This is a genomic window from Streptomyces sp. NPDC007929, assembly GCF_042959065.1.
In the GTDB taxonomy this organism is placed as follows: Bacteria; Actinomycetota; Actinomycetes; order Streptomycetales; family Streptomycetaceae; genus Streptomyces.
The window spans coordinates 281,687-511,396 of sequence record NZ_JBIBKD010000004.1 but is presented as its reverse complement, the minus strand read 5'-3'; the positions used below and the strand labels follow the sequence as shown (position 1 = coordinate 511,396).

Sequence of the window (229,710 nt, the reverse complement as noted above, 5' to 3'; positions counted from 1 at the left end):
ACGGCGTCACGGTTGTCCGAGTAGAGCTTCTTCCAGCCGCCGCTGACGTTCTGGTCGTCGGCGATTTTCGCGAGGTAGTCGCCGGCCTTCACGGTGTACGTGCGGGGGCCATTGGCCTTTTCGGCGGCCTTCTTCCCGGTGGCCGGGGCGGACTGGACGGCCTTTTCCGGAGCCGACTGCGGGGTGGCGGCGTGGGCGCCGGCGGCCCCCATGAGCGGCAGGGCGAGAGCGGCCCCACCGGTTCCGGCGACGGCGATGGAGCGGGTGAAACGCTGGGTCTTGGGGCGGCGGTGCTTACCCTTCGCGGGCATGGCGAATTCCTCTCCGTCGCCTGCGAGGTGAGCTGTCGGGTGCGAGCTGGAGATGCCCGGCCGCGCCGTGGCGCGACTTAACCCCAAGCCGTTCCGGGAACCGGAACAGGCGTCTTACCTGTGGGTCCCCCGCTCCTGCCGTACGTCGGGTCAGTGTGTGCGGACTCCGGGCGGCGGCAGGATTAGGCGTCCGTCCGGATTGGTGTGGAACGTAAGCGACCAAGACGCAAGGGGACAAGCGTGCGGTTGCGTGTGACGGTGTTTTCCCTGACGTGTCGGCACAACCGCGGTCACCGAGCGTGGATTAGCGATCTCCGGCATTCCTCAATGAGCCTGATTGGCGCCAGAATTACGTGAACATGGCGACAACGCATCGTCACGGATATGACGATGGTCACGCGCCCCGACCTCATCTCCTTTACGATCGGGGCACGTTATCCCTTAGCGGCCGAAATTCCCTATTCGGACAGAACGACTACTTCCGCTTAAGACGGACCACCGCGGCGTCCAGATCCCCCCGCAGAGGGACCCGAAGTCCGTGATGCAGCAGTACGACCCCTCGGTGAACTTCGCCCGTTTCGAGGCATTCGTACGATGCTGCCGGATCGAGACCACGCAGCCGGAGCGCCGGCACGGGCTCGCCGTAGCGCTGCGCCTGGAGCCAGGCGAGGACGACGATCTCGTCACCGAGGACGTACTGCACGGCACTGGCTCCACCCTGCGGGGGACGCAGCCGGTACAGGTCGCCGCGCTGCACCACGGGCCGGATCTCCTTGTAGAGCGCCACCCACTCCCGCGCCTCGGAGAGTTCCTCAGGCGTCCACCGCGTGAGGTCACCGCCGACGCCGAGCACCCCGGCCATGGCACTGACGAACCGGAAGCGCAGGGAGCTGGCCCGCTGGTTGAGCATGGCGTTCGGGCTGTCGGTGACCCAGGCGGCCATGACCCGGGCGGGATGGATCTGGCTGAAGCCGTGCTGGATGGCGAGCCGGTCGAGCGGATCGGTGTTGTCGGAGGTCCACACCTGGTCCGTGCGGCTCAGCACTCCGAGGTCGATCCGGCCGCCGCCTCCCGAGCAGGACTCGAAGGCCACCCCAGGATGCGCGGCCCGCAGCCGGTCCAGCAGGGCGTACAGGCCGTGCACATGGTCGACCCACAGCCGCTGCGGGTAGGGGTCGTCCGGCCAGCCGGCGTCGGTGAAGCAGCGGTTGAAGTCCCACTTGACGTAGTCGATCGGAGCGCCGGCGAGAAGCCCGTGGAGCTGCTCCCAGAGGTACTCCCGGACGTCCTCGCGGGCGAGATTGAGTACGAGCTGATTGCGGAACTCCGTCCGCTTTCGTCCCGGTTGGTACTGGACCCAGTCGGGGTGCGCGCGGTACAGGTCGCTGTCCGGGTTGACCATCTCGGGCTCGACCCAGATCCCGAACCGCATGCCCAGGCCGTGCACATGGTCGGCGAGCGGCTTCAGCCCGCCCGGGAAGCGGCCGGGGTTCGGGGTCCAGTCACCGAGTCCGGCCCGGTCGCTGGTACGCGCCCCGAACCAGCCGTCGTCGACCACGAAGAGCTCGACGCCCATGGCCGCGGCCCGCTCGGCGAGCGCCCGCTGCTGCTCCTCGGAGATGTCGAACTCGGTGGCCTCCCAGGAGTTGAACAGCACCGGCCGGTCCCGCTCGGCGTCCGGGACGACATGCGCCCGCTGGTAGGCGTGCCAGGCACGGCTGGCCCCGCCGAAGCCGCCGTCGCTCCAGAGCCCGGCGAAGACCGGGGTCGTGTACGACTCCCCCGTGCCCAGCGTCAGCAGGCCCGCGTCGTCGTGGCCGGCGCCGCCGGTGATCTGCACGCGCGCGTCGGGCAACCGGGCCACGGCGATGCGCCACGACCCGGACCAGCCGAGGGCGCAGCTGTAGACCTCCCCGTGCTCCTCGGTGGCGTCGGCGTCGAGGGCGACCCAGGGCAGGTGCTGGTGCGAGGTGTGGCCGCGACGGCTGCCGATGACCTTCTCGCCGTGGGTGAGGCCGGAGCGCGTCAGCCGGGACTCGGCACCCCAGCGGCCGTGCAGCTGGGACAGCCGCCAGGTGTCGCGGTCGGGCAGGGTCCAGGTGGCGGAGTCTGCGCGCAGCAGCTCGACGGCCGGCCCCTGGTTGGCCAGGGTCACCCACCGCTCGACGACATCTGTCGAGGAGCGCGTCCGGTAGTGCAGCGTGATGGTGAGATCCCCGTCGCGGAACCGCAGGCGCAGCTCGCCGCCCTCGGCCTCGTGCCCCTCGAAGACCCACTCGGTGCCACGCCGATCGGCCGTGCGCACGGACAGGGCCGGGCGGACGAAACGCGGGCCGCCCTCGACCGGATACTCCTCGCGTCCGTCGAGCGGGGACTCGAAGGGCCAGTAGTCCGGCAGCGGCCGGACCGCGAGGGCCTCGGCGTCGGCGAGACCGATCCGGGGACCCCAGTGCAGGTGCAGCAGCTCGTCCCGCTCGGTGACATGGACGGCGTAGCTGCCGGCCGGCCCGGAGAGCACCCACGTACGACCGTCTTCGGAGATCTCCAGCATCGCGCCCTCACAGATTCGAACAAGCCCGATCAGGTGCGACCAGGCGGCAACATCATCAAGGGCCGTGGGGGCTCCGGGCAACGCCTGTGGACAACTCATTGCCCCAGGCAGGCATGTCGTATCGTCGAGTCGTGCCCGCCGGCGAGCCGCGGCGGCGGCGCCGAAGGGGAGGAGCCCTCGTGACACAGCAGGTCCCGTCGACCGAGCCCGAGCTGGCCGGAGTGCGCAACTTCCGTGACGTGGGCGGACTTCCGACCGTGGACGGACGGCGGGTGCGCCAGGGCGTGCTGTTCCGCAGCGGTCACCTCGCCCATGCGACCGGCCAGGACGCCGCCTTCCTGACGACCCTGGGCCTGCACACGGTCTTCGACTTCCGCAACGCGGCCGACCAGAAGCTCGAGGGCCCGGACGTCGAGCTGCCCGGCGTGCGCAATGTGAACCTGCCGTTGAGCGACCCGGCCGACGGCGCCGAGTTCTGGAAGATGGTCCGCGACGGCGACCTGGACCAGCTGCGCGAGATCCTCTCGGACGGCAAGGGCGCGGGCCGCATGATCGCCTCGTACCGCACGATCATCAAGCACCGCACCAGCGAGCACTCCCGGGTGCTGCACGCGCTGGCGCAGGACAGTGTCCCCGCGCTGATGCACTGTGCGGCGGGCAAGGACCGCGCCGGTCTGTCGGTCGCGGTGACGCTGCTGGCGGTGGGCGTCGAGCGCGACGCGATCGTCGAGGACTACCTGAAGTCGAACGCCAAGCACCGCCGCTACAAGGTGCACCGCTCCAGCTCCGCCGCCTCGGCCTATTCGCCCGAGGTCATGGAGCTGCTCAGCCCCCTCTTCGACGCGCGCGCCGAGTACCTGACGGCGGCCTTCGAGACCATCGAGGAGACCTGGGGCGGCGTCGACGCCTACCTGGAGAAGGGGCTGGACCTCACGCCCGAGACCCGGGAGCGCCTGCGCGAGCGGCTGCTGGACTGAGTGCCGCGGCGGGGCCTACTTCGCGCCGAGCTCGAAGAGCAGATACACGAACGCGGCGAAGATGTGGCCGGCGATGAGGTAGACGAACAGCCTCACCCACAGGGCGCGGGGGAACTTCTCCTCCATGTCGCTCATGACGCGTCTCCAGGGGTGGGGCCCAGGCACAGGGCGGCCGTGGGGCTCTGCAGCAGGGTGTGGACGAAGAGCAGGTCGACGCCGTCGTGGTCCTCGGCGGCGATCCGGTGCGGGGTGAGCGAGTCGAAGTGGGCGCTGTCGCCCACTTCGAGCCGGTGCGTGCTGTCCCCGAGGCGCAGCCGCAGCCGGCCGCGCAGGACGTGGAGCCACTCCTCGCCGGGGTGGACCCGCACGACGTCGCCCTGGGAGCCGTAGGGGACGTGGACCCGCAGGGCCTGCATCCCGCGGCCGGGGGCGCCGGCCTGCCGGTAGGTCCAGCCACCGGCCGCCGTGGGTTCCATGTCGGCCGCGCGGATGACGGCGTCCCGTCCCGCGGGCGTCTCGCCGAGCAGCTCGGCTACGGTCGTACCGTAGACACGGGCCAGGGCGAGGAGCATCGGCAGCGAGGGCTGGCGCTGTCCGGTCTCCAGACGGGAGAGGTGGGCGGGCGACAGCCCGGCGGCACGCGCCGCGGCCTCCAGGGTGAGGGAGGCCTGCCGCCGCAGGGCCCGCAGCTGGGGCGCGACGGCGGGCAGCGCACCGGACACGGGTTCGGCCGGCGAGCCGGCCCCGGAGGGCCGCTCGGTCTCGGAGGGGCTCATGCCTCCATTCAGCCGGACCTTTGCCTCAGCGGCAAATTTCTTGCCTCTCAGGCAAATCCGCTGTCTATCGGTTCGCCACCGCCTGTTTGACCAGGGTCTTTCCGAAGTCCCACACCAGCCCGCCGTTGTGCGCGTCGTCCATCACGGCCGTGAAGGCGTCGACGAACCGGTCCACCTCCCGCTCGCCGATGATCAGCGGCGGGATCAGTTTGATCACCTCCATGTGGTCGCCGGAGACCTGGGTGAGGATCCGGTGCCGCTGGAGCAGCGGCACGACGACCATCTGCGCGAAGAGCCCCTTGCGGGCGGCCTGGAGCATGGCCCAGCGGCTGCGCAGCTTCAGCGAACGGGGCCGCCCGAACTCGATGCCGATCATCAGACCCCGGCCGCGCACCTCGGCGAGCATCTCGTAGCGGTCCGTGAGCGCGGCCAGCCGGGACCTGAGCCGCTCCCCGGTGGCCCGGACGTTCGCGACGATCTGCTCGTTCTCCATCACCGACAGCACCGCCAGACCCGCCGCCATGGCCTGCGCGTTGGATCCGAAGCTCGCCGAGTGGACGAGGACGCGGTCCATGGACGAGTAGACCTTCTTGAAGATCCAGTCCTTGCCGATCGTGGCGCCGACCGGCACATAGCCGCCGGAGAGCGCCTTGGCGACGCACACCAGGTCGGGTTCGACGCCGTCCTCGTGCTGGTAGGCGTAGAAGTCGCCGGTCCGGCCGAGGCCCGTCTGCACCTCGTCGGCGATGAGCAGGGCCTTGTGCCGGTGCAGCAGTTCCTGGGCGGCCCGCAGCCAGCCGGGCGGGCCGGTGAGGACGCCCTTGCCCTGGATCGGCTCGACGATCAGCGCGGCGACGTCGCCCTTGCGCAGCTCCCTCTCCAGCGCGTCGAGGTCGCCGAGCGGGACGGCCGTGTCGGGCAGCAGCGGGGCGAAACCGTCGCGGAAGCCGGACTCGCCGTTCACGGACAGGGAGCCGGTGGTCAGGCCGTGGAAGGCGTGGGCGCAGTACAGGACCCTGGGCCTGCCGGTGACGAACCGGGCGAACTTCAGGGCGCCCTCGACGGCCTCGGTGCCGCTGTTGCCGAAGAACACCCGGTCCAGGTGCGGACTGTGCGCGAGGAGCTTCTCCGCCAGCAGGCCCGGCAGCGGCTGGCAGTCGAAGCGGGTGAGGTCGGCCAGTCCCGCGTCCAGCACGTCGTGCAGGGCCTTGCGCACCACGGGGTGGTGGCGGCCCAGGCCCATCACCCCGAACCCGGCGAGCATGTCCAGGTGGTCGTTGCCGTCCGCGTCGTAGAAGTAGGCGCCCTCGGCGCGCTCGTAGACCTTGTCGAAGCCGATGGTGTGCAGCATGCGCGGGAGCTGGTGGTTGAGGTACCGGGAGTGCAGCTCGTAGCGCTCGGCCCCGCGCTCGGCCAGCAGCTTGCCGAGGTCGAACTCCCCGGCCTGCGACGGCTCCGACGCGGACTCGGCGGTTGTCATTCCAGTGGCTCCTTGGACAGCTCATCCTTGACGGCCAGGCTCGCGCTGATCCGTCCGGCGACCTCGACGGGTGTCAGGCCGATGTCGGCGAGCACCTCACCGCGTTTGGCGTGCGCGAGGAACTGCTCGGGGATGCCGAACCGCCGCACCGGCACGTCGACGTCGGCGTCGCCCAGGGCCAGCGCCACGGCCGCACCGACCCCGGCCGCACGGCTGTTGTCCTCGACGACGGCGACCAGGCGGTGCTCGGCGGCGAGCCCCGGCAGGGCGGGGTCGACGGGCTTGACCCAGCGGGGGTCGACGACGGTGCAGCCGATGCCGCGCGCCTCGAGCAGCTCGGCGGCCTGGAGACAGACCGGCGCCATCACGCCGACGGCCACCACAAGCGCTCGCGACTCGGGCGAGCGGTGCAGCACGTCCAGCCCGCCCACCCGGTCGACGGCCGGGATCGACGGGCCGACGGACTCCTTGGGGAACCGCAGCAGCGTCGGCGCGTCGTCCACGGCGACCGCCTCGCGCAGCTGGGCGCGCAGTTGGTCGGCGTCCCGGGGCGCGGCGATCCTGAGGCCGGGCACGACCTGGAGGACGGACAGGTCCCACATGCCGTTGTGGGAGGCCCCGTCCACGCCGGTGACCCCGGCCCGGTCCAGCACGAAGGTCACCCCGCAGCGGTGCAGGGCCACGTCCATGAGCAGCTGGTCGAACGCGCGGTTGAGGAAGGTGGCGTAGACGGCGACGACCGGGTGCAGTCCGCCGGTCGCCAGTCCGGCCGCGGAGACGGCGGCGTGCTGCTCGGCGATGCCGACGTCCCAGACCCGGTCCGGGAACCGCTCGGCAAAGGCGCCAAGGCCGACGGGGTGCAGCATGGCGGCGGTGATCGCCACCACGTCCTCGCGCTCCTCGCCGATCCTGACCATCTCCTCGCCGAACACCGAGGTCCAGGAGGGGCCGCCGGACGGGGAGAGCGGTGCGCAGGTCAGCGGGTCCATCACGCCGACGGTGTGGAAGTGGTCCTCCTCGTGGGCGAGGGCGGGCTCGTAGCCGCGGCCCTTCTCCGTGAGGCAGTGCACCAGCACCGGTCCGTGGAAGCGTTTGGCGCGCCGCAGGGCGGACTCCACGGCTCTGGTGTCATGCCCGTCGATCGGCCCGAGGTACTTCAGGCCCAGGTCCTCGAAGAGACCTTGTGGAGCGAAGGCGTCCTTGAAGCCCTTCTTGGCGCCGTGCAGGGCCTCGTAGAGGGTGTTGCCGACCAGGGGCGTGCCCTGGAGGACGTCCTTGCCCCAGGCCAACACCCGCTCATAGCCGTCGGTCGTGCGCAGGGTCGCGAGATGGTTGGCGAGGCCGCCGATGGTCGGTGCGTAGGAGCGTTCGTTGTCGTTGACGACGATGATCAGCGGGCGGTTCTTGGCGGCCGCGATGTTGTTGAGGGCCTCCCAGGCCATGCCGCCGGTGAGGGCTCCGTCGCCGATCACCGCGACGACATGGCCCTTCTCGCCCTGCACCTGGCGGGCCTTGGCGAGCCCGTCGGCCCAGCCGAGGGAGGTGGAGGCGTGGCTGTTCTCGATGACGTCGTGCTCGGACTCCTCGCGTGAGGGGTAGCCGGACAGGCCTCCCTTGCCGCGCAGTTTGGAGAAGTCCTGGCGGCCGGTCAGCAGCTTGTGGACGTAGCTCTGGTGGCCGGTGTCCCACAGGATGCGGTCGGCCGGCGACTCGAAGACCCGGTGCAGGGCGATGGTCAGCTCCACCACGCCCAGGTTGGGTCCCAGATGGCCGCCGGTCCTGGCGACCGCCTGCACCAGGAACTCCCGGATCTCCTCGGCGAGTTCCCCCAGTTCGGTCTCGGACAGCGCCTTCAGGTCGCGTGGTCCCCGAATGCTCTCCAGAATTGTCACGCTCGGCCCCCTTCGACATTCCGTGCTGCTCAGCTCACGGTGACGGCGGGCTCCCCCGACCCCACGCCGTCCTGCTCCATCTGCTCGGCGATCTTCATCGCCTCTTCGATCAGCGTCTCGACGATCTTGGATTCGGGGACGGTCTTGATGACCTCGCCCTTGACGAAGATCTGGCCCTTGCCGTTGCCGGAGGCGACCCCGAGATCGGCCTCCCGTGCCTCGCCGGGGCCGTTGACCACACACCCCATGACGGCGACCCGCAGCGGCACCTCCATGCCGTCCAGTCCTGCGGTGACCTCCTCGGCGAGCTTGTAGACGTCGACCTGGGCGCGGCCGCAGGACGGGCACGACACGATCTCCAGCCTGCGCTCCTTGAGTCCGAGTGACTGAAGGATCTGGATGCCGACCTTGACCTCCTCGGCCGGCGGCGCCGAGAGCGAGACGCGGATCGTGTCGCCGATGCCCCGCGAGAGCAGCGCCCCGAACGCCACCGCCGACTTGATGGTGCCCTGGAAGGCCGGGCCGGCCTCCGTCACGCCCAGGTGCAGCGGGTAGTCGCAACTCTCGGCGAGCTGCCGGTACGCCTCGATCATGACGACCGGGTCGTTGTGCTTGACGGAGATCTTGATGTCGCGGAAGCCGTGCTCCTCGAACAGGGACGCCTCCCACAGCGCGCTCTCCACGAGCGCCTCCGGGGTGGCCTTGCCGTACTTCTGGAGCAGGCGCCGGTCCAGTGACCCGGCGTTGACGCCGATCCGGATCGGGGTGCCGTGGTCCTTCGCGGCCTGGGCGATCTCCTTGACCCGGTCGTCGAACTGCTTGATGTTGCCCGGGTTGACGCGGACCGCCGCGCAGCCGGCCTCGATGGCCGCGAACACGTACTTCGGCTGGAAGTGGATGTCCGCGATGACCGGGATCTGCGACTTGCGGGCGATGGTGGCCAGGGCGTCCGCGTCGTCCTGCGTGGGGCAGGCGACCCGGACGATCTGGCAGCCGGACGCGGTCAGTTCGGCGATCTGCTGCAGCGTGGCACCGACGTCGGACGTGCGGGTCGTCGTCATCGACTGCACGGAGACCGGGGCCCCTCCCCCGACCGGCACCGGGCCGACCTGGATCCGGCGCGAGAGGCGCCGCTCGGCGATCGGCCGGGCCGGCACCTCGGGGACGCCCAGCGAGACAGCGGTCATGTCATCACTCCCGGTTCCCGGAGACCGTCTCGCGCATGGCGCGCAGCGACTCCTTCAGCGATCCCATGGTGGCGAGGACGGCGGTGGGCTCGTAGCCGCAGTGCGCCATGCAGTTGGCGCAGCGCGGGTCCTTGCCGCGGCCGTACTTGTCCCAGTCGGTGTCCTCGACCAGCTCCCGGTACGTCGGGACGTACCCGTCGCTCATCAGGTAGCAGGGGCGCTGCCAGCCGAAGAGCGAGTAGTTCGGGATCGCCCACGCGGTGCAGGGGAAGTCGACCTTGCCCTCCAGGAAGTCCAGGAAGAGCGGGGAGTGGTTGAGCCGCCAGCGCCGCCGGTTGCCGCCGGAGAAGGCCTTCTTGAACAGCTCGCGGGTCTGTTCCACGCCGAGGAAGTGCTCCTGGTCGGGGGCCTTCTCGTAGGCGTAGGCGGGCGAGATCATCATCTCGTCGACCTTGAGGTCGTCGTTGAGGAAGTTCAGCACCTCGATGATGGTCTGCGGGGTGTCGGTGTTGAAGAAGGTCGAGTTGGTCGTGACCCGGAAGCCGCGCCGCTTGGCCTCCTTGATCGCCTCCACCGCCTCGTCGAACACGCCCTCCTTGGCGACCGACTCGTCGTGCCGCTCGCGCAGGCCGTCGATGTGCACCGCGAAGGCGAAGTAGGGCGACGGCGTGAACTTGTCCATCTTCTTGCGCAGCAGCATCGCGTTGGTGCAGAGGAAGACGTACTTCCGCTTGGCCACCAGCTGGCGGACGATCTCGTCGATCTGCGGGTGCATCAGCGGCTCGCCGCCGGCGATGGACACCATCGGGGCGCCGGACTCCATGACCGCCCCGACGGCCTGGGCCACCGGCATCCGCTGCTTGAGCACCCCGGCCGGATGCTGGATCTTGCCGCACCCCTCGCATTTGAGGTTGCAGGCGAACAGCGGCTCCAGCTCGACGATCAGCGGGAACTTGTCCCGGCGGCGGATCTTCTGTTCAGCCAAGTATGTAGCGACCTTGATGGACTGTCGGAGCGGCATGGCCATCTGGCTCACCTCCTGGGGAGCAGCGAGGAACGGTGCCATTCGAAGAAAGCGGGAAGGACGGAACGAAGAACACGGAAAGCTGATATTCCACCGCGCACCGTGCCGATCCGGACGAGTTCATGTTCAGGAGCGTCCACGACCACCCGGACGGCCGCAACCGGGCGCTCGCCCGCCCGCACGGCGCTCAGGAGCGTGACGGCGGACTCCATGTCGACCGCGATCGCGCCGGTGGCGCGCAGAGCGGCCCGTTCGGGGCCGCGTACGACGTGGTCGGAGCCGGTCAGCGGCCCGGTGTGCACGGTACGGCCGGGCAGCGCGCGGGTCAGTTCCCGCACCAGCAGCCCGGTCCCGACACACCGGGTCGTGCCGCGCGGGTCGCGGGTCTCCTCGGCGACGACGAGATCGCCGGGGTGCATGCCGGGTGCGAGGCCCGCGCAGAAGCCGGTGGCGAGGACGGCGGCGTCACGCAGGGCCGGGTCGGCCAGCATGCGGGTGACGGCCCGCTCGGCGGCGGCGGGACCCATGCCCGTCCGCAGGACCGTGACCGGCCCGTCGGCCCCGCTCCGGCCGCCCGCGCGCAGGGCGAACTGCTCGATGCCGAGCGCACAGGCGATCAGCAGCGGGACCGGGGCGACAGTCGCGCTCATCCGGTCCCCTCGGCCTCGGTGAGTGGCGTCCCGGCCCCGCTCCCCCGCGGCTCGTCGGCCGTCGCGCTTCCCCGCAGCCGGTCCGCGAAGGGCTCGCCGTGCAGGTACCGGCCGAGCGCGGTGAGCGGGAACACCTGCCGGTAGAGGTGGTAGTTGATCGAGAAGTCCCACGGGAAGCCCGTCCCCGTGAAGTACGGCTCGTCCCAGGAGCCGTCCGCCCGCTGTGTCGTCGCGAGCCACTCCACGCCGCGCTCGACGGCCTTGGCGTCTCGCTCCCCCGCCGCGAGCAGGGCCATCAGCGCCCACGCCGTCTGCGAGGCGGTCGAGGCGCCCCGGCCGCTCCACTCCTTGACGTCCCGGTAGGAGCGCAGGTCCTCGCCCCAGCCGCCGTCGTCGTTCTGCACCGACTCCAGCCAGGTCACGGCCCGCCGGATCGCCGGGTGCGCGGCCGGGAGGCCGGCGGCGGTCAGGGCGGGGACGACGGACCCGGTGCCGTAGACGTAGTTGACGCCCCAGCGCCCGAACCACGAGCCGTCCGGTTCCTGCTCGGCGAGCAGCCACTCGACGCCGCGGCGGGTGCGCGGGTCGTGGGCGAGTCCCTCCACCGCGAGCATCTCGACGACGTGCGCGGTGACGTCGGCGGAGGGCGGGTCGATGACCTCGCCGAAGTCGCAGAACGGCAGCCGGTTGGGGAAGGGGCTGGTGTTGTCGACGTCGAAGGCGGCCCAGGCGCCGTTCCTCGACTGCATGCCGAGCGTCCAGCGCGTACCGCGCCCGATCGCCCTCTCCATCCGCTCCGGGTCGGGGTGGGCGATCCGGCGCAGCGCGAGGATCACCTCGGCGGTGTCGTCGATGTCCGGGTAGTTGTCGTTGTGGAACTCGAACGCCCAGCCCCCGGGCGGCAGTCCGGGGCGTTTGACGGACCAGTCGCCGGGCCGGACGATCTCCTCGCCCAGCATCCAGTCGGCCGCCTTGACCAACTGCGGGTGGTCGGCGGGCAGTCCGGCGTCGACGAGGGCGATCGCGGCCAGGCACGTGTCCCACACCGGCGACTGGCAGGCCTCGATCATCCGGGCGCCGTCCTCGCGCCACACGGCGAACCGGTCCAGGGACGCCAGCCCCTCGCGCATCACCGGGTGCTGGAGGTCGTAGCCGAGCAGGTGCAGGGCGATGACGGAGTACACGGCGGGGGGCTGGATGCCGCCCCAGCAGCCGTCGTTCTCCTGCCGCTCGATGATCCAGCGGGCGGCGCTGTTCATGGCGGCCCTGCGCAGTCCGCGCGGGGCGATCTTCCGCAGGGCGTGCAGGCCCCTGTCCATCCGCTGGAAAGCGCCGTCCCAACTGAACGGCGAGGCCAGGGGCTTGGACGGGTTGGGCCGCTGCGGGTCGGTGTGCAGCTCGTCGAGCGAGAAGGGCGCGGGGCGCACCGGCCGCTTCGCGGAGACGATCGTCAGCGGGACGATGGTCTGCCGCGCCCAGCAGCCGAAGTCGTAGATGTTGAGCGGCACCCACTTCGGGAAGAAGACCAGCTCCGGCGGGAGTTCGGGGAGGTCCTCCCACTTCCACCAGCCGAACAGGGCCAGCCAGATCCGGGTGAAGACCCGGGCGGCGGCGATGCCGCCCCGCGCCCGGATCCAGGCGGAGGCCCGGGCCATGTGCGGGGCGTCGGGGGCGTCACCGGCCAGGCGGAGGGCGACGTACGCCTCGATGGTGGCGGACAGGTCGCCCGGTCCGCCGTAGAAGGTGGCCCAGGCGCCGTCCTCGCCCTGCTCGCCGCGGATGAAGAGGGCGGCGGCCCGCGTGGTCTCCTCGTCACGGATGCCGAGGAACTGACGGAGCAGCAGGTCCTCGGCGTCCATCGTGACGTTGGTCTCTAGGTCGCCCTTCCACCAGCCCTCGGCGTCCTGGAGGGAGAGCAGGAAATCGGTGGCACGCCGGGCGGCGCGTGCGGCGGCTTCCGGTACCCCGGCCGCCCCGGGGATGTGCGTGTCGGTGTCGCTGGCCGCGGCGGCGCGGGGTGGCAGGGCCCCGGTGCTTCCGTCGGTCGTCGCTGTCATGGCTTCCCCTTCGTGCAGTGGTGCATGGTGTGCAGCTGCTGTGGGTCCGCCGTCGGCCGGTGCTCCGAGATGACTCGCGGCACCGGCCGGCGACTACGCGAGGGTTATTCGGCCGATAGTGATCATCTCTTCCGTACGACGACGAAGTCCGCGAGGGCCGTGAACTGCTCCCGCACCTGGTCGGGCATGTCGACGGTGTCGAGGGCTTCGATGGCGATGGTGTGCTGACGGCGTGCCTCTTCGGCGGTCCACTCGCGACCGCCGGCCTGTTCGATGAGGGCGGCGCGGGCCGCGAACTCCTCCTCGGAGAAGTTCTCGAAGTCGTGGGCCTTGGCGTCGGCGGCGAGGATCTCGCCGAGCCGCTCGGAGGCCGGGCCGTCCGCCGCGAGGGCGGCCACGACCGGCAGGGACTTCTTGCGCTGGCGCAGGTCGCTCCAGGTCTGCTTGCCGGTGGAGACCGGGTCGCCCCAGATGCCGAGCAAGTCGTCGACGGCCTGGAAGGCGAGGCCCAGGTGGTAGCCGTACTTCTCGAGGGTGTCGGCGGTGTGGTCGTCGGCGCCGCCGAGGACCGCGCCGATGGAGCTGGCGCAGGCGAGCAGGGCGCCGGTCTTGTTGCCCTCCATCTCCAGGCACTCCTCGACGCTGACGCGGTCGCGGTGCTCGTAGGAGATGTCCTGGGCCTGACCGTCGATCAGGGCGCGGGTGGCGGTGGTCAGACGGCGGGTGGCGCGGCCGGCCTCGACGGTGCCGAGTTCGAGGAGCATCTCGTTGGCGAGGGCGAACAGGGCGTCGCCGACCAGGATGGCCTGGGCGGGGCCGTGCACCTTCCAGACCGTGTCGCGGTGACGGCGCTGCTCGTCGCCGTCCATGAGGTCGTCGTGGAGGAGGGAGAAGTTGTGGACGAGCTCCACGGCGACGGCGCCGGGGATGCCGGTCTCGGGGGCGGCCGACATGACCTCGGCGGACAGCACCGCGAGGGCGGGGCGCACGGCCTTGCCGCCGTCCCCCTCCGCGGGCCTGCCCTGGGCGTCGATCCAGCCGAAGTGGTAGGCGGCAACAGTGTCCATGGGAGGTGCCAGGCGGTCGATGGCCGCCCGCAGTACCGGAGTGGCCAGGGTCCGGCCGCGCTCCAGCAGCGCGGTCACGTCCACCGCCTCGGCAGTCTTCGAGGCCGGGGGCACAGTGGGCACAGTCTCTCCTCTTGTTGCGGTACCGGGGGTGCGGGGGCCGCCTGCCGCGCCGGCCTGAGCCGGCATCATGCCGCCTCCTCGAACTCGAAGAGGGCTTGCGGACGGGGCCGGCCCAGGGCGCCCAGCACGGCGTCCGCCGCGCTCACACCACTGCGGACCGCACTCTCCATGGTCGCGGGCCACCCGGTGGCGGTCCACGCTCCGGCCAGCCAGAGGCCGGATGCCTTGGTGCGGGCGCGGGGCCGGAGGCGCCCGACGCCGGGGGTGGGAGCGAACGTGGCGGTGCGCTCCCGGGTGACGAAGAAGTCCCTCACGCCGGCGCCGCGGGCCAGGGGCAGCAGCCGCTCCAGCTCGGGCAGGTACCGCTCGCGCAGTACGGCCACGGGCTCGTCGATCTCGTCCTGGGCGACCGACTGCGACAGGGCGAGGTACTGGCCCTCGCGCAGCCCGGAGGCGTCGGTACGGTCGAAGACCCACTGCACGGGGCTGCCCAGGGCGGCGAAGAACGGCCGGCCGAGCACCTTGCGGTCGTACACCACATGGACGTTGAGGATCGGCGCGGTGCCGATCTCCAGCAGCCGCTCGGGCGCGTCGAGGGCGCCCGCCGGCAGCAGGTCGTACGCCTCGCGCTGGGGTACGGCGAGGACCACCGCGTCGGCCTCCAGCGTCTCGCCGGGTACCCGGACGGTCCACCGCCCGTCCGCGCTCGCGTGGAGCGAGGTGACGCGGGTGCGCAGTTCGGTGCGGACACCGGCCGAGTCGAGTGCCTTGCGGGCCAGCCCGTCGTGCAGGTCGCCCAGCGGCACCCGGGCCCAGCCGATGTCGGCGGCGCCCGGGTCGGACAGCAGACCGGTCTTGAAGACCATCGCGGCGAGCGCCAGGGAGGCGTCGGAGGCGACCGCGTTGAGAGTGGCGATCCCGACCAGGTCCCACAGGGCCTCGACGGCGCGTGTGGACTGGCCGTGCGCGGCGAGCCAGCTGCCGAAGTCCTGGGTGTCCAGCGCCGGGTCGGCGAGGTCGAGCCCCTTGAGCGCGAGGGCGGCCCGGCCCACCTTGGCGCGGTCGGCGAGCGAGAGGTGCGGGTAGGTGGCGAGGCTGCGCCCGAGGTGCAGCGGCACGGGCAGGGCGTCCCTGCGGAGCCTGCCGAGGCGGCGCCCCTCGGGCCGGGCGAGGTCGAGGACGGGTACGTCGAGCCGGTCCTGCAGCGGGGCCAGCGCCGCGCCCTCGATGCGGTCGAGGAACCAGCGGTAGGCGGTGCAGCAGCGCAGGTAGACGTGCTGGCCGTTGTCGACGGTGAGTTCGCCGCGCCGGAAGGAGAAGGCCAGACCGCCGAGTCGCGGCCTGCCCTCCAGCAGGGTGACGCGCACTCCGGCGTCGGCGAGCGCGAGCGCGGTGGTGACACCGGCGAGCCCGCCGCCCACCACGACGGTGTGCCCCGCCGGCCTTCCGGGCCTTGTGCCGTGGGTCATCGCGCGCCCTCCCCCGGGGCCGGAGCGTGCTGCCCGAACGGTGCACGACCGGCCGTCTGTGTCAGGGACGCGGCCCCGCGCCGGAGGGTTGCCCGCCGCTTTCCGCCGACGGCGGCGTCGGTGCCCCGCACACGCGCCCTCACACACGCCTCCTGACGGTCCGCCGGGTCACGTGCCGGGCGTCGAGACCGGACAGCCCGCGCACGGCGACGTAGGCCTTCTCCCGCCCGGGCAGGGAGACCCGGCCGCGCAGCACGGCCTCCGGGTCGCGCTCGATGCGGTCGAGGAGGCGGCGGTAGATGCCGGCCATGGCGGCGACGCAGGCGCCGCTGCGCCGGTCGAGCATGGGGAGCAGCCGGTAGCCCTCGGCGAACAGGGCGCGGGCCCGTCGCACTTCGAAGTGCACCAGGCCCGCGAAGTCGGAGCCCTCCGGCGGCCGCGGCCCGCTGAAGCCGGCCGAGCAGCCGAACTTGGCGAGATCGTCGGCGGGCAGATAGGTCCGCCCGTCCACGGCGTCCTCGCGGACGTCTCTGAGGATGTTGGTGAGCTGGAGCGCCAGCCCGAGCGTGTCCGCGTACTCCGGCGCGCGGTCCACGCCACGCGCCCCCGGTTCGGTGCCGAAGACGCCGAGCGAGAGACGCCCGATGGCGCCCGCGACGCAGCGGCAGTAGACCTTCAGGTCGTCCCAGGTCTCATAGGTCTCGCCGCGGACGTCCATCAGGACGCCGTCGATGAGCTCGTCCAGGCCGCCGAGCGGGATCGGGAAGTGCCCGGCGGCGTGCGCCAGGGCGACCGCGACCGGGTCGGTGTCGTCCTCGCCGACCTCGTCCTCGCGGATCCGGGTGAGCAGCGCCCGGGTCTCCTCCAGCCTGGCCGTCTTGACGTCGTCGGCGAGCGCGCCGTCCCCGATGTCGTCGACCCGCCGCGAGAACGCGTACAGCGCCGACATCGCGCGGCGCTGCGGCGTCGGCAGCAGCCGGATGCCGTAGGCGAAGTTGCGGGCCTGCCGCCCGGTGACGGCCTCGCAGTAGCTGTAGGCGGCGAGTACCGGTGGGGACGCGTGTGGTTCCGGCTCCACGGTCCGGATCACCCCTCTCCTCGCAGAGTCACGCCCACCTCACGCAGCAACCGGAGCTTGCCGGGCTTGGGCGGGCCGGGAAGTACGTCGTAGTCGGCGGCGGCGATCGCGTGGACCGCCGCCCTTCCCCCCGCCACGAACCCCGCGAGCAGCAGCTTCAGCCTGCCGTGGACGCTACCCACCAGGGGGGCGCCTTCATTCAGGAGATCCGTGGCCCTTTGCGCTTCGTACGCAATCAGCGCACGGACCGACGCTCCGGCGGATTTCGTGGCGAGATCGGCTTCCTGGACGTGGAAGCGTTTCAGGTCGGCCGCGGGCAGGTAGACGCGGTCGCGGCCCAGGTCCTCGGCGACGTCCTGGAGGTGCTCGACGATCTGCAGGGCCGTGCAGATCATGTCGGAGAGGCGGATCCGCTCGGGGGTCGAGGTACCGGTGACGGCGAGGACGAGGCGGCCGACGGGGTTGGCGGAGAGCTCGCAGTAGGCGAGCAGGTCGTCGTAGGTCTCGTAACGGCCGACCAGCTGGTCCTGGCGGTTGGCGGCGATCAGGCCGAGGAACGGCTCGGGCGTCAGCGAGCAGCGGCGCACGGTCGGCTGGAGGCGGCGCAGCAGGGGATGACGCGGGGTCCCGTCGAAGACGCGGCGCAGATCGGCCTCGAAAGCGTCCAGCAGGACCAGGCGGTCCTCGGCCGCCTGCTCGGACACCCCGAGCAGCCGGGCGTCGGCGCCGCCGGGGGCGAGGTCGCCGTCGCCGATGTCGTCGACCAGGCGGGCGAAGCCGTAGACGGCCATGAGGTCGGTGCGCCAGGCCCGGGGCAGGAAGAAGGGGGCCACCGGGAAGTTCTCGCCGGCGGCCTTGTCGAGCGTGCCGCGCTCCGCGTCGAGGGGGCGCGTCGTGCCGGTTCCCGTCACCGTGGGCTGCCCGGCGCGGGGACGGCACGTGCTGCGTGGAGCTGGGGAGTTTCCGTAGCCATCGCCGTCACATCTCCCGTTCTACACTGCCGACCCAATACACACTATTTCGGACACGCCGCCCAGCCGTCCGCACGGTGGTCCGACGGGCGGTGTCGCGCATTATTGCCCTGATTGCCGTGTTTAGGGACCGGTACAGCTTACGTTGTACAACGCGACACGGTTCCTCAGGGTGTTCCGACACCTCACGAGAACACACCGATTGGCCCCAAGATTCCTGAGATGGGCCGGAGTTGACGTTTCCTTTGCAGACGCCGGGCCCCGCCGGAGCAGTTCCGTCGGGGCCCTGGCCGAATCCGGACTACTTGCCCGTGAACTTCTCGTACTCCTTGAGCACCTCGTCGGTGGGGCCGTCCATGCGCAGCTCGCCGCGCTCCAGCCACAGGACGCGGTCACAGGTGTCCCGGATGGACTTGTTGTTGTGGCTGACCAGGAACACCGTGCCGGCTTCCTTGCGCAGCTCCCGGATGCGGTCCTCGGAGCGCTTCTGGAACTTGCGGTCACCCGTCGCCAGCGCCTCGTCGATCATCAGGACGTCGTGGTCCTTGGCCGCCGCGATGGAGAAGCGGAGCCGGGCCGCCATGCCGGAGGAGTATGTGCGCATCGGCAGGGTGATGAAGTCGCCCTTCTCGTTGATGCCGGAGAAGTCGACGATCTCCTGGTAGCGCTCCTTGATCTCCTCGCGGGACATGCCCATGGCGAGCCCGCCCAATATGACGTTCCGTTCGCCGGTGAGGTCGTTCATCAGGGCCGCGTTGACACCGAGCAGCGAGGGCTGGCCGTCGGTGTAGACCTTGCCCTGCTCGGCGGGGAGCAGACCGGCGATGGCCCGCAGCAGGGTCGACTTGCCGGAGCCGTTGGAGCCGATCAGGCCGATGGCCTCACCGCGGTACGCCACGAAGGAGACCCCGCGCACGGCGTGCACCTTGCGCACGCCCCGCTCCTCGCCGCGCTTGATGATGCGGCTGAGGGCGGCGGTGGCGCTGCCCTTTCCGGTCTTGGCGCCGTTGACGCGGTAGACGATGTGCAGGTCGTCCGCGACGACGGTGGGGATGCGTGTGTCCTGTCGCTGCTCAGCCACGGCCGTACCGCTCCTCCGCCTTCCAGAAGTACACGAAGCCGCCGATGGCGAACAGCACGGCCCAGCCGCCCGCGGCCGCCCAGACGTGGTCGGGCAGGTACGACGAGTCGTACTCGTCGATCAGGGCGAAGCGCATCAGGTCCATGTAGATCGCGGCGGGGTTCCACTGCAGGACGTTCGCGATCCACTCGGGCTTGCCCTCCAGGAAGATCGGGATGGAGAACATCACCCCGGACGCGTACATCCACGTCCGCATCACGAACGGCATCAGCTGCGCGAGGTCGGGGGTCTTGGCGCCCGCCCGGGCCATGATCAGCGCGAGGCCGGTGTTGAAGCAGAACTGCAGGACCAGCACCGGCACGATCAGCAGCCAGGACAGGTCCGGGTAGTGGCCGAAGCCGACCGCGATGGCGAACAGCACGATCATCGAGAACATCAGCTGCTGGAGCTGCTGGAGCGCGAAGGAGATCGGCAGTGAGGCGCGCGGGAAGTGCAGGGCCCGGACCAGGCCGAGGTTGCCGGAGATCGCGCGCACGCCGGCCATCACCGAGCTCTGCGTGAAGGTGAACACGAACACGCCCGTGACCAGGAACGGGATGTACACCTCGCGGGGCAGGCCCCGGTCGGCCTCCAGGAGCAGGCCGAAGATGAAGAAGTAGACGGCCGCGTTGAGCAGCGGTGTGGCCACCTGCCACAGCTGGCCGAGCTTGGCCTGGCTGTACTGGGCGGTCAGCTTCGCCCGGGAGAAGGCGAGGATGAAGTGCCGCCGGTCCCAGAGCTGACGGACGTACTCGATGAGGGTCGGCCGGGCGCCGCTCACGGTGAGCCCGTGCTTGGCGGCGAGTTCCCTCGCCGTGAGGCCCTCGTCGGGCGCCGCGGGCGCGCTCATCGCGACCGTGGCGTCGTGCGTTGTCTCACTCACTAGTGGAAACTTTCGTCTTCGAGATGCTCGGCCTGTTGCCGGGTCCGGCATGAACCGGGGCCAGCGTACGGCCCGCGGGCTCCCGGGTTCTCCCGGCTACGAGCTTGTCAGATGACGGGGGGCCGGCCCAGCCGGGTCAGCCGCCACACCGTACGCCACTTCATGGGCCGCCGGGGACCGCACGAGGTGGTCCAGCCCTCACGGAATCCGCCGAGCCAGGCGCGCAGCGCACTGCCGGAGGGGCGGCGTACCAGGGTGAGCAGCAGCCACACACCGAGGTAGACCGGGACGAGGGGCGCGGGGAGGTTGCGGCGGGCCAGCCAGACGCGGTTGCGGGCGACCATGCGGTGGTAGACCGCGTGCCGCGAGGGCGCGGTCGTCGGGTGGTACAGCACCATGTCGGACCGGTAGTCGATCATCCAGCCCGCGTCAAGGGCCCGCCAGGCCAGGTCGGTCTCCTCGTGGGCGTAGAAGAACTCGTCCGGGAGGCCGCCGACGTCGGCGAACACGCGGGTGCGGACGGCGTTGGCGCCGCCCAGGAAAGTGGTCACCCGCGATGAGCGCATCGGGTCGGCCGCGCGCAGCCGGGGCACGTGGCGGCGCTGGGTGACGCCGGTCTCGGGGTCGGCTATGCGGAAACTCACGATGCCGAGCTTCGGGTCGGCCTCGAAGGCCTTGCGGCACAGCTCGGCGGTGTCGTGGCTCGCGAGCAGTCCGTCGTCGTCCAGGAAGAGCAGGACGTCGACGTCCCGGCCGGCCGGGCCGAAGGCCTCGATGCCGACGTTGCGGCCGCCGGGGATGCCGAGGTTCTCGGGCAGCTCGATGGTGCGGACGCCCTCGGGGACGTCCGGGACGGGCGAGCCGTTGCCGACGACGACCACCTCGACCGGGTCGCCGTCCTGCTTGGCGACGGAGTCGAGCAGGGCGCGCAACTCCTCGGGCCGATTGCCCATGGTGATGATGACGGCGCCGACCTTCATGGGGCTCACTTCAGCCTGCTCGACGCGAGGATGGACACCAGGTGCAGCAGGGTCTGCACCAGCGCGATGCCGGCGAGCACGGCGACGCCGAGCCGGGAGAAGAACAGGTCGCCGCGGACCTGGTCGACGACGGCCAGCGCGAGGATCAGCAGGGACGCCTCGATGCCGAGGATGAGGCGGTGGAAGTTCAGGGCGGCGGCGGCCTTGCGGGCCAGCGCCATGCCGGAGGAGCGCATCTCGGCGGCGGCCTCCTTGACCGGGGGCTTGCCGGCCTGGTGCCGGGCGACGCCGACGAGGTCGGTCTCCGCCTTGATCAGGATGGCGCCGAGGGCGGCCAGGGTGCCGAGGAAGGCCCACAGCCAGTCGATGCGCCCGCTGCCCCACAGGTCGGCGGCGCGCAGGCCGAAGCCGGTGAGCACGGCGGCGTCGGTGAGGTAGGCGCCGACGCGGTCGAGGTAGACGCCGTTGAGGGAGTACTGCTTCTTCCAGCGCGCGATCTCGCCGTCGACGCAGTCCAGCAGCAGGTACATCTGGACGCACACCACGCCCAGCACGGCGCCCGCGATCCCCGGCACGAGCAGTGCCGGGGCCGCGAGCACACCGAAGACGGTCATCAGGTACGTGAGCTGGTTGGGCGTGACCCTGGTGTTCACCAGGTAGCGGTCGACCCGCAGGGACACCTCACGCATGTAGAGGCGTCCCATCCAGTGCTCACCGCTGCGCCGGTCCTTCACCCCCGGGGGGTGAACGACGGGGCGGAGTTCAGCTACCGATGGCCTTGACATAGTCGGCGTAGATGTCCTTGATCTGTTCGGTGTTCAGGTCGAGGTGTTCGAGGATGGTGTAGCGGCCGGGGCGGGTCTCCGGGGCGAACTCGACGGCCTTGACGAACTCGTCGTCCGTGAAGCCGATCTCCTGGGGCAGTACCGGCAGCTCGTGCCGGCGCAGCACCTCGGCCATGTACGCGGACTCCTCGTGTGCACCGCGCAGCCACATCGCGAAGGCCGCGCCCAGTCCGCACTGCTCGCCGTGGGGGGCGGCGCGCTTGGGGAACAGCAGGTCGAAGGCGTGGTTGATCTCGTGGCAGGACCCGGAGGCAGGCCGTGAGTCACCCGAGATCGACATCGCGACGCCGGTGAGGACGAGCGCCTCGGCCAGTACCTGGAGGAAGCCGTTGTCGCCGACTCCCGCCGGGTGCCGGAGCACCGCCTCGCCCGCCTGGCGGGCCATGGCGGCGGCCAGTCCGTCGATCTTCTCGCCGTTGACGCGGTGGGACAGTTCCCAGTCCGCGATCGAGTTGATGTTGGAGATCGCGTCACCGATGCCCGCGCGCACGAAGCGCGCCGGGGCCTCGCGGATGACGTCCAGGTCGATGACGACCGCGATCGGGTTGGGCACGCCGTAGGAGCCGCGGCCGGCGTCGTTGTCGAGGGTGGCGACCGGCGAGCACAGGCCGTCGTGCGCGAGGTTCGTCGGCACGGCGACCAGGGGCAGGCCGACGCGTGCCGCGGCGAACTTGGCGCAGTCGATGATCTTGCCGCCGCCGAGGCCGACGACCGCGTCGTAGTGGCCGGCCTTTATGTCGCTCGCCAGCCGGACGGCGTCGTCGAGGGTGCCGCCGCCGACCTCGTACCAGGTGGCGCCGGGCATGCTCGGCGCGATGCGCTCGCGCAGCCGGGCGCCCGAGCCGCCGCTGACGGCGACGGCGAGGCGGCCGGAGTGCGAGATGCGCTCGTCGGCGAGGACGCAGGCCAGGTCGTCGAGGGCACCGGGGCGGATGTCGACGACGAGCGGCGAGGGGATGAGCCGGGTCAGTACTGGCACGCGATCTCCCGTCCGCGGGCGAGGTCGTCGTGGTTGTCGATCTCCACCCACTTGACGTCGCCGATCGGCGCCACGTCGATGCGGAAGCCGCGGTTGACCAGCTCCTGGTAGCCGTGCTCGTAGAACTGCTGCGGGTCGGTCTCCCACACGGCCTTGAGGGCGTCGGCCAGCTCGGGGGCGGCGTCGCCCTCGATGAGGGTGACACCGATGTACTCACCGGTGGCCTCGGCGGGGTCCATCAGCTTGGTGATCTTCGTCATGCCCTTCTCGGGGTCGACGACGACCTTCATCTCCTCGTCCGCGAGGTCCTTGACCGTGTCGAGGGCGAGGATGATCTTCTTGCCGTCGCCGCGGGCGGCGAGCAGCGTCTTCTCGACGGAGACCGGGTGGACGGTGTCGCCGTTGGCGAGGATCACCCCGTCCTTGAGGGCGTCACGCCCGCACCACAGGGAGTAGGCGTTGTTCCACTCCTCGGCCTTGTCGTTGTCGATGAGGGTGAGCTTGAGGCCGTACTTCGCCTCCAGCGCCTCCTTGCGCGCGTACACGGCTTCCTTGCGGTAGCCGACGATGATCGCGACCTCGGTGAGACCGATCTCGGCGAAGTTGCCGAGGGTCAGGTCGAGGACCGTGGGTTCGCCTTCTATGCCCGCGGGGCCCACCGGCACCAGTGCCTTGGGGAGGCTGTCGGTGTAGGGACGCAGACGCCGTCCGGCGCCGGCCGCGAGCACGAGGCCGATCATGCGGTTTCTCCTTCATCGTGTACGGCGGGTGCGCCGCCCTGGTGGGCGCCGACCCAGAAGCGGATGCTCTCGACGAGCACCACGAGGGCCACTGCCACGGCCAGTGCCGTGAGCGCGACCTTGAACTGCGAGGCGGTGAGCAGCGCGGCGAGGACGGTGACGAGCAGCGTCCGCCCTTCGTGTCCTCCGAGGGAGCGCACCAGCCAGGCCGGGGGCGCTCCCGCGTCGCCGCGGATGCGGTAGACGGTGTCGTAGTGATGGTAGGCGACCGCGGCCACCAGCCCGAAGGCCGCGGGGAGGGCCCCGTTCACGTCCGCCTTGGCCGCGAGGACCAGGATCGTGCCGTACTCGGCGGCGCGGAGGATCGGGGGGACCAGCCAGTCGAGGGCGCCCTTGAGGGGCCGGCCGACGGCGAGGCCCGAGGTCAGGGCGTAGCCGAGGGCCGCGACGACCGGCCAGGGGCCGCCGAAGCCGGTCAGCGCCGAGGTGAGGACGACGGCCAGAGCGCCGAGCAGGGCGAGAGCGGGGGCGGTGAAGCCCGGCAGTCCGCGGGCGGACTTCTTGAGCGCCTCCGCGACCCCCTGGGCGAGGGGGCCGCTGTCGGCGAGGTCGGCCAGGGCGCCGGCCGCCCGGTCGGTCCGCCTGGCCTTGCGCGTCAGGGACCGCAGCACCCGCCCCGCCGTCGTGTACGTGGCGGCGAAGGCGCAGCCGATGAGCAGCGCGTAGAAGGTGATCCGGGGCGTGGTGAGCGCCGTCAGCACCGCGATCATCGCCCAGCGCTCGCCGATGGGCAGGACGATCATCCGGCGGACCCAGACCGTCCAGCCGACGCTGTCGAGCTTGTCGGAGAGGGCGGCGGTGGGGCTTGTGTTGGCGGTGGCGTCGTGGTTGGCCTCGTTGAAGGAGAAGTCCACGACGTGCCGGCAGGTCTGCAGGACCATGGCGCCGAGAGCGAGGGCCCACACGTCGTCGCCGCCGCGCGCGGCTCCGAGGGCGAGGCCCGCGTAGTAGGCGTACTCCTTGGCCCGGTCGAAGGTGGCGTCCAGCCAGGCGCCGAGCGTGGAGTACTGCAGGGAGTAGCGGGCGAGCTGGCCGTCGGTGCAGTCCAGTACGAAGGACGCGATCAGCAGGACGCCGGCCGCGACGAAGCCGCCGCGGGTGCCGGTGGCCGCGCAGCCGGCCGCTATGAGGGCGGTGATCAGCGAGGCGGTGGTGACCTGGTTCGGGGTCAGGCCGCGGCGGGCGCACCAGCGGGCGATGTAGCGGGAGTAGGGGCTGATGCAGTAGGTGGTGAAGAAGCCGTCGCGGGCCTTCACGGCCGACTTCAGGCGGACGGCCTCGTCGTCGACGTCCGCCACCGCCTGGCGTGCCTCGTTGCGGGCCTGCGGGTCGGCGGGGACGGCGGCGACCAGGCTGCCCAGTTCGGGGCGGTGCGCGCCGGTGCCGTCGGCGTCGAGGGCGGCCAGGACGCGGTCGGCGAGGCTGTCGACCAGGGTGGTGCCGGCGCCGGCGGAGGTCTCGCGGGCCATCGCCCGGGTCAGGGCCTGGCGACCGGCGGGCTGGGCGCTGACGGCGCCGGGGATTCCGGCGAGCGGGAAGCGCGGGTCGGTGAGGCCGAGGCGCAGCGCGTGCACGTGCCCCACGAAACGGGCGTCGACCAGGGCGACCCGCTGGTCGCCCGGCACCTCCGCGAGGAGGGTCTCGGCCTCGGCGGCGTCGGCGGCGATCCGCAGCTCGAACCCGAGGGATCGCAGGTCGGCCTCGATCGACGATCCGGGGACCGGCTGGCCGGTGAGGATGGCGGTCGACAACCGAATTCACTCCCTGGGTACCGACGCGTCCGCGGCGGTGATGTGCATGGTGGGGGCGCCTTCTCCGGTGGCTCCCGGGCGGCATGTCGGCAGAGGCTATCGGATGCCGGGAAGGCCGCGTTCACCGCCCGTTCGGCGGATGGATCGACGTGGTTCGCGCGAGCCCTTGCCGCGATCATCATCGGGGATCCGGGGGCCGCCCCACAAACCGCGCCCCTCCTATGCGGACATCGGGGACATTGCGCGGGCGGTCACCGGGTCCGCATAGGGTGGGCGACCATGACATGGCTGATCACCGGCGGTGCCGGCTATATCGGAGCACATGTGGCCAGGGCCATGGCCGAGGCCGGGGAGCGCGTCCTCGCCCTGGACGACCTGTCGGCCGGAGTGCCCGCGCGGCTCCCGGCGGAGGTGCCGCTGGTGCGGGGTTCCTCCCTGGACGGGGAGCTGCTGAAGCGGGTCTTCACCGAGCACGGTGTGACGGGGGTGGTGCACCTCGCGGCGCGCAAGCAGGTCGCCGAGTCGGTCGCGCTGCCCACGCGCTACTACCGGGAGAACGTCGGCGGTCTGGCGACCCTGCTGGAGGCGGTCGCGGCGGCCGGGATCGAGCGGTTCGTGTTCTCCTCGTCGGCGGCCGTGTACGGCGACCCGGGTGTGGACCTCATCACGGAGGACACGCCCTGCGCGCCGGTGAACCCGTACGGCGAGACCAAGCTCGCCGGGGAGTGGCTGGTGCGGGCGGCCGGAGAGGCGCACGGGATCTCCACCGTATGTCTGCGCTATTTCAACGTGGCGGGCGCCGCCGCGCCGGAACTCGCCGACACCGGGGTGTTCAACATCGTCCCGATGGTCTTCGACCGGCTCACGCGCGGCGAGGCGCCGCGGATCTTCGGCGACGACTACCCGACGCCGGACGGCACCTGCGTCCGTGACTACATCCACGTCGCCGACCTGGCCGAGGCCCATCTGGCGGCGGCCCGGCGGCTGGCGGGCGGCGGGGTCACGGGCGATCTGACGGTCAACATCGGCCGCGGCGAGGGCGTGTCGGTCCGCGAGCTGATCACCGTCATCGGGGAGGTCACCGGCGACCGGCGCCCCCCGCTCGTCGAGGCGCGCCGCCCCGGCGACGCCCCGCGGGCGGTGGCGTCGGCCACCCGGGCGGCCGCGGAGCTCGGCTGGACGGCCCGGCGCGGGGTGCGCGAGATGACCGAGTCCGCCTGGCGCGGCTGGCTGCTGCACCACGGTTCCTGACCCGCCGAACCGCCCTGACCTGCGCATCGTTTGTGCAGGTCAGGGCACATGACAACGGTGTTCAGTGCCGCGTTGCACATACCCCCTCCCCGTAGTTCACTGGGGTGCCCGGGCACGATCACGCGGACACAGGAGGCGGACTTCTCATGGGGGCTGGGCACGATCACGGGCATGCGCACGGCGCGGCCGGCGGTACGGCGACCTCGGCGTACCGCGGCAGGCTGCGGGCGGCGCTGGCGATCACGCTCGGCATCGTGGTCGTGCAGATCGTCGGCGGTGCGCTCGCCGACTCGCTCGCCCTCGTCGCGGACTCGGCGCACATGGCGACCGACGCCCTGGGCCTCGGCATGGCGCTGCTCGCGATCCACTTCGCGAACCGGCCGCCCAGCGAGCGGGCCACCTTCGGCTACGCCCGCGCCGAGATCCTCGCGGCCCTGGCCAACTGTCTGCTGCTGCTCGGGGCCGGCGGGTACGTCGTCTACGAGTCGGTCCAGCGCTTCATCACACCGGCCGAGACCGAGGGCCGGCTGGCGCTGCTGTTCGGCGCGATCGGCCTGGTCGCGAACCTGGTGTCGCTGTCGCTGCTGATGCGCGGGCAGAAGGAGAGCCTGAACGTGCGCGGCGCGTTCCTGGAGGTCGCGGCGGACGCCCTCGGTTCGGTCACGGTGATCGTCTCGTCAGTGGTGATCATGCTCACGGGCTGGCAGGCCGCCGACCCGATCGCCTCGCTCGTGATCGCACTGATGATCGCGCCCCGGACCTGGAAGCTGCTGCGCGAGACGCTGTCGGTGCTGCTGGAGGCCGCTCCGAAGGGCGTCGACATGGCGGAGGTCCGGTCGCACATCCTGGCCACGGACGGGGTCGAGGACGTCCATGACCTGCATGCCTGGACCATCACCTCCGGCATGCCCGTGCTGTCGGCGCACGTGGTCGTCAGCTCGGAGGCCCTGAACGCGATAGGCCACGAGAAGATGCTCCACGAGCTCCAGGGCTGCCTCGGCGACCACTTCGACGTGGAGCACTGCACCTTCCAGCTGGAGCCGGTCGGGCACGCCCAGCACGAGGCGCGGCTCTGCCACTGACGTGGGTGGCGAGGGGCGCGTGAGTCGGCGGGGGTGTGTGATCGGCGGGGGCGCATGCGACGAGCAGTCGCGGGCGCACGGGGCCGGGAGTGCGCCGGGGAACGCAAACCTCCGCCGTAAGTCCGCGTCCTGAGCCCCACAGGCCTGGTGGGGACGATTTTCCGCCGGTCCGGCCGGGCACGCTCATCTACCGGGTCCCTTTCCCGGCGTCGGACCGGTGCCGGCCGCGGTCCGCGTCACCGCGCGGGACATGCGGGCGTGCCGCGAAGTGCCGGGAGTGCCGGATTCGTACGGCAGACTTGGGGCGCGAAGACCGATGTGAAGGATGGGTATGCCGATCACACCTGCCACCGCGACGCACAACCCGTCGAACGGCACCGCAGACGCGATTTTGCTGGAACTGGTCGACGAGGACGGCGTGACGATCGGCACCGCGGAGAAGCTCGCCGCCCACCAGCCGCCCGGGCAGCTGCACCGCGCGTTCTCCGTGTTCCTCTTCGACGAATACGGCCGGCTGCTGCTCCAGCAGCGCGCGCTGGGCAAGTACCACTCCCCCGGCGTGTGGTCCAACACCTGCTGCGGCCACCCCTACCCGGGCGAGGCGCCCTTCGCGGCGGCGGCGCGGCGCACCTTCGAGGAGCTGGGCGCCTCCCCGTCCCTGCTGGCCGAGGCGGGCACGGTCCGCTACAACCACCCGGACCCGGAGTCCGGTCTGGTGGAGCAGGAGTACAACCACCTCTTCGTCGGCATGGTGCAGGCCGTGGTGCGGCCGGACCCGGAGGAGGTGGCGTCGACGGTGTTCGTGACCCCGCCGGAGCTGGCGGAGCGGCACGCCAAGGACACCTTCTCGGCCTGGTTCATGACCGTCCTGGACGCGGCTCGGCCGGCGATCAGGGAGCTGACGGGTCCGTCCGCCGGCTGGTGAGCCGGGCGCCGGCGGGGCGGGAGCGTCAGGCGTAGCGCGCGGGTTTGAGCGGCAGGGCGGCCCAGATCACCTTGCCGCCGCTCGCGGTGTACTCCACCTCGCACCGGCCGCCCGCCTCCCGGGTGATCTCGCGCACCAGGAGCAGTCCGCGTCCGCCGGTGCGGCCGTGGTCGGTCTCCAGGGCGGTGGGCCGGTACGGATGGTTGTCCTCCACGGACACCCGGAGCCACTCGGCGCCGACGGCCAGCTCGACCGCGACCGTCGGCGACAGCACCGCCGCGTGCTTCACGGCGTTCGTCACCAGCTCCGAGACGATCAGCAGCAGCCCCTGGGCCAGGTCGTCCGAGACGGGCACCCCCTGACGCAGCAGCAGGTCCCGCACGGCGTGCCGCGCCTGGGGGACCGAGGCCTCGACCGCCGGTGCGGTGAACCTCCAGACCCCTTCGTAGGGCAGCGGATCCGCGGGCCCGGGTCCGAGGGGCGCCGCGCCGCCCTCTGGGCGCGGGCCGAACCCACGCCCGTCGTCGTCCATCGTCCGGTCGCCACCCTCGCGCTCGATTGTCGCCACACCCCGAGTGTTGGTAACGATGCGCCTCGCACCCCGGGACTGAACAGAAGTCAGCAAGTATCGAGCACTTCTGACCGTTGGCGTATGACACGGTCAGTTGTGGGACTGGTCCTGTCCCTGTTGTGCCGTCTCGGCGAACTATTCGGGTTGTACGGGTTTGGCAGCCGGATAGCATCCGGCCCATGGAACCGCAGCTGGAGCACCGTGTGACCGACTCGGTCGCGACGGTCGTCATACGTCATCCCGAGAAGCGCAACGCCATGACGGCCGCGATGTGGCGCTCCCTGCCCCCACTGCTGGCGCGGCTCGCGGGGGACGCGGGGGTGCGGGCGCTCGTGCTGACCGGCGAGGGCCGGACGTTCTGCGCCGGGGCCGACATCTCGACGCTGCGGGGCTCGCCGGAGGAGGCGCAGGGGCTCGCCGTGCGGGCCGAGGAGGCGCTCGCGGCGTTCCCGAAGCCGACGCTGGCCGCGATCCGGGGGCACTGCGTGGGCGGCGGGGCGCAACTGGCGGCGGCCTGCGATCTGCGGTTCGCCGAGGAGGAGGCGCTGTTCGGGGTGACGCCCGCGAAGCTCGGCATCGTGTACCCGGCGTCCTCGACCCGGCGGCTGGTGTCCCTGGTGGGACCGGCCACCGCCAAGTACCTGCTGTTCTCGGGTGAGTTGATCGACGCGCGGCGGGCGCTGCGCACCGGCCTGGTGGACGAGGTGCTGCCGGAGGGCGAACTCGGCAAGCGGGTGGCGGAGTTCACCCGGGTGCTGGTGTCGCGCTCGCAGCTGACGCAGGCGGCGGCCAAGGAGTTCGCCGACGGCCGTACGGACCGGGACGCGCACTGGGCCGGGCAGGCACGCGGGAGCGGCGACACCGCTGAGGGTGTCGCCGCGTTCCTGGAGCGCCGGCAGCCGCGGTTCGGCTGGAGCGTGCCTACGTCAGGATGACGCCGGAGTGCTCGCGGACCAGTTCGACGAGATGCGCGGGGGCCTTCTCGGGTGATCCGGCGTCGTAGGGCGGCTGCGGGTCGTACTCGGTGGCGAGCTGGACGATCCGCGCGTGGTCGTCGCCCGCGATCCGGCCGAGCAGGGTGAGGCCCATGTCGATGCCGGAGGAGACACCGGCCGCGGTGACGTACTTGCCGTCGGTGACGACCCGCTCCCCCGTCGACTCGACTCCGTGGCGCTTCAGCTCCTCCAGGGCCAGCCAGTGGGAGGTCGCGCGGCGGCCCCGCAGGAGTCCGGCGGCGGCGAGCAGCAGGGAGCCGGTGCACACGGACGTGGTCCAGGTGCTGGTGGCGTCGGCGGCGCGCAGCCAGGTGAGCAGGGGCCCGTCCGGCGCCAGCGGGAGCGGGCCCGGGCCGCCGGGGACCACGATGACGTCGGGGTGCGGTACGTCGGCCAGGGTCCGGTCGGCGACGAGCGCGAGGTTCCCCGACTCGTTGCGCACGGGGCCGGCCTCCTCGGCGACGAAGACGGTCTCGGCGCCCGGGAGCCGGCTGAGGGTCTCGTAGGGGCCGATGGCGTCCAGGGCGGTGAAGCGGTCGTAGAGGGCGATGGCGATCTGCATCGGAACCTTTCGTCGGCTGTGGGCGGTGGTTGTTGGTACTCGTGGTGCTGTCGATGCTGTTGGTGCTGTCGATGGGTTCAGGGCGTGGTCGCGGGGCGGAAGCGGCGGCGGTACTCGGCCGGGGGCGTTCCGAGGGTGCGGACGAAGGCCCGGCGCATGGCCTCGGGGGTGCCGTAGCCGCTGGCGCGGGCGATCTCCTCGACGCCGTCGGCGGTGTCCTCCAGCAGGCGCCGGGCGTGTTCGAGGCGGACGCGGTCCACGTAGCGGCCCGGGGTCATGCCGGTCTCGGCACGGAAGGCGCGGGCGAAGTGGCGGGGTGAGAGGCGGGCACGGCCGGCGAGGGTGTCGACGCTGAGGTCCGCCTCGGGGTGGTCGGTGATCCAGCGCTGGACGTCCCGCAGGGGCTCGCGATGTGCGGTCTGAGCGGCGAGCTGGGCGCTGAACTGGGCCTGGTTGCCCGGGCGGCGCAGGAACACCACCAGGTGACGGGCGATCGTCAGGGCGGCGTCCCGGCCCAGGTCCTCCTCGACCAGGGCGAGGGCCAGGTCGATGCCGGCGGTGACACCGGCCGAGGTGGAGATGTGCCCGTCGCGTACGTAGACGGGGTCCGGGTCGATCTCGACGGCCGGGTGTTCGCGGGCGATCCGGTCGCAGTACGCCCAGTGCGTGGTCGCGCGGCGGCCGTCCAGCAGACCCGCCGCGGCGAGCACGGCGGCGCCGGTGCACACCGAGACCAGGCGGGCGGCGCGCGGCCCGCGCTCGCGCACCCAGTCCACCAGGCGGGGGTCGGGCCGCAGGCTGCCCGGCCCGCCGGGGACGAGGAGGATGTCCGGGTCCGCCGCGCCGGTCAGGGCCTCGTCGGGTACGAGGGTCAGGCCGCTGGTGGTGCGCACGGGCGCGCCGTCCAGGGAGGCGGTGCGGATCCGGTAGGCGCCCGGGGAGGTCCAGTCCGCGCCCGCGAAGACCTCCAGGGGGCCGGTGACGTCGAGACTCTGAAGGCCGTCGAAGAGGACGGCGAGAACCGTGCGAGGGGCCATGCCGTCGATTCTTCGCGGGACGCGGACATGGCCGCAAGGACGAGGACCCCACCTTTCCTGCCATCAGGGATGCGGCCTATCCGGTACGCGACCCTGGAGGACATACCAAGCGGTTGGTAACCTACCCGGCATGACGACTGCCGCCCTGGAGCCGCGCGCCGGCCGACGCTGCCACTCCATGCTCAACTCCCTGCACGCGACGCACTACTTCTCCCCCGACCTCGGGCGGGAGCTGGGCGCCCTCGGGGTCACCGATCCGCGTGCCGTCAACTTCGCCGTACGGGCCGCCGCCTTCGGAGCGGTCGGCGCCGGGCCGGTGGCGGCGGCCTTCTACAACTACAGGTACGAGCTGGTGGCCCGGCACGTGCCGGCGGTCTGGGAGACCGCGGCACCCGCGCAGGTCCTCGCGGCACGCACGCGTGCGGTCGACGCGACGCTGCGCCGCCTGCTCGGCGAACCGGCCCTGGCGTCGGCGGAGATGGCCGAGGCCGCGCGGCTCGCGCTGCGCGCCACCGAGGCCTGCTCGCGTGCGGCCCGCCCCCTGTACGCCGCCCACGCCGACCTGCCCGTGCCCGAGGATCCGCACCTGGCCTACTGGCACGCGGCGACCCTGCTGCGCGAGCACCGCGGCGACGGGCACCTGGCCGCCCTGATGTCCGCGGGTCTCGACGGCCTGGAGGCGATGGTGACCCACACGGCGACGGGCAAGGGCATGACCCCCCGCTGGGTGTGCGCCACCCGGGGCTGGAGCCGGGAGGACTGGAACGCGGCGACGGAGCGGCTGCGGGAGCGCGGGCTGCTGGACGCCTCCGGCGACCTCACCGAGCGGGGCGTCACCCTGCGCCGGGAGATCGAGGAGGAGACGGACCGCCTGGACCGTGCCCCGTACGAGCACCTGGGCCCGCAGGGCGTGGCACGGCTGACCGAGCTGGGCGGGGTGTTCGCGCAGACGGCGCTGGCGGCGGGGGCGTACCCGGCGGACCTGATCGGAAAGGGTGACGCATAGTGACGCGTCTGTGAGGTACCCGCTCTCCACCGGCCGTCGCGGCCGGAGTGGAGAAAGGGGAATTTCGTGTTCCGTGCAATCGCAGACGTGCTGCGCCAGATCGGCGGCGCCATCGCCACCGTCGTGACGCTTCCTTTCCGAGCCCTGGCCCGGCTGTTCGGCGGGGCCTCGTCCTCCACCCGCAGCCGCAGGGCCTGATCCGGATCCCGACCTGCCGGGAGCCGCCCTGATCCCCGGGTGTCGGCGCCACCTGCCACAATTGCCGCGCAACCTCAGCGGAGAAGGCGGTACGGGATCGTGACGACACCCGGGTCCATCGGGTCCATCAACGCAGTGTCCATCGAAGGCAGGATCGCCGAGGAGCTCGGCGTACGGGAGCGGCAGGTCAGGGCCGCCGTGGAACTGCTCGACGGCGGTTCTACGGTGCCCTTCATCGCCCGCTACCGCAAGGAAGCGACGGAGATGCTCGACGACGCGCAGCTGCGCACCGTCGAGGAGCGGCTGCGCTATCTGCGGGAGCTGGAGGACCGGCGGGCGGCGATCCTGGAGTCGGTGCGCGAGCAGGGCAAGCTCACCGAGGAGCTGGAGGCGAGCATCCGGGGCGCCGAGACGAAGGCGCGCCTGGAGGACATCTACCTCCCGTACAAGCCCAAGCGGCGCACCAAGGCGCAGATCGCCCGTGAGGCCGGACTCGAGCCGCTGGCGGAGGGGCTGCTCGGCGATCCGTCGGTCGACCCCCTCGCCGCGGCCGCCGCGTTCGTCGACGCCGACAAGGGCGTCGCCGATCCGCAGGCCGCGCTCGACGGCGCCCGGGCGATCCTCACCGAGCGGTTTTCGGAGGACGCCGACCTGATCGGCGAGCTGCGTGAGCGCATGTGGGTGCGCGGGCGGCTGGCCGCCAAGGTGCGGGACGGCAAGGAGGAGGCGGGGGCCAAGTTCTCCGACTACTTCGACTTCGCCGAGCCGTTCACCGACCTGCCCTCGCACCGCGTCCTCGCGATGCTGCGCGGCGAGAAGGAGGAGGTCCTCGACCTCGTCCTGGAGCCCGAGGAGCAGACGGACGGCCCCTCCTCGTACGAGGGGATCGTCGCCCACAGGTTCGGCATCGCCGACCGGGGCCGCCCCGGCGACAAGTGGCTGAAGGACACGGTCCGCTGGGCGTGGCGCACCCGCATCCTCGTCCACCTCGGCATCGATCTGCGGCTGCGGCTGCGCACGGCCGCCGAGGACGAGGCGGTGCGGGTCTTCGCCGCGAACCTGCGGGACCTGCTGCTGGCCGCCCCCGCGGGCACGCGCGCGACGCTCGGCCTGGACCCCGGCTTCCGTACGGGTGTGAAGGTCGCCGTGGTCGACGCGACCGGCAAGGTCGTCGCCACGGACGTCATCCACCCGCACGTGCCGGCCAACCGGTGGGACGAGGCCATCGCCAAGCTGGCCCGGCTCGCCAAGGAGCACGCGGTCGAGCTGGTGGCCATCGGCAACGGCACCGCCTCCCGCGAGACCGACAAGCTCGCCGGGGAACTGATCACCAAGCACCCCGAGTTGAAGCTCACGAAGGTGATGGTGTCCGAGGCCGGGGCGTCGGTGTACTCGGCGTCCGCGTTCGCCTCGCAGGAGCTGCCCGACATGGACGTGTCGCTGCGCGGCGCCGTGTCGATCGCCCGCCGGCTCCAGGACCCGCTGGCCGAGCTGGTGAAGATCGACCCGAAGTCGATCGGCGTCGGTCAGTACCAGCACGACCTGTCCGAGGTGAAGCTGTCGCGCTCGCTGGACGCGGTGGTCGAGGACTGTGTGAACGGCGTGGGAGTGGACGTCAACACGGCGTCGGCCCCGCTGCTCGCCCGGGTCTCCGGCATCACCTCCGGGCTCGCCGAGAACATCGTGGCGCACCGGGACCAGAACGGGCCGTTCAAGGCTCGCGGGGAGCTGAAGAAGGTGGCGCGGCTCGGCCCGAAGGCGTACGAGCAGTGCGCGGGCTTCCTGCGGATCCGCGGCGGCGACGACCCGCTGGACGCGTCGAGTGTGCACCCCGAGGCGTACCCGGTGGTCCGGCGCATGGTGAAGACCGCCGGGCAGGAGGTCGCCTCGCTCGTCGGCAACACCGGGGTGCTGCGCTCGCTGAAGCCGCAGGACTTCGTGGACGAGACGTTCGGTCTGCCCACCGTCACCGACATCCTGAAGGAGCTGGAGAAGCCCGGCCGCGACCCGCGTCCGGCCTTCAAGACGGCCGCCTTCAAGGAGGGCGTGGAGAAGATCTCCGACCTGGCGCCCGGGATGGTCCTGGAGGGCGTCGTGACGAACGTCGCCGCGTTCGGGGCGTTCATCGACATCGGCGTCCACCAGGACGGTCTGGTGCATGTGTCCGCGATGTCCAAAACGTTCGTGAAGGACCCGCGGGACGTCGTGAAGCCCGGTGACATCGTCAAGGTCAAGGTGCTCGACATCGACATCCCGCGCAAGCGGATCTCGCTGACCCTGCGTCTGGAGGACGAGGCCGCCCCGCAGGGGCAGCAGGGCGGCGGCTCGGGTGAGCGGCGGCAGCGTGGGGGGCGTCCGCCGCAGCAGCGGCAGGGCGGGCGTGGTGGCCGTGGCGGTGGTGGCGGTGGTGGCGGTTCGCGTCAGGCGCCGCCGCCTGCCAACAGCGCGATGGCCGATGCGCTGCGCCGCGCGGGGCTGGACCCCAAGGGCGGCAAGCGCTGACGGCTCCGCCGGGAGATCGTGGGGAGCTGCGGGGCCGTTGTGGCTGGTCGCGCAGTTCCCCGCGCCCCTGGGAAAGAGGCGCTTCGCGCCCTTTCCGTTCTAGGGTTGCCGCATGCGTGCCATCACCTGGGAAGTGTCCGGGAGCCAGGGGTTCGAGACCGCCTGGATCCAGCTCGGAGAAGGCGTGCTGCGGGCGCGTGGGCGGGTCGTCGGTACCGTTCCGGAGCCGTACTGGATCTCGTACGACCTGGAGACCGCCGAAGGATTCGTGACCAGGCGGTTGACTGTCGAGGCGGAGGCCGAGGCCGGGACCCGCACGCTCGATCTCCTCCACGACGGCCATGGCCGGTGGACCGCGAACGGCGAGCCGCTCGCGGACGTCGACGGAGCCCTCGACTGCGATCTCGGGCTGTGCCCGCTCACCAACACCATGCCGGTGCTGCGGCACGCGCTCCACCGGGAGCCCGGGGAGCGGGAGTTCCTGATGGCCTGGGTGTCGGTGCCGGATCTGGCCGTGCGGCCGTCGCGGCAGACCTATACACATCTGCGGCCGGGGCGCGTCCGCTTCGCCTCCGGCGACTTCCGCAGCGATCTGGAGTTCGACGAGGAGGGGTTCGTCGTCGACTACCCGCAGCTGGCCGGGCGTCTGACGGCCCGTTAGCGCTCCGTCACCTTGCCGTCCGCCACCTCCAGGCGGCGGGTGACGTGCACCGCGTCGAGCATGCGGCGGTCATGGGTGACCAGCAGGAGGGTGCCCTCGTAGGCGTCGAGGGCGGACTCCAGTTGCTCGATGGCGGGCAGGTCCAGGTGGTTGGTCGGCTCGTCGAGGACCAGGAGGTTGACGCCCCGGCCCTGGAGCAGCGCCAGGGCGGCGCGGGTGCGCTCGCCCGGGGAGAGGCTCGCCGCGGGGCGCAGGACGTGGTCCCTCTTGAGGCCGAACTTGGCCAGGAGGGTGCGGACTTCGACCGGTTCGGTGTCCGGGACCGCCGCGCGGAACGCGTCGAGCAGGGACTCCTCGCCGTGGAACAGCTGGCGGGCCTGGTCCACCTCGCCGAGCAGGACGCCGGAGCCCAGCGCCGCGTGCCCGGCGTCCAGCGGGACGCGGCCGAGGAGGGCGGCGAGCAGCGTGGACTTGCCGGCGCCGTTCGCGCCGGTCACCGCCACCCGGTCCGCCCAGTCGATCTGCAGGGAGACGGGGCCGAGGACGAAGTCGCCGCGGCGCACCTCGGCGTCCCGCAGGGTCGCGACGACGGCGCCCGAGCGCGGGGCCGACGCGATCTCCATGCGCAGCTCCCACTCCTTGCGGGGCTCTTCGACGACGTCGAGGCGCTCGATCATGCGCTGGGTCTGACGGGCCTTCGCCGCCTGCTTCTCGCTGGCCTCGCTGCGGAACTTGCGGCCGATCTTGTCGTTGTCGTTGCCCGCCTTGCGGCGCGCGTTCTTCACGCCCTTGTCCATCCAGGAACGCTGCGTCTGCGCGCGGTCCTGGAGGGCCGCCCTTTTGTCGGCGTACTCCTCGAAGTCGTCGCGGGCGTGCCGGCGGGCGACCTCCCGCTCCTCCAGGTAGGCCTCGTAGCCGCCGCCGTAGAGGTTGATCTGCCGCTGGGCCAGGTCGAGTTCGAGGACCTTGGTGACGGTGCGGGTGAGGAACTCGCGGTCGTGGCTGACGACGACCGTGCCGGCGCGCAGGCCGCTCACGAAGCGCTCCAGGCGTTCCAGGCCGTCCAGGTCGAGGTCGTTGGTCGGTTCGTCGAGGAGGAAGACGTCGTAGCGGGACAGCAGCAGGGAGGCGAGACCCGCGCGGGCCGCCTGGCCGCCGGACAGGGACGTCATCGGCTGGTCGAGACCGACGGCGAGACCGAGGCCGTCGGCGACCTCCTCGGCGCGTTCGTCGAGGTCGGCGCCGCCGAGGCCGAGCCAGCGCTCCAGGCTGGTGGCGTAGGCGTCGTCGGCGCCGGGCGCTCCGTCGACCAGGGCCTGGGTCGCCTCGTCCATGGCCCGCTGGGCCTCGGCGACGCCGGTGCGGCGGGCCAGGAACGCCCGGACGGTCTCACCGGGGCGGCGGTCGGGCTCCTGTGGGAGGTGGCCGACGGTGGCGGTCGGCGGGGACAGGCGCAGTTCGCCCTGCTCGGGCGCGGTGAGTCCGGCGAGCATCCGGAGCAGGGTGGATTTGCCCGCGCCGTTGGCGCCGACCAGGCCGATCACGTCGCCGGGCGCGACGACGAGGTCGAGTCCGGTGAACAGGGAGCGGTCGCCGTGGCCGGCGGCGAGGTTCTTGGCGACGAGGGTGGCAGTCATCAGAGCGCCGATCCTAACGGCCGGGCCGCTCAGTGGTTCACGGCCGTCACCAGGACGCTCCCGGAGGTGCGTGCCACGACGTACGACCTGCCCCTGACGGCCTTGGCGTCGAGGGCGAGGTGGTGCCGGCCGGTTTCGAGGACGCCGTCGAAGATCTCGTGGGTGTGGGTGCGGGAGAGCCGGTCGAGGCGGTACGCGGTGAGGGTGACGCGGCAGGTGGAGGTGACCTCGACGTCGGCGCCGTCGCCGGTCGCGGTGAGGCCGGTGAGGCGGCGTCGGCCGGCCGGGCTGCGGTCCAGGGCGTGTTCGATCTGGGCGACCAGGAGCGGGACGACAGGGGCGAGGCCGTCGACATGGGCGACCGGGACCCCGGCGCGCTCGAAGGCCCGGCGCACGGCGGCACGTTCCTGCTCACCGGCCGTGTGGCCGAGGACGACGGCGCCGTAGCCGCGGAGTTCGTCGGCGGGTACGCCGTCGGCGTCATGGGCGATGTCGGCGCCGACGCCGATGGTGCGCAGGGCGGCGGCGAGCTTGGCGAGGACGGCGACACGGGCGCCGATCAGCAGGACCCGGCGCCGGGGGTCGGGGGCGGAGCCGTTCAGCAGGGCGCTCAGTGCCGTGCGGTACTCGGTGCCGCGGAAGCGGAACGGGCCGATGCCGTGGTAGCCGTTGAGCTCCAGGTCGGCCGTGTCGTCGGTCTGCCAGGCGAAGTCCCGCCAGATGACGTCCTCGCCGTCGCCCTGGATGACGGCGGTGACGGCTCCGCAGGCCAGGTCCTCGCACTCGGGGCAGCCGTAGACGACGTACCGGCCGCCCGGTAACGGCGCCGGGCTCTGCAGGAGCAGGCTGCGGACCTGCGCGGTGAAGATCGCCGGTGGGACGTCGGAGGCGAGCGGGGAGACCGCGTCCAGGTCGGAGAGCTGGAACAGCAGCGGGCGCCCGTCGACGATGAAGTCCACGAAGTCCCGGTGGACCTGGTAACCGCCGTCGTGGAGGACTCCCCCGGCTCGCATCGCGGGAGCCAGGCCGAAGGTCGCGTACTCGGCACACATACGGTGAGTATCCCCACACTGCGCGTGATGTGAGCACGGCATGACACATTCCGCTACGGTCCCGGCATGGCGAATGAGGCGAGTGGCGAGATCGTGGTGGTGGGCGGCGGGGTGGTCGGTCTGACGACCGGCCTGGTTCTCGCGGAGCGTGGGGCGTCGGTGCGGGTGTGGACGCGGGACGCCGTCGGGGCGACCACCTCCGCCGTTGCGGGCGCGCTGTGGTGGCCGTACCGGATCGAACCGGTCACGGCGGCCCGTGCGTGGGCGCTGCGGTCCCTGGAGGTGTACGAGGATCTGGCGGCGCGGGCCCCACTGGCCGGCGTACGCATGGTCGAAGGGGTACTGGGCGAGACCGGTCTCGACGAGGCCGACGGGTGGCTGGCGGGCCGGGTGCCGGGGTTGCGGGCGTCCACGGCCGACGAGTACGCGGGTACGGGTGTCCGGGCCCGGCTGCCGCTCATCGACATGCCGGCTCATCTGCCGTGGCTGCGGGAGCGGTTCGTCGCCGCGGGCGGGGTGGTAGAGGAGCGTACGGTGTCCGCCTTCTCGGAGGTGGACGCGCCGGTGGTGGTCAACTGCACGGGGCTCGCGGCTCGGGAACTCGTGCCCGATCCCTCCGTACGGCCCGTGCGCGGCCAGTTGGTCGTCGTGGAGAACCCCGGGATCGACACCTGGCTGGTCACCACCGACGCGGCCGGGGAGCACGCGTATCTGTTCCCGCAGCCGGGCGGACTCGTCCTCGGCGGGACGTCCGAGGAGGACGCGTGGTCGCTGGAGCCCGACCCGGCGGCGGCCGAGGCGATCGTCCGCCGCTGTGCGGCACTCCGGCCGGAGATCGCCGGGGCCCGTGTGCTGGAGCACCGGGTGGGACTGCGCCCCACCCGCCCGTCGGTCCGTCTGGAGCGCGACGCCCTGCCGGACGGCCGCCCGTTGGTCCACAACTACGGTCACGGTGGCGCGGGCGTCACGGTGGCGTGGGGCTGCGCGGAGGAGGCCGCGCGGCTGGTCTCGGGCTGACGCGGGGCGCGCCCCGTCAGGCGCGGGGCTGTGACATGTGCGGCTCCGCCGCGTGGGCGCGACGAGCCACGGACGGCCGGCGATCAACGAACCCCCCCTGGCCCCGGGGCCGATGCGCACAACTCCACGCGCGGCGCTTGCCGGGGGTGGGGCGCAGGCCGGCACGCGGGGCGCAGGCCGGCACGCGGGGCGAAGGCCGGGACGCGGGGCGAAGACTGATCGCCGGGCTCAGACCGGGACCCGAGCGACCGTCCGAGAACGGGAGGACGGCAGCCGAGACGCGAGCCAGCCGGCACGTCACGCGGCCGAGCGGCGAGACGCAGCCGACAGGACGCGAGGACGGCGGCCGAGACGCGAGGGCGGCGGCCGAGACCCGCGGACGGCAGCCGAGACGCGAGCCAGCCGGCACGTCACGCGGCCGAGCGGCGAGAGGCGGCCGACGGGACGCGAGGACGGCAGCCGAGACCCGAGCGGGCCGGCACGTCACGCAGGTCGAGCGGCGAGATGCGGTCGACGGGACGCGAGGCGGCCCGGGTTGCTGGAATCCGGGCCGCCGCACGTCGTTCGGGTCAGTGCTTGCCGATCGGGTCTCCCTCCACGTCCGGGCCGCGGCCCGGGCCGACGCGGAACTCGAACTCGCCGTCGTACTTCTTGTGGCCTGCCATCACGGCCATCTCGACGGCCTCGGAGCCCATCTGCTCGCGCACGACCACCGGGTCACGGCGCAGGTCGCGCATGAGGGCGACACACATGAAGATCATCACGATGACGAACGGCGCCGCCGCGAGGATCGTGAGGTTCTGCAGACCCGTCAACGCGTCGCCCTGGCCACTGCCGACCAGGAGCATGATCGCGGCCACCGCTCCGGTGACCACACCCCAGAACACCACCACGAACCGGCCCGGTTCCAGCGCGCCCTTCTGCGACAGGGTGCCCATGACGATGGAGGCCGCGTCGGCGCCCGAGACGAAGAAGATGCCGACGAGGATCATCACGAGCAGGCTGGTGGCCGTGGCGATGGGGAACTGCTGGAGCACGCCGAAGAGCTGCCCCTCCGGGGTCGCTTCCTTGCCGAGCTGCCCGTCCTCCTGCATCTTCATGGCCGAGCCGCCGAAGATCGCGAACCAGATCAGGCTGACCGTGCTGGGCACGAGGATGACACCGCCGACGAACTGGCGGATCGTGCGGCCCCGGCTGATGCGGGCGATGAACATGCCGACGAACGGCGTCCAGGAGATCCACCACGCCCAGTAGAAGACCGTCCAGCTGCCCAGCCAGTCGGCCACGCCCTCGCCGCCGCTCGCCTCGGTCCGGCCGGCCAGCTGGGGCAGGTCGCCGAGGTAGGCGAAGACGGAGGTGGGCAGCAGGTCGAGGACGATGATGGTGGGACCGGCCACGAACACGAACAGGGCGAGGATCAGCGCCAGCACCATGTTGGTGTTGGACAGCCACTGAATGCCCTTCTCCACACCGGAGATGGCGGACGCGACGAAGGCCAGGGTCAGCACCGCGATGATCGTGACGAGCAGCCCGGTGCTCACCTTGTCCATCCACTTCAGCTCCTGGACACCGGAGCCGATCTGGAGCGCGCCGAGCCCCAGGGACGCGGCGGAGCCGAAGACGGTCGCGATGATCGCGAGGATGTCGATGGCCCGGCCGATGCCGCCGTTGGCGTTCTTTTTGCCGATGAGCGGGGTGAAGACGGCGCTGATGGTCTGCCGGCGCCGCCTGCGGAAGGTGCTGTAGGCGATGGCGAGACCGACCACCGCGTAGATCGCCCAGGGGTGGAGCGTCCAGTGGAACAGGGTGGTGGCCATGGCCGTCTCCATGCGTTCGCCGGAGTCGGCCGGGTCGGTGCCCGGCGGGGGCGTGCCGTAGTGCGAGAGCGGCTCACTCACGCCGTAGAACATCAGGCCGATGCCCATGCCCGCGCTGAACATCATCGCGACCCAGGACACCGTGCGGAACTCGGGCTCCTCGCCCTCCGCGCCGAGGCGGATACGGCCGTAGCGGCTGATCGCGAGCCAGAGGGCGAAGACGACGAAGCCGGAGGCCGCGAGCATGAACGCCCAGCCGCCGTTGTGCATCAGCCCGCTGAGCATGCTGGTGGAGACGTCTTCGAGGGAGTCGGTGGCGGTGGCGCCCCAGACCACGAAGGCCAGGGTGAGGACCGCCGTGACGCCGAAGACGATGCGGTCGGTCTGCGGCCGCTCCTGACCGGGCAGACCCGCTTCCGACCCCGGCAGCGCGGCTCCCTCCGGGGAGTCCTTGTCGCTTGGTCGTTCTTGCGTCACAGGCGGAACCTTTCATCGGGACAGCGGAGGAAAATGTAGGTCCTCCGTAAACGCTGCTACCACGTGTGGCGGAATTTCACCCCTCTCAACATGCGGTTTCGTATGAACCTCCGGTCAGGTGGTACTCGGCCCGGTCGTCGAGCAGCAGGGGGACGAGGGCCCGCAGTGGCTGACGCAGGGGTACGAGCACGCCGTCGGCGTCCCTGCGTACGCGCACTCCGTGCAGGGCGAGTTCGTCACCGACCTCGGCGTACTGGGGGGCGGTGAGACGGTAGCCACAGGGTGGGTTGGGGATGATTTCATCCGTTTCGGGAGCGTCGTTGTCGGCGCCCCCGACGTACACGGGCCCGGTGTCGGCGTAGCCCGCGAGCCGGGCCCTGGCCGTCGCCGCCTCGATGCGTGCGCGGCGCTGGTCGGTGTACCCGAACATGCCCTTGAGGGCGTCCAGCTGGGAGGTCACCCGGCGCCGGTTGTTGAGCGCCTCGTCCGCCTTCTCGGCGTCGGTCAGCGGATCCACCCGGCTCTCGATGAGCAGCCCCACGGAATGCTTCACACCGGACATATTGCGCAAAATGCGCTCCTGTCCGTCTCCTGCGACCTGCTTGACCGGCTCACCGGTCTCCGGGTCGGTCCAGATACCGTAGGTGCCGGTCGAGTGGCCGGCCCGCTCGGCGGCGGGGCGGACGTACGCCTCGGACAGGGTGCGCGCCTCGTCGTGGACCGCCTCGTGGGTGTTGAGGTTGCGCGGCCACAGGTCGAAGAGGTCCTTGTCGTAGAACCTGGGCGTGGCGCCGTACTCGTGCAGGTCGTAGACGAGGTCGGGGCGCTGGTCGCGGATGACGGCGGCCAGGGCGCGCCCCTCGGCGGTCTTCAGGGCGAGATGGTCGCGGTTGATGTCGACGCCGTCGCCGTTGCCGCGCGTGTTCGCGGCCCGGCCGTCCGGGTTGGCGGTGGGCACGACCAGGACCGTGGTGCGGTCCAGGAAGCGCCGGGTGCGGCTGTCGCGGGCGTACGCCAGGTCGCGGACGGTGGTGAGGCAGGCCTCGCGGCCGGAGGGTTCGTCGCCGTGCTGGCTGCACACGAGCAGCACCTTGACCTTGCCGGCGGCGTCCGGGCGGTTGCCGATCCGTACGAGCTGGAGCGGGCGGTCCTGCTTCGTCGTGCCGAAGCGGGTCATGGAGACCCGGCCACTGGCCCGGTCGACGGCCTTGAGGAAGTCCTGTTCCTCGGGCTGGGTGGTCCAGCGGGCGCCGTCGGACTGCTCGAAGCCGGTGCGGGGCGGGGGATCCCCGGCCGCCTGGGCCGGTGCGGCGATCAGGCAGGCGGTGAGGGCCGCGGCGGTCGTGGTCAGGGCTGCTGCGCGGATCACTGGCTCGCCTCCGGGACGCGGTGGGTGGTGCGCGGCTCCCGCACGCCGTCCAGGAACGTGGCGTCGGGGACGGCGGGGGCGGTGCCCGCGGTGGCGCGGGCGAAGGCCGCGGCTGAGCCGGTGAACGGGACGCGCGCCGAGGTACGGGAGAGGTCCAGCGTGAGCTTCGGCCGGTCGGCGGGCGGGTCGATGAGGCCCTGGTCGGTGCCCGCGACGATCAGCGCCAGGCGGTGGCCCTTCGGGACGACATGGTCGGTCGCCGCGAGGTCGAGGGTGATCGTGTACCGCTTGCCCGGGGTGAGCGGAGAGCCCTTGTGCCCGGAGGCGTGGTTGCCGAGGTCGGCCCAGCCGCGGCTGACGACGGTGTAGTCGACGTCGGCGGTCTTGGCCTTCGTCTCCTTGAAGCAGGAGCTGTCCGCGGGGGTGCTCGCGCCCCAGCAGGTGCGGTCGGTCAGGGTGGTGATGCCTTCGCCCGCGTCGGCGTAGTCGCGGATGGTGGCGGGGCCCAGGTCCACCAGGACGGCGGAGAGGTGGGCCGTCGGGGTGGAGGGCGTCGCGGTGACGGTGACCTCGGAGGAGCCGGACAGGCGCAGGTCCCGGGTGAGCGGCCGGGTGGTGAAACCGGCCTTCTCGGGGGTCGGTTCGTCGATCCGGGCCGCCCAGTCGGTCTCGCCGAGCTTCGGGTCGTCGGTGAAGGTTTCCGTGCCGTGGCCGCGGTGCAGGCCGAGGGTGCCGACGCCGGCCTGGGTGCCGCGGTCGGGGCGCAGGGTGGCGGTGCGGGTGCCGCTCGGCGGCCAGACCCGGGAGGTTTCCCACTGGCCGGGGGCGCGCTCGATGTCGGCCATGGGCTCGCGGTCGATGCCGTTGTCGATGCCCTTGAGTTCGTGGTCGAACCAGCGGTGCAGCGTCTCGACCCAGGCGCCGCGCCGGAAGTCGAAGGGGTCGACGTGGCCGGTCTGGGACAGCCAGATCTTGCGCTCGACGCCGTTCTTCGCGAGGGCGTTCCACCACGGGCCGACGTGCTTCATGCGGACGTTGAGGTCCTGCATGCCGTGGATCAGGAAGACGCTGGCCCTGACCTTGCGCGCGGCCTTCACATAGTCCCGCTCGGTCCACAGCGGGGTCCAGTCGCCGGTGCGCGGCGCGCCGTCGACGAGCTTGTGCTGGACGGCCTGGCACTTGGCGCGGGCGTCGGGGCTGTCGACGTAGTCCGACAGCCACTCGGGGCCGGAGTCGTAGAGGGGGGCACCCTGCTGGAAGTAGTAGTCGTACCAGGAGGAGATGGCGCTGATCGGGACGATGGTCCTCAGGCCCTTGACACCGGTGGCGGCGACGCCGTTGGCGATGGTGCCGTCCCAGCTCTTGCCGATCATGCCGGTGCGGCCGTTGGTCCAGCCGGCCCGGGCGCGGGTGGTGCCGGTGCGGGTCGTGTAGGCCTTGGCCCGGCCGTTCAGCCAGTCGACGACGGCCTTCGCGGACTGGATGTCGGAGCGGCCGCCGACGTCGACGCAGCCGTCGGAGCGATTGGTTCCGGCCAGGTCCACACCGACGAAGGCGTATCCGCGCGGGACGAAGTAGTTGTCGTAGTAGAGCGGCATCTGTGCGACACGGCCCTGCGCGTCATAGGTCTTCTTCTGGCTCTCGTTGCCGCGCCCGCAGCAGGAGTAGTACGGGCTGGCGTCCATGATGACGGGGACCTTGCGGCCCTGCCGGGCGGTTTCGCGGGGGCGGACGATGTCGACGGCGACCCGGCGGTCGGGCTTGCCGTCCCGGTCGCCGTCGAGACCGGTGTCCACCCAGACGGCCTCGCGGATGGCGTCCCGGTAGGAGTGGACGGGTTCGCTCCCGCGCGGGGCGGCCTGTGCGGTCACCGGGGTGAGCAGGGTGGCCAAGAGGGCGGCCGTGGCCGCCGTCGCGAGCGGTCTCCAGGTCGTGAAGCGCGTGCGTTTCGGCATGCGCCGGACGGTACATCGGTGAACTCCCGTTCAGAAGAGGGCAGCTGACGGACCGGCGTGTCCGGGGTGGGGCCAGGGGCGAGGGGTCTCATGTCGGCCGAATGGCGATCGTGTGACAGCAGGGGCCATGGACATGATCAGGGGCACAGGGAGTCAATAGGCTCCGCACAGACCCGGACAGACCCCGGAACCCTACGACTTGGAGCCTTGCGTGCACCGCAGAATCATCGCGCCGGGAGCCCTGGCAGCGGCCGTACTCCTGCTGGCGATCCCGGCATCGGCCGCCCGCCACTCCCCCGGCGCCCCGGGTATCGGCGACCCCTACTACCCGGCCTACGGCAACGGCGGCTACGACGTCACCCACTACGACCTGAGGCTGAAGTACCAGCCCGCCACGGACGAGCTGGAGGGCACGGCGACCCTCGTGGCCCGTGCCACGCAGGACCTGACGAGCTTCAACCTGGACTTCCTGCTGGACGTCGACGAGGTACGCGTCAACGGCGCGAAGGCGTCGCTGCGGACCTCGGGCGAGCAGGAGCTGGAGATCACTCCCAGGACCCCCCTGGCCAAGGGCGCGCCCGTCACGGTCGTCGTGCGCTACCGCGGGGTGCCCTCGTCGAAGCAGGCCTTCGGTTTCACCAGCTGGCACCGCACACCCGACGGCGGTGTCGCCGCGAACGAGCCCGAGGCGGCCGCGTGGTGGTTCCCGGCCAACGACCACCCGCTGGACAAGGCGACCTACGACGTCTCCGTGCTGGTCCCTGACGGCACCCAGGCCATCTCCAACGGCACGCTCCAGTCGACGAGTTCGAAGCTCGGCTGGACCCGCTGGAACTGGCGGTCCGACAAGCCGCAGGCCACCTACCTCGCCACGCTCGCGGTCGGGAAGTTCGACATCACGACCGGCACGACCGAGGGCGGCATCCCGGTCCTCAACGCCTACAGCAAGGACCTGGGCGCGAACGCCGGCGCGGCGCGGGCGAGCATCGAGCGGACCGGGGAGATCGCCGACTGGCTGGCCGGGTACTTCGGGCCGTATCCCTACAGCGCGCTCGGCGGGTATGTGCCGAACACGAACACCGGTTACGCGCTGGAGACCCAGACCCGGCCGTTCTACAGCCCGCGGCAGTTCGCGGCCGGGTCCAACGTGTCGGTCGTCGTCCATGAGCTGGCCCACCAGTGGTACGGCGACGCGGTATCGCTCAAGCGCTGGAAGGACATCTGGATCAACGAGGGGTTCGCGCGGTACGCGCAGTGGCTGTGGTCCGAGCACGAGGGCGAGGGCACCGCGCAGGAACTCGCCGACCACGTGTACGCCTCGCATCCCGCCGACGACCCGTTCTGGACGGTGAGGCCCGGGGACCCCGGACCGGAGAACCAGTTCGACCTCGCGGTCTACGACCGTGGCGCACTGGCCGTGCAGGCGCTGCGCAACGAGGTCGGCGACGAGGCGTTCTTCGCGATCCTCAGGGGCTGGCCGGCGAAGTACGCCCATGGCAACGCCTCGGTGGCGGACTTCCGGCGGTACGCGGAGGAGGTCTCGGGCAAGCCACTGGCCGCGCTCTTCGACACCTGGCTGTTCCAGCCGTCGAAGCCGGGGGCACCGGCGGCCCGGGCCGCGGCGGTGGCCACGAGCGCCGAGGATGTGCCCCGGCCCAGGTCGTGGAAGCGGATCGCCGCGACGAACGGGGTGCACGGGCACTGATGTCCGCGGGGGTGTGACACCCGGCATGCCGAACGGGCCCCGCCGTGGATGGTGGGGCCCGACAGGCCGTGACCTGCTACTTCGTCAGCTGCGACAGTTCCTGGTCCGCGGTGCGGGAGACGCGGCGGCGGATGCCGAACCAGCCCGCGACCAGCATGGCCGCGATCAGCGGGATGAGGAGGAGGGTCTTGCGGCCGACCTCGGGGTCGTTCCACATCATGCCGAGGCAGGCCAGCAGGAAGGCGATCGTGGTGATCTCCGTGACCGGGCTGAAGGGGAGCCGGAAGGAGGGCCGGGTGACCTGGCCCTCCTTGGCGCGGCGGACGAAGACCAGGTGACAGACCATGATGATCACCCAGGTGCTGATGATGCCGAGGGAGGCGACGTTCAGCACGATCTCGAAGGCCTGGGCCGGCACGAGGAAGTTCAGGCCGACGCCGAGCACACACACCCCGCAGGTCAGCAGGATGCCGCCGTAGGGAACCTGGCTGCGGTTCATGCGCGCGGTGAACTTCGGGGCGGAGCCCGCCATCGCCATGGAGCGCAGGATGCGGCCCGTGGAGTACAGGCCGGAGTTGAGGGAGGACATGGCGGCCGTCAGGACCACCAGGTTCATCACGTCGCCCGCGGCCGGGACGCCGATCTTCGACAGCACCGTGACGAAGGGGCTCTGGTCGGCCGAGTAGGCCGAGCCGGGCAGCAGCAGGGCGAGGAGGACGACGGAGCCGACGTAGAACAGGCCCACGCGCCACATGATGGAGTTCACCGCGCGCGGGACGACCTTCTCCGGCTCGGCGGTCTCGCCGGCGGCGACACCGACCAGCTCCAGCGCGGCGTACGCGAAGATCACGCCCTGCATGACCAGGACGACGGGCATCATGCCGTGCGGGAAGACGCCGCCGTTGTCGGTGATGACGCTCATGCCCGGCGTCCGGCCGCCCACCTCGTGCGACGTGGCGAGCAGGAAGATGCCGATGAACATGAAGCCGACGAGCGTGGCGACCTTGATGATCGCGAACCAGAACTCCATCTCGCCGAAGATCTTCACCGAGATGAGGTTCACGGCCAGCACCACCGCGAGGGCGACCAGGGCCAGCACCCACTGCGGGATGTCGGTGAACAGGCTCCAGTAGTGCGTGTAGAGCGCGATCGCGGTGATGTCGGCGATACCGGTGGTCGACCAGTTCAGGAAGTACATCCAGCCGGCGACGTACGCGCCCTTCTCGCCGAGGAACTCGCGCGCGTACGACACGAAGGAGCCGGAGGACGGGCGGTAGAGGACGAGCTCGCCGAGGGCACGGACCACGAAGAAGGCGAAGACGCCGCAGACCAGGTAGGCGATCGCCAGCGCCGGGCCCGCGTTGTGCAGACGGCCGCCCGCGCCCAGGAACAGCCCCGTGCCGATCGCGCCCCCGATGGCGATCATGTTGACGTGGCGGGCCTTGAGGTCCTTGCTGTAGCCGGCGTCGCCCGCGTCCGCGGGCACTGCGGCCGCATCGGTACGCGGCGTGGCCGCAGCCGTGTTCACGGCGTCCTTGCTCACGGTGGATCCACTTCTCTGGTGCATCCGAGCGGGTCACGCTCGGCTTCCGGACGTACATAAGGTCTGCGCCCCCTGTAGAGGCACAGACCAAGGGGCCACCTTCCCCCACACCTCACGGCCCACGCGGTGGCATACGTCACAGAGCGCGACTTCTCACACGGGGCCCTCCTCGGAGTCCGGAAGGTTTCACAGCACTGGTGAGACAGCGATACTGCTGCACATGACGACCGACGCCGAGGAGCCGACCCTCACGATCGACGAGCTGGCCGCCCGGACCGGTGTCACGGTGCGCACGGTCCGCTTCTACGGCACGAAAGGCCTGTTGCCGCCGCCGGTGCTCGGTCCGCGGCGCGTGGGGCACTACGGGCGTGAGCATCTGGCCCGGCTGGCGCTGATCGAGGAGTTGCAGCGGCAGGGCATGACGCTGTCCGGCATCGAGCGCTATCTGCGGCAGCTGCCGTCGGACCTGAGTGCGCACGACCTCGCCATCCACCGGGCCGTGGTGGCCTCCTGGGCGCCGGAGGCCGTCGAGACGGTCACGCGGGCGGAGCTGGAGCGGCGGGCCGGACGGCCGCTCGGCGACGAGGACGTCGAGCGGCTCGCCGCGATGGGCGTGATCCGGCCCGCGGACGGCGGCTACGAGGCCGACCTCGGCCTGCTCCGGCTCGGCGCGGGACTGCTCGACGTGCCGCTCTCCCAGGAGGCGATCTTCGCCGCGCGCACGGTCCTCGTCGAGCACGCGCGCGCCGCGGCCCGGGAGCTGTCCCAGCTCTTCCGCGGTGAGGTGGCGGAGCGCGACGCGCGGGACGTGCGCTCGCTGTCCGCGCACATGCACCCACTGGTGGTGCAGGCGCTCCTCACCGCGTTTCAGCGGTCGCTGAAGGAAGAGCTGGGCGAATGGCTCACCGGGCCGTCGGGCTCCGGCGACTCAGCCGCGGGCTGAGTCGCTGAAGCGCTCTCCCCGCTCGGCCTTGTCCACCAGCAGCGCGGGCGGGGCGAAGCGCTCCCCGTACTGCTCGGCGAGTTCACGCGCGCGGGCCACGAAGCCGGGCAGGCCTCCCTCGTAGCCGTTGATGTACTGGAGCACGCCGCCGGTCCAGCCCGGGAAGCCGATGCCGAAGACGGAGCCGATGTTGGCGTCGGCGACGGAGGTGAGCACGCCCTCCTCCAGCAGCCGGACGGTGTCCAGCGCCTCGGAGAACAGCATGCGCTCCTGCATGTCCCGGAACGGGATCCGGTGGCCCGGCTTGGTGTAGTGCTCGCGCAGGCCGGGCCACAGGCCGGTGCGCTTGCCGTCGTCGCCGTAGTCGTAGAAGCCGGCGCCGCCGCTGCGGCCGGTGCGGCCGAACTCGTCGACCATGCGGTCGATGACGGCCTCGGCGGGGTGGGCCGTCCAGGTGCCGCCCGCCTCCTCGACCGCGCGCCGCGTCTCGGCCCGGATCTTGCGGGGCAGGGTCAGCGTCAGTTCGTCCATCAGGGAGAGCACCTTGGCCGGGTAGCCGGCCTGGGCGGCGGCCTGCTCGACCGAGGCGGGCTCGATGCCCTCGCCGACCATGGCGACGCCCTCGTTGATGAAGTGGCCGATGACGCGGGAGGTGAAGAAGCCGCGCGAGTCGTTGACGACGATGGGCGTCTTGTTGATCTGCCGGACCAGGTCGAAGGCGCGGGCGAGGGCCTCCTCGCCGGTGCGCTCGCCCTTGATGATCTCCACCAGCGGCATCTTGTCGACCGGCGAGAAGAAGTGCAGTCCGATGAAGTCGCCCTGGCGCTCCACGCCTTCGGCGAGGGCGGTGATGGGCAGGGTGGAGGTGTTGGAGCAGAGCAGCGCGTCGGGCTCCACGACGTGCTGGATCTCCTGGAACACCTTGTGCTTGAGGGAGGTGTCCTCGAAGACGGCCTCGATGACGGCGTCACAGCCGGCCAGGTCCTGGGCCTCGGCGGTGGGGGTGATGCGGGCGAGCAGCGCGTCGGCCTTCTCCTGGGACGTACGGCCCTTGGAGACGGCCTTGGCGCACAGCTTCTCGGAGTAGCCCTTGCCCTTGAGGGCCGCTTCCAGGGAGACGTCCTTGAGGACCACCTCGATGCCGGCGCGGGCGCAGGAGTAGGCGATGCCGGCGCCCATCATCCCGGCGCCGAGGACGGCGACCTTGCGGACCGGGCGGGGCTCGATGCCCTTGGGCCGGTTCGCGCCGGAGTTGACGGCCTGGAGGTCGAAGAAGAACGCCTGGATCATGTTCTTCGAGGTCTGGCCGGCCGCGAGGTCCACGAAGTAGCGGGCTTCGATGACCTGGGCGGTCTCGAAGTCGACCTGGGAGCCCTCGACGGCCGCGGCGAGGATGTTGCGCGGGGCCGGGTAGGGGGCGCCATTGGTCTGCTTGCGCAGGGTCGCCGGGAAGGCGGGCAGGTTCGCGGCGAACTTGGGGTTGGCCGGTGTGCCGCCCGGGATGCGGTAGCCCGGCTTGTCCCAGGGCTGCTGGGACTCGGGGTTGGCGTCGATGAAGGCGCGGGCCTTGGCGAGCATGTCCTCCGGGCTGTCGGCGACCTCGTCGACGAGGCCGTTGTCCAGGGCGCGGCGCGGGCTGTACTGCGTGCCCTGGAGGAGGACCTTGAGCAGGGCGTCGGCGATGCCGAGCAGGCGGACGGTGCGGACGACGCCGCCGCCTCCGGGCAGCAGACCGAGGGTGACCTCGGGGCAGCCGATCTTGGAGCCGGGCGCGTCGAGGGCGACGCGGTGGTGGCAGGCGAGGGCGATCTCGTAACCGCCGCCGAGGGCGGCGCCGTTGAGGGCGGCGACGACGGGCTTGCCGAGGGTCTCGATGCGGCGCAGGTTGCGCTTGATGGCCATGCCGCCGTCGAACAGCTCCTGGGCCGTCTCGGGGGTGACGCGGATGAGGTCGCGCAGGTCGCCGCCGGCGAAGAAGGTCTTCTTGGCGGAGGTGATGATGACGCCCCGGATGGAGTCCTTCTCGGCCTCCAGGCGGTCGGTGACGGCGGCCAGCGAGTCGCGGAACGCCTGGTTCATGGTGTTCGCGGACTGGTCGGGGTCGTCGATGACGAGGGTGACGAGGCCGGTGCGGTCCTGTTCCCAGCGGATGGTGGTGGATTCAGTGCTCATGTGGAGGTGCTCCGTGTGATCCGTCGGGAGGGGGTCAGATGCGCTCGACGATGGTGGCGACGCCCATGCCGCCGCCGACGCACAGCGTGGCGAGGCCGTAGCGCTTGTCCTGGCGCTCCAGTTCGTCGACCAGGGTGCCGAGGATCATCGCGCCGGTGGCGCCGAGGGGGTGGCCGAGCGCGATCGCGCCGCCGTTGACGTTGACCTTGTCGAGTGACAGGCCCATGTCCTTCACGAAGCGCAGCACGACCGCCGCGAACGCCTCGTTGATCTCGACGAGGTCGATGTCGTCGATGGTCAGTCCGGCCTTGGCGAGGGCCTTGCGGGTGGCGGGGGCGGGGCCGGTGAGCATGATGGTCGGCTCGGAGCCGGAGACGGCGGCGGAGACGATCCGGGCGCGGGGCGTGAGGCCGTAGCGCTCGCCGACCTCCCGGGAGCCGATCGCGACGAGTGAGGCGCCGTCGACGATGCCGGAGGAGTTGCCCGCGTGGTGGACGTGGTCGATCTTCTCCACCCAGTGGTACTGCTGGAGCGCCACGGCGTCGAAGCCGCCGAGTTCGCCGATGTCCGCGAAGGACGGCTTGAGCTTGGCGAGGGAGTCGGCCGTGGTGCCGGGGCGCGGGAACTCGTCGTGGTCGAGGACGACGAGGCCGCTGCGGTCCTTGACCGGCACGACGGACCGCTCGAAACGGCCGTCCTTCATGGCGGTCGCGGCCCGCTCCTGGGAGAGGGCCGCGTACTCGTCGACGTCGCGCCGGGAGAAGCCCTCGATGGTGGCGATGAGGTCGGCGCCGATGCCCTGCGGCACGAAGTTGACGTCGAGGTTGGTCATCGGGTCGTTGAACCAGGCGCCGCCGTCGGAGGCCATCGGTACCCGGGACATCGACTCCACACCGCCCGCGAGGACGAGGTCCTCCCAGCCGGAACGCACCTTGGCGGCGGCCAGGTTGACGGCCTCCAGGCCCGAGGCACAGAAGCGGTTCTCCTGCACACCGGCGACCGTGTCGGGCAGGCCGGCGGCGATGGCGGCGATCCGGGCGATGTCGGAGCCCTGGTCGCCGACCGGGCCGACGACGCCGAGGACGATGTCGTCGACGGCGGCCGGGTCGAGGTCCGGGAACCGGGCGCGGATCTCGTGGATGAGTCCGACGACCAGGTCGATGGGCTTGGTGCCGTGCAGGGCGCCGTTGGCCTTGCCGCGGCCGCGCGGCGTGCGGATCGCGTCGTAGACGTACGCTTCGGTGCTCACGAGGAGGCCTTTCACTGAGGGGTGCGGGACGACGGGAGGAGCCCGGGGACGTCCCAGTCCCGGGCGACGTCCGCCGTGTCGGCGCCCGGCCGGGCCGGGCCGGTGCGGACGGAGGTCGGGGTCGCGGAGAAGCGGGGGGCCGGGGCGGGCTGGGTGATGCCGCCGTGGTCGGTGAAGGTGCCGCGGGCGGCCAGGTGCGGGTGGTGCGGGGCCTCGCGCAGTGACAGCACGGGCGCCACGCAGGCGTCGGAGCCGTCGAAGACGGCCGTCCACTCGTCCCGGGTGCGGCTCTTGAAGCGGGTGGCGACCTGCTCGCGCAGTTCACCCCAGCGGGTGACGTCCTTGCGGGCCCCGGCCTGGTCCTCGACTCCGAGGAGGGCGAGGAACTCCGCGTAGAACTGCGGTTCCAGGGCGCCGACGGCCATGTACCGGCCGTCGGCCGTCTCGTAGGTGCCGTAGTAGGGGCAGCCGCCGTCCAGGAGGTTGGCGCCGCGGCGGTCCTGCCAGCCACCGGCGGCGAGCATGCCGTGGATCATCGTGGCGAGATGGGCGGTGCCGTCGACGATGGCGGCGTCGACGACCTGGCCGGTGCCGTGCGCGCGGGCGTGGTGCAGGGCGGCGAGGACGCCGACGACGAGGTAGAGGGAGCCGCCCGCGTAGTCGCCGAGCAGGTTCGCCGGGACCGCGGGCGGTTCGTCCGGGTGGCCGATCATGCCGAGGGCGCCGGTGGGGGCGATGTACGCGATGTCGTGTCCGGCGCGCTGGGCGAGCGGGCCGTCCTGGCCCCAGCCGGTCATCCGGCCGTAGACGAGGCGGGGGTTGCGGGCGTGGCAGTCCCGGGGGCCGACACCGAGGCGCTCCGCGACGCCGGGCCGGTAGCCCTCGACGAGGACGTCGGCGCGGGTGACGAGGTCGAGCACGCGGTCCGGGCCGTCGGGGGCCTTCAGGTCGACGACCACCGAGCGCTTGTTGCGGTTGGTGACGTCGTAGGCGGGGTCGATCGCGAGGCCGGGGCCACCGGGCCGGTCCACGCGCACGACGTCGGCGCCGAGGTCGGCCAGGAGCATGGCGGCGAACGGGCCGGGCCCGATGCCGGCCAGCTCGACGACGCGCACGCCGGTGAGCGGACCGTGTCCTGGCGTCCTTGCCGTGGTCATCCAGCCCCCATGCTGTGACACAACTGATGTAACACCAGTGATGCTAAGAACGTGTTCCACTCGGCACAAGACCTGAACGAGCAAGCGCTTAGCAATCTGCCGGACGGGTCAGTCTCCGTCCAGCACCACGGTCAGCCGTTTCGGCGCGATCACCCGGTAGCTCTCCTCCACCCAGTCGCAGAGCACCTCGGCGGTGGGGGCGCCCTCCCGCTCCAGGGGGACGGTCACCCAGCCGGCCTTGCCCAGGCCGTACCCGGCGGGCTCGGCGCCGGGGCAGGACAACGCGTGGGCGTGCGCCGTCTCGTCGGTGAGCTTCACCGTCACCCCCAGGGGGTGACCGCCGTCCTGGACGCCGAGGAAGACGAACACCTTCTTGTTGACCTTCGCGACGGACTCGCCCCAGGGGAACTCCTCGACCGCGTCCGGCAGCCCCAGGGCGAACGCGCGCGCTTTCTCCCACTTCTTCAGGGCATTCCTGGGCACGGTCATCGTCGTCCTCCGGGCTCGTCGTCACAGCTCCGCACCCCTCACGCTAGCCTCGGCCACCGACAGCGGCACGGGCTGCACGACCGAGGGGTGTCATGAGCAGGCAAAGCAGGACGGACCGTCCGTACGACATCGTGCTCTTCGGAGCGACCAGTTTCGCCGGGGCGCTCACGGCGGAGTACCTGGCCGCCCACGCGCCCGAGGGGCTGCGCTGGGCGATCGCGGGCCGCGACGCCGGGAAGCTGGAGCGGCTGCGGGAGCGGCTGCCCGCCGGCGCGAAGGCCGGGGTGGAGCGGGCGGACGCCGCCGACCCGGCCTCGCTGCGCGAACTCGCCGGGAAGACACGCGTGCTGGCCACGACGGTCGGACCGTACGTGCGGTACGGCGAGGAGGCCGTCGCCGCCTGCGCGGACGCCGGGACCGACTACCTCGACCTGTGCGGTGAGCCGGAGTTCGTGGACCTGATGTACGTCCGGCACGACGCCCGCGCGCGGGAGACCGGGGCGCGGCTGGTGCACGCCGCCGGGTTCGACTCGATCCCGCACGACCTCGGCGTGTACTTCACCGTGCGGCAGCTGCCCGAGGACGTGCCGCTGGCCGTGGAGGGCTTCGTCACCGCGGACGCGGCCTTCTCGGGCGGGACCTTCGCCTCCGCGCTCGGCCAGTTCGCGCGGCAGCGGGAGATGGCGGCGGCCGCCCGGGACCGGCGGCGGCACGAGCCGCGGCTGGTGGGCCGGCGGGCGTCGGCGCCGCTGGGCGGGCCGCGGTTCGCCAAGGAGGTCGGCGCGTGGGCGTTGCCGATGCCGACCATCGACCCGCAGATCGTGCGGCGTTCGGCGTCGGCCCTCGACCGGTACGGGCCCGATTTCCGCTACCGGCAGTACGCGGCCGTCCGGCATCTGCCGGTCGCGGTCGGCGGGGTCGCGGCGCTCGGCGCGCTGGTCGCGGCGGCCCAGGTGCCGCCCGCGCGGCGCTGGTTGTCGGACCGGCTCAAGCCCGGGGACGGGCCGAGCCCGCAGAAGCGGGCGAAGAGCTGGTTCTCCGTGCGCTTCGTGGGCGAGGGCGGCGGTCAGCGGGTGTACACGGAGGTCTCGGGCGGCGACCCCGGCTACGACGAGACGGCCAAGATGCTCGCCGAGTCGGCGCTGTGCCTGGCCTTCGACGACCTTCCCCGCACCGCGGGTCAGGTCACCACGGCGGTGGCGATGGGCGACGCGCTGATCGACCGGCTGCGCGCGGCGGGCATCCGCTTCCGCGTGGCGGCGGCGCGCTGAGGGTCTACAGCGGCCACTCGGCGAGGGTGTAGATCATCCCGGCGATCCAGCCGAGCCCGGCCAGCGCGGCGAGGATCAGCCCGATGGTGACGGCCCGCTCGACGGTCTGCGTCGGGGCGGCGACAGGCTTGGGGGCACGGTGCGTGGTCATGCGCCCCAGCCTGCCGAGGGGGTGGCGGCGGGACATCCGTACGGGTACTCAGGCCCGGTACTCAGATCCGGCCGCCCGCCCCGGCCGTCTCTCGCCCCCGACTTGAGACTTCCGGCGTCCCACCCCTGGCTACCGCCCGCAAAGTGCCAACGAGGAGTTCAATGAAACCCTTGAAGGTATGAGATTCCTCCTCGAAGTGTCCCTGGACGACGCCGCGCCGGCGAAGGACCCGGCGGCCGAACTGGGCCGGATCCTCAGGTACTGGGCCGGCAATCTGCACCACTACGCGCTCACCCCCGGGGACGAAGCGGCGATCTACGACTCGGAGTACCGGGAGGTGGGCCGCTGGCGGGTGGACGGTCAGGACGGGTAGGCCTCCCGCAGGGCCGCGCGGCACAGCGCGTCCGCCCTGCGCGTGGTCTCCGGCAGGCGGTAGCGGGGAGTCAGCGCGAGGGTGTGCGCGCAGGCGTTGTCCAGCGTGGTCCGGTGGCCGACGGAGACGAAGACCGGCTTGACGGCGTCCCGGGTGCGCAACGCCCGGCCGACCTCCTCGGAGCCGGCGAGCAGCGCGGAGGTGCTGGCGCGCGGGGTGTCCGGGTCGTCGTGGGTGAAGGTGAACGGGTTCTTCGCGACGCCGATCGTGGGCAGGCCGGTCAGGACGCCGAGGTGGCTGGCGAGGCCGAAGCGGCGGGGGTGGGCGAGGCCGTAGCCGTCGCAGACGACCAGGCCGGGCGGGCAGGGCAGGGCGTCGAGAGCGGCGAGGACCGTCGGGATCTCGCGGAAGGCGAGCAGCCCGGGCACGTACGGGAAGGAGACCCGGCCCACGGCCGTGGCCTCGGCGACGACCTCCAGATTCGCCGCGTCCAGCACGACCGCCGCCGCGGCGACGACGTCGCGGGCGTCGTCGTAGGCGACGTCGACCCCCGTCACATGGCCCGTCCCGGGCGGCGGTCCCGGTTCGCCGAGGATCACGCGTGCGCGCAGTGCGTCCTGGACGGCGCGGGCCTGCTCCTCGGTGGCGGGCCAGTCCTCGGGGATGCGTACGGTCGTCATGGTGCCCTGAGCCTACGGGCCCCCCGCGGCCGGGCGGTCGCCCGGGGATAGGCTCCCGGTCATGTTCGTGCTGGAGCTGACGTACACCGCCCCGCTGGAAGCTGTCGACGCCGTGCTGGACGAGCACGTGGCGTGGCTCGACGAGCGGTACCGGCAGGGGGTGTTCCTCGCGTCCGGGCGCAAGAACCCCCGCGACGGCGGGGTGATCATCGCCGTCGCGGAGAACCGTGCGCGGATCGAGGAGCTCACCGCTCAGGACCCGTTCGTCACCGCGGGCGTGTGCGCCTACCGCGTCACCGAGTTCACGGCGACGAAGACGGCGCCCGCGCTGGAGGCCTACCGCGAGACCCTCTGAGGCGTCCGCCTCACTTGCCCAGTGCCCGCTGCAACTGGCTCTTGTTCATGCTGGAACGGCCCTCGACGCCCTTGCGCTTGGCCTCCTGGTACAGCTGGTCGTAGGTGGGTCCCTGGGAACCCTGCCCGGAGCGCTGACCGCCCCGCTTGCCGGAGGACATGTCCTGGGTGGAGGTGCGGCTGGCGGTCTTGGACTCGCCGGAGCGGGCGCGTTCCTTGTTCACCGTCCGCGCGGCGATCTCCTTGGCGCGGCCGGTGCTCTCGCCCCGGTCCTTCGCGCTCTCCTTGATGTGCTCGTACTGGCGCTCCCGCTTGGAGCTCGAACCGCGTGGCATTCCCGCTCACTTCCTTTCCGATCGGTGAACGAGTACCCACCCTGCCGACGATCAGGGCACCCTGCATGCTCAGTGCTCCAGGCGGGCAACCCGGCCCTTCTCACCGGCGGCCCAGCATCCGTGGTCCGGGGTGCAGTCGACGGTGTCGTAGGAGCCGGTGTCCACGGTCCGCCAGGTGCGGCCGGCGTCCGTGGTGAGGTCGGTGCCGGTGGGGCCGACCGCGAGGGCGGCGGTGCGGCTGTGCGGGAGCCAGGCGACGCCGGAGCGGTAGGCGGGCGGGGTGGTGGTGGCCGGGCGCCAGGTGCGGCCGCCGTCGACGGTTCGGGCGGCGGCGCTCGGTGAGGGCTGGTCGGGGCGGAAGTCGCCGCCGACGGCGAGGCCGTGGGCGCGGTCGCGGAAGGCCAGCGCGAAGACGCCCCGGGCCGGGTCGCCCGCCGGGAGGGGCGTGTCGGTGGCCGTCCAGGTGCGTCCCCGGTCCGCGGAGTGCAGCACACGCGCGCGCTGCGCCCCGCCGGTGGCGAGCCAGACGTCCTTCGGCCCGGACGCCACCAGGCACTGGCCGCTCGCGGCGAATCCGGCCTCGCCCTCCTGTGCGGCCGGCATGCCCCGGTCCGGCAGCACCTTCCAGCTGCGGCCGCCGTCGCCGGTCGACAGGATGCGGAACTTCCCGTCCACCGGGTCGCTCATCGCGAGTCCGTGACGGTGGTCGAAGAAGGTGAGGCAGTCGTAGAACGCCTTGGGGTCGGTGTTGCGGAAGGACTCCGTCCAGGTCGCTCCGCCGTCGTCGGTGCGGTAGACGCGGGACGCCTCGCCCTCGCCGATGGCCAGGACCACGGCCCGGCGCGCGTCGAACGCCTCGATGTCGCGGAACTGCAACTCCCCCGCGCCGGGCGGTGAGACGTTCCGCCAGCTCGCGCCGGAGTCGGTGGTGCGCAGGACGGTGCCGCCGGTGCCGGCGACCCAGGCGGTGGTGCGGCTGACGGCGGCGAGGCCCCGGAAGCGTGCCTCCGGGGTGCCGGTGTCCTTGAGTTGCCAGTGCGGCGCCCGGTGTTCCCCCTCGTGCGCTTGTGCCGGTACGGCGGTCAGGGCCCCCAATGCCGCCGCGCAGGCCGCCATCGCGGTCGCCCTGCTGCGTGTCCGTCCCGTCCGTCGCGTGCTCCCCATGCGCCTCATGGCCGGGGAAGCTAGCCCACCGCCCGGGTGCCGTCCAGACGGCCTCCGCGCTCGCGCCTCCGGCACCACACGTGTCCTCGGGGACACACGAGGAGAGCCACGTCACTCCGGTGCATGAACGCGGTGACAGAGGTCACTCGCATTTCGTGTGCACGGATTGGCTGATTCCGTCGTCTCTTCCCATGCCCGGCCTCATCCGCCCGGACGTGTCCGTCCAGCCGTCACAAGGGAGCAAGGCGTTGTCCATCGTCATCGAGCAGCCCGTGGAGGCCCGCCTCGTCGCCGCCGCGCCGCGTATGCCGAGCATTCCCGCGACGCTGCACTACGACCGGCGTGATCCTTTCGCCGTCCGCATGACCTTCCCCGCTCCGGCCACGCTGGAGGGCGTCGAGGTCTGCTGGACCTTCTCCCGCGAGCTGCTCACCGCGGGCCAGCGGAGCGCCGAGGGGCAGGGCGACGTACGCGTGCGCCCCTACGGCTACGACCGCACGGTGCTGGAGTTCCACGCCCCGGAGGGCACCGCCGTGGTCCACGTCCGTTCGAGCGAGATCCGCCGGTTTCTCGACGCCACGAGCGAACTCGTGCCCGTCGGTCTTGAGCATCTTCAGCTGGATCTGGACCACGGCCTCGCGGAGCTGATGCGGGACGCGTGCTGAGCGTGCCGCCGTCGGGCGCGGGGCCTGCTCGGGGCGGGCGATCGAGCCGCGCGTTAATCCGTTGACAGGCTCTGGGCGCCCTTCTACGGTGTAGAGCGTCCCTGTCGCCGCCGATTGGAGAAGGACGTTGCTCGTCTGAGGTCCTGAGACACCGCGTCACACCCCCTTTCCCGTGGTGTGCGCTGCGTGCGACCTCGGCGTTCGAGCCGTCCTCCGGTGCAGGGCATCTCTCATGTCCGTGATGTGCCCATGGAGCCTCACCCCCGGTCGCAGGTGTCTCGACACGCGTTTGCCCCCACTCGTTTCGAGCAACCGCGAAAGAGGCCCCCATGCCCACCTCCATCACCGTCACATCCCTCGCGTTCACCTGGCCCGACGGCAGCCCCGTCTTCGAGGACCTGGACGTCGCGTTCGGCCCCGGCCGGACCGGACTGGTCGGCGTCAACGGGTCGGGAAAGTCAACCCTGTTGAAGCTGATCGCCGGTGAGCTCACCCCCACCGACGGCACCGTCCGCGTGGCCGGTGAGGTCGGCTACCTGCCGCAGAACGTCACGCTCGACACCACCCTGCGCGTCGACGAGACCCTCGGCATCGCCGCCCAGCGCACCGCCCTGCACGCCATCGAGGCCGGTGACGTGAGCGAGAGCCATTTCGAGACCGTCGGCGACGACTGGGACGTCGAGGAGCGCGCCCTCGCCACGCTCGGCGAACTCGGGCTCGGACACATCGCGTTGGACCGCACCATCGGCGAGGTGTCCGGCGGCGAGTCGGTCCTGCTGCGGCTGGCCGCGCTGCTGCTGCGCCGGCCCGACGTACTGCTGCTGGACGAGCCGACCAACAACCTCGACCTGTACGCCCGAAGGCGGCTGTACGCGGCCGTGCAGACCTGGCCGGGTGTGATGGTCGTCGTCAGCCACGACCGTGAACTGCTGGACCTCGTCGACCAGATCGCCGATCTGCGCTCCGGTGAGATCAGCTGGTACGGCGGCAACTACTCCGCATACGAGGAGGCACTGGAGATCGAACAGGAGGCGGCCGAGCGCATGGTGCGCGTCGCCGAGTCCGACTTCCGTAAGCAGAAGCGCGAACTGGCAGACGCCCAGGTCAAACTGGCCCGCCGTAAGCGGTACGGGCAGAAGATGTGGGACAGCAAGCGCGAGCCGAAGATCGTCATGGGGGCGCGCAAGCGCGCGGCGCAGGAGTCCGCGGGCAAGCACCGCATCATGCACGAGGAGAAGCTCGCCGAGGCCAGGGAGCGGCTCGACGAGGCCGTGGAGGCGGTAAGGGACGACGACGAGATCCGCGTCGACCTGCCGTACACGGCGGTCCCGCCGGGGCGGACCGTCCTCACCCTCCAGGATCTCGGGCTGCGCTACGGCGCCCGGGTCAAGGGCGGACTCGACCTGCGCGGGCCCGAGCGGGTCGCGCTGATCGGGCGCAACGGCGCGGGCAAGACCACGCTGCTGCGCACGATCACCGGCGAACTCGCCCCGGAGGCGGGCGAGGTGCTGGCACACGTCCCGCTGCGGTTCCTGCCGCAGCGGCTCGACGTCCTCGACGGGGAGCTGTCCGTCGCCGAGAACGTGGCCCGGTACGCGCCGGACGCCACCAACAACCGGATCCGGGCGCGGCTGGCGCGCTTCCTGTTCCGGGGCGCCCGCGCCGACCAGAAGGCGTCGACACTCTCCGGCGGCGAGCGCTTCCGGGCCGCGCTGGCCGCGCTGATGCTGGCCGAGCCCGCACCACAGCTGCTCCTGCTGGACGAGCCGACCAACAACCTCGACATGGCGAGCGTCCGGCAGCTCACCACGGCCCTGGAGTCGTACGAGGGGGCGCTGGTCGTGGCCAGCCACGACCTGCCGTTCCTGGAGTCGATCGGCATCACCCGCTGGCTGCTGCTGGAGGAGGGAGAACTGCGGGAAATCACGCCAGAGGCTGTCGGGTTTTCCTCCTAGCGTCGGAGGCATGACCGACTTCGCACACGACGCCATCACCCTGACCGGAGCACGCGAGAACAACCTCAAGGACGTCACCCTGCGCATCCCGAAAGGCCGGCTGACCGTGTTCACCGGCGTTTCGGGATCGGGGAAGTCGTCCGTCGTCTTCGACACGATCGCGGTGGAGTCGCAGCGCCAGCTCAACGAGACCTACCCGTGGTTCGTCCGCAACCGGCTGCCCAAGTTCGAGCGGCCGCACGCGGACGGGCTGGAGGACCTCACCCCGGCGATCGTCGTCGACCAACGGCAGGTCGGCGGCCACTCCCGGTCGACCGTCGGCACCATGACGGACGTCTACTCGGTGGTCCGGGTGCTGTTCTCCCGGCACGGCACCCCGAGCGCCGGACCGGCCACGGCCTACTCGTTCAACGACCCGTCGGGCATGTGCCCCGAGTGTGACGGTCTCGGCCGGACGGTACGGCCCGACTGGGACCGCATCCTGGATCCGGACCGCTCCCTCGCCGACGGGGCGGTCCGCTTCCCGCCGTTCGCCGCCGGGACCTGGCAGGGCAAGACGTACACGAACAGCGACGACCTCGACCCGCACAAGCCGGTGGGGCGGTTCACGGCCGCCGAGCGGGAGTTCCTGATGCGCGGACGGCCCGGCAGCAAGGTCACCGTCGACAGCAGCGGCGGTGCCTGGACCACCGAGTACGAGGGGCTGGCCGTCCGCTTCGAGCGGCTGTATCTGAAGCGGGACCTGTCGGCCATGAGCCAGAAGACCCGGGACCTGGTCCGCGCGTTCCTGGTGGAGGACACCTGCCCGGGCTGCCGTGGAGCGCGGCTGAACGCGGCGGCGCTCGCGACCCGGATCAACGGCCTGTCGATCGCCGACTGCGTCCGTATGCAGGTGACAGACCTGATCGCCGTACTGAAGGAGATCGACGACCCGGTGGCCGGGCCGATCGCCTCGGCCGCCGTCACCGCGCTGGAGCGGATCGAGGCGATCGGCCTCGGCTATCTGAGCCTCGACCGGGAGACCGCCACCCTCAGCGGCGGGGAGGGGCAGCGGCTGAAGACCGTACGGCACCTCGGCTCCAGCCTGACCGGGATGACGTACATCTTCGACGAGCCGAGCGTCGGTCTGCACCCGCGGGACGTGGGCCGGCTCGGCGACCTGCTGCTGCGGCTGCGCGACAAGGGGAACACCGTGCTGGTCGTCGAGCACGACCCGGATGTCATCGCACTCGCCGACCACGTCGTCGACATGGGGCCTGGCGCCGGGGCGGGCGGCGGCACGGTGGTCTTCGAGGGGACCCCGCGCGACCTGGCCGCCTCCGGCACGCTCACCGGGCGCTGCCTGCGCGCGCGTACGGCGGTCAAGGACGAGGTGCGGGAGCCCACCGGCGAGCTGTGGGTCAAGGACGCCGGCCGGCACAACCTGCGGGACCTGACCGTGCGGTTCCCGGCCGGTGTGCTCACCGCCGTGACCGGCGTCGCCGGGTCGGGGAAGAGCACCCTGGCCGGGGAATTCACCGCCGCGCACGAGGAGGCCGTGGTCGTCGACCAGTCGTCCATCGGCATCTCGGGCCGCTCCACCCCGGCGACCTATCTGGGGATCATGGACACGGTCCGGAAGGTCTTCGCCCGGGGGACGGGGGCCGAGCCGGGCCTGTTCAGCTTCAACTCCCACGGCGCCTGCGGCACCTGTGAGGGCCGGGGCATCATCTACACCGACCTCGCGTTCATGGACCCGGTGACGACGACCTGTCACGACTGCGAGGGGCGGCGCTTCAAGGAGGAGGTGCTGCGGCTGACCGTGCGGGGCCGTTCCGTCGCGGACGTCCTGGAGATGACGGCCGAGCAGGCCCTCGGCTTCTTCGACGACCCGGGCGTACGGCGCCGGCTGAGCGCCCTGAGGGACGTCGGACTGCCGTACCTGACGCTCGGCCAGCCCCTCTCCACCCTCTCCGGCGGTGAACGGCAGCGCATCAAGCTGGCCACGCGACTGCACCGGACCGGCGCGATCTACGTGCTCGACGAACCGACGACCGGCCTGCACATGGCGGACGTGGAGGGCCTCGTCGCCCTGCTGGACCGGCTGGTCGACGCGGGCAACACGGTCGTCGTGGTCGAGCACAACCTGGCCGTGATCGCCCGTGCCGACTGGGTGATCGACCTGGGCCCGGACGGCGGCCGGGCCGGCGGCGAGATCGTCTTCGAGGGGACGCCCCGGCGGCTGCTGGAGACGACGGGTTCGGTCACCGGGGAGCATCTGCGACGGGCGGTGGGGTCGGCGTGGTGAGTTCGGACGGGGTACCGGTGGGCGACTTCGGGAGGACGCGGGCGCGGTATCGGTGAGCGAGTTCGAGGAGGCTCGGAGTTCGAGGCAGCTCGGGCGGGGTACCGGCTGGTGGTGGAGCAGATCCTCGGCCCGCCCCGGGGCTCCCCGGGGCTGTCCTCCGCTCCGTCCGCCCTGCATGATGGCGGCCGACGCCCGACAGGGTTCCGGTCGATCCCGGACGCTCCGCCGGCGCTGTCCCGACACCTCCCATCCGATACGGAGTCATGCTCGTGCCCAGCAAGAAGGCCCTCGTCCGCCGCCCCGGTCCACGTCTCGCCGAAGGGCTGGTGACCCACATCGAACGGGAGAAGGTCGACGTCGACCTCGCCGTCGAGCAGTGGGAGGCGTATGTGGAGGCCCTGGGCGCGCACGGCTGGGAGACCATCGAGGTGGACCCCGCCGACGACTGCCCGGACGCGGTGTTCGTCGAGGACACCGTCGTGATGTACAAGAACGTGGCCCTGATCACGCGCCCGGGCGCCGACTCCCGGCGCGAGGAGACCGCCGGGGTCGAGGAGGCCGTCGCCGGTCTGGGCTGCTCGGTGAACTGGATCTGGGAGCCGGGCACGCTGGAGGGCGGAGACGTCCTGAAGATCGGCGACACCGTGTACGTGGGCCGGGGCGGTCGCACCAACGCCGAGGGCGTCCGGCAGCTGCGCGCCGCGTTCGAGCCGCTCGGGGCACGGGTCGTCTCCGCGCCGGTGAGCAAGGTGCTGCACCTGAAGTCGGCGGTCACGGCGCTGCCGGACGGAACGGTCGTCGGGCACATCCCCAGGATGGACACGCCCTCGCTGTTCGGGCGCTTCCTTCCGGTCCCCGAGGAGGCCGGCTCGCATGTCGTGCTGCTCGGCGGCGACAAGCTGCTGATGGCGGCGAGCGCTCCGAAGACCGCCGAGCTCTTCACCGACCTCGGGTACGAACCGGTCGTCGTGGACATCAGCGAGTTCGAGAAGCTCGAGGGATGTGTGACGTGCCTCTCGGTGCGACTGCGGGAGCTGTACGTCTGAGCAGGGAGCTTTACAGCCCGCTTAACCTACGGCCTCGTAACCTACGGCAACGTAGCCTACGATGCCGTAGGTTCCCCGCACACCGCTCATACGCTTGTTCCCCTGGAGAGTCCATGACGATCACCACTCCCCACCTCGGCAGCCCGGCCGGTGCCTGGACCGACGCCCAGCTGCTGTACGCCCTGGAGGAAGTGGTCGAGAAGGAACTCAACCGGCATCTGAAGGTCGCCAAGGACTGGATGCCGCACGAGTACGTGCCCTGGAGCGACGGGCGCAACTTCCCCGGTCTCTTCGAGGACGGCGAGGCCTGGGAGAAGGAGCAGTCCAAGGTCACCGAGATCGGGCGCATCGCGCTGGTGGTCAACCTTCTCACCGAGGACAATCTGCCCAGCTACCACCACGAGATCGCCTCGCTGTTCGGCCGTGACGGCGCCTGGGGCACGTGGGTGCACCGCTGGACCGCGGAGGAGGGCCGGCACGGCATCGTGATGCGCGACTACCTGCTCGCCTCGCGCGCGGTGGACCCGGACAAGCTGGAGGAGTTCCGGATGTCCCACATGAGCGAGGGCTTCGAGTCGGACAACCGGCACTCGATGCTGCACTCGGTCGCCTACGTGGCCTTCCAGGAGCTGGCGACCCGCGTCTCGCACCGCAACACCGGCCACCAGTCCGGGGACCCGGTCTGCGACCGCATGCTGGCGCGCATCGCCACGGACGAGAACCTGCACATGGTCTTCTACCGGAACCTGCTGAAGGCGGCGTTCGAGCTGGCGCCCGACCTCACGATGATGGCGGTGCGCGACGTCATCGTGAACTTCCGGATGCCCGGCCACGGCATGCCCGGCTTCGAGCGGGCCGCCGCGCAGATGGCGATCGGCGAGATCTACAACATGCGCATCCACCACGACGACGTGCTCCAGCCCGTGCTGCGCTTCCTGAAGATCATGGAGATCGACGGCCTGGGCCCCGAGGGCCGCAAGGCGCAGGAGGAGCTCGGGCTGTACATGGGCGGCCTGGACTCCGAGGCATCCAAGTTCGACGAGAAGCTCGCCGCCCGCAAGGCCCGCATGGCCTCCCGCGCCGGCGCCTGACGCCACCCGTCACACCCGAAGCCAGAGCCCCGACCGCGCAGAGCGGCCGGGGCTCTGCGCGTGTCGCGTGTGGGCCGCATTTCCCTGGCGGGCCGTGGGTCGCGCTCTCTCGGCCGTTACCGGGACACGCGGCGCAGTTCCAGGCGTTCCTTTTCCGACAGGCCGCCCCAGACGCCGAAGCGTTCGTCGTGGTTCAGGGCGTACTCCAGGCAGGCCTCGCGGATCGGGCACATGCCGCAGATCCGCTTCGCCTCCCGCACCGAACTGCCCGGCTCGGGGAAGAAGAAGTCCGCCCCCGTCTGCGCGCACAACGCCTCTTGCTGCCATTCGAGTTCGGGCGAGGTGATCGTGTCGATGTGCATGCCCGACAGCGTCCCGGGCGGTGAAAAACGTTCGATCAACGCGGGATCAACACCGCGTTCACGGCCCCCCGGCCACCTGGATGGTGACCCACCGGACGGGGCCTGCGCACGGCGGCGCGCGGAAACATCCGAAACCCCGCCGCGGCCGCGCTCCGGCGGCGCCCGGTACCGCACGGTGCAAAACTCGGCAGTGCAGCCGACGGGCCCCTGCGCGAGGAGGGCGACGATGCTCACCACCCGTTACGTCACCGGCGCTCCGAACTGGATCGATCTCGGTACCCCCGACATCGAGGGCGCCGCCGCCTTCTACCGCGAGCTGTTCGGCTGGCGTTTCCAGCCGGGCGGCCCCGAGGTCGGGGGGTACGGACTGTTCCGGCTCGGCGACCAGACGGCCGCCGGGGGCATGCAGACCACGCCGGAGCAGGGCCCGCCGTCCTGGACGGTGTACTTCCATGCGCCGGACGCGGACGCCACGGCCCGCGCGGCCGAGCAGGCGCACGGCGCGGTGACCGTGCAGCCGATGGACGTCCAGGACCTGGGCCGGATGGCGATCCTCGCGGACCAGGTCGGGGTGCCCTTCGGCGTGTGGCAGCCGGGGCGCAACAAGGGCCTGGAGGTCGTCCAGGAGCACGGTTCGCTGTGCTGGGTCGAGCTGTACACGGCGGACGTCCCGGCCACGGCGGCCTTCTACCGCTCCGTCCTCGGTCTGGAGACCTTCCGCGCCGACTTCGCGGGCGGCACGTACACCACGTTCAACCCCGCCGGGGAGAGCGAGGACGCCATGTTCGGCGGTGTCGTCCCGCTGGCCGACGCCCCGGACGAGGAGGAGGCGTACTGGCTGCCGTACTTCGAGGTCGCCGACCCGGACGCCCTCGTGGCCAGGACCGGCGAACTGGGCGGCACGGTCCGCCTCCCCGCGACGGACCTCCCCTCCGTCGGCCGCCTCGCCAAACTCGCCGACCCGTACGGCGCCCGCTTCGCGGTGATCCGCAGCGAACCTCGGCAGGGTTGAGGCGACCGGCCCAGGGGGTGCGGCCGGCACCCGCTACGCCGACCCCCGCCGCACCAGCGTCGTCGGCAGCACCACGCTCGACGGGGTCGCTCCGACGCCCTCACGCGGGGCGTCCCGGTCGAGGCCGCGCAGGAGCAGGCGGGCCATCAGGCGGCCCATCTCCTCTATGTCCTGACGGACCGTCGTGAGGGAAGGCTCGGTCTGTTCCGCGACGGGCCGCATGTCGTCGAAGCCGATCACGGCCACGTCGTCCGGGACCCGGCGGCCCGACCCGCGCAGGACGCGCAGCGCCCCGGAGGCCATGAGGTCGTTGGCGGCGAACACCGCGTCCACGTCCGGGCAGCGCTCCAGGAGTTCACGCATCGCCCGCTCGCCACCGGCGGGAGTGAAGTCGGCCTCGGCGATCAGCCGCGGGTCGGCGTCCACCATGACGTCCCGGTAGCCGTCGAGGCGGTCCGCGGCGGAGGTCTGGTCGAGGGCGCCGGTGATGTGCGCGATCCGGGTGCGGCCCAGACCTGCCAGGTGACGGACCGCGTCGCGGGCCCCGCCCCGGTTGTCGCTGTCGACGTAGACCACCTCGCGCCGGTCGCCGCTCCAGCCCGGGCGCCCGCCGAAGACGGTGGGGATGCCGGCCCGCTGGATCAGCTCCGGCAGCGGGTCGTCGAGGTGCAGGGAGAAGACGAGGGCCCCGTCGACATGTCCGCCGGCGAGGTAGCGGCCGACCCGGGCGTGGTCGTCCCGCCCCTCCGTGAGCAGCAGGACGAGCTGGTTGTCGTGGGCGGTGAGCTCCTTGCTGATGCCGCGCAGCTGGAGCGCGAAGAACGGGTCGGCGAAGACCCGGGTCTCCGGTTCGGCGACGACGACCGCGATCGCGTCGTGCCGCCGGGTCACCAGGGAGCGGGCGGCCTGGTTGGGCACGTACCCGAGCTCCTCGACGGCCTTGCGGACCCGCTCCACGAGGACGTCGCGCACCCCGTCCCCGCCGTTGACCACGCGGGAGACCGTGGCCCTCGAGACACCGGCCCGGGCGGCCACGGCCTCCAGGGTGGGACGTGGCGCTGTGTCGGTCACTTCGGGGCTCCTCACCTGCGGCTGCGGATCAGGATAGCCCCGGGCACGCAGCGTGGTGAGAGCGCTCTCCCCCGGCTGTCCCGTGCCCATGGGCGCCAGATGAGGAAAGCGACCCCGTCAGTGCGATGACCGCCACCCGTCAGTGCTCGTGCCCACCGCCCGTCGACTTCTCCCCGTGCTCGTGCCCGCCGCCCGACGGCACCTCCCCGTGCTCGTGCGGCTCATACCCCGGAATGGTGCCGTCCGGCTTCTTCACCAGGAACAGCCCGACCATGCCCATGTCGGAGTGGCTCTGGACGTGGCAGTGGTACATCCAGGCACCGGCGCCGACCCCCTCCCCCGCGATCACCTGGAAGCCGAAGGAGTCGGCCGGGCCCGTGATCTTGTTGTCGATGACCGGGCTGGGGTCCTCGGGGCCGGTCAGCATGCCGGTGCGGTTGTCCGCCCAGCGGTGACCGTGCATATGGAACGTGTGGTAGAACTCGCCGTGCGTGATCACGACGAACTCCACGCGATCCCCCACCGTGGCCTCGAAGTTCGGCCCGGAGTGCGGCGGCTCGTTGTTGATGCGCATGTCGTTGAAGACGACCGTGTGCGTCCGGTCGGGCAGGACATCGCCCTTGCGGCGGACGACGACCGGGCCGAACAGACCCTTCTGCAACCCCACGGTGCCGTGTTCGGTGCCGACGACATGGTCGTGGTAGTGCCAGTAGCCCGCACTGCCCGAGCGCCAGGTGCCGTCCTTGCGGCGACCGGGGGCGTGGGTGCGCCAGGTGTAGGTGCGACTGCCGCCCGGCTCGACATGACTGCGGTTCATCTTCGTGCCGTCGCTGGTGATCTCGTAGTCCAGGCCGTGGACGTGCAGGCTGACCGCCACGTCCATGGTGTTCTCGAACTCGACGTGCAGCGTGTCGCCTTCGTTGAGCTCGATCAGCGGGCCCGGGATGCTCGCCTTGCCCTTCTCCAGGCCGTAGCCCATCTGCCCGTCGGGCAGCTTCTCGGCGTAGAGCTTGATGCGTTTCACCTCGCCCCCGGCGGGCGCGATCCTCGCCGCTCCGGCGGCGCTCGCGACCTCCGGCGCCACGGACAACGATGTCGCAACGGCCGCGCCGCCCAGCAGGACCCGCCGGTTGAAGCTGCGTCTGTCCATGCGGAACTCCCCACCCTGGTAAGGCATTTACGGAGGCGTACCTGTGATGAACCTGTGCGACGGTACCGGCCGAGCCTCCGTTTATCCACACTCAAGACAAAGTTGGTGCCATCCCGGTCATAGGTATTGGCGAGATACGCAAAGGGGTTTAGCTTCCTTGGCGGTGTCGCTGTGACCGAGGAGGTGCCCATGCCCTTAAGAGGGTTGAGCAAGTCAAGACGCGTCTGGGCGGCGTCCGTCGCCGCCGGGGTCGTGACCGCCGGGCTGCTGTCGGGGCCCGCGGCGAACGCGCGTCCCTTCCCCGAACCCCCGCTGACAACGATGTCGATCAAGTCGCCGCCGGGCGGCGCGAACGTACGAGTGCTGATCTTCCACGGTTCCGCGGCGGCCGGGGAGGAGTCGCCGGTGGTGAACGCCGGGATCGAGGCCATCGAGGACATCGGTCTGACGGGTCCGGAGAACCGCCGCTTCAAGGTGCAGGCCACCGGCGACGCCTCGGTGTTCACCGACGGGAAGCGGCTGGGCCGCTTCAACGCGATCGTGTTCCTGACCGGCGGGGGCGATGTCCTCGACGCGGAGCAGGAGGCGGGCCTGGAGGCGTACATGGAGGCCGGCGGCGGGTTCCTCGGTCTCCATGACGCGGCCCGCGCCGAGCCGTACTCGGACTGGTTCACCGGTCTGGTGGGGGCCCGCCCGGCCGCCGCGAGCCCGACGGCCGTGCAGCGCGCGACCGTGGAGGTCGGCGACCGCCGGCACCCGGCGACCAAGACCCTGCCCGTGCAGTGGAAGCGTCCGGACCGCTGGCTGAACTGGGTGAAGAACCCCTCGGGCGAGGTGCACACGGTGGCCCGGGTCCGCGAGTCGACCTACCAGCCGGGCTCGGGCTCCAACGGCTGGGACCATCCGGTCAGCTGGTGCCGTGACTACGACGGCGGACGGTCCTTCTACACGGCCATGGGCGGGACGGTGTCGTCGTACGACGAGACCGACTTCCGCGAGCATCTGCGCGGCGCCCTGATGTGGACGACGCGGCTGGAGCAGGCCGACTGCAAGGCCACCATCAACGCCAACTACGCGGCGGAGCGGCTGACCAAGCCCAACCAGCCGGGTCAGAACGACCAGATCGGCGAGCCGCACGGACTGGTCACCGCGCCCGACGGCCGGGTGTTCTACATCGGCCGGGGCGGCGCCGACTCCTCGCAGCCCGTGATCACGGACTGGAACGACCCCGACATCGGCAAGGGCAAGGGCGAGATCCACGTCTACGACCCGAAGACCAAGCAGGTCACCCTGGCCGGCGCGCTCACCGTCTTCGGCAACAAGGGCGGCGGCGACGAACTGGTCAAGGTCGAGGAGGGGCTCCTCGGCATCGAGCTGGACCCGGGGTTCGCGCGCAACGGCTGGGTGTATCTGCACTACACGCCGCACGAGCGGATCGACCGCGAGACGCGGATGGCGGAGCGGCGGGTCTCCCGGTTCACGCTCGACAAGGCCACGAACAAGCTGGACCTCGCCAGTGAGAAGGTCCTGCTGAAGTGGCCGGTGCAGATCCACAGTTGCTGCCACGCGGGCGGTGGGATGGCCTGGGACTCCAAGGGCAACCTGTACATCGCCACCGGTGACAACAACTCCAGTGGCTTCAGCTCCGGTTACTCGGGCAACAACCCGGAGCCGAACTACAAGGGCGTCTCCTTCGCGGACGCGCGCCGCACCGCGGGCAACACCAACAACCTCAACGGCAAGATCCTGCGCATCCACCCGGAGCCGGACGGGACGTACACGCTTCCGCAGGGCAATCTCTTCACCGGGAAGGAACCCGACGAGGGCGGCGGCAAGACGCGCGGTGAGATCTACGTGATGGGTGTCCGCAACCCGGCGCGCATCTCCGTCGACACGTCGACCGATGTGCTCTACGCGGGCTGGGTGGGCCCCGACGCGAGCGCTCCCTCGACGACCTGGGGGCCGGCCAAGTACGACACGTTCGCCGCGATCACCGAGGCGGGCAACCGCGGCTGGCCGTACTGCATGGGCAACAAGCAGCCCTACCGGGACCGCAATCTGCCGGATCCGTCCAAGCCGCTGGGCTGGTACGACTGCGACCACCCGAAGAACGAGTCGCCGAACAACGACGGCCTGGTGAACCTGCCGCCGGTGACCGGCAACAACATCTGGTACTCGCCCTCGGGCGGCGGCCCGGACTACCCGCGGGACGCGAACGGCGTCCCGTCGTACAAGCCGGCGGAGGCCACCTACCGGCTGCCCTGGCTGAAGGGCGGCGGGCAGGCCGCGATGAACGGGCCTGTCTACCGGTACGGCACGGTCGCGGCCGACAGCGCCGTCAAGTGGCCGGCGTACTGGGACGGCAAGTGGTTCGTCGGTGACTTCTACGACGCCGACCAGCCGCGCAACGCGGTGCTCATGGACCCGAAGACGCAAGGCGACGGCGGTCTGCCGGTGCACGCGGAGTCGCTGAAGAAGATCGTGCCGATCGGCAACGACGGCATCAAGAACCTGATGGACTGGAAGTTCGGTCCGGACGGCGCGCTGTACGTCCTGGACTACGGGCGCGGCTTCTTCACCTCGGACTCCAAGTCGGCGCTGTGGCGGGTCACCTACAAGGGCGGCGGGCCCACTCCGGCCGCCGGCCAGTTGGCGAGGGGGAGCGAGTGATCCGGCACCGAAGAGTCTGGGCCGCCCTGCTGGCCGCCCTGCTGATGATGCTCGGCGTGCAGGCACTGCCCGCCGCCGGGCAGCCCGCGAAGGGGACGGCCGACCAGGTGCTCACCTGGACGGCCGGCAACGACATCGACAAGTATCTCTCAGCACCGAAGACGGCGGTCGCCGGCACGGCCACGATCGTCTTCGAGAACAGCACGGCCACCGGCAACACCACCGGCATGCCGCACACGCTGACGTTCGTGACCAGCGACCCCGAGTTCAACAGCGATGTGCAGCTCAACATCCTGGCCAACCCCAACGACGCCCAGGGCGGCAAGCACACCGCCCAGGTCACGCTCACACCCGGCCGGTACTTCTACCACTGCACGATCCCCGGCCACGGCCAGATGCAGGGCATTCTGACGGTGACCGAGGGCACCGGCGAGGACACCACGGCGCCCGAGGCGTCGGCGCACGTGAGCGGCACGCAGAACACGCAGGGCGAGTACGTCGGCTCGGCGAGCGTGGCGCTGCACGCCACCGACGAGGGCGGCTCCGGCGTCGAGCGGATCGAGTACGCGCTCGGGGAGGCGGGTGCCTGGCAGCCGTACACCACGCCGGTCGTCGTCGACCAAGTCGGCAGCCACACGGTGCGCTACCGCGCGTTCGACAAGGCGGGGAACGTGTCCGCCGAGAGGAGCGCCGCGTTCACGGTCGTCGCCCCCCAGTCGGACGACACCACGGCGCCGGAGACCTCGGCGACGGTGAGCGGTGAGCGCGACGCCGACGGGGCGTACATCGACATGGCGACGGTCACCGTCTCGGCCTCCGACACGGGGACCGGGGTCAACACGATCGAGTACGCCATCGGCTCCGGCGCCTGGCAGCCGTACACCGCGCCCGTGATGGTGCACCAGGTGGGTGAGCACACCGTCCGCTACCGCGCCACCGACAAGGCGGGCAACGTGGCGGCGGAGAAGAGCGTGAAGTTCACGGTCGTCGCGGCGCCACCCGCGGACACCGTCCCTCCGGTGACAGGCGTGACAGTGGAGGGCACGAGGAACGCGAGCGGGGCGTACGTCAACAGCGCCCGGGTGACGGTCACGGCGACCGACGAGCACGGCTCGGGCGTCGAGAAGATCGAGTACTCGCTGGACGGCGGCCCCTACCTGGCGTACTCGGCGCCGGTGGTGGTGGACCGGGCGGGCGCGCACACCGTGGCGTACCGGGCGACGGACAAGGCGGGCAACACCGCGGCGGCCCGCACGGTGACCTTCACGGTCGTCTCCGGGCAGGTCCCGGCACCGGACTGCCCGGAGTACGACGAGCGGCTGACGGTGATCGTCGGCACGGTCGACTCGGGAGTGCGCAACCGGGTCACCGACAACCGCTGCCGGATCGGCGAGCTGATCGAGGACGAGAAGGAGTGGACGTCCCAGGCGCTGTTCCTCAAGCACGTGAACTCCGTCCTGGACGCGCTGCTGAAGGAAGGGGTCATCGACCAGCGGGAGTCCAAGGCGATCCGGAAGGCGGCCCGGCAGTCCGGGATCGGCAAGCCGGGGCAGACCGAGGGATACCGCGCGCTCTTCGACGGAACGGCCGAGTCGCTGGCCAAGTGGCAGCAGGTGGGCGGCGGTTCGTTCGGGCTGAACCCGGACGGGACGATCACCTCCGGCACCACCACGCCCGGCATGGGCATGCTGTGGTTCCCGCAGCGCAAGTACGGCGACTTCTCGCTGAAGCTCCAGTGGCGCGACGACGCCCCGGGCACGGGCAACGCCAACTCCGGTGTGTTCGTGCGCTTCCCGTGGGTCCACGACCACCCGGAGGAGTCCCGCCCGGAGTGGGTGGCCATCAAGTACGGGCACGAGGTGCAGGTGCTGGACCGGCCCGACGGCGACCTGTACAAGACGGGCTCGGTCTACGGCTTCGACCGGGTCGGTCTGGCCGGCGCGGGCGTGACGCAGAAGGGCACCTGGAACGACTACGAGATCCGGGTGGAGGGCCAGCACTACTCGGTGCTGCGCAACGGTGTGCTGATCAACGAGTTCGACAACACCGGCGGCCAGGAGTTCAGCCCGCCGCGCTCGGACGACCCGGGCACGGACGGGCGGCGGTTCGCCTCCGGCTACATCGGGCTCCAGGTGCACGGCACGACGGATGTGGTCTCGTTCCGGGACATCCGGATCAGAGAGCTGTAGGAGGCTCCTTCTCCTTGCGGGCCCTGCTCGGCTGCACCCGCCTGGGCTCTCCCGGCATCTTCGGATACTCGGGCGGGTACGGCAGGTCGCCCAGTCCGTGGTCGTGTTCGTCACGGCGGGCGAGGTCGAGCAGGGCCTCCAGGGAGTAGCGGTGGTCGTCCATGTCCGCGTGCACGTCGCCGAGTTCGGCGAAGCGCGCGGGCATGGTCGCGAGGTCGAAGTCCTGGGGGTGCGCGACGCCGACCTCGTCCCAGCGCAGGGGTGCGGAGACGGGGGCGTGCGGGCGGGGGCGTACGGAGTAGGCGGAGGCGATCGTGCGGTCGCGTGCCGTCTGGTTGTAGTCGATGAAGATGCGCTCGCCGCGCTCCTCCTTCCACCACTTGATGGTCACCTGCTCGGGCATCCGCCGTTCCACCTCCCGGCCGACGGCGATGGCGGCGCGGCGCACCTGGGTGAAGGTCCAGCGCGGCTCGATGGGCACGAAGACGTGCAGTCCCCGGCCGCCGGAGGTCTTGGGGAAGCCCCGCAGCCCGCCGAACTCGTCGAGCACCGCCCGCAGTTCGTGGGCGGCGCGGGCGGCGTCGTCGTAGTCGGTGCCGGGCTGCGGGTCGAGGTCGATGCGCAGTTCGTCCGGGTGGTCCACGTCGTCGCGGCGGACCGGCCAGGGGTGGAAGGTGAGGGTGCCGAACTGGGCGGCCCACACCACCGCCCCGGGCTCGGTGGGGCACATCTCGTCGGCGCTGCGGCCGCTGGGGAAGGTGATGTGCGCGGTCGGGATCCAGTCGGGCATGTTCTTCGGCGCCCGCTTCTGGAAGAAGTTCTCGCCGTTCACGCCTTCCGGGTAGCGCTCCAGGGTGGTGGGCCGCTCGCGCAGGGCACGCAGGATGCCGGGGCCGACGGCGATGTAGTACCGGGCCAGGTCCAGCTTGGTGAAGCCGCGCTCCGGGAAGAACACCTTGTCCGGACTGGACAGCCGTACGGTCCGGCCGGCCACCTCCAGTTCCACCGCTTCACCCATGCCCGCCACGGTAGGCGTAGCCCGCACACCTCGCATATCGAGCACCTCGGGGCACATCGGAGCAGAATCGACCCATGGATCTCCCGGTGATGCCCCCTGTCAAGCCGATGCTCGCCAAGTCCGTGGCGGCGATCCCGGCGGGGATGCAGTACGAGGCGAAGTGGGACGGGTTTCGGGCGATCGTGTTTCGGGACGGGGACGAGGTCGAGCTGGGCAGCCGGACCGGGAAGCCCTTGACCAGGTATTTTCCCGAGCTGGTCAGCGCCGTGCGGGAGCGGTTGCCGCAGCGGTGTGTGGTGGACGGGGAGATCGTGATCGCGCGCGAGGGGCATCTGGACTTCGACGCGCTGACGGAGCGGATCCATCCGGCGGACTCGCGGGTGCGCACGCTCGCGGAGCGGACACCGGCGTCGCTCGTCGTGTTCGATGTGCTGGCGCTGGGGGACGAGTCGCTGATGGGCGCGCCGCTGACCGAGCGGCGGGAGCGGCTGGCCGGGGCACTGTCCGGGGTGCGGGCACCGGTGCATCTGGCGCCGGCGACCACCGACGTCGAGGTGGCCCGGCGGTGGTTCGAGGAGTACGAGGGGGCCGGACTGGACGGTGTCATCGCCAAGCCGCTGACCGTGCGCTACCGGCCGGACGAACGCGCCATGTTCAAGATCAAGCACGAGCGGACGGCGGACGTCGTGGTCGCCGGGTACCGGCTGCACAAGAGCGGCCCGATCGTCGGTTCGCTGCTGCTCGGGCTGTACGACGACCGCGGGACCCTCCAGCACGTCGGTGTGTCCGCCGCCTTCACGATGAAGCGGCGCGCCGAGCTGGTCGAGGAGCTGGAGCCGCTGCGTCTGGACGACGTGACGGGGCATCCGTGGGCGGCCTGGTCGGAGGAGGCCGCGCATGAGAAGGCCCGGCTGCCGGGGGCGCCGAGCCGCTGGTCGGGACGTAAGGACCTGTCGTGGGTGCCGCTCCGGCCGGAGCGGGTGGCCGAGGTGGCGTACGACCACATGGAGAACGGGCAGCGCTTCCGGCACACCGCCCGTTTCCGCCGCTGGCGCCCGGACCGGACCCCCACCAGCTGCACGTACGCGCAGTTGGAGGAGCCGGTCCGCTACGACCTGGCGGAGATCCTCGGCGTCTAGGTCCGCAGGGGTCGCCGGTCAGGGCTGCATCAGGACCTTGACCGCGCCGTCCTCCTTGCGCTGGAACATCTCGTACGCGTGCGGGGCCTCGGACAGCGGCACCCGGTGGGTGGCGAAGTCCTCCACACCGAGGGGGTCCTCGTCGGTCAGGTACGGGATGATGTCGTCGCTCCAGCGGCGGACGTTGGCCTGGCCCATCCGCATCTGGATCTGCTTGTCGAACAGGGTGAGCAGCGGCAGCGGGTCGGCCATGCCGCCGTAGACGCCGGACAGCGAGATGGTGCCGCCGCGGCGCACCAGGTCGATGGCGGTGTAGAGGGCGGCGAGGCGGTCGATGCTGAAGCGCTCGGCGATGGGGGCGCCGATCTTGCGGGGCAGGACGGCCGCGGCGTTCTGCACCAGGCGTGCTGCCGCGCTGCCGTGGGCCTCGGTGCCGACGGCGTCGATCACGGCGTCGGGTCCGCGGCCGTCGGTCCGGTCCTGGATCGCGGCGACGAGTTCCTTCTCGTCGTCGAAGGACCTCAGGTCGAAGGTCTCCACGCCCCGCGCCTTCGCCCGGCGCAGCCGCTCCGGGACCAGGTCCACGCCGAACACCTGCCCGGCGCCCCGCACCTGGGCGACGCGGCAGGCCATGTCGCCGATGGGGCCGAGTCCGAGCACGGCGACACTGCCGCCCTTGGGGACATCGGCGTAGGCGACGGCCTGCCAGGCGGTGGGCAGGACGTCGGAGAGGTAGACGAACCGGTCGTCGGGCGGGCCCTCGGGGACCTTGATCGGGCCGAACTGGGCCTGGGGGACGCGCAGGTACTCGGCCTGTGCGCCCGGCACCGCGCCGTACAGGCGGGTGTAGCCGAACAGGGCCGCGCCCATGCCCTCGCCCTGGACCTGGGTGGTCTCGCACTGGGTGGGCAGGCCGGTGAGACACATCCAGCAGCTGCCGCAGGCGATCTGGAACGGCACCACGACCCGGTCCCCCACCTGGAGGTCCGGTACGCCCGCGCCGACCTCCTCGACGATGCCCATGGGTTCATGGCCGAGGATGTCGCCCGGGGTCATGAACGGGGTGAGCACTTCGTACAAGTGCAGGTCGGAGCCGCACAGCCCGGTGGACGTGATGCGGATGACCGCGTCCGTCGGCTCCTGGATCGTCGGATCGGGCACGTTCTCCACCCGCACATCCCTCTTGCCCTGCCAGGTCACAGCCCTCATCGCCTCGCGCTCCCTCCGTAGCGTGCGCGTCGGTCGTACGGCGCCGTCCGAGTTCCCCGGACGCCCGCGCTGAACCTTGAGCCGGAGCCTGCGCCGGACCCTGCGCCGGATCTTGCGCCGGGCCTTGCGCCGATCGACGGACGCCGCGCGGACACTTCCTCGTCAAGAACGGTCACCCATGGCCATCGATGTTCAGATAAGCGCACAATCAAGACAGCTCGATGACAAGAGGCGCGGTGGCGACGGTGGGCATGGGACGAGGGGCGCGCGGACGGCGCGCCGCGACGACGGTGGCGCTGCTGGCCGCCACGGTGACGGCCGCCCTGGCGGGCTGCACGAGCGGGAGCGGTGGCCCGGGCGACGACGGACGGGGGTCGCCGAAGGAACCGGGGCAGCGGGAATCGCCCTCGGCGAAGGGCCCCGCCGCCCTCGTCGTCAAGATCGACAACGCCGGCCCGGCCCGCCCGCACACGGGCGTCGACGCCGCGGATGTGGTCTACGCCGAGCAGGTCGAGGGCGGGCTGAGCCGGCTGATGGCCGTCTACGCCACCCGGCTGCCGGAGGCGATCGGGCCGGTGCGCAGCGCTCGCGAGTCGGATCTGGAGCTGCTGCGCCAGTTCGACCGGCCCACGCTGGCCTTCTCAGGCGCGCAGAAGAAACTGCTGCCGCTGATCGACAAGGCGCCACTGCGGGCGGAGACACCGGGCAACGCCGCCGACGCGTTCTTCCGCGACTCCGGCAGACCCGCACCGCACAACCTCTATCTGCGCCCCGAGCGGATCGTGCCCGAGACCCCTGGGCGGGCCGCCCTGACCACCGGCTTCCGCTACGGCTCGGCGCCCGCGGGCGGTACGGCGACGGCGTCCCGGACGGTGCGCTACCCGGCGGCCGGTTTCACCTTCACCTGGTCGGACTCCCGCGACCGCTGGCTGGTCGGCATGGACGGCAGGCCCGCGACGACGGCCGACGGTGAGCGGATGGCGGCCGCGACGGTCGTCGTGCAGTACGTGACGGTGCGCGAGTCCGCCTTCCGGGACTTCCTCGGCAACAACACCCCGTACACCGAGACCGTCGGCTCGGGGAAGGCGACGGTGCTGCGTGACGGGCGGGCCTGGGACGTGCGCTGGAAGCGGGACAAGGCGGCGGACGGCACGACGTTCACCACCGCTGACGGCACGCCGGTGAACTTCGCCAAGGGCCAGGTGTGGGTGGTGTTCGCCAAAACGCCCTGACCGGCTCGCCGTCCGCCGTACGCCGCCCGGCCCACCCGGGCGGCGTACGGCCCACCCGGGCGGCGTACGGCCCACCCGGGCGGCGTCCGCGTCCGTCAGTGGGGCGTCACCAGGGGCTCTTCCGGATTGCGGAGCCCTTCGGCCGCGTCCGCGACCCGGCGGATGAGGTCGAAGAAGACCGTCCGCTCGTCGGCGGTCAGCGGGGCGAGGAAGACCTGGTTCATCCGGGCGGTGCGCACGGTCAGCCTGCGGTGCGTGCGCGCCCCCTCGTCCGTGAGGCGCAGCAGGGAGCGGCGCCCGTCCTGGGGGTCGCGGACCTTGTCGAGCAGTCCGCGCCGGCTGAGCCGGCTGATCACCTCGGCGATGGTGGACCGGTCGAGCCCCACCCGCTCCCCCACCGTGCGCTGGTCCAGGCCGGGCTCGGCGACGAGGGTGTTGAGGACGGCGAACTGGGGCGAGGTGATCTCCTCGGAGACCATCGCGTTCCACAGCAGGTAGTGCGCCTGCTGGAGCCGCCGGGCCAGGTGCCCGGGGTGGGTGGTGAGGTCCGCGGCCGCCATGTGCACCCCTCGGTCGTTTTCGTCGGTGCACTGAACAATACTCACCCCATCGCGCCCTGTCTGCCGCCTTCACGCAGGATTGCAGCACGTTCTTCCTGGCTCTTGACGCTCCCGTACACCGATGGCAGCGTGAGGGACAGCTCGCAGAAATACTCAGTGCCCTGATTAATCTGGTCGGGTCGCTGGCCGCTCGGAAGAGATGGGGCTTCTCGGATGGACAAGGTGGTCGCCACCGCCCTGGAGGCGGTGGCCGATGTGCCGGACGGCGCGTCGCTCGCGGTGGGCGGTTTCGGGCTCAGCGGTGTGCCGAACGCGCTGATCGGCGCACTGTACGAGCGCGGCGCGGCAGGGCTGTCGGTGGTCTCGAACAACTGCGGGGCGATGGAGTCGGGCCTGGCCGTGCTGCTGGCCGCCGGCCGGATCGCCCGGGTCACGGGGTCCTACATCGGCGCCAACAAGGAGTTCGCCCGGCAGTACCTGGCCGGGGAACTGGAGGTCGAGCTGATCCCGCAGGGCACGCTGGCCGAGCGGCTGCGGGCAGGCGGCGCCGGGATCCCCGCCTTCTACACCCCGGCCGGTGTCGGCACCCAGGTCGCCGACGGCGGACTGCCCTGGCGCTACGACGGTGCGGGCGGGGTCGCCCTCGCCTCGCCGCCCAAGGAGGTCCGGGAGTTCGACGGCACCGAGTACGTGCTGGAGCGGGGCATCCGCACCGACTTCGCCCTGGTCCGGGCCTGGAAGGGCGACCGGCACGGCAACCTCGTCTTCAACAAGTCCTCCCGGAACTTCAACCCGCTGGCCGCGATGGCCGGGCGGGTCACGATCGCCGAGGTGGAGGAGCTGGTGGAGCCCGGTGAGATCGACCCGGACGCGGTGCATGTGCCGGGCGTCTTCGTGCAGCGGGTGCTCGCGCTGACCCCCGAGCAGGCGGCGGACAAGAAGATCGAGCAGCGGACGGTGAGGTCCTGATGGCCTGGACGCGCGAGGAGATGGCCGCACGGGCGGCGCGGGAGCTGCGGGACGGCCAGTACGTCAATCTCGGCATCGGTCTGCCCACGCTCATCCCCAACCACCTCCCCGAGGGCGTCGAGGTCGTCCTCGAATCGGAGAACGGCATCCTGGGCACCGGCCCCTACCCCACCGAGGACGCCGTCGACCCGGATCTGATCAACGCCGGGAAGGAGACGGTGACGGTCCTGCCGGGCGCGTCCTTCTTCGACTCGGCGCTGTCGTTCGCGATGATCCGGGGCGGGCACATCGACGTCGCCGTACTGGGTGCGATGCAGGTGTCCGAGCGGGGCGACCTGGCGAACTGGGCCGTCCCCGGCAAGCTGATCACCGGCATCGGCGGCGCGATGGACCTGGTGCACGGCGCCCGTACGGTCGTCGTCGTCATGACACACACCGCCAAGGACGGCTCGCCGAAGATCCTCACCGAGTGCACGCTGCCGCTGACCGGCAAGGGGTGCGTGAACCGGATCATCACCGACCTCGGCGTCCTCGACGTCACCGACGACGGACTCGTCCTGGTCGAGACCGCACCCGGTGTGACCACTGGCGAGATCGCCGCCAGGACCGACGCCGAACTGACCGTTCCGGAGGACCTGAAGTGAAGGACGTCTACATCGTCGACGCGGTCCGCACGCCGATCGGCCGCTACAACGGCGCCCTCGCGCGTGTGCGCCCCGACGACCTGGCCGCGCACGCCGTGCGTGAACTCCTCGGCCGTACGCCGCGGCTGGACCCGGCCCGGGTGGAGGACGTGTACTTCGGCAACGCCAACGGGGCCGGTGAGGAGAACCGCAACGTCGGCCGGATGGCCGCGCTGCTCGCCGGGCTGCCCACGTCCGTGCCGGGCGTGACGGTCAACCGGCTGTGCGCGTCGGGTCTGGAGGCCGTGGTCCAGGCGGCCCGGGCCATCGCGGTCGGGGACGCGTCCGTCGTGCTGGCCGGAGGCGTCGAGTCCATGACGCGGGCGCCGTACGTGCTGCCCAAGTCCGACAAGCCCTTCCCGGCCCAGCACACCGAGCTGTACTCGACGACGCTCGGCTGGCGGATGGTCAACCCGCGGATGGAGCCGCAGTGGACGGTCCCACTGGGCGAGTCGGCCGAACTCATCGCGGACAAGCACAAGATCGGCCGGGAGCGGCAGGACGAGTTCGCCCTGCGCAGCCATGAGAAGGCGGCGCGGGCACAGGCCGAGGGCCTGTTCGACGCCGAGCTGGCGGCCGTGCCGATCCCGCAGCGCAAGGGCGAGCCGGTCGCCTTCGCCGCCGACGAGAGTGTCCGCGCGGATGCCTCCCTGGCGGCGATGGCCAGGCTGAAGCCGTCCTTCCGCAGCGAGGGCGGCACGGTGACCGCGGGCAACGCCTCGCCGCTGAACGACGGTGCGGCGGCGCTGCTGCTCGTCGACGAGGAGGGGCTGAGGGCGACGGGGCGCGAGCCGCTGGCCCGCGTCCGGGCGACGGGTGTCTCCGCGACCGACCCGCACTACTTCGGGCTGGCGCCCGTGGAGGCGGTCGACCGGGCGCTGGCCAAGGCGGGCCGGGGGTTCGGCGACCTGTCCGTGCTGGAGCTCAACGAGGCGTTCGCCGCGCAGGTGCTGGGGTGTGTGGCGGAGTGGCCCGAGTTCGACCCGGCGATCCTCAATCCGCAGGGCGGGGCGATCGCCCTCGGCCATCCCCTCGGCGCCTCCGGCGCGCGGCTCGCCGGGACGGTCGCCCATCAGCTCGCCCGCAGGGGCGGCGGCGTCGGCGTCGCCACTCTGTGCATCGGGGTGGGGCAAGGACTCGCGCTCGTCCTGGAGCGTTGAGCGCCGTCAGCGGCCACGGGCCCGTCGTGGCCGGTCGCGCCCGCGCGGCGGAGCCGCACATCGACAACAGCCCCGCGCCCCTCACGGGGCACGATCCTCAAGAGCCTCAGGGACTTCCATGACTCTCACCCAGCACGACATCGACCAGGAGATCGCGGCCAAGCGCGCCGCCTACGAGAAGCGGCTCGCCGACGGCGGGCCCGTCGAGCACCAGCCGCGGCGCGACTACGCGCCGTACCGGTCCTCGCTGCTCCGGCACCCGAAGCAGCCGCCGGTCACCATCGACGTGAGCAAGGACCCGGAGCTGGTGGAGCTGTCCTCCCCCGCCTTCGGGGAGCGGGACATCACCGAGATCGACAACGACCTCACCCGGCAGCACGACGGCGAGCCGGTCGGTGAGCGCATCACCGTCTCCGGGCGGCTGCTGGACCGCGCCGGGCGGCCGGTGCGCGGTCAGCTCGTGGAGATCTGGCAGGCCAACTCCGCGGGCCGCTACGCCCATCAGCGCGAGCAGCACGACGCCCCGCTGGACCCCAACTTCACCGGCGTGGGCCGTACCCTCACCGACGCCGACGGCCACTACCGGTTCACCACGGTCCAGCCGGGCCCGTACCCGTGGCGCCAGCACGTCAACGCCTGGCGGCCGGCGCACATCCACTTCTCGCTGTTCGGCTCGGCGTTCACCCAGCGGCTCGTGACGCAGATGTACTTCCCGAACGACCCGCTGTTCCCCTACGACCCGATCATCCAGTCCGTGACGGACGACGCGGCCCGGCAGCGGCTGGTCGCGACGTACGACCACAGCCTGTCGGTGCCGGAGTTCTCGATGGGCTACCACTGGGACATCGTGCTGGACGGGCCGCAGGCCACCTGGATCGAAGAAGGGCGCTGACCAGCGATGACGAAGATCGACACCAGCCGTCCGGAGAGTGTGCTGCCCACCCCCTCGCACACCGTGGGCCCGTTCTACGGTCATGCCCTGCCCTTTCGCGGCGGCGAGGACATCGCACCCCTCGGGCACCCGGACACCGTCACGGTGCACGGCTACGTCACCGATGGCGAGGGCGACCCGCTGCCGGACGCCCTGATCGAACTGTGGGGCCCGGACCCCGGGGGCAACCTGCCGACCGCTGACGGCTCGATGCGGCGGGACCCGGCCTCGGGCGGCTTCCTCGGGCGCAACGGCGTGGAGTTCACCGGCTGGGGTCGCGTCCAGACCGACGCGAACGGCCACTGGTACGCGCGGACGCTGCGGCCCGGCGCACGAGGGCGCAACGCCCCGTACCTGAGCGTGTGCGTGTTCGCGCGCGGACTGCTCGTGCACCTGTACACCCGGATCTACCTGCCGGGCGACGCGGCGGCGCTCGCCGCCGATCCGCTGCTGTCCGGGCTGGCGGACGCCCGCCGCGACACGCTGATCGCCGCGGAGGAGGGGGTCGGCACGTACCGTTTCGACATCCGCCTTCAGGGCGAAGGCGAAACGGTCTTCCTGGAGTTCCAGTGACAGCTGCGCACGGCGACACCGGTCTGCTCGCGCCCGGGTGGTCCGGTTCCGCGGCCGCCTCCGCCACCGGTGACGAGGCGTTCCTGCGGGCGCTGCTCGACGCGGAGGCCGCGCTGACCCGGGCCCAGGCCGCCGCGGGCCTCGCCCCGGCCGAGGCGGCGACGGCGGTGACCGGGGCGGCGGACACCGGTGCCTTCGACGCGCGGTCCCTCGCCGAGCGGGCGCGCACGGGCGGCAACCCCGTCATCCCCCTGGTCGCCGATCTGACGAAGGCCGTGGGCGACCCGTACGGTCCCTACGTCCACCGGGGCGCGACCAGCCAGGACATCATGGACACGGCGATGATGCTGGTGGCCGCGCGGACCCTCGACCCGGTCCTCGCCGACCTCGGCCGTACCGAAGGGGCCCTGGCCCGGCTGGCCGCCGCGCACCGGGACACGGCGATGCCCGGACGCACGCTCACCCAGCACGCCGTACCGACCACGTTCGGGCTGAAGGCGGCCGGATGGCGGTCGCTGGTGCTGGACGCGCGGGAGCGGGTGCGGACGGTACGGGAGTCGCTGCCGGCTCAACTCGGCGGTGCGGCGGGGACGCTGGCGGCCTTCGGGGCGTACGGCGCCAGCGATCCGGCCGGGCTGCCGGAGATCTACGCCCGTGAACTCGGCCTGCGTGCGCCCGATCTGCCCTGGCACACCCTGCGCACGCCGATCGGTGATCTCGCCGGGTGCCTGGCCTTCACGGCGGGCTCGCTCGGCAAGCTCGCCGTGGACGTACTGACCCTGTCGCGCACCGAGATCGCCGAGGTCGCCGAGGGCAGCGGCGGCGGGTCGTCCGCCATGCCGCACAAGTCCAATCCCGTACGGTCCACGCTGATCGCCTCGGCCGCGCGGCGGGCACCGCAGCTCGCGGCCACGCTGTACGGCTCCATGGCCGCCGAGGACGAACGCCCGGCCGGGGCCTGGCACGCCGAGTGGGAGCCGCTGCGCGACCTCCTGCGCCTGGTCGGCGGGGCCGCCCGGGACGCCGCCGAACTGGCGGAGGGACTGCGGGTCAGGCCCGAGACCATGCGGGCGCACCTGGATCTCACCCACGGGCTGATCGTCTCCGAGCGGCTGTCCGCCGAACTGGCCCCGGTGCTGGGCCGGGCCTGTGCCAAGGACCTCCTCACCCGGCTGGCCGCCACGGGGCAACCGCTCGCGCAGGCGCCGGAGTTGGCGGGTACCGACCTCGACCCCACCCACTACACGGGCTCCGCCGGAGCTCTCACCGACCGTGCGCTGGAGCGACGTTGACTCTCCTGAACCACCACGCCGAGGGGCCCGACACCGCTCCCCCACTGCTGCTCGGCCCCTCGCTCGGCACCTCGTACGCCCTGTGGGACGAGGTGGCGCCCGAGCTGTCGATCAGTCACCGGGTGGTGCGCTGGGACCTGCCGGGGCACGGCGGTTCGGCGGCCGGTCTCATCGAGGCGGGCGCGACGGTCGGTGACCTCGCCGCCCTGGTGCTGGCACTCGCCGACTCGCTCGGCATCGAGCGGTTCGCCTACGCGGGCGTGTCCCTGGGCGGGGCCGTCGGGCTGCATCTCGCGGTGCACCATCCCGAGCGGCTGTCGTCGCTCGCCGTCATCTGCTCGTCGGCGCACTTCAACGGGTCCAGACCGTGGGAGGAACGGGCCGCGCTGGTGCGGCGCGAGGGGCTCGCCGGGCTGGCGGAGAGCGCCGACGCGCGGTGGTTCGCCGGTGACTTCACCGTGCCGCGTCTGGTCCGGGACCACCGGGGCGCCGACCCGGAGGCGTACGCCGCCTGCTGTGACGCGCTCGCCGCGTTCGACCTGCGGGACCTGCTCGCGCGGATCGCCGTACCGACCCTGCTGGTCGCGGGCCGCGAGGATCCGGCGACGCCCCCCGCGCATCTGCGGGAGATCGCCGACGCCGTGCCGCGTGCGACGCTGGTGGAGCTGCCGGGCGCCTCCCATCTGGCTCCCGCGCAGTGCCCGGAGGCGGTGCTGACCGCCCTGCGCGCCCACCTCGGTCCGGGGGCACCGCGGGGCATGGCGGTACGGCGGGAGGTGCTCGGCGACCCGCACGTCGACCGGGCGCAGGCCCGTCAGACACCGTTCACGGCCCGCTTCCAGGACTTCATCTCGCGCTACGCCTGGGGCGAGATCTGGACCGACCCGACCCTGTCCCGCCGTGAGCGGAGCATGATCACGCTGACCGCGCTGGTCGCGCACGGCCACTACGACGAGCTGGCCATGCATGTCCGCGCGGCCCGCCGCAACGGCCTCAGCCCTCAGGAGATCGGCGCGGTGCTGCTCCAGACGGCGGTGTACTGCGGGGTACCGGCGGCCAATTCGGCGTTCGCGACGGCGCAGCGGGTGCTGGCGGAGGAGGACGGCGCCTGCTGAGGGTGCGCGGCGCGGGGACTACGCCGGTCCGGCCCCGGACGTGAGCGCTGTGCGCGCCCGCTCCGCCAGGCCGTCGGCCCCGCACGACACCGCCAGGTCCAGGCCGCGTTCGAGGTCGAACACCGAGCGGGCGGCGATGCCGAACTCGATGCGGGCCGCCGCGTACTCGTACTGGCAGGGCGAGGCCTCCAGGTAGGTGACGGCCTGGGCGTAGAGCCGGACCGCGCGTTGGCCGGTCTCCAGGTCGGCGGCGCAGCGCAGGGCCTCCCCTATCGCCGTGTCCGTGCCGAAGCGCTCGGCCTGGCGGCGGACGTCGACGGCGAGCCGGGCGGCCCGGGCCGGGTCCTCGGCGCTGAGGGCACGGGCGAGGTCGGCCGCCCAGGGGACGAGCACCGGGTTGTGGTGGCCCCGGGCCGCCGCGGCCTTCTCCGCGGCCTCCAGTTCGTTGACGCCGTCCTTGGTGCGGCCGACGGCCAGCAGCAGCCGTCCGCGTACCGAGCGGGGATCCGGCAGGACGATGGTGGAGGGGTAGGGCGGGGCGAAGCCGTGCTGTTCGGCGACGTCCCAGGCCTCCTCGACATGGCCGCGGGCCAGCAGTGTGTCGACCAGGCTGCAGGTCGCGGACCAGTACAGCGGCAGACCGCGGCCCACGCGCTCGGCCAGGCGCAGCGCCTCGCGCAGGGACGCCTCGGCCTCCGTCAGGCGGCCGCGCCTGCGGTGGCCGATCCCGACGTAGGCGTGGGCCAGGGCCAGGTGGCCGCCGCTCCATCCGGCCGACTCATAGGCGCGCAGCGCCTCGTTGTAGAGGGTTTCGGCGCGGTCGAGGCGGTCGGTGAACGCGTAGGCGTTGGCGAGCATCAGCAGCAGTTCGATGCCCCACTCGGTGTCGGTCCAGCCGAGTCCGGGGGCCAGCCGGCCGTTGACGAGGGCGCGGTCGCACAGTTCGGCGACCTCCTCGGCGTTCTCGCCGTGCATCAGGGCGTCGAAGCCGCGCAGGATGAGCAGGGCGCGTTCGGAGTTGTCCCGGCCGGTGCAGGTGCTCGCGAGGTCGGCGAGCCGCCGGGAGCGGTCGGGTGAGGTGGCCTCGCCGGCGTGCAGGCCCTCCCACATGAAGTGCACCGCCTGGAGGCGCATCCGGGCGGGTCCGGGCCGGAGCCGGGCGGCCTCGGCCTCGACCGTGCGGACGGCCTCCTCCAGTTGGTCGTTGTGCAGGAGCGCCTGGGAGAGCCTGAAGACGGCGTCCACCCGCTGGTCGCCGTCGAGGCCGGGCATGCCGAGCGCGGTCTGCAGATGGCCGATGGTGCGGGCCGGTGCGGTGAGGAAGGTGGCTCCGGCGAGTTCGTAGAGCACGTGCGGGTGGGAGTCGGGCCGGGGCGGTTCCCGCAGGGCGCGCTCCAGGCAGCGGCGGGCGGCGTCGGGGGCGCCCACGGCGAGGTGCTCGCGGGCGGCCTCGCGCAGTTGGCCGACGAGTTCCTCGTCGTCGTCCGGGTGGACTTCCAGGAGGTGGCGGGCGGCGGCCGCGGCGCCGTGTCCCTCGTCGGAGACGATCCGGGCGGCGATGCCGTGCATGGCGGTGCGCAGGGCGTCGGGGATGGAGTTGTAGACGGCGGTCGCGATCAGCGGGTGGACGAACTCCAGGTCGCCGTCGGTACTGCGGCCGGTCGCGGGGTCGGGTGCGGTGAGGATGCGGGCGGTGCGCAGCAGTTCGGCGCAGCGGCGGGCGTCGTCGGGCCGCAGGGTGGCGAGTTTGGCGACCAGGCCGACGGAGATGCCGGTGCCGAGGATGGCGGCGGCCCAGGCGAACCGGGTGGCGTCGATGCCGAGTTCCTCCAGGCGGGCGACGAGGCCGCCGCCGCGGGCCGAGCGGTTCAGCTCGCGCAGTTCACCGGCCCGGCCCTCGACCGGTTCGAGCTCGCTGTCCTGCACCTTGGCGAGGAGTTCGACGGTCTCGTAGGGGTTGCCGGCGGTGACGGCCCAGACCTCGCGGCAGAACGCGGCGTCGGCGTGCCGGCCCAGGGTGGCGCGGGTGAGCCCGGCCACGGCGTCCGGGGTGAGGGCGCTCAGGGTCGTGACGGGGCCGTCGGCCGCTGCGGCGACGGTGTCGAGGTGGCGGGCGCTCGGGCCGGAGACCTCCTCGCAGCGGCGGGCGACGACGACCAGGACGGACATCTCGTCGAGGCGCTCGGCGAGCCCCGCGAGCCAGTGCAGGGTCTCCTGGTCCGCCCAGTGGGCGTCGTCGATCAGCAGCACCAGCGGCCAGTCCCGGCGGGCGAGCCGGCGCACGGCCGCGACCAGGCCGTCGCACACGCCCTGCGGGTCGGCCCGCCGGTCGCCGGGCTCCGCTATGCCGAGGGCGGGGCCGGCGATGTCGTACCAGTCGCCGAGGTACTCGCGGGCCTCCTCCGGCAGCATCGACACCAGAGCGGGTTGCAGCAACTGGCGTACCACGTTGAAGGGGACCGACCTGAGGGTCTCGCCGCCGCGCGCCGACCAGACCGTGCAGCCGCGGGCCTCCGCGATACGGCGGGTTTCGGCCAGCAGCGCGGTCTTGCCGAGTCCTGCCTCGCCGCGGAAGACCAGCAGTCCGCCGGACGAGGAGCGGTCCGTGCACAGGCTGTCGACCGCCCGCGCGACGGCGGCGACCTCCTCGTCGCGCTCCCACAGGGAAGCCGAGGCGGCGGCCGTGGGCCGTACCTCCGTCATCCCGCTACCTCCCCAAGTCGCCCGAACGACGTACAGACGTCGAGCGTAGCCGTCCGATTGCCTGAGTGGAGGGTGGTCGGGGCACCTCTTGCCGTGATGGGTGACACCGGGTGCGGCGGGGCGACGCGACGGGCCCGCCACCAGCCGTCTTCGCGTCAACGGTGCGCAAAGCCACGGGAGGTGACGGACATTCAGCAGCAACGGGACACACGACGCGGCCGCCGGGCGCTGGTCGCGGGGTCGGTGGGCAATCTCATCGAGTGGTACGAGTTCGGCGTCTACGGCTACTTCGCGACGATCATCGCGGCGCGGTTCTTCACACCGGAGAACGGCGGCGAGGCCGAGGCCCTGGTGAAGACGTACGCGTCCTTCGCGCTCGCGTTCTTCTTCCGCCCGGTCGGTGCGGCGCTTTTCGGCCGACTCGGCGACCGGATCGGGCGGCGTCCGGTGCTGGTCCTGGTGATCACGCTGATGACGGTGGCGACGACGCTGATCGGTGCGCTGCCGACGTACGCGCAGGCGGGTGCGCTCGCGCCCTGGCTGCTGACGTTCCTGCGGGTGCTCCAAGGGCTGTCGGCGGGTGGGGAGTTCGGCGGGGCGGTGTCGGTGATGACGGAGTTCGCGCCGCCGGGGCGGCGTGGGCTGTACGGGGCGTGGCAGTCGTTCACGGTGGCGCTGGGGCTGCTGGCCGGTGCGGGGGCGGCGGCGCTGCTCGCCACCGTGCTGACGGCGGAGCAACTGGGCGCGTGGGGCTGGCGGCTGCCGTTCCTGCTGACGCTGCCCCTGGGGCTGGGCGCGTTGTGGCTGAGGCTGCGGCTGGACGAGACACCGGCGTTCGTGGCGGAGCGGTCGCAGGAGACGCCTCCGGCGCGCGAGGTGGCCGGGGCCATCGTGCTGGGCGCGGGGCGGATCATGGGCTGGGCCGCGGCGGGTTACACGTTCCTCGTCGTGCTGCCGTCGTATCTGCAGAACTCGCTGGGCGCCACGTTCCAGCAGGCGCTGGTGGCGTCCGTGCTGGCCAATGCCGGTTTCGCGGTGACGATCGTGCCGGCGGGCCTGCTCAGCGACCGGCTCGGCCGGCGGGCGGTGATGCTCTCGGGGGCGGTGCTGGTGGTGGTCCTCGCGGTGCCGCTGCTCAACCTTCTGCGGGATCCCGGCGTTTCGAACACCGTGAAGGGTGTGGCGGTGTGCGGCGCGGGTGCGGTGGTGGGGCTGATGGCGGGGCCGGGGCCCGCGATGCTGTCGGAGATGTTCCCGACCCGGGTGCGGTACACGGGGCTGGGGCTCGCCTACGCGCTGTCCAACGCGGTGTTCTCGGGGTGTGCCGGGCTCATCATCACGGAGACGATCGAGCGGACGGGCAGCATGGACGTCCCCGCGTACTATGCGGCCGCGGCGTGCGCGGTGAGTGTTCCTGCGCTTCTCACCCTGCCCTCCGGGCGGCGGGGCGGGGTGCCGGAGGCGGGGGTGGAGAGGGTTGGCTGAGCGGATGCGGGTGAGCGGATGCGGGTGATCGGTCTCATGTCGGGCACGTCGTACGACGCGATCGACGCGGCGGCGGCCGAACTGGACCTCGTCGGCGACAGCCTGGTGCTGAAGCCGCTCGGCGCGGTGAGCGAACCGTACGACGCGGACGTGCGCGAGGCGCTGGCGGCCGCGCTGCCGCCCGGGACCACCACGCTGGGCGAGGTGTGCCGGCTGGACACCCGGATCGGGCAGGCCTTCACGGCGACGGCGGTCCGGGCTGACCGCGAACTGTGCGAGGGGCGGGCCGAGTTGGTCGCCTCGCACGGGCAGACCGTCTACCACTGGGTCGCCGGGTCCGAGGTGCGCGGCACGCTCCAGCTGGGCGGGCCGGCGTGGATCGCGGAGGCGACCGGGCTGCCCGTGGTCGCCGACTTCCGGCCGCGCGACATCGCCGCCGGAGGGCAGGGCGCACCGCTGGTCAGCCTGTTCGACCTGCTGTGGCTGCGCGGCCGGCCGGGCAGGTCCGTCGCGCTCAACATCGGCGGGATCGCCAACCTCACCGCGCCCGACGGGACGGCCTTCGACACCGGGCCGGGCTGCGCGCTGATCGACGCGGCGGCCCGGGGGTTCAGCGGCGGGGCGCTGGCCCACGACACCGACGGGGTGCTGGCCGGGCGGGGCCGGGTGCACGGGCCGCTGCTGGACCGGCTGCTCCAGGAGCCGTACTACGCGCTGCCCGCGCCGAAGACGACGGGCAAGGAGCTGTTCCACCTCGGTCGTCTGCGGGACGCGCTGGCCGGGTTCGGGACGCTGCCCGCCGAGGACGTCGTCGCGACGCTGACGATGCTGACGGCCCGGACCGTGGCGGACGCGGTGGGGTCGGTGGGTGGGACGGAGGTGGTGGCCTCGGGCGGTGGGACACGCAACCCGGTGCTGATGGCGATGCTGGCGGACCTGTTGGGCGGGGTGGTCCTGCGCACCTCGGACGACCTGGGTCTGCCGTCGGACGCGAAGGAGGCGTACGCCTTCGCGGTGCTGGGGTTCCTCACCCTGCACGGGCTGCCGGGCACGGACCCGGCGAGCACGGGGGCCCGGCATGCCAGCGTGCTGGGGTCGGTGACCCCGGGCCGGGACGGGCTGCGGCTTCCGCCGCGGGCGGCTCGGCAGCCGGTGCGGCTGCTTCTGGAATAGCTGGTTCCGACTCCTCTCATGCCTCTTTCACCGACGCCTCATACGGTGGGGGCATGACGCAGGAGACTCCTCCCGGGTGGTACGCCGATCCCGGACAGACAAGTGACGGGCCCGCCACCGAGCGCTGGTGGGACGGCAAGGCCTGGACGGACCGCATCCGCCCGACCCAGCCGCCCGCGCCCTGGGGTCCCCCGACGGGCCCGGCGTCCACCGCCCCCTCGGGACCTCCGGGTTCGGCGGACCGACCGGCCGGGGAGCCGGGAGCCGGTGAGCGGGCCGGGAGCGAGATACCGGGAGCCGGTGAGCGGGCCGGTGCGCCGGGAGTTGGCGAGCAGGCCGGAGCGGAAGCGCCGGGAACCGGCGAGCCGCGCGGCGGCGAGATACCGGGGACGACACGGCCGGGTACCGCCGAGGCGGCCGAGATCGGGCCGTCGACGGAGTCCCGGGGCCCGGGATCGCCTGAAGTGCCCGGATCGACCGAAGGGCCGGACTCGGGCGTGCATCCGGGGTCCGCCGAAGGCCTTGGAGCCGCTGGCGGACCAGGCCCGGCCGAGCATCCGGGAACCCCCGGAATCCCGGGCCCCGCCGAGGGACCAGGACCGACGGGAACCCCAAGCCCCGCCGAGGGGCCGGCGCCCGCCCAGGACGCAGGACCCGCCGGGCAGTCCGGCGAGGCCGGGCACCCCGCGGGCGCCTGGGACTCCGGGACCGGCGCGCACCCGGGCGCCGCCGGACAACCGGGAGACGCGGCCCGTCTCAGCGGCACCGCGCACCCGGCCGCCGCCGGACACCCAGCCCCCCAAGGCCCGCCCACCGGCGGCCCCTACCCAGGGCCCGCCGGGCACCCGGGAGTCGCAGGGCACCCCGTCGGCGGTCCGTACCCGGGACCCGCCGGGCAGCCGGGGGTCGGGGGGCAGCCCGGCGGCGGTCCCTATCCCGGGGCCCCCGGGTATCCCGCCTACCCCGGGTACCCCGTCGCGCCCGACGGCGGAAAGGGGCGGCGCCTTCGGATCGGCGCCGCCGTCGCCGCCGCCGTGGTCGTTCTCGCGAGTATCGGCGTGGGCGTGTACGTCCTGACGGACAACGGCGGTGGGGGCGGTTCGCCCACCTCGCAGGGGCCCGGTGGGCCGGGCGCGCCCGGCGGGCAGGGCGGCCCGTTCGGCGGGCCGGGCGGGTCCGGGGGCTCCGGCGGATCGGGAGGATCCGGCGGTGGGGACGGCGACGGAGACGGCGGTTCCGGCGGGCGTGGTGAGCAGTCCGAGCCGCCGAAGATCAGGAGCGGGTCGGTGACCGACGCGGTCAGCGGGATCAGCCTGCCGATCCCGAAGGGCTGGTACGGCCAGCAGGCCAACGTCGGTGCCCACGTGACGTCCGACGACTCCTACAAGTGCCCGGGCGACACCTCCTCGACCTGCACCAAGGGCGGCGCCTACTCGGCCCCGGCCCTGGCCCTCGGCACCAAGGGCGCCACCGCCGAGGAGATCGCGAAGGCGGACATCGCGAAGAACGCCGAGGAGTCCTACGGTGGCAAGTCCTACGGCGGCATCACCTCCCACGACGTGCTGGAGTCCAAGGCCGTGACCGTGGCCGGGCAGAAGGGCTACCTGGTCCGCTGGAAGGCCGTCACGAGCAAGGGTGCCGACGGCATCGTGGAGTCGCTCGCGTTCCCCTCCCCGGCCAACGCCAAGCTGATGGTGGTCGTGCGGTTCGGCGTCGACGCGGACCAGAAGGAGACCGTGCTGGACGACATCACCAAGGGCATCAAGGCGTCGACGGGCAGCGGCAACGGCCAGGACGTCTGACCGGGCGCGGGCCGCCCCACGGACACCGGTCGGCCGGGTGGGGCGCCCCTGCCGCTCACAGGGGAACCCCACCCGGCCGTGGGGTGCGCGCCGCCCCCGTCCCCACGGGTCGGCGCGGTCGGGTCGCCGTCCGGTCATCCGGCGAACGGCGCCCGGGTCTCAGGTCAGGCCCAGCGCCGGCAGTACGGCGGCCTCCACGAAGCGGACCAGGTAGTCCGGGTCCGCGTACTCGCCCTCCAGGACGGGCCGGATGCGCAGGACGCCGAACATCTGCGCCGGGATGTACTCCAGCGCCGGGTGGTCGGCCGGCACTTCCCCCCGCTCGACCCCGCGCCGGATGATCTCCTTCAGCGCGGCGATCTCCGGCTCGACCAGCGCCTCGCGCAGCGCGCGCTGCAACTCCGGGTCCTGCGGGGCCGCGTGCACGAGCGCCTGGAGGAGCTTGGTGTCCCGGCCCGACAGCTCCCCCGCCGCCCGGGCCGCCTCGCGCAGGTCGTCGGCGAGCGAGCCGGTGTCGATGCAGCGGGTCCGCCGGTGTGAGCGCAGCGCCGCCGCCACGAACTGGGGTTTGGTCTTCCACTGCCGGTAGAGCGTGGACTTGCTGCACCGGGTGCTGGCGGCGATCCCCTCCATGGTGACGGAGTCGTAGCCGCACTCCCTCAGCTGCTCCAGCACGGCGTCGTAGAACTCCTGCTCACGCTCGGGCGTGATCTTGGAGCGGCGCGTGACACCGACCGGCTCGGGCCGGTCCGCAGCCTGCGACGTCATGGGCGGTGCTCCTGGCTTTCGTCGGGCGGCCGGGCTGTTCCCGGCTCGCGGTGTGTTCCACGTCTATCGATACGCCAGTGTACCGGTACGCAGCCGTATCGGTACACTGGCGTATCGGTACGCTCTCGTACCGATAACAGCACCACCGTCACCGAAGGGGCCGGGGGATGAATGCCCGCACCGAGCCTGCGCCGGCGGGGTCCGACGCGATAGCGCGACCGCCGCTCGTCCGGGAGCTCCTGCTCGTCGCAGGGCTCTTCCTCATCTACAAGTTCGGCCGGCAGCTGGCCACCGGCCACACCGGTGAGGCCTTCCACAACGCGCACCGTGTGTGGGACTTCGAGCGAGCGGTCCACCTGCCCGGCGAGGGGGCGGTGCAGTCCCTGCTGCTGCACGGCGACGGCCTGGTGCAGCTCGCGAACACCTACTACGCGGCCGTCCACTTCCCGGCCACCGCCGCCTTCCTGGTCTGGCTCTATCTGCGCCGCCCGGCCCACTACGTCTGGGCCCGCCGGGTGCTGGCCGCGGTCACCGCAGCCGCGCTGGCGCTGCACCTGCTGTTCCCGCTCGCCCCGCCGCGCATGTGGGCGGCGACCGGCCTGGTCGACACGGCACGGCTGTACGGGCCCTCGGTGTACGGCGATCCCGCGACCGACTCCCTGTCCAACCAGTTCGCGGCGATGCCGTCGCTGCACTTCGGCTGGGCTCTGATGGTGGCGATCGGGCTGATCGCCGCGACCCGCTCCCGGTGGCGGTGGCTCTGGGCGGCCCATCCGCTGCTGACGCTGCTGGTGATCGTCGGTACGGCGAACCACTACTGGCTGGACGCGATCGTCGCCGCGGCCCTGCTGGGCCTGGCGCTCGCGGTGATCCCCGTGCCGCGGCGCGCGGCGCCGGAGGCCGACCGGCATCGGGCCGCCCTCGTACCTGCCCAGCGGGACGAGCCGGCACTCGCCGGAGCGGGCCGATGAACGCCGTCATCATCGCCGTCGCGCTGTCCCTCGTCTCCGCCGTCGCCTACGCGGGCGCCGCGGTCGCCCAGGAGCGGCTCGCGTCCCGCTCCCCCGGCGCCGGCACGCTGCGGCTGCTCGGCACCGGCGCCTGGTGGGGGTCGGTCGGGCTGAACGCCTCGGCCGCGCTGCTGCACGTCGTGGCCCTGCGCTACGGTCCGCTGACCGTCGTGCAGCCGCTCGGCGCGCTCACCCTGGTCGCGGCGGTGCCGATGGGCGCGCGGCTGGCGGGCCGGCGGGTGAGCGCGGTCGAGTGGAAGGGCACGGCGCTGACGCTGCTGGGCCTGGGCGCGATCCTGGTCACGGCGTCGGGGCCGGAGCCGGACGATGTGCTGAGCGTCCCCGAGGCGCTGGCGGTGGCGGGCGCCACCGCGGCCCTCATCGGGGTGCTGTCCCGGCCGGGCGCCCGCCCCGGGCTGCGGCACGCCTCCGCGTCGGGACTGGCCTCGGGGGTCGCCTCGGCTCTCACACAGACGGTGACGGTGGCCGCGACGGACCGGTCAGGTCCGGTGCTGAGCGTCCAGGTGGTCGGCGTGGCCCTGCTCGTGGCGGCCTTCGCGGCCGGGGGGCTGCTGCTGTCGCAGACGGCGTACCGGGGCGGCCTGGGCGGACCGCTCGCGATGGTGACCCTGGCCAACCCGCTGACCGCCGCGGTGATCGGGCTGTCGCTGCTGGGCGAACGCCTCCAGGGCGGCCCGGCGGGTGTGCTGCTCGCGCTCGCCGGGGCGGGTCTGGCGTCGTGGGGCGTGGTGCTGCTCAGTCGGCCGGTGCCCGCGGCCGCCGCGGTGGACGACGACCATCCGGTGGCCGCCGTCCTCGCTCTGGAGCCCGGCTCGGCGACGGCCGAACCGGTGCTGGTGCCCCGGCCGCACGATCCGGGGCACCTCGCTCCCGCTACGCGGTGACGATCGCCGGGTCGCTCACCCCCGGCTGCCCGTTCTCGACGTGTCCCGCGAACCGCCGCAGGAACGCCTGGTCGCCCTCGGCGGTGACGGTCAGGTCGTACCAGCGGCGGCTGCCCGCGAGTTCGAGGGTCCGGCAGACCTTCGCGCCCGGGCGGACGGTGACGGTGGCGGGCTTGCCGCCGTAGCCGCTGGTCAGTTTCAGGCGGGCCGTGCGGGGGCCCTGGTTGGTGAAGGTCAGCTCGATGTCGTCACCGGTGTGGCGTGCCGTGACCTCGCAGCCGGTGACCTTGTTCGCGCCCCTGAAGACCCGTACGAAGCCGTTGGGGCCGTGCACGGTCAGATCGTAGGAGCCGCCGGAGTACGCCGAGTTCCAGGTGTCGGAGAGTGTCTTGCCGGCCTCGGTGGTGTACATCCAGGGGCCGTCGGCGCGGTTGCCCGAGGTGATGTGGAAGGCGGCGCCGGCCTTCGCGCCGGAGGCGAAGGTGAGGGTGAGCTTCCCGGCCTCCGCGTCGACCGAGGCGTCCACGCGCGGGGCGTACTTCAGCGGCCGGGAGCGGCGCAGACCGCGTTCCTGCCGGGGCATGCGCGGGTCGGCGGGCGGGACGGGCTTGTAGTCGGGATGGCGTTCGCGGTCCTGGGGCTCGTACCCGTCGGTGCCGGGCAGCGGGGCCGGGCGGGGGTCCTTGCGGGAGAAGTCGAAGGCGGCGGTCAGGTCGCCGCAGACGGCCCGGCGCCAGGGCGAGATGTTGCCCTCGCGCACGCCGAAGCGGCGCTCCATGAACCGCAGGATCGAGGTGTGGTCGAGGGTCTCGGAGCAGACGTAGCCGCCCTTGCTCCAGGGGGAGACGACCAGCATCGGGACCCGGGGGCCGAGGCCGTAGGGTCCGGCCGTGTTCCTGGCGTCGCCCGGGAAGAGGTCGGGGGAGACGTCGACGGTGGACAGGCCGCGGGAGGCGTCCTCGGGCGGCAGCGGCGGCACCACGTGGTCGAAGAAGCCGTCGTTCTCGTCATAGGTGATGAACAGCGCCGTCTTCGACCAGACCTCCGGGTTGGCGGTGAGGGCGTCCAGGACCTGGGCGATGTACCAGGCGCCGTAGTTCGAGGGCCAGTTGGAGTGCTCGGAGAAGGCCTCGGGGGCGGCGATCCAGGAGATCTGCGGCAGCGTGCCGGCCTTGACGTCGGCACGGAGCCGGTCGAACCAGCCGTCACCGGCCTTGGCGTTCGTGCCGGTGCGGGCCTTGTCGTACCAGGGGTCGCCGGGCCGGGCGTTCCGGTACGTGTCGAAGTACAGCAGTGAGTTGTCGCCGTAGTTGCCGCGGTAGGCGTCCTGGATCCAGCCCCAGGAGCCCTTGGCGTCGAGGCCGTCGCCGATGTCCTGGTAGATCTTCCAAGAGACGCCGGCCCGCTCCAGCCGCTCGGGGTAGGTCGTCCAGCCGTAGCCGAGTTCGGCGTTGTCCAGGACCGGGCCGCCGCCGGCGCCGTCGTTGCCGGTGTACCCGGACCACATGTAGTAGCGGTTGGGGTCGGTGGAGCCGATGAACGAGCAGTGGTAGGCGTCGCAGACGGTGAAGGCGTCGGCGAGGGCGTAGTGGAACGGGATGTCCTCGCGGGTCAGGTACGCCATGGTCGTGGTGCCCTTGGCGGGCACCCAGCGGTCGTACTTGCCGCCGTTGTAGGCCTGGTGGCCGTCGGGCCAGGAGTGCGGCAGGCCCTCCAGGAATCGCATGCCGAGGTCGTCGGCGTCCGGGTGGAAGGGCAGGATCTCCTTGCCGTCCTTCTCCTGGTGCCAGACCGGTTTGCCGTTGTCGAGAGTGACGGGGCGGGGGTCGCCGAAGCCGCGGACGCCTCTCAGGGTGCCGAAGTAGTGGTCGAAGGAACGGTTCTCCTGCATGAGGACGACGATGTGCTCGACGTCCTCGATCGACCCGGTGCGGTGGTTCGCCGGAAGGGCGGCGGCACGCTGGATGCTGGCGGACAGCGCGCTGAAGGCCGTGGTGGCACCCGCGAGTTGGAGGAAGCGGCGCCGGTTGACTTCGGACATGAAGGACAGACCTCTCATCCTGAGGTACGGGACGGCCGGAGCGTGACGGAATCTGCGCGGAAGGAGTGTTTCAGGGACACCAAACGACAAGGAAGGGGCGCGTGACACTCATGTGAAAGTCGCCGGTACGGAGGGTGTGCCGGGACGTCCTCAGGGGAGGGTGAGGGGCGTGACGAAGACGCAGACGGTTTCCCCGCCGACGAAACGGCCCGTTCGCCAGCTCCTCGCCGCCTCCGTGGGCAACGCGGTCGAGTGGTACGACTGGTACGCCTACACGTTCCTGGCCACCTACATAGCCGCCCAGGTGTTCCCGAAGGGCGCGGACAACTCGCTCGTGCCGCTGCTGTCCACGTTCGCGGTGTTCGCGGTCGGCTTCTTCATGCGGCCGGTGGGCGGGCTGCTGATGGGCGCGGTCGCGGACCGGCACGGACGGCGGGCCGCCCTCACGGTCACCATCCTGCTCATGGGCGGCAGCAGCCTGCTGGTCGGGCTCACCCCGACCTACGCCTCGGTGGGCGTGCTGGCGCCGGTGATCCTGGTGCTCGCCCGGCTGCTCCAGGGCCTGTCCGTGGGCGGCGAGTTCGCGGCCTCGACGACGTTTCTGGTGGAGTCGGCGGGTCCCGGCCGGCGCGGGCTGTTCTCCAGCTTCCAGTACGTGTCGACGACCGTGGGGCAGCTGGTCGCCTCCGGCATCGCCGCACTGCTGGTGGACACGCTGAGCGACGGGCAGATGAACGGCTGGGGCTGGCGGGTGCCGTTCGTGCTCGGGGCCGTGCTGAGCCTGGTCGGCTTCTGGATCAGGCGGGGCGCGCAGGAGACCCGCAGCGCCGAGCAGCAGCAGGCGCCGCGCCCGGGCCTGTTCGAGGCGCTGCGGCGGCACCCGCGCGAGTCGCTCCTCATCGGCGGCATCACGGCGGGCGGCACCATCGCCTACTACACGTGGACGTCGTACCTGCCGACGTACGCCGAACTCAACGCGGGCATCGAGAAGTCGGACGCGCTGCTCGCGGGCACGATCTCACTGGCCTTCTTCGCGCTGCTGCAACCGCTCGGCGGGCTGCTCTCGGACCGCTTCGGCCGCCGTCCCCTGCTGCTCTTCTTCGGCCTGGGCTTCGCGCTGCTCGCCGTGCCGCTGCTGCACGTCCTGCGGGACTCGTTCGCCGTGCTGCTGCTGGTGCAGTGCGCGGGCATGGTGCTGCTGACCGGGTTCACCTCGATCAGCGCGGCCGTGAACGCGGAGATCTTCCCGCCCCGGGTCCGCGCGGCGGGCATCGGTTTCCCCTACTCCCTCACGGTGGCCCTGTTCGGCGGCACGGCCCCGTACGTCGGCACCCTGTTCAAGGAGATGGGGCACGCGGGGCTGTTCCCCTGGTACGTCGCGGTGCTCTGCCTGGTGTCGTCGGTGGTGTATCTGCGGCTTCCGGAGACGGCTCACGCGCCGCTGCGGCGGTGAGGGGGTGCGCCGTCGGGGACCGGCTCGCCGTTTCCCTCGGGGCCGTGCGGCTTGTCGTCGGGTCCCGCGCCGTCGGGCGATCCGGGGGCGGGTGCCGACTGCCCCTCCCGGACGGCGACCCGCTCGGGGTTGACCACGGCGTCGGTGGTCCGGCCGACCTCCGACAGCGTCATCTGGGCACGGTCGTCGACGAGACGCGTCACCAGGTGCTGAGCGGCGCCGAATGCCGCGGCCCAGGCGAGGACCTGCGCCCTGCTGTCGAGGTCGCTGAGCCCGGGGACGAAGGCGCCGCGGATCAGCAGCAGCCCGAGGAATGCCGACAGCGCGCCGGTGGGCAGCTTCAGCACCGCCGACGCCAGGGGCAGCATGTAGGGGGCGTCGGTGCCGCGGATGCGGCGCAGCGACGCGATGACGGTGAGGGCGGCGCCCGCGAGTCCGGCGATCTCGACGGTGAGGATGTCCGTCGTGCGGGCCAGGCTGCTCGGGTCGGTGTCGGCCGGCTGATTGTGGAACTCGGCGGTGGGGCACACGACGGTGACCGAGCTTCCGGAGCCGCCCACGGGTGAGAAGCACAGGCTCAGCGAACTGGGCGAGAACCATCCATAGAGGGCCAGGTTCACCACCCCGATCATCACCAGGACCGTCGCCGCCCAGAGGATGTTGCGCAGGCTGCGCACCCGGGCCAGTTCGTCGTCCAGGCTGCGATAGGCGGCGTCGAGTGCCCGGCCCATGAGGTCCCGGTCGCTCGCCGTGATGTCGCCGGAGATGATGGCACGCAGTCGCAGGGCGAGCCGGACCCGCCGTGGGTCGTCCGCGTCCAGATGGTCCTTGACCAGCGCCATGACCTCACTGACACGGCCCGCGGCTTCTTCGTCGGAAACCAGTTGAATCAGCAGCACCTCGGCGTTGCGGATATTCGAGCAAACGCCCTCACGGGCGGCCGACCCCGACCACAGCTTATGCCATCCGAAATCCTCGTCCGCGGCCTTCAGGGCCTTTTCCAGATGGCCTCGCATTCCCTCGACGAGCGCTGTCCGGTCACCCGCCGGAAGTCGGCCGCTCTCATACTCCAGCTCGGCTTCGAGATAGGAGATGCGAGCTCTGGCGCGGGCGCGCCATGCAGTCCGTGGCGGCCCGCTGCGCCGACCTGTCCTTCGGCTGCGCATACGGGCCGTCCGGCTTTCGGTTCCGGTCATCCGTGCACTGCGGGCACATGGAGCTTGTTCCAGGACGTCCGCCCCGGAATGCCGTCGGCCTCAGGGCCACTGAAACCGAGCTTGCGCTGCCATTTGGCGTACGACTTCTGGTCCGAGGAACTCCAGGTCGAGTCGGGTCCGCCGGAGTACATGGAGCAGTCCTCCTCGATGAGGCGGTAGCCCATGGCCTCGATGATGGGATCGCTCACTGACGGTTGGAAGAAGTCTGCCCCTGGAAAGGGCTCGCACTCGCCATCACCATCCGTTTCCTCGGGAGGGGCCACGCGAATTCTCTGGCCGGGGCGAATGATGTCGGGATCCTTGATCTGTGGGTTCCACTCCAGAATCTGATCCAAGGTCACGTGATGCATCTGCGCGATCTTGGTGAGATTGTCACCGCGCTTGACTACGTAGAACTGCGTCCTTGTCTTTTCCATGCATCCAGACTAGGACAACCGTCCGCGACAATAAACCCCGGAATTCCGTTTCGATTTCACTTTTTGACGCGGAAACCGCTGACGCTGTAAACGTACCTTCCGCCTGACGGAAGGGCCGTTGCGGTGCCCGGAGGGCCGCCCCGACGATGACGGCACGACCAGAGACGGGAGCCAGCGCCCATGCCTCACATGACCGCCTTCGCCAGGAACCAGTGGTACGTCGCCGCCTACAGTCACGAGGTCGGGAGGGAGTTGCTCGGCCGGACGATCCTCGGCGAGACGCTCGTGCTGTACCGCACCGAGGAGGACGGGACGCCGGTCGTGCTGCACGACCGGTGTGTGCACCGCCGGTATCCGCTGTCACAGGCGCCGACGCGGCTCGACGGGGACCGGATCGTGTGCGGGTACCACGGGTTCACGTACGACACCTCCGGTACGTGTGTGTACGTGCCCGGGCAGAAACGCGTGCCCCGCACGGCCCGGATCGCCTCCTACCCGGTCGTCGAGCAGGACTCGTTGGTCTGGGTGTGGATCGGCGACCCGGCCCTCGCCGACGCGCGGTCCATCCCCCGGGCGCGGCACCTCGACTCCCCCGGCTGGGTCACCGTACGCGGCATGGAGCCGATCGACTGCGACTACGGGCTGCTCGTCGACAACCTCCTCGACCTGTCCCACGAGACGTATCTGCACGGCGGTTACATCGGCACGCCCGAGGTCGCCGAGACGCCGATCACCACCGAGGTCGACGAGGGCGCCGGAATCGTGCGGGTGAGCCGGCACATGGACGACGCCGCATGCCCGCCGTTCTACGCCAGGTCGACCGGCATCGAGGGCCGGATCACCCGCTGGCAGGACATCGAGTACCACGCCCCCTGTCTGTATCTGCTGCACAGCCGGATCGCCCCGGTCGGTGTGCTGCCCGAGGCGGACGGCAGCGACCCGAACGGCTTCCACACCGAGATCACGTACGCGATCACGCCGTCCGGCGACGGCACGGTCTACGACTTCTGGGCGGTCTCCCGGGACTGGGCGACGGACGACGCCGAGGTGACCGAGTTCCTGCGGGGCAACAACCACACGGTCGTGATGCAGGACGTCACCGCGCTCAACCTGCTGCAGAAGACCCTGGGCACCGAACGCACCGGCTATCAGGAGCTGAGCATCAACATCGACACCGGTGGTCTGGCCGCCCGCCGCATCCTGGCCCGGCTGGTGGAGCAGGGCGAGAAGCCCGTGGAGCAGGTCCGGTGACCGCTCCGACCGGCGAGATCTACCGCATCGACTGGCTGCCCGGCACCGACACGCTGCACGGCACCTGCCACTGCGGCCGCGAGCACACCGCGCAGGACCCGGTCGAGATGTGGGAGTGGATGCTCGCCCATCCGCAGGGGCACTCGGTCGACGAGCCACGAGGAAACAGCTCATGAGCGTACACGAGGCCCAACTCGTCGTTGCGAAAAAGGAGTTCGCGGCCGAGGGAGTGCTCGCCCTGACGCTGCGCCATCCGCTGGGTGAGCCGCTTCCGGGCTGGGAACCGGGTGCCCATGTCGACGTCCTGCTGGAGCCCGGTCTGGAGCGGCAGTACTCGCTGTGCGGTGATCCGGCGGACCGGTCGGTCTGGCGGATCGCGGTGCTGCGCGAGAGCGCCGGGCGGGGCGGTTCGGTCCATGTGCACGAGCGGTTGGGCGAGGGGGCCGAGGTGCGGGTGCGCGGTCCCCGGAACAACTTCGCCCTGGAGCCCGCTCCCCGCTACCGGTTCGTCGCGGGCGGCATCGGCATCACGCCGATCCTGCCGATGCTGGCGGCGGCCGAGGCGGCGGGCTCGGAGTGGACGCTGCTGTACGGCGGGCGCACCCGCGGCTCCATGGCGTTCGGCGAGGAACTGGCCCGCTACGGGGACCGGGTGACGATCGCGCCCGAGGACGAGACGGGCCTGCTGGATCTGTCCTCCGTGCTGGACGACGTGGCCGACGGCACGCTCGTCTACTGCTGCGGGCCCGGACCGCTGCTGGACGCGGTCGAGGCCCGGTGCCCGTCCGGGCTGCTGCGCGTCGAGCGGTTCCGTCCCAAGGAGCGGGAGAGCGGCGACGGCACCGAGTTCGAGGTGGAGCTGGCGCGCAGCGGCCGGACGCTCACCGTGGCCCCGGACGTGTCCGTGCTCGACACGGTGCGCGAGGCCGGCGTCGAGGTGCTGTACTCCTGCACCGAGGGCACCTGCGGCACCTGCGAGACGGACGTCCTCGACGGCGAGCCGGACCACCGTGACTCGGTGCTGACCGAGGACGAGCGCGCGTCCGGGGAGACCATGCTGATCTGTGTGTCCCGCTGCCGCGGGAAGCGGCTCGTGCTGGACCTGTGAACCGGCCACCGATACGCCGTCCCGGGCTCGGTCTCCCGGGCACCGGGACGGCACCGGTCAGGCGCGGCGGTCACCCTTCAGGCCCGGCGATGACCCGTCAGGCCCGGCGGTCATCCCTCGGGGCGCGGCCCACAGGCCCCGGACATGTCCGAGGTGCCGGGCCATCACGGCTCGTACGGCCTCCTCGTCCCGGGCGAGCAGCGCGTCGAGGATCTCCAGGTGCTCCTCGGCGGACGCCTCCAGCCGCCCCTGTTCGACCAGTGCCGTCAGGCCGTAGAGCCGCGAGCGGCGTCGCAGGTCGCGTACGACGTCGACGAGATGGCCGTTGCCCGCGAGGGCCAGCAGGCCGAGGTGGAAGCGCAGGTCGGCCTCCACGTAGGCGATGAGGTCGCCGGCCGCGGCGGAGGTGACGATCTCCTGGGCGACCGGACGCAGCGCTTCCAGGGCGACGGGGTCGGCGGTGCGGGCCAGTTCCGCGGTGGTGGGGATCTCGATCAGGGCCCGGATGTGCTTGTACTCGTCGAGCTGTTGCTCGGAGACGGCGGTGACTCGGAAGCCCTTGTTGGGCACGGTGTCGACCAGGCCCTCCTTGGCCAGGTCGAGCATCGCCTCGCGCACGGGCGTGGCGGAGACGCCGAAGCGGGCGGCGAGGCCGGGGGCCGAGTAGACCTCGCCGGGCCGCAGTTCACCGGCGATCAGGGCGGCCCGCAGCGCGTCCGCGACCCGCTCCCGGTGGCTGGGCTTCCTGCTGCCCAGCACGGGCAGGGCGGGGGTGTGCTGCGGGGCCATGGCGGTCGGGGTTCCTCTCGTGTGCGCGTACGGGGTGCCTACAGGACGAAGCCCGCCGGGAACGGGTCCTCGGGGTCCAGCAGGTACTGGGCGGTGCCGGTGATCCAGGCGCGTCCGGTGAAGCTGGGCAGCACGGCCGGGTGTCCGGCGACCTCGGTCGTGCCGAGCAGTCTGCCGGTGAACCGGGTGCCGATGAAGGACTCGTTCACGAACTCGGTGTGCAGCGGGAGTTCGCCCCGGGCGTGCAGCTGGGCCATGCGGGCGCTGGTGCCGGTGCCGCAGGGCGAGCGGTCGAACCAGCCGGGGTGGATGGCCATGGCGTGCCGGGAGCGGCGGGCGTCGGAGCCGGGGGCGGCCAGGTAGACGTGGTGGAGGCCGTGGATGGAGGGGTCCTCCGGGTGGACGGGCGGACCCGCGGCGTTGACGGCGGCCATCAGGGACAGGCCGGCCGCGAGGATCTCGTCCTTGCGCTCGCGGTCGAAGGGCAGGCCGAACTGCTCCAGCGGCAGGATCGCGTAGAAGTTGCCGCCGAAGGCGAGGTCGTACGTCACCGTCCGGCCGTCGGCGAGGGTCGCCTCGCGGTGCAGGCCGACGGCGAAGGAGGGCACGTTGCGGAGGGTGACGGACTTGGCCGCCCCGTCCTCGACGGCCACCTCGGCGACGACCGGTCCGGCCGGGGTGTCCAGCCGGATGGTGGTGACCGGCTCGACGGCCTCGACCATGCCGGTCTCGACGAGCACGGTCGCCACGCCGATGGTGCCGTGCCCGCACATCGGCAGATAGCCGGAGACCTCGATGTAGACGACACCCCAGTCGCAGTCGGGCCGGGTCGGCGGCTGGAGGATCGCGCCGCTCATGGCGGAGTGGCCGCGCGGCTCGTTCATCAGCAACTGTTTGACGTCGTCGCGGTGTTCACGGAACCACAGCCGCCGTTCGTTCATGGTGGCGCCGGGGACGGTGCCGATGCCGCCGGTGATCACACGGGTCGGCATGCCCTCGGTGTGCGAGTCGACGGCGTGCAGGACGAGTCGGCTGCGCATGGTCTCAGCTCGCTCCGGCCGCGACGGCCTTCTCCGTGGCGGCGCGGACCGCCGCCTCCTGCTCCGGCAGCAGGGGTACGCGCGGCGGACGGCAGGGGCCGCCGTGCCGTCCGACGATGTCCATGGACAGCTTGATGGCCTGGACGAACTCCACCCGTGAGTCCCAGCGCAGCAGCGGATGCAGCTGCCGGTACAGGGGCAGCGCGGTGTCGAGGTCGCCGTCGACGGCCGCGCGGTACAGCTCCACCGAGGTTCGGGGCAGGGCGTTGGGGTAGCCCGCCACCCAGCCCTTGGCGCCCGCGACGGCCAGCTCCAGCAGGACGTCGTCGGCGCCGATCAGCAGGTCCAGTTCCGGGGCCAGTTCGGCGATCCGGTAGGCCCGGCGGACATCTCCGGAGAACTCCTTCACCGCCTGGATGTGGCCCTCGCCGTGCAGCCGGGCGAGCAACTCGGGGACGAGGTCGACCTTGGTGTCGATCGGGTTGTTGTAGGCGACGACCGGCAGGCCCGACCGGGCGACCTCGGCGTAGTGGGCGAGGACGGCGCGCTCGTCGGCGCGGTAGGCGTTCGGCGGCAGCAGCATCACCGCGCGGCAGCCCGCCTCGCCGGCCTGCTCCGCCCAGCGCCGGGACTCCGCCGACCCGTACGCGGCGACGCCGGGCATGACGCGCTCCCCGCCGATCGCGGCGACGGCCGTCTCGACGACCCGGGCCCGCTCCTCGGGTGTGAGCACCTGGTACTCGCCGAGGGAGCCGTTGGGCACGACGCCGTCGCAGCCGTTGTCGACCAGCCAGGCGCAGTGCTCGGCGTACCGGTCGTGGTTCACCGAGAGGTCGTCGTTCAGCGGCAGCGCGGTGGCGACGAGGACGCCGCGCCAGGGGCGGTGTTCGGTCATGACTGTCCTTCCTGGGGGTGTTGCCGGGCGAGGACGCCGAGCGGTACGGGCCGGGCGAACGGGCGCCTGGCCGGGGTGGGTGCGCGGTCGGCGAGAGCGGCGACCGCGGTGCCGCACATCCGGCCCTGGCACCAGCCCATCCCGGCCCGGGTGAGCAGCTTCACGGTGCGTTCGTCGCCCGCTCCGAGGTCCAGGGCCTCGCGGACGGACCCCGCGGTGACCTCCTCGCAACGGCAGACCACGGTGTCGTCGGTGAGTTGTTCGGGCCAGTGGGCGGGCGGCGCGCAGGCGGCTTCGAGGGCGGCCGCCGCTCGCCGGAGCCTGCCGCGGGCCTGGAGGGCGGCGGGGGCCGGACCGGGGGTGGTGCCGCGCAGGTGGGCGGCGGCCGAGCAGCCCGCGATGTGCCCCTCGGCGAGGGCCAGGGCGGCGCCGCCGATGCCGGTGGCCTCGCCCGCCGCCCACACGCCGGGCACGTTCGTGCGCTGCTCGGGGTCGACGGCCACGGTGAGGGAGTCGAGCCGGCAGCCGAGGCTCTCGGCGAGGTCGGTGTGCGGAAGCATGCCGTGGCCGACGGCGAGGGTGTCGCAGGGCAGGTGCCGTGCGTTGCCGGGCCGGACCCGCCCGTCGGTGTCGAGCGCGGCGACGGTGACGCCGGTCAGCCGGTCCTCGCCGTGGGCGCGCACGACGGTGTGCCGGGCGAGGACGGGGACGCGGTGGCGCAGCAGCCCGGCGGCGTGTCCGGCGCCCTCGAGGAGCTTGCCGGAAAGGCCGGGGGCGTGCCGGGCGAGGCGGCCCGGGGCGGTGGACTCTACGAGTGCGGCGACCTCGACGCCGGCCGCGGCGAGCCCGGTCGCCACGGGCAGCAGCAGTGGCCCGGACCCGGCCACGACGGCTCGGTGCCCCGGCACCACGAGGCCGCCCTTGAGCATGGCCTGGGCTCCCCCGGCCGTGACCACGCCCGGGAGGGTCCAGCCGGGGAAGGGCAGTACGTGCTCGTAGCCGCCGGTGGCCAGGAGCACGGCGCGCGCGTGCACCTCGGCGGGCTCCTCCTGCTCCGGGCCGAGCAGGGCGTGCACGGTGAATTCGTCCGACGTCCGCTCCACGCACCACACGTGGTGTTCCGTCAGGACGCCTACGGCGCTGGCTTCGAGCCCGTCCCGCAGCCGCTCCCAGGTCCGCCACTGGTGGTGCAACGCCTCGGGCCGCCCGGCACCGAGCCCGGCGGCGGGCTGCCGGTAGAACTGCCCGCCGGTCCGCGCGGCGGCGTCGACGAGCACGACCCGGACACCGCGAGCCGAGGCGGCCAGGGCGGCGGCGAGCCCGGCCGGTCCGGCGCCGATCACTACGAGGTCAGTCCGCATGACGGGCCTCCTCATGACCGGCGCCGCTCTCCTCATGGCCCGTGCCGTCCTGGGTGCCGATCTCGTCCCCGGGCCGCACCGGCACCAGGCAGGCCCGTTGATTGGGGCTGCCGTTGACGGTCACCAGGCAGCCGAAGCAGACGCCGATGCCGCAGAACACCCCGCGCGGACGGGCCTCGCCCCGGGTGGAGCGCCAGGACGTCACGCCTGCCGACCACAGCACGGCGGCGACCGTCTGACCGGGCAGCGCCTCGACCGGACGTCCGTCGAACGTGACCGTGAAGGCGGGGCCGGGCCTGGCCCCCGCCAGCTCCAGCGGGTTCACTCGGCCTCCTCGGTGAAGCGGTCGGGCCGGAACGGGCCGAGATCCAGGTCGGGCGTCCGCCCGGTCAGCGCCTGGGCGATGAGATGCCCGGTGCCGGTGGCGAGCCCGATGCCCGCGCCCTCGTGCCCGCAGGCGTGGAAGAGCCCGGGCACCCTCGGGTCGGGGCCGATCGCGGGCAGGTGGTCCGGCAGATACGGCCGGAAGCCGGCGTACGTCCGTATGGCCCGGACCCCGGCGAGGAACGGGAAGAGCGCGGTCGCCCCGGCCGCCAGCGCGCGCACCGCCGGGAGGGACAAGGACCGGTCGAAGCCGACCCGTTCGCGGCTGGCGCCGATGAGGACCGGTCCGGCGGGGGTGCCCTCGACCACCGGGGAGGTCTGCAACGCCGCCGAGTCGCTGGCGACGTCGGCCACGTAGTCGGCGGCGTACACCTTGTGCCGGATGCGGGGCGGCAGCGGTTCGGTGACCAGCACGAAACCCCGCCGGGGCCGTACCGGCAGCAGGACCCCGGCGCGGGCCGCCACCTCGCCGCCCCAGGTACCGGCCGCGTTGACGACCGCGGGCGCGTGCAGGTCGCCGCGGTCGGTGCGCACGCCGCGCACCGCACCGCCCGGGCCGCGCAGGACCGCGGTCACCTCGCGGCCGGTGCGCACCCGGGCCTTGGAGGCGCGCAGCAGTTGGGCCGCCGCGAGGGCGGGCATCACCTGGGCGTCCTGGGGGTAGTGCACGCCGCCCGCGAGGCCCGGGGCGAGGCTGGGCTCCAGGTCGGTGAGCCGGTCGGGCGGCACCGGGACGGCCTCCACACCGGCCGCGCGCTGTTCGGCTGCGAGCTTCTCCAGCCCGGCCAGGGCCCGGTCCGTACCGGCGACGACGACACCGCCCTTGGCCTCGTACTCGACGGCCGGGCCCAGCCCCTCCCGGGCCAGTGCGGCCCAGAGCCGGGCGGACAGCAGGGCCAGTTCGAGCTCCGGTCCGGGTTCCTTGTCGGAGACGAGGAGGTTCCCCTCCCCCGCCCCGGTCGTGCCGCCGGCCACCGGGCCCCGGTCCACCACGACGGTGTCCAGGCCGGCGCGGGCCGCGTACAGGGCGGTGGCGGCGCCGACCACACCGGCTCCGACCACCACGACATCGCAGGTCAGCGACTCGCTCACGTCAGTACCATGTCACACACCACAGGGTCTGGGAAGGGTGCGGACGACGACGGGCGCACGCGTGGAAGCGGTCGGAGTGGGGCTGCGGTCAGTCGGCGGCGGGGACGACCCGCAGGTGGGACACGGTCGCGGCGCGGCGGGTACGGCGCTCCCGGGACGTGGGGCGGCGGGCCTCGCGCAGGACGAATGTGACCCGGGCGCAGCCCAGTTCCTCGAGCGTCCTGGACGTCTCGACGACGACCCTGCACTCGGTGGCGCCCCGGCGCGGATCGGGGTGCAGCAGCGGCCGTACGGCGCCGTCCTGCTCGACGGCGTCCTCGCCGACCGCGCGGATCCAGTGTGCCAGGCCGTGCCGGTAGGCGGCCTCCATGATCGGGTCCTGGGCGATGTCGCGGCGGATCGCCTGGAGGCCGTGGTCGGGGCCGTGGCCCTCCACGGTTCGGGCGAAGTGCGCGAGCATCGGCAGGCACCAGCTGGCCTCGTGGTCGCCGAGCACACCGGGGGCGTCCGGGTGGAACAGCACGAACCTGAGGAAGTTGTCGCCCGGCATCGCCGTCGGGTGCGGTCCGACCTCACGGAAAAGTGACCGGAAGGCGCTGTTGGTCAGCACCACGTCCCAGCAGTGGTCGACGACGAGGGAGGGGAAGGAGACCCCTTCCAGGAGCCCGGCGTAGTCGTCCAGGTAGGCCTGGGCCTCGGGAGTCTCGGGGACGGGCCGCGGTGCCGGCCGCTGCCCTCCTGCCTGATATGCCATCGGGAGGTCACCCCTCTTGCCTGTGCGGCCTTGACGCGGCGCCCCGATCCTGCTGCCCCGGGCTGAGGCGTGTCAACTATCGTGGCATTCCATGCCTGTTGACGGCTGAAATTGGCCACAGTTGTGGCGAGACCTGGATGTGAGTTCGAAGCACCGGCTACGCTCCGGGAAGTTCACGCCGGGGTAGGTCGCGGCATCCACTTGTGAGAAGCCTGTGAGAGACGTAGGAGATCTGTCGGTGACGGGTGGCTTCGTCGAGGGTCCGGGCGCCATGCCGACGGCCGTGCTACAGGCCGTCGTCTCCCGTGTCGGCGCGCTCGCCGACCGGCTCGGCGTGCCGCACGCCGAGGTCTTCGACATCGGCCGACTGTCCGTCGCCTCCGGGGTCCCCGATCCCGTGGTCAAGGCGCTGCTGTGCGGCCGCCCCGCGGGTGAGCCCGATGTCCAGGCCCGGTTCCTGCAACGCCTGGACCTGTTGCGCCGGACCCGGCTCAAGCCCAACGGCCGAAAGTACACCCAGCAGGAGATCGCCGACGGCGCGGGCATGTCGCGCCAGCAGGCCGGGGCCCTCATCAACGGCGACCGGCGGCCGACCATGGAGCACTGCGACGCCCTGCAGAGGTTCTTCCGGGTACACGCCGGGTTCCTGACGGCCGAGGACCCCGAGGCGCTCGTGAGCGCCCTCCAGCACACCGAGCAGGACCTGCTGCAAAAGCTCGCCGACCGCGAGCGGGAGGCGGCCGCGGCGGCGGACGACCCGCTGGAGCGGCTGCTGCAGGACCACGGCGTGCGCGGCATCGCCTGGCGGGCCGCGCAACTGCCCACCGACCAGCACCGCGACAAGGTCGCGGAGTGGCTGGACATGCTCCTGGAGAGCGTCAAGCGGCCCGAGTCGTGACCGTGGGGAGAACTGTGGGCATCGGTAAGGAAATGCGCCGTCTGTGCGGCGAGCTGGTCGCGGAGCTGACCCTCCCCGCGCCGGCCCGCCCGGAGGAGCTGTACGCCGCCCTGTGCGACGGCATGAGCAGACGCCGCGGCCGCCCCGTGCTCTTCCGTACGGCCGCGTTCCCGCCCGGGACCGCGAGCGGGCTGTGGCTCGACATGGCCGACCAGGACCTCGTCGTGATCGAGGAACGCACCGCTCCCGATCACCAGTTGGTGATCCTGGGCCACGAGCTGTGGCACATGAAGGCCGGGCACTGCTCCCACCACGTCGAGGGCGCGGCCGTGGCGGCCCGGCTGCTCGACGAGGGCGCGGATCTCGAGGCGACGGTGCTGAAGGTCGCCGCGCGCACCCGTTTCGACCTCGACGACGAGATGGAGGCCGAGAGCTTCGGCCTGCTGCTCGCCAGCAAGTGCCGGGCGTGGCTCGCGGGTTCGTCGTCGCGGGGGCCGGTGCAGCGGGATCATCTGGCGGGCCGGATCGAGGCGTCGCTGGGGTATCGCGGGCCGCAGGGCTGACGCGGGTGGTGGGTTCGCCCGCCTGCGCCGAGCGGGCGAACCGGAGGGCGGCGGGACCTGATTGTCAGTGGTGGACGGCAAGCTGGAGGGGCGCCACCGCCGTGCGGGGCGTGCGCGCCGCGAGGGCGCGGGACCGACGACGCCGACACGGGGAGAGCCGACCGATGCCCACCGCCGTTCTGACCGATCGTGAACGCACCGCCGTCCAGGCCTATCTGCGGCTGCTGCACACCGTCCGCGCCGCCTTCGACCTGGAGGGCGGCCCGCCCCTCGTCCCGCCCACGGTCCTCGCGGAAGCGGAGCAGGCCCTGGAACGCGCGGGCCTGACCGGCAACGAAGAGGCCTTCTTCCGCCTCCTGAACAGCTGGTGCCCGGAACCGGGCCCCTGACACGAGCGCCACTGACCGAGCTGGGGGCCGTCCTACGGCAATCCCGGGCCAGGCGACGTGAGCCGGGGGACCCGGACCCCCCGGCCGGTCGCGGAGGCCGGGGTCGGCCGTGCGGCGGACCCCGGCCGTTCGGCGTAGGGCGAGTTCAGTCGTGCGGGAGTGCGATCGCCGTTGCGATCAGGCCCCGACCCGCTGTCCAGTGGCCGTCGAAGTGGGTGAGTCGGCGGCCGCCCACCACGGGGCCGGGGACGAGGAGGGTCGCGCGGAACGTGCCGGAGGCGGTGAGTTCGATGTCTGCCTCCATGAAGTCCAGCCACTTCCCGGTGAGGGGGAACCACGCCTTGTAGACGGACTCCTTCGCACTGAACAGCAGCCGGTCGACGTGGATGTCGGGGCGTTCGGCCGCGAGTGCGCGCAGCCGGGCCACCTCGGCCGGCAGGGCCACGGACGGCAGGACGCCCTCGGGCAGCGGCCCGTGGACCTCGGCGTCGATGCCGAGGGAGGCGAGATCACCGGCGCGGACCAGTGCCGCGGCGCAGTAGCCGTCGCAGTGGGTCATGCTGCCGGCCAGGCCGGCCGGCCAGCGGGGGGCGCCGCGCTCCCCGGGCAGGATCGGCTGCGGCGGCACGCCGAGCTTCTCCATGGCCCGGCGGGCGCAGGAGCGCACGACCGCGAACTCCCTGCGCCGCTTGGCGACCGCCCGGGCCACGAGCGCCGCCTCCTCGGGGTACAGCGGGGGTTCCGCTTCCTCGTGGCCGTAGGCCTCCACGCTGACCACGGTGTCCGGCAGCAGTTCCTCGATCACCGCTCCTCGCCCTCCCTCGGCAGGATGCGCCGCAGCCGTCCCGGCGGCTGCGCCCGCTTGCTCCACTCGCGCGGATAGCCCACCGACACCTCCTCGAAGGGCACGCCCTCGTGGAACGTGGTGCGGGGGATGTGCAGATGGCCGTAGACCATGGTGTGCACGCGGAACCTGCGGTGCCAGTCGGCGGTCAGGTCCGTGCCGCACCACATGGCGAACTCGGGGTGCCACAGCACAGCCATCGGATGCCGGTGCAGCGGGTAGTGGTTGACCGGGATCACCGGCAGGTCGGCGGGGAGTTCGGCGAGCCGGCGTTCGGTCTCGGCGACCCTGGCCCGGCACCAGGCCTCCCGGCTCGGGTACGGGTCGGGGTGCAGCAGGTACTCGTCGGTGCACACGATCCCGGTGCCCTGCGCGTACTCCAGGCCCTGCTCCTTGGTCGTGCAGCCGGCCGGCAGGAACGAGTAGTCGTACAGCAGGAACAGCGGGGCCACTGCGACCGGTCCGCCGGGGCCGTCCCAGACGGGGTAGGGGTCCTCGGGGGTCGTCACGCCGAGCTCGCGGCACAGCTCGACCAGGTACGTGTAGCGCTCGACGCCGCGCAGGGTGACGGCGTCGCTCGGATGGGTCCACAGCTCGTGGTTGCCGGGCACCCAGACGACCTTGCGGAAGCGGCCGGCGAGTGTCTCCAGTGCCCAGCGGATGTCCGCCGCGGTCTCCGCGACGTCACCGGCCACGAGCAGCCAGTCGTCGTCCGTCCCGGGCCGCATCTTCTCGACCAGGGCGCGGTTCTCCGGATAGCTGATGTGCAGATCGCTGATGGCCAGCAGTTGTGCGGCACCACCGGCCGTCGACGTCACCTCTCGCCCCCTCCGCGCGCACCCGGACCTCACCAAGAGATCACAGCCGCACGACGCGGAGCAAGAGCGGCCCGGCGGCCGGGGCGGGAGAATTCCTTCACACGCGCGTTGCACGACGGGGCCCGCCGAAGCCGTATGATCTGGCCCACCACCACCGCTGGGAACTTCCCTTTCACAAGGGCGGTTTGGTGTCCCTCCATTCTCCTGCCCGGGCACGGGCTGCTCAGCCCTGCCCGCGAACCGTGAAAGGCGGCCTGCATGGTCTCTCGCGTACGCGTCTGGCTCAACCGCACGTACGCGGAGAACGTGTTCTTCATGGATCAGCTGCGGAGAAATCCCAGCGACCGGGCCGTCGAGATCCACGCCACCCACGGCGACCCCGACTCGCCGGTGCTGGCCGCCGCCGACACCGCCGAGCTGGAGCCGGAGAACCTGTCCCCGGCCGGGTACGTCGAGTACGCGCTGGACCAGTGCGCGCGGCGCGGCATCGACGTGTTCGTACCCCGGCTGCACCAGTCGGCGATCGTGGCGCACCGCGCCGAGTTCGAGGCGGCGGGCACCGCGGTGCTGGCGCCGCCGCCGGAGGCCGTGGCCGTCTTTCATGACAAGGTGATCGCCTACGAGGCGGTCCAGGCGATCGGGGTGCCGGTGCCGCCCTGGTACCGGGTCCGCTCGGAGGAGGAACTCCTCGCGGCCGTCGAGGAGTTGGAGTCCGGCGGGCACAAGGCCTGCTTCAAGCCGGCGTCCGGGGCCGGCGGGGTGGGCTTCCGGGTGATCACGCGTACGCCGTTCTCGCTGACGCATCTGAGCGGGTTCCCGAGCCCGTACGTGCCACTGGATCTGGTGCTGGAGGCGCTGCGGCAGGCCGGGGAGCCGGTCGACTGGCTGGTGATGCCGCGTCTGGAGCAGCCCGAGGTCTCTGTGGACTGCCTGACGGGGCCGGACAACTGGGTGCGGCTGGCGGTGGGGCGTACCAAGAACGGCCGCCGCCGGGGCTTCACCCTGCATGAGCAGTGGCTGGACCCGGCCCGGCGGATCGCGGAGGGCTTCGGTCTGCACTATCTGTCCAACATCCAGTTCCGGATGTTCGGCGACCGGCCGGTCCTCATGGACGTCAACACCCGCCCGGCCGGCGGACTGCACCAGCTGTCGCTGTGCGGAGTCAACGCCCCCTGGGCCGCCGTGCAGCTGGCCCTGGGCGAGGACCCGGGCGAGGTGGTGCCGCCGTTCCTGGGGCAGGACTACACCGTGGTGTCGGGACCGCGCCCGCTGCGACCGGTGTCGCTCCCGCACCAGCGACCGGAGACGACGGACCCCCTGCCGGCCGTACCGGCACCCGCGTCGGCCGAACCGGCCGACTCCGTCGGGTCGGTGGCCCGGGCGCTGCGCCTGTGAACCTCACACCCGGGCGGCGATCGCCTCGCGCCACACGGGGCTGTCGACGTAGTGGTTGTCGAAGCGCTCGGAGGAGTCCTTGATCTCCCGCGGGTCGGCCTCGCCGCGCATCACCCGGCCCAGCAGCCGGAGGTAGTCGAAGCGCCCCGCGCCCGGGGTGAAGACGAACAGCGCGTCGGCTGTGGCACCGGGCGCCGCGGCGAAGGCGTGCGGGGTGTTCGGCGGTACGAGGAGGAAGTCACCGGCGCGCAGCACGGTGAGCTCCTCGCCCACCAGCACCTGGAGCGCGCCGTCGAGGACGTAGAACATCTCGGATGCCTCGGTGTGCAGGTGGGCGGGGGCCCCGACCGCGCCTTCGGCGAACGTCGAGCGGTAGGAGGTGAGCCGTCCGCCGGTGGTCCCGGAGTCGGCGAGCAGGGTCATCACGCTGCTGGGGTCGCGCGTGGTCTCGGCCTCGGCGGCGCGGGTGAGGAGCGGTGCGAAGTCGCCGCTGGGTGTTTCGTTCTGTGTCGTCGTCATGACATCGACTCTAGGAAGCCGGGCGACCCACGACAGGGGGCATTTCGATGCCGGAATCGTGGGTCAATCCGGCGGCGGCCTCAGGGCCCCGTACGCGGTGTCCCACAGGGCGGCCCCCAGATGCCGGGCTCGGCGTCCTCGAACCACGGTTGTACGGCTTAGGGTCAGCCCCTTCGCAGGCGCAGGGTGAGAATCTGGAAGGGCCGCAGCGCGAGGGCGACGGCGCCACCGGTGATCTCCGCGTCCTCCAGAGGTCGTTCCAGCAGGTCGGTGATCTGGGCGCCGGCGAGCGGGAATCCGGTGCGCAGGGTGCCGGTGGCCCGGCCGCCGCGGGACTCGTAGAGCCGTACGACGACGTCGCCGGAGGTGTCGTCGGCGAGCTTGACCGCCTCCACCGTGATGCCCTCGCCCTCGGCGGAGACGACCGGGCCGGGAGCGCCGGCCGCGTCCGCCACCCGCAGCGGCAGGTTGAGGGCGTAGCCCTCGGCGACGGCGTCCTCGATGCTCGCGCCGGGCAGCAGGGCGTAGGTGAAGCGGTGGCGGCCCTGGTCGGCCTCGGGGTCGGGGATGCGCGGGGCGCGGACCAGGCTGAGGCGAACGGTGGTCGTGGTGCCGCCGTCCTCGCGGACCGTGCGGGAGACGTCGTGGCCGTACGTCGAGTCGTTGATGACGGCGACGCCGTAGCCGGGCTCGGCGAGGTGCACCCAGCGGTGGCCGGAGACCTCGAAGCGGGCCGACTCCCAGCTGGTGTTGGTGTGGGTGGGGCGCTGGATGTGGCCGAACTGGATCTCGGCGGAGGAGTGCGGGGCGCGGATGTCGACCGGGAAGGCCGCCTTGAGGATCTTCTCGGTCTCGTGCCAGTCGATGTCCGTCTCGATGTCGATGCGGGGGCTTCCGGCGCGGACGCTGATCGTCTGGGTGATGGTGGAGCCCTTGCCGAAGGACCGCTCGACGCGGATCGCGCCGATCAGCGGGTCCTGCTCGACGACCGTGACGGACGACGCGTCCAGGAGGTCCGTGTAGCGGTTCTTGTAGTGCTTGTCGATGTCCCAGGCGTCCCAGTAGTTGGGCAGGTCGGTGTGCAGGCGGAGCAGGTTGCCCGGCTCGGCGAGGACTTCGCGGCCGGCACGCAGGTCGCGGACGGAGGACAGGGTGCCGTCCTCGGCGACCTCGACGCGGACCAGGCCGTTGTCGAGGACGCGGCCGTCCACCGTGACCGGCTGCGGGGGCGCGGTGTCGGCCAGGGGCGCGGAGCCGCTCGCGGGCGCCTGCACGTACACCGGTGCGCCGTCGGTGGTGCGGACCACTTCGGCGCGGTCGTAGGGGCTGGTGTTGAAGGCGCGGGGCGCGCCGGTGCCCAGCGCGGCCACCGCCTCGGCGGTCAGGGCGTGCAGTTCCCGGGTGACGCGGGCGTACTCGGCCTCGGCCTCGCGGTGCACCCAGGCGATGGAGGAGCCGGGCAGGATGTCGTGGAACTGGTGCAGCAGCACCGTCTTCCACAGCCGGTCGAGCTTGTCGTACGGGTAGCTGTAGCCGGGCGCGTGCAGGGCGGCCGTGGTCGCCCAGAGTTCGGCCTCGCGCAGGAGGTGCTCACAGCGGCGGTTGCCCTGCTTGGTGCGGGCCTGGGAGGTGTAGGTGGCGCGGTGCAGCTCCAGGTAGAGCTCGCCGACCCAGACGGGCGCGTCCGGGTACTCCTCGCGGGCCTTGGCGAAGAACGCGTCGGGGTGTTCGACGACGACCTTCGCTGAGCCCTCCAGGTCGGCCAGCCGGCGGGCCCGTTCCATGATCTCGCGGGTGGGGCCGCCGCCGCCGTCGCCCCAGCCGAAGGGGGCCAGGGAGCGGGAGGCGCCGCCCTTCTCGGAGTAGTTGCGGACCGCGCGGGACATCTCCTCGCCGCTGAAGCGGGCGTTGTAGGTGTCGACCGGCGGGAAGTGGGTGAAGATGCGGGTGCCGTCGATGCCCTCCCACCAGAAGGTGTGGTGGGGGAACTTGTTGGTCTGGTTCCAGGAGATCTTCTGGGTGAGGAACCACTCGTTCCCGGCGAGCTTGGCGATCTGCGGGTAGGAGGCGTTGTAGCCGAAGGAGTCCGGCAGCCACACGCCCTTGGTCTCGATGCCGAAGTGGTCCATGAAGAACCGCTTGCCGTGGACGAACTGGCGGGCGACGGCCTCGCCGCCGGGCAGGTTGCCGTCGGACTCGACCCACATGCCGCCGACCGGCGCCCACTGGCCGTTCTTGACCGACTCCTGGATGCGGGCCCAGACCTTGGGGTAGTGGTCGCGGACCCATTCGTACTGCTGGGCCTGGGAGCAGGCGAAGATGAAGTCGTCGTACTCGTCGGCGAGCGAGGTGACGTTGGAGAAGGTGCGGGAGGTCTTGCGCTTGGTCTCGCGGATCGGCCAGAGCCAGGCGGAGTCGATGTGGGCGTGGCCGACGCCGGAGATCGTGTGCGCGCTGGCGTGCGCGGGCTTGGACAGCGTCGGCTTGAGCGCCTCGCGGACGGCGGCCGCCGAGCCGGAGACGTCGTCCAGGTCGAGTAGGTCCATCGCGCGGTCGAGGGCGTGGGCGATCTCGTGCCGGCGCGGGTCGTGCTCGCCGAGCTCCAGCATCAGCTCGCGCAGCACCTGTACGTCGAGGTCGAGGTGCCAGACCTCCTCGTCGAGGACGGCGATGTCGGCGGCTCGGAAGGTGTAGAGCGGCTTGTCGCCCGCGGTCAGCTTGTCGCCGAGGGGCGTCGTCTTCGAGAAGTTGTCCGCGAGGATGTCCGGGTTGGAGGCGGCCTCGACGAGGTAGTCGACCCTCTCGCCGCCCTTGGCGGGGTTGGCGATCGCCACGTACTGGTTGAGCGGGTTGACGGCCTTCAGCGGGGTGCCGTCGGTGCGGTGGACGAGGGCTTCGGCCTGGTTGCCGGGCCAGTCGCCGGTGAAGCCGAGGTCGATGACGGCCTCGACGCGCTTTCCGGCCCACTCGGCGGGCACCTGTCCTTGCATGCGGAACCAGGTGGTGCCCCAGGGCGGACCCCATGGCGTGCCCATCGAGAACGGCTCGTAGGACGCGGCGGCGGCCTCCTCGAACGGGACGGGCTCCCCGGGGGCCTGCCAGGCCTCGACCTCGAAGGGGACGGTGGCCGCGTAGACGGCGGTCTTGATGCGCTGGTCGTGAAGGCGCTGCACGCGCTCCTCGATGCGGCGGCTTTCGTCGTGCATGGGTTGTCTCCAGGAAGCGGGGAAGAGCGAGCAGGCGGGAAGCGGCCTGGGGAAAGCGCTTACCGATCGGCGTTCACCTAAGGTACGCCAGCCCCGGATGGACCTCGGCGTAGCCCTCCACCAGCCTGCGGGCCACGGTGACGGAGTCGACCAGCGGATGCAGGGCGAAGGCCTTGACGGCCGTCGCGCGGGACCCGGAGTCGGCGGCGGCCAGCACCTCGCGTTCGACCGCCTTGACCGCGCAGACCAGGCCGGTGGCGTGGTCGGGCAGCGGGTCGACGGTGACGGGATGAGCGCCGTTGGCGTCGACGAGGCAGGGGACCTCGATGACGGCCTCGGCGTCCAGGACCGACAGCGTGCGCCGGTTGCGGACGTTGAGGATCAGGGTGGTGCGCTCGTCCCGGGCGATGGCCCGCATCAGGGCGAGGGCCACCTTCTCGTAGCCGCCGGACAGGTCGTCCTCGTCGCGTTCGCCGGCGCCCGCGGTCTGCCGGTTCTCGGCCATGTACGTGGCCTCGCGCTCGGCGCGGGTGCGGTCCCAGACCGTGAGGGCGGGCGCGTCCGGGTTGGTCATCTCGGCGTAGAAGCGGGCCTGCTGGTCGTGCAGGAAGGCGCCGCGCGTCTTCTCGGCCTGCTGGTAGGCCCGTACGGCCTCGCGGTTGAAGTAGTAGTAGTGCAGGTACTCGTTGGGGATCGCGCCCAGGGAGCGCAGCCAGTCGGCGCCGAAGAGCTTGCCCTCCTCGAACGAGCCGAGCAGGTCCGGGTCGGCGAGCAGCCGCGGCAGTTCGTCGCGCCCGGCGACACGCAGGCCGCGCACCCAGCCGAGGTGGTTGAGGCCGACGTAGTCGATCCACGCCTCGCCCGGGTTCTGCACGCCGAGCACCCGGGCGATGCGGCGGCCGAGGCCGACCGGGGAGTCGCAGATGCCGATGACGCGGTCGCCGAGGTGGCGGGACATGGCCTCGGTGACCAGCCCGGCCGGGTTGGTGAAGTTGATGACCCAGGCGTCGGGCGCGAGCCGGGCCACCCGCCGCGCGATGTCGACGGCGACCGGGACCGTGCGCAGACCGTAGGCGATGCCGCCCGCGCCCACCGTCTCCTGGCCGAGCACGCCCTCGGCCAGGGCGACGCGTTCGTCGTTGGCGCGTCCCTCCAGGCCGCCGACGCGGATCGCGGAGAACACGAAGTCGGCACCGCGCAGGGCCTCGTCGAGGTCGGTCGTCGCGGTCACCTCGGGTGCGTCGGGGACGCCGGCCGCCTGCTCGGCGAGGACGCGTGTCACCGCCGACAGCCGCCCGGCGTCCAGGTCGTGCAGGACGACCCGGGTCACCCGGCCCTCGGCGTGGTCCTGGAGGAGCGCTCCGTACACCAGTGGCACGCGGAATCCTCCGCCGCCCAGAATCGTCAGCTTCACCTGGTTCCTCCGATTCGGCAGGCGGTGCGCGGCACGTCGTGAGAACCGGACACGCGCCACCTCCTTGGACTCGCTTCAGGACCCCGGGCCGGTGGTGGCCCGGCGGGTGTCGGGCGTGGCTGACCTCGCCGCTCACCGAGGGGCTGGGCCACCCGCGCCCGGAGTGCGCCCGGGAAGGGGGTCACGCCTGCACCCTTCCCACCACGACGACCTCGACGCCCGCTTCCTGGAAGGCTGCCCGGGTCGCCGGGTCGACCGGCTCGTTGGTGATCACCGCGTCCAGTTCCTCGGGCCCGCAGACCTTCGCCATGCCGTTGCCGGGGAATTTCGCGGCGTCGGCGAGCAGCACCACCTTCTCGCCGGCCTTGATCATGGCGCGCTTGACCGGCACCTCCACGACCGTCGTGTCCATGACCTGCCCGCCGGGCCGTACACCGCTGGTGCCCAGGAAGACCCAGTCGGCGTGCAGCTGGCGCAGGTTGTCCTCGGTGAGGAAGCCGACCAGGGAGCGGTACTCACGGCGGACCATGCCGCCGAGCAGGACCAGCTCGATGCCCTCGTCGTCGGCGAGCTCCTCGTAGACCACGAGGTTGCTGGTGATCACGGTGAGCCGGCGGCCGTGCAGCTGCCGGGCGAGCCGGTAGGCCGTGGTGCCGATGTCGAGCAGCACCGACTCGCCGTCCTCGATCATCGCGGCGGCGCGTTCGGCTATGGCGTCCTTCTCGTTGACGCGCACCTCGGCGACCTCGGCGAAGGGCTGGTCGCCCTCCTCCACCACGGCGCCGCCGTGCACACGGGTGAGCAGCCCGTCCTCCTCCAGTTTGACCAGGTCACGCCTGATGGTGGCCGGACTCACCCCCAGTTGCTCCGAGAGGTCGGTCACGGCCGCGGGCCCGCCGGCGCGCAGGGCCCGCAGGATGAGTTGGTGTCGTCGTTCTGCCAGCACGCGGTGCACATTACCCGTCATCTCCAATCATGGCCATGCTTATTTCTGCTCGGGTATTGACCAATCCCTCAGAGCGGCGCACGATTCCGCTCACAGAAATGAAGAGTTTTGACGATCTCCGTCGAAGCCCTGAGCGAGAGGACACATCCGTGGACGACGACCGGCCCGATGTGCTGCTCACAGGGCTGCTCTTCTACGACCTCGTCCTCACCGGCCTCGGCAAGCCGCCCACCCCGGGCGAGGAGATCTGGACCGGCGGCATGGGCTGCGGCCCGGGCGGCATCGCGAACCTCGCGGTGGCCGCCTCCCGTTTCGGCCTCGGCACCAGCCTGGCCACCGTGTTCGGCGACGACTTCTACGGCACGTACTGCCAGGAGACCCTGCGCGACCAGGAGGGCGTCGACCTCTCGCTCTCCCGTACGGCGAAGGGCTGGCCGACCCCGGTCACCGTCTCTGTCGCCCACGGTCACGACCGGGCCCTGCTCACCCACGGCCAGGAGCCCCCGTACTCCCAGGACGCGCTGATGGGTGACCCGCCCGCCGCGCGGACCGCGCTGGTGCACCTCGACGCCGAGCCGCGCGCCTGGCTCGCCAAGGCCGCCGCCAACGGCACGCGGATCTACGCCGACGTCGGCTGGGACCCCACCCAGCAGTGGCCTGCGGCCCTGCTGGAGCAACTCGCCCTGTGCCACGCCTTCCTCCCGAACGAGACCGAGGCGATGGCCTACACCCGTACCGACAGTGCGGTGGCGGCGCTCGGCACGCTCGCCGAGCTGGTGCCGGTCGCCGTGGTGACCCGGGGCGGGGACGGCGCCCTCGCCGTGGACCAGATCACCGGCGAGTACGCCGAGGTCCCGGCCCTGGACACCACCGTCCTGGACGCGACGGGCGCCGGGGACGTCTTCGGCGCGAGCTTCGTCGCGGCCTCCCTCGGCGGCTGGCCGCTGGCGGAGCGGCTGCGGTTCGCGGTGCTCGCGGCCGGGCTGTCCGTCCGCGAGCACGGCGGCGCCCTCGCCGCTCCCGGTTGGTACGGCGTCGCGCGCTGGTGGCGCTCCCTGACCGACCCCGGACTGCGCCGCGCCTACGGCTTCCTCGCCGACCGCATCCCGGCCGACCCCGGCCCGCCCCCACGCCACGCCCCCGTCACCCCGCCGAACCCCCACGCCCCAGGTACGGGGCGGCACTGACTCTCCCCCTCCCCCTGCGCACCCTCTCCACGTCGAACAGGAACAACAGGAGTGACCCGTGGACCTTTCTCGTAGAGGCTTCCTCCAGGCCGCCGCGCTGACCGCGGCCGCCTCCGGTCTGACCGTCGCCTGCGGCGGCGGCTCGGGATCGACCGGCGGCACGAACGGCAAGAACCTCACCTTGTGGTACTGGGGAGGCGCCCTCAGCGACAAGGTGGTCGCCGAGGCCAGGACGCACTTCAGCGGCCAGGTGAAGCTCACCGCCGCCTCCATAGGCGGCGACTTCAAGCAGAAGCTCACCACCACGCTCGCCGCCGGTGCCTCCGTGCCCGACATCACCGGCATCAAGGGCGAGGACATGGCGTCCTTCCTGCCCAACGCCGGCCGCTTCCTCGACCTGAACGACCTGGGCTTCAAGGAGATCGCGTCCCAGTACCTGGACTGGAAGACCGAGCTCGCCCGCACCGAGGACGGCAAGCAGATCGGCTTCCCGATCGACATCGGCCCCACCGCGCTCTTCTACCGGGCGGACCTGTTCGACAGGGCCGGGCTGCCCACCGCCCCGGACAAGGTCGCCGCCCGCGCCGGGACCTGGGAGGAGTACTTCGCGCTCGGCACCGAACTGCGCGAGAAGGTGCCCGGCACCTACCTGGTCAACAACATCAGCTCGGTGTTCAACATCGCGGTCGGCCAGGGCACGCAGCGGTTCATCGACAAGGACAACCGCTTCATCGGCGACCAGGACCACATCCGCACCGCCTGGGACACCGCGATCCGGCCCTACACCCTGGGCCTGGACGCCAAGATCAACGACAACACCTGGAACGCCGCCATCGGCAAGACCCTGTCCACCGAACTCGGCGCGGCCTGGCACGCGCTGGACATCGAGCAGGCCGCGCCGAAGACCAAGGGCAAGTGGCGGGTCTGCGCGACGCCCGGCGGCCCGGCCAATCAGGGCGGCTCCTACCTGGCCCTGCCCCGGCAGTGCCGCAACCCGGAAGAGGCGTTCAAGATCATCAGCTGGATCCTCAGCCCCGAGAACGACGCCCGCGGGTTCACCGACGCCGCGATCTTCCCCGCAGCGCCGGCGGCGTACGCCATGCCGGCCATGACGGGCGGGGACCCCTTCTTCGGCGGGCAGAAGGTCATCGAGGTGTTCGGCCCGGCCGCCAAGGCCATCCCGTCCAGCTACGAGGCACCCGCCGACGCCGCCGTCATGGCCCCCTACTTCACCGAACTGACGAGCGTCGAGGCCAAGGGCAAGAAGCCCGAGGCCTCCTGGAAGGACGCGGTCGCCCAGGCCAAGCAGATCGCCCGCCGCCAGGGGGTGAACTGAGGTGTCCTCACCTCCGGTCACCGGTTCCGCCGCGGTGCCCCGGCACCACGGCGGGTCCGGCCCGGCCCGCTTCCGCCCGCGGCGCACGCCGCCCGCGGGCACCGTGCGGCCAGGGCGTCGCCGTGTGCTGTCCCACTGGCGGCAGTACCTCGCGATCTCGCCCTTCTTCCTGATCTTCGGCGTCTTCTCGTTCTTCCCGGTCTTCTACTCCCTGTACCTCGCCTTCCAGCGCTGGGACGGCCTGGGCGACGTGCAGTTCGTGGGGCTGCAGCAGTTCCGGTTCCTTCTGGACGACCCGGTCTTCTGGCTGTCGATCCGCAACACCCTGGCGATCTGGGTGCTGTCCACCGTCCCCACGCTGTTCGGCGCCCTGGTGCTGGCGACGCTGCTGCACTCGGTGCGCCGCTTCAAGGGCTTCTACCGCATCGCCCTGTACGTACCGAACGTCACCTCGATCGTCGCCGTGTCGATCTTCTTCGGCGCGGTGTTCAGCAACAACTTCGGCCTGGTCAACGCGATCCTGGGAACGATCGGGATCTCACCCGTCCCGTGGCTGAGCAATCCGTGGCTGATCAAGCTGGTCATCGCGCTGCTGATGACCTGGATGTGGACCGGCTACAACATGATCATCTACCTGGCCGGCCTCCAGGCCATCCCCACCCAGATCTACGAGGCGGCCAGGCTGGACGGCGCCGGGCCGATCCGCACGTTCTTCCGGATCACCATGCCGATCATGCGGCCGATCATCCTGTTCACCGTCATCATCTCGACCATCAACGGCATGCAGAGCTTCAGCGAACCCCAGGTCCTGTTCGGCAGCAACGCCGCCAACCCCAACCTCGGCGGCCCCGGCCAGGCGGGCCTGACCACGCTGCTGTACTTCTACCAGTCGGCCTTCGTCAACAACGACTACGGCTACGGCGCGGCCATCGTGTGGGCATTCTTCGTACTGATCATGGTGCTGGTCGTCGTCAACTGGCGGCTGGTGCAGCGCGGGAGGACGTCATGACCGCAGTGCTCCCCAGGCGGTCCCGGCGTCCCAGAGGCCTGACCGCGCACCTCGTCCTCGTCCTGGCCGTGCTGGTCTCGGTGTTCCCGTTCGTCTGGACGATCGTCATGGCGACGAACACCACCGAGGACATCTACAAGAGTCCGCCGAAGCTGACCTTCGGCTCCCACCTGCTGGAGAACGTCCGGCACGTGCTGGACACCATCGACTTCTTCGGGTCGATGCTGAACACGGTCGTCGTCGCGACCGTCACGACCGTCCTGGTCCTGTTCGTCGACTCCCTGGCGGCGTTCGTGTTCGCCAAGTTCGACTTCCCCGGCCGCAAGACCCTGTTCGCGCTGCTGGTGGGGTTCATGATGCTGCCGCTCCAGCTGGCCGTCCTGCCGCAGTTCATCCTCATGTCCGACATCGGCTGGGTCGGCACGCTCAAGGCGCTCGTCCTGCCCGCCCTCGCCAACGCCTTCGGCATCTTCTGGCTGCGCCAGTACATAGAGAACGGCGTGCCGGACGAACTCCTCGACGCCGCGCGCATCGACGGCGCCGGGTTCTTCCGCCAGTACTGGAACATCGTGCTGCCGATGATCAAGCCCGCGCTGTCCTTCCTCGCCATCTACGCCTTCGTCGGCGCCTGGAACGACTACATCTGGCCACTGGTCGTACTCAACGACCCCACCCACCTCACCCTCCAGGTGGCCCTGGCCCAGCTCCACGTCGGTCACACCACCGACTACAGCATGGTCATGGCCGGAGTCCTGATGGCGTCCCTGCCGCTGGTCGTGGTCTTCACGATCTTCGCCCGCGGCTTCATCGCGGGGGCGACGGAGGGGGCGGTGCAGGGCAGCTGAACGCCCCGAAGGGTCGCGCCCCGTAAAGGGGCGCGGGGCCGCATCGATGTGCGGCTCCGCCGCGTGGGCGCGACCAGCCACAACGGGCGCGCGGCCAGGAACGGGCAGCAGCCCCCCGAGCTCTTGGTGACCACACAAGAGAGAGGCACCCAGTGACGGACGTCAGCACCGAACCCCGCCGCCCCAAGGTCCTCGTCGTGGGCATGGACGGCCTGCGCCACGACCGCCTGACCCGGTCCCCCACCGGCGCACCCGTACTGCACCACCTGATGGCCACGGGTGCCCACGGCACCAGCCTGCTCCCCTACGGCCGAGCGGACGACGACCCCTCAACCGGCACGGCCTACACCGACTCCGGCCCCGGCTGGTCGAGCATCCTCACCGGGGTGTGGCCCGACCGCCACGGCGTCACCGGCAACGACTTCAAGGGCGCCGACTACGCCCGCTACCCCGACTTCCTGACCCGCGCCGCCCGCGCCCGGCCCGGGCTGCGCACGGCGGCCGCGGTGTCCTGGCCGGCCCTGGTCCGCCGCGGCACCCTCGGCCGGACCATCGGCCGGCGTGTGCGCCACAACGGCGAACGCAGGGGCTACGAGACCGCGGACCGCCGCGTCGCCCGCACCGCCCTGCGCTGGCTCACCAAGTCCGACCCGGACGTGCTGTTCGTGTACTTCGGCGCCACCGACGAGGCCGGCCATGCCACCGGCCCCCTCTCCCCCGCCTACGACCGGGCCCTGCTCGCCCAGGACGCCCACCTCGGGCGGCTGCTGGAGGCGATCGACGCCCGGCGCGCGGACCCGGGCCGCCCCGAGGAGCACTGGACGGTGCTGGTCACCACCGACCACGGGCACCTCGACTCCGGTGGCCACGGCGGCGACTCCCACGCCGAGCGGGAGGTCTTCGTCATCCTTGCCGAGCCCGGCGGACCCGCGGGCACCCTGCTGGACACACCCCGCCTCATGGACATCGCCCCCACGGTCCTGGACCGTCTCGGCATCCCCCTCGACCCCGCCTGGGACCTGCAGGGCCGTGTCCTGCCCGGTCCCGCCGCACCGACTTCCAAATGGCCATGACCGACGCACACCCCGACCCCCTGATCGCCCTCCGTCCCTGGCAGGCACCCGAGGTGACCTCCTGGCGCCGCCTGCCGACGAACGCCGTCGACCGGCGCTCCGGAGCCGTACCGCTCGACGGCGACTGGCGCTTCCAGCTGCTGCCCGCGCCGGACGCCCCGCTCGGGGAGGTCTGGTCGTCGTCGTACGTACCCGGCGCGTGGACCATGCAGGACGCCCGCGACCTGCCGCGGTATCTGAACGTCCGCATGCCGTTCGCCGAGTTCCCGCCGGACGTGCCGGCCGCCAACCCGACCGGGGTGTACGAGCGGTGCGTGGACGTGCCGGCCGAGTGGACCGGGCGGCGGATCGTCCTCCAGGTCGGAGCCGCCGAGAGCGTGCTGCTGGCGCATGTGGACGGACGGCCCGCCGGGATCTCCAAGGACTCGCACCTGGCCGCCGACTTCGATGTGACGGATCTGGTGCGCCCCGGGGAGCGGGCCACCGTGCGCCTGACGGTGGTGAAGTTCTCGGACGCCTCTCACATCGAGGACCAGGACCAGTGGTGGCACGGCGGGATCACCCGGTCGGTGCTGCTGTACGCCGTCGACCCGCTGCATCTCGCGGACGTGACCGTGCGGGCCCGGCGGGACGGGGACCTGCTGGTGGAGTGCCGGGTGCGGGACACGGGCGGGGCGCTGCCCGGGGGCTGGTACGTCAGCGGCGAGCTGGACGGGCACCCGCTCTCGCGGGACACGGAGTTCGAGCGGGCCAGCGCCGAGGACGGGCGGGTCTCCGACTTCCTCGGCGAGGCACGGCTGCGTGCCGTCGTACCCGAGGTGCGCACCTGGAACGCCGAGACGCCCGAGCTGTACGGCCTGACCGTGCGCCTGCACCGCGCCGATGGCACGGTCGCCGACACCTCCCGGCACCGCGTCGGCTTCCGGGACGTCGAGATCGCCGGCCGGGACCTGCTGGTCAACGGCGAGCGGGTGTTCATCCGTGGAGTCAACCGGCACGACTTCCACCCGCTGACCGGGCGGACGGTGAGCCACGACGACATGCGCGCGGACCTCGTCCTGCTGAAGCGCTTCGGCTTCAACGCGATCCGCACCGCGCACTACCCGAACGACCCGGCCCTGTACGACCTGGCCGACGAGCTCGGCTTCTACGTCGTGGACGAGGCCGACATCGAATCCCACGACCACGCGCACGAGATCGCCGACGACCCCCGCTACCTGGGCGCGTTCGTGGACCGGGTGGCGCGGATGGTGCTGCGCGACAAGAACCACCCTTCCGTCGTCATCTGGTCGCTGGGCAACGAGTCCGACTACGGCGCGAACCACGACGCGGCGGCGGGCTGGGTGCGCCGGCACGACCCGACCCGGCCGGTGCAGTACGAAGGCGCGGCCAAGCGCGGCTGGGCCGACCCGGACCTGGCCTCCGACGTCGCCTGCCCGATGTACGCCCCGCTGGAGGAGTGCCTGGCGCACGCCCTGTCCGGCACGCAGACCAAGCCGCTGATCCAGTGCGAGTACTCGCACGCCATGGGCAACAGCAACGGCACGCTGGCGGACCACTGGGCGGCCATCGAGGCCACCCGGGGCTTCAGGGCGGGTTCATCTGGGAGTTCCGGGACCACGGCATCCTCCAGCGGGTGAACGACGGCAGACCGGCCGGGCGCGGCGGCGCCGGGCTCTACGGCAACGGTGTCGCCGGGCCCGGGCATCGCTGGGCGTACGGCGGCGACTTCGGCGAGACGGACCACGACGGCGCCTTCATCGCCGACGGGGTCGTCTTCCCCGACCGCACCCCCAAGCCGGTGATGTTCGAGCACCGGGAGATCGCCGCGCCGGTGCGGATCGAGGGCGCAGGGCACGAGGGTGTCGTCCTCGGCAACCACCAGCACTTCCGGGGCCTTGAGTGGCTGTCCGGCGAGTGGGAGCTGTCCCTCGCCGACGGCGCCACCCGGACGGCACCCGCCGCACTGCCCACGCTGCGGCCCGGTGAGACGGCGGCGGTGCCGCTGCCGTTCGCGGTGCCGGAAGACGGCGGCGAGGCGTGGCTGACGCTGCGGGTCACGACGGCCGGGGACGAGCCGTGGGCACCGCGCGGCACGGTGGTGTGCCTGCCGCGGGTCCGGCTGCGGGCGGCGCTCCCGCCGGGGCACTCCCGGGTCCCGGACGGCACGGTCGAGGTCGGGGAGGACGGGCTGCTGGTCCATCCGCTGCTGGCGGCGGCGCCCACGCTGTCGCTGTGGCGGGCGCCGACCGACAACGACGAACTGGGCGGCATGGCGGACCGCTGGCGGGACTGGGGGCTGGACGCACCCACGCGCGAGGTCGTCTCCGTACAGCGGTCCCCGGGCCGCGTCGCCGTGCTGTCCGACTATCACTGCGCGGGCGGGACCGTCCGGCACGAGCAGGTGCTCACGGCCGTGGACGGCGGGCTGATCATCGACGAGAGCGCCGAACTACCCGAGGCGCTGCACGACGTGGCCCGGGTGGGGACCGTGTTCGAGACGGTCGCCGGGCTGGACCTGGTGGAGTGGTTCGGGCAGGGCCCCTGGGAGTCCTACCCGGACCGGGCCGCGGGTGCGCCGGTCGGTCATCACCGGCTGCCGGTGGACGAGTTGTTCACGCCCTATCTGCGGCCGCAGGAGTCCGGCGGGCGGCACGGCGTACGGCGGTTCACGCTGTCCGCGCCCGACGCCACCGGCCTCGCGGTGCGGCTGGACCGGGCCCGCCAGATCTCCGTGAGCCGGTATCGCGCGGACGATCTCGCCGCCGCCGCGCACCATGACGAACTGGTGCCGCGGGCCGGGTGCGTGGTGCACATCGACGCGGCGCACCGCGGACTGGGCACGGCCTCCTGCGGGCCCGACACCTTCGCCGCCCACCTCGTCGCGGCGGGCGTCCACCGCTGGAGCTGGACCCTGCGCGTCCTGTGAGTTCCTCCCCTCTCAGTCACCTCATGGAGCACCTGTGTGCACTTCGCATGACCACGACCCGGGCGAGGCGCCCCTGGCCGGTGCCGGACGACGCGGTTTCCTGCGCGCGACGGCGCTGCTCGGCGCGACGACGGCGGCGATGACCGCGCTGCCGGCCGCCGGCGCCGAGGCGGCGGCCCCGGCATGGCGCCCCGACCCGCACAGCCGCCGCTTCACGCTCGCGGTGATGCCGGACACGCAGTACCTCTTCGACGGGCCGAGCATCGACACAGCGCCGGTCGAGGCCTCGCTGCGCTATCTGCTGGAGCACGGCGGGGAGGAGAACATCGTCTTCCTGTCCCACCTCGGTGACCTCACGCAGAACGGCGCGCGGGACGAGTTCGCCGCGATCGGGGAGGCGTTCCGGCTGCTTGACCGGCGCGGCGTCGGCTACAGCGTTCTGGCCGGGAACCACGACGTGACGTCGTCGACGACCGACCAGCGCGGCGCGACACCGTACCTGGACGCCTTCGGGCCGAAGCGGTTCGAGGGGAAGGGGACGTTCGGCGGGGCCTCCCCCGACGGCTACAACACCTTCCACCGGTTCGCGGCAGGCGGCCGGGAGTGGCTGGTGCTCGCGCTGGACTGGCGGCTGTCGCCGCGGGGACACGCGTGGGCCAAGGAGGTCCTGGCGCGGCATCCGAAGACGCCGGTGATCCTCACGACGCACGAACTGGTCGCCGAGGACGACACGTTGTCGGAGTACGGGCAGCAGTTGTGGGACCGGCTCGTCGAGGACCACGACCAGATCTTCCTCACCCTCAACGGCCACTACTGGCCGGCCGCCCGCGCGACCCGGAAGAACGCGGCCGGGAACGACGTCCATCTGCATCTGACGAACTACCAGAACCGCTACTTCGGCGGCGCGGCGATGATCCGGCTCTACCGCTTCGACCTGGACCGCGACGTCATCGACGTGGAGACGGTCTCGCCCTGGATCCTCGGCCGGGCCGGGAAGGGGCTCAACGAGCTGGAGCGGCAGGAGGGGGAACTGAGCGGGGACACCGACCGGTTCTCCGTCGAGATCGACTTCGAGCGGCGCTTCTCCGGTTTCGCGCCCGTACCGGCCCGTCCGGCGCGGCCCGCCGCGCGGCTGCTCGTCCCGGGCACGGTGGCGTACTGGCGTTTCGACAAGCCCGTCGACGGCACGGCCACGGTCCGTGACCTGTCCGGGCTGGGCAACGACCTTTCCCTCGTCACGGTCGGCGGCGGCGCGCTGGGCTGGTCGGCCGACCACCACCCCGACCAGCCGGGCCACGGCAGCCTGGAGTTCCAGGGCTTCAAGTCCCCGCTGAAGGGCGCGTATCTGAGGACGGTCGACGGCGCCCCGCTCAACGCGGCGACGTTCCGGGACGGTTACACCATCGAGGCGTTCTACCGGCTGCCCGCCGACTGGGACGCGGACCACCACGCCTGGTCGGGCCTGGTCTCCCGCACCGGCACGGGCGGCGCCGCCGGGAAGACCGCCGACGACCCGGACGAACCGCTGGCCACGCTGTCCCTGTCGAACGACCGGGAACCGCAGTGGGCGATGCGCCCGCTCGACCAGCAGGGCATCGCCACCAACTGGGGTCAGGAGACGCCGCTGGAGACCTGGTGGCACCTCGCGGTCGTCAACGACGGCAGGCGCACCACGCTCTACGTCGAGGGCTGCCCGGTGCTCCGCAACCCCAGGGCGCGCTCCGTCGGCATCACCTCCGTCGGCCTGCCGTGGCTGCTCGGCGGCTACGAGTACGGCGGGAAGATCGACCAGATCTACCACGGCCGGCTCGGCGACGTCCGGATCACCGCCCGCGCGCTGCCCGTCACCTCCTTCATGAATCACTGAGTCCGCGAGGGGCCGGTACGGTGGGCCGCGTGACCGGTGAAGAGCCGCTGCGGCCCCAGTCCCTCATGCTGACGTTCCTGGGTGACCAGGTGCTCGGCCGGGACGTGTGCGTGTACTCGGGCAGTGTGATCGACGTGTTCGCCCGCGCCGGGATCGGCGAGCAGGCCACGCGCTCCACGCTGAGCCGCATGGTGGGCCGTGACCTGCTGCGCCGGCAGCGCGAGGGCCGCCGGATGTACTTCGGGCTGACCGAGCGCTCCGAGGCGGTGCTGCGCGACGGTGAGCGGCGCATCTGGCAGACGGGCGCCGTCAACCGGCACTGGGACGGCAGCTGGACGCTGCTCGGCTTCTCCCTGCCGGAGTCCTGGCAGCGCCGGCGCCACGACCTGCGCTCCCGGCTGACCTGGAGCGGTTTCGGCCCACTGTTCAACGGCCTGTGGATCGCCCCCGGCGAGGTCGACGTGTCGGAGCTGGTGGCCGAGCTCGGCCTGGCCGCCCATGTGAAGGTGTTCCGGGCGCACGCGGACACCGGCACGGACATCGGCCAGATGATCGAGGACACCTGGGAGCTGTCCGACCTGGCCGGGCGGTACCAGGGGTTCGCCGAGCGCTGGCGGCCCTGGGAGGACGAGCTGCCGGACGCGGGCGACGCCCTGGTGCTGCGCCTGCGCCTGCAGACGGAGTGGCTGCGGATCGTCCGGCGCGACCCACGGCTGCCCGTCGGGCACCTGCCGGACGACTGGCCGGCGGAACCGGCCGAGAAGACGTTCCGGACCGTGCACGAGAGGCTCTCACCGCTCGCCGACGAGGCCTCGGAACGCCTCCTGGACCTGGTGCCCGCGCGGCCTCAGGCGTAGAACCGCGACAGGCTCTGCAGCACCGCGGCCGGCTTGCTGCCGCCCTCGATCTCGATGGCGCCCTCGACGGTGATCTGCACACCGCCCGGCACCTCCGCGACCTCGGCGAGCTTCGCCACCAGGCGGATGCGGGAGCCGGCCTTGACCGGTGCGGGGAAACGCACCTTGTCGAGGCCGTAGTTGACCTTGGTCGTCACACCCTGGACGTCCAGCAGCTCGGTGAACAGGGGGATGAAGAGGGAGAGGGTCAGGTAGCCGTGCGCGATGGGGGCGCCGAAGGGGCCCTCCTTGGCGCGCTCGGGGTCCACGTGGATCCACTGGTGGTCGCCCGTGGCGTCGGCGAAGGTGTCGATGCGCTCCTGCGTCACCTCGATCCACTCGCTGGTGCCGAGGTCGCCGCCGGCGAGCTTCTTGAGTTCGTCGAGGCCGTTGACGGTGATGCTCATGCGGATCCTTCGTTCTTGCCGTATCGGGTACGGACGCGGGACTTGAGGAGCTTTCCGGAGGCGGTGCGCGGGAGTTCTTCCGCGAGGACCACCGACTTCGGGATCTTGTACTTGGCGAGGCGGCCCGCGAGCGAGGCGAGCACCTCACCGGGGTCGAGGGTCGCGCCCTCGCGGGGCACGACGACCGCGCGCGGCACCTCGCCCCACTTGTCGTCCGGCACCCCGATCACCGCGCACTCGGCGATGTCCGGGTGGTCGAGGAGACGGTCCTCGATCTCGGCGGGGTAGACGTTCTCCCCGCCGGAAATGATCATGTCCTTGATGCGGTCGACGATGTGGATGTAGCCGTCCTCGTCGACCTGGGCGGCGTCCCCGCTGCGGAACCAGCCGTCCGCGAAGGACGCGGCCGTCTCCTCGGGCAGCCCCCAGTACCCGGACATGACGTTCGGGCCGTGCACCACGACCTCGCCGACCTCGCCGACGGCGGCCGGCGCGAGGTCCGGCCGTACCACGCGGACGTCGCAGAAGAAGTGCGGCACACCCGCCGAACCCGCCTTGCTCACCGCGTGCTCGGCGTCCAGGAACAGGGCGCCCGGGGAGGCCTCGGTCATGCCGTATCCCTGGAGGAAGGTCAGTCCGCGCTCCTGGTACACGGCGATCAGCGGGGTGGGGACCGGGGATCCGCCGCAGGTGAGGATGCGCAGCGAGGACAGGTCCGCCTCCGGCCAGCGCGGATGGCGGGCCACCTGGTCGAACATCGTCGGCACGCCGAACATGAAGGTGATGCGGTGCCGTTCGATCAGGTCGAAGGTGGCGTCCGGGTCGAAGGCGTCGACCAGGACACAGGTGCCGCCCTTCAGCAGGACGGGCAGGGTCAGCATGTTCAGGCCGGCCGTGTGGAACAGCGGGGCGGAGACCAGGGCGCGTTCGTCGGCGATCAGGTCGGTGTCGACGAGGCAGTTGATCGCGTTCCAGGTCAGGTTGCCGTGGGTGAGCATGGCGCCCTTGGGGCGGCCGGTCGTGCCCGAGGTGTACATGATGATGCAGGTGTCGTCGGCGCCGACCGGTTCGTCGATCCGCTCCGCGGACGCCTCGGTGAGAGCCGCCTCGTACTCGCCGCCGGTCTCCAGATAGACGCGGACGTCCGTGGAGCCGGGCAGGCCCGCGACCAGGCCCGCGTGGGACGGGCCGTAGACGAGGGCCCGTGCGCCGGAGTCGGCGAGCTGGTAGGCGATCTCGGGGCCGGCGAGGCGGATGTTGAGCGGGACGAAGACCGCGCCGAGTGTGCCGGCCGCGAACAGGGTCTCCAGGTAGGAGGGGTGGTTCGGGCCGAGGTAGGCGATGCGGTCGCCGCGGCGCACGCCCCGGGCGCGCAGGGCGTGGGCGAGGCGGGTGGTGCGGTCGTACAGGGTGGCGTAGTCGTGGGACGTGTCGCCGTGGATCAGGGCGGTGCGGTGCGGGGTCTTGCGGGCCCGGCGTGCGGGCCACGACCCCAGTCCCTCGTTGCGCATGTCACGCCCCTTACGGTTTCGTCAGCCCGAGCAGGCGGGCGGCGTTCTCCTTGAGGATCTTCGGCCGGACCTCGTCCTTGATCGTCAGCTTCCCGAAGTCGGCGAGCCATCGGTCGGGGGTGAGGACGGGGAAGTCGGAGCCGAAGAGCACCTTGTCGTTCAGCAGCGTGTTCGCGTACTGCACGAGCTGCGGCGGGAAGTACTTGGGCGACCAGCCGGACAGGTCGATGTGCACGCCCGGCTTGTGCGTGGCGACGGCCAGCGCCTCGTCCTGCCAGGGGAAGGACGGGTGCGCCAGGATGATCTTCAGGTGCGGGAAGTCGGCGGCCACGTCGTCCACGTGGAGCGGGTTGGAGTACTTCAGGCGGATGCCGCCCCCGCCGGGGACTCCGGCGCCGATGCCCGTCTGGCCGGTGTGGAAGAGGGCGATCGCACCCGTCTCCTCGATCACCTCGTACAGGTCGTACGCCACCGCGCGGTCGTTGGGGAAGAAGCCCTGGATGCTGGGGTGGAACTTGAAGCCCTTCACCCCGTACTCCTCGACCAGACGCCGGGCCTGCTTCACTCCCGCCTTGCCCCGGAAGGGGTCGACGGAGGCGAAGGGGATGAGGACGTCGGCGTTGGCGGCGGCCGCCTCGGCGACCTCCTCGTTGGGGACGGGCGCCGTACCGGTCGCGGACTCGGCGTCGACGGTGAAGATCACGGCGGCCATGTTCCGCTCGCGGTAGTACGCGGCGGTCTCCTCCAGGGTCGGCTTGCGCTTGCCCTCGACCTTGAAGTAGGCGGAGGAGGCGTCGTGCAGGTCGTCGTCGAGGGAGGAGTGCCCCTTCGAGGACACCTCGGCGTGGGTGTGGACGTCGATCGCGACCAGGTCGTCGACGTTCATCGAGCGGTCCATCACGCCTCCGGGAACTTCGGCGCCGGGATGCCGACCGACTGGGGCTCGGCACCGACCGAGGTGGCCCAGGCGTCGGCCAGGGTCTGCGGGGTCCAGCCGCCGTCGGCGTAGGCCGCCCTGATCTCCTGCGGGTGCGACCAGAGTGCCACCTTGTCCCCGCCGATGCCGATGGCCTGGCCGGTGACGCCCCGGGCGGCCTCCGAGGCGAGGAACGGCACGAGGGCCGCGCAGTCCTCGGGGGTGCCGAAGCCCTCCCCCTTGCGCAGGAAGTCCGGGAGCGGCTCGCCGCTCCGCATGGCCTCGATGTACGGGGCGAAGGCGGGGATGGTCTCGGTCATGGCGGTCGCCGCGACCGGCACGATCGCGTTGACGGTGATGCCCGCGCGGCCCAGCTCCATGGACCAGGTGCGGGCCATCGCCGCGATGCCGGCCTTGGCGGCGGCGTAGTTCGTCTGGCCGAAGTTGCCGCGCTGCCCGGCCGGGGAGCCGACCAGGATCAGCGAGCCGCCCTCGCCCTGCTCGCGCATCCGGACGGCGGCGGCGCGGGCGCAGGTGAAGGTGCCCTTGAGATGGGTCGTGACGACCGCGTCGAAGTCGTCGTCGGTCATCTTCCACAGGACCTTGTCGCGCAGGATGCCCGCGTTGGTGACGAGCACGTCGAGCCGGCCGAACTCCTCGACCGCGCGGTTCACCAGCCGCTCGGCGGCCTCGGTGGTGCCGACCGGGACGACCTCGGCGACGGCCCGGCCGCCCGCTTCGGCGATGGACTTCACGGCCGCCTCGGCCACCGCCTCGTCGACGTCGTTGACGACGACGGACGCGCCGTGGGCGGCCAGGGCGTGGGCGTAGGCGAGGCCGAGGCCGCGACCGCTGCCGGTGACGACGGCGGCCTTGCCGGAGAGATCGATGCTGGGCACGAACTGGTCCCTTCACGCGGATACGACCGCCGGTCGCGGGGCTGCGACGGCACGTCGCACGGTTCGACTGCGAGATCGAAGCTAAGAGCAATAATTGTTGTCGTCAATAGTTGTTCCCATCCTGTGGGTGCGAGATGCTGAACCCGGCAGTACGCAGCACCGAGCCCAGGGAGCCCGCCATCACACGCGAGAACGTCACCGCGAAGCCCATCGACGCCCACGAGCCGTGGATGCGCGGCCTGCACGCCGACACGGGCTACCTGCTGTACCGCCTGGGCCTGCGCTCGGGGCAGCTCTTCAACGCCTGCCTCCAGGAGTCGGGCCTGCGCCTGCGTCACTACGCGGTACTGCGCTTCCTCGCCGGCACCGACGGGGCCCCGCAACGCGAACTGAGCACGCGGCTCGGCTACGACCCGAGCGCGATCGTCGGCCTGGTCGACGACCTGGAGAAGCTGGGCTTCGCCGAGCGCCGCCCCTCCCCGGACGACCGCCGCAGCCGCATCGTCGCGCTGACCGGCAGCGGCAGTGACTTCCTCCGCGACACCGACGAGGCCGGCCTGCGGGTGACCGGCGAGCTCCTGGGCCCGCTGGACCCGGCCGAACGGGAGACCCTCCACGCACTGCTGCTGCGGATCGCGGAGGACGGACTGAACTGATGTTGTGCAAATGATTGACGGCTGCACGGTGGATGCATAACTTCACGGACCATCCGCGCCCCGTCCCCAGGGAGCCCACCGTGCAGTCATCCCCGTCCGATCCCCAACCCGCCCCCGATTCACGGCAGTTGCGCCGCGTCGCCGTCTCCGGCCTGCTCGGCACGACCGTCGAGTTCTACGACTTCCTCGTCTACGGCACCGTCGCCGCCCTCGTCTTCGGCGAACTGTTCTTCCCGCGGGCCGACCCGGCGGTCGGCACCATCGCGGCGTTCGGCACCTTCGCCGCGGGCTATCTCGCCCGGCCGCTCGGCGGCATCCTCTTCGGCCACTTCGGCGACCGGCTCGGCCGCAAGTCGATGCTGCTGCTCACCATGGTGCTGATGGGCTCCGGCAGCTTCCTCATCGGCCTGCTGCCCACCTACGACGCCATCGGCGTCTGGGCGCCGGTGCTGCTCGTCGCCCTGCGCGTGGTGCAGGGCATCGCCATCGGCGGTGAATGGGGCGGCGCGATGCTGATGGTCGTCGAGCACGCCGAGCACACGCGGGGTTCCCGGCGCGGCCTGTGGTCCAGCTTCACCCAGCTCGGCGCCCCGCTCGGCTCCGTGCTGTCGGCCGGAGTGGTCACCCTCGTCGCCACCCTGCCGGACGACGAGTTCCGCTCCTGGGGCTGGCGGGTGCCGTTCCTGCTCAGCATCGTGCTGCTCGGCGTCGGCCTGTTCGTGCGTCTGAAGGTCGCCGAGAGCCCGCTGTTCGCGCAGCTCAAGCGGGAGCCGGTGGACCGGCCGCCGATCGTGGAGGTGCTGCGCCGCCCCAAGCCCGTGCTGCTGGCCGCCTGCGTCGGCATCGGCGCCTTCACCGCCCAGTCCCTGCTGACCAGCTTCATGATCTCCTACGCCGTCGACCAGGGGTACACCCGCCCCCAGGTCCTGACCGCCGTCACCGTCGCCTCCTGCGTGGCCCTCGCCGTCCTGCCCACCGCGTCCGCGCTGTCGGACCGCGTCGGCCGCAGGCCCGTCGTCCTCGCCGGAGCCGTCGGCTCGGCGGCGCTCGCCTTCCCGGTGCTGGCCCTGGTCGACTCCGGCTCCCCCGGCCTGCTGATCCTCGCCCTGGCCCTCGGCCACGGCGTCGCCCAGTCCACGATGTACGGACCGCTGGGCGCGCTACTCACCGAGATGTTCGGCACCCGCGTCCGCTACACCGGCGCCTCCCTCGGCTACCAGGGCGCGACCCTGATCGGCGCCGGGTTCTCCCCGCTGATCGCCGGCAGCCTCCTGGCCTCCTACGGCGGGGGCAGCACCCCGGTGTCGCTGCTGCTGTGCGCGGGCGCCGCGATCACCGCGGTCACCGTGTGGCGGCTGCGCGAGACGCACACCGACGCGCTCGAATCGCCCTCCGCCGCCCCCACGCTGGAAGGAACCCCACGTTGAGGATCCGTCTCGCCCTACTGACGACCGCCTGTCTGTCCCTGGCAGCGACCGCCCTGCCCGCGCAGGCCGCCACCGCGGACACCCACCTGGAGGGCCGGCTCCCCACCGGCGCCGCGTACGTGATGGACGTCCCCGCGCCCTGGAACGGCACGGTGCTGCTCTACAGCCACGGCTACACCCCCGCCGGGGCCCCCAACCCGGCCCAGAACACGCCGGGTCCGGCCGCCCGCGACAAGCTGCTGGCCGAGGGCTACGCCCTGATCGGCTCCTCGTACGCCACGACCGGCTGGGCCGTCGGCGAGGCGGTGCCCGACCAGCTCGCCACACTGGACCTGTTCACGGAGAAGTTCGGCCCGGCCCGGCGGACGCTCGCCTGGGGGACGTCCTACGGCGGCTTCGTCACCAGCATGCTCGCCGAGCGGCACGCCGGGCGGTTCGACGGCTCGCTGTCGATGTGCGGGCTGGTGCAGGGCGGCGTCGCCAACTGGAACAGCACCCTGGACCCGGTGTTCGCGCTGCGCACCCTGCTCGCCCCGGACTCCGGTGTCCGGCTGACGGGGTTCACCGGCCAGGCCGAGGCGGTCGCCGCCGGCAAGGCACTCACCTCGAAGGTCGACGCGGCCCAGCGGACCCCCGAGGGCAGGGCCAGGATCGCCCTGGCCGCCGCCCTGCACAACATCCCCGGCCACAACGACCCTTCGCAGACCGAGCCGGGCCCCACCGACTGGCAGACGGCGCAGTCCCACCAGTACGCCGCGGTCCGGGGCCTGCTCCAACTGCCCGCGTTCAGCTGGCGGCAGGAGGCCGAGAGCCGGGCCGGCGGCAACCCGTCCTGGAACACGGGCGTCGACTACGCCTCGATGCTCGTACGGACCCCGCTGTACAAAGAGGTGACGGAGCTCTACAAGGAGGCGGGACTGGTCTTGCGCAACGACCTCTCGGCGCTGAGCCGGGCGCCCCGGATCGCCCCCGATCCTGCGGCGGTGCGCTGGATGCGCGGCACCAGTGCGCTCTCCGGCCGCCTCACCGAGCCCCAGCTGAACATCCACACCACCGGGGACGCTCTCATCCCGGTGCAGTCGGAGAGCGCCTACCGGCGGGCCGTGACGGCTGCGGGCTCCGCCGGGCTCCTGCGCCAGGCGTACGTCGACGCCCCGGGCCACTGCACCTTCACCCCGGGCGAGACACTGGCCGCCGTGCACACCCTGGAGCACCGTCTGGACACCGGCCGCTGGGACGCCTCGCCGCGCGCCCTCAACTCCCGCGCACGGGCCGAGGACCCGGCGTCCGAGCCCCGCTACCTTTCCTACCGCCCGAGCACCTACCCCCGCCCCTACGATCTCGCCCACCCGGGAGACGCCCGGCCATGACCGCCCCCACCGCGCCCGGCCGGCTGCTGTCCGTGCTCGCGGCCTTCGACCACGAGCATCCGGCGCTGTCCCTGACGGACATCAGCCGCCGGGCCGGGCTGAGCCTGACCACCGCGCACCGGCTGGTGGGCGCGCTCACCGAGTGGGGCGCGCTGGAGCGGGACGACTCCGGCGTCTACCACGTCGGGCTACGGCTGTGGGAGCTCGCGGCGCTGGCCCCGCGCGGCCTCGCTCTGCGGCAGATCGCGCTGCCGTACCTGGAGGATCTGTACGAGGCGACGCACGAGAACGTGCAACTGGCCGTGCGCGACGGGCGGGACGTCGTCTACACCGAGTGGCTGTCGGGGCGGTCGGCGGTCGGGGTGCACATCCGCGTCGGCGCCCGCTGGCCGCTGCACGCCACCGGGGTCGGACTCGCCCTGCTGGCCCACGGCGACCCGGTGTTCCAGAAGGAGTACTGCGAGGGCGGCCTCGCCTCCTTCACCCCGTACACGATCACCGAGCCGGAGCGGCTGCGCCGGGTGCTGGCCGATGTGCGCAGGTCGGGACTGGCGGTGAGCGACCGTCAGGTCACCGAGGACGCCCTGTCGGTGGCCGCGCCGATACGGGGCGCGGACGGCTCGGTGAGCGCCGCCGTGTCGATCGTGGTGCCCCACGCGGCAGCCCAGGTCCCGGTGCTGGGCCCGGCGGTGCGGGTGGCGGCGCGCGGGATCTCGCGGGCGCTGGGGTGGCAGCCCTGAGTACGCCGTGGGCTCAGGCCTCGCGGCCCGGGGCCATGGCCCAGCGGATGGTCCGGGTCAGGGCGTGGCCGGTGGGGCGTACCGCGAGGTCCTCGACGACCGGGACCCGGGGCAGCCGGAGCATGCCGCGGGCCCAGGGCGGGAGCAGGGTCACGGCGTTCGCGGCCAGCCCGCCGTAGAAGGGCCGTACGGGCAGGGGCAGGGGAGGCCGGAACAGCAGGAAGCGGGCGGCCGCCAGGGCCTCGGGGGTGGCCCGCAGCTCGGGCCGGTAGGCGCTCAGGCGCTCGGCCAGTTCGGCGCGGCTGCGCGGCGGGGCGGCCACCCCGAGCGCCTCCGCGACGCGTGCGGTGTCGGCGACGTAGGCGTCGTAGCCGGCGGCGTCCAGGGGCCGGGAGCCGTAGCGCTCGTGGGCGCGCAGGAAGCTGTCCGTCTCGGCCGCGTGCACCCAGCCCAGCAGATGCGGGTCGGCCGCGTGGTACGGCACGCCCTCGGCGGTCGTGCCGCGGATCCCTGCGTGGATGCCGCGCACCTGGTCGACCGCCTCCTGGGCGTCGGCGGCGGTGCCGTACGTCGTGACGGCCAGGAAGGTGCTGGTGCGCTGCAGGCGACCCCACGGGTCGCCGCGGAAGCCGGAGTGGCCGGCGACCGCCGCCATCGCGAGCGGATGCAGCGACTGCAGGAGCAGCGCGGTCAGCCCGCCGATGAACATCGAGGCGTCGCCGTGGACCGTGCGGATCGGCCGGTCGGGTGCGAACCAGCGCGGGCCGGGCGTGTGGTGGATACGGGCACGGGTCTCGGGTCCGCCGGGTCCCGCGACGCGGCGGAACAGGGCCTGGCCCAGCTGTTCACGGACTCCGGTCAGCACGGTCGACCTCCCTTCTCCTGCTGACCAGTGTCCGGCATGCCGCGCGGTGGCGGACGTGCCGCTTCCGGAGTCGTCAGGAGCCCGGCCCGGCCGCCGCGCGGTCGGCGCGGCCCCCGGCGCCGAGCGGCCCCGTGTAGCGGACCGGGCCCGAGGCCTCCAGGCGGGGCAGGGCGCGGCGCGCGACGCGCAGGACGACCGGGGGCATGGCCGGGCGGATCGGCTGGGCGAGGCGCAGCCACGCCGGTGCGTAGACGGCCGTGCGGCGGCGCTCCATGCCGGTGACCAGGCGGGCGGCGACGGTCTGCACGGGGTGCACGCGGCGGGCCGGCGGGGGCATGTGCAGACGCAGTTCGCGCAGCACGTCGTACCGGTCGGCGTCGCGGATCATGTCGGTGTCCGTCCAGTTGAGGTAGGCGATGCCCACCCCGACCCCGCGGTGCGCGACCTCGGCGCGCAGGGAGTGCGCGAAGGCCTCGACCCCGGCCTTGGAGGCGCAGTAGGCGCTCATCAGCGGGGCCGCGCCGATGGAGGCCAGGGAGGCGACCTGGAGGAAGTAGCCGGCCGTGGCGAGCAGGTCGGGCAGGAACGCCCGGGCCGTCTGGGCGCTGCCGGTGAGGTTGACGTCGATCACCCGGCGCCAGGCGGCGGGGTCCGAGACGAGGAGTGCGCCGCCCTCGGCGATACCGGCGTTGGCCACCACGGCCGAGGGCGGGCCGAGGCGCTCCCGCACGGTGTCCGCCGCCGCTTCCAGGGCGGCGAGGTCGGTGACGTCGGCCTCCAGGGCCAGGGCCGGGCCCGGCAGGGAGGCGGCGACCCCGTCCAGGGCGCTCCTCTCGTGGCCGAGGAGCGCGACCCGGGCGCCACGCCGGGCGACCTCGCGGGCCAGCGCCGCGCCCACGCCCCGGGCGGCTCCGGTGACGACGATCGTGCGCTCGGCGAGTGGACTGCTTGCCATGGGCTGCCCTTCCTGTGGGCGCGACCCCTGTCCCGAAGGGCCGGGTTCAGCGCCTGGCTCCGGTGCGGTCGCGGTGGGCGAGGAGCCGCTGGGCCCCGGCGAGACCGGGAGGCCGGTTGCGGCGCAGGGCGGCCCGGGCGGCGTTGGCTCCGGGCGCGCCGTGCACCCCACCGCCGGGATGGGCTCCGGCCGAGGCGAGGTACAGGCCCGGCACCGGGGTCTCCGGGCGGCCGGTACCGGGCAGGGGGCGGAAGACGAGCTGCTGGTGCATCGCGGTGGTGCCGCCGTTGATGGCGCCGCCCGCGAGATTGCCGTCGAGGGCCTCCAGGGTCGGGGGCGCCAGGATGCGACGGCCCCGGATCAGTGAGCGGAAGCCGGGCGCGAAGCGCTCCACCTGGCGTTCGACGCGGTCGGCCATGAGTTCCTGGTCCTTGGTGTCCCAGCGGCCGGTGATGCCCTCGTCGGCGGCGTCGGCGCGGATCTCGTGCGGGATGTGGGTGTAGGCCCAGGCCGATTCGGTGCCCTGCGGGGAGCGGGTGGTGTCGGAGGTGGTCATCTGGCCGAAGATCGTGAACGGCCGGTCCGGAACCTGCCGCATGGCGATCTGCGCGGTGAAGCGGGTCAGTTCGTCCATGCCGTCGGCGAGGTGCACGGTGCCGGCCCGGGACGCCTGCTCGGCCTGCCAGGGCACCGGCCCGTCCAGCGCCCAGTCGACCTTGAACGTGCCGAAGTCCCACTGGAAGCGCCGCAGGTCGTCGAGGAGTTGCGCGGGCAGGTGGGCGGGGTCGACCAGCCCGCCGTACAGGGCGGGCACCGACACGTCCGCGAGCACCGCCCGGCGGGCCCGCACCGCGTCACCGCCCGCCGTGCGCACCCCGACGGCCCGGCCGCCGCAGACGACGACGTGCTCGACGCGGTGCCCGCAGCGGACCCGTCCGCCCCTGCTCTCCAGACGCCGGACCAGGGCCGAGGTCAGCGCGCCGGAGCCACCGGCCGGGACCGGGAAGCCGTAGGTCTGGCCCAGCATGGCCATCAGCCAGCCGAAGCCGCCGCTGCCGGCCGACTCGGGGGCGAGGTCGGCGTGCAGGGCGTTGCCGGCCAGCAGCAGCCTGCCTCCCTCGCCGCGGAACTCCTCCTCCCCCAGGCGCCGCACCGGCAGCACCAGGGAGCGGGCCATGCGCAGTCCGCCCGCCGCGCGCAGCCGCAGCCCGAGCCGGGCCATGGCGCGGACCGGCGGGAAGGGGGTGAACAGGGCGTCCAGGAGGCCGGGGCGCAGGTCCTGCCACACCTGGTGCAGCCGCTGCCAGGCCGCGCCGTCGCCCGGCTCGAAGGTGTCCAGGGACGCGGCGGTGGTGTCGATGTTCCGGTCGAGGACGGCGCAGCCGCCGTCGGTGAGGGGGTGGGCCAGCACGCTGGGCGCGTGGCTCCAGCGCAGGCCGTGCTTGTCCAGGTGGAGCGCGGTGAGGACGGGCGACGCGGCCGCGAGGGGGTAGAAGGAGCTGAACAGGTCGCTGACGAAGGCGGGGTCGACGCCCGTGTCATGACGGACCGCGCCGCCCGGTTCGGGCTGTTCCTCCAGCACCTCGACGCTCCACCCGGCGTCCGCGAGGACGTTGGCGGCCACCAGGCCGTTGGGGCCCGCGCCGACCACGACGGCGTCAGGCATGGCCGGCCCCGTCGGCGTCGGAGCCCACGGTCACCTGGCCCAGGCCGCGGCGGGTGCCTCCCGGAACCTTCGCCTCGGCCTCGCACAGTCTGGCGAGGCGGGCCAGCATGGCGCGGTGGCGGAGCTGGATCAGCGCCTCGAAGCCGACGTTGTGCAGCCGGCCGCCCGCGCCGCGCAAGGGATGCTCGTCCACGATCACCAGGCAGTACTCGCCCCAGGGCCGCAGCTCGATCGAGATCCGTGCCGTGCCGAGCACACCCGCGTGGGCCTCCAGCTCCAGCAGCTTGCCCTCCTCGCAGTGGCGGACGACCGTCTCGTTGTCGAGCCGCAGCGGGCCGAGCCGGACCTCGTAGCCGATCGCCGCGCCGGTGCGCGGCCAGTGTCCGCGCACCGGGTGGGACTCGGCGGTGCCCACCACCCACTCCGCGTAGCGGTGGCCGTCGGCGAGGACGTCCCACACGGCGCCCGGGCCGACTCGGATCAGGTGATGACGTACGGCCACGGGTGCCTCCTGTTGCCTCGACCGGTGTGTGCGTTTCTCCCGAGTGCCCCGGTTGCCCTGGTTCAACAGCGCGGTCCCACGGCTGGGAGCGGGGACGCCGCGAGAGTGCGTGAGAGCGCTCTCACCGGCGTCCTCACGCGCCGGGCGCGGGCTCACCAGGCCCGCCCCCTCGATACGCACGCCTTCCCGTGCGGCACCGGCCAGTTCAAGCAGTGCACTCATCGGACACCTCCGCACCAATCCCGGCTTTACCTCTTGACGGCCCGGGTCGCGGGGAGCACATTGACGGCACTTTGAGAGCGCTCTCACCCTCCCGCATCCGATCCGAGAGGCATCCCCACATGAGCGACACCACCGGCACCCCGCGCAGACGGCGCCCGCTGCGGCGGGCGTTCGTCGCCGTCGTCAGCACGCTCGGCCTCGCGGTGGCCGCCTCCGCGATGGCCACGCCGTCCGCGACCGCCTCCGCACCCACGCCCCCGTCGGGCTGGACGCAGCTGTTCCTGGACGACTTCAACGGCGCCGCCGGAACCGGCGTCAACACCTCCGACTGGCAGTACGCGACCGGCCGGGGCTACCCGGGCGGCCCCACGGGCTGGGGCACCGGCGAGATCGAGACGATGACGAACAGCACGGACAACGTCGCGCTCGACGGCAACGGCAACCTGCGCATCACGCCCCGGCGGGACTCCGCCGGGAACTGGACCTCCGGCCGGATCGAGACCAACCGCACCGACTTCCAGCCCCCGGCCGGCGGCAAGCTCCGTGTCGAGTCGCGCATCCAGGTGCCGAACGTCACCGGCGCCGCCGCCAAGGGCTACTGGCCGGCGTTCTGGATGCTGGGCGCCCCCTACCGCGGCAACTACTGGAACTGGCCCGCGGTCGGCGAGCTGGACATCATGGAGAACACCCAGGGCATGAACACGGTGTTCGCGACGATGCACTGCGGCACCTCCCCGGGCGGTCCCTGCAACGAGACCAGCGGCATCGGCGGTTCGACCACCTGTCAGGGCACCTCGTGCCAGGCCGGTTTCCACACCTACCGGATGGAGTGGGACCGTTCGACGAGCGTCGAGGAGATCCGCTTCTACCTCGACGGCGTCAACTACCACACCGTGCGCGCCGACCAGGTCGACGCGACGACCTGGAAGAACGCCACCGACCACGGCTTCTTCGTCATCCTGAACGTGGCGATGGGCGGCGGCTTCCCCGACGCGTTCGGCGGCGGCCCGGACGCCGGGACGCAAGCAGGCCACGCGATGGTCGTCGACTATGTGCAGGTGCTGTCGTCGGGCGGCGGCACCACGCCCCCGCCGACCGGGAACCGCGACGCCTACGCCGCCATCCAGGCCGAGTCCTTCGACGGCCAGTCCGGCACCCTGACCGAGACGACGGCCGACTCCGGCGGCGGGCAGAACGTCGGCGCGCTGGCCAACGGCGACTGGCTGCAGTTCAAGGGCGTGAACTTCGGCTCCACGGCGGCCCGGCAGTTCAGTGCCCGGGTCGCGAGCGGCGCGGGCGGCGGTGTCAGCGGGCTGGTCGAGGTGCGGCTGGACAGCCGCGGCAACGCGCCCATCGGGAGTTTCGCGGTGGGCAACACCGGGGGCTGGCAGTCGTGGCGGACCATCCCGGCGAACATCAGCGGCGTCACCGGCACGCACGACGTGTATCTGACCTTCACCAGCGGTCAGCCGGCGGACTTCGTGAACGTCAACTGGTTCACCTTCGGGCGCTGACGGCTTTCGCGAAGGGGCTCCACGCGCGCGTGGGGCCCTTTTCGCCGCCCTCGGCGCGGTTCCGTTCACCGTCCTCGGCGCGAGCCTTGTCGCCGCCTCAGCGCAGCTCCGCGCGGAACGCCGCCGGGGTCCGCTCGGTGTGCTGGTGGAAGAACTTGGAGAAGTTGGCGGCGTCGGGGAAGCCGACCGCCACGCCGACCCGCCCGATGGGCAGTTCGGTGTGCGCGAGCAGCCGTTTGGCCTCCAGGACCACGCGCTTGTCGATGAAGGCCTTGGGGGTCTCACCGGTCGCCGCGCGCACCGCCCGGACCAGGGTGCGGCGGGAGTAGCCGAGCGCGTCCGCGTAGGCGCTGACGCTGTGGTTGGTGGCGAAGTCCCGCTCCACGGCGTCCCGGAAGAGGGTGAACGTGGAGTCGGACCGCTGCCGCAGGGCCTGCGCCGCACTGGCCGCGAGATGGGCGAGCCGCAGCAGGAACGCCGTCAGGGTGTGGCGCAGGACGGCGGTGTGCAGGCTCAGCGGGAGCGTGGCCGTGTCCTCGTACTCGCGCAGCAGCTGGGCGAGCGCGGCCTCCAGACCGGCCAGTTGAGCGGTGTCGGGGCGCAGCAGCGGCGGCAGGTCGTAGCGGTAGAGGCCGGTGGCCTCCACGGTCGAGCGGGGCAGGAAGCCGGGCTGCATGGTGATGACGGTTCCGCGGTACTCGCTGCTGCGCGAGAAGCGGTGGACCTGCCCCGGGCGGATCCACAGCAGGTCCCCGGCGTCGGCCTCGTACTCGGTGAAGTCGACCATGTGCCGGACCGGGCCCGCGGTGAACAGCATGACGACGTGGAAGTCGATGCGGTGCACGCGCTCCAGGGGCGCGTCGGCGTGCCAGGTGCGGCCGGTTCCCATCGGGCCGATCTGCATGCCGACACCGCCGGCGCTGAGCTCGACCGGGAAGGGGAACGTAGCGATTCCGTCGCCGCCTCGAATGCCTCTGTCCACCATGTCCACCATGTCCACCACGTACCCCTCGTCCCGCCCCGCTCAGGTGCCCTGCCGCCGGTGGGTGTCCCACTTTCACCACAGGCTGGCACACGCCGACCTTCCGCCGTAAAAGTCAGACTTTTAATTTTGAACGCGTCAGACCAGCAACTTCGCTCCCATCGAGGACTTCTTGAAGATGAGTACGCAGACAGCGGACCGCTTCTCCTGGACCGAACTCGACCGGCGTGCCGTCGACACCGCCCGTCTTCTGGCGGCGGATGCCGTCCAGCGGGTGGGCAACGGCCACCCCGGCACCGCGATGAGTCTGGCCCCGGCCGCCTACACGATCTTTCAGAAGGTGATGCGGCACGACCCCGCCGATCCCGAGTGGACCGGTCGTGATCGCTTCGTCCTGTCCCCCGGCCACACCTCGCTGACCCTCTACACGCAGCTCTACCTCGCGGGCTACGAGGTGGAGCTGGACGACCTCAAGGCGTTCCGCACCCACGGCTCCAGGACGCCCGGTCACCCCGAGTACGGGCACACCGCCGGTGTGGAGACCACCACCGGCCCGCTGGGCCAGGGCGTCGCGAACGCGGTGGGCATGGCGATGGCCGCCCGGTACGAGCGGGGCCTGTTCGACCCGGACGCCCCCGAGGGCGACTCCCCCTTCGACCACACCATCTGGGCGATCGTCTCCGACGGCGACCTCCAGGAGGGCGTCTCCGCCGAGGCCTCCTCGCTCGCCGGCCACCAGAGGCTCGGCAACCTGGTCTTCCTCTACGACGACAACCACATCTCCATCGAGGGCGACACCGCGACCGCGTTCTCCGAGGACGTGCTGAAGCGCTACGAGGCCTACGGCTGGCACGTGCAGCGCATCGAGCCGCTGGAGGACGGCGACGTCGACCCGCACGCGCTGTACGCGGCGCTGACGGCGGCTCAGGCCGAGACCGCGCGACCGTCCCTCATCGCGATGCGCACGATCATCGCCTGGCCCGCCCCGAACGCGCGCGGCACCGAGGCCTCCCACGGCTCGGCGCTCGGCGAGGACGAGGTCGCGGCCACCAAGCGTCTGCTCGGCTTCGACCCGGAGCGCTCCTTCGAGGTCGCCGACGAGGTGCTGGCCCACACCCGTCTGGCCCTGGACCGGGGCGCCGAGGCACGCACCGCCTGGGACAAGCGGATCGTCACCTGGCGGTCGGAGAACCCGGAGCGGGCGGCCACGTTCGACCGGGTCAGCAAGGGCGAGCTGCCCGAGGGCTGGGAGGACGCCCTGCCGGTGTTCGAGGCGGGCAAGGCGGTCGCCACCCGGGCCGCTTCGGGGAAGGTCCTCCAGGCGCTCGGCCCGGTCGTCCCCGAACTGTGGGGCGGCTCCGCCGACCTCGCGGGCTCCAACAACACCACCATCGACAAGACCAGCTCCTTCCTCCCGGTCGGCAACCCGCTGCCGGAGGCCGACCCGTACGGCCGCACCGTGCACTTCGGCATCCGTGAGTTCTCCATGGCCGCGGAGATGAACGGCATAGCGCTGCACGGCAACACCCGGATCTACGGCGGCACGTTCCTGGTGTTCTCCGACTACATGCGCAACGCGGTGCGGATGTCGGCCCTGATGCAGCTCCCGGTCACCTACGTCTGGACCCACGACTCCATCGGCCTCGGCGAGGACGGCCCGACCCACCAGCCGGTGGAGCACCTGGCCGCGCTGCGGGCCATCCCGGGCCTGAACGTCGTACGCCCCGCCGACGCCAACGAGACCGCGGTCGTCTGGGCCGAGATCCTCAAGCGGCACGGCACCGCCCCGGCCCCGCACGGCCTCGCGCTCACCCGCCAGGGCGTGCCCACGTACTCGCCGGACCCGGACGCCGCGCGCGGCGGTTACGTGAGGTTCGAGGCGGAGGGCGGCACGCCCCAGGTGATCCTGATCGCCACCGGCTCCGAGGTGCACGTCGCCGCCGGGGCCCGTGAGCTGCTCCAGGGCGCCGGTGTGCCCACCCGTGTGGTGTCGATGCCGTCCGTGGAGTGGTTCGAGGAGCAGCCGCGCTCCTACCGCGACCGCGTGCTGCCGCCGTCCGTGAAGGCCCGGGTCGCCGTCGAGGCCGGGATCGGGCTGACCTGGCACCGGTTCACCGGGGACGCGGGACGCATCGTCTCCCTGGAGCACTTCGGTGCCTCCGCCGACGCGAAGACCCTGTTCACCGAGTACGGCTTCACCCCCGAGAACGTCGTCGCCGCCGCGCGGGAATCCCTCGCCGCCGCCCGCGGCTGATCCGACCGCCCGAAAGAAGATGATCACTGTGACCGAAGCGACCGCGCACGCGGGAGCACTGAAGCGCCTGTCCGACGAGGGCGTGTCGATCTGGCTCGACGACCTGTCGCGCCGGCGGATCGAGTCCGGCAACCTGGCCGAACTCGTCGCCACGCGGAACGTCGTCGGCGTCACCACCAACCCGTCCATCTTCCAGGCCGCCATCGGCTCCGGCGCGGGCTACGAGGAGCAACTCGCCGACCTGGCGGTGCGCGGGGTGACCGTGGACGAGGCCGTGCGGATGATGACGACCGCCGACGTCCGGGCCGCCGCCGACGTCCTGCGGCCGGTGTACGAGGCGACCGGCGGCCGGGACGGCCGGGTCTCCATCGAGGTCGACCCGCGCCTCGCCCACGACACGGCGGCGACCGTCGCCGAGGCCCGGCAGCTGGCCTGGCTGGTGGACCGCCCCAACGTGATGATCAAGATCCCGGCGACGAGGGCGGGCCTGCCCGCGATCACCGAGGTGATCGGCGCGGGCATCAGCGTGAACGTGACGCTGGTCTTCTCCCTGGAGCGCTATCGCGAGGTGATGGACGCCTACATCGCCGGTCTGGAGCAGGCCCGGGCGGCCGGCATCGACCTGTCGGGCATTCACTCGGTCGCGTCGTTCTTCGTCTCCCGGGTGGACTCCGAGATCGACAGGCGGCTGACGCTGCTGGGCACGGACGAGGCCCTCGCCCTGAAGGGCCGGGCGGCCCTGGCCAACGCGCGGCTCGCCTACGAGGCGTACGAGCAGGTCTTCGCCGGGGCGCGCTGGCAGGCGCTGGGCGGGGCCCGGGCGAACCGGCAGCGCCCCCTTTGGGCCTCCACCGGTGTGAAGGACCCCGCATACAAGGACACCCTGTACGTGGACGAACTGGTCGCTCCCGGCACGGTCAACACCATGCCGGAGGCCACGCTGAACGCCGTCGCCGACCACGGCGACGTCCAGGGCGACACGGTCACCGGCGGTTACGCCCAGGCCCGCGCCGACCTGGCGGCCGTCGAACGGCTCGGCATTGCATACGACGAGGTGGTGCGGCAACTGGAGGACGAGGGCGTGGCCAAGTTCGAGGTGGCCTGGCAGGAGCTGCTGGACGCGGTCACCAAGTCCCTGAACAGCAAGGGAGCTGACGCGGAATGAGTGAGGGCATCGAGGGCATCCCTCAGACGGCCGAACAGGAGACCAAGGGCACCAAGGAGGAGAAGGAGGCCCGGGCCGCGCAGGAGGCGGCCGGGGTCGAGCAGACCGGGGTGAGCGGTCACGCCCCGCACACGGAGCACACCGGCACTCACTTCGACAACCCCCTGCGCGACCCCCGCGACCGCCGGCTGCCCAGGATCGCGGGCCCCTCCGGGCTGGTCATCTTCGGCGTCACCGGCGACCTGTCCCGCAAGAAGCTGATGCCGGCCGTGTACGACCTGGCCAACCGCGGTCTGCTGCCGCCGGGCTTCTCCCTGGTGGGTTTCGCCCGCCGGGACTGGGAGGACCAGGACTTCGCGCAGGTGGTGCACGACGCGGTCCGCGAGCACGCGCGCACCCCGTTCCGCGAGGAGGTCTGGCAGCAGCTCGCCGAGGGCATGCGGTTCATCCCGGGCGACTTCGACGACGACACGGCGTTCAAGCAGTTGCGCTCGGCCGTCGAGGAGCTGGACGCCTCCCGGGGCACCAGCGGCAACTACGCCTTCTACCTGTCGGTGCCGCCGAAGTTCTTCCCCAAGGTCGTCCAGCAGCTGAAGAAGCACAAGCTGGCGAGTGCCCCCGAGGGTTCCTGGCGCCGGGCGGTCATCGAGAAGCCGTTCGGGCACGATCTGGGCTCGGCCGAGGAGCTCAACCGGATCGTGCACGACGTGTTCGACCCGGAGCAGGTCTTCCGGATCGACCACTACCTCGGCAAGGAGACCGTCCAGAACCTCCTGGCGCTGCGCTTCGCCAACCAGATGTTCGAGCCGATCTGGAACCGGTCCTTCGTGGACCATGTGCAGATCACCATGGCCGAGGACATCGGCATCGGCGGCCGGGCCGGCTACTACGACGGCATCGGCGCCGCCCGTGACGTCATCCAGAACCACCTGCTCCAGCTGATGGCGCTCACCGCGATGGAGGAACCGGCCGCCTTCGACGCCGCCTCGCTGCTCACGGAGAAGCTGAAGGTCCTCAAGGCGGTGCGGCTGCCGCAGGACCTGGGGCAGGGCACGGTGCGCGGCCAGTACGCGGCGGCCTGGCAGGGCGGCACGAAGGTGCGCGGCTACCTGGAGGAGGACGGCATCGACCAGTCCTCCACCACCGACACCTATGCGGCGGTCCGGCTCCAGGTGGACAACCGCCGCTGGGCGGGTGTGCCGTTCTATCTGCGCACCGGCAAGCGGCTGGGCCGCCGGGTGACGGAGATCGCCGTCGTCTTCCAGCGGGCCCCGCACTCCCCCTTCGACTCCACCGCCACCGAGGAGCTGGGCTCCAACGCGATCGTCATCCGCGTCCAGCCGGACGAGGGCATGACGGTCCGCTTCGGCTCCAAGGTGCCGGGCACCTCGATGGAGATCCGGGACGTCACGATGGACTTCGCCTACGGCGAGTCGTTCACCGAATCGAGCCCCGAGGCGTACGAACGGCTGATCCTTGACGTCCTCCTGGGCGACGCCAACCTGTTCCCCCGTCACCAGGAAGTGGAAGAGTCCTGGAAGATCCTCGACCCGATCGAGCGGTACTGGGCCACGCACGGCCGGCCCGCGCAGTACGCCTCGGGCAGCTGGGGACCCGAGGAGGCAGACGAGATGCTCGCACGAGACGGACGGAGCTGGCGCAGGCCATGAAGATCGACCTGACCGACACCACGGCAAGCAAGATCAACAAGGCGTTGGTGCAGGGGCGCCGCGCCATCGGCACCCCCGCCGTGGGCATGGTCCTGACGATGGTGATCGTCACGGATGAGGAGAACGCCTACGACGCGATCAAGGCGGCCGAGGAGGCCTCGCACGAGCACCCCTCGCGCACCCTGGTCGTCATCAAGCGCCATGCCCGCACCCCGCGCGACCGCCAGTCCTCCCGACTGGACGCCGAGGTCCGGGTGGGCGCCGACGCGGGCACCGGCGAGACCGTGATCCTCAGGACCTACGGCGAGGTGTCCGACCACGCGGACTCGGTGGTGCTGCCGCTGCTGCTGCCGGACGCCCCGGTGGTGGTGTGGTGGCCGGTGGACGCCCCCGAGGTGCCTTCCAAGGATCCCCTCGGGGCGCTGGCCCAGCGGCGGATTACCGACCTGTACGCGGTCGAGAACCCGCTGGAGACGCTCCAGACCCGGGTCCGCGCCTACGCGCCCGGTGACACCGACCTGGCCTGGACCCGGCTGACGCCCTGGCGTTCGATGCTGGCCGCGGCGCTGGACCAGGCGCGGGCGCGGATCGTCTCGGCGGCGGTGGAGGCCGAGGCCGAGAACCCGGCCGCCGAGCTGCTGGCCCGCTGGCTGGAGGCGCGGCTGCACGTGCGGGTCGACCGGGTGGTCACCGCCGGGCCGGTCGTCACGGCCGTACGCCTGGGCACGGACAGCGGCGAGATCGTCATCGACCGCCCCGAGGGGCCGCTGGCCACGCTGACCCTGCCGGGCCAGCCGTCGCGCACCCTCGCCCTGAAGGTCCGTGCCACCTCCGAACTCATCGCCGAGGAGCTGCGGCGCCTCGACGCGGACGAGATGTACGCCATCGCCCTGAACGGCGAGGCAACCGAGGAGACCCCCGCTCATGTCTGACACCCCTTCCGGTTCCGTGCGGCTCGACCGGCGTCCCGAGTGGACCGCCCTGGAGGACCATCGCACGGACGCCCTGCCGCGGCCTGACCTGCGCGAGCTGTTCGACGCGGACCCGGGGCGCGCCGAGCGCTATGTCGTGCACGTGGGCGACCTGCGCATCGACTACTCCAAGCACCTGATCACCGACGAGACGCTGGCCCTGCTCCAGGAGCTGGCCTCGGCGACCGGCGTGTTCAGGCTGCGCGACGCCATGTTCGGCGGCGAGAAGATCAACGTCACCGAGAACCGGGCCGTGCTGCACACCGCGCTGCGCGCGAACCGGGACGCCGTCGTCGAGGTCGACGGTGAGAACGTCGTCCCGGGCGTGCACGCGGTGCTCGACAAGATGGCCGCCTTCGCGGACCGCGTGCGCTCCGGCGAGTGGACCGGCCACACCGGCAAGCGCATCCGCAACGTCGTCAACATCGGCATCGGCGGCTCGGACCTCGGTCCGGCCATGGCCTACGAGGCACTGCGGCCGTTCACCGCGCGGGAACTGACGCTCCGCTTCGTGTCGAACGTGGACGGCGCCGACCTGCACGAGGCGGTGCGGGACCTGGACCCGGCCGAGACGCTGTTCATCGTCGCGTCCAAGACCTTCACCACGATCGAGACGATCACCAACGCGACCTCGGCGCGCTCCTGGCTGCTCACGGGCCTGGGAGGCGACGAGAAGGCGGTGGCGAAGCACTTCGTGGCTCTGTCGACGAATGCCGAGAACGTCGCCGAGTTCGGCATCGACGTCGACAACATGTTCGAGTTCTGGGACTGGGTCGGCGGCCGCTACTCGTACGACTCCGCAATCGGCCTGTCGCTGATGATCGCGATCGGCCCGGACCGCTTCCGGGAGATGCTCGACGGCTTCCGCATCGTCGACGAGCACTTCCGCAACGCCCCGGCCGAGGCCAACGCCCCGCTGCTGCTGGGCCTGCTGGGCATCTGGTACGGCAACTTCCACGACGCCCAGTCGCACGCCGTCCTGCCCTACAGCCACTACCTGTCCAAGTTCACCGCCTACCTCCAGCAGCTCGACATGGAGTCCAACGGCAAGTTGGTGGACCGCGACGGGCAACCCGTGGAGTGGCAGACCGGGCCGGTGGTGTGGGGCACGCCCGGCACCAACGGGCAGCACGCCTACTACCAGTTGATCCACCAGGGCACCAAGCTCATCCCCGCCGACCTGATCGGCTTCGCCCGGCCCGTCTCCGAGCTGAGCGACGAGCTGAAGGCCCAGCACGACCTGCTGATGGCCAACCTGTTCGCACAGGGGCAGGCGCTCGCCTTCGGCAAGACCGCCGAGGAGGTCCGCGCGGAGGGGGTGCCCGAGGAGCAGGTGCCGCACCGCACCTTCCGGGGCAACCACCCCACCACGACGATCCTGGCCACCGAACTGACCCCGTCGGTCCTCGGCCAGCTGATCGCCCTGTACGAGCACAAGGTGTTCGTGCAGGGGGCCGTCTGGAACATCGACTCCTTCGACCAGTGGGGCGTGGAGCTCGGCAAGGTCCTCGCCAAGCGCGTCGAGCCCGCCCTGACCGAGGGCGCTGACGTCCCCGGTCTCGACCCGTCCACGGCCGCGCTGGTGGCCGCCTACCGCACACTTCGGGAAGTGAACTGACATGCAGATCGGTCTTGTGGGTCTCGGCAAGATGGGCGGCAACATGCGCGAGCGCCTGCGCAACGCCGGCCACACCGTCATCGGCTACGACACCGACCCCGAGAAGTCCGACGCCGACAGCCTGGCCGACCTCGTCAACCAGCTGGAAGCGCCCCGCACGGTCTGGGTCATGGTCCCGGCCGGTGGCCCCACCCAGCACGTCATCGACCAGCTCGGGGGCCTCCTCAAGCCCTACGACACCGTCGTAGACGGCGGCAACTCGCGCTGGACGGACGACGAGAAGCACGCCGAGGAGCTGTCCAAGCGCGGCGTCGGCTTCGTCGACGCGGGCGTCTCCGGCGGCGTGTGGGGCCTGAAGAACGGCTACGCCCTGATGGTCGGCGGCGAGAAGGAGACCGTCGACCGGCTCCAGCCGATCTTCGAGGCGCTCAAGCCGGAGGGCCCGTACGGCTACGTCCACGCGGGCAAGGTCGGCGCCGGGCACTTCGCCAAGATGGTCCACAACGGCATCGAGTACGCGATGATGCAGGCCTACGCCGAGGGCTGGGAGCTGCTGGAGGCCGTGGACTCGGTGGACAACGTCCGCGAGGTGTTCCGCTCCTGGCAGCAGGGCACCGTCATCCGCTCCTGGCTGCTCGACCTGGCGGTGGACGCCCTGGACGAGGACGAGCACCTGGCGGAGCTGAGGGGCTACGCCCAGGACTCCGGTGAGGGACGCTGGACGGTGGAGGCCGCGATCGACAACTCCGTGCCGCTGCCCGCGATCACCGCCTCCCTCTTCTCCCGGTTCGCCTCCCGGCAGGACGACTCGCCGCAGATGAAGATGATCGCGGCGCTGCGCAACCAGTTCGGCGGCCACGCCGTCGAGTCCGCGAAGAAGGCGTAGGACGTGGGTGATCTGCTGCTGGTCCGCCACGGCGAGACGGAGTGGAGCCGGAGCGGACAGCACACCAGCTTCACCGACCTGCCCCTCACCGAGCACGGTGAGGAGCAGGCCGCCTCGCTCGCCCCGCTCCTCGCGGGCCGCTCCTTCGCCCTGGTCCTCACCAGCCCGCTGGTCCGCGCGGTGCGCACCGCCGAACTCGCGGGCCTGACGGGGGCCGTGCGGGACGCGGACCTGCACGAATGGCACTACGGCGCCTACGAGGGCGTCACCACCGAGGAGATTCACCGCACCCGCCCCGACTGGGACCTGTGGACCGACGGAGGGCCGCCCGGCCCCGACGGCGCGCCCGGCGAGTCCCCCGAGGAGGTCGGCGAACGCGCCGACCGGGTGCTGGCCCGGGCGGAGAAGTCACTGCCCGAGGGCGATGTGATGCTGGTGGCGCACGGCCACTTCCTGCGGGTGCTGACGGCCCGCCGGCTGGGACTGCCCCCGGCGCGGGGGCAGTTGTTCCGGCTGGAGACCGGCACGGTCTGCCGGCTGTCCACCGAGCACGGCAGGCCCGTGCTCGCGGAGTGGAACTCCAAGGCCTGACCAACCCACCCCGGCCGAAGGCGAGTTGACAGCCTCCGGCCGGGCGCGCCAGAGTCCCCGCTGATGGAGATCGACGACAGGACACCCGCCGAGGAGCGGGTGTGGCGCGCCTACCCGCGCGGGCAGGACGTGGACTTCCGGGGGCCGGCCGGCGAGGACCCGGCCCACGGCGCCGACTGGGGCCCCGAGCGGACCGTACGGGCGGCCGTGGTACGGGCCCTGCTGCTGAGCGCGCCGCAGGAGGACGGGGAGACCGCCGCCCTGAGACTGGCCGGCGCGCGGATCACCGGGACGCTCAACCTCCAGTACGCCGGCCTCGACCACGCCGTGCGGCTCAGCGACTGCTTCTTCGAGGACCCGCCCGTGCTGTACGCGGCGCGGCTGCGCCAGCTGAACCTGCGCGGCTCGGCCCTGCCCGGCCTGGACGCCGCCACCCTGCGCGTGGACGGCGTTCTGCGCATGTCGGACTGCCTGTTCGACGGTCCCGTACGGCTCGGCGGGGCGCAGATCTCGGGTGCGCTGTTCATGGACGGGGCCGAGATCGCCGCTCCGCCGCCCGGTCAGCCGGCGCTCCAGCTCAACCATGTGACCATCGGGGACGGCCTGTCGGCGCCGGGTCTGCGCACGCGCGGCGAGGTACGGCTGACGGGCGCGTCGGTCGGCGGGACCATCGACCTCAACGAGGCACGGCTGCGAGCGGGTGCGGGTGAGGTCGCCCTGGACGCGGAGACGCTCACGGTGGAGGGCGACGCCCTGCTGCGCGAGTCGGACGTGCTGGGCTGGATCGGCCTGCGCGGCGCACGGATCGCGGGGCGGCTCGACCTGTCGCACGCGCGGCTGGCGAACCCGGGTGACGCCGCCCTGCGGGCCAGCAGCTGCACCATCGGGGAACTCTGGGTGCGCAGGAGCCCGCCCATGGAGGGCACCCTCAATCTGCGGCGCGCCCAGCTGGAGGTGCTGTTCCTGGAGCCGGAGGCGGTCCCGGGCGAGGTCCTGCTCAACAGCCTCGTCTACACCTCCCTGACCCCGCACGAGCCCGCCGAGCGGCGCCTGGCGATGCTGGAGCGGGACGGCGAGGGCTATGTCCCGCACGCCTACGAGCAGTTGACCGCCGCCTACCGCAGGATCGGCGACGATCCCGCAGCCCGCCTCGTCCAGCTCGCCAAGCAGCGCCGCCGCCGCGCCACCCTGCCCTGGTACGGGCGGCTGTGGGGGCATGTGCAGGACGCCACCGTCGGCTACGGCTTCCGGCCCCTGCGCGCGGCGGGCTGGCTGGTCTCCTTGCTCATGGCCGGTTCCCTCGCCTACGCGCTGCATCACCCCGCACCCCTGAAGGCGGACGAGGCACCGCAGTTCAACCCGGTGTTCTACACCCTCGACCTGCTGCTGCCGGTGATCTCCTTCGGGCAGGAGGGCGCGTTCGCCCCGACCGGCGGCTACCAGTGGCTCTCCTACGCGCTGGTGCTCACGGGCTGGATCCTCGCCACCACGGTCGTCACCGGCATCACCCGGACCGTCAGCCGCCAGTGAGCGCCCGAGCGGTGTGCTGCGCGGCCAGCCGCACCGGGGCGTTGGCGGCGCCGTAGCCCCGGTAGCCGCCGTCGCGCTGGACCAGTTCGAAGAAGACCCTGCCGACGGTGCGGGTGTAGCAGTGCCGGAAGACGCCGTGGTCGTCGCGGTCGTAGAGGATGCCGAGGTCGCGGTAGTTCTCCAGCTCGCCGTCGGCGAACTCGAAGCGGGCGGCGAGGTCGTCGTAGTAGTTGGCGGGCACCGGCAGCAGGGTGCCGCCGGTCTCCTGGAAGCGGCGGGCCACGGCGACCACGTCGTCGGTGGCCAGGGCGATGTGCTGGGCGTGGACGGTGTCGTCGGTGGGCGCGGCGCCGACGGTGAGGGCGATCCGGACACTGCCGTCGGGGTTGGTGACCGCGCGGCTGCGCATCAGGCCGTAGGGGTCGGCGACGTCCACGCTCTCCTGGGCGTGCAGGCCGAGCACGCCCCGGTGGAAGAGGGCCGCCTCGTCGAAGTGGTGCCAGGGCTGGGTGAGGGCGAGATGGTCGATGCCCCGGACGCCCACCGGCGCCGGGGGCGGGCCCGTGTGCTCGAAGTCAGCCCGCCAGTCGGGCGGTTCGGGGCGGCCGGTGGCGCAGAAGAACAGCTCCGTGCCGTCGGGGGCGGCGACCGCGTCCAGCGGGGCGTCCTCCGGCGCGCGGCGGCGCGGCAGGACGGGCGCGAGCAGGGCCTCGGCCCGCCGGGCGGCTCCGGCCGGGTCCGGTGACTCCAGCCCGATCGCGGCGAGCCGGGTGCCGTCGCGGCGGACGGCCGTACCGGTGTTGACCAGGACCCGGGCGTCGCCCTGCTCCCACAGGGCGACGGGCTTGCCGCGATGGCGGGCGGTGCGGGTGAAGCCCAGGGCGCCGAGCAGGGCCGCGAGGGGTTCGGCGTCGGGGGTGACCAGCTCGGCGAAGGCGACGCCGGACGGGACGACGGGGGCGGGCAGGGGCGCCTTGCCGACCGTCTCCTGGAGGACCAGCAGGGAGCGCCGGGCGTCGACGGCGGTCGGGCCGGCGTCGGCCTGGCGGAAGACGTCGTTGAAGACCTCCAGGGAGAGCGGGCCGTCGTAGCCGGTGGCGAGTACGTGCCGTACCAGGCCCGCCACGTCGAAGCCGCCCTGGCCGGGGAAGCAGCGGTAGTGGCGGCTCCACTGGAGCACGTCCATGGCGAGCAGCGGGGCGTCGGCGAGCTGGAGGAAGAAGATCTTGTCGCCGGGGATGTCCGCGATGCCCTGGGGGTCCGAGCCGCGCGAGAGGATGTGGAAGCTGTCCAGGCAGGTGCCGAGCGCGGGATGACCGGCCGTCTCCACGATGCGCCAGGCGTGGTCGTACGTACTGACGTGCCGGCCCCACGCGAGCGCCTCGTAGGCGACCCGGATGCCGGACTCCACCGCCAGGTCGGCGAGTCGGCTGAGCTGCTCGGATGCGAGGGCGTCGTCGTCCACCGCCCACGGGGAGACGCTGGAGCAGACGAGGACGGTGTCGGCGCCGAGCCGGCGCATCAGCTCGAACTTGTGCCGGGCCCGCCTCAGGTTGCGGGCGAACTCGGCCTCGGGGACGGCCTCGATGTCCCGCATCGGCTGGTAGAGGTCGATGCGCAGCCCGAGGTCGGCGCAGCGGGCGCGGATGTCCTCGGGGGTGAGGGGGCAGGCCAGCAGGTCGTTCTCGAAGATCTCCACTCCGTCGAAGCCGGCCCGGGCGGCGGCGTCGAGTTTCCCGGTGAGGGAGCCGCTGAGGGAGACGGTGGCGATGGACGTACGCACGTCGGTACCTCTCTCTAGTGCGGAGCTGCGACGGCCCCGGCCAGTTCGGTCAGGTCCGCCAGCATCCGCGCGGCGTCGGGTTCCCGGCCGGTGAACAGGCGGAACGCGTCGGCGGCCTGGAAGGCGGCCATGCCGCCGCCGTCGAGGGTGGCGCAGCCCAGGGCCCGGGCGGTGCGCAGCAGCTCGGTCTCCAGCGGGCGGTAGACCACCTCGGCCACCCACAGTCCGCGGTGGAGCAGTCCGGCGGGCAGGGGCAGGCCGGGGTGGGCGGCCATGCCGGTGGGGGTGGCGTGCACGATGCCGTCGGCGCGGGCGAGCAGCTCCTCCTGCCGGTCCGGGGAGGCGGCGGCCGCCCGGTCCTGCCCGAAGGCGCGGTTCAGGGAGGCGGCCAGGGCCGCGGCACGTTCGGGCAGGGCGTCGACGACGGTGACCCGTCCGGCGCCGAGGGTGAGCATGGCGTGGGCGGCGGCGGCCCCCGCGCCTCCGGCGCCCAGCTGCACGACCCGCTCCAGGGGCGCGTCGGGCAGGCCGCGGGCGAACGAGGCGGCGAAGCCGGTGACGTCCGTGTTGTGGCCGACGGCGCGGCCGTCCTGGAGGACGACGGTGTTGACCGCGCCCAGTGCCTCGGCCTGCGGGGCGAGCCCGTCCAGGTGCTCGATGACGAGCTGCTTGCAGGGGTGCGTGATGTTGAGCCCGTCGAAGCCCAGGTCGCGGGCGGCCCGCAGCAGGTCCCCGACGGCCCCTGGCGGCACCCCGAGGGTGTCGATGTCGATCAGCCGGTACACCAGGCGAAGGCCCTGCCGGCCGGCCTCCCGCTCGTGCAGGGCCGGGCTGAGCGACGGCCCGATGCCGGAACCGATCAGTCCGACGAGATACGACTCCTTGGGCACGCGCGCCTCCCGAGCGGCTCACTAATGTACGAACTAGTACGTTAGCTATATCAGCGGGGCGTCGGCTCGGGAAGACCCCGTGGCCGGACGGGGACCAGCTTCTAGAATCACCGGCACCGGACCCTCCGCCCGAAGGAACCTGATGACCAGCGTCGAAGAACCGGCACGATCCGGCGAGCGCATCCGCGACGCCGCCCGCACCCGGGCCGAGATCCTCGACGTCGCCACCCAGGAGTTCGCCCGGGCCGGTTACGACGGCGCCCGGGTGGACGAGATCGCCGCCCGCACCCGCACCACCAAGCGGATGATCTACTACTACTTCGGCGGCAAGGAGCAGCTGTTCACCGCCGTGCTGGAGCGCGCCTACGGCGTGATCCGGGAGGCCGAGCAGGAGCTCGACGTCGACCACCTGGACCCGGTGGCGGCGATCCGGCGGCTGGCCGAGCTGACCTTCGACCACCACGAGCAGCACCCGGACTTCATCCGCCTGGTCAGCATCGAGAACATCCACGAGGCCCACCACATCGCCGCCTCCGAGAAGCTCGGCAAGATCGGCTCCCCCGCCCTGGACGTGATCCGCCGGATCCTGGCGTCGGGCCAGGAGTCCGGCCTGTTCACGGCCGACGTCGACGCCGTCGACCTGCACGCGATGATCTCCTCCTTCTGCTTCTTCCGGGTCTCCAACCGGCACACCTTCGGCGCGCTGTTCGGCCGCGACCTGCTCGACGGGGCGCAGCGCGCGCACTACCGGGCGATGCTGGGCGACATGGTGATCGCGTATCTGACGGCGGAGCGCTCGGCGGACTGAACCGCCCCGCATCACCCCTTGACACCGGCGGCACGCGGGCGCAGCATCACTGGCCATCCCCTAGTAACTACCCAGTGGGTTAATTAGTCGCGATCCGACACGTCCCCCTCTGCACGTCCGTCGCCCCGCTCCGTCCTAGTGTGGAGCTCCCCGAAGGAGCCGCCGTGTCCGTCCCCGCCATGCCCTCAGGGTCCGCCGCCCCGCCCGGTCAGCCCAGAAAGGCCGCGACCGCCGCCTGGATCGGCAGCGCCCTGGAGTACTACGACTTCTTCATCTACGGCAGCGCCGCCGCGCTGATCTTCCCGGAGGTGTTCTTCGACGAGTCCGACCCCGCGACCGCGACCCTGCTGTCGCTGGCCACCTTCGGCGTCGCCTATGCCGCCCGACCGGTGGGCGCGCTGGTGCTCGGGCACTTCGGGGACAAGCTCGGCCGCAAGAAGATCATGGTCTTCACGCTGATGCTGATGGGCCTGTCGACGTTCCTCATCGGCTGTCTGCCGACCCGCGACCAGGTCGGCTCCCTCGCCCCGGTCCTGCTGGTGCTGTGCCGGGTGCTCCAGGGCATCTCGGCGGCGGGCGAGCAGGCCAGCGCCAACTCCATGACGCTGGAGCACGCGCCGCCGGACCGGCGCGGCTTCTTCACCAGCTTCACCCTCAGCGGCACCCAGGGCGGCCAGCTGCTGGCCACGCTGGTCTTCATCCCGGTCGCCGCGCTGCCCGAGGACCAGTTGCTGTCCTGGGGCTGGCGGCTGCCGTTCTGGCTGAGCGTCGCGGTCGCCGTCGTCGGCTGGGTCATCCGCCGCAAGCTGGAGGAGACGCCGGCCTTCGCCCGGCAGGCCGCCGAGGAGGGTGTGGTCAAGCTGCCCCTGGTGATCCTGCTCCGAGAGCACTGGGCGGATGTGCTGCGGGTCGTCGCGGGCGCGCTGATCGCCTCGGTCAGCACGATCTTCACGGTGTGGGCGCTGGCGTACGCGACGAGCGACGCGGTCGGCATGTCGCGTACGGCCATGCTGTGGGTGGGCGCCCTGGCCAACGTCGTGGCGCTCGCCGCGATCCCGCTGTGGGCGACGCTGTCCGACCGGATCGGGCGCCGCCCGGTGTTCCTGATCGGCGCGGCCGGCAGCGCGGTGACGATGTTCCTGTACCTGTGGGCGCTCTCCACGGGCTCCTACCCACTGACGTTCCTGACGGGCATCGTCTGCTTCGGCGTCGTCTACAGCGCCGCGAACGGGGTGTGGCCCGCGTTCTACGGCGAGATGTTCGCGACCCGGGTCCGGCTGTCCGGCGTGGCCATCGGTACGCAGATCGGTTTCGCGGCGGCCGGGTTCGCGGTGACGTTCGCGGCGCGGATCGCCGGGCCCGGGGGTGACGACTGGTCGGCGGTGGCGCTGTTCACGGCGGCGCTGTGCGTGCCGCCGGTGATCGCGGCGGTGTCGGCGCGGGAGACGCACCGGGTTCCTACGGAGTCGTTGGGGGAACGGGGTGGGGTCGGGGTTACGCAACCGGAGAAGGTGGATGCCTGACGCCCGCTTTCCAGCGGCTGCCTTCGAGGCTCTGTCGTGCATGTTCTTCGGGTGCGGGTGCGGGTGCGGGTGCGTGGGGGCTGGTCGCGCCCGCGCGGCGGAGCCGCACATCGATACAGCCGCGCGCCCCTGAAGGGCGCTGCCCCGCCGCCGATGAAGGCCGCTGCCCCGCCGCCGATGAAGGTCGCTGCCCCGCCGCCCCCTCACCCCTTCTTGCGCGATCATGAACCATTCCTGCACCCCGATGGGGTCTGAGGCGGTCGGGGTGGGGTATGCCGGATCTCATCTCGACGAGCGCGACGGGAGACGAGCCATGGCACAGCTGCGACAAGAGGTCGATCCGGGCGAGGCCGGGCTGGATCCGCAGGTGCTGGCCCGCATGGACCGGCACTTCGCCCGGCTCGTCGACGAAGGGCGGCTGCCGGGCTTCCTGGTCTCCGTCGCCCGGGCCGGGCGCGTCGCGCACCTCGCGACGCACGGCCGGCGCGACATCGCGGCCGGGCTCCCGGTCGAGCCCGACACCCTGTGGCGGGTCTACTCCATGACCAAGCCGGTCACCGCGGTCGCCGCGCTGCTGCTCGTGGAGGAGGGACGGCTGTCCCTGGACGACCCGGTCGCCGACCACCTGCCCGCGTTCGCCGACCCCCGGGTCTACGTCGGCGGCTCCGGGGCCGACGTCGAGACCCGCCCCGCCGACGGCCCCATACTCGTCCGGCACCTCATGACCCACACCTCGGGACTGACCTTCGGCTTCTACCACGCCCACCCGGTCGACGCCCTGTACCGCGAGGCCCGCCTGGAGTCGTCGGTGCCGCCGGGTGCGGACCTGGCCGAGACCATCGAGGTGTACGCGAGCCTGCCCCTGCAGTTCGAGCCGGGCACCGAATGGAACTACTCGGTGGCCACCAACGTCCTGGGCCGGATCATCGAGGTCGTGTCCGGGCAGCCGCTCGACGTGTTCTGCGCCGAGCGGATCTTCGGACCGCTCGGCATGATGGACGCGGGCTTCCACGTCACCGACGCGCAGGCGCCCCGGCTCAGCGAGATGTACGGGGAGAAGGAGGGCGGCGGCATCGAGCCGGTCCCGGGGCTCCCGCTGCGCGGCCGGCCACGGTTCCTGTCGGGCAGCGGCGGCATGGTGTGCTCGGCCCACGACTACCACCGCTTCATGGAGATGCTGCGCCGCCGGGGCGAACTCGACGGCGTACGGCTGCTCACCCCTCGGACCGTGGACCTGATGACCCGCAACCATCTGCCCGGCGGAGCCGACCTGCGGGCCTTCGGCAGCCGCCCCGCCCACGACGAGCCCGGCAATGACGGGCTCGGCTTCGGCTTCAACTGCTCCGTGGTGATCGATCCGTCCCGCACCCTGGTACCGACCGGGCTCGGCGCCTTCGGCTGGAGCGGGGTGGCCACCACGACGTTCTGGGTCGATCCGGGCCGTGATCTGACGGTGCAGTTCATGACGCAGGTGCGGCCCAGGACCTCCCACTCGGTCTTCAAGGACCTCAAGCGGATGGTCCACGAGGCCCTGTCGGACTGACGCCCGCTACCGGTCGACCCGGAGGGTGAACTCCACCCCGTCCCGGGCAAGTTCACCCAGCCACCGCTCGGACCGGGCGGCCGTCTCGGCGTCCCAGGCGCGCAGCCAGCCCTCCAGCCGCAGGGTGCCGCGCACGAACGTCCGGCCTGTTAACCGAACTAACCCCAGCTGTCTTCGCAGGTCAGACCGGGTATCTGCCAGCTTCCCGGGGTGTTTGATGAGCAGCGGTCCGGAAGGGACCTGAGGAACTTTGTCCTGCCTGAGTTAGGCCAGTTGCTGAAGACGGGAGATCCCTGGGAGCCGTACAGGGTGCTGGATGGACGCGGGAGGCCGGTCGAGCCCGCTGCGCTCTACCTCAAGGAGCTGATGGCGAGGGACAACTCGCCGTTGACGCCACGTTCGTACGGCATGGATCTGCTGCGCTGGTTCCGGTTCTTATGGGCGCTCGGGATCGAGTGGGACCGTGCGACCCGGGAAGACGCCCGGGACTTCATGTTGTGGATGAAGGTGGCGGACAAGCCGAAGCGTGTCCATTGGCGCCATCGGGGCAGGGCTCTCTCCAAGGTCCCGCCGCCTCGCAGTGACAGGCCGGCACCGGGGACGCCGAATCCGGTGACGGGTAAACCCACGGTCGGGACCAAGTACTCACCGGCAACCCGTGCTCATTGCGAGACGGTGCTGCGGGAGTTCTACAACTTCCATCTGGATGAGAGCACCGGTTCGTTGCTGGTGAACCCCTTCCCGTTGGTCCGTGGGCGCCGCTTGTCCCAGCTCGGGACACAGCGTGATGGTGGGAAGAAGCACCGGAGCCGACGCACGGGCCTGTACCGGCCGACCGTTCCGCAGCGGGTCCCACGGCGGATTCCCGACGAGATGTACACCAAGGTCTTCGCCGGGCTCCGTTCTCATCATGACCGCGCCTTGCTGGCCTTCTGGGTCGCCACTGGCGCCCGCGCCGAGGAGCTACTCACGGTCAAGCAGGACGGCGCGGTCGTCAGCGAGCAGACCGTCAGTGTGATCCGCAAGGGCACCCGCGACTACCAGGACCTGGCCGCCACCCCGGACGCGTTCGTCTGGCTGCGGCTCTACCAAGAGTCCGCCTGGAAGAAGGGCGTCCGTGCTCAGCGGACACCGCCACAGAACGCAGCGCTTGGACGAGCTTCATCCACGCGGATGATCTACACCACCCCCGACCCCGACCCCGGCCACGGGCCACGTTCTACGGGCGGCGGGCCAGCAGGTGGGTGTCGAGGAAGCCCCGCTCGGACGCTGGGTCGTGGAGCAACCGAGCCACCGTGACGAGTCCGGCCCCGGCCAGCAACTCGGCAAACTGCTCCGCCGGCCAGCTATAGGCAGGCGCCACCTTGTGGTCGAAGCGGACAGGCTCCGGCCCTTCGGTTCCGAAGAAGGACGCCAGGAGCAGGCCCCCTGGTGCCAGGACACGCACCTGCTCAGCGAGCAGCGCGGGCAATTCTTCAGGTGGGGTATGGATCATCGAGTAGTGGGCCAGCACTCCGCCGAGCGCGCCGTCCTCGACTGGCAGGGCCTCCATTCGTGCTTCGTCGAACCGCAGCGCCGGATGGGCCCGCCGGGCGTGGGCGACCATAGCCGGGGAGAGGTCGAGCCCGAAGGCGTCCAACCCCAAGTCGTGCAGCATGGCCGTCAAATGGCCGGGCCCGCACCCTACGTCGGCTGCCCGTAGGTTCCCCGTGCCACGCACGAGCTCGGCGAAGGTGCCGATCATGTTCCGCGCGAACGGCTGCGTCTCCAACCGATTAGCGAACATCGACGCATACAGTTCGACGATCCCGTCGTAGGCCGCCCTGGTCTCGTCCTGGTGTTTTAACACGGGAAGGAAAGTACACTCGCGCCGTTCGCAGCCGTTCTCCGGCCCCATACCGACCCTTCCCCTCGGCGGCGACCCTCCACGGACAAGGGTGCGTTCGCGTGGGGTCACGATGTGGTCGAGGCTGTACGGGACTCATGGTGCCGTGCGCCGGTGACGATGAGTGAGACGTTCTGCCCACCGAAGCCGAAGGAGTTGCTGAGCACGGCCTCCTGGGGGACGTCTCGTCGCTCTGCGACAACATCGAGATCGATGTCGGGACCGACGCCGACCGCGGTGAGGTTGCGGGTCGGCGGGATGACGCCGTGTTTCACACTAAGGACGGCGATGAGCGCCTCGATCGCACCGGCTGCGCCAAAGAGATGGCCAAGCGCCGCCTTGGGGGCTGTCACCGTAGCTCGGCCGAAGACCTCCCCGATCGCGTGCGCCTCGGCGACGTCGCCGACCGGAGTCCCGGTGGCGTGGGCGTTGATGTGGCTGATCTGCTCGGGAGCCAAGCCGGCTTGCGCGAGGGCAGTTCGCATAGCCGAGATCTGACCAGAGCCATCGGGAGCGGGCGCCGTGATGTGGTGAGCATCGGCGGCGATGCCAGCGCCCGCGAGCACCGCGTGGACGCGCGCGCTCCGGGCGTTGGCATGCTCGGCGCTTTCGAGCACCACGACAGCGGCGCCTTCACTGAGGACGAATCCGCTGCGGTCCGCGGCGAACGGCCGTGACGCTGAGGCGGGTTCGGCGGTGTGCCTCGACAGTGCTTGCGCCTGGGTGAAGCCGGCGACGGTGATCGGGGTGATCGCGGCCTCGGTCCCGCCCGCGATGACCACGTCCGCCTCGCCGGCACGGATGAGCCTGGCCCCCAGGGCGATCGCCTCGGCACCGGAAGAGCACGCCGAAACGGGCGTGTAGACCCCGGCCCGTGCGCCGTACTCGATACTGATCAGCGCCGCCGCTGCATTGGGCATGAGCATCGGGACCGTGCGTGGCGAGACGCGCCGAGTCCCGGCCGCCTCCAGTACATCGTCTTCCTTCAACAGCGTCCGTACGCCCCCGATGCCCGTGCCGATCGCCGATGCAAGCCGGTCAGGGTCCACCCGCGGGGCACCGGCATCGGCCCAGGCTTCGGCCGCCGCGGCCAAGGCCGCCTGCTGCGAGCGGTCGAGCCGCCTGGCCTGCACCGGCAGCAGCGACTCGGCGGGGTCGACCGCCATCGTCCCCGCGACGGTGCCGGGAAGGCCCGCGTCCTCGTGGCCTGGCAGGACGCCGCCGCGGATGCCGGACTCGCCGGCAAGCAGGGCGTCCCAGGTGGACACCACGTCCCCACCGAGTGGCGTAATCGCGCCGAGTCCGGTCACGACGACTTCAGTCCGGTGCATGCCCTTGGACCTTTCTTGTATGCGATACAAGTGAACGGCCTTGTTGTATCACATACAATTTCGGTGTGGAGAAGAAGCGAACCGAAGCTCGATCAACGTCGGCTCGGTCGCGTGACCGCGGTCGCGCGACCAGGCGCCGGCTGATTGAGGCAACTGCACAGCTCTGCAAGGAACGGCCCAGCGCTGATGTGAGCGTCGCGGAGATCGCGAACGCGGCAGGCGTCTTCCCCAATCAGGTCACCTACTACTTCGGCTCCAAGGACTCGCTGCTCGTGCACGCCGCCTTTCTCGGCTTGCTGCACGACGCTCGACGGATTGAGCGCATCGGTCGCCAAGCCCCCGACGCGGCGATATTTCGACGCAACATCGCCCGCGCCGTACTGGCCATGCCCTCGCTCCCATCGGTCGCGCGAGCACTCGCCGCCGGGATCTCCAAGCCCGAACTCGCCCCCGTGGTCGACCAGCACCTCCAGTTGCTGTTCCGCCAATCCGAGCGCTTCGTGAGCCAGCTCATCGACAGTCGCGGCTGGAGAACCCATCGACCGCTCAGTGTGGAGGCCAGGACGTTCTGGAGCACCGCGCTCGGCGCAGTGCTGCTCGTCCGCGCCGGGGCACACGGCACTGTCGCCGACCTCGACCTCGCCGGAGCATTGACCATCCATGACGAACCCGAACCCGGCTAGCTCAGTCGAACGGGCCCGCGCGGGAGACGTGCGCGGTTCCGCGCGACGGTGGCCTTGTCGCGGTCGGCGTGTTCGCTGTCGCCGACGAACTGGTGCGATTAGAGCAAGGCTTCAAGAATCAGCTGGCCAGCAACACCTAAGGATTGACCGTCCCGTCACCTGATCACGGGACACCCCGAGTAGTTCGGAGAAGTGGTGTCCAGGCGTCCGGCAGCCCGTACTGCGCGATGAACGGGAGGCTGTCGCGGTTGGGGTAGACCTCGAAGGTCTCCCCGCCGACGACATGCCGCCGGGTCGCCTCCCACGGCCGCTCGGCGACCGTCCGCACACCGTCCTCGATGTAACGGGCCGGGGAGCGCAGGGCGTTGAGGACCCCCATGGGTGCCCAGCTGAAGCGGTACGTGAAGTCGTTCGGGACGGCGGGGACACCGCCGCAGTACGACGTGAGGGTGTACGACGCGGGCGTGTCGTCGCCGACGGCCTCCCGCGCCCGGGCGACCAGGGCGTGGGCGAAGAGGTGGTCGATACCGGGGTCGAGCCCGGCCTCGGTGAGGACGACGAGCCCGGCCTTCCCGGCAGCGGGCACCTGCTCCAGCACCGCGTCCGACACATAGCTGGAGCACGCGAAGTGCGCCCGGCGCCGTACGCACTCCGCGAGGAGCGGGGCGTGTTCGGGGGCGGGCAGCATCGACACGACGACGGCGCCCGGCGCGAGTTCGACGGCCAGCGCGGACAGCGTGTACGCGCGGGGCTCGGCCCGTCCGGTGAGACCCAGCCGGGCGAGGGCGTCGGCGGCCCGGCTCTCGGTGCGGTGCCAGAGCCGGACCCGCTCGGCCGTGTCGCACAGCGCCGCGAGACCGCTGCCCGTGGACAGGCCGGCGCCGATCCAGTGGACGGTGCCGCTCACCGCCGCCGGTTCAGTGCTCAAGGGACTCCCCCGAGCCGAGACCGTGGGCGCGGGACGCCTCACGGAAGCGGTCCAGGCAGCGGCCCCAGGGCCCGGAGACACCGAAGTCGAGCAGGTGGGGCAGGAGGGCGGCCGAGAAGTCGGTACTGGACTCCAGCGGCAGCAGGGAGGGCAGGTTGTCGATGACGATGAGGTCGAGCGGCGGTGCGTCGCGCAGTCGCCGTACGGGCTCGTCCCAGGTGGTGGTGGAGTCGTACACCGGAAGGACGTTGAGCGGGGAGCCGACGTCGCAGGTCACGTCGCACAGGGTGCGCAGGCGGCGGTCCGGGGTGTCAAGGTCCCGCTCGCGCAGGAAGGGCGGGACCGGGGTGGTGGCGAGCACCGCGTTCACCATCACGTCGTGCCGCAGCAGGGCCGGGCGGTCCAGGTCCCGGGTCTCGGCGAGGTCCCAGCAGGTGGGATCGACACCGGCGGCGGCGAAGGCCGCGCGGCCGCCGCGGCCGCTGCGGCCCAGGGCACCGACGACCAGACCGGTGAACTCGGCGTCGTCGGCGGTGGGCTTGAGCGTCTCGTCCAGGTCTTCCTTGGTGGTCGGCGTCAAGGGCGCCCGCAGCCGGCCCCGGTGCCGGAGCACGGCCAGGGCGGCGCCCAGGTAGCCGGCCCAGAAACCGAAGGCGGCCAGGCGCCGTCCGGTGTCGTCCACCAGGTACTCCAGGTCGAACAGCGCCCCGCCCCCGGCGGCGAACCGGCCCAGCAGCTCCGCCGCTCCCGGCTGGGCCTTGTAGGCGTGGCCGAAGAAGATGTGCCGGTGTGTCAGTGCGGCCGGTTCCCCGGGCAGTTCCTTCAGTCCGAGCACGACGGCGTCCCGGGGCGCCGTCACCCAGGAGCCCGCGGGGGCGACGCGGCAGCCGGCCTCCTCGTACTCCTCGATCGGGAAGACCCGCTGCGGGGACTCCTCGACGGTCAGTTCCACTCCGTTCCCGACGAGCCGCCGGGCGTCGTCGGGAACGATCGGAGTGCGTCGCTCGGTCGTGCGGGCCTCGTGGCGCAGCCACAGCTCGAGCTCGGTCATACCTGGTGGGCCTCCGGCGTGAGGCGTCGGCCACCGGGGCCGACGCTTCTGGGGCGGACGTCCACGAAGCGTACGCGGCCCGCCTTCGGGTCGCGTACGGATTCGCCCAGGTCACGTCGGGGCCGCCGGAACCGCCGGGTGGTCAGGAGGAGCTGACGACCGCGTCCAGGTGGGGCAGGTGGTGGTCGAGGCGTTCCCGCTTGGTGCGCAGATAGGTGATGTTGTTCTCGCACGGCGGGATCAGCAGCGGCACCTGCTCGGCGACGGTGATGCCGTGGTCCACCAGCGCCTCGCGCTTACGCGGGTTGTTGGACATCAGCCGCACCGACCGCACGCCCAGGTCGTCCAGGATCCGGGCGGCGATACCGTAGTCGCGGGCGTCGACCGGCAGGCCGAGGGCGAGGTTGGCCTCGACGGTGTCCAGCCCCTCCGCCTGCAGGGCCATCGCGCGCAGCTTGCCGAGCAGGCCGATGCCGCGGCCTTCATGCCCTCTGAGGTAGACCACGACACCGGCTCCTTCGGCGACGACCGCGCGCAGGGCGGCGTCGAGCTGGTCACCGCACTCGCAGTGCTGGGAGCCGAAGGCGTCGCCGGTCAGGCACTCCGAGTGCAGCCGGATGAGGACGTCGTCCGTGCCGATCTCGCCGTAGACCAGCGCGACCTGTTCATCGCCGCGGTCGTGGTCCATGTAGCCGATCGCCTGGAATTTCCCGTACACGGTGGGCAAGGGGGCATTCACGATGCGTTCCACGCCGGTCCGCTGCGGTGCCTTCTTGCCGAGTACGCCAATGTTGTCTGTCATGATTCTCGAGTTCCTAAGCAGAGACGAAAGGCCGTGACGTTATGAGTGATCTGGTGCCGGCGGACACCACGGAAGACGTACGGACGCGGGGCGCCGGTGTCTCACGGCAGGTCGCGGTGCTTCCCGTGGGGAGCTTCGAGCAGCACGGTCCGTATCTCCCTCTGGCGACCGACACGCTCGTCGCCTGTGCCGTCGCGCGGGAGATAGCCGGCGCGTACCCGGTGCACCTCCTTCCTCCGGTGACGATCTCGTGCTCGCACGAGCACGCGGCCTGGCCGGGGACCGTGAGCATCTCCTCGGTGACCCTTCATGCGGTGGTGCGGGACATTGCGGCTTCGCTGCGCCGGTCCGGGGTCGACGCCCTGGTGGTGGTCAACGGGCACGGCGGCAACTACGTACTGGGCAACGTGGTTCAGGAGTCCTCCGCCCGCGGTGAGCGGATGGCGCTCTTCCCGGCCGCGGAGGACTGGGAGGCGGCGCGCGAGCGGGCGGGTGTGGTCACCTCGCTGCTCACCGACATGCACGCGGGGGAAATCGAGACCTCCATCCTTCTGCATGCTCATCCCGAAATGCTCCGACCCGGTTATGAGACCTCCGATTTCGTCGCTGACGACCGGCGTCATCTGCTCACCCTCGGCATGTCCGGCTATACCGATTCCGGTGTCATCGGCCGTCCTTCACTGGGTTCGGCGGAAAAAGGGAAGGAACTCCTGGCGAGCCTCGCGGATTCCTTCGGGGCGTATTTCTCGATGCTGACCTCCGACACGTAGTCACCCTGCGGAGCGGGTGCGGGCGTAGGCGAGGGCACGGGCGCGGGCGCCGGGGTCCGGGCGGCTGCGCCGGCCCGCACACCCGCGTACCAGCGGGCGACGAGGACGATCAGGCCGGGCAGGCTGGCCACGAGGCTGAGCACCCCGTAGACGACCGCGACGGCCAGCCCCCGGCCGGCGCCCAGGCCCGCGGCGCCGAACGCCCAGGCGGTGACGCCCTCCCGGGGTCCCCAGCCGCCGACGTTGAGCGGCAGGCCCATCGCCAGCAGGGCGAGGACGGCCAGGGGCAGCAGGACGGCCACGGAGGCGGCGGTCCCGGCGACCCGGGCGGCGAGTACGAACATCGCGACGTAACCTGCCAGCACCACCATGGAGGAGACAACCACTCCGGGCCCGTTCTCCCGCGACAGCAGCCCGCGGCGGGTCTCGGCGAGGGCCGCGCGCAGCCTGCGGCCACGCCGGGAGGATCCGGTGCGGTTCATGCGCAGGGCGAGGACGACGGCGAGTGCCCCGAGCACGGCCAGGGCCGCGAGCGGGGCGATGTGCCGGGCCTCGGCCAGCACCGGGGACGGCATGGTCAGCAGGACGACGGCCCCGACGGCGAACAACGCGATCTGGCCGGCGGCCCGTTCGAGGACGACGGCCTTCACGCCCCGTCGCACGTCCCCCTCGCTCTGCCCGTGCCGCACGGCCCGGTGCACATCGCCGAGGACGCCACCGGGCAGGGCCGCGTTCAGGAACAGCGCGCGGTAGTAGTCCGCGACCGCCGGACCGAACGGCAGCCGGATCCTGAGGCCTCGGGCCACGATCGCCCACCGCCACGCACTGCACACGGTGGTGACCAGGCCGATGCCGAGCGCGAGCAGCAGCGACATCCCGTCGATCCGCCGCACCCCGTCCAGGAAGACGCCGGTGCCGAGGCGCCAGAACAGTACGGCCAGGATGGCGATTCCGGCGACGGTGCCGAGGTGCTTGCGGACCGCGGGAGAGACGAGGCGGGCCAGGGCCGCACGGAAGCGGCCGGGCGCACGGGTGGCCGCCACCGGGGCCTTGGCTTTTCGGCCCGGGGCGACGGGCCGGCCACCGTCACCGGCGGCCTGACGCGGCACGATCGCCTCCGCCCGGGCCGTGCCCGCCGCGCCGGATGCCTCGGGCGCCCGGACAGCGCCGGTGTCCGCGGGCACGCGGAGGTGCTCGGTGGGCGTGGTGCGCGGGCGCGTTCCCGTCGCCTGGGGGCTCATGACGCTCCGCTCCCCGGGCGGGACAGGGCCAGCAGGTCGACGTGGTGGACGGTGACACGCAGCTCGCCCGCGGCGAGGGCGGCCAGCCGGTTGGTCAGGTAGACGTCGGCCTCGGCGCGCAGCTCGGGGCGCTCCTCGACGGCGGCGCCGACCCAGCCGCGCAGCCACTGCTCGGTGAGCGCGGCCTGCTCGGGGCCGAGCCGCCAGGGACTCGGGTGCAGCCGTACGGTCGCCCCGTGCTCGGAGAACGACTCCGCCGCCGCCGTGACCGCGTCGGGGCCGAGCAGGCCGTCGCGACGCTGGTGGTCGTTGAACGCCTGGGTCAGCTCCGCGTCCAGCGGGTGGGACGGGCTCAGTTCGACCCGCCCGGCGACGGACAGCGTCAGCAGGGCGGGGCAGCCGGCCCCGGCGCAGGCGGCGGCCAGGGTGTCGATCTCCTCCCGGGTGAGCACGTCCAGCAGGGCGGACGCGGTCACCAGGGACGCGCCGTGCAGGGCGTCCGGGGTGAGGCGGGCGACGTCGCCACGGCGCGTCTCCACCGTGACCCGGCTGCCGTCGGCGGCCGAGCGCGGGGAGGAGACGGCGGCGAAGTGCAGCAGGTAGGGGTCGCGGTCGTGCAGGATCCAGTGCTGGGCGCCGTCCAGGCAGGGCGCGAGCCAGCGGCCCATGGAACCGGTGCCGCAGCCCAGGTCGTGGATGACGACGCCCGACTTGCCCGGCATGTTGGCGAGCCGGATCCGCAGCGGGTCGAGCAGGTCGTGCGCCCGCGCCGCGGCGTCGGCCGGTTCCCGCAGCTCCAGCCACTCGGGCGCGTAGCGGGGCGGATCGTCCGGGCCCGCCTCACGCAGCTTGACGGTCGGCCGCGAGCCGGGCTTGCCGCTCGGGCCGGCGCCCGGGATGACAGCCCCGGGGACGTGCCCGGGGCCGAACGCCACGCTGGAACCGAGACCGGGGACCGCGGCCCGTTCGGCCGACCGGGCTGCGGGCTCGTCGCCGACGCACCCGGACTGCCCGCCGGGAACCACGCCTTGAACGCCCGCCGCGACCGCCTGTCCCGGGCCAGGCTTCGCGCCCGGCATCGCGCTGTCCGTCACTGCCGTGACCTCCCTCGGACCGGGCTGCGCCGGGATCGCGTCGCCCTGCTGGGTCGTCGTCGCCGGGTTCGTCATGCGGCCCTCCGGGGTTCGGTCGGGAGCCGGCGCAGCACCGCGGCCAGGCTCTGTGCGGTCGCCGCCCAGCCGCCGAGGGCGGCGCGACGACTGCGGGCGGCGGCCTTCAGACGGCGTCGCACGTCCGCCTCGCCGAACCAGCCGCGCAGTTCGGCGGCGATGGCGGCGGAGTTCTCCGGCGGCACGAGGATGCCGGGCACACCGCCGTCGGGCGCACGGCCGACCGCCTCCGGCAGCCCTCCGACGTCCGTGGCCATCACCGGGATGCCCCGGGCCAGGGCCTCGGTGACCGCCATGCCGTAGGTCTCGGCGTAGGAGGTGAGCACCATCAGGTCGGCGGTCGCGTAGGCGGCGTCCAGCGCGGGGCCGGTCTTCGGCCCGGCCAGCTCCAGCCGGTCCTGGAGGCCGTTCTCGGCGATGAGGGACCGCAGATGGGTGACGTACTCCGGGTCCTGGGTCAGGCTTCCGACGCAGACGCAGCTCCACGGCAGTTCGCGCACCGCGGCCAGCGCCTCCACCAGCCGGTGCTGGCCCTTGCGCGGAGTCACGGCGGCCACGCACAGCAGGCGGGACACCCCGTCGGTGCCGGGCGCGAGCGGCGCGATGTCGGCGCCGGGGGCGGCGACATGGACGCGCTCGGGGGGAAGGCCGTGGTGGGCGACGAGGCGGCGGACCGCCCAGTCGCTGGTGGCGATCACCGCCGGCACCGCCCGCAGCACCGCCCGCTCCTTGGCGTCCAGCTCGGCGGCCACCTCCGCGTCGAGTCCCGTCTCGTCACCGAGCGGAAGGTGGACGAGGACGGCCATGCGCAGCCGGTCCGCCTCGGGCACCACGACCTCCGGCACACCGCAGGCCACCAGGCCGTCGAGGAGCACGACGGCTCCGTCGGGCAACGCGGCCAGGGCGGTCGCCAGTTCCGTACGGGCCTCGGCTCCCGGCCGGGGCCAGTCGCCGGACACGGCGTGTTTGGTCACCTGCCAGCCGAAGCCGGGCAGGTCCAGACACACGCGCCGGTCGTAGGCGTTGCCGCCGCTCGGCGCCGACGGGTCGTCGACGCCGCCCGGGAGCACGAAGTGCACGGTGCGCAGGGACATGGGGATGATCTCGGCGTTCTTCAGGGTGGCGTGCTGCACGGGAACATAATTCAGCCGCGCCGGCGCCGGTCCGGGCTGCCCGGGCCGTTCGATCGTCGTGTCGGTCACAGCGCACGCTCGTAACTCGCCCAGGCGATGTGCGACTCGTGCAGCGTGACGGTGAGGCCCGCGATGCCCTTGGCGCCCTCGCCCAGCGCCCCCTTGTGGATGCGCTCGGCGAGCCGGTCGGCGATGACCTTGGCGAGGAACTCCGTGGAGGTGTTGACCCCCGCGAAATCGGGTTCGTTGTCGAGATTGCGGTAGTTCAGCTCGCTGACGACCGCGCCGAGTTCCTGGGTGGCCAGGCCGATGTCGACGACGATGTTGTCCTCGTCCAGCTGCTCGCGCCGGAACGTGGCGTCCACGAGGAACGTGGCCCCGTGCAGGCGCTGGGCCGGTCCGAAGACGTCGCCACGGAAGCTGTGGGCGATCATGATGTGATCGCGGACGGTGATGCTGAACAACGGACGACCCTCCAGGTGCGGCGCGTCTGCTCCCCGCTCTCGGTGCCGGGGATGCCGAGTAGTACGGCTGGTTGCCTTCCCCTGTTCAGCCGTCAGTACGTCTTTTCTCAGGTCAGGCGCTCTTGGCGTGGCGAAGTCGTACCGGATGGAACGAATCGTCAGCCGATGCGTCCCTCGCTCTCGTCGTATCGGATGCGGTGGCACAGCGCGGGGACCTCGCCGGAGGCGAGTCTCGGCAGCACCTCCGGCAGTTGCTCGAAGGGGGATTCGCCGGTGATGAGGGCGTCGAGCGCGGGGTCGGCGAGCAGGTCCAGGGCGACGGCGAGCCGGTCGGCGTAGGTGCGGTTCGGGCGGGCCGGGGAGACGGTGCCGACCTGGCTGCTGCGGATGACGAGCCGCCGGGAGTGGAAGGCCTCACCGAGCGGGAGGCTGACCCGCCGGTCGCCGTACCAGCTGAGTTCGAGCACGGTTCCCTCGGCGGTGAGGAGCTCCAGGGATCGGGCGAGGCCCTGTTCGGTGGCGCTGGCGTGTACCACCAGGTCACGGTCGCCGTCGGCGTCCTCCGGGGTGGCGAATTCGACGCCGAGCGCTTCTGCGGTCTTCGCACGGGACGGGTCCGCGTCGACCAACTGCACGCGGACGCCGGGGAACCGGGCGAGCAGCGCGGCCACCGAGCAGCCGACCATGCCGCCGCCGACCACGGCGATCCGGTCGCCGACCAGGGGCGCCGCGTCCCACAGGGCGTTGACGGCCGTCTCCACGGTCCCGGCGAGCACGGCCCGTTCGGCGGGCACGGTGTCCGGGACGGGGGTGACCGCGCTCGTGGGGACGACGTAGCGCGTCTGGTGCGGGTAGAGGCAGAACACGGTGCGCCCTTCGAGCTCGGCCGGCCCCTCCTCCACCACCCCGACGTTGAGGTAGCCGTACTTCACCGGGCCGGGGAAGTCGCCCTCCTGGAACGGGGCGCGCATGGCGGTGTGCTGGCTCACGGGCACCCCGCCGCGGAAGACGAGCGTCTCGGTGCCGCGGCTCACGCCGGAGAACAGCGTGCGGACCAGCACCTCGCCCTCGCCGGGCGCCGGCAGGGTGACGTCCCGGATGCCGCCTCGCCCAGGCGAGTCGATCCAGAACGCACGTCCGGTGTGCTTCATCGAAGTCCTCCTGAACGATCGGGAAGCTGATTGCGTACCGAGGGGTGCACAGGCCGCGCACAAGGTAGCGGCGTTGATCGACTCTGTCACACGGCCGGAGGGTGTTCGGTGGCCCTGAACAACACTTACGACGCGAGGCTCGTACAGCAGGAGACCGCCCTGGGGGCGGGTGTGCAGGTCCTGCTGCTGGCCCTGATCGGCACGGCGATCGGGATGGGGCCGGCGGGCTGGCTGAGCGGCCTCGCGTTCGCGATCGCCACCTGGGCGGTGCTCTCCCGGGCCCTGCACCGCTCGCGGCTGCGGTCGTTCGGCGCGGCCAACCGGGTCACCCTGGGTCGGGCCACCCTCGTCGGCGGTGTCACGGCCCTGGTCGCCGACTCCTTCCAGAGCTCACCGCCGGTGTCGCTGTTCGTCGGCCTGACAGCGGTGGCGCTGATCCTCGACGGCGTCGACGGCAAGGTCGCCCGCCGCACCGGCACCTCGACCCCGCTGGGGGCACGTTTCGACATGGAGGTCGACGCCTTCCTGATCCTGGTGCTGAGTGTGTACGTGTCGATGCAGTTGGGCCCGTGGGTGCTGCTGATCGGCGGCATGCGCTACGTCTTCGTCGCCGCGGCCAAGGTGTGGCCCTGGCTGACCGCCGCGCTCCCGCCGAGCACCGCCCGCAAGACCGTCGCCGCGCTCCAGGGTGTGCTGCTGCTCCTGGCGGGCGCGGATCTGCTGCCGTACGCGGCCAACTTCGGGGTCGCGGCCCTGGCGCTGGGCCTGCTGGTCTGGTCGTTCGGTCGGGACGTGCTGTGGCTGTACCGGACCTCGCGGATCGAGGAGACCCCGGCCTCACGGCAGCTCCGCGAGCTGGTCGCCGGCTGACTCCGGCCGGCTCCCGGCCCGGCTACGAACTGAACCGACTGATCCACGTCTCCGGGCCGCTCTCCTTCGACGAGGCCGGCGCCTTGCAGCCCGAGGACGACATCGCCGCCCAGCTCGGCCGGACCTACGTCAACCTCGACAAGGTCCTGGCCCACTACGGCGCCACCCGCAACCAGATCGTCTCCCAGACGCTGTACGCCGTGGACCTCGTACGGAACGCCGAGGCGATCGACACGAGGCAGCCGCCCTGAACCGGCGCCACGAAAGCCCGGACGGAGTAGGCAATTTGACACTGACACAGGGCACTCCCTAAATCTAGTCACATGACATCCGTTTTCAAAAAGGTGGAGCGGTCGTGAGGATCGCGTTCGTCGGCAAGGGCGGCAGCGGCAAGACCACTCTGTCCGCACTGTTCTCCCGCCACCTGGCGCGCTCCGGCGCCCCGGTCCTCGCCATCGACGGCGACATCAACCAGCACCTGGCCGAGGCGCTCGGCGGCGAGGAGGTGCCCGCGCCTCCCCTGGGCACCCACCTGTCCGAGATCAAGAACCTCCTGCGGGGCGACAACCCTCGTATCCCCTCCCCCGAGGCGATGATCAAGACGACCCCGCCCGGCCGCGGTTCACGCCTCCTCCGCCCGCTCGGCGACGACGAGCTGCACGGGCGGCACCTCGGGCGGGCGGGCGGCGTCCCCCTGATGGTGACGGGCGAGTTCGACGAGTCGGACCTGGGCGTGGCCTGCTACCACTCCAAGCTGGGTGCGGTGGAGCTGTACTTGAGCCACCTGCTGGACGGCCCCGGTGAATACGTCGTGGTCGACATGACGGCGGGCGCGGACGCGTTCGCCTCGGGTCTGTTCACCCGCTTCGACATCACGTTCCTGGTGGCGGAACCCACCCGCAAGGGTGTCTCCGTCTACCGCCAGTACCGCGACCACGCCGAGCAGTTCGGGATCCGTATCGCGGTCGTGGGCAACAAGGTGACCTGTGAGGACGATCTGCTCTTCCTCAAGGAGCAGGTGGGTGACGACCTCCTGACCCACCTGGTCCACTCCCCCTGGGTCCGCGCGGCCGAGCAGGGCCGCACCGAGCCCGGCCCGCACGCCCTGGCGTCACTGGAACCGCACAACCGCCATGCCCTCCGCGTCCTGCGTGAGGCCGTCGACTCCCACCCCCGCGACTGGGACCGCCTCCACCGCCACGCGGTCGAGTTCCATCTGCGCAACGTCCGGGCCTGGGCCGACGCGCGGACGGGCGAGGACCTGGCGGCACAGGTGGATCCGGACTTCGTGCCGGGGCGGACGGCCCAGACCTGAGGGCAATCCCCTCCCCCGCTACTCGATCCCCGTGGCATCGAGCAGCCGGACCAGGTCCTTGCGCCCGTACCCGAGCAGTGGGGCGCGGGCGGCAGCCGTCAGAACCAGGTGAGCGACGGTCCTCGCCGCGTGCCCGTCCTTGTGGTCGGCGTCGAACCACTCGTCGGGTTTCTCGATCCCCAGGCTGTTCATCACCAGCCCGTGCTCCCGCCGGATCTCCCCGACGGTGCCGGCGACCGCGTCCACGAGCGTCTTACCTGGTCGCTCGCACTCCAGGGCGAAGCAACCCCAGTCGACCGGCACACACCCCTCGGGCGGGCGCGCCCGCAGCCCCGCGTACCTCTCGTCCCCGAACCCCGACGCCCGCAGCTCCTCGTGCACCAGGGAGAACCGGTGGAACCCGGGCGGAACCGGAGGCGGTGGAGGTGAGTACTCCCACCCGGCGTCCTCGTACAAGCGCCGCTTGACCTCTTCTTCGTCGGCATGCGTCATGGTGAAGCCACTGGCCTCGTTGCGCCCGGTCGTCGTGCCGTCGGGGTTGCGATGGAAGTGCAGGCCCATGGTGTGCTCCCTCTGCGGTGATCGCTGTCGACGGGAAGTCCCCGTCACCCGTTCGAACGGCCCGGCCACCCGCCCCGTGCCCGCTTGTTCGCAGCACCACCCGATCGGGTGAAAACAGGCAGCGTGTTCACCGGCGACCCAGCTGTAGCGCCGGTTGCTACCCTCCTGCGGTGAGCATTCCGGACCCCGCCGAAATCCAGGCGCTGCACAAAAAGTACGCGCCCACCGCCGAGGCGTTCGCCCTCGTCCACACGCACTGCGAGATCGTCTGGGGAATCGCCGAGCAGCTGCTTTCCGCGCCCCACCTCGCTCACCTCGACGCCGACCTGGTCCGCGCCGGCTGCCTCCTCCATGACATCGGCGTCTACCGCCTCTACGACGCCGAGGGACGCCTGGACCACCCGAACTACATCCGGCACGGCATGCTCGGCCACGAGATCCTCGAAGCAGAGGGCTTCCCCGACGTCCTCCGCCGCTTCTGCTCCCACCACACGGGAGTGGGACTCACGCGGCACGACATCGCAGACCAGGGACTGCCCCTCCCTCCCGCCGACTACCTGGCGGAGACGGCGGAGGAGAAGCTGGTGATGTACGCCGACAAGTTCCACACCAAGTCCCGGCCCTCGGCGTTCCTCTCCCCCGACGAGTACGCCGCCCACATCGGCCGGTTCGGCGCGGACAAGGTGACCGCGTTCCAGGCACTGCGCGCGCAGTTCGGCGATCCGGACCTCACGGGGCCGGTACCGGGCTCCGAGGCGAAGGGTGGCCCCGCCACGGCCGCCGTTCGGGCGTAGAAGTCGAGTCAAGGAGAGCGCAGCCAGGCCAGTTTCTCCTCGGCGGACCGCAGGCGGGGATGCCCGGGGCCGTAGGTGCGCCGGTAGTCGCGTACGCAGCGCTCCAGCAGTTCGGCGGCCTCCGTGTGACGGGCGGGGCCCACGTCGATCAGCACGTTGGCCAGGTTGTCCCGGGTCTCGACCGTGATCGGGTGGTCGTCTCCGTGGAGTGCGACACGCCCGTTCAGGATCGCCCGCAGGATGGGCACGGCCTCCTCGTAGCGCTCCTGGGCGTGCAGGACGGCGGCGAGGTTGTTGCGCGCGGTGAGGGTGGACTCGTGGTGCGGGCCCGATGTCGCCTCCATCGACCGTACGACGGCACGGATGTGCTCTTCCGCCTCGGCAAGGCGGTCCAGTCGGACCAGGACGGCGCCGAGGTTGCTCCGGGCGGCGGTCGTTCGCTCGTGGTCGCGGCCGTACCGGTCCTCCAGCCGGGGCACCAGGGCGCGTAGGGCGCGCTCGGCCTCCTCGTGGCGGCCGCACTTGAGCAGCGAGGCGGCGTGGGCGTTGGTGGCGGACAGGACCTCGGGGTCGTCGCGGCCGAGCTGCCGGGCACGGCGCTCCAGGACGTCCCGCAGGAGCGGCTCGGCCTCGGTGGCGCGGCCGAGGTCCTCCAGGACCGCGGCGAGTCCCGTGGCGCTGCGCAGCACGTCCGGGTGGTCACGGCCGAGTATCTCCGCCTGGGCGCGGAAGGTGTCCCGCCACGCTGTCTCGGACAGCCGCAACTGACCGGTGGTATGGAGGAGTTCGGCCAGCTCGACGGAGGTGCGCAGGGTGTCCCCGTGGCGGTCGCCGAGCGTGGTCCACTGGGTGCGGACCACGTGCTGGTAGAGCTCGACGGCCTCCTCGCCCCGCCCCGGGAGCGATCCGAGGATCTGGGCGAGTTCGCGCAGGGCGGTGAGGGTGTCCGGGTGCTCGGGACCCAGGGTGTCGATGGCGGACCGGGCTCTCATGGCGTGGATCTGTTCGGCGGAGAGCTCCACGCGGGCGATCTCCTGCTCCGGCCGGCCCTCCGTCACCTCGGTGATGGTGAGGTGTCCCCCGGCCGGCCGTCGCGCGTTCCCGGGGCCCCCTGCGGGCTCCTGCGCGTTCGGGACCGGCGGCGGTTGCGCGTCCGTCCGTTCCCGGTGTTCCTGCCCATCCTCCTGTTCCCGTCGGGGTCGCGGCGGCTGTGCGCCGGTGCCCTGGTCCTCTCCCGCGGCGCGTCGCCGCCACCATCGGGTCATCGTGACCGCCTCCTCGTTGCTGCCGATGTCGTCAGGCGCCCGCGTGCACGTGTGCCGCCCACAGGCTGGGACTGGCCGCGAAGGCCGTGCGGCACCGCAGAACCGCCCGGTGCAGGGCGTGGGCCGTCCTCGTGTCGTCCAGTTCCGGTCCGCCGTCGGCTCCTTCGGTGCTCAGCTCCCGGTAGAGCAGGCGGGTGACGCGGACGGCCACCGCGTCGTGCACCGGCCAGAGCGTGCCGACGGCGTTGGCGTACCCCGCGAGCTGGAAGGCGGAGGTGAGGTGGATGGCCTCGTCGGCCAGTTCCCCGCCGCCGCGCGCCGTCTCGCACGCGGAGATCACCGCGAGCCGCGCCGAGGGCAGCTCCAGGCGGGAGATCTCGCGGACCGTCAACGGACGGGTCGCGTGGTCGTGCACCAGGAGCCGGCCGTTCGAGGGGTCGGCGGGCTCGCTGACCCCGTGGCAGGCGAAGTGCACGCAGGGGTGGCGAGGCAGGGCCTCCATCACCCGTTCGAAGGTGGCCCGTTCCTCGGACAGCACCTCGGTCGGCAGGAGGCCGCGCAGCACCTCCAGCTCGCGCCTCGCGCCGCCGAGGGGCCGGGCACCGGGGGTTTCGGGCAGCGCCACGGCGAGCACCGGGCCGTGCGGACGGGGGGCGGCAGCGCGGGCCCTGGCGTATCGGAGAGCTCCGACTGTCGGCGTATAGGAGGAGACCACCCGGTCCAGCACGGACCGTGGTCCCGGCCCGGGCGCCACCTGGGCGGGCACGGACCCGACGTCCGGTACGCCCTCCAGTACGACGTCCGGTGCGCCGTCCAGAACGCCGTCCGGTGCGGAGTCCGGGGCGTTGTGGTGACCGGCCGCGTGCAGCGGCAGCGAGGCCAGCGCGCCTCCCGGCGACCACCACAGCCGGTGCCACGCGCCGCCGGGCGTGGGCCCGTGCAACCCGAGCCGGTCGAGCACGGGGCCGGTGACGTGGTCCCAGGTCCAGGCCAGTACCTCGCCGACCGTCTGCTGGGCCGCCCGGTCACGGCTGGGATCGGCCGCGTCGGCGAGTGCCCGTTCCAGACGGTCGGCCTGCTCGGCGACGGCCTGCGGGGTGGCGTGCGGCAGTGGAACGAGGAGGACGACGCCGTCCCGCAGCACCAGCGCGTCGTTGCGGAAGTCACTGCAGTAGGCGAGGACCACCGGGCCCTGGTCGGCGCAGGCCAGCAGCGTCTCGATGGCGGGCGCGCCGAGGAAGTCGGAGAAGCCGGGCCGCGTCCGGATCTCGGCGACCAGGCGCTCCAGTTCGGCGGCGAGCGTGTGGCGCAGGTCGGTGGTGTCCGCCCCCGGCAGCAGGTCCTGGGCGGTGTCCGCGGCGGCGGCATCGAGAGCGTCGAGCCGTTGCCGGAGTCCGCCGAAGCGCTCGGCGAGAGCGGGGTGGGCGTCGCGCAGCCGTCCGAGCCCGTCACGGGTGGCCATGGTCCGGCCCAGCAGGACGCCCCGGCCCTGTTCCAGCAGCAGCACCGCGCGCTCCGGCTGACCGGCGTTGACCGCGCAGGCGGCGGCCTCGGCGGCCAGGCCCCGCACCCGGGACAGACCGCGTTCCTGGTCGCTGCGGACCAGTCGGCCGGACGCGGCGAAGGGCAGGAGCCGCAGGGCCAGTTCGTAGCCCGGCAGGGCGTCGTCCCACCGGTCGCCGTCCGCTGCGGCGGCGCCCCATTCCCAGGCCGCGAGAACCCTCTCGTGAGTGGGCAGGGACCTGGTCTCCGCGGCCTGCCGGTAGGCGTCCTCGGCGGCGCGCAGCACTCCCGGGTCGCCGTCCCGGTGGTGCAGGGCCCGCAGGGCGTCGCCGTACGCCTTCAGGCAGGTGCCGTGGATCGAGGTGTGCTCGGTGACGGCCCATACGGCACGGCCCAGTTCGCTGAGGGCCTGCTCCAACACGCCGGGCATGCCGGTGACGTGGTGCTTGGTGAGCCGGGCGGAGCCGAGGTTGGACAGGACCACCCCGAGTGCCGGATCGCCGTAGGGCACCTGCCGGGCGGCTTCCTCCAGGAGTTCTACGGCCTCGTCGAGGTCTGCGACGTCGGTGGTGGACGCGAACCGGGCCCGCAGGGCGTTGGCGAGATGGTTCAGCCGGTCGGCGCGCTGTGGCCCGGCCGGGGGCATCAGGGCGAGTGCCTGACGGGCCACCTCGATCGCCTCGTCGGCGGTCGAGGTGTCTCCGGTCGCGCCGTGCCGGCTCTGCAGGACCACCCCCAGATTGCCGAGCCGTGCGGCCTGGGAGGCGGGGGATGCGTGGGGTGCATGGAGTGCTTCCCTGGCCAGCCGGGAGGCTTCCCGCAGGGCGGTCGGATCGTCGGTCTGGAGGGCGCGTTCACGCAGGGCGACGGCGAGGTTCGCCAGGGTCCCGGCGTACATGTCCGTGCCCGGCTCCTGCTCCGCCAGAGCCCTGCGCAGGGTGGCGACGGCCTCGTCCAGCAGGGTCGCGTCACCGGTCCGCTGCGCCAGCCGGTGCAGGGTGTTCCCGAGACTGTTCAGTCTCCTGGCGTGTTCCGGGCTACCGGCGTGGATCAGGGCCAGGGCCTCGCGCAGCAACGCCGCGGACTCCTCCAGCGACGCCACTTCGTCGGTGGCCTCGGCGGTGAGGCGCAGGGCGACGCCGAGGCCGGCGAGCAGTTCGGCACGCTTCGGGTGGCCGTGCGGGCATGCGGCCAGGGCCTCGCGGTGCACGCGCAGCATCTCCGCCCGGTGGGCTTCCTCTGGGGCGTGCTCGTGCCACTCGCGCAGGGCCTGGGCGAGGTTGCGCAGAATGAGCAGGCGGGCTGACTCCCCGGGCTCCCCCTGGGGGACGGCGGCCAGGGCTGCGCGCCACAGTTCGAGGGCCTCCCGCAGGGTGCCGGGATCCCCGTCCGCCTGGTACGCGTCGAACAGCATCGCGGCGAGGTTGCTCTGATAGGCGGGACGGTCGTCCGAGCCGCCCGGCAGCATGTGGAGCGCGCGCCGTTGGGCATCGGTCGCGCGAAGGAGGTCGTCCGTGGGGACGGAAGCGGCGGTGTCTCCGTCCGGGAGCCCCATGGTCCGGGTCTCAGCATGGGACTCGGCATGAGTCGCGGCATGGGACTCGGCATGAGTCGCGGCATGGGTCGCGGCATGGGTCGCGCCACGGTCCCGATGCCCCGTGGTGTCCGCATGGACCTCACCGCGAGCCCCGGGCCCCGGGGCCCGGATCTCCGCATGGACCGCGCCACGGTCCCGGAACCCCGGGGCCCGGGTCTCCGCATGGACCTCACCGCGGTCCCGGTGCCCCGAGGTCCGGGGCTCCGCATGGGCCCCGGCGCCGCGCTCCACGGTGATCTTGTGCCGCAGATGCAGCACCTCCCCCAGTGCGCCCAGCGACTGCGCCGCGGTCTCGGCATCCTGCGGCAGGCGGGCCGCCCGGTCGAACGTCTCCACCGCGCGGTCGAGGTCGTCGGGCCGCCCGTGCAGCGCGAACCTCTGCTGGTAGGCGAGGCCCAGGAGCCGTACGTCCTGCGAGCGGGGCGGTTCGCACGCCGCTCTTTCACGGCCCAGGTCGACCAGCGCCTCCAAGTCGGATGGCTGCCACAGCAGTTGGTAGCGGGACTGGAGGGCGACCATCAGGTTGGCGGCCCGGACGGCGTTCCGTACGGTGTCCGGCGGCTCCGAAGCGAGCACCTGCCGGTAGAGCGTGATCGCCTGGTCGAGGGCCTGCCGGTCGCCCGTACGGAGGTGGTGGAGCAGCAGCCGGTCGGCGTGCGATTCGTCGTCCGGTCCGTCCGCCGCTCGCGCGCGACTCGCGTTGAACACGCCCACCCCCGGGTGTCACACCGCCGTGACCGGGGCCCCTCGGCGCTGCGCGGCGGCCCCTGCTCACGATAGCGAACGAGCCGTCCGGCACCGAAGGGGCCGACGAGCCTCGGCGAGCCCGCTGAAGGACCCTACGCACAACCCGCGGAAGCCTGACCAAGGCCGACGTACAATCGCCGCCGACCGACATCCGGCGTCCGAGGGGGAACGGTGGGGATCGAGACCGGCGGGCGAGGCGAATCCCGAGGCGGACACGCCCGGTTGGGCGAACTCTGCCGACGACTGACGGACGCCCCCGGATCGCTGAGGCTCGGTGAGCGAGGGCAGCGGCTCATCGAGTCCATCACCGCGGAACTGCGTACCGGGCGGGCCCCCGGGGAACTCGACGACTCCTTCGACGAGTTGGAGGAGGAGTTGCTCGCGGCCGGGTACAGCGCCGGACTGGGCTCCTACCGCTCCACACCCACGCCGGTCACACCTGGCTACCAGCGGCTCCCGATCGCCGGGGGGCACCATCCGCCGCTGCACGTGCTCGCCTGCCCAGGAGGTCACTGCGGTCGCGTGGAGGCACCCGGCGACGACGCCCCGCACCCCGGCTGCCGGATCTTCGGGCAGCCGCTGCGCACGGTCCCCCTCCGGTGACCAGCGCCTTCCTGAGCGCGCTGGGCGGCCGGATCGCCGAACGCTGGCTGGCCGCGCTGGCTCTGCCGGGGCTGCTCTTCCTCGCCGCCTGCACCACGGCCATGGTCCTCGGCCACGAGCACTGGTACGACGTGGAGCGGCTGGGGGCCTGGCTCGACACCCTCGCCGCCTCCCCCGCCTCCCGCAGCGCCGGGACCATCACCCTCGTCGCGACGGGCGTGCTGGCCGGTGCGGCGGTGGCCGGCGCGGCCGCCCAGGCTCTGGGCGCGGGCGTGGAACTCCTGTGGTGCGCGGAGCCGCACGGGCCTGTGCTGCGGTACCTCGCCGACCGCCGGTCACGCCGCTGGCACGAGGCCGACGCCGTCTTCCGCACCGCCTTGGTGGCGGCGGGCCGGGCCCGTATCGAGGGAGCGGACGGCGCCGACCGGCTCACCGACATCGCCGAGCGCCGTCACGCCGAGCGCGGCCGCATCAGCTCGGCACCGCCCCGGCACCCCTTCGGGATGGGCGACCGCCTCGCCGCGCCCGCTCAACGGCTCTGGCGCGCCCGCCGCCTGGACCTGGCGGCCGCCTGGCCCTATCTGTGGCTGCTGGCCGCCGACGGCACGCGTGCCGAACTGCAGGCCGCTCGAACCCGGTTGAGCGCCTCGGCCCGCCTGTGTGCCTGGGGGGTGGGGTATCTGGTGCTGGCGTTGTGGTGGTGGCCGGCGGCGCTCGCGGGGGGCGTCGCCGTCGCCTCGGGCGTGTGGCGCGGGCGCGCGGCCGCGGAGGCCTTCGCCGAACTCACCGAAGCCCTGGCCGACCTGCATGTGCGTGACGTGGCGGCCTCGTTGGGCGTCGAGTGCGAGGGGGTCGGCGACCGGGCGCTCGGCGAACGCCTCACGCGGCTGCTGCGGAAGGAGACGGAAGCCTCGTAGGGAGGGGACAGGCCGCAAGAGCCCCTCGTCTGCTCCACCGCCCGGCCCCGGCTCCACGGCAACGACCCGACGAAGCCGTGGTGGGCGTGGACTCCCGCATCCCACCCACCACGGCGTTCCGGGAGTCAGGCCGCCTCGCGCACCTGACCGCGATGGGCCCGGACGACATCGGCGTACCGGTACCCGGTGCCCTTGATCGTCCGCTGCTGCGTCGCGTAGTCCACGTGCACGAGCCCGAACCGCTTCTCGTACCCGTACGCCCACTCGAAGTTGTCCAGCAGCGACCAGGCGAAGTAGCCGGCCAGCGGGGCGCCCTTGCGGGCCGCTGAGGCGCAGGCGGCGAGGTGGCCCAGCAGGTACTCCTGCCGCTCGGGGTCGTCGACCGTGCCGTCGGGGCGGACGACGTCGGGGTAGGCCGAGCCGTTCTCCGTGACGTACAGTCGGCGGGCCCCGTAGTCCTCGGTGAGCCGCAGCAGCAGTGACTCGATGCCGTCCGCGTCGACCTCCCAGTCCATGCCGGTGCGCGGGACGCCGTCACGGCGTACGGCCCGGGCGTACGGGGCAGGGCCTTCGGGATCGTCGGTGACGGTCTGCGGGAAGTAGTAGTTCAGGCCCAGCCAGTCCAGCGGGGCGGCGATGGCCGCCGAGTCGCCGGCCCGTTGCGGGAGGTCGACGCCGTAGAGCTCGCGCATGTCCGACGGGAAGCCCCTGCCGTGCACCGGGTCGAGCCACCAGCGGTTGGTGTGGCCGTCCATGCGGCGGGCGGCGGCGAGATCCTCGGGGCGGTCGGTCGCGGGGTGGATGGTGGAGAGGTTGTTGACGATGCCGACCCGCGCCGACGGGGCCGCCGCGCGGATGGCCCGGGTGGCCAGCCCGTGGCCGAGCAGCAGGTGGTAGGAGGCGCGGACCGCGGCCGTGAGGTCCGTCAGACCGGGGGCCATCGTGCCTTCGAGGTGGCCGATCCACGCCGAGCACAGGGGCTCGTTGAGGGTGGCCCAGTGCGAGACGCGGTCACCCAGCCGCCCGGCGACGACCGAGGCGTACTCCGCGAACACCGACGCGGTGTCGCGCTCGGGCCAGCCGCCCCGGTCCTGGAGCGTCTCCGGCAGGTCCCAGTGGTAGAGGGTGACGGACGGGGTGATGCCCGCCTCCAGCAGGGCGTCGATCAACTCGTCGTAGAAGGCCAGGCCCTTGGCGTTGACGGGGCCGTCGCCGCCCGGGACGACGCGTGGCCAGGCGATGGACAGACGGTAGGCGTTCACGCCCAGCCGGCGCATCAGGGCGATGTCCTCGCGCCAGCGGTGGTAGTGGTCGCAGGCGACATCGCCGTGGTCGCCGCCGGCGGTCTTGCCGGGGGTGTGCGAGAACGTGTCCCAGATCGACGGCGAGCGGCCGTCCTCCGCGACGGCTCCCTCGATCTGGTACGCCGAGGTGGCCGTGCCCCACAGGAAGTCGTGCGGGAGTGCGGCGAGGTCGATGGTCACGGAAGTCCCTTCGAGAACGGGCGAGTCGGTCACTTGACGGCTCCCGCCGTCAGGCCGGCCACCAGGTAGCGCTGGAGGAGCAGGAAACCCGCGACCACGGGCACGCTGACGACCAGCGAGGCGGCCATGATCTGGTTCCAGTACACGTCGTTGAGGGTGGAGTAGCCCTGGAGGCCGACGGCGAGGGTGCGGGTGGTGTCGTTGGTCATCACCGAGGCGAACAGCACCTCGCCCCAGGCGGTCATGAAGGCGTAGACGGCGACCGCGACGATGCCGGGCACGGCCGCCGGGACGACGACACGGAACAGTGCGCCGAGCGGTCCGCAGCCGTCGACCAGGGCCGCTTCGTCCAGGTCGCGCGGCACCGAGTCGAAGTACCCGATCAGCATCCAGATGGAGAACGGCAGGGAGAAGGTGAGGTAGGTGAGGATCAGGCCGCCGCGCGAGCCGAACAGGGCGATGCCCGTCGCGTTGCCGATGTTGACGTAGATCAGGAACAGCGGCAGCAGGAAGAGGATGCCGGGGAACATCTGCGTGGACAGGACGGTGACGGTGAAGACGCGTTTGCCGCGGAAGTCGTAGCGGCTGACCGCGTAGGCCGAGAAGACGGCGATGACCACCGAGCAGACCGTCGCCGCCCCGGCCACGACCAGGGAGTTGACGAAGTAGCGGGCCAGCGGGACCGTCGACCAGATGTCGATGTACGGGCGGATCGTCAGCTCGCTCGGCAGCCAGCGGAACTTCCCCGTCACGTCCGCCAGGGGCTTCAGCGAGCTGGAGACCATGACGTAGACCGGCACCAGCACGAAGCCCGTCAGCAGCGTCAGGAAGATCCGCCGGGACCACAGGAAAGAGCGGGGCGGGGCCATGGGGGACGTGGTCATGAGGCCTTTCTCCGTCCGCGCGAGGTGAGCGCCAGGTAGCCGCCCGTGACCAGCAGCAGGAACAGCAGCAGCAGAACGGACATCGCGGAGCCGGTGCCGAAGTTCCAGGTGACGAACGACGCGTGGTAGATGTGCACCGAGATGAGGTCGGCGGCCTCCGGCGCGGTCCTGCCGAACAGCACGAACGGTGTGTTGAAGTCGTTGAACGTCCAGAGGAACAGGACGAGCACCAGGACCTGGTTGACCGGGCGCAGGGACGGCAGGGTGATCCGGCGGATCTGCTGCCAGACGCCGGCCCCGTCCAGGGCGGCGGCCTCGTACAGCTCGCCCGGGATGTTCTGCAGGCCCGCCATGACGATGAGGAAGGCGAACGGCCAGCCCTTCCACACCGACACCGTCAGCAGCGCGATGAAGCTGTTGTCGCCGATGAGCCAGAAGGACGGTTTGCCGGTGAGGCCGAGCTGGTCGTGCAGGACGTGGTTCACCAGGCCGTTGTCGTGCTGGAACATGAAGACCCAGGTGATGACGGCCGCGTAGACCGGCAGCGCGTACGGCACCAGGAACAGCGCCCGGAGCAGGCCGCGGCCACGGAAGGAGTCCTGCATGAAGACCGCCGCGGCCGTGCCGATCAGCCAGCACAGGCCGACCGACAGCACGGTGAAGGCGAGGGTGACGAGGAACGAGTGGAGCAGTGCCTCGCCGACCGGGGCGTCGAAGTCCACCGACACCCTGTAGTTGTCGAGGGCGGCCCAGGGGGCGGCGCCCCAGTCGCGGATGTAGAACTGCGTGAGCTCTTTGAAGCTCATGACGATGCCGATCACCATCGGCACCAGGTGGACGAGGAGTTCGAGGAGCAGGGCGGGCAGGAGCAGCAGGTAGGGCAGGCCCACGCGGTGGATCCGCCCGGTGCGGCGGCGGGGGCCGCGTGTCGCGCCGGGCGGGTTCTTGCGGACCGCCGGCCTCTCGGCTTGGGCAGTGGTCGTCATGTCGCTCAGGCCGCCGGCATCTGCTGCTGGGCCTTTTGCAGGGCGGCCTTCACCGAGCCGGTGGTGACCGGGCGGCCGGCGGCCGCGTCGGCGAACAGGCCCTTGATGGCGGTGCCGACGGCGGTCTCGAACTGTGACTCGTCGGCGACCTGCGGCAGTGCGACGGCGCTCTTGGCCAGGGTGTCCTTCAGGACGCTGTTGGCCGGGGTGGCGAACGCCGGGTCCGACTGGGCCGACTTGACGGGCGGGATGGTGCTGTAGGCCTTGTTGAGGATCTTCTGCTCGGCGTCGCTCGTCATGAACTTCACGAACGCGGCCGCGCCGTCGAGGTTGTCGGTGTTCTTGAAGACCGCCAGGTTGATGCCGGCGACCATCGAGTTGACCTGCCGGCCGGTGCCGGGGGTGCCGGACCGCACGGGCACGGGGGCGATGCCGTAGTCGTCCTTGCTCATGCCCTGCGACTCGAGGTTGGCGGACGCGGACTGCCACAGCAGCATCGCCGTCTTCCCCTTGGCGAAGTCGCTGACGGACTGGTTCTGGGCGTACTCGGCGTTGCCCGGCGCGATGACCTTGTCCTTGGCCATCAGGTCGACATACTGCTTGACCGCGGCGACGGTCCCGTCCCGGGTGAAGTCGGCCTTGCCGTCGGGGGTGAAGAAGCCGGCGCCGTGCTGCTCGGCGAAGACGAAGGCGTGGTGGATGTTCTCCGAGGGGTTCGAGCCCTCCATGCCCAGGCCCCACTTGCCGTCCTTGGACAGCTTCTTGCCGTCGGCGACGAGTTCGTCCCAGGTGGCGGGGGGCTTGGAGATGCCCGCGTCGGCGAACAGCTTCTTGTTGTAGTAGAGCGCGTACGACATCGAGTACAGCGGCACCGCGGCCGGGTCCTTGCCCTTGGCGCCCGTGGAGCCGAGCGCCGAGTCGACGAACCGGTCCCGGCCGCCGATCTTGCCGAAGTTCTTCGCGTCCCAGGGCAGCAGCGCGCCCGTGGCCTGGAGCGAGGCGCTCCAGGTGTTGCCTATGTTCAGCACGTCCGGGCCCTGGCCGGAGGTGGTGACGGTGAGGATGCGGTTCAGCAGGTCCGACCAGGGGACGACCTCCAGCTTCACCTTGATGCCGGTCTGCTTCTCGAACTTGTCGAGTTCGGGCTGGAGAACCTTCTTGTCGACTTCGATGCTCGCGCCCTGGTTGGACGCCCAGTAGGTGAGCGTCTTCGGCGAATCGTTCGATCCGCCGCCGGTGGCGGAGCCGCCTCCGCAGGCCGTGGCCGCGAGGGCGAGTGACAGTGTGACGGCGCCTGCCGCCGCGGCTCGGATGCTGCGCATGGCTGCTCCTGGCTCTCTTCCGGGAGTACGGCGTCCCTCCGCGGGACCGGGGAAGGTAGCCGTCATGGCTTAATTTAGGACGTGAGTTAATCCTCGGAAGGCGGTCTCGTCAAGGGTTTGGACACACTCTTGGAAGTCTCGCCGCACCCCACTCCGTTCACTTCCTGAACCAGGAGAGCCGCCCCATGCACCCTGACTCCCCGTCATCCCGCCTGCCCGCCCCGGGCCGCCGGGCCGTCCTCGGCGCCGCCGTTGCCGCGTCCGCGCTCGCGGCGCTGCCCGGCACGGCCTCCGCCGCCCCCGACGCCCGGAAGACGCCGGTGCGCAGAAGGCCGCGCGCCCTGCCCGGTGGTGGTGACCTCGGCCCGAACGTGCTGGTCTTCGATCCGGCCACCCCGAACATCCAGGGCCGGCTCGACGAGATCTTCCGCCGGCAGGAGTCGGCCCAGTTCGGCACCGGCCGCTACCAGCTGCTGTTCAAACCCGGCACCTATCACGGCCTGAACGCACAGATCGGCTTCTACACCTCGATCTCCGGCCTCGGCCTCTCCCCCGACGACACCACCATCAACGGCGACATCACGGTCGACGCGGGCTGGTTCGACGGCAACGCCACGCAGAACTTCTGGCGTTCGGCGGAGAACCTCGCGGTCGTCCCGGTGAACGGCACCAACCGCTGGGCGGTCTCGCAGGCGGCCCCGTTCCGCCGGATGCACATCCGCGGCAACCTCAACCTCGCCCCGACCGGCTACGGCTGGTCCAGCGGCGGCTACATCGCCGACAGCCGGATCGACGGCCAGGTGCAGCCGTACTCCCAGCAGCAGTGGTACACCCGGGACAGTGCGATCGGCGGCTGGCTCAACGGCGTGTGGAACATGGTGTTCTCCGGTGTCGAGGGCGCCCCCGCGCAGGGCTTCCCGAACCCGCCGTACACCACGCTGGACACCACGCCGGTCTCCCGCGAGAAGCCGTTCCTGTACCTCAGCGGCAGCGAGTACCGCGTCTTCCTGCCGGAGAAGCGGACCGATGCCAGGGGCGTCACCTGGGGCAACGGCACCCCGCGCGGCACCTCGCTGCCCCTGTCGCGCTTCTACGTCGCCAAGCCCGGTGTATCGGCGGCCACCCTCAACCAGGCTCTCGCCCAGGGCCTCCACCTGCTGCTGACGCCGGGGATCTACCACCTCGACCAGCCGGTGCGCGTCGACCGGCCCGGCACGGTGGTGCTGGGCCTGGGATACGCCACGCTCATCCCCGTGGGCGGCGTCACCGCGCTGAAGGTCGCCGACGTCGACGGGGTACGCCTGGCCGGATTCCTCGTCGACGCGGGGCCGGTCAACTCCGCCACCCTGCTGGAGATCGGCCCACGGGGCGCCCGGCGCGACCATTCCGCCGACCCGACGACCGTCCAGGACGTGTTCGTCCGCATCGGTGGGGCGGGCCCGGGCAAAGCGACCACCAGCATGGTCGTCAACAGCCGGCACACCATCGTCGACCACACCTGGGTCTGGCGGGCCGACCACGGCGACGGCGTCGGCTGGGAGACCAACCGCGCGGACTACGGCGTCGTCGTCAACGGCCATGACGTACTGGCGACCGGGCTGTTCGTGGAGCACTTCAACAAGTACGACGTGCAGTGGTTCGGCGAGCGCGGCCGCACGATCTTCTACCAGAACGAGAAGGCGTACGACGCCCCGGACCAGGCCGCGATCCAGAACGGTGGGGTCAAGGGCTACGCCGCCTACCGGGTGGGGGACGGTGTCACCACCCACGAGGGCTGGGGCCTGGGCAGCTACTGCTACTACAACGTCGATCCGGCCATCGTGCAGCACCACGGCTTCGCCGCGCCGAACCGGCCGGGGGTGCGCTTCCACGACCTGCTCGTGGTCTCGCTGGGGGGCAACGGGCAGTACGAGCGGGTCATCAACGACACGGGTTCGCCCACGTCGGGGACGTCCACGGTGCCGTCGACGGTGGTGTCGTACCCGTAGCCCGCGGGGCGGTGCGGATCTGTAGCTCGCGGGACAGGGCGGACCCCCGGCGGGCCCCTCCCTTCGGGTACGGAAGGGAGGGGCCCGCTCCGGGCGCTACCGCGTCGGCGCCGCGACCGGTGCCGGGGCGTAGCCGGTGGGGCGGGCCGTGAAGGTGCCGCGGCCCTGGGTGCGGCTGCGCAACCGGGTCGCGTAGCCGAACAGTTCGGCCAGCGGCACGGTGGCGGTGACGATCGCCGCGCCGGAACGGGTGACCGAGCCGGTCACCCGGCCGCGCCGGGCGGCGAGGTCGCCGAGCACACCGCCGACCGCTTCCTCGGGCACGGTGACCGTGACCTCGACGACCGGCTCCAGCAGGACCATCGCGCAGGCGCGCAGGGCCTCACGGAGACCGAGGCGGCCGGCCGTGCGGAACGCCGTGTCCGAGGAGTCCTTCACATGGGTCGCCCCGTCGGTGAGCGTGACGCGCAGACCCGTCACCGGGTGCCCGCCGAGCGGCCCTTCGGCGAGGGCGTCGCGGCAGCCCGCCTCGACCGCCCGGACGTGCTCCTGCGGCACCCGCCCGCCCACGACCGCCGAGCGGAACGCGAAATCTCCCTCCTCGTACGGCTCCACATCGAGGACGACATGGGCGAACTGACCCGCCCCGCCGTCCTGTTTGACGTGCCGGAAGACCGCGCCGGACACGCCCCGGCCGACGGTCTCGCGGTGACTGACCCGGGGGCGGCCGACGTTGACCTCCAGCCCCAGCTCGCGCCGGAGCTTCTCCACCGCCACCTCCAGGTGCAGTTCACCCATGCCGGACAGCACGGTCTGCCCGGTCTCCGGGTCGGTCCGCACGACCAGCGAGGGATCCTCCTCGGTCAGCCGGGCCAGCCCCGAGGCCAGCCGGTCGGTGTCGCCGGCGCGGCGGGGCTCCACCGCGACCGACACGACCGGCTCGGGCACACCGGGCGGCTCCAGGAGGAGCGGAACGCCGGGTGCGCACAGGGTGGAGCCGGGGCGGGCGGACTTGAGACCGATGACGGCGACGATGTCCCCGGCGACGGCCCGATCGAGCGGGGCGTGCCGGTCGGCCCGGACGCGCAGGATCCGCCCGATCCGCTCGGTGCGGCGCGCGGTCGCGTCCCACAGGGTGTCTCCCTTCTCGATCGTGCCCGAGTAGATCCTCAGGTAGGTCAGCCGCCCTGTCGGGGTGGCGTGCACCTTGAACGCCAGGGCGGCGGCCGGTGCCGCGGAATCGGCGGGCCGCGCCTGCTCCTCGCCCTCGTGCGTGCCGCGGACCGGCGGCACGTCCAGGGGCGACGGCAGATAGGCCACGGCCGCGTCGAGCAGCGGCTCGACACCGCGGTTGCGGTACGCGGAGCCGCACAGCACGACCACGCCGTCACCGTCCCGGGTCAGCTCGCGCAGCGCCGATGTGAGGCTCCCCGCGGTGAGCGTGCCGGTGTCGCAGAACTCCTCCAGCGCGCCCGGGTGCAGCTCCGCCACGGCCTCCTCCAGTGCCCGGCGGCGGGCGACGGCCTCGCCGCGCAGGCCGTCCGGCACCGGTGTCTCCTCGACGGAGCCGCCGTCGTCCCACCGCAGTGCCCGCATGCGGACCAGGTCGACGACACCGGTGAAGGTGTCCTCCGTACCGATCGGCACCTGCACGAGCAGGGGCGCCGGGTGCAGTCGCGCCCGGATCGACGCCACGGCCGCGTCGAGGTCGGCCCCGGCGCGGTCCATCTTGTTGACGAAGGCGATCCTCGGTACGCCGTGCCGGTCGGCCTGCCGCCACACCGACTCGCTCTGCGGCTCCACCCCGGCGACCGCGTCGAACACGGCCACCGCCCCGTCGAGCACCCGCAGCGCGCGCTCCACCTCGTCGGCGAAGTCGACGTGTCCGGGGGTGTCGATGAGGTTGATCCGGTGACCGTCCCAGACGCAGCTCACCGCCGCGGCGAAGATGGTGATGCCGCGGTCGCGCTCCTGCGGGTCGAAGTCGGTGACGGTGGTGCCGTCGTGGACCTCGCCGCGCTTGTGCGTGGTGCCGGTGGCGAACAGGATCCGTTCGGTGACGGTGGTCTTGCCGGCGTCGACGTGGGCGAGGATGCCGAGGTTGCGGACGGCGGCGAGTGGGTTGAGGTGGGTGCGCACGGCCCAGGGCCTTTCGATGCGATCAGAGCAGGGGCAGCGCGATTGCCGGGCGAAACAGGCAGGTGTCACCGGGACCTGACGTCATGTCGAGGTCAGCGGGCGTCGCCGGGTGTTCGTCCCGGTCAGCCGGTGCCGCCGCGCAGCGGACACCGGGGCGACGAAGACACCAGGATCACCTCGTGCTGCGGCAGGGAGACGCCGACAGCGGTGTGCTCACACATGCCGGCCTCCCTTCGTCCGTCACCGTCGGTGCACCGCCGGGGTCGTGGGCGGCGCGGGTACGTGCGTGAGTGTAGGGAGACTTGAGGGGACGGTGCCAGAGGTTATTCGACCGCTACTCCGGCGGTGTGGGTGTGTCGTGGGTGCGGTACATCGCCTGGACGTCGAGCTCCAGTTGGACCGTCGGGCCGACCACCGCGATGCCGCGGGCCAGCATGGAGCGCCAGTTGAGGGTGTAGTCCTCGCGGTGGAGTTCCGCCGTCGCCAGGGCCGCGCAGCGCAGTTCCTGGCCGTAGCCGCCGTTCACGGTGCCGAGGTAGGTCGTGTCCAGGGCCACCGAGCGGCTGACGCCGTGCATGGTGAGGGAGCCCTGGAGCGTCCACTTGGTGCCGCCGCGGTAGGCGAAGCGCGCGCTCGTGAAGTCGATGTACGGGAAGCGTTCGACGTCAAGGAAGTCGGCGGATCGCAGATGGTTGTCGCGGGTGGTGTTGCCGGTGGTGATGCTGGAGGCGTCGATCCTGACGTGCACGCGCGAGTCGGCCATGTCCGGGGCGATCCGGATGCCGCCCTCGAAGCGTTCGAAGCGGCCGTGGACATGGGCCATGCCGACGTGCTTGGCGATGAACCGGATCGCCGTGTGCGGCGGATCGAACAGCCAGGTGCCGGGGGCCGGAAGCTGGAGCGCCTCGGCCGGTTGCAGCCAGACGCGCTCGGTGGCCGTCGGGGTGCCCGGGCCCGTCTCGATCGTCTCGCGGTGCGGCCGCAGACCCTCCGCCGAGATGAGCAGGCTGTAGCGGCCGGGCGGCAGCGCGGCGAGGAAGTAGCCGTAGGGATCGGTCGTGCCGCGGACGGCGACGCGGTGGGTGTCCAGGGCGGTGACGGTGACGTCCGCGGCCGCCAGCGGCGAGCCCATCGGGTCGACGACCTCGCGGGCGACGGCGCCCGCGCCGTCGGGGAGGGGGAGGGCGAGGCCCGCCGCCGCGGCGGGGGTGTTCTTGAGCCACCGGCGCCGGAGCAGGGCGAGGGCCATGGTGGTCACCTTTCTTCGGGTGTGCGGCCGTGCGGTCGGCGCTTTCGCGCAGGCCGACGGCCGCACCTTGCTGCGGTCACACCCCCTTGTCGATCTTGACGGACCGGATCGCGGTCCGGGTGTCTCAATACGAGACAGTCACGACCGTCCTGTGAAGGAGTCCGCGTGTTCGGCCGCCCACCGGGTGAAGGTGCGCGCCGGGCGTCCGGTGACCTTCTCGACGGTGCCGGAGACCGTACGGCCGATCTCGGGGGTGTCTCCGTACGCCATGAGCAGGAAGCCGATGGTGTCCTCCGGGAGACCCGCCGCCCGCCACTGTGCGACGGCCTGCTCCTGGGTCAGCTCGACCAGGGCGATCTCCCGGCCGACGGCGTCGGCGATGGTCTTCACCTTGTCGCCGACCGTGAGCACCTCGGGGCCGGTGATCACGTACTCCTGGCCGCCGTGCCCCTCCTCCGTGAGCGCGACGGCCGCGACGGCGCCGATGTCCGCCTCGTGGACCATGGCGCTCAGCCGGTCCACGAAGGGCTCCCGCACCTCCCCCGAGGTCACGATCCCGTCCGCCCACTCCAGGGCGTTGGCCATGAACTCGACGGGCATGAGCACCGTCCAGTCCACGCCGTCGTCGGCCCGTACCGCGTCCTCCAGCGGGGTGGGGCCGCCGCCGTGCAGCACGGTGACGCGGCGGACACCGGCGGAGCGGGTGAGTTCCAGGATCCGGGGGCCGGTTTCCAGCGGGCTGAAGACGGCACCGCCGAAGGTGATCAGGTGGAGTCCGGTGACGCCCTCCGGGGCCCGTGCCAGGCTCTCCGGTTCGGTCAGGTCACCCTCGACGACATCGACCCCGGCCGGGAAGGCGGCACTCGCGGCGTCGCGGGTCAGGGCCCGCACCTCGTGCCCCCGGTCGAGCAGTTCGGCGACGACCTGACGGCCGACGGTTCCGGTGGCGCCGGTGACAAGAATCCTCTGCGTCTGAGTCATGCCACGACCCTAGGAAGGCTTGCGGTCACCTTCTGTCCGCGAGCCGGAGTCCGGCGGGCTCCCTTCGAACGCCGCGAGCAGGACGCCCCGCACCCCCTCCACCGTCACCTCGCGCGGGTTGGCGTACGGCTCGCCCGCGGCCCGTTCCGCCGCCGGGGTCAGGTCGGCTTCCGTGAGGCCGAGTCCGGCCAGGGAGCGCGGGGCGCCGAGGCGGCCGGCCAGGTCCCACAGGGCGCGGGGCACGTCGTCGACTCCGAGGGCGCGGCGCAGGACCGTCAACGCCCGCGGGGCCGCGGGGGCGTTGTGGGCGAGGGCGTGGGGCAGGACCACGGTGTGGGTCTCGGCGTGGGGCAGGCCGTAGGTGCCGCCGAGGACATGGCACAGCTTGTGGTGCAGCCCCATCGTGGTCGCGCCGAGGCACGCCCCGCACAACCATGCCGCGTACAGCGCCCGGCCGCGCGCGTCGAGGTCGTCCGGGTCGGCGGCCAGTCGGGGCAGGGCTTCGGACATGGCCCGCACGCCCTCCTCGGCCATGACCGACACCAGCGGCGAGACGTCAGGGGCGTACAGCGCCTCGACGGCGTGCGCGAGGGCGTTGATGCCGCTGGTCACGGACAGGGGCACGGGCAGGGAAAGGGTGAGCCGGGGGTCGTAGACGACGCTGCGGGGCTGGACGACCGGGTCGCGGCCGGTACGTTTGGCGCCGCCCTCGGTCAGGCCCCAGACCGGGGTCATCTCCGAGCCCGAGTAGGTCGACGGCACGGCGATCAGCGGAAGTCCGGTACGCAGGGCGATCGCCTTGCCGAGCCCGATCGCGGAGCCGCCGCCGACCGCGACGCAGCCGTCCGCCCCGGCCGCCCGGACGGCCGCGACAGCCCGGTCGGCGTCCTCGACGGGCACATGCATCCGCGCCTCGGCGTGCACACCCGCGCAACGGTCACCGAGCGCGTCCGCGACCGCCCGGGCCACGCGCTCACCCCGGCTGCCGCACACGACGAGCAGCCGCCCCAGGCCCAGGCGCGCCGCCTCGCCCCGAGTCGCGGTGACGGCCGCGCCGGGCCGGAACACCACCCGCACGGGCCGGGTCTCGTACGTGAACTCCTCCTGGAACGTCATACGGCCGGCTCCAGGACGAGGTCGAAGCGGGCGTGCCGGAAGGGGTTCTCCACGCCGAACTCCCGGGCCGACGACGCATCGTCGGTCTCGGCGAAGTCCTGGATCAGGCTCCGCTTCACGGCGAACACCGCGTCGGAGTCGAGGTAGTCGCCGCCGGCGACGAAGATGTGCGTGGTGACGGGCGTATGCCCTTCGGCCGTGGCGATGAAGTGGATGTGCGCGGGGCGGTAGGGATGCCGTCCGGTCGCGCGCAGCAACTCGCCCACGGGGCCGTCGGTGGGGATCGGATACGCCGCCGGGACGCAGGTGCGGAACCAGAAGCGGCCCTCGGCGTCGGCGGTGAACAGCCCCCGTCCGTTGCCCGGGGGCTGGACGCCGGGCTGCTGGACGTCGTAGAAGCCCTTGTCGTCGGCCTGCCAGACGTCGACGACAGCGCCGGGCAGCGGGGTGCCGTCGGCGGACCGCACCCGGCCGCTGACGACGCACTTCTCACCGCCGCCGGCCAGGTCGATGTCGTCGCCGAGCGCGCGTACCGGCGACTCGGTCATGTGGAAGGGACCCAGCACGGTGGACTCGGTGGCGCCCGTCGCGCGCTCGCCGTTCAGCGTCTCCACCAGCATGGACAGGCCCAGCACGTCCGACAGCAGGATGAACTCCTGCCGGGTGTCGGTGCACATCCGGCCGGTCGCGGTCAGGAAGGCGATCGCCTTTTCCCACTCCTCCCGGGTGAGACGGGTCTCGCGCGCGAAGTCGTGCAGGTGGCGGACGAGGCCGGTGAGCAGTTCGCGCAGCCGCGGGTCGGCGGTCCCGCGCAGGCCGGCGAGGACCTGCTCGGTGACATCGGCCCTGGTCGCGTCGTCGGTGGTCATCCCGGCTCCTCGTCGTCGACGTCCGCCTCTGACGGCTCTTCCGCTGCTTCCATGATGGCGCGGGTCAGGCGTGCCCGAGGATGCGCCGCAGCGCGTCCGTGAGCAGTTCTTCGGCGTCCGGGCCGACGGAGGCGTGCCGGAAGGCGACGAAACCGTCCGGACGTACCAGGAGGGCGCCCGCGTCCGGGATCTCCCGCAGCCGCGCCCAGTCCCCGTACGGATCCTCGTACCGCTGCCCGGGGCCGATCACCACCGTGGCGATCTCCACGTCCTGCGCGTCGGCGGCCCGCACCCAGGCTTCTCCCCCGATGCCGGTCAGCAGGGTGAAGCGGCCCCGGCCGACGGTGTCGAGGGTCGAGAGCGTGCGGGTGCCGGAGGTGATCCAGGCGTGCGGGAGCCGGGCGCCGGGGCGGGAGGACGGCTGGTGGTGCAGCTCGTGGTCGCGGGCGAAACCGGGGTCGGGCGTGCCGTCCGGGACGATCGCGGCGGACTCCCCGGCGTCGTAGCGCTGGTTGAGGTCGACGCCGTGGGCGTTGAACTCGTAGACCTTGAAGGCGATGGCCTCGCGCAGTGCGGCCCGCTGCTGCTCGGCTGCCTTCGTGGCGTCCTTGCGGGCGGCGATGTTGGCCCACAACTGCTCAGGGGTCTGCGGGGAGAGCCCGTCGAGGGCCTCGAAGACCGGGGCGGTCTCGCGGATGGACCGGTTGGCTCGGGTGACGATCTGCCGGCCGATCGGGGCGCGCTCGGCGGTGTAGCTGTCGAGCAGCCTGGGGTGGGCGGTGCCGTCGAGGACCAGCTTGAGCTTCCAGGCGAGGTTGTAGGCGTCCTGGATCGAGGTGTTGGAGCCGAGGCCGTTGGACGGCGGATGCCGGTGCACGGCGTCTCCGGCGCAGAAGACCCGGCCGTCGGCATACGTCTCGGCGTACATCTCGTTGACGGTCCACGCCGAGGACGACTTGACGGTCACGGGGATGTCGTCGTCACCGACCAGCGACCGGACGACCGACTCGGCGTACTCGGTGGTCAGGTCGGGCGCGCCGGCGTTCACGTCGTAGCCCCAGACGATCAGCCACTCGTTCCAGGGGCGCACACAGCGCACCAGGCCGGCGCCGATGCCGCCGACCGTCGCGCCGGGGGCGAGGACCCAGTAGAGGGTGGCCGGGCGGTGGGCGGTGTACCGGCTCAGGTCCGCCTCGAAGACGATGTTGATGCTGCCCGCCACGCCCATCTGACCACCCATCGGCAGCCCGGCGTCCGCGGCGACCTTCGACCGTCCGCCGTCGGCGCCGATCAGGTACTTGGCGCGGATCTCGTACGTGTCGCCGCGCAGCCGGTCGCGGACGGTGGCGGTGACGCCGTCGGCGTCCTGGGTGTGGGAGAGGTACTCGTTCTGGAAGCGGAGCCGGGTGCCGCGCGCGACGGCCGCGTTCACGAGGACCGGCTCCATGAGGTGCTGCGGCAGGTCGCACATGCGCGTGGGGCTGGCGAGTTCGTGCTCGGCCTGCACGAGCGGGTCGTTGCCCCAGGAGCGCACCCGGCCCAGTTCCTCGCCCGCGAGGCTCGTGCAGAACGTCGTGTTGCCCATCAGGTGCTGCGGGGTGGCCTGCGCGACGACCTCCTGCTCCACGCCGAGGTCGCGCAGCACCTCCATGGTGCGCTGGTTGGTGATGTGCGCGCGGGGGGTGTCGGCGAGGCTCGCGTAGCGGGTCACCACGGTGTTGGGGACGCCGTAGGTGCTCAGGGCGAGCGCGGCCGAGGCACCGGCCGGGCCACTGCCGACGATCAGGACGTCGGTCTCGACGACGGTGGACACGGGCGCTCCTGCGGGGGGGGAGAGAGAGAGGGACGGATCGGGCGGCGTGACGTGGGGTGTGAGGCGTGGGACGTGCATGAGCATGGGGGGTATCGGCTGCGCGCGGGTGTCTCAATACGAGACACAGGGCTGTCGGCGGAGGTGCGGGGCGGGGCGCGGTCCTGGGGTGCCTCATGGCGCGGTTCGGGGTGCAGCGGGACCGCGGTTGTTTCCCGTTCAACTGAACCCGCTACGGTGGTTCGTGCCGTGACCACCACAGACGCCTCCCCCGCAGCCACCACCGCCCGGCCCTCCCTGCGCATCGCCCGTGAGCGGTTCCTGTCGGGGCGTCCGCTGCCCCGGGGCGTGCCGGAGGAGGTCGTCGCGGCGTGGCGGCGGGCCCGGTTCTTCGGCGTACCGCACGACCTGGAGGAACCGGCAGCGTGTCCTCGGCTCCCCGGGGAGTCGGCTCTGCTCGGCGCCGCCCGGCCGGTGTTCGACCGGATCGTCCCCGCCCTCGGTGCGGGCCGGGCGCTGCTCGTCCTGACCGACGAGCGGCTGCGCGTGCTGTGGACGGCCGGGAACGTACCCGGGTTCGGCGGGTGCGCCGGTCTGTCGGAGCAGGAGGTCGGGCACAACAGCGCGGCGCTCGCCCTGCGCACGAGGAGCCGGGCCGAGGTTCACGGCCCCGAGCATTTCCTCGATCGCTGGCAGGACGTCTCCGCCGTCAGCGTCCCGGTGCTCGGACCGGAGAGCGGACAGGTGCTGGGCACCGTGACGGTCGCGTCACGACTGTGCCCCGGACCGCCGCATCCTCAGGCGGCCTTCGCCGAGGCGACGGTCGCGGCGGTCGAGACGGAGCTGCGGGCCCGGGCCGGGCGGGGCGAGCGGGCGCTGCTGGACGCCTACGTGCGCGCCGCGCGCGGGCCGGACCGGGCCGTGGCGGCACTCGACGGCCGCAACCGGCTCGTCAGTTGCGCGGCGCAACGGCTGCTGACGCCCGAGGTGCTCGGGGCGCTGGAGCGCACTGCGGCCGACGCGCGGCACCGGGACGTCACGGGCGTCGCGCGACTGCCGGAGGGGGCCGGGTGCACGGCGGGCGTCACCCCGGTACGGCTGGACGGCACGACCATCGGGATCGTGGCCGTCCTGGAACCGCTCGACGATCCGCCGCCCCCTGCGCCTGCCCCGTCCCCGCCGGTCACCCTGACCGGCTCCTCGCTCCCCTGGCGGCACGCCGTCGGGCGGGCGGTGGAGCTGGTCCGCCCCGCCGAACCCTTGCTGCTGATCGGCGAGCGCGGAACGGGCAAGGCGACCCTGGCGCGGGAGCTGTTCGGCCCGGACCCCGTCCAGGAGGCCGACGCGGCACGGGACGCCGGCCTCGACCGGGCCCTGTCCGCGTGGCAACCCGACCGGAGCCCGTCCGGCTGGCAGCCTGACCGGAGCCCCTCCGACTGGCAATCCGACCGGAGCGAGTCCGGCTGGCAGCCCGACCGACTCCTGCTGCTGCGGCACGCCGAGCGCCTCGCGCAGCCAGGAGTGGCCGCGCTCAACTCCCTGCTCGACCAGCATCCGGACACCCGGCTGCTGGTCACCTACACACCCGGCGCCCCGGTCGGCCCCTGCCTCCAGCGCCTGCTGGACAAGTTGTCGGCCCGCTCGGTGACCCTGCCGCCTCTGCGGGAACGCGCCGAGGACATCCGGGAACTCCTGCCCGCGCTCACCCCTCACCCGGCCCCCGGGCAACCTCCCCTGACCTGGACCCTGGACGCCCTGCGCGCGCTCGAGGCGTACCCGTGGCCCGGCAACATCACCGAGCTGGCCCATGTCGTACGGGCCCTCGCGGAGCACCGGCGGGTGTCCGGGCCGGTCCGTCGCGCGGAGCTGCCGGACGCCGTACGGGAAGGCCCGGCCGCTCGCCCGCTCAACCCGATGGAGCAGGCCGAGCGTGCCGCGATCCTGGAGGCGCTGCGCCGCCACGGCGGCAACAAGGCACGCACGGCGGCCGCACTCGGGATCGGCCGGGCGACGCTGTACCGCAAGCTGCGCGAGTACCGGCGCTGAGGCGATGCCGGCCGATGGCAGCCGTGGACAGCCGATGGCAGCCATGGACAGCCGATAACAGCCGTGGACTGCCGAGGACGCAGGACGCGCAACAGCTCGGGCGGGCCGAGATGATCTCGACCCGCCCGAGCTGATCTGTGTCCGAGGGGGGACTTGAACCCCCACGCCCGATAAAGGGCACTAGCACCTCAAGCTAGCGCGTCTGCCATTCCGCCACCCGGACCGGTGTCCGCCGCCGTGCCAGGGGTGCTCCCCGCGGCGACACGGACAACAATACCAAGCTTTCGGAGTGCCTTTCACCTGCGTTTCCGTCCGTCTGGCGGGGGTCCGGGACCTCGGGGGCCGATACCTCTAGGGTCGCACCATGAGTGACTGGATGGTTACGCAGGGCTCCTCGGCGACGAGGGCGGCTGGACGTCGTCCGCGTGCGTTGTCACCGCTCAGGGAGCATCTGCGGGACACGTTCTGGTTCGCCCCCACCGCGGCGATGGTGAGCGTCTTCGTGGTGTGGGTCGGGGCGGAGGCGCTCGACACGGCCATCGTCGACGCGCTCCAGCAGGAGAAGGACTACGAGACGCTCGACGAGCTGCTGCGGTTCTCGGAGGACGCGAAGGCCGTGGTGAGCGCGGTCGGCTCGGCGATGATGACCTTCATCGGTGTGGTCTTCAGCATCTCGCTGGTGGCGGTGCAGATGGCGAGCGGGCAGTTCACCCCGCGCGTGGTGCGGCTCTTCGTCCGGAGTCGGATCACCAAGGCCACCTTCGCGGTGTTCCTGGCGACCTTCGTGCTGACCTTGCTGGTCCTGACGAGTTTCGACACCGTCGAAGACCCGCGGGCCGTCACTACGGTGCCCCTGGTGCAGTCGGTCCTCACGCTCTGCCTGGTCGGGCTGAGCCTGCTGCTCTTCGTGCTCTACGTGAACGCGACCCTGCGGCTGATGCGGATCAGCCATGTGATCGCGCGGATCGCCTCGGAGTCGTTCCGGGTGCCCGCGTCGATGCCCGTGCCGGTGAGCGGGCAGGAGGCTCCGGCCCCCGGCACGGAGACCGCGTGGGTGCCCCACGAGGGCCGGGCGGGGGTGCTGCGGGACGTGCACATCGCGCGGCTGCTGCGCGTGGCGCGCAAACACGGGGTGGTGCTGCGGCTGATTCCGCGCATCGGGGACTTCGTGGTGCCGGGCATGCCCGTGCTGGCGGTGCACGGCGGGCCCGTCCCACCGCGCCGGGCGCTGCGCTACGCGCTCTCGGTCGGGGTGGAGCGGACCTACCACCAGGATCTCGGTTTCGGGCTGCGGCAGTTGTCCGACATCGCGCTGCGTGCCCTGTCCCCCGCGATCAACGATCCGACGACCGCCGTCCAGGCCTTGGACCGCATCGTCCAGTTCCTGGCCGCGCTGAGCCGGCGCCCGCTGGACGCCGCCCTGCACCGGGACCGGGCCGGTGCCGTGCGCCTGGTGCAACCCGTGCCCGACTGGACCGAGCTGGTGGATCTCGGCTTCACCGAGGTACGGGGCTGCGCCGTCGGGAGCCCGCAGATCTCCCGGCGCATGCTGGCCGGCCTCGACGACCTCCTCCTGCTCGCCCCGCCGGAACGCCGCGAGCCGCTGCTGCGCCACCGTGAACTGCTCCGGCAGGCCGTCGCCCTGACCGCACAACCCGCGCCGGACCGTGACTTCGCCCTGCGCCCGGACCGGCAGGGCATCGGCTGAACAGCGGTGTGGCGGCGTGACGGCATACGGCGGCGACGGCATACGGCGGTGACGGCCTATGGCGTAACGGCGTGACGGCATGACCTCACGAGGAGTCGGGAGGTTGCGAGGTCGCGACGCGGAGACGGCGTGACGCCACGACTCCTCGAAGTACCGGGCCGCGCTACCTCAAGCCGCTCGGCGTCCGGCTCCGGCCCCCTCCCTCATGAACCCCGCCGGGAACCGGCGCCGGACGCACCCCCCTACGTCAGGGCAGCAACTGGTACTCCGGGAAATTGCCCGGCAGCCGCTCCCCCTGCGGTCCTCGCGTCACCGCGCGCACGAGCAGGTCGCCGCCGACGAACGCGCCGCGCCAGGACGCGCCGAGCCCGCCGAACAGTTCGTCGCGGTCGCCCCGGGAGCGGGGCGCGCCGTGGCCGACCTTGAACGCACGGATCTGCGGGGCGAGCCTGTCGTATGTCGCCCGGTCGTCCGTGGACAACGTGGCGACCAGCGCGCCGTTGGAGGCGTTCATCGCGGCCAGCAGCTCCGCCTCCGTGTCGACCAGGACGATCGTGTCGACCGGGCCGAACGGCTCCGAGTGGTGGAGCGGAGACGACGAGGGCGGGTTGAGGAGCGTGACCGGCTGGACGTAGGCGGAGGTGTCCTGACCGGGCAGGAAGCGGGCGTCGTCGGGTGTGGCGCGATGCAGCGGTACGGCGCCGCGCTCGATCGCCTCGGCGACCTGGTCCCGCAGCTCCTTCGCCTTGGCCGCGTTGATCACCGGCCCGAAGTCCAGCTCCGGGTACGGGTCGTCAGGCTGCTCCACGGCGAGCGGATGCCCGACCCTGAGCGTGCGCACCGCAGGGAGGTACGCCGCCAGGAAGGCGTCGAACAGGTGCCGCTGGACGACGAAGCGCGGGTACGCCGTACAGCGCTGCTTGCCGTAGTCGAAGAGCTTGGGGATCAGCGCGGTGAGCGTGTCCCAGTCCGAGTAGTTCCAGATGCCCCAGGTGTTGAGTCCTTCCTGTTCGAGGATGTGTCGTTTGCCGAGGTCGGCGACGGCCGTGGCGACGGCGGCTCCGGTGTCGCGGCCGCCGACGAAGGAGACGCAGCCGATCTCGGGTGCCCGCACCAGCGCCTGCGACAGCTCGCCTCCGCTGCCGCTGACGAGGGTGACGGGAACTCCCTCGCGGGCGGCGAGGGCACAGGCCAGGGTCAGACAGGAGACGCCGCCGTCGGTCGGGGTCTTGGCGATGACCGCGTTGCCTGCCAGTGATTGGACCAGTAATGCGTGAACGAGCACGCTCATCGGGTAGTTCCAGCTGGCGATGTTGGATACCGGGCCGTCCAGCGGGGAGCGGTCGGCGAGCATCGGTTCGACGCCGTCGACGTACCAGCGGACCCCGTCGATGGCCCGGTCGACGTCCGCCTGGGCGAGCCGCCAGGGCTTGCCGATCTCCCAGACGAGCAGCAGCGCGAGCAGGCCGCGGTGTTCGGTGAGGGCGTCGAGGGTGGCCGCGACCCGGGCCCGGCGCTCCTTCAGGGGGAGGTGACGCCAGGCGCGGTGCTGGTCGAGGGCGGCGCACACGGCCCGGTGGGCGGTGGTGCCGTCCAGACGCGGCGGCCCGGCGATCGGGCTGCCGTCGACCGGGCTGACGGCGGGCAGGGCCCGGCCGTCCTCCTGCCAGGCGCCGTTCCAGAGGTTGAGGACCCGGTCGTCGCGGAAGGCCTCGGGAGCGACGGCGAGACAGCGTCGCCAGGCGTCGGGCCAGGACGTGCCGGGTTTGAGGGTGAGGGTGGGTGCCATGGGGTTGCTCCGCTCTCGGTGCACAGTCGGGGCGGGAGTTCGGGGTGGGGCGGGCTTGCCCGGCCATCGATCGGCCGGGGCACGGCGTGGGTCAGCCGGGCCCGTCCATGGACCAGGGAACCGGCATGGGTGGGTCGGCGGTCGACCCGACAATCCACATGGGTGGGTCGGCGGTCGACCTGACAATCCACATGGGTGGGTCGGCGAGCGACCAGAGAATCCACATGGGTGGGTCGGCGGTCGGCCAGGCAGTAACCGCACGTGACGACACAGACCGTGCGGGACGCCGCTAGCGCCCCTCGAGTCGCGCCAGCACCAGTTTCGCCGTCTCGGTCGGTGTGCTGCCCACGCTCACCCCGGCCGCCTCCAGGGCCTCCTTCTTCGCGGCAGCGGTGCCCGAGGAGCCGGAGACGATGGCACCGGCGTGCCCCATGGTCTTGCCCTCGGGTGCCGTGAACCCGGCGATGTAGCCGACGACCGGCTTGGTGACGTGCTCGCGGATGTACGCCGCCGCGCGCTCCTCCGCGTCGCCGCCGATCTCCCCGATGAGGACGACCAGTTCGGTGTCGGGGTCGTTCTGGAAGGCTGCGAGGCAGTCGATGTGGGTGGTGCCGACCACGGGGTCGCCGCCGATGCCGACGCAGGTGGAGAAGCCGATGTCCCGCAGCTCGTACATGAGCTGGTACGTCAGGGTGCCGGACTTGGAGACCAGGCCGATGCGGCCCGGTTTGGTGATGTCGGCCGGGATGATACCGGCGTTGGACTGGCCGGGGGTGATGAGGCCCGGGCAGTTGGGGCCGATGATGCGGGTGCCCTTGTCCTTGGCGTAGGCGGTGAAGGCGACGGAGTCGTGGACGGGGATGCCCTCGGTGATGACGACGGCCAGGCCGATGCCGGCGTCGGCGGCCTCGATGACGGCCGCCTTGGCGAAGGCCGGCGGTACGAAGACGACGGTGACGTCGGCTCCGGTGGCGCGCATCCCGTCGGCGACGGAGCCGAAGACGGGCACGGCCCTGTCGTCGAAGTCGACGGTGCGGCCGGCCTTGCGCGGGTTGACGCCGCCGACGACGTTCGTCCCGGCCGCGAGCATCCGCCGGGTGTGCTTCATGCCCTCGCCACCGGTCATGCCCTGGACGAGGACCTTGCTCTCCTTGGTGAGGTAGATGGCCATGGCGTTCCCTCTTCTCAGGCCGCGGCGGCGAGTTCGGCGGCACGGGCGGCGGCGCCGTCCATGGTGGTGACCTGCTGGACCAGGGGATGCGCGTGCTCGTCGAGGATGGCCCGCCCCCGGGCGGCGTTGTTGCCGTCGAGGCGCACGACGAGCGGTTTGGTCAACCGCACGGTCTCCAGGGCCCGCACGATGCCGTCGGCGACCGCGTCGCAGGCGGTGATGCCGCCGAAGACGTTGACGAAGACGGATTTCACGGCCGGATCGGAGAGGATGACCGACAGTCCGTCCGCCATGACCTGGGCGCTCGCTCCACCGCCGATGTCGAGGAAGTTGGCGGGTCGCGCGCCGCACCCCGCGACCACGTCGAGTGTCGACATGACGAGCCCCGCGCCGTTGCCGATGATGCCGACCTCTCCGTCGAGCTTGACGTAGTTGAGGCCCTTCGCGGCGGCGGCCGCCTCCAGTGGATCGTCGTGCCCGGTGTCCTCCGCGCCCCAGCGCGCCTGCCGGAAGCGGGCGTTGTCGTCGAGGGTGACCTTCCCGTCGAGTGCCAGGATCCGGCCCTCCTTCGTGCGGACGAGCGGGTTGACCTCGACGAGGACGGCGTCCTCGCGGACCAGGACCTCCCAGAGGCGCACCAGGACGTCGACTGCCTGTGGCGGCAGCCCGGCCGCGTCGGCGATCTCGGTGGCCTTGGCCGAGGTCACGCCCTCGGCGGGGTCGACGGGGATGCGTGCGACCGCCTCCGGCCTGGTGGCGGCGACCTCCTCGATCTCCATGCCCCCCTCGGCCGAGGCGATCGCGAGGAAGCGGCCGGCGGCGCGATCGAGCACGTAGGACACATAGAACTCGTGGTCGATGTCCACGGGTTGGGCCAGCATCACCGTGCCGACCGTGTGGCCCTTGATGTCCATGCCGAGGATCTGGCGTGCGGTCAGCTCCGCCGCGGCCGGGTCGGCGACCAGTCGCACACCGCCGGCCTTGCCGCGCCCACCGATCTTCACCTGGGCTTTCACCACGACCCGACCGCCGAGCCGGCGTGCGATCACACGTGCCTGCTTGGGCGAGTCGGTCACCTCGGCCCGCGGTACCGAGATGCCGTGCTTTTCGAAGAGTTCCCTTGCCTGGTGTTCGTACAGGTCCATTCCGGCTCCTGACTGCCGTGTCTTCCGGAGAGCGACCGTCAGTCGCCCGAAAGTGCCGCACGCCCCCTGGACACCACCCACCGGATGCGGGATAACAAGCTTCATACAGTATTCGTCGACTGTATGCAATGTACTGCGAACCGCTCCAACCCCCTACGAAGGGACAGGACTTCGCCATGCCCGACGACACCCAGGACCTGATTTCCGGTGGTCATCTCGTAGCCAAGGCGCTGAAGGCCGAGGGGGTCGACCGCATCTACACGCTGTGCGGCGGCCACATCATCGACATCTACGACGGCTGCGTCGACGAGGGCATCGAGGTCGTCGACGTACGCCACGAGCAGGTCGCCGCCCACGCCGCCGACGGCTACGCCCGCATCACCGGCAAGCCCGGCTGCGCGGTGGTCACCGCGGGGCCGGGGACGACCGACGCCGTCACCGGTGTCGCCAACGCCTTCCGCGCGGAGTCCCCGATGCTGCTGATCGGCGGTCAAGGGGCCCTCACCCAGCACAAGATGGGGTCCCTCCAGGACCTGCCGCACGTCGACATGATGAACCCCATCACCAAGTTCGCGGCGACCGTGCCCGACACGGCACGCGCCGCGGACATGGTGTCCATGGCGTTCCGCGAGTGCTTCCACGGCGCGCCCGGCCCCTCCTTCCTGGAGATCCCGCGTGACGTGCTGGACGCCAAGGTGCCCGCGTCCAAGGCGCGCGTGCCGCAGGAGGGCGCCTACCGCGCCTCGACCCGCTCGGCCGGCGACCCCGAGGCCATCGAGAAACTCGCCGACCTGCTGGTGCACGCCGAGAAGCCGGCCATCCTGCTCGGCAGCCAGGTCTGGACGACCCGTGGCACCGAAACGGCCATCGAACTCGTCAGGACCCTCAACATCCCCGCCTACATGAACGGCGCGGGACGCGGCACCCTCCCGCCCGGCGACCCGCACCACTTCCAGCTCTCACGCCGGTACGCCTTCTCGAACGCCGATGTCATCGTGATCGTCGGAACCCCCTTCGACTTCCGCATGGGCTACGGCAAGCGGCTCTCCCCGGACGCGACCGTCGTGCAGATCGACCTCGACTACCGCACCGTCGGCAAGAACCGCGACATCGACCTCGGCATCGTGGGCGACGCCGGGCTGGTGCTGAAGTCGGTGACCGAGGCGGCCTCCGGACGCGTCAACGGCGGCGCCTCCAAGCGAAAGGAATGGCTGGACGAACTGCGGGCGGCCGAGCAGACCGCTCTGGAGAAGCGGCTGCCGAACCTGAAGTCCGACGCCTCACCCATCCACCCCTACCGCCTGGTCAGCGAGATCAACGACTTCCTCACCGAGGACTCGATCTACATCGGGGACGGCGGCGACATCGTCACCTTCTCCGGGCAGGTCGTGCAGCCCAAGTCACCGGGGCACTGGATGGACCCCGGACCCCTCGGCACACTCGGCGTCGGCGTCCCCTTCGTGCTCGCGGCCAAACAGGCACGGCCCGACAAGGAGGTCGTGGCGCTCTTCGGCGACGGCGCGTTCTCCCTGACCGGCTGGGACTTCGAGACCCTGGTCCGCTACGACCTCCCGTTCGTCGGCATCGTCGGCAACAACTCCTCCATGAACCAGATCCGCTACGGCCAGGCCGCCAAGTACGGCAAGGAACGCGAGCGGATCGGCAACACCCTGGGCGACGTCCGCTACGACGAGTTCGCCCGGATGCTGGGCGGCCACGGCGAGGAGGTCCGCGACCCCGCCGACATCGGCCCGGCCCTGCTGCGTGCACGCGAGTCCGGCAAGCCGTCGCTGATCAACGTCTGGGTCGACCCGGACGCGTACGCCCCCGGAACCATGAACCAGACCATGTACAAGTGAGGTGCCCGCGATGACTGCTACCTCCACCAAGGCCCTCGAAGGCATCCGTGTCCTGGACATGACCCACGTCCAGTCCGGGCCGTCGGCGACCCAGCTGCTCGCCTGGCTCGGCGCGGACGTCGTCAAGCTGGAGGCTCCGACCGGCGACATCACGCGCAAGCAACTGCGTGACCTCCCGGACGTCGACTCCCTCTACTTCACGATGCTCAACTGCAACAAGCGGAGCATCACCCTCAACACCAAGACCGAGCGCGGCAAGGAGATCCTCACCGAGCTGATCCGGCGCTCCGACGTCATGGTCGAGAACTTCGGCCCGGGCGCGGTGGACCGGATGGGCTTCACCTGGGACCGCATCCAGGAGATCAATCCACGAATCGTCTATGCCTCCATCAAGGGGTTCGGCGAGGGCCCGTACACCAACTTCAAGGCGTACGAGGTCGTCGCGCAGGCCATGGGCGGGTCGATGTCGACCACCGGTTTCGAAGACGGACCACCGCTGGCGACGGGGGCCCAGATCGGGGACTCGGGGACGGGTGTGCACGCCGTGGCGGGGATTCTCGCGGCGCTGTACCAGCGGGAGAACACCGGGCGCGGGCAGCGGGTCAACGTGGCCATGCAGCATGCCGTCCTCAACCTCTGCCGGGTGAAGCTGAGGGATCAGCAGCGGCTGGCACATGGCCCGCTCCGTGAATATCCCAACGAAGACTTCGGCGACGAGGTTCCCAGGTCCGGAAACGCGTCCGGCGGCGGCCAGCCCGGCTGGGCGGTCAAGTGCGCGCCGGGCGGCCCGAACGACTACGTGTACGTCATCGTGCAGCCCGTCGGCTGGCAGCCGCTCAGCGAGCTGATCGGCCGGCCCGAGCTGGCCGCCGACCCCGAGTGGGCGACGCCCGAGGCGCGGCTCCCCAAGCTGGGCAAGATGTTCCAGCTGATCGAGGAGTGGTCCTCGACGCTGCCCAAGTGGGAGGTGCTGGAGCGGCTCAACGCGCACAACATCCCGTGCGGGCCGATCCTGTCCACCCGCGAGATCATCGAGGACCGTTCGCTGGTCGCCAACGAGATGGTCGTCACCGTCCCGCACCCCGAGCGCGGCGACTTCGTGACCGTCGGCAGCCCCCTCAAGCTGTCCGACTCCCCCGTCGACGTGACCAGTTCGCCCTTGCTCGGTGAGCACAACGAAGAGGTCTATGTCGGCGAACTCGGCCTCGGCGACGAGGAACTGCGCCTGCTCAAGTCGAACGGAGTGATCTGACGTGATGGCGGAAGACCGGGTCCTGCGGGTGCGGTCCCTCCTGGAGTCCGTGCGGGCCGAGGGGCGGACCGCGCTGACCGCGCCCGAGGGCAAGGTGATAGCCGACGCGTACGGGATCGCCGTACCGGGCGAGGAGCTGGCGACGGACGTCGACGAGGCCGTGGCGTTCGCGGCGCGCTTCGGAGGGCCCGTCGTGATGAAGATCGTCTCGCCGGACATCCTGCACAAGACCGACGCCGGCGGAGTGATCGTCGGGGTCGAGGGCGCGACCGACGTACGGGCCGCGTTCCACACGATCATCGACAACGCGCGCGCCTACGACGCCGGTGCCCGCATCTCCGGCGTGCAGGTGCAGGAGCTGCTGCCACAGGGACAGGAGGTCATCGTCGGCGCGGTCACGGACCCGACGTTCGGGAAGGTGGTCGCCTTCGGGCTCGGCGGAGTGCTCGTCGAGGTCCTCAAGGACGTCACCTTCCGGCTCGCGCCGGTGGACGCCGACGAGGCGCTGTCGATGCTGGACTCGATCCGGTCGGCTGAGATTTTGGGCGGGGTGCGGGGCCGGGCGGGAGTGGACCGGTGGGCCGTCGCCGAGCAGATCCGCCGGGTGTCCCAACTCGTCGCGGACTTCCCGGAGATCGCCGAGGTGGACCTCAATCCGGTGATCGCCACGGCCGACGGGGCCGTCGCGGCCGACATCCGGGTGATCCTCGCCGAGTCGCAGCCCACGCCGCGCCGGAGGTACTCACGCGACGAGATCCTCGCCTCGATGCGCCGGCTGATGCAGCCGAACTGCGTCGCCGTGATCGGCGCCTCCAACGAGCAGGGCAAGATCGGCAACTCGGTGATGCGCAACCTCATCGACGGAGGATTCACCGGGGACATCCATCCGGTGAATCCCAAGGCCGATGACATTCTGGGCCGCAAGGCGTACAAGAGTGTCACGGACGTTCCCGGTGAGGTGGATGTGGCGGTCTTCGCGATCCCCGCCAAGTTCGTGGCCTCGGCCCTGGAGGAAGTGGGACGCAAGAAGATCCCGAACGCCGTGCTGATCCCCTCCGGGTTCGCGGAGACCGGCGAGCACGAACTGCAGGCGGAGATCGTGGAGATCGCCGAGCGGCACGGCGTACGGCTGCTGGGGCCGAACATCTACGGCTACTACTCGACCTGGCAGGACCTGTGCGCCACGTTCTGCACGCCGTACGACGTCAAGGGCGGGGTGGCACTGACCTCGCAGTCGGGTGGCATCGGGATGGCCATCCTGGGCTTCGCCCGCACCACCAAGACGGGTGTGTCGGCGATCGTAGGGCTCGGCAACAAGTCGGACCTGGACGAGGACGACCTGCTGACCTGGTTCGGCGAGGACCCGCACACCGACTGCATCGCGATGCACCTGGAGGACCTCAAGGACGGCCGCGCCTTCGTGGAGGCCGCCCGGGCGACCGTGCCGAAGAAGCCTGTGGTCGTGCTGAAGGCCGGGCGGACGGCGGCGGGTGCCAAGGCGGCCGGTTCACACACCGGCGCCCTGGCGGGTGACGACGCCGTGTACGACGACATCCTGCGGCAGGCCGGGGTGATCCGGGCGCCGGGCCTGAACGACATGCTGGAGTACGCGCGCGCGTTGCCGGTGCTGCCCGCTCCCCAGGGCGACAACGTCGTGATCATCACGGGCGCCGGCGGCAGTGGTGTGCTGCTCTCCGACGCGGTGACGGACAACGGCCTGACCCTGATGGAGATCCCGCCCGACCTGGACGAGGCGTTCCGGAAGTTCATCCCGCCCTTCGGGGCCGCGGGCAACCCGGTGGACATCACCGGGGGCGAGCCGCCGTCAACGTACGAGGCGACGATCCGGCTCGGTCTGGAGGACCCGCGCATCCACGCGCTGGTCCTCGGCTACTGGCACACCATCGTCACTCCTCCCATGGTCTTCGCGGAGCTCACCGCGCGCGTGGTGGCCGAGTTCCGGGAGCGCGGGATCGAGAAGCCCGTGGTGGCGTCGCTCGCGGGTGACGTGGAGGTCGAGGAGGCCTGCCAGTACCTCTTCGAGCACGGGGTCGTGGCGTACCCGTACACGACCGAGAAGCCTGTGGCCGTGCTCGGCGCGAAGTACCGCTGGGCGCGTGCGGCGGGGCGGCTGGGGGGCGGTACATGAGGTGAGTGAGCGGGGGGCCTGCCGACGGTGCGCGTCGGCAGGCCCCGGGACCCGCACGCGCACGAAAGGCATGGGACAGGGGGCGCTGGCCAGATCTTTCGACGCAAGGGGTGCGACACGACATGACAACGACCGATCTGCCCACCACGGTTCCCTACCGGGAGGTCACCGACGCGAACGGCCGCGTCTACCGCCTCGGTGAGACCGACATCGACATCATGGGCCGCAAGCGCAAGTGGATGGTGATCCTTCCCTGGATCGGCATGATGGGCATCTCCTCCGCCGAGTACGCGTTCGCGTCGGCCGAGGAAACCCTGCACACGGCGCACAGCTGGAACAGCATGCACATCTTCTGGATGATGACCGTCTGGGTCTTCTTCCAGGCCGCGGTGGCCTTCCCCGCGGGCAAACTGCGTGAGAGCGGAAGGCTGCCGGCCCGCTGGGCCATGATGCTCGGCGCCACCGGGACGCTGCTGGGCTACCTGTCCCTCGCCTTCGCGCCGCACGTCGTCTTCGCCTACATCGGCTTCAGCATGTTCAGCGGCATGGGCGCGGGCATGGTGTACGCCACCTGCGTCAACATGGTCGGCAAGTGGTACCCGGAGCGCAAGGGCGGCAAGACCGGCTTCGTCAACGGCGGCTTCGCCTACGGCTCGGTGCCCTTCGTCTTCCTCTTCAACGGCTACATGGACCTGACCAACTTCCGCTGGGTGCTGGTTTCGGTGGGCGTGCTCCTGGCCGGAATGGTCGCCTTCTCCGGCTACTTCTTCAAGGACCCGCCGAAGAACTGGTGGCCCTCCACGATCGACCCGCTGAACCCGCCGGACGACCCGCGCGCGGCCCGCTCACTGCGGATGAACCCGCCGGCGGTGCGCCAGTACTCCCCCAAGGAGGCCTGGAAGACCGGCCGGGTGGCCCTGATGTGGTTCTGCCTGGCCTGTACGTCCGGTGTGAACATCTTCGGCATCGCCTTCCAGGTGGAGATCGGCGAAGAGGCGGGGTTCGCGGGCGGGATCGTCGCCACGGCCATGTCCTTGAAGGCCATCGTCAACGGCACCGGACGCGGTGTCATCGGCTGGCTCTCCGACCTGTACGGCCGCAAGCGGTGCCTGCTCGTGGTGTGCGTGATCCTGGGTCTGTCCCAGTACGGCATCCTCTGGTCGGCGAACGCCGAGAACCTTCCGCTGTTCCTGGTCTTCTCCTCGATCTCCGGCTTCGGCGGCGGTGCCATCTTCCCGATGTTCGCCGCGCTCACCGCCGACTACTTCGGTGAGAACAACAACGCGTCCAACTACGGCATGGTCTACAGCGCCAAGCTCGTCTCCGGCCTGGGCGCCGGCATGGGTGCCGTGGTCGTCGGCGCCTGGGGGCACTCCGGTGCCTTCATCCTGGCCGGCTCCATCTCGCTCTTCGCCGGCTGCGTGGCACTGTTCCTGAGCCCGCCGGGACGCGACAAGAAAACCGGCCGCATCTCCCCCAACCCGCAACCGCTCGGCGAGGACACCGCCTGACATGACGGCAGATCCGTACAGAGCGAGGACGTCGCCTCACCTTCCGGCGCCGCACACCGTCCCCGCCGAGACCGTCGGCTGACGGCCGAAGCCGCACACCTGAGGAGGCCCCTCCCCCAGCCGGGGAGGGGCCTCCTCAGGTGCGTGCGCCGATCGGGACCCGACCGGTCAGCACTTCTCCCTCAGGGAGTGCAGGTGCGCGCTGGAGCGGCGCGCGAACGTGAAGGACTCGGCCGGGTTGTCGTGCTCGGCCTGCCAGTGGTGGGCCAGGCGATGGCCGCGCAGCCGGGTCACGGCGGAGATGAACCGCTGGTAGTCGATGTCGCCGTCGCCGACGTCGGTCATGTTGTAGCCGTACGGGTTCGACGGGTCGCTCTCGCCGTCCTTCACATGGAAGAGCGGGTAGCGGTCGGGCTGCCGCAGGACGTAGTTCAGCGGCTCGAACGGAGCGGGCGTGCCGTCGGGCCGCCTGGAGAAGCGGAACTGCCCGACGTACGCCCAGTAGATGTCCATCTCCAGGTGCACGAGGTCCGGGTCGGTCTCCTTGAGCAGGACGTCGTAGAGGCGGACCTTGGGGTTGTCGGTGGCGAAGGAGAACTCCTCGGAGTGGTTGTGCTGGTAGAACTTCATGCCGCGGGCCCGCGCCGCCGCGCCATAGGTGTTGAAGTCCTCGGCGGCGCGCTTCCAGGCATCGACGGTCGAGCCGTAGCGGAACGGGCCGGAGGCCGTGCCGATGTGCTTGAGGCCGAGGGCCTGGGCGTCGTCGAGGACCTTGGTGAGGTTCTGGGCGAAGGTGTAGGCGTTCGGGTCGTCGGAGTAGTAGCCGACGTGACTGCCGATCGGGTTCAGGCCGTGGTTGCGGGCCAGCCGCTTGAGCTGGGCGAGCGTGATGGGCCCGGCCGAGCCCTGGGTGTATCCGGCGAACTCGACCTCGTCGTAGCCGTATCGCTCCAGTTCGGCGAAGACCGGGCCGAAGCCGAGGGTGGAGACCTTGTCGCGCAGGCTGTAGAGCTGGATGCCGAGGCGGCCGGGCGGCAGGACGGGTCGGCCGCGGCCCTTGGTGCCGGACGCGGTGGCGGGCGTGGTGGCGGGCGTGGCGCTGCCGGTGGTGGTGCGGGTCGCGGCGTTCGCCGGGGCCGCGGCGCCGAGCAGCGCGGCGGCGGTGGCGCCGGCCGCGACGCCGAGCATGCCTCGTCTGCCGAGGCGGTGGCCGAGCTCGGGGTCGGGCTGGGAGAAGCGGCTCATGCGGGGAACTCCTCGTGATCGCGGGGCGTTGTCAGTGGTGAGTGCTTCACTTGTGACCAGTCGGTACTGAGGGCTCAACCTCAGGAGAGACCGGCGAGTCGGAGCAGCAGTGACTTCACATCGGTGGCCGCGACGCGGTCGCCGACAGCACGGGGGGTGGAGCAGATGAGGAGCGGACCGTCGTCGTCGCTCTGCGGAAGGCGGCCGTGGCTGCCTCGAATAGGTGAGGGGTCCAGAGGCACGACCGCCATGCGGTAGCGCATGCCGAGCTTCTTGCGCGCCAGTGCGGTGGCCGCCTTGACCTTGACGTAGGGGTCGAGGGGATCCATGAAGAGTTCGACCGGGTCGTAGCCGGGTTTGCGGTGGATCTCGACCAGCTGCGCGAAGTCGGGCGCACGATCGTCGTCGAGCCAGTAGTAGTACGTGAACCAGGCGTCGGGTTCCGCCACGGCGACGAGTTCGCCCGCGCGCGGATGGTCGAGGTGGTGGGTCTTCTTGCCCTCGTCGTCGAGGAGTCGGTCGATGCCGGGCAGGCCGTCGAGGCCCGCTCGTGCGGCGTCGAGGTCCTCGGGGCGGCGCACGTAGACATGGGCGATCTGGTGGTCGGCGACCGCGAAGGCGCGGGACGCCATCGTGTCGAGGTACTCCATGCCGTCCTGCGTGTGCACCTCCAGCAGCCCGGCGCTGCGCAGGGCGCGATTGATGTCGACATGCCGGTTCACGCGGGTGATGCCGTACTCGGACAGCGCGACGACGGTACGGCCCTCGACCCGGGCGTCGTCCAGCAGCGGGGCCAGGGCGGCGTCGAGGTCGGCGGCCGCTTGCAGGGAACGCGGGTCGTCGGGGCCGAAGCGCTGCAGGTCGTAGTCGAGATGAGGGAGGTAGCAGAGTGTCAGGTCCGGGTGCCGGGTGCGGATGATGTGTCGGGTGGCGTCGATGATCCACCGGCTGGACACGAGATCGGCTCCGGGGCCCCAGAAGTGGAACAGGGGGAAGGTGCCCAGTTTGTCGGTCAGTTCGTCGTGGAGTGCGGCCGGCCGGGTGTAGCAGTCGGGTTCCTTGCGGCCGTCGGCGTAGTAGACCGGACGGGGGGTGACGGTGATGTCCGTGTCGGCGCCCATGGCGTACCACCAGCAGATGTTCGCGACGGTGTAGCCGGGGTGGGCGCGGCGAGCGGCGTCCCAGAGTTTGTCGCCGGCCACGAGCCCGTTGTGCTGGCGCCACAGCAGGACGTCGCCGAGTTCGCGGAAGTACCAGCCGTTGCCGACGATGCCGTGCTCGGAGGGCATGGTGCCGGTGAGGAACGTGGACTGGGCGGCGCAGGTGACGGCGGGCAGGACGGTGCCGAGCGGGGCACGGGAGCCGGACTGACCGAGCGCCTTGAGGTGGGGCATGTGATCGAGGAGACGGGGGGTGAGGCCGACGACGTCCAGGACGAGGAGCGGGGTGGGACGGGTCGTAGCGGCCGGGTCGGACTGCTCATGGGGGCCGGTGCTCATGGCAGCTCCTTCAGTCCGAGGTCGGTCAGCAGGTCTCGGGCGAGGGTGAGTTCGGCGGCGATGCCCTCGGCGAGCTGGGCGCGGCCCTTGGGGCGCAGCTCGGGCGGCAGGGCCTGCCAGGTGTAGGTCTCGACCTCCAGGTGGCGGGTGATCGGGGTCAGGCCGCCGACGAGGCGGGTCAGTGCGGATTTCAGGACCGGGAGAGTGGAGGTGAGGGGCGCGGCGGGGGCCGCGTGCAGGGGGACGTGGAAGTGGGATCGCCAGGGTGAGGCGTCGGGAAGGGCGTGTCCGGCGAGGGCCTCGTCGAGGTCGTCGGTGGCGCGCAGTCCGGTGGCGGTGGCCGTGCGGGTCTGGTGCAGGAAGCGGGGTTCGGCGAAGGCGGCCAGGGCTCCGCGCACCTCGGGGAGATGGGGGTGTTCGGCGTGCAGTGCGGCGGAGAGCTGGGATTTGACGACGGGGACACCGGCCGCGGTGAGGGCGTCCAGGGCGGTGTGCGGATCTTCGAAGGAGGTGGCGAGATGGCAGGTGTCGACACAGATGCCGATGCGGTCGTGGCCGATCGCGGTGAGCGGGGCGATGGCGTCGTGGGTGGTCTCCACGACGCAGCCGGGTTCCGGTTCCAGGCCGACGCGGATGGAGCGGCCGGTCAGCTCCTCGATGGCGTCGAGGCGTTCGGCGAGGGTGCGCAGCGCGGTGCGGGCGGTGCGGGCACGGTCGTCGTCGTACGCGGTACGCCAGGCGAGGGGCAGGGTGGAGATGGTCCCGTCGGTCACGTCGTCGGGGAGGAGCCCGGCGAGGACACGGGCCAGGGCGGCGGTGTGGTCGAGGCGTTCCGGGTCGGCCCAGTCCGGCTTGTAGACGCGGTACTTGACCTCCTCGGCGCCGAAGCCCTCATAGGGGAAGCCGTTGAGGGTGACGACCTCGAGGCCGCGCCGGTCGAGTTCGGTGCGCAGGCCGCGCAGCGCGGAGGGGTCGGTGACGAGGGCGTGGGCGGCGTCCTTGGCCAGCCACAGTCCGATGCCGAGGCGGTCGCGGCCGAGGCGGCGGCGGACCGGCTCGCAGTGGTCGCGGAGCTGGGCGAGGACACCGTCGAGGGTCTCGGCGGGGTGGACGTTGGTGCAGTAGGCGAGGTGGACGGTGGAGCCGTCGGGGTGGCGGAAGCGCATGATTCACGCCTCCGCGGCGGGGACGGGAGCCGGCGTGCCCGGGCCGGTTTCCGGCTCGTGCGGATCCTCAGGGGCGCCACGGAGGATGGAGTTTCCCTCGTGGGTGGCGTCCGTGCCGCCGACGTCGAGGTTCAGCCGGCCGCTGAGACCGTAGAAGGCGACGGGATTGCGCCACAGCACCTGGTCGACGTCGTCCTCGTCGAAGCCCTCGGCCAGCATCAGGTCGCCGACCTTGCGGGTCTTGAGGGGATCGCTCTTGCCCCAGTCGGCGGCGGAGTTCACCAGGATCTGCTCGGTGCCGTAGGTGCGCAGGAGCGCGACCATGCGTTCCTCGTCCATCTTGGTGTCGGGATAGACGGAGAAGCCCAGCCAGCAGCCGCTGTCCCTGGCCTCCTTGACGGTGGTTTCGTTGAGGTGGTCGACCAGGACCCGCTCGGGGGCCAGCGCGGACTCCCGGACGACGTCGAGGGTGCGGCGCAGTCCGGCGAGTTTGTCGCGGTGCGGGGTGTGCACGAGGGCGGGCAGGCCGTGGTCGGCGGCGAGCTGGAGCTGCGCGGCGAGGGCGCTGTCCTCGGCGGGGGTCATGGAGTCGTAGCCGATCTCCCCGACGGCCACGACGTTGTCCTTGACGAGATACCGGGGCAGCTCGTCGAGGACGGGCAGGCAGCGGGGGTCGTTGGCCTCCTTGGGATTGAGCGCGATCGTGCAGTGGTGGGCGATGCCGTACTGGGCGGCGCGGAAGGGCTCCCAGCCGAGGAGGGTGTCGAAGTAGTCGCGGAAGGAGGCAGGCGAGGTGCGCGGCTGACCGAGCCAGAAGGACGGCTCGACGAGGGCGCGGACCCCGGCGGCGTACATGGCCTCGTAGTCGTCCGTGGTCCGGGACGTCATGTGGATGTGGGGGTCGAAGATGCGCATCAGGACTCCTTGCCGTGGGGGTGGTCCGTGACAGGGGCCGGGGTGACGGACTCGGTCAGGTCCAGGACGCGGTGCAGATCCTCGGGGACGGTGCGGCCGGCGGCGGCGCGCTCGGCGGCGTAGTCGCCCAGCATCCGGGCGAGTTCGCCGTCACCGGCGGCGCGCCGGGGCAGGTCCGCCACGTGGTCGACGGGCACGCCGGTGAACAGGCACTTCAGTACGGCGTGACGCCAGGCGTGCGTGCTCAGGTGCCGGGCGGCGTAGGGGCCGACGGCGGCGCTCAGGAGCCGGGTGTCGTTGGTCCGCAGGGCGTCCTCGACCAGCGGGAGCGCGTCCGGTCCGGAGACGAGGTGGGGCAGGGCGTGCAGCACGGCCCGGCGTTCGTCGGCGGTGCCCTGGAAGTACACCCGGGACAGGGCGTCGATCCCGGCGCGGGCCGCGTCGAGGATGAGGACACGCGCGGCGTCGGCGTGCGCGACACCGCAGCGCCGGCCGGCTTCGGCCAGACGCAACTCCCATACAGAGATGGGCCCGTGGATGCCGGGGTGGGCGACGGCCTCGTCCAGGGCATGGTCGAGCCAGCTGCGGGCGGCCGGGTCGAGGTGGGTGGTGAGGTGGTGACGGAGGTCGGCGAGTGAGGGGGTGGGGGCGGTGTCCTGGGAGGGTAGGGGGGTGGGAGCGTGGATGGTGCTCCGGTGGGTGGTACCCGGGATGCCCTCGGTGCTCCCGGCGTTCTGGGTGGCCTCGGTGCTCTCGGCGTTTTGGGTGCTCTCGGTGTTCTCGGTTCTCGCCGCTGGTGTGGTGCGGGGACGAGTCATCTGGTGCTGCTCCCCTCAGGGGTGGCGGAGGGAGCGCCGTGGGGTGGCGCGGCCTGCTGGAGGGCCGGAGCGGTGGCAGGCCGCAGGGTGGCCGCGGTCCGCTCGGCGTCGCGGAGGAACGGGAGGGAGTGCGCTGCGAAGTGCGGTCCGGCGTGGGAGTGGCGGGGCAGTTCGACGACGGTCAGGCCCTGGTAGCCGGTGGCGGCGAGGGCCGCCAGGACCGGCGGGAAGTCGATCTCCCCCTCACCGAAGGGGAGGTGCTCGTGGACGCCGCGCCGCATGTCCTCGATCTGGACGTGTCGCAGCCAGGGGGCGGCGGCGCGCACACAGTCGGCGGGAGATAGGGGTTCGAGGCACTGGCAGTGGCCGATGTCCAGGGTGAGGCCGAGGTGCTCGGGGTCGCCGAGGGCGCTGCGGAGGTGATGGAAGTCGGCCAGGGTGGCGAGGAGGTGCCCGGGCTCGGGTTCGACGGCGAGCGGGATGCCCGTAGAGGCGGCGACGTCCAGGACGGGAGTCAGTGTCTCGGCGAGGCGCTTCCACGCGGTGTGCGTGTCGGTGCCCTCCGGGACGACGCCGCTGAAGCAGTGCACCGCGTGGGCGCCGAGGTCGGCGGCGACCCGGACGGCACGGACGAGGAGGTCGGCGCGGCGAGCCCGGTCGTCCGGGTCCGGGTCGAGGAGGGAGGGGCCGTGCTTGCGGCGGGGGTCGAGGACATAGCGGGCGCCCGTCTCGATGGTGACGCCCAGCCCCAGCGCCTCCAGCAGTTGCGCGACCCGGCGGGTACGGGCGGCGAGGTCGGGGGCGAGCGGGTCGAGGTGCATGTGGTCGAGGGTCAGTCCGACGCCGTCGTAGCCGAGGTCGGCGAGGAGGCCGAGGGCGTCGTCGAGCCGGAGGTCGGCGAGACCGTTGGTGCCGTAGCCGAAGCGGAGGGGAGGGAGGGAGCTGGGCTGGGCGAGGGGGGCGCTGGGCTGGGCGAGGTGAACGCCGGGTGGGGCGTCGGGCCGGGCGGGGACGGTACCGGGCGGGGTGGTCGGCGGAGCCTCGGAGATCGGCTGCGCCTCAGAGGCCGGCGGAGCCTCGGAGATCGGCTGCGCCTCGGAGGGCCGCTGCGCCTCAGAGGTGGGCTGCGCCTCGGAGGGCCGCTGCGCCTCAGAGGTGGGCTGCGCCTCGGAGGTGGGCTGCGCCTCGGAGGGCGGCTGCGCCTCGGAGGTGGGGTGCGCCTCGGAGGGCGGCTGAGTGTCGGGGCTTGGATGGGTGTCTGAGGGCAGTGGGGCCGTGGCACGGCTCTTCGGGGCATCGGCGCTCATGTGACGCTCACCTTCTTCGCGAACCGGGCTCCGAGGGGGGCGAGTGTGGCGATGAGGAGTGCCGTGGCCGTGCCCCGGGAGCGGGCGGTGAGGGCGGCCTGGAGGGGGATCGTGGCGCGGATGCCGGCGCCGACGGCGCGTTGGGTGAGAGGAGGTGAGGGATTCAAGGTGGCGTGGAAGTAAGGGCGGGCCGTTGTCGCGGCGTAGGCGGCACCGAGGGCGGTGGTGAGCAGCGCGCGGGTCTCCGGCGCGGGGAGCCGGAGCGGTTGGGGAACTGCCGGGCCATGGCCGGTCGCGACCGCCTGCCGACGACCCGGCGCGACCTCCTGGACGAGCTGCCGCCAACGCCCTCTCGTCACCCCCTCAACGGCTCCCCGCCGAAGCCCTCCCGTCCCCCCGTCAGAGGGCCGCGTCACCCACCGAGTCAGCAGGGCCGTCGTCGCGAGGGCCGCGAGAGGTGGCACGGGTGAGCCTCCCTGGGCCTCTTGGCGGGAGACCGTGGTGACAGCGAGGGTGTGGGTGCCCAGGAGGGCGCCGGAGGGCAGGGCCGGGCGGATGTCGCCACTCGTGGCCGCGGCGCCCAGGAGCAGGTCGAGGCCGCGTGCCGTGCCCATGGCCACGGGCCCGGCGGGTGTGTGCTTCAGGCCGAGGTCGTACGCCCAGACGGTCGCGGCCAGGGGCGCGGCGACGGCCAGGGCCGGGCGGCCCGCCCCGGCGGCCAGGGCCAGTCCTGCTCCAGTGAGGGCGCAGGCAGCCGTGAGGGCGGCGGCGGGCCGGATGCGGCCGGAGGGCAGGGGGCGGTGCGGGCGTTCGACGGCGTCCACGTCGCGGTCGGCCCAGTCGTTGAGGGCCATGCCCGCTTCGTACAGGCAGAGGGAGGAGGCGATGGCGAGCAGGGTGCGGGTGTTGGGGGTCGCGCCGGTTGCGGCCGTGCCGGCCAGGGCGTCTCCGGGGACGCTGAACAAGGCGGGCAGGCGCAGGAGTTCCGTCCAGGCCCGGCCCCGGTGTGCGCGGCCGGTGCATGAGGGGGAGGCGGTGTCACCGGCAGTGGCCCGAGGAGCGGCGGCGGGCGGTTCCAGACGGCGCCCTCCCCCACACAGGTCCCCGCACCCACACCCACACCCGCCCCCGCACGCGCTCCGACACCCACACCGGCCCCCGCCCCCGCCCCCGCCGGAGCCTTCGCGCAGCGTCACAGCGCTCCTCCCGTCACCTCGGGGCCGCTCACCGACCCCACGCCACGGCCCTCCCCCTCGCCCTCTCCCTGACCCCCGCCCTCTCCCTGCCCCCGGCCCTCCCCCTCAGCCGACTCGACGCCCTCCCCCTCACCCAGCCCGGCACCAAGCCCGACCCGACCCCCCGCGTCCCCCGCGCCCGCCCCCAGGCTCCGTCCGAACCGCACCAGTTCCCCGTACTGCTCGGACAAGCCCGAAGGTCCCTCCCCCACCGGGTCCTTGAAGTAGAAGCCGAGCGCGCTGAGGGGGCCGGACAGTCCTGTCTCGTGGGCCCGGGCGGTCAGCCGGGCCAGGTCGAGGACGAGCGGTGCGGCCAGGGCCGAGTCGCAGCCCTGCCAGATGGTCTGGAGGACCATGCGGGTGCCGAGGAAGCCGTCGAAGGCGATGTGGTCCCAGGCGGTCTTCCAGTCGCCGAGGGCCGGGACGTCGTCGATGTGGACCTCGCCCTCGGGGACGGTGCCGAGGGTGTCGGCGAGGACGCGTTCCTTGCCGGCGTTCTTGGCCGCGGCGGCGGCCGGATCCGCGAGGGCGGCGCCGTCGCCGCCGCCCAGCAGATTCGTGCCGGACCAGGCCCTGACCCGCAGGGCCCGCTGCGCGAACATCGGGCCCAGCACGGCCCGCAGCAGGGTCTGGCCGGTCTTGCCGTCGCGGCCGGCGTGGGGCAGGCCGCTGCGGGCGGCCTCGGCGGCGGCGATGGGGTGGTGCATGCCTTCGGAGGGGGTGAAGTTGACGTAGGGGCAGCCCGCGCGCAGGGCGGCGAGGGCGTAGAGGGTGCTGGCGGGGAGGGGGGCGTCCGGGCCCGTGGACACGGGTTCGGTGGAGGCGACGTTCACGACCACGGTCCGTTCCAGTTCGTGGCGGTGGACGAAGTCGCGGATGTCGGCGGCGAAGGCCGTGATCAGTTCGGGCTGGCTTCTGGTGTCGCCGGGGGTGGGGCCGCCCGGCCTGATCTCCCGGTCCGCGGCGGCGAGTTCGGCGGTGACGGCGGTGGCGACACCGGGTGGGAGGACGCCGCCGGCGGTCAGGGTCTCGGCGCGTTTGGGCAGGGGACAGTCGAGGGTGTCGTGTCCGCCGAAGACGAGGTCGGAGAGGGCAGGCAGACCGCTGTCGGTGAAGGCCGGTGTTTCGGTCACCATGCCGGTGGGCGGGTGCAGGCCAGCGGCGACGGCGGCGCACCCCGTGACGACGGTGGTGGCGACGGAGCCTCGGGCTCCGATCAGCCACACCCCCACACGCGGTCGGGAGAGGGACGCGGACATGGGCAGCCTCCTGATCGTGCGCGAGCCCCGGGGGGAGGTGAGAGGGGACGGCGAGCGGGGGTCCGGCGTCCCCCGCCCGCCGCCGTTCAGTCGCCCTGGACGGGCAGTTCCTTCAACTGGATGTTGCGGAAGGAGACCTGGTCACCGGCGCCGTGGTTCTGGAGGCCGATGTAGCCGTCGGTCAGGCTCCGCTGGGGGTCCTTGTTGGTGAAGTCGTTGATCTTGACTCCGTTGAGGAACACCTGGAGGCGTTCGCCCTGGACCTTGATCTCGTAGGAGTTCCACTGGCCGGGGGGCCGCAGAACCTGGTCACGGGCCTTGATGTTCGCCGACTTGAAGGAGTAGACGGAGCCCGTGGTGCGGTCGGCCGCGTCCGTGGCGTCGATCTGGATCTCGTAGCCCTTGTTCACGGCGGACCAGGGGTCGTCGGAGGCCGGGAAGCCCACGAAGATCCCGGAGTTGTCGTCGCCCCGCATCTTCCAGTCGAGCTTGAGGGAGTACGCGTTCAGCTCCTTGGCCTGGTACCAGAGCAGGCCCATGCCGCCCTCGGACTCCATGACCCCGCCGTCCTTGACGGCGAACCCGCCCGGACCGGCCTGCTTCCAGCCGTCGAGGGTCTGGCCGTTGAAGATCTTGCGGTAGCCCTTGTCCGGCTTGCAGTCCGCCTTGACCTGGCCGGTGGCGTACTGGAGGCCGCCGAGCAGATGGGCGCGGAAGGCTTCCTCGGCGTAGGACTCCTTGGTGTGGCCGCCGCCGGTGTAGAAGGAGCGGCCGCCGCCGTAGCTCTGGCACCAGGCGATCGGGTGGTCGCCCTTCATGGTGCCGCCCTGGTAGGTGGTCTCGTCCAGGGTGGCGAGGACCTTGGCCTGCTCACGGGGGTTGGTGCGGTAGTTGTACCACTCGTCGGTGCGTTCCCAGGCGTCGTCCAGGTGCCCGGTGGACGGGTGGTCGTGGTCCTCGACGCGGACGGTGGCCTTCTGGATGGCCGGGTGGGACTGGAAGTAGGCGCCGACGAGGCCGCCGTAGAACGGCCAGTCGTACTCGGTGTCGGCAGCCGCGTGGATGCCCAGGTAACCGCCGCCGCCCGCCACGTAGTCCTCGAACGCCTTCTGCTGGTCGGCGTTCAGGACATCACCCGTGGTGGAGAGGAAGGCGACCGCGTCGTACTTGGCGAGGTTGGTGGTGGTGAACTGCCTGGCCTCCTCGGTCGCGTCGACCGTGATGCCGGCCGGGCCGCCGAGCTCCTTCAGGGCGGTGATGCCCGCCGGGATGGAGTCGTGGCGGAAGCCGGCGGTCTTGGAGAAGACCAGGACCTTCTTGCCGCCTTTGAAGGGCTCCTTGGAGAACTCGAAGTCGTCCACGTCGTAGAGCGCGCCCTCACCGCCCTTGAACACCAGGTAGATGTCCGTGGTCTTCTTCGGCAGCGACCGCAGCGGCACGTCGACGTTCTGGAACGTCTCCCAGCCGCCGGTCGGCGGGATGTAAGCCGAGCCGTGCAGGGGGCCGTCGGGCGAGCCGGTGCGCAGTTCGATGAAGCCGCCCGCGCCGCCGGAGGAGGCTCGCACGGTCATCTTCTTCTGCCCGTCGAACCGGTAGGGGGAGAAGGAGATCCAGTCGCCGTCGTTGATGTCGCCGACGGTCTTGCCGCCGTTGGCGCCGGTCTTGGTGATGACCGACACGCCGGACTGGATGGTGAAGTGCTCGCCCTGACGGTGCAGCGGCTGGAGCACGGTGCGGGCGGTGCCGGTCAGCGACTCCTGGCCGTTCGCCCCGCCGTCGGTGTAGCTGGCGCCGACGACGCCGTAGATGTTGGCGTTGGGGTCGTGGCCGCCGTCACCGGGGGGCGGGGTCAGGGTGCCCTCGCAGCCCATCTCGCTGGTCAGCTCGTGGGCGTGGGAGTCGTGGCCGAGGCTGTAGGCGACCTTGACCTTGGAGCAGTCGACCGTCTCCTCGGGGTCGGTGACGGTCACCTTGAAGGGGACGGGCTTGCCGAACTCGGCCATGGTGCCGTTGCCCGGGACGTCGATCCTGACCTTGGGCTCGGTGTTGCCGACCACGATCCGGGTGCTGGCGTTGCCGGTGTTGCCCTCGGGGTCCTTGGCCGTGAAGGTGGCGGTGTAGGTGCCGGTCTTCTTGTACTTGTGGGTGGGGTTGACGCCCTCGCCCTTGGTTCCGTCACCGAAGTCCCAGCTGTAGGTGAGGTCGGGAGAGTCGGCGTCCTTGGCGGAGCCGGTGAACTTGACCTTCAGCCCGGCCGCGCCGGACGTCTTGTCGGCGCTGACCTCGGCGATCGGGGAGAAGCCGTCCTCAGCGTTCTCGATGCGGTAGAGCGCGGAGTGCTCGTCGCCCTGGAACCAGGAGACGCCGTAGTCGAGTACGTAGAGCGCGCCGTCGGGGCCGAACTCCATGTCCATGATCTGGGTGCCGGTCCACGGGAAGTCGTTGATCTTCGCGACGGAGCCGTCGTCGTTCTGCTCGATGCGCTTGATCCAGCGGCGGCCGAACTCACCGGCGAAGAAGTCGCCGTCGTAGGCCTCCGGGAACTTCACGCTGGACTCCAGCTCGGGGTCATAGCGGTAGACCGGGCCGCCCATCGGGGACTCGGAGCCGCTGCCGAACTCCGGCAGGGAGCCGCCGTCGTACGGGATCCAGGCGGCCTGCGCGGGCGGCAGGTCGGTCAGGCCCGTGTTGTACGGCGAGGTGTTCTTCGGGGCGGCGCAGTCGAACGTCTCGCCGGACTCCTTGGTGGCGAAGTCGTAGTCGACGTAGGGGTCGTTGTCGCCGGTGCAGAAGGGCCAGCCGAAGTTGGCGGCCTTGGTCACCTTGGCGAACTCGACCTGTCCGCCCGGGCCGCGCTTGGGGTCGGCGGCGCCGGCGTCGGGGCCGTAGTCGCCGACGTAGACGGTGCCGGTCTTGTCGTCGACGCTCATCCGGAACGGGTTGCGGAAGCCCATCGCGTAGATCTCGGGGCGGGTCTTCTCGGTGCCCGGGGCGAAGAGGTTGCCCTCCGGGACGGTGTACGAGCCGTCCTCGGCGACCTTGATGCGCAGGATCTTGCCGCGCAGGTCGTTGGTGTTGCCGGAGCTGCGGCGCGCGTCGAAGGCCGGGTTACGGTTCGGCCGGTCGTCGATCGGCGTGTAGCCGTCGGAGGAGAAGGGGTTGGTGTCGTCGCCGGTCGACAGGTAGAGGTTGCCGTCGGCGTCGAAGTCGATGTCCCCGCCGACGTGGCAGCAGGTGCCGCGGGAGGCCGCGACGTCGATGACCTTCTTCTCGCTGGCCTTGTTCAGCGTGCCGTTGGCGTTCAGGGTGAAGCGGGAGAGGCGGTTGACGCCGTCGAACTTCTTGAAGTCCTCGGCGGTGCCGGTCTCCGGGGCGTCGCCCGCGGGGGTGTCGAGCGGCGGGGCGTAGTAGAGGTAGATCGCCCGGTTGTTCTTGAAGTCCGGGTCGATGCCGACGCCTTGGAGGCCCTCCTCGTCGTGGTTGTAGACGTCGAGTTTGCCGGCGACCTTGGTGACGCCGCCCTGGTCGGTGAGGCGCAGTGTGCCGTCGCGTGAGGTGTGCAGGACGCTGCGGTCGGGGAGCACGGCGAGCGACATCGGCTCGCCCGTCTCGGGTTCGCCCTTGGCGAGCGGCACCTGCTGGAACTGGCCCTCGGCGGCTGACGGTTCGTCGCGCTCCACGGTGCCGGGGTGGGCACCGGCGACGGTGGCCGGGGTGCCGACGGCGAGGAGCAGTCCGGTGAACAGGGCGACAGTGGTGCGAAGCCTGGGCCGGTTGGGGGTGGCGGTGCTTCCGGGTCTGGTTCTGTGCACGAAGTCCCTCCGGGAACGGGGTGGGCCGTACGGGGTGGGTGCGAAGCGTGCGGTGCGGGCGCCGGGGTGCGCCGTCACCCCGGAGGTGTATGTGTCCTGAACACATCAAGGACGGTAACCGTGTCCGTCCGGGGCGAACACCCCTTGCGACGGACTCGGCCGGACTTTCTCCCTGTGCGGGACAAAGCGGGATCCGCGCAGGTCGGAGGGGGGACCGGCGGAGCTGCCGGTCCCCGTCCCCGACCTGCGCCGGGAGCCTGGTTCAGCTGTTGAAGGCCGCGTCGAAGGACGCGCTGGGCGGCTCGAAGTCGAAGGCCTTCAGCCGGGTCAGGGCCTCCGGCGCGCCCTGGAGCCGGTCCATCCCGGCGTCCTCCCACTCGACCGAGACGGGGCCCTCGTAGTCGATGGAGCGCAGCATCCGGAAGACGTCCTCCCAGGGGACGTCGCCGTGCCCGGCGGAGACGAAGTCCCAGCCGCGCCGCGGGTCGCCCCAGGGCAGATGGGAGCCGAGACGGCCGTTG

Annotated in this window: 192 protein-coding genes, 1 tRNA gene, 5 pseudogenes and 1 riboswitch (2 of these 199 only partly in view); of the genes and pseudogenes, 86 read left to right on the top strand and 112 right to left on the bottom strand. The window is 71.9% G+C overall.

The window, feature by feature from the left end:
- On the bottom strand, positions 1-311 hold the 5' portion of the coding sequence (locus tag ACFZDE_RS15880; protein ID WP_391200257.1) for a peptidoglycan DD-metalloendopeptidase family protein. Its footprint begins 616 nt before the window's first position; 311 of the gene's 927 nt are visible here — the first part of the coding sequence; its start codon is at positions 309-311; its stop codon lies off the left edge, out of view.
- A 4-nt stretch (positions 312-315) separates the two neighbouring features.
- Positions 316-477, bottom strand: a riboswitch (cyclic di-AMP (ydaO/yuaA leader).
- A 309-nt stretch (positions 478-786) separates the two neighbouring features.
- Complete coding sequence (locus ACFZDE_RS15875) at positions 787-2,862, bottom strand: alpha-galactosidase (protein ID WP_391200256.1); 2,076 nt, start codon at positions 2,860-2,862, stop codon at positions 787-789.
- Positions 2,863-3,041: 179 nt separating this feature from the next.
- Here ACFZDE_RS15875 and ACFZDE_RS15870 point away from each other — a divergent pair, with 179 nt between their 5' ends.
- On the top strand, positions 3,042-3,839 hold the full coding sequence (locus tag ACFZDE_RS15870) for a tyrosine-protein phosphatase (RefSeq protein ID WP_391200255.1): 798 nt from the start codon (positions 3,042-3,044) through the stop codon (positions 3,837-3,839).
- Between the two features lie 15 nt (positions 3,840-3,854).
- On the opposite strand, the gene ACFZDE_RS15865 is transcribed toward ACFZDE_RS15870, so the two are convergent.
- From ACFZDE_RS15865 to ACFZDE_RS15770, 20 genes are all read right to left on the bottom strand, one after another.
- Positions 3,855-3,974, bottom strand: a complete 120-nt coding sequence (locus ACFZDE_RS15865; RefSeq protein ID WP_381465220.1) for a DUF6126 family protein — start codon at positions 3,972-3,974, stop codon at positions 3,855-3,857.
- A complete protein-coding gene (locus ACFZDE_RS15860) occupies positions 3,971-4,615 on the bottom strand; it encodes a helix-turn-helix domain-containing protein (RefSeq protein ID WP_391200254.1) in 645 nt (214 codons plus the stop codon). The genes ACFZDE_RS15865 and ACFZDE_RS15860 overlap by 4 nt, the downstream gene beginning before the upstream one ends.
- A 64-nt stretch (positions 4,616-4,679) precedes the next feature.
- The gene (locus tag ACFZDE_RS15855; RefSeq protein WP_391200253.1) at positions 4,680-6,095 is read right to left on the bottom strand and encodes an aminotransferase class III-fold pyridoxal phosphate-dependent enzyme; all 1,416 of its coding nucleotides are present in this window, start codon (positions 6,093-6,095) and stop codon (positions 4,680-4,682) included.
- Positions 6,092-7,987, bottom strand: a complete 1,896-nt coding sequence (dxs, locus tag ACFZDE_RS15850; RefSeq protein WP_391200252.1) for a 1-deoxy-D-xylulose-5-phosphate synthase — start codon at positions 7,985-7,987, stop codon at positions 6,092-6,094. Before dxs ends, ACFZDE_RS15855 begins: the two co-directional genes overlap by 4 nt.
- Positions 7,988-8,016: 29 nt before the next feature.
- Entirely contained in the window at positions 8,017-9,174 is a 1,158-nt protein-coding gene (gene ispG, locus ACFZDE_RS15845; RefSeq protein ID WP_390996015.1) for a flavodoxin-dependent (E)-4-hydroxy-3-methylbut-2-enyl-diphosphate synthase, read from the bottom strand.
- Between the two features lie 4 nt (positions 9,175-9,178).
- Entirely contained in the window at positions 9,179-10,201 is a 1,023-nt protein-coding gene (gene hpnH / locus ACFZDE_RS15840; RefSeq protein WP_189588126.1) for an adenosyl-hopene transferase HpnH, read from the bottom strand.
- Between the two features lie 5 nt (positions 10,202-10,206).
- Positions 10,207-10,848 carry a 1-hydroxy-2-methyl-2-butenyl 4-diphosphate reductase gene (locus ACFZDE_RS15835; protein WP_390996010.1) on the bottom strand — a complete coding sequence of 214 codons (642 nt, stop codon included), beginning with the start codon at positions 10,846-10,848 and terminating at the stop codon, positions 10,207-10,209.
- Complete coding sequence (gene shc, locus ACFZDE_RS15830; protein ID WP_391200251.1) at positions 10,845-12,905, bottom strand: squalene--hopene cyclase; 2,061 nt, start codon at positions 12,903-12,905, stop codon at positions 10,845-10,847. The genes ACFZDE_RS15835 and shc overlap by 4 nt, the downstream gene beginning before the upstream one ends.
- A gap of 122 nt (positions 12,906-13,027) precedes the next feature.
- Positions 13,028-14,161 (bottom strand): polyprenyl synthetase family protein, encoded by a 1,134-nt coding sequence (locus ACFZDE_RS15825; protein WP_391200511.1) that lies wholly within the window; start codon positions 14,159-14,161, stop codon positions 13,028-13,030.
- Positions 14,161-15,564, bottom strand: a complete 1,404-nt coding sequence (gene hpnE / locus ACFZDE_RS15820; RefSeq protein ID WP_390996004.1) for a hydroxysqualene dehydroxylase HpnE — start codon at positions 15,562-15,564, stop codon at positions 14,161-14,163. The genes ACFZDE_RS15825 and hpnE overlap by 1 nt, the downstream gene beginning before the upstream one ends.
- A complete protein-coding gene (locus tag ACFZDE_RS15815) occupies positions 15,561-15,695 on the bottom strand; it encodes a DUF6380 family protein (protein ID WP_391200510.1) in 135 nt (44 codons plus the stop codon). Before ACFZDE_RS15815 ends, hpnE begins: the two co-directional genes overlap by 4 nt.
- 8 nt (positions 15,696-15,703) lie before the next feature.
- Positions 15,704-16,654: a presqualene diphosphate synthase HpnD gene (gene hpnD / locus ACFZDE_RS15810; protein ID WP_390996001.1), complete on the bottom strand. Its 951-nt coding sequence runs from the start codon at positions 16,652-16,654 to the stop codon at positions 15,704-15,706.
- Positions 16,651-17,553, bottom strand: a complete 903-nt coding sequence (gene hpnC, locus ACFZDE_RS15805) for a squalene synthase HpnC (RefSeq protein WP_391200250.1) — start codon at positions 17,551-17,553, stop codon at positions 16,651-16,653. Before hpnC ends, hpnD begins: the two co-directional genes overlap by 4 nt.
- A 361-nt stretch (positions 17,554-17,914) precedes the next feature.
- Positions 17,915-18,694 (bottom strand): ATP-binding cassette domain-containing protein, encoded by a 780-nt coding sequence (locus ACFZDE_RS15800; RefSeq protein ID WP_390995996.1) that lies wholly within the window; start codon positions 18,692-18,694, stop codon positions 17,915-17,917.
- Complete coding sequence (locus tag ACFZDE_RS15795; RefSeq protein WP_390995993.1) at positions 18,687-19,616, bottom strand: ABC transporter permease; 930 nt, start codon at positions 19,614-19,616, stop codon at positions 18,687-18,689. The genes ACFZDE_RS15800 and ACFZDE_RS15795 overlap by 8 nt, the downstream gene beginning before the upstream one ends.
- A gap of 107 nt (positions 19,617-19,723) precedes the next feature.
- Entirely contained in the window at positions 19,724-20,596 is an 873-nt protein-coding gene (locus ACFZDE_RS15790) for a glycosyltransferase (protein ID WP_390996667.1), read from the bottom strand.
- A 5-nt stretch (positions 20,597-20,601) separates the two neighbouring features.
- Positions 20,602-21,381 (bottom strand): CDP-alcohol phosphatidyltransferase family protein, encoded by a 780-nt coding sequence (locus ACFZDE_RS15785; RefSeq protein WP_266464645.1) that lies wholly within the window; start codon positions 21,379-21,381, stop codon positions 20,602-20,604.
- Positions 21,359-22,420 carry an iron-containing alcohol dehydrogenase gene (locus ACFZDE_RS15780; protein ID WP_391200248.1) on the bottom strand — a complete coding sequence of 354 codons (1,062 nt, stop codon included), beginning with the start codon at positions 22,418-22,420 and terminating at the stop codon, positions 21,359-21,361. Before ACFZDE_RS15780 ends, ACFZDE_RS15785 begins: the two co-directional genes overlap by 23 nt.
- Positions 22,408-23,160 (bottom strand): sugar phosphate nucleotidyltransferase, encoded by a 753-nt coding sequence (locus ACFZDE_RS15775; RefSeq protein WP_390995986.1) that lies wholly within the window; start codon positions 23,158-23,160, stop codon positions 22,408-22,410. Before ACFZDE_RS15775 ends, ACFZDE_RS15780 begins: the two co-directional genes overlap by 13 nt.
- The gene (locus tag ACFZDE_RS15770; RefSeq protein WP_391200247.1) at positions 23,157-24,971 is read right to left on the bottom strand and encodes a DUF5941 domain-containing protein; all 1,815 of its coding nucleotides are present in this window, start codon (positions 24,969-24,971) and stop codon (positions 23,157-23,159) included. The genes ACFZDE_RS15775 and ACFZDE_RS15770 overlap by 4 nt, the downstream gene beginning before the upstream one ends.
- A 279-nt stretch (positions 24,972-25,250) precedes the next feature.
- On the opposite strand from ACFZDE_RS15770, the gene galE reads away from it, so the two are divergent.
- The 3 genes from galE (at position 25,251) to idi (ending at position 28,229) form a co-directional block, all read left to right on the top strand.
- Positions 25,251-26,222: a UDP-glucose 4-epimerase GalE gene (galE, locus tag ACFZDE_RS15765; RefSeq protein WP_391200246.1), complete on the top strand. Its 972-nt coding sequence runs from the start codon at positions 25,251-25,253 to the stop codon at positions 26,220-26,222.
- Positions 26,223-26,368: 146 nt separating this feature from the next.
- Complete coding sequence (locus ACFZDE_RS15760) at positions 26,369-27,304, top strand: cation diffusion facilitator family transporter (protein WP_390995978.1); 936 nt, start codon at positions 26,369-26,371, stop codon at positions 27,302-27,304.
- 331 nt (positions 27,305-27,635) lie between these two features.
- Positions 27,636-28,229: an isopentenyl-diphosphate Delta-isomerase gene (gene idi / locus ACFZDE_RS15755; protein ID WP_142157065.1), complete on the top strand. Its 594-nt coding sequence runs from the start codon at positions 27,636-27,638 to the stop codon at positions 28,227-28,229.
- Between the two features lie 25 nt (positions 28,230-28,254).
- Here idi and ACFZDE_RS15750 read toward each other — a convergent pair whose 3' ends face one another.
- Positions 28,255-28,761, bottom strand: a complete 507-nt coding sequence (locus ACFZDE_RS15750; protein ID WP_390996665.1) for an ATP-binding protein — start codon at positions 28,759-28,761, stop codon at positions 28,255-28,257.
- 218 nt (positions 28,762-28,979) lie between these two features.
- Between ACFZDE_RS15750 and ACFZDE_RS15745 the strand changes: the two genes are divergently transcribed.
- Positions 28,980-29,735, top strand: coding sequence for an enoyl-CoA hydratase-related protein (locus tag ACFZDE_RS15745; RefSeq protein ID WP_390995973.1), 756 nt, complete (start codon positions 28,980-28,982; stop codon positions 29,733-29,735).
- Here the strand turns inward: ACFZDE_RS15745 and ACFZDE_RS15740 are convergent.
- Together ACFZDE_RS15740 and ACFZDE_RS15735 are read right to left on the bottom strand one after the other, a co-directional pair.
- Positions 29,722-30,357, bottom strand: coding sequence for a DJ-1/PfpI family protein (locus ACFZDE_RS15740; RefSeq protein ID WP_391200245.1), 636 nt, complete (start codon positions 30,355-30,357; stop codon positions 29,722-29,724). The genes ACFZDE_RS15745 and ACFZDE_RS15740 overlap by 14 nt on opposite strands.
- Before the next feature lie 77 nt (positions 30,358-30,434).
- The gene (locus ACFZDE_RS15735) at positions 30,435-31,394 is read right to left on the bottom strand and encodes a DJ-1/PfpI family protein (protein WP_391200244.1); all 960 of its coding nucleotides are present in this window, start codon (positions 31,392-31,394) and stop codon (positions 30,435-30,437) included.
- Between the two features lie 130 nt (positions 31,395-31,524).
- Between ACFZDE_RS15735 and ACFZDE_RS15730 the strand changes: the two genes are divergently transcribed.
- The 4 genes from ACFZDE_RS15730 (at position 31,525) to ACFZDE_RS15715 (ending at position 35,761) form a co-directional block, all read left to right on the top strand.
- Positions 31,525-32,400: a hypothetical protein gene (locus ACFZDE_RS15730; RefSeq protein WP_390995964.1), complete on the top strand. Its 876-nt coding sequence runs from the start codon at positions 31,525-31,527 to the stop codon at positions 32,398-32,400.
- 66 nt (positions 32,401-32,466) lie between these two features.
- Positions 32,467-32,598: an LPFR motif small protein gene (locus tag ACFZDE_RS15725; RefSeq protein ID WP_252100478.1), complete on the top strand. Its 132-nt coding sequence runs from the start codon at positions 32,467-32,469 to the stop codon at positions 32,596-32,598.
- Positions 32,599-32,697: 99 nt separating this feature from the next.
- The gene (locus ACFZDE_RS15720) at positions 32,698-35,100 is read left to right on the top strand and encodes a helix-hairpin-helix domain-containing protein (protein WP_391200243.1); all 2,403 of its coding nucleotides are present in this window, start codon (positions 32,698-32,700) and stop codon (positions 35,098-35,100) included.
- Positions 35,101-35,212: 112 nt separating this feature from the next.
- Positions 35,213-35,761, top strand: coding sequence for a putative glycolipid-binding domain-containing protein (locus ACFZDE_RS15715; RefSeq protein ID WP_391200241.1), 549 nt, complete (start codon positions 35,213-35,215; stop codon positions 35,759-35,761).
- Here ACFZDE_RS15715 and ACFZDE_RS15710 read toward each other — a convergent pair.
- Entirely contained in the window at positions 35,758-37,398 is a 1,641-nt protein-coding gene (locus ACFZDE_RS15710) for an ATP-binding cassette domain-containing protein (RefSeq protein ID WP_391200239.1), read from the bottom strand. The two genes, ACFZDE_RS15715 and ACFZDE_RS15710, sit on opposite strands and share 4 nt — an antisense overlap.
- A 29-nt stretch (positions 37,399-37,427) precedes the next feature.
- Entirely contained in the window at positions 37,428-38,450 is a 1,023-nt protein-coding gene (locus ACFZDE_RS15705) for an oxidoreductase (RefSeq protein ID WP_391200238.1), read from the bottom strand.
- A gap of 66 nt (positions 38,451-38,516) precedes the next feature.
- Here ACFZDE_RS15705 and ACFZDE_RS15700 point away from each other — a divergent pair, with 66 nt between their 5' ends.
- The gene (locus tag ACFZDE_RS15700) at positions 38,517-39,467 is read left to right on the top strand and encodes an FAD-dependent oxidoreductase (protein ID WP_390995949.1); all 951 of its coding nucleotides are present in this window, start codon (positions 38,517-38,519) and stop codon (positions 39,465-39,467) included.
- A gap of 569 nt (positions 39,468-40,036) precedes the next feature.
- Here the strand turns inward: ACFZDE_RS15700 and ACFZDE_RS15695 are convergent.
- From ACFZDE_RS15695 to ACFZDE_RS15685, 3 genes are all read right to left on the bottom strand, one after another.
- Positions 40,037-41,761, bottom strand: coding sequence for a BCCT family transporter (locus ACFZDE_RS15695; protein WP_390995946.1), 1,725 nt, complete (start codon positions 41,759-41,761; stop codon positions 40,037-40,039).
- A gap of 85 nt (positions 41,762-41,846) precedes the next feature.
- Positions 41,847-43,130: a M14 family zinc carboxypeptidase gene (locus tag ACFZDE_RS15690; protein WP_391200236.1), complete on the bottom strand. Its 1,284-nt coding sequence runs from the start codon at positions 43,128-43,130 to the stop codon at positions 41,847-41,849.
- Positions 43,127-45,085, bottom strand: coding sequence for a Xaa-Pro dipeptidyl-peptidase (locus tag ACFZDE_RS15685; protein WP_391200235.1), 1,959 nt, complete (start codon positions 45,083-45,085; stop codon positions 43,127-43,129). The genes ACFZDE_RS15690 and ACFZDE_RS15685 overlap by 4 nt, the downstream gene beginning before the upstream one ends.
- Before the next feature lie 211 nt (positions 45,086-45,296).
- Here ACFZDE_RS15685 and ACFZDE_RS15680 point away from each other — a divergent pair, with 211 nt between their 5' ends.
- Positions 45,297-46,790 carry a M1 family aminopeptidase gene (locus ACFZDE_RS15680; protein WP_391200234.1) on the top strand — a complete coding sequence of 498 codons (1,494 nt, stop codon included), beginning with the start codon at positions 45,297-45,299 and terminating at the stop codon, positions 46,788-46,790.
- Between the two features lie 76 nt (positions 46,791-46,866).
- Here the strand turns inward: ACFZDE_RS15680 and ACFZDE_RS15675 are convergent, their stop codons facing one another.
- Complete coding sequence (locus tag ACFZDE_RS15675; protein ID WP_391200233.1) at positions 46,867-48,333, bottom strand: amino acid permease; 1,467 nt, start codon at positions 48,331-48,333, stop codon at positions 46,867-46,869.
- A gap of 220 nt (positions 48,334-48,553) precedes the next feature.
- On the opposite strand from ACFZDE_RS15675, the gene ACFZDE_RS15670 reads away from it, so the two are divergent.
- On the top strand, positions 48,554-49,276 hold the full coding sequence (locus tag ACFZDE_RS15670) for a MerR family transcriptional regulator (RefSeq protein WP_391200232.1): 723 nt from the start codon (positions 48,554-48,556) through the stop codon (positions 49,274-49,276).
- On the opposite strand, the gene ACFZDE_RS15665 is transcribed toward ACFZDE_RS15670, so the two are convergent.
- The 4 genes from ACFZDE_RS15665 to ACFZDE_RS15650 form a co-directional block, all read right to left on the bottom strand.
- Positions 49,262-51,448, bottom strand: coding sequence for a 3-hydroxyacyl-CoA dehydrogenase NAD-binding domain-containing protein (locus ACFZDE_RS15665; protein ID WP_391200231.1), 2,187 nt, complete (start codon positions 51,446-51,448; stop codon positions 49,262-49,264). The two genes, ACFZDE_RS15670 and ACFZDE_RS15665, sit on opposite strands and share 15 nt — an antisense overlap.
- Before the next feature lie 34 nt (positions 51,449-51,482).
- Positions 51,483-52,697: an acetyl-CoA C-acetyltransferase gene (locus ACFZDE_RS15660; RefSeq protein ID WP_390995927.1), complete on the bottom strand. Its 1,215-nt coding sequence runs from the start codon at positions 52,695-52,697 to the stop codon at positions 51,483-51,485.
- Between the two features lie 11 nt (positions 52,698-52,708).
- Positions 52,709-53,854, bottom strand: a complete 1,146-nt coding sequence (locus ACFZDE_RS15655) for a CoA transferase (RefSeq protein ID WP_390995925.1) — start codon at positions 53,852-53,854, stop codon at positions 52,709-52,711.
- 108 nt (positions 53,855-53,962) lie between these two features.
- The gene (locus tag ACFZDE_RS15650; RefSeq protein ID WP_391200230.1) at positions 53,963-54,343 is read right to left on the bottom strand and encodes an MmcQ/YjbR family DNA-binding protein; all 381 of its coding nucleotides are present in this window, start codon (positions 54,341-54,343) and stop codon (positions 53,963-53,965) included.
- Positions 54,344-54,435: 92 nt separating this feature from the next.
- Between ACFZDE_RS15650 and ACFZDE_RS15645 the strand changes: the two genes are divergently transcribed.
- Positions 54,436-55,614, top strand: coding sequence for a saccharopine dehydrogenase NADP-binding domain-containing protein (locus ACFZDE_RS15645; RefSeq protein WP_391200229.1), 1,179 nt, complete (start codon positions 54,436-54,438; stop codon positions 55,612-55,614).
- Between the two features lie 4 nt (positions 55,615-55,618).
- Here ACFZDE_RS15645 and mmpA read toward each other — a convergent pair whose 3' ends face one another.
- The gene (gene mmpA / locus ACFZDE_RS15640; RefSeq protein WP_390995919.1) at positions 55,619-55,765 is read right to left on the bottom strand and encodes a morphogenic membrane protein MmpA; all 147 of its coding nucleotides are present in this window, start codon (positions 55,763-55,765) and stop codon (positions 55,619-55,621) included.
- A 178-nt stretch (positions 55,766-55,943) separates the two neighbouring features.
- Here mmpA and ACFZDE_RS15635 point away from each other — a divergent pair, with 178 nt between their 5' ends.
- Positions 55,944-56,138 (top strand): hypothetical protein, encoded by a 195-nt coding sequence (locus tag ACFZDE_RS15635; RefSeq protein ID WP_390995916.1) that lies wholly within the window; start codon positions 55,944-55,946, stop codon positions 56,136-56,138.
- Here ACFZDE_RS15635 and ACFZDE_RS15630 read toward each other — a convergent pair.
- Positions 56,126-56,818 (bottom strand): endonuclease V, encoded by a 693-nt coding sequence (locus ACFZDE_RS15630; protein ID WP_390995914.1) that lies wholly within the window; start codon positions 56,816-56,818, stop codon positions 56,126-56,128. The two genes, ACFZDE_RS15635 and ACFZDE_RS15630, sit on opposite strands and share 13 nt — an antisense overlap.
- A gap of 61 nt (positions 56,819-56,879) precedes the next feature.
- Here ACFZDE_RS15630 and ACFZDE_RS15625 point away from each other — a divergent pair, with 61 nt between their 5' ends.
- Positions 56,880-57,173 (top strand): YciI family protein, encoded by a 294-nt coding sequence (locus ACFZDE_RS15625; protein WP_391200228.1) that lies wholly within the window; start codon positions 56,880-56,882, stop codon positions 57,171-57,173.
- Between the two features lie 10 nt (positions 57,174-57,183).
- Here the strand turns inward: ACFZDE_RS15625 and ACFZDE_RS15620 are convergent, their stop codons facing one another.
- Together ACFZDE_RS15620 and ACFZDE_RS15615 are read right to left on the bottom strand one after the other, a co-directional pair.
- Complete coding sequence (locus ACFZDE_RS15620; RefSeq protein ID WP_030840999.1) at positions 57,184-57,507, bottom strand: hypothetical protein; 324 nt, start codon at positions 57,505-57,507, stop codon at positions 57,184-57,186.
- Between the two features lie 69 nt (positions 57,508-57,576).
- A complete protein-coding gene (locus tag ACFZDE_RS15615) occupies positions 57,577-58,671 on the bottom strand; it encodes a WD40/YVTN/BNR-like repeat-containing protein (RefSeq protein WP_391200227.1) in 1,095 nt (364 codons plus the stop codon).
- A gap of 248 nt (positions 58,672-58,919) precedes the next feature.
- On the opposite strand from ACFZDE_RS15615, the gene ACFZDE_RS15610 reads away from it, so the two are divergent.
- The 5 genes from ACFZDE_RS15610 to ACFZDE_RS15590 all read left to right on the top strand — a co-directional run bounded on the left by ACFZDE_RS15610 (position 58,920) and on the right by ACFZDE_RS15590 (position 65,715).
- A complete protein-coding gene (locus ACFZDE_RS15610) occupies positions 58,920-59,336 on the top strand; it encodes an SsgA family sporulation/cell division regulator (protein ID WP_390996664.1) in 417 nt (138 codons plus the stop codon).
- 329 nt (positions 59,337-59,665) lie between these two features.
- Positions 59,666-61,291: an ATP-binding cassette domain-containing protein gene (locus ACFZDE_RS15605; protein WP_391200226.1), complete on the top strand. Its 1,626-nt coding sequence runs from the start codon at positions 59,666-59,668 to the stop codon at positions 61,289-61,291.
- 10 nt (positions 61,292-61,301) lie between these two features.
- Positions 61,302-63,578 (top strand): ATP-binding cassette domain-containing protein, encoded by a 2,277-nt coding sequence (locus ACFZDE_RS15600; RefSeq protein WP_391200225.1) that lies wholly within the window; start codon positions 61,302-61,304, stop codon positions 63,576-63,578.
- 269 nt (positions 63,579-63,847) lie between these two features.
- On the top strand, positions 63,848-64,624 hold the full coding sequence (gene ddaH / locus ACFZDE_RS15595) for a dimethylargininase (RefSeq protein ID WP_390995900.1): 777 nt from the start codon (positions 63,848-63,850) through the stop codon (positions 64,622-64,624).
- A gap of 113 nt (positions 64,625-64,737) precedes the next feature.
- Complete coding sequence (locus tag ACFZDE_RS15590; RefSeq protein ID WP_390995897.1) at positions 64,738-65,715, top strand: acyl-ACP desaturase; 978 nt, start codon at positions 64,738-64,740, stop codon at positions 65,713-65,715.
- A 116-nt stretch (positions 65,716-65,831) separates the two neighbouring features.
- On the opposite strand, the gene ACFZDE_RS15585 is transcribed toward ACFZDE_RS15590, so the two are convergent.
- Positions 65,832-66,077 carry a WhiB family transcriptional regulator gene (locus ACFZDE_RS15585; RefSeq protein ID WP_391200509.1) on the bottom strand — a complete coding sequence of 82 codons (246 nt, stop codon included), beginning with the start codon at positions 66,075-66,077 and terminating at the stop codon, positions 65,832-65,834.
- 226 nt (positions 66,078-66,303) lie between these two features.
- Between ACFZDE_RS15585 and ACFZDE_RS15580 the strand changes: the two genes are divergently transcribed.
- A complete protein-coding gene (locus ACFZDE_RS15580; protein WP_391200224.1) occupies positions 66,304-67,089 on the top strand; it encodes a VOC family protein in 786 nt (261 codons plus the stop codon).
- Positions 67,090-67,122: 33 nt separating this feature from the next.
- Here the strand turns inward: ACFZDE_RS15580 and ACFZDE_RS15575 are convergent, their stop codons facing one another.
- Positions 67,123-68,160: a substrate-binding domain-containing protein gene (locus ACFZDE_RS15575; RefSeq protein ID WP_391200222.1), complete on the bottom strand. Its 1,038-nt coding sequence runs from the start codon at positions 68,158-68,160 to the stop codon at positions 67,123-67,125.
- Between the two features lie 139 nt (positions 68,161-68,299).
- Entirely contained in the window at positions 68,300-69,310 is a 1,011-nt protein-coding gene (locus tag ACFZDE_RS15570; protein WP_391200221.1) for a multicopper oxidase domain-containing protein, read from the bottom strand.
- Between the two features lie 189 nt (positions 69,311-69,499).
- On the opposite strand from ACFZDE_RS15570, the gene ACFZDE_RS15565 reads away from it, so the two are divergent.
- Both ACFZDE_RS15565 and ACFZDE_RS15560 read left to right on the top strand, forming a co-directional pair.
- The gene (locus ACFZDE_RS15565) at positions 69,500-71,980 is read left to right on the top strand and encodes a ThuA domain-containing protein (RefSeq protein WP_391200220.1); all 2,481 of its coding nucleotides are present in this window, start codon (positions 69,500-69,502) and stop codon (positions 71,978-71,980) included.
- Between the two features lie 44 nt (positions 71,981-72,024).
- Positions 72,025-74,169 (top strand): OmpL47-type beta-barrel domain-containing protein, encoded by a 2,145-nt coding sequence (locus tag ACFZDE_RS15560; RefSeq protein WP_391200508.1) that lies wholly within the window; start codon positions 72,025-72,027, stop codon positions 74,167-74,169.
- Here ACFZDE_RS15560 and ligD read toward each other — a convergent pair.
- A complete protein-coding gene (ligD, locus tag ACFZDE_RS15555) occupies positions 74,156-75,187 on the bottom strand; it encodes a non-homologous end-joining DNA ligase (protein ID WP_391200219.1) in 1,032 nt (343 codons plus the stop codon). The two genes, ACFZDE_RS15560 and ligD, sit on opposite strands and share 14 nt — an antisense overlap.
- A 74-nt stretch (positions 75,188-75,261) precedes the next feature.
- Here ligD and ACFZDE_RS15550 point away from each other — a divergent pair, with 74 nt between their 5' ends.
- The gene (locus ACFZDE_RS15550) at positions 75,262-76,326 is read left to right on the top strand and encodes an ATP-dependent DNA ligase (RefSeq protein ID WP_391200218.1); all 1,065 of its coding nucleotides are present in this window, start codon (positions 75,262-75,264) and stop codon (positions 76,324-76,326) included.
- An 18-nt stretch (positions 76,327-76,344) separates the two neighbouring features.
- Here ACFZDE_RS15550 and ACFZDE_RS15545 read toward each other — a convergent pair whose 3' ends face one another.
- The gene (locus tag ACFZDE_RS15545) at positions 76,345-77,535 is read right to left on the bottom strand and encodes an alcohol dehydrogenase catalytic domain-containing protein (RefSeq protein ID WP_391200217.1); all 1,191 of its coding nucleotides are present in this window, start codon (positions 77,533-77,535) and stop codon (positions 76,345-76,347) included.
- Between the two features lie 251 nt (positions 77,536-77,786).
- Here ACFZDE_RS15545 and ACFZDE_RS15540 point away from each other — a divergent pair, with 251 nt between their 5' ends.
- On the top strand, positions 77,787-78,767 hold the full coding sequence (locus ACFZDE_RS15540; protein WP_391200507.1) for a DUF3048 domain-containing protein: 981 nt from the start codon (positions 77,787-77,789) through the stop codon (positions 78,765-78,767).
- A gap of 95 nt (positions 78,768-78,862) precedes the next feature.
- Here ACFZDE_RS15540 and ACFZDE_RS15535 read toward each other — a convergent pair whose 3' ends face one another.
- Positions 78,863-79,327: a MarR family transcriptional regulator gene (locus tag ACFZDE_RS15535; protein WP_390995815.1), complete on the bottom strand. Its 465-nt coding sequence runs from the start codon at positions 79,325-79,327 to the stop codon at positions 78,863-78,865.
- 213 nt (positions 79,328-79,540) lie between these two features.
- Here ACFZDE_RS15535 and ACFZDE_RS15530 point away from each other — a divergent pair, with 213 nt between their 5' ends.
- From ACFZDE_RS15530 to pcaD, 7 genes are all read left to right on the top strand, one after another.
- Positions 79,541-80,296, top strand: a complete 756-nt coding sequence (locus ACFZDE_RS15530) for a 3-oxoacid CoA-transferase subunit A (RefSeq protein ID WP_391200216.1) — start codon at positions 79,541-79,543, stop codon at positions 80,294-80,296.
- Positions 80,296-80,940, top strand: coding sequence for a 3-oxoacid CoA-transferase subunit B (locus ACFZDE_RS15525; protein ID WP_391200215.1), 645 nt, complete (start codon positions 80,296-80,298; stop codon positions 80,938-80,940). Before ACFZDE_RS15530 ends, ACFZDE_RS15525 begins: the two co-directional genes overlap by 1 nt.
- Positions 80,937-82,139: an acetyl-CoA C-acyltransferase gene (locus ACFZDE_RS15520; protein WP_391200214.1), complete on the top strand. Its 1,203-nt coding sequence runs from the start codon at positions 80,937-80,939 to the stop codon at positions 82,137-82,139. The genes ACFZDE_RS15525 and ACFZDE_RS15520 overlap by 4 nt, the downstream gene beginning before the upstream one ends.
- Before the next feature lie 118 nt (positions 82,140-82,257).
- Positions 82,258-83,031: a protocatechuate 3,4-dioxygenase subunit beta gene (pcaH, locus tag ACFZDE_RS15515; RefSeq protein ID WP_390995803.1), complete on the top strand. Its 774-nt coding sequence runs from the start codon at positions 82,258-82,260 to the stop codon at positions 83,029-83,031.
- A 6-nt stretch (positions 83,032-83,037) separates the two neighbouring features.
- Positions 83,038-83,643 (top strand): protocatechuate 3,4-dioxygenase subunit alpha, encoded by a 606-nt coding sequence (gene pcaG, locus ACFZDE_RS15510; RefSeq protein ID WP_391200213.1) that lies wholly within the window; start codon positions 83,038-83,040, stop codon positions 83,641-83,643.
- A complete protein-coding gene (gene pcaB / locus ACFZDE_RS15505) occupies positions 83,640-84,935 on the top strand; it encodes a 3-carboxy-cis,cis-muconate cycloisomerase (RefSeq protein ID WP_391200212.1) in 1,296 nt (431 codons plus the stop codon). The genes pcaG and pcaB overlap by 4 nt, the downstream gene beginning before the upstream one ends.
- Positions 84,932-86,050, top strand: coding sequence for a 3-oxoadipate enol-lactonase (gene pcaD, locus ACFZDE_RS15500; RefSeq protein WP_391200211.1), 1,119 nt, complete (start codon positions 84,932-84,934; stop codon positions 86,048-86,050). Before pcaB ends, pcaD begins: the two co-directional genes overlap by 4 nt.
- Positions 86,051-86,068: 18 nt before the next feature.
- Here pcaD and ACFZDE_RS15495 read toward each other — a convergent pair whose 3' ends face one another.
- A complete protein-coding gene (locus ACFZDE_RS15495) occupies positions 86,069-88,753 on the bottom strand; it encodes an AAA family ATPase (protein WP_391200210.1) in 2,685 nt (894 codons plus the stop codon).
- 180 nt (positions 88,754-88,933) lie between these two features.
- Between ACFZDE_RS15495 and ACFZDE_RS15490 the strand changes: the two genes are divergently transcribed.
- From ACFZDE_RS15490 to ACFZDE_RS15475, 4 genes and pseudogenes are all read left to right on the top strand, one after another.
- Positions 88,934-90,238: an MFS transporter gene (locus tag ACFZDE_RS15490; RefSeq protein ID WP_390995788.1), complete on the top strand. Its 1,305-nt coding sequence runs from the start codon at positions 88,934-88,936 to the stop codon at positions 90,236-90,238.
- 18 nt (positions 90,239-90,256) lie between these two features.
- Positions 90,257-91,411: an anhydro-N-acetylmuramic acid kinase gene (locus ACFZDE_RS15485; protein ID WP_391200209.1), complete on the top strand. Its 1,155-nt coding sequence runs from the start codon at positions 90,257-90,259 to the stop codon at positions 91,409-91,411.
- Positions 91,412-91,464: 53 nt separating this feature from the next.
- Positions 91,465-91,584: pseudogene (locus ACFZDE_RS15480) on the top strand (DUF2510 domain-containing protein); the annotation flags it as partial.
- 1,113 nt (positions 91,585-92,697) lie between these two features.
- Complete coding sequence (locus ACFZDE_RS15475) at positions 92,698-93,213, top strand: hypothetical protein (RefSeq protein WP_390996702.1); 516 nt, start codon at positions 92,698-92,700, stop codon at positions 93,211-93,213.
- Positions 93,214-93,372: 159 nt separating this feature from the next.
- Here the strand turns inward: ACFZDE_RS15475 and ACFZDE_RS15470 are convergent, their stop codons facing one another.
- Positions 93,373-93,981, bottom strand: coding sequence for a TetR/AcrR family transcriptional regulator (locus ACFZDE_RS15470; protein ID WP_344465554.1), 609 nt, complete (start codon positions 93,979-93,981; stop codon positions 93,373-93,375).
- Positions 93,982-94,148: 167 nt separating this feature from the next.
- On the opposite strand from ACFZDE_RS15470, the gene ACFZDE_RS15465 reads away from it, so the two are divergent.
- Positions 94,149-94,952 carry a phosphatase PAP2 family protein gene (locus tag ACFZDE_RS15465; protein ID WP_391200208.1) on the top strand — a complete coding sequence of 268 codons (804 nt, stop codon included), beginning with the start codon at positions 94,149-94,151 and terminating at the stop codon, positions 94,950-94,952.
- On the top strand, positions 94,949-95,896 hold the full coding sequence (locus ACFZDE_RS15460; RefSeq protein ID WP_391200207.1) for a hypothetical protein: 948 nt from the start codon (positions 94,949-94,951) through the stop codon (positions 95,894-95,896). Before ACFZDE_RS15465 ends, ACFZDE_RS15460 begins: the two co-directional genes overlap by 4 nt.
- On the opposite strand, the gene ACFZDE_RS15455 is transcribed toward ACFZDE_RS15460, so the two are convergent.
- Positions 95,886-97,937, bottom strand: coding sequence for a phosphocholine-specific phospholipase C (locus ACFZDE_RS15455; protein WP_391200206.1), 2,052 nt, complete (start codon positions 97,935-97,937; stop codon positions 95,886-95,888). The two genes, ACFZDE_RS15460 and ACFZDE_RS15455, sit on opposite strands and share 11 nt — an antisense overlap.
- A 169-nt stretch (positions 97,938-98,106) precedes the next feature.
- Between ACFZDE_RS15455 and ACFZDE_RS15450 the strand changes: the two genes are divergently transcribed.
- The gene (locus ACFZDE_RS15450) at positions 98,107-99,390 is read left to right on the top strand and encodes an MFS transporter (protein ID WP_391200205.1); all 1,284 of its coding nucleotides are present in this window, start codon (positions 98,107-98,109) and stop codon (positions 99,388-99,390) included.
- Here the strand turns inward: ACFZDE_RS15450 and ACFZDE_RS15445 are convergent.
- Together ACFZDE_RS15445 and ACFZDE_RS15440 are read right to left on the bottom strand one after the other, a co-directional pair.
- Positions 99,369-100,232: a hypothetical protein gene (locus ACFZDE_RS15445; protein WP_391200204.1), complete on the bottom strand. Its 864-nt coding sequence runs from the start codon at positions 100,230-100,232 to the stop codon at positions 99,369-99,371. The genes ACFZDE_RS15450 and ACFZDE_RS15445 overlap by 22 nt on opposite strands.
- 350 nt (positions 100,233-100,582) lie before the next feature.
- Positions 100,583-101,023: a peptidoglycan-binding protein gene (locus ACFZDE_RS15440; RefSeq protein ID WP_391200203.1), complete on the bottom strand. Its 441-nt coding sequence runs from the start codon at positions 101,021-101,023 to the stop codon at positions 100,583-100,585.
- 180 nt (positions 101,024-101,203) lie between these two features.
- Between ACFZDE_RS15440 and ACFZDE_RS15435 the strand changes: the two genes are divergently transcribed.
- From ACFZDE_RS15435 to ACFZDE_RS15425, 3 genes are read left to right on the top strand one after another with little or no spacing between them, the layout of a single operon-like run.
- Positions 101,204-102,274, top strand: a complete 1,071-nt coding sequence (locus ACFZDE_RS15435) for a Rieske 2Fe-2S domain-containing protein (RefSeq protein WP_390995766.1) — start codon at positions 101,204-101,206, stop codon at positions 102,272-102,274.
- Entirely contained in the window at positions 102,271-102,450 is a 180-nt protein-coding gene (locus ACFZDE_RS15430) for a hypothetical protein (RefSeq protein ID WP_390995763.1), read from the top strand. The genes ACFZDE_RS15435 and ACFZDE_RS15430 overlap by 4 nt, the downstream gene beginning before the upstream one ends.
- The gene (locus tag ACFZDE_RS15425) at positions 102,447-103,382 is read left to right on the top strand and encodes a 2Fe-2S iron-sulfur cluster-binding protein (protein WP_391200202.1); all 936 of its coding nucleotides are present in this window, start codon (positions 102,447-102,449) and stop codon (positions 103,380-103,382) included. Before ACFZDE_RS15430 ends, ACFZDE_RS15425 begins: the two co-directional genes overlap by 4 nt.
- A 57-nt stretch (positions 103,383-103,439) precedes the next feature.
- On the opposite strand, the gene ACFZDE_RS15420 is transcribed toward ACFZDE_RS15425, so the two are convergent.
- From ACFZDE_RS15420 to ACFZDE_RS15390, 7 genes are all read right to left on the bottom strand, one after another.
- Complete coding sequence (locus ACFZDE_RS15420) at positions 103,440-104,171, bottom strand: FCD domain-containing protein (RefSeq protein WP_391200201.1); 732 nt, start codon at positions 104,169-104,171, stop codon at positions 103,440-103,442.
- Positions 104,172-104,209: 38 nt separating this feature from the next.
- Positions 104,210-105,211, bottom strand: a complete 1,002-nt coding sequence (locus ACFZDE_RS15415) for a proline racemase family protein (RefSeq protein WP_391200200.1) — start codon at positions 105,209-105,211, stop codon at positions 104,210-104,212.
- Between the two features lie 4 nt (positions 105,212-105,215).
- Complete coding sequence (locus ACFZDE_RS15410; RefSeq protein WP_391200199.1) at positions 105,216-106,106, bottom strand: dihydrodipicolinate synthase family protein; 891 nt, start codon at positions 106,104-106,106, stop codon at positions 105,216-105,218.
- A complete protein-coding gene (locus ACFZDE_RS15405) occupies positions 106,103-107,467 on the bottom strand; it encodes an FAD-dependent oxidoreductase (protein ID WP_391200198.1) in 1,365 nt (454 codons plus the stop codon). Before ACFZDE_RS15405 ends, ACFZDE_RS15410 begins: the two co-directional genes overlap by 4 nt.
- The gene (locus ACFZDE_RS15400) at positions 107,457-107,792 is read right to left on the bottom strand and encodes a 2Fe-2S iron-sulfur cluster-binding protein (RefSeq protein ID WP_391200197.1); all 336 of its coding nucleotides are present in this window, start codon (positions 107,790-107,792) and stop codon (positions 107,457-107,459) included. Before ACFZDE_RS15400 ends, ACFZDE_RS15405 begins: the two co-directional genes overlap by 11 nt.
- Positions 107,789-108,943, bottom strand: coding sequence for an FAD-dependent oxidoreductase (locus ACFZDE_RS15395; protein ID WP_391200196.1), 1,155 nt, complete (start codon positions 108,941-108,943; stop codon positions 107,789-107,791). Before ACFZDE_RS15395 ends, ACFZDE_RS15400 begins: the two co-directional genes overlap by 4 nt.
- Before the next feature lie 88 nt (positions 108,944-109,031).
- The gene (locus ACFZDE_RS15390) at positions 109,032-109,697 is read right to left on the bottom strand and encodes a hypothetical protein (RefSeq protein WP_391200195.1); all 666 of its coding nucleotides are present in this window, start codon (positions 109,695-109,697) and stop codon (positions 109,032-109,034) included.
- A 238-nt stretch (positions 109,698-109,935) separates the two neighbouring features.
- Between ACFZDE_RS15390 and ACFZDE_RS15385 the strand changes: the two genes are divergently transcribed.
- The 3 genes from ACFZDE_RS15385 to ACFZDE_RS15375 all read left to right on the top strand — a co-directional run bounded on the left by ACFZDE_RS15385 (position 109,936) and on the right by ACFZDE_RS15375 (position 111,547).
- Positions 109,936-110,595 carry a helix-turn-helix domain-containing protein gene (locus tag ACFZDE_RS15385; protein WP_391200506.1) on the top strand — a complete coding sequence of 220 codons (660 nt, stop codon included), beginning with the start codon at positions 109,936-109,938 and terminating at the stop codon, positions 110,593-110,595.
- Between the two features lie 32 nt (positions 110,596-110,627).
- Positions 110,628-111,158, top strand: coding sequence for a toxin-antitoxin system, toxin component (locus ACFZDE_RS15380; protein ID WP_390996654.1), 531 nt, complete (start codon positions 110,628-110,630; stop codon positions 111,156-111,158).
- A gap of 164 nt (positions 111,159-111,322) precedes the next feature.
- Complete coding sequence (locus ACFZDE_RS15375) at positions 111,323-111,547, top strand: hypothetical protein (RefSeq protein WP_390995737.1); 225 nt, start codon at positions 111,323-111,325, stop codon at positions 111,545-111,547.
- A 145-nt stretch (positions 111,548-111,692) separates the two neighbouring features.
- On the opposite strand, the gene ACFZDE_RS15370 is transcribed toward ACFZDE_RS15375, so the two are convergent.
- Together ACFZDE_RS15370 and ACFZDE_RS15365 are read right to left on the bottom strand one after the other, a co-directional pair.
- Positions 111,693-112,352: a 4'-phosphopantetheinyl transferase superfamily protein gene (locus ACFZDE_RS15370; protein ID WP_391200194.1), complete on the bottom strand. Its 660-nt coding sequence runs from the start codon at positions 112,350-112,352 to the stop codon at positions 111,693-111,695.
- Positions 112,349-113,209, bottom strand: a complete 861-nt coding sequence (locus ACFZDE_RS15365) for a metallophosphoesterase (RefSeq protein ID WP_391200193.1) — start codon at positions 113,207-113,209, stop codon at positions 112,349-112,351. The genes ACFZDE_RS15370 and ACFZDE_RS15365 overlap by 4 nt, the downstream gene beginning before the upstream one ends.
- A gap of 258 nt (positions 113,210-113,467) precedes the next feature.
- Between ACFZDE_RS15365 and ACFZDE_RS15360 the strand changes: the two genes are divergently transcribed.
- Complete coding sequence (locus tag ACFZDE_RS15360; RefSeq protein ID WP_391200192.1) at positions 113,468-114,604, top strand: ATP-grasp domain-containing protein; 1,137 nt, start codon at positions 113,468-113,470, stop codon at positions 114,602-114,604.
- Positions 114,605-114,607: 3 nt separating this feature from the next.
- Here ACFZDE_RS15360 and ACFZDE_RS15355 read toward each other — a convergent pair whose 3' ends face one another.
- The 4 genes from ACFZDE_RS15355 to ACFZDE_RS15340 form a co-directional block, all read right to left on the bottom strand.
- Positions 114,608-115,123, bottom strand: a complete 516-nt coding sequence (locus ACFZDE_RS15355; protein WP_391200191.1) for a cupin domain-containing protein — start codon at positions 115,121-115,123, stop codon at positions 114,608-114,610.
- A gap of 164 nt (positions 115,124-115,287) precedes the next feature.
- A complete protein-coding gene (locus ACFZDE_RS15350) occupies positions 115,288-118,329 on the bottom strand; it encodes a glycoside hydrolase family 38 C-terminal domain-containing protein (RefSeq protein ID WP_391200190.1) in 3,042 nt (1,013 codons plus the stop codon).
- Between the two features lie 73 nt (positions 118,330-118,402).
- A complete protein-coding gene (locus ACFZDE_RS15345) occupies positions 118,403-119,743 on the bottom strand; it encodes a 6-phospho-beta-glucosidase (RefSeq protein ID WP_390995719.1) in 1,341 nt (446 codons plus the stop codon).
- Between the two features lie 181 nt (positions 119,744-119,924).
- Complete coding sequence (locus ACFZDE_RS15340) at positions 119,925-120,689, bottom strand: DeoR family transcriptional regulator (RefSeq protein WP_390995716.1); 765 nt, start codon at positions 120,687-120,689, stop codon at positions 119,925-119,927.
- A 149-nt stretch (positions 120,690-120,838) separates the two neighbouring features.
- Here ACFZDE_RS15340 and ACFZDE_RS15335 point away from each other — a divergent pair, with 149 nt between their 5' ends.
- The 8 genes and pseudogenes from ACFZDE_RS15335 (at position 120,839) to ACFZDE_RS15300 (ending at position 131,792) form a co-directional block, all read left to right on the top strand.
- On the top strand, positions 120,839-121,876 hold the full coding sequence (locus ACFZDE_RS15335) for a PfkB family carbohydrate kinase (RefSeq protein ID WP_391200189.1): 1,038 nt from the start codon (positions 120,839-120,841) through the stop codon (positions 121,874-121,876).
- A gap of 58 nt (positions 121,877-121,934) precedes the next feature.
- Positions 121,935-123,212, top strand: coding sequence for an extracellular solute-binding protein (locus ACFZDE_RS15330; protein ID WP_391200188.1), 1,278 nt, complete (start codon positions 121,935-121,937; stop codon positions 123,210-123,212).
- Positions 123,213-123,336: 124 nt separating this feature from the next.
- Entirely contained in the window at positions 123,337-124,221 is an 885-nt protein-coding gene (locus tag ACFZDE_RS15325) for an ABC transporter permease subunit (RefSeq protein ID WP_391200505.1), read from the top strand.
- Complete coding sequence (locus ACFZDE_RS15320; RefSeq protein WP_391200187.1) at positions 124,218-125,066, top strand: ABC transporter permease subunit; 849 nt, start codon at positions 124,218-124,220, stop codon at positions 125,064-125,066. The genes ACFZDE_RS15325 and ACFZDE_RS15320 overlap by 4 nt, the downstream gene beginning before the upstream one ends.
- A 203-nt stretch (positions 125,067-125,269) precedes the next feature.
- On the top strand, positions 125,270-126,139 hold the full coding sequence (locus ACFZDE_RS15315; RefSeq protein WP_391200504.1) for an alkaline phosphatase family protein: 870 nt from the start codon (positions 125,270-125,272) through the stop codon (positions 126,137-126,139).
- A pseudogene (locus ACFZDE_RS15310) lies at positions 126,136-129,068 on the top strand (glycoside hydrolase family 2 TIM barrel-domain containing protein). Before ACFZDE_RS15315 ends, ACFZDE_RS15310 begins: the two are co-directional and overlap by 4 nt.
- A 34-nt stretch (positions 129,069-129,102) precedes the next feature.
- On the top strand, positions 129,103-130,935 hold the full coding sequence (locus ACFZDE_RS15305; protein WP_391200186.1) for a LamG-like jellyroll fold domain-containing protein: 1,833 nt from the start codon (positions 129,103-129,105) through the stop codon (positions 130,933-130,935).
- A 29-nt stretch (positions 130,936-130,964) separates the two neighbouring features.
- A complete protein-coding gene (locus ACFZDE_RS15300) occupies positions 130,965-131,792 on the top strand; it encodes a PaaX family transcriptional regulator C-terminal domain-containing protein (RefSeq protein ID WP_391200185.1) in 828 nt (275 codons plus the stop codon).
- Here the strand turns inward: ACFZDE_RS15300 and ACFZDE_RS15295 are convergent.
- The 4 genes from ACFZDE_RS15295 to ACFZDE_RS15280 are packed head-to-tail and all read right to left on the bottom strand — an operon-like array spanning position 131,783 to position 135,564.
- On the bottom strand, positions 131,783-132,238 hold the full coding sequence (locus ACFZDE_RS15295) for a MaoC/PaaZ C-terminal domain-containing protein (RefSeq protein ID WP_391200184.1): 456 nt from the start codon (positions 132,236-132,238) through the stop codon (positions 131,783-131,785). The genes ACFZDE_RS15300 and ACFZDE_RS15295 overlap by 10 nt on opposite strands.
- Positions 132,235-133,749 carry a long-chain-fatty-acid--CoA ligase gene (locus ACFZDE_RS15290; protein WP_391200183.1) on the bottom strand — a complete coding sequence of 505 codons (1,515 nt, stop codon included), beginning with the start codon at positions 133,747-133,749 and terminating at the stop codon, positions 132,235-132,237. The genes ACFZDE_RS15295 and ACFZDE_RS15290 overlap by 4 nt, the downstream gene beginning before the upstream one ends.
- A gap of 10 nt (positions 133,750-133,759) precedes the next feature.
- Positions 133,760-134,635, bottom strand: a complete 876-nt coding sequence (locus tag ACFZDE_RS15285) for an amidohydrolase family protein (RefSeq protein WP_391200503.1) — start codon at positions 134,633-134,635, stop codon at positions 133,760-133,762.
- A gap of 11 nt (positions 134,636-134,646) precedes the next feature.
- Positions 134,647-135,564 (bottom strand): SDR family oxidoreductase, encoded by a 918-nt coding sequence (locus ACFZDE_RS15280; protein ID WP_390995689.1) that lies wholly within the window; start codon positions 135,562-135,564, stop codon positions 134,647-134,649.
- A 134-nt stretch (positions 135,565-135,698) separates the two neighbouring features.
- Between ACFZDE_RS15280 and ACFZDE_RS15275 the strand changes: the two genes are divergently transcribed.
- From ACFZDE_RS15275 to ACFZDE_RS15260, 4 genes are read left to right on the top strand one after another with little or no spacing between them, the layout of a single operon-like run.
- Positions 135,699-136,220, top strand: coding sequence for a MarR family transcriptional regulator (locus ACFZDE_RS15275; protein WP_391200182.1), 522 nt, complete (start codon positions 135,699-135,701; stop codon positions 136,218-136,220).
- Positions 136,221-136,252: 32 nt separating this feature from the next.
- Positions 136,253-137,647 carry an MFS transporter gene (locus ACFZDE_RS15270; RefSeq protein ID WP_391200181.1) on the top strand — a complete coding sequence of 465 codons (1,395 nt, stop codon included), beginning with the start codon at positions 136,253-136,255 and terminating at the stop codon, positions 137,645-137,647.
- A complete protein-coding gene (locus ACFZDE_RS15265) occupies positions 137,644-139,017 on the top strand; it encodes a DUF6351 family protein (protein ID WP_391200180.1) in 1,374 nt (457 codons plus the stop codon). The genes ACFZDE_RS15270 and ACFZDE_RS15265 overlap by 4 nt, the downstream gene beginning before the upstream one ends.
- Positions 139,014-139,757 (top strand): IclR family transcriptional regulator C-terminal domain-containing protein, encoded by a 744-nt coding sequence (locus tag ACFZDE_RS15260; protein ID WP_391200179.1) that lies wholly within the window; start codon positions 139,014-139,016, stop codon positions 139,755-139,757. Before ACFZDE_RS15265 ends, ACFZDE_RS15260 begins: the two co-directional genes overlap by 4 nt.
- A gap of 13 nt (positions 139,758-139,770) precedes the next feature.
- Here the strand turns inward: ACFZDE_RS15260 and ACFZDE_RS15255 are convergent, their stop codons facing one another.
- The 4 genes from ACFZDE_RS15255 to ACFZDE_RS15240 form a co-directional block, all read right to left on the bottom strand.
- The gene (locus tag ACFZDE_RS15255; protein ID WP_391200178.1) at positions 139,771-140,622 is read right to left on the bottom strand and encodes an oxygenase MpaB family protein; all 852 of its coding nucleotides are present in this window, start codon (positions 140,620-140,622) and stop codon (positions 139,771-139,773) included.
- A 73-nt stretch (positions 140,623-140,695) separates the two neighbouring features.
- Complete coding sequence (locus ACFZDE_RS15250) at positions 140,696-141,577, bottom strand: short-chain dehydrogenase/reductase (protein ID WP_391200177.1); 882 nt, start codon at positions 141,575-141,577, stop codon at positions 140,696-140,698.
- Between the two features lie 46 nt (positions 141,578-141,623).
- Complete coding sequence (locus tag ACFZDE_RS15245) at positions 141,624-143,243, bottom strand: FAD-dependent oxidoreductase (RefSeq protein WP_391200176.1); 1,620 nt, start codon at positions 143,241-143,243, stop codon at positions 141,624-141,626.
- Entirely contained in the window at positions 143,236-143,745 is a 510-nt protein-coding gene (locus tag ACFZDE_RS15240; protein ID WP_391200175.1) for an SRPBCC family protein, read from the bottom strand. Before ACFZDE_RS15240 ends, ACFZDE_RS15245 begins: the two co-directional genes overlap by 8 nt.
- Before the next feature lie 341 nt (positions 143,746-144,086).
- Here ACFZDE_RS15240 and ACFZDE_RS15235 point away from each other — a divergent pair, with 341 nt between their 5' ends.
- Complete coding sequence (locus ACFZDE_RS15235) at positions 144,087-145,481, top strand: carbohydrate-binding protein (protein ID WP_391200174.1); 1,395 nt, start codon at positions 144,087-144,089, stop codon at positions 145,479-145,481.
- 97 nt (positions 145,482-145,578) lie between these two features.
- Here ACFZDE_RS15235 and ACFZDE_RS15230 read toward each other — a convergent pair whose 3' ends face one another.
- On the bottom strand, positions 145,579-146,475 hold the full coding sequence (locus ACFZDE_RS15230) for a helix-turn-helix domain-containing protein (RefSeq protein WP_391200502.1): 897 nt from the start codon (positions 146,473-146,475) through the stop codon (positions 145,579-145,581).
- Between the two features lie 166 nt (positions 146,476-146,641).
- On the opposite strand from ACFZDE_RS15230, the gene tkt reads away from it, so the two are divergent.
- The 8 genes from tkt to ACFZDE_RS15190 all read left to right on the top strand — a co-directional run bounded on the left by tkt (position 146,642) and on the right by ACFZDE_RS15190 (position 157,148).
- Positions 146,642-148,717 carry a transketolase gene (gene tkt, locus ACFZDE_RS15225; RefSeq protein WP_391200173.1) on the top strand — a complete coding sequence of 692 codons (2,076 nt, stop codon included), beginning with the start codon at positions 146,642-146,644 and terminating at the stop codon, positions 148,715-148,717.
- 19 nt (positions 148,718-148,736) lie between these two features.
- Positions 148,737-149,882 (top strand): transaldolase, encoded by a 1,146-nt coding sequence (gene tal / locus ACFZDE_RS15220; protein WP_391200172.1) that lies wholly within the window; start codon positions 148,737-148,739, stop codon positions 149,880-149,882.
- Positions 149,879-151,552, top strand: coding sequence for a glucose-6-phosphate dehydrogenase (gene zwf / locus ACFZDE_RS15215; protein ID WP_391200171.1), 1,674 nt, complete (start codon positions 149,879-149,881; stop codon positions 151,550-151,552). Before tal ends, zwf begins: the two co-directional genes overlap by 4 nt.
- Complete coding sequence (opcA, locus tag ACFZDE_RS15210; protein ID WP_390995656.1) at positions 151,549-152,484, top strand: glucose-6-phosphate dehydrogenase assembly protein OpcA; 936 nt, start codon at positions 151,549-151,551, stop codon at positions 152,482-152,484. The genes zwf and opcA overlap by 4 nt, the downstream gene beginning before the upstream one ends.
- A complete protein-coding gene (gene pgi / locus ACFZDE_RS15205; protein WP_391200170.1) occupies positions 152,477-154,141 on the top strand; it encodes a glucose-6-phosphate isomerase in 1,665 nt (554 codons plus the stop codon). Before opcA ends, pgi begins: the two co-directional genes overlap by 8 nt.
- A gap of 1 nt (position 154,142) precedes the next feature.
- Positions 154,143-155,027 (top strand): phosphogluconate dehydrogenase (NAD(+)-dependent, decarboxylating), encoded by an 885-nt coding sequence (gnd, locus tag ACFZDE_RS15200; RefSeq protein ID WP_391200169.1) that lies wholly within the window; start codon positions 154,143-154,145, stop codon positions 155,025-155,027.
- Between the two features lie 3 nt (positions 155,028-155,030).
- The gene (locus tag ACFZDE_RS15195) at positions 155,031-155,618 is read left to right on the top strand and encodes a histidine phosphatase family protein (RefSeq protein ID WP_391200168.1); all 588 of its coding nucleotides are present in this window, start codon (positions 155,031-155,033) and stop codon (positions 155,616-155,618) included.
- Positions 155,619-155,681: 63 nt separating this feature from the next.
- Positions 155,682-157,148: a membrane-associated oxidoreductase gene (locus tag ACFZDE_RS15190; RefSeq protein ID WP_391200167.1), complete on the top strand. Its 1,467-nt coding sequence runs from the start codon at positions 155,682-155,684 to the stop codon at positions 157,146-157,148.
- Here the strand turns inward: ACFZDE_RS15190 and ACFZDE_RS15185 are convergent.
- The gene (locus ACFZDE_RS15185) at positions 157,135-158,931 is read right to left on the bottom strand and encodes a TIM barrel protein (protein WP_391200166.1); all 1,797 of its coding nucleotides are present in this window, start codon (positions 158,929-158,931) and stop codon (positions 157,135-157,137) included. The two genes, ACFZDE_RS15190 and ACFZDE_RS15185, sit on opposite strands and share 14 nt — an antisense overlap.
- Positions 158,932-158,945: 14 nt before the next feature.
- Positions 158,946-159,821, bottom strand: a complete 876-nt coding sequence (locus ACFZDE_RS15180; RefSeq protein WP_391200165.1) for a shikimate dehydrogenase — start codon at positions 159,819-159,821, stop codon at positions 158,946-158,948.
- Between the two features lie 142 nt (positions 159,822-159,963).
- Between ACFZDE_RS15180 and ACFZDE_RS15175 the strand changes: the two genes are divergently transcribed.
- The 3 genes from ACFZDE_RS15175 to ACFZDE_RS15165 all read left to right on the top strand — a co-directional run bounded on the left by ACFZDE_RS15175 (position 159,964) and on the right by ACFZDE_RS15165 (position 163,695).
- Positions 159,964-160,629 carry a TetR family transcriptional regulator gene (locus ACFZDE_RS15175; protein WP_390995638.1) on the top strand — a complete coding sequence of 222 codons (666 nt, stop codon included), beginning with the start codon at positions 159,964-159,966 and terminating at the stop codon, positions 160,627-160,629.
- A gap of 164 nt (positions 160,630-160,793) precedes the next feature.
- Positions 160,794-162,152, top strand: a complete 1,359-nt coding sequence (locus tag ACFZDE_RS15170; protein WP_391200164.1) for an MFS transporter — start codon at positions 160,794-160,796, stop codon at positions 162,150-162,152.
- 313 nt (positions 162,153-162,465) lie between these two features.
- Positions 162,466-163,695, top strand: a complete 1,230-nt coding sequence (locus ACFZDE_RS15165) for a serine hydrolase (RefSeq protein ID WP_391200163.1) — start codon at positions 162,466-162,468, stop codon at positions 163,693-163,695.
- 6 nt (positions 163,696-163,701) lie between these two features.
- On the opposite strand, the gene ACFZDE_RS15160 is transcribed toward ACFZDE_RS15165, so the two are convergent.
- The gene (locus tag ACFZDE_RS15160) at positions 163,702-163,830 is read right to left on the bottom strand and encodes a hypothetical protein (RefSeq protein ID WP_391200162.1); all 129 of its coding nucleotides are present in this window, start codon (positions 163,828-163,830) and stop codon (positions 163,702-163,704) included.
- A gap of 75 nt (positions 163,831-163,905) precedes the next feature.
- On the opposite strand from ACFZDE_RS15160, the gene ACFZDE_RS15155 reads away from it, so the two are divergent.
- A complete protein-coding gene (locus ACFZDE_RS15155; RefSeq protein ID WP_391200161.1) occupies positions 163,906-164,994 on the top strand; it encodes a site-specific integrase in 1,089 nt (362 codons plus the stop codon).
- Here the strand turns inward: ACFZDE_RS15155 and ACFZDE_RS15150 are convergent.
- The gene (locus ACFZDE_RS15150) at positions 164,915-165,592 is read right to left on the bottom strand and encodes a methyltransferase domain-containing protein (RefSeq protein ID WP_391200160.1); all 678 of its coding nucleotides are present in this window, start codon (positions 165,590-165,592) and stop codon (positions 164,915-164,917) included. The two genes, ACFZDE_RS15155 and ACFZDE_RS15150, sit on opposite strands and share 80 nt — an antisense overlap.
- Before the next feature lie 56 nt (positions 165,593-165,648).
- A complete protein-coding gene (locus tag ACFZDE_RS15145) occupies positions 165,649-166,911 on the bottom strand; it encodes a beta-ketoacyl-ACP synthase II (RefSeq protein WP_391200159.1) in 1,263 nt (420 codons plus the stop codon).
- Between the two features lie 65 nt (positions 166,912-166,976).
- Between ACFZDE_RS15145 and ACFZDE_RS15140 the strand changes: the two genes are divergently transcribed.
- A complete protein-coding gene (locus ACFZDE_RS15140; RefSeq protein ID WP_391200158.1) occupies positions 166,977-167,594 on the top strand; it encodes a TetR/AcrR family transcriptional regulator C-terminal domain-containing protein in 618 nt (205 codons plus the stop codon).
- Between the two features lie 193 nt (positions 167,595-167,787).
- Here the strand turns inward: ACFZDE_RS15140 and ACFZDE_RS15135 are convergent.
- The 3 genes and pseudogenes from ACFZDE_RS15135 to ribA form a co-directional block, all read right to left on the bottom strand.
- Positions 167,788-168,522 (bottom strand): annotated as a pseudogene (locus ACFZDE_RS15135) (saccharopine dehydrogenase C-terminal domain-containing protein); the annotation flags it as partial.
- Positions 168,512-169,573 (bottom strand): saccharopine dehydrogenase, encoded by a 1,062-nt coding sequence (locus ACFZDE_RS15130; protein WP_391200157.1) that lies wholly within the window; start codon positions 169,571-169,573, stop codon positions 168,512-168,514. The gene ACFZDE_RS15130 and the pseudogene ACFZDE_RS15135, both read right to left, overlap by 11 nt.
- A 142-nt stretch (positions 169,574-169,715) precedes the next feature.
- Positions 169,716-170,375, bottom strand: a complete 660-nt coding sequence (gene ribA, locus ACFZDE_RS15125) for a GTP cyclohydrolase II (protein WP_391200156.1) — start codon at positions 170,373-170,375, stop codon at positions 169,716-169,718.
- 41 nt (positions 170,376-170,416) lie between these two features.
- Here ribA and ACFZDE_RS15120 point away from each other — a divergent pair, with 41 nt between their 5' ends.
- Positions 170,417-171,145 (top strand): creatininase family protein, encoded by a 729-nt coding sequence (locus tag ACFZDE_RS15120; RefSeq protein ID WP_390995626.1) that lies wholly within the window; start codon positions 170,417-170,419, stop codon positions 171,143-171,145.
- Positions 171,146-171,318: 173 nt separating this feature from the next.
- Here the strand turns inward: ACFZDE_RS15120 and ACFZDE_RS15115 are convergent.
- From ACFZDE_RS15115 to ACFZDE_RS15095, 5 genes and pseudogenes are all read right to left on the bottom strand, one after another.
- Positions 171,319-172,386: pseudogene (locus tag ACFZDE_RS15115) on the bottom strand (lysylphosphatidylglycerol synthase transmembrane domain-containing protein); the annotation flags it as partial.
- Positions 172,383-173,555: an SAM-dependent methyltransferase gene (locus ACFZDE_RS15110; RefSeq protein ID WP_391200155.1), complete on the bottom strand. Its 1,173-nt coding sequence runs from the start codon at positions 173,553-173,555 to the stop codon at positions 172,383-172,385. The pseudogene ACFZDE_RS15115 and the gene ACFZDE_RS15110, both read right to left, overlap by 4 nt.
- Positions 173,552-174,757 carry a glycosyltransferase gene (locus ACFZDE_RS15105; protein WP_391200154.1) on the bottom strand — a complete coding sequence of 402 codons (1,206 nt, stop codon included), beginning with the start codon at positions 174,755-174,757 and terminating at the stop codon, positions 173,552-173,554. The genes ACFZDE_RS15110 and ACFZDE_RS15105 overlap by 4 nt, the downstream gene beginning before the upstream one ends.
- Complete coding sequence (locus tag ACFZDE_RS15100; protein WP_030843501.1) at positions 174,754-175,152, bottom strand: 6-carboxytetrahydropterin synthase; 399 nt, start codon at positions 175,150-175,152, stop codon at positions 174,754-174,756. Before ACFZDE_RS15100 ends, ACFZDE_RS15105 begins: the two co-directional genes overlap by 4 nt.
- A gap of 158 nt (positions 175,153-175,310) precedes the next feature.
- Positions 175,311-176,303 (bottom strand): zinc-binding alcohol dehydrogenase, encoded by a 993-nt coding sequence (locus ACFZDE_RS15095; RefSeq protein ID WP_391200153.1) that lies wholly within the window; start codon positions 176,301-176,303, stop codon positions 175,311-175,313.
- 108 nt (positions 176,304-176,411) lie between these two features.
- Between ACFZDE_RS15095 and ACFZDE_RS15090 the strand changes: the two genes are divergently transcribed.
- From ACFZDE_RS15090 to ACFZDE_RS15080, 3 genes and pseudogenes are all read left to right on the top strand, one after another.
- Positions 176,412-177,173, top strand: coding sequence for a CDP-alcohol phosphatidyltransferase family protein (locus ACFZDE_RS15090; protein WP_390995615.1), 762 nt, complete (start codon positions 176,412-176,414; stop codon positions 177,171-177,173).
- Positions 177,170-177,403: pseudogene (locus tag ACFZDE_RS15085) on the top strand (Rid family hydrolase); the annotation flags it as partial. The gene ACFZDE_RS15090 and the pseudogene ACFZDE_RS15085, both read left to right, overlap by 4 nt.
- 125 nt (positions 177,404-177,528) lie before the next feature.
- Positions 177,529-178,488 (top strand): ATP-binding protein, encoded by a 960-nt coding sequence (locus tag ACFZDE_RS15080; RefSeq protein ID WP_391200152.1) that lies wholly within the window; start codon positions 177,529-177,531, stop codon positions 178,486-178,488.
- A gap of 18 nt (positions 178,489-178,506) precedes the next feature.
- Here the strand turns inward: ACFZDE_RS15080 and ACFZDE_RS15075 are convergent, their stop codons facing one another.
- Positions 178,507-179,049, bottom strand: a complete 543-nt coding sequence (locus ACFZDE_RS15075) for a hypothetical protein (RefSeq protein WP_391200151.1) — start codon at positions 179,047-179,049, stop codon at positions 178,507-178,509.
- Positions 179,050-179,219: 170 nt separating this feature from the next.
- Between ACFZDE_RS15075 and ACFZDE_RS15070 the strand changes: the two genes are divergently transcribed.
- The gene (locus tag ACFZDE_RS15070) at positions 179,220-179,843 is read left to right on the top strand and encodes an HD domain-containing protein (RefSeq protein ID WP_391200150.1); all 624 of its coding nucleotides are present in this window, start codon (positions 179,220-179,222) and stop codon (positions 179,841-179,843) included.
- A gap of 8 nt (positions 179,844-179,851) precedes the next feature.
- On the opposite strand, the gene ACFZDE_RS15065 is transcribed toward ACFZDE_RS15070, so the two are convergent.
- Both ACFZDE_RS15065 and ACFZDE_RS15060 read right to left on the bottom strand, forming a co-directional pair.
- Entirely contained in the window at positions 179,852-181,108 is a 1,257-nt protein-coding gene (locus ACFZDE_RS15065) for a tetratricopeptide repeat protein (RefSeq protein WP_391200149.1), read from the bottom strand.
- A gap of 31 nt (positions 181,109-181,139) precedes the next feature.
- A complete protein-coding gene (locus ACFZDE_RS15060) occupies positions 181,140-184,916 on the bottom strand; it encodes a CHAT domain-containing protein (RefSeq protein ID WP_391200148.1) in 3,777 nt (1,258 codons plus the stop codon).
- 210 nt (positions 184,917-185,126) lie between these two features.
- Here ACFZDE_RS15060 and ACFZDE_RS15055 point away from each other — a divergent pair, with 210 nt between their 5' ends.
- The gene (locus tag ACFZDE_RS15055; protein ID WP_391200147.1) at positions 185,127-185,558 is read left to right on the top strand and encodes a hypothetical protein; all 432 of its coding nucleotides are present in this window, start codon (positions 185,127-185,129) and stop codon (positions 185,556-185,558) included.
- Positions 185,555-186,475 carry a hypothetical protein gene (locus tag ACFZDE_RS15050; RefSeq protein ID WP_391200146.1) on the top strand — a complete coding sequence of 307 codons (921 nt, stop codon included), beginning with the start codon at positions 185,555-185,557 and terminating at the stop codon, positions 186,473-186,475. The genes ACFZDE_RS15055 and ACFZDE_RS15050 overlap by 4 nt, the downstream gene beginning before the upstream one ends.
- A gap of 125 nt (positions 186,476-186,600) precedes the next feature.
- Here ACFZDE_RS15050 and ACFZDE_RS15045 read toward each other — a convergent pair whose 3' ends face one another.
- From ACFZDE_RS15045 to ACFZDE_RS15030, 4 genes are read right to left on the bottom strand one after another with little or no spacing between them, the layout of a single operon-like run.
- Positions 186,601-187,959: a GH1 family beta-glucosidase gene (locus tag ACFZDE_RS15045; RefSeq protein WP_391200145.1), complete on the bottom strand. Its 1,359-nt coding sequence runs from the start codon at positions 187,957-187,959 to the stop codon at positions 186,601-186,603.
- A 29-nt stretch (positions 187,960-187,988) separates the two neighbouring features.
- A complete protein-coding gene (locus ACFZDE_RS15040; RefSeq protein ID WP_388461969.1) occupies positions 187,989-188,828 on the bottom strand; it encodes a carbohydrate ABC transporter permease in 840 nt (279 codons plus the stop codon).
- 11 nt (positions 188,829-188,839) lie between these two features.
- A complete protein-coding gene (locus tag ACFZDE_RS15035; protein WP_391200144.1) occupies positions 188,840-189,829 on the bottom strand; it encodes an ABC transporter permease subunit in 990 nt (329 codons plus the stop codon).
- Positions 189,830-189,834: 5 nt separating this feature from the next.
- The gene (locus ACFZDE_RS15030) at positions 189,835-191,151 is read right to left on the bottom strand and encodes an extracellular solute-binding protein (RefSeq protein ID WP_391200143.1); all 1,317 of its coding nucleotides are present in this window, start codon (positions 191,149-191,151) and stop codon (positions 189,835-189,837) included.
- A 185-nt stretch (positions 191,152-191,336) separates the two neighbouring features.
- Here ACFZDE_RS15030 and ACFZDE_RS15025 point away from each other — a divergent pair, with 185 nt between their 5' ends.
- Complete coding sequence (locus tag ACFZDE_RS15025; RefSeq protein ID WP_391200142.1) at positions 191,337-193,139, top strand: coagulation factor 5/8 type domain-containing protein; 1,803 nt, start codon at positions 191,337-191,339, stop codon at positions 193,137-193,139.
- Between the two features lie 96 nt (positions 193,140-193,235).
- Here ACFZDE_RS15025 and fusA read toward each other — a convergent pair whose 3' ends face one another.
- The 6 genes from fusA to ACFZDE_RS14995 all read right to left on the bottom strand — a co-directional run bounded on the left by fusA (position 193,236) and on the right by ACFZDE_RS14995 (position 201,306).
- The gene (gene fusA / locus ACFZDE_RS15020; protein WP_391200141.1) at positions 193,236-195,278 is read right to left on the bottom strand and encodes an elongation factor G; all 2,043 of its coding nucleotides are present in this window, start codon (positions 195,276-195,278) and stop codon (positions 193,236-193,238) included.
- 334 nt (positions 195,279-195,612) lie between these two features.
- Positions 195,613-196,527, bottom strand: a complete 915-nt coding sequence (locus ACFZDE_RS15015) for a YceI family protein (protein WP_391200140.1) — start codon at positions 196,525-196,527, stop codon at positions 195,613-195,615.
- A gap of 138 nt (positions 196,528-196,665) precedes the next feature.
- A complete protein-coding gene (locus tag ACFZDE_RS15010) occupies positions 196,666-197,508 on the bottom strand; it encodes an NAD(P)H-binding protein (protein ID WP_391200139.1) in 843 nt (280 codons plus the stop codon).
- A 9-nt stretch (positions 197,509-197,517) separates the two neighbouring features.
- Positions 197,518-198,624, bottom strand: coding sequence for an iron-containing alcohol dehydrogenase (locus tag ACFZDE_RS15005; protein ID WP_391200138.1), 1,107 nt, complete (start codon positions 198,622-198,624; stop codon positions 197,518-197,520).
- Positions 198,621-199,493, bottom strand: coding sequence for a dioxygenase (locus tag ACFZDE_RS15000; RefSeq protein WP_391200137.1), 873 nt, complete (start codon positions 199,491-199,493; stop codon positions 198,621-198,623). Before ACFZDE_RS15000 ends, ACFZDE_RS15005 begins: the two co-directional genes overlap by 4 nt.
- A gap of 64 nt (positions 199,494-199,557) precedes the next feature.
- Positions 199,558-201,306: an FAD-dependent monooxygenase gene (locus ACFZDE_RS14995; protein ID WP_391200136.1), complete on the bottom strand. Its 1,749-nt coding sequence runs from the start codon at positions 201,304-201,306 to the stop codon at positions 199,558-199,560.
- Positions 201,307-201,552: 246 nt separating this feature from the next.
- Here ACFZDE_RS14995 and ACFZDE_RS14990 point away from each other — a divergent pair, with 246 nt between their 5' ends.
- Positions 201,553-203,349, top strand: a complete 1,797-nt coding sequence (locus ACFZDE_RS14990; protein WP_391200135.1) for a helix-turn-helix domain-containing protein — start codon at positions 201,553-201,555, stop codon at positions 203,347-203,349.
- Between the two features lie 138 nt (positions 203,350-203,487).
- On the opposite strand, the gene ACFZDE_RS14985 is transcribed toward ACFZDE_RS14990, so the two are convergent.
- A tRNA-Leu gene (locus ACFZDE_RS14985) sits at positions 203,488-203,572 on the bottom strand.
- A 141-nt stretch (positions 203,573-203,713) separates the two neighbouring features.
- Here ACFZDE_RS14985 and ACFZDE_RS14980 point away from each other — a divergent pair.
- The gene (locus ACFZDE_RS14980) at positions 203,714-205,057 is read left to right on the top strand and encodes a DUF2254 family protein (protein ID WP_391200134.1); all 1,344 of its coding nucleotides are present in this window, start codon (positions 203,714-203,716) and stop codon (positions 205,055-205,057) included.
- A gap of 247 nt (positions 205,058-205,304) precedes the next feature.
- Here the strand turns inward: ACFZDE_RS14980 and ACFZDE_RS14975 are convergent, their stop codons facing one another.
- The 3 genes from ACFZDE_RS14975 to sucC form a co-directional block, all read right to left on the bottom strand.
- Positions 205,305-206,846, bottom strand: coding sequence for an aldehyde dehydrogenase family protein (locus ACFZDE_RS14975; protein WP_391200133.1), 1,542 nt, complete (start codon positions 206,844-206,846; stop codon positions 205,305-205,307).
- Between the two features lie 289 nt (positions 206,847-207,135).
- Positions 207,136-208,017 carry a succinate--CoA ligase subunit alpha gene (sucD, locus tag ACFZDE_RS14970; RefSeq protein WP_391200132.1) on the bottom strand — a complete coding sequence of 294 codons (882 nt, stop codon included), beginning with the start codon at positions 208,015-208,017 and terminating at the stop codon, positions 207,136-207,138.
- Positions 208,018-208,031: 14 nt separating this feature from the next.
- The gene (sucC, locus tag ACFZDE_RS14965) at positions 208,032-209,162 is read right to left on the bottom strand and encodes an ADP-forming succinate--CoA ligase subunit beta (protein WP_391200131.1); all 1,131 of its coding nucleotides are present in this window, start codon (positions 209,160-209,162) and stop codon (positions 208,032-208,034) included.
- A 176-nt stretch (positions 209,163-209,338) separates the two neighbouring features.
- On the opposite strand from sucC, the gene ACFZDE_RS14960 reads away from it, so the two are divergent.
- From ACFZDE_RS14960 to ACFZDE_RS14945, 4 genes are all read left to right on the top strand, one after another.
- Positions 209,339-211,021, top strand: coding sequence for a thiamine pyrophosphate-binding protein (locus ACFZDE_RS14960; RefSeq protein ID WP_391200130.1), 1,683 nt, complete (start codon positions 209,339-209,341; stop codon positions 211,019-211,021).
- Between the two features lie 10 nt (positions 211,022-211,031).
- Positions 211,032-212,273, top strand: a complete 1,242-nt coding sequence (gene frc / locus ACFZDE_RS14955; protein ID WP_391200129.1) for a formyl-CoA transferase — start codon at positions 211,032-211,034, stop codon at positions 212,271-212,273.
- 4 nt (positions 212,274-212,277) lie between these two features.
- Positions 212,278-214,422, top strand: a complete 2,145-nt coding sequence (locus ACFZDE_RS14950; protein ID WP_391200128.1) for an acetate--CoA ligase family protein — start codon at positions 212,278-212,280, stop codon at positions 214,420-214,422.
- Between the two features lie 122 nt (positions 214,423-214,544).
- The gene (locus ACFZDE_RS14945) at positions 214,545-215,933 is read left to right on the top strand and encodes an MFS transporter (protein WP_390995541.1); all 1,389 of its coding nucleotides are present in this window, start codon (positions 214,545-214,547) and stop codon (positions 215,931-215,933) included.
- A 168-nt stretch (positions 215,934-216,101) separates the two neighbouring features.
- On the opposite strand, the gene ACFZDE_RS14940 is transcribed toward ACFZDE_RS14945, so the two are convergent.
- The 10 genes from ACFZDE_RS14940 to ACFZDE_RS14895 all read right to left on the bottom strand — a co-directional run.
- Positions 216,102-217,178 carry a TIM barrel protein gene (locus tag ACFZDE_RS14940; RefSeq protein WP_391200127.1) on the bottom strand — a complete coding sequence of 359 codons (1,077 nt, stop codon included), beginning with the start codon at positions 217,176-217,178 and terminating at the stop codon, positions 216,102-216,104.
- An 80-nt stretch (positions 217,179-217,258) separates the two neighbouring features.
- The gene (locus ACFZDE_RS14935) at positions 217,259-218,677 is read right to left on the bottom strand and encodes an alkaline phosphatase family protein (protein WP_391200126.1); all 1,419 of its coding nucleotides are present in this window, start codon (positions 218,675-218,677) and stop codon (positions 217,259-217,261) included.
- A complete protein-coding gene (gene eboE / locus ACFZDE_RS14930) occupies positions 218,674-219,843 on the bottom strand; it encodes a metabolite traffic protein EboE (RefSeq protein WP_391200125.1) in 1,170 nt (389 codons plus the stop codon). The genes ACFZDE_RS14935 and eboE overlap by 4 nt, the downstream gene beginning before the upstream one ends.
- A gap of 3 nt (positions 219,844-219,846) precedes the next feature.
- Positions 219,847-220,758 carry a TatD family hydrolase gene (locus ACFZDE_RS14925; RefSeq protein WP_391200124.1) on the bottom strand — a complete coding sequence of 304 codons (912 nt, stop codon included), beginning with the start codon at positions 220,756-220,758 and terminating at the stop codon, positions 219,847-219,849.
- Entirely contained in the window at positions 220,758-221,576 is an 819-nt protein-coding gene (locus ACFZDE_RS14920; protein ID WP_391200123.1) for an EboA domain-containing protein, read from the bottom strand. The genes ACFZDE_RS14925 and ACFZDE_RS14920 overlap by 1 nt, the downstream gene beginning before the upstream one ends.
- Entirely contained in the window at positions 221,573-222,625 is a 1,053-nt protein-coding gene (locus ACFZDE_RS14915) for a TIM barrel protein (protein WP_391200501.1), read from the bottom strand. The genes ACFZDE_RS14920 and ACFZDE_RS14915 overlap by 4 nt, the downstream gene beginning before the upstream one ends.
- A gap of 254 nt (positions 222,626-222,879) precedes the next feature.
- On the bottom strand, positions 222,880-223,962 hold the full coding sequence (locus ACFZDE_RS14910) for an SCO3242 family prenyltransferase (RefSeq protein ID WP_391200500.1): 1,083 nt from the start codon (positions 223,960-223,962) through the stop codon (positions 222,880-222,882).
- Between the two features lie 113 nt (positions 223,963-224,075).
- Positions 224,076-225,377, bottom strand: coding sequence for an inositol-3-phosphate synthase (locus ACFZDE_RS14905; protein WP_391200122.1), 1,302 nt, complete (start codon positions 225,375-225,377; stop codon positions 224,076-224,078).
- An 86-nt stretch (positions 225,378-225,463) separates the two neighbouring features.
- Positions 225,464-229,189 (bottom strand): ThuA domain-containing protein, encoded by a 3,726-nt coding sequence (locus ACFZDE_RS14900; protein WP_391200121.1) that lies wholly within the window; start codon positions 229,187-229,189, stop codon positions 225,464-225,466.
- A 262-nt stretch (positions 229,190-229,451) separates the two neighbouring features.
- On the bottom strand, positions 229,452-229,710 hold the end of the coding sequence (locus tag ACFZDE_RS14895) for a TIM barrel protein (protein WP_390995518.1). Its footprint extends 740 nt past the window's final position; only the last 259 of its 999 coding nucleotides appear in the window; the start codon falls outside the window, past its right edge; the stop codon is at positions 229,452-229,454.

Coding starts and splice junctions, on each gene's coding strand:
- ACFZDE_RS15875 (WP_391200256.1), bottom strand. CDS start 2,862: ATGCTGGAGATCTCCGAAGACGGTCGTACGTGGGTGCTCTCCGGGCCG.
- ACFZDE_RS15865 (WP_381465220.1), bottom strand. CDS start 3,974: ATGAGCGACATGGAGGAGAAGTTCCCCCGCGCCCTGTGGGTGAGGCTG.
- ACFZDE_RS15860 (WP_391200254.1), bottom strand. CDS start 4,615: ATGAGCCCCTCCGAGACCGAGCGGCCCTCCGGGGCCGGCTCGCCGGCC.
- ACFZDE_RS15855 (WP_391200253.1), bottom strand. CDS start 6,095: ATGACAACCGCCGAGTCCGCGTCGGAGCCGTCGCAGGCCGGGGAGTTC.
- ispG (WP_390996015.1), bottom strand. CDS start 9,174: ATGACCGCTGTCTCGCTGGGCGTCCCCGAGGTGCCGGCCCGGCCGATC.
- hpnH (WP_189588126.1), bottom strand. CDS start 10,201: ATGGCCATGCCGCTCCGACAGTCCATCAAGGTCGCTACATACTTGGCT.
- ACFZDE_RS15835 (WP_390996010.1), bottom strand. CDS start 10,848: ATGAGCGCGACTGTCGCCCCGGTCCCGCTGCTGATCGCCTGTGCGCTC.
- shc (WP_391200251.1), bottom strand. CDS start 12,905: ATGACAGCGACGACCGACGGAAGCACCGGGGCCCTGCCACCCCGCGCC.
- ACFZDE_RS15825 (WP_391200511.1), bottom strand. CDS start 14,161: ATGCCGGCTCAGGCCGGCGCGGCAGGCGGCCCCCGCACCCCCGGTACC.
- hpnE (WP_390996004.1), bottom strand. CDS start 15,564: ATGACCCACGGCACAAGGCCCGGAAGGCCGGCGGGGCACACCGTCGTG.
- ACFZDE_RS15790 (WP_390996667.1), bottom strand. CDS start 20,596: ATGAAGGTCGGCGCCGTCATCATCACCATGGGCAATCGGCCCGAGGAG.
- ACFZDE_RS15785 (WP_266464645.1), bottom strand. CDS start 21,381: ATGTCAAGGCCATCGGTAGCTGAACTCCGCCCCGTCGTTCACCCCCCG.
- ACFZDE_RS15775 (WP_390995986.1), bottom strand. CDS start 23,160: ATGATCGGCCTCGTGCTCGCGGCCGGCGCCGGACGGCGTCTGCGTCCC.
- galE (WP_391200246.1), top strand. CDS start 25,251: ATGACATGGCTGATCACCGGCGGTGCCGGCTATATCGGAGCACATGTG.
- ACFZDE_RS15760 (WP_390995978.1), top strand. CDS start 26,369: ATGGGGGCTGGGCACGATCACGGGCATGCGCACGGCGCGGCCGGCGGT.
- idi (WP_142157065.1), top strand. CDS start 27,636: ATGCCGATCACACCTGCCACCGCGACGCACAACCCGTCGAACGGCACC.
- ACFZDE_RS15750 (WP_390996665.1), bottom strand. CDS start 28,761: ATGGACGACGACGGGCGTGGGTTCGGCCCGCGCCCAGAGGGCGGCGCG.
- ACFZDE_RS15745 (WP_390995973.1), top strand. CDS start 28,980: ATGGAACCGCAGCTGGAGCACCGTGTGACCGACTCGGTCGCGACGGTC.
- ACFZDE_RS15740 (WP_391200245.1), bottom strand. CDS start 30,357: ATGCAGATCGCCATCGCCCTCTACGACCGCTTCACCGCCCTGGACGCC.
- ACFZDE_RS15735 (WP_391200244.1), bottom strand. CDS start 31,394: ATGGCCCCTCGCACGGTTCTCGCCGTCCTCTTCGACGGCCTTCAGAGT.
- ACFZDE_RS15730 (WP_390995964.1), top strand. CDS start 31,525: ATGACGACTGCCGCCCTGGAGCCGCGCGCCGGCCGACGCTGCCACTCC.
- ACFZDE_RS15715 (WP_391200241.1), top strand. CDS start 35,213: ATGCGTGCCATCACCTGGGAAGTGTCCGGGAGCCAGGGGTTCGAGACC.
- ACFZDE_RS15710 (WP_391200239.1), bottom strand. CDS start 37,398: ATGACTGCCACCCTCGTCGCCAAGAACCTCGCCGCCGGCCACGGCGAC.
- ACFZDE_RS15705 (WP_391200238.1), bottom strand. CDS start 38,450: ATGTGTGCCGAGTACGCGACCTTCGGCCTGGCTCCCGCGATGCGAGCC.
- ACFZDE_RS15700 (WP_390995949.1), top strand. CDS start 38,517: ATGGCGAATGAGGCGAGTGGCGAGATCGTGGTGGTGGGCGGCGGGGTG.
- ACFZDE_RS15685 (WP_391200235.1), bottom strand. CDS start 45,085: ATGCCGAAACGCACGCGCTTCACGACCTGGAGACCGCTCGCGACGGCG.
- ACFZDE_RS15670 (WP_391200232.1), top strand. CDS start 48,554: ATGACGACCGACGCCGAGGAGCCGACCCTCACGATCGACGAGCTGGCC.
- ACFZDE_RS15665 (WP_391200231.1), bottom strand. CDS start 51,448: ATGAGCACTGAATCCACCACCATCCGCTGGGAACAGGACCGCACCGGC.
- ACFZDE_RS15655 (WP_390995925.1), bottom strand. CDS start 53,854: ATGACCACGGCAAGGACGCCAGGACACGGTCCGCTCACCGGCGTGCGC.
- ACFZDE_RS15650 (WP_391200230.1), bottom strand. CDS start 54,343: ATGACCGTGCCCAGGAATGCCCTGAAGAAGTGGGAGAAAGCGCGCGCG.
- ACFZDE_RS15645 (WP_391200229.1), top strand. CDS start 54,436: ATGAGCAGGCAAAGCAGGACGGACCGTCCGTACGACATCGTGCTCTTC.
- mmpA (WP_390995919.1), bottom strand. CDS start 55,765: ATGACCACGCACCGTGCCCCCAAGCCTGTCGCCGCCCCGACGCAGACC.
- ACFZDE_RS15635 (WP_390995916.1), top strand. CDS start 55,944: ATGAGATTCCTCCTCGAAGTGTCCCTGGACGACGCCGCGCCGGCGAAG.
- ACFZDE_RS15630 (WP_390995914.1), bottom strand. CDS start 56,818: ATGACGACCGTACGCATCCCCGAGGACTGGCCCGCCACCGAGGAGCAG.
- ACFZDE_RS15625 (WP_391200228.1), top strand. CDS start 56,880: ATGTTCGTGCTGGAGCTGACGTACACCGCCCCGCTGGAAGCTGTCGAC.
- ACFZDE_RS15620 (WP_030840999.1), bottom strand. CDS start 57,507: ATGCCACGCGGTTCGAGCTCCAAGCGGGAGCGCCAGTACGAGCACATC.
- ACFZDE_RS15615 (WP_391200227.1), bottom strand. CDS start 58,671: ATGGGGAGCACGCGACGGACGGGACGGACACGCAGCAGGGCGACCGCG.
- ACFZDE_RS15605 (WP_391200226.1), top strand. CDS start 59,666: ATGCCCACCTCCATCACCGTCACATCCCTCGCGTTCACCTGGCCCGAC.
- ACFZDE_RS15600 (WP_391200225.1), top strand. CDS start 61,302: ATGACCGACTTCGCACACGACGCCATCACCCTGACCGGAGCACGCGAG.
- ACFZDE_RS15590 (WP_390995897.1), top strand. CDS start 64,738: ATGACGATCACCACTCCCCACCTCGGCAGCCCGGCCGGTGCCTGGACC.
- ACFZDE_RS15585 (WP_391200509.1), bottom strand. CDS start 66,077: ATGCACATCGACACGATCACCTCGCCCGAACTCGAATGGCAGCAAGAG.
- ACFZDE_RS15580 (WP_391200224.1), top strand. CDS start 66,304: ATGCTCACCACCCGTTACGTCACCGGCGCTCCGAACTGGATCGATCTC.
- ACFZDE_RS15570 (WP_391200221.1), bottom strand. CDS start 69,310: ATGGACAGACGCAGCTTCAACCGGCGGGTCCTGCTGGGCGGCGCGGCC.
- ACFZDE_RS15565 (WP_391200220.1), top strand. CDS start 69,500: ATGCCCTTAAGAGGGTTGAGCAAGTCAAGACGCGTCTGGGCGGCGTCC.
- ACFZDE_RS15560 (WP_391200508.1), top strand. CDS start 72,025: ATGATGCTCGGCGTGCAGGCACTGCCCGCCGCCGGGCAGCCCGCGAAG.
- ligD (WP_391200219.1), bottom strand. CDS start 75,187: ATGGGTGAAGCGGTGGAACTGGAGGTGGCCGGCCGGACCGTACGGCTG.
- ACFZDE_RS15550 (WP_391200218.1), top strand. CDS start 75,262: ATGGATCTCCCGGTGATGCCCCCTGTCAAGCCGATGCTCGCCAAGTCC.
- ACFZDE_RS15545 (WP_391200217.1), bottom strand. CDS start 77,535: ATGAGGGCTGTGACCTGGCAGGGCAAGAGGGATGTGCGGGTGGAGAAC.
- ACFZDE_RS15540 (WP_391200507.1), top strand. CDS start 77,787: ATGGGACGAGGGGCGCGCGGACGGCGCGCCGCGACGACGGTGGCGCTG.
- ACFZDE_RS15535 (WP_390995815.1), bottom strand. CDS start 79,327: ATGGCGGCCGCGGACCTCACCACCCACCCCGGGCACCTGGCCCGGCGG.
- ACFZDE_RS15530 (WP_391200216.1), top strand. CDS start 79,541: ATGGACAAGGTGGTCGCCACCGCCCTGGAGGCGGTGGCCGATGTGCCG.
- ACFZDE_RS15525 (WP_391200215.1), top strand. CDS start 80,296: ATGGCCTGGACGCGCGAGGAGATGGCCGCACGGGCGGCGCGGGAGCTG.
- pcaH (WP_390995803.1), top strand. CDS start 82,258: ATGACTCTCACCCAGCACGACATCGACCAGGAGATCGCGGCCAAGCGC.
- pcaG (WP_391200213.1), top strand. CDS start 83,038: ATGACGAAGATCGACACCAGCCGTCCGGAGAGTGTGCTGCCCACCCCC.
- ACFZDE_RS15495 (WP_391200210.1), bottom strand. CDS start 88,753: ATGACGGAGGTACGGCCCACGGCCGCCGCCTCGGCTTCCCTGTGGGAG.
- ACFZDE_RS15485 (WP_391200209.1), top strand. CDS start 90,257: ATGCGGGTGATCGGTCTCATGTCGGGCACGTCGTACGACGCGATCGAC.
- ACFZDE_RS15470 (WP_344465554.1), bottom strand. CDS start 93,981: ATGACGTCGCAGGCTGCGGACCGGCCCGAGCCGGTCGGTGTCACGCGC.
- ACFZDE_RS15465 (WP_391200208.1), top strand. CDS start 94,149: ATGAATGCCCGCACCGAGCCTGCGCCGGCGGGGTCCGACGCGATAGCG.
- ACFZDE_RS15460 (WP_391200207.1), top strand. CDS start 94,949: ATGAACGCCGTCATCATCGCCGTCGCGCTGTCCCTCGTCTCCGCCGTC.
- ACFZDE_RS15455 (WP_391200206.1), bottom strand. CDS start 97,937: ATGTCCGAAGTCAACCGGCGCCGCTTCCTCCAACTCGCGGGTGCCACC.
- ACFZDE_RS15445 (WP_391200204.1), bottom strand. CDS start 100,232: ATGGCGCTGGTCAAGGACCATCTGGACGCGGACGACCCACGGCGGGTC.
- ACFZDE_RS15440 (WP_391200203.1), bottom strand. CDS start 101,023: ATGGAAAAGACAAGGACGCAGTTCTACGTAGTCAAGCGCGGTGACAAT.
- ACFZDE_RS15435 (WP_390995766.1), top strand. CDS start 101,204: ATGCCTCACATGACCGCCTTCGCCAGGAACCAGTGGTACGTCGCCGCC.
- ACFZDE_RS15425 (WP_391200202.1), top strand. CDS start 102,447: ATGAGCGTACACGAGGCCCAACTCGTCGTTGCGAAAAAGGAGTTCGCG.
- ACFZDE_RS15420 (WP_391200201.1), bottom strand. CDS start 104,171: ATGGCCCCGCAGCACACCCCCGCCCTGCCCGTGCTGGGCAGCAGGAAG.
- ACFZDE_RS15415 (WP_391200200.1), bottom strand. CDS start 105,211: ATGCGCAGCCGACTCGTCCTGCACGCCGTCGACTCGCACACCGAGGGC.
- ACFZDE_RS15410 (WP_391200199.1), bottom strand. CDS start 106,106: ATGACCGAACACCGCCCCTGGCGCGGCGTCCTCGTCGCCACCGCGCTG.
- ACFZDE_RS15405 (WP_391200198.1), bottom strand. CDS start 107,467: ATGCGGACTGACCTCGTAGTGATCGGCGCCGGACCGGCCGGGCTCGCC.
- ACFZDE_RS15390 (WP_391200195.1), bottom strand. CDS start 109,697: ATGGCATATCAGGCAGGAGGGCAGCGGCCGGCACCGCGGCCCGTCCCC.
- ACFZDE_RS15380 (WP_390996654.1), top strand. CDS start 110,628: ATGCGCCGTCTGTGCGGCGAGCTGGTCGCGGAGCTGACCCTCCCCGCG.
- ACFZDE_RS15375 (WP_390995737.1), top strand. CDS start 111,323: ATGCCCACCGCCGTTCTGACCGATCGTGAACGCACCGCCGTCCAGGCC.
- ACFZDE_RS15360 (WP_391200192.1), top strand. CDS start 113,468: ATGGTCTCTCGCGTACGCGTCTGGCTCAACCGCACGTACGCGGAGAAC.
- ACFZDE_RS15355 (WP_391200191.1), bottom strand. CDS start 115,123: ATGACGACGACACAGAACGAAACACCCAGCGGCGACTTCGCACCGCTC.
- ACFZDE_RS15350 (WP_391200190.1), bottom strand. CDS start 118,329: ATGCACGACGAAAGCCGCCGCATCGAGGAGCGCGTGCAGCGCCTTCAC.
- ACFZDE_RS15320 (WP_391200187.1), top strand. CDS start 124,218: ATGACCGCAGTGCTCCCCAGGCGGTCCCGGCGTCCCAGAGGCCTGACC.
- ACFZDE_RS15315 (WP_391200504.1), top strand. CDS start 125,270: ATGGACGGCCTGCGCCACGACCGCCTGACCCGGTCCCCCACCGGCGCA.
- ACFZDE_RS15295 (WP_391200184.1), bottom strand. CDS start 132,238: ATGAGCATCACCGTCAACGGCCTCGACGAACTCAAGAAGCTCGCCGGC.
- ACFZDE_RS15290 (WP_391200183.1), bottom strand. CDS start 133,749: ATGCGCAACGAGGGACTGGGGTCGTGGCCCGCACGCCGGGCCCGCAAG.
- ACFZDE_RS15285 (WP_391200503.1), bottom strand. CDS start 134,635: ATGAACGTCGACGACCTGGTCGCGATCGACGTCCACACCCACGCCGAG.
- ACFZDE_RS15275 (WP_391200182.1), top strand. CDS start 135,699: ATGCTGAACCCGGCAGTACGCAGCACCGAGCCCAGGGAGCCCGCCATC.
- ACFZDE_RS15270 (WP_391200181.1), top strand. CDS start 136,253: ATGCATAACTTCACGGACCATCCGCGCCCCGTCCCCAGGGAGCCCACC.
- ACFZDE_RS15260 (WP_391200179.1), top strand. CDS start 139,014: ATGACCGCCCCCACCGCGCCCGGCCGGCTGCTGTCCGTGCTCGCGGCC.
- ACFZDE_RS15250 (WP_391200177.1), bottom strand. CDS start 141,577: ATGGCAAGCAGTCCACTCGCCGAGCGCACGATCGTCGTCACCGGAGCC.
- ACFZDE_RS15245 (WP_391200176.1), bottom strand. CDS start 143,243: ATGCCTGACGCCGTCGTGGTCGGCGCGGGCCCCAACGGCCTGGTGGCC.
- ACFZDE_RS15235 (WP_391200174.1), top strand. CDS start 144,087: ATGAGCGACACCACCGGCACCCCGCGCAGACGGCGCCCGCTGCGGCGG.
- ACFZDE_RS15230 (WP_391200502.1), bottom strand. CDS start 146,475: ATGGTGGACATGGTGGACAGAGGCATTCGAGGCGGCGACGGAATCGCT.
- tkt (WP_391200173.1), top strand. CDS start 146,642: ATGAGTACGCAGACAGCGGACCGCTTCTCCTGGACCGAACTCGACCGG.
- tal (WP_391200172.1), top strand. CDS start 148,737: ATGATCACTGTGACCGAAGCGACCGCGCACGCGGGAGCACTGAAGCGC.
- zwf (WP_391200171.1), top strand. CDS start 149,879: ATGAGTGAGGGCATCGAGGGCATCCCTCAGACGGCCGAACAGGAGACC.
- opcA (WP_390995656.1), top strand. CDS start 151,549: ATGAAGATCGACCTGACCGACACCACGGCAAGCAAGATCAACAAGGCG.
- pgi (WP_391200170.1), top strand. CDS start 152,477: ATGTCTGACACCCCTTCCGGTTCCGTGCGGCTCGACCGGCGTCCCGAG.
- gnd (WP_391200169.1), top strand. CDS start 154,143: ATGCAGATCGGTCTTGTGGGTCTCGGCAAGATGGGCGGCAACATGCGC.
- ACFZDE_RS15190 (WP_391200167.1), top strand. CDS start 155,682: ATGGAGATCGACGACAGGACACCCGCCGAGGAGCGGGTGTGGCGCGCC.
- ACFZDE_RS15175 (WP_390995638.1), top strand. CDS start 159,964: ATGACCAGCGTCGAAGAACCGGCACGATCCGGCGAGCGCATCCGCGAC.
- ACFZDE_RS15165 (WP_391200163.1), top strand. CDS start 162,466: ATGGCACAGCTGCGACAAGAGGTCGATCCGGGCGAGGCCGGGCTGGAT.
- ACFZDE_RS15150 (WP_391200160.1), bottom strand. CDS start 165,592: ATGGGGCCGGAGAACGGCTGCGAACGGCGCGAGTGTACTTTCCTTCCC.
- ACFZDE_RS15145 (WP_391200159.1), bottom strand. CDS start 166,911: ATGCACCGGACTGAAGTCGTCGTGACCGGACTCGGCGCGATTACGCCA.
- ACFZDE_RS15130 (WP_391200157.1), bottom strand. CDS start 169,573: ATGACCGAGCTCGAGCTGTGGCTGCGCCACGAGGCCCGCACGACCGAG.
- ribA (WP_391200156.1), bottom strand. CDS start 170,375: ATGACAGACAACATTGGCGTACTCGGCAAGAAGGCACCGCAGCGGACC.
- ACFZDE_RS15120 (WP_390995626.1), top strand. CDS start 170,417: ATGAGTGATCTGGTGCCGGCGGACACCACGGAAGACGTACGGACGCGG.
- ACFZDE_RS15110 (WP_391200155.1), bottom strand. CDS start 173,555: ATGACGAACCCGGCGACGACGACCCAGCAGGGCGACGCGATCCCGGCG.
- ACFZDE_RS15095 (WP_391200153.1), bottom strand. CDS start 176,303: ATGAAGCACACCGGACGTGCGTTCTGGATCGACTCGCCTGGGCGAGGC.
- ACFZDE_RS15075 (WP_391200151.1), bottom strand. CDS start 179,049: ATGGGCCTGCACTTCCATCGCAACCCCGACGGCACGACGACCGGGCGC.
- ACFZDE_RS15065 (WP_391200149.1), bottom strand. CDS start 181,108: ATGACCCGATGGTGGCGGCGACGCGCCGCGGGAGAGGACCAGGGCACC.
- ACFZDE_RS15040 (WP_388461969.1), bottom strand. CDS start 188,828: ATGGCCCCGCCCCGCTCTTTCCTGTGGTCCCGGCGGATCTTCCTGACG.
- ACFZDE_RS15035 (WP_391200144.1), bottom strand. CDS start 189,829: ATGACGACCACTGCCCAAGCCGAGAGGCCGGCGGTCCGCAAGAACCCG.
- ACFZDE_RS15030 (WP_391200143.1), bottom strand. CDS start 191,151: ATGCGCAGCATCCGAGCCGCGGCGGCAGGCGCCGTCACACTGTCACTC.
- ACFZDE_RS15025 (WP_391200142.1), top strand. CDS start 191,337: ATGCACCCTGACTCCCCGTCATCCCGCCTGCCCGCCCCGGGCCGCCGG.
- ACFZDE_RS15015 (WP_391200140.1), bottom strand. CDS start 196,527: ATGGCCCTCGCCCTGCTCCGGCGCCGGTGGCTCAAGAACACCCCCGCC.
- ACFZDE_RS15010 (WP_391200139.1), bottom strand. CDS start 197,508: ATGACTCAGACGCAGAGGATTCTTGTCACCGGCGCCACCGGAACCGTC.
- ACFZDE_RS15005 (WP_391200138.1), bottom strand. CDS start 198,624: ATGACGTTCCAGGAGGAGTTCACGTACGAGACCCGGCCCGTGCGGGTG.
- ACFZDE_RS15000 (WP_391200137.1), bottom strand. CDS start 199,493: ATGACCACCGACGACGCGACCAGGGCCGATGTCACCGAGCAGGTCCTC.
- ACFZDE_RS14980 (WP_391200134.1), top strand. CDS start 203,714: ATGAGTGACTGGATGGTTACGCAGGGCTCCTCGGCGACGAGGGCGGCT.
- ACFZDE_RS14975 (WP_391200133.1), bottom strand. CDS start 206,846: ATGGCACCCACCCTCACCCTCAAACCCGGCACGTCCTGGCCCGACGCC.
- sucD (WP_391200132.1), bottom strand. CDS start 208,017: ATGGCCATCTACCTCACCAAGGAGAGCAAGGTCCTCGTCCAGGGCATG.
- sucC (WP_391200131.1), bottom strand. CDS start 209,162: ATGGACCTGTACGAACACCAGGCAAGGGAACTCTTCGAAAAGCACGGC.
- ACFZDE_RS14960 (WP_391200130.1), top strand. CDS start 209,339: ATGCCCGACGACACCCAGGACCTGATTTCCGGTGGTCATCTCGTAGCC.
- frc (WP_391200129.1), top strand. CDS start 211,032: ATGACTGCTACCTCCACCAAGGCCCTCGAAGGCATCCGTGTCCTGGAC.
- ACFZDE_RS14950 (WP_391200128.1), top strand. CDS start 212,278: ATGGCGGAAGACCGGGTCCTGCGGGTGCGGTCCCTCCTGGAGTCCGTG.
- ACFZDE_RS14945 (WP_390995541.1), top strand. CDS start 214,545: ATGACAACGACCGATCTGCCCACCACGGTTCCCTACCGGGAGGTCACC.
- ACFZDE_RS14940 (WP_391200127.1), bottom strand. CDS start 217,178: ATGAGCCGCTTCTCCCAGCCCGACCCCGAGCTCGGCCACCGCCTCGGC.
- ACFZDE_RS14935 (WP_391200126.1), bottom strand. CDS start 218,677: ATGAGCACCGGCCCCCATGAGCAGTCCGACCCGGCCGCTACGACCCGT.
- eboE (WP_391200125.1), bottom strand. CDS start 219,843: ATGCGCTTCCGCCACCCCGACGGCTCCACCGTCCACCTCGCCTACTGC.
- ACFZDE_RS14925 (WP_391200124.1), bottom strand. CDS start 220,758: ATGCGCATCTTCGACCCCCACATCCACATGACGTCCCGGACCACGGAC.
- ACFZDE_RS14920 (WP_391200123.1), bottom strand. CDS start 221,576: ATGACTCGTCCCCGCACCACACCAGCGGCGAGAACCGAGAACACCGAG.
- ACFZDE_RS14905 (WP_391200122.1), bottom strand. CDS start 225,377: ATGTCCGCGTCCCTCTCCCGACCGCGTGTGGGGGTGTGGCTGATCGGA.